Origin of the sequence: Desulfosediminicola sp., assembly GCF_048381775.1 — a bacterium.
GTDB lineage: Bacteria > Desulfobacterota > Desulfobulbia > Desulfobulbales > Desulfocapsaceae > Desulfopila > Desulfopila ganghwensis.
Window position 1 is genome coordinate 57,672 of sequence record NZ_JBLXGE010000009.1, and the last position, 192,206, is coordinate 249,877.

The 192,206-nt window shown below is 48.8% G+C and carries 164 protein-coding genes and 3 tRNA genes (1 of these 167 only partly in view); 58 read left to right on the plus strand and 109 right to left on the minus strand.

All coding sequences use genetic code 11. The features are described 5' to 3' along the window. A protein-coding gene (rsmG, locus tag ACN5NT_RS15215; RefSeq protein ID WP_419175995.1) for a 16S rRNA (guanine(527)-N(7))-methyltransferase RsmG crosses the window boundary here: on the minus strand, positions 1 to 331 show its start. It extends 350 nt beyond the left edge of the window; the window shows 331 of its 681 coding nt (coding positions 1-331); its start codon is at positions 329 to 331; the stop codon falls past the left edge of the window. A 49-nt stretch (positions 332 to 380) separates the two neighbouring features. Further along, positions 381 to 1,685 (minus strand): histidinol dehydrogenase, encoded by a 1,305-nt coding sequence (gene hisD / locus ACN5NT_RS15220; protein WP_136796535.1) that lies wholly within the window; start codon positions 1,683 to 1,685, stop codon positions 381 to 383. A 426-nt stretch (positions 1,686 to 2,111) separates the two neighbouring features. Here hisD and ACN5NT_RS15225 point away from each other — a divergent pair, with 426 nt between their 5' ends. The 8 genes from ACN5NT_RS15225 to ACN5NT_RS15260 all read left to right on the plus strand — a co-directional run bounded on the left by ACN5NT_RS15225 (position 2,112) and on the right by ACN5NT_RS15260 (position 11,035). Further along, positions 2,112 to 3,176: a radical SAM protein gene (locus ACN5NT_RS15225; protein WP_419175996.1), complete on the plus strand. Its 1,065-nt coding sequence runs from the start codon at positions 2,112 to 2,114 to the stop codon at positions 3,174 to 3,176. 88 nt (positions 3,177 to 3,264) lie between these two features. Then, on the plus strand, positions 3,265 to 4,284 hold the full coding sequence (hemE, locus tag ACN5NT_RS15230; protein ID WP_419175997.1) for a uroporphyrinogen decarboxylase: 1,020 nt from the start codon (positions 3,265 to 3,267) through the stop codon (positions 4,282 to 4,284). Positions 4,285 to 4,353: 69 nt separating this feature from the next. Continuing rightward, positions 4,354 to 4,971: an HD domain-containing protein gene (locus ACN5NT_RS15235; RefSeq protein ID WP_228721320.1), complete on the plus strand. Its 618-nt coding sequence runs from the start codon at positions 4,354 to 4,356 to the stop codon at positions 4,969 to 4,971. A gap of 26 nt (positions 4,972 to 4,997) precedes the next feature. Further along, positions 4,998 to 6,233 carry an NAD(P)/FAD-dependent oxidoreductase gene (locus tag ACN5NT_RS15240; protein ID WP_419175998.1) on the plus strand — a complete coding sequence of 412 codons (1,236 nt, stop codon included), beginning with the start codon at positions 4,998 to 5,000 and terminating at the stop codon, positions 6,231 to 6,233. A gap of 353 nt (positions 6,234 to 6,586) precedes the next feature. Continuing rightward, positions 6,587 to 7,933 carry a sodium-dependent transporter gene (locus ACN5NT_RS15245; RefSeq protein ID WP_136796531.1) on the plus strand — a complete coding sequence of 449 codons (1,347 nt, stop codon included), beginning with the start codon at positions 6,587 to 6,589 and terminating at the stop codon, positions 7,931 to 7,933. A 572-nt stretch (positions 7,934 to 8,505) separates the two neighbouring features. Beyond that, a complete protein-coding gene (locus tag ACN5NT_RS15250) occupies positions 8,506 to 9,177 on the plus strand; it encodes a hypothetical protein (RefSeq protein WP_419175999.1) in 672 nt (223 codons plus the stop codon). A 199-nt stretch (positions 9,178 to 9,376) separates the two neighbouring features. Next, entirely contained in the window at positions 9,377 to 10,063 is a 687-nt protein-coding gene (locus tag ACN5NT_RS15255) for a hypothetical protein (RefSeq protein WP_419176000.1), read from the plus strand. A 369-nt stretch (positions 10,064 to 10,432) separates the two neighbouring features. Then, complete coding sequence (locus tag ACN5NT_RS15260) at positions 10,433 to 11,035, plus strand: YSC84-related protein (RefSeq protein ID WP_419176001.1); 603 nt, start codon at positions 10,433 to 10,435, stop codon at positions 11,033 to 11,035. A 136-nt stretch (positions 11,036 to 11,171) separates the two neighbouring features. Here ACN5NT_RS15260 and ACN5NT_RS15265 read toward each other — a convergent pair whose 3' ends face one another. The 5 genes from ACN5NT_RS15265 to ACN5NT_RS15285 form a co-directional block, all read right to left on the minus strand. Continuing rightward, complete coding sequence (locus ACN5NT_RS15265) at positions 11,172 to 12,062, minus strand: phospholipase A (RefSeq protein ID WP_419176002.1); 891 nt, start codon at positions 12,060 to 12,062, stop codon at positions 11,172 to 11,174. 804 nt (positions 12,063 to 12,866) lie between these two features. After that, positions 12,867 to 15,590 carry a DUF2339 domain-containing protein gene (locus ACN5NT_RS15270; protein ID WP_419176003.1) on the minus strand — a complete coding sequence of 908 codons (2,724 nt, stop codon included), beginning with the start codon at positions 15,588 to 15,590 and terminating at the stop codon, positions 12,867 to 12,869. Positions 15,591 to 15,671: 81 nt separating this feature from the next. After that, a complete protein-coding gene (locus tag ACN5NT_RS15275) occupies positions 15,672 to 16,256 on the minus strand; it encodes a pyridoxamine 5'-phosphate oxidase family protein (protein WP_419176004.1) in 585 nt (194 codons plus the stop codon). Positions 16,257 to 16,606: 350 nt separating this feature from the next. Beyond that, entirely contained in the window at positions 16,607 to 17,305 is a 699-nt protein-coding gene (gene rph, locus ACN5NT_RS15280) for a ribonuclease PH (RefSeq protein ID WP_136796524.1), read from the minus strand. A 213-nt stretch (positions 17,306 to 17,518) separates the two neighbouring features. Then, positions 17,519 to 18,562, minus strand: a complete 1,044-nt coding sequence (locus ACN5NT_RS15285) for a TRAP transporter substrate-binding protein (RefSeq protein ID WP_136796523.1) — start codon at positions 18,560 to 18,562, stop codon at positions 17,519 to 17,521. Between the two features lie 363 nt (positions 18,563 to 18,925). Here ACN5NT_RS15285 and ACN5NT_RS15290 point away from each other — a divergent pair, with 363 nt between their 5' ends. From ACN5NT_RS15290 to ACN5NT_RS15305, 4 genes are all read left to right on the plus strand, one after another. Continuing rightward, the gene (locus tag ACN5NT_RS15290; protein ID WP_136796522.1) at positions 18,926 to 19,963 is read left to right on the plus strand and encodes a TRAP transporter substrate-binding protein; all 1,038 of its coding nucleotides are present in this window, start codon (positions 18,926 to 18,928) and stop codon (positions 19,961 to 19,963) included. Between the two features lie 202 nt (positions 19,964 to 20,165). Beyond that, the gene (locus ACN5NT_RS15295; protein WP_136796521.1) at positions 20,166 to 20,675 is read left to right on the plus strand and encodes a TRAP transporter small permease; all 510 of its coding nucleotides are present in this window, start codon (positions 20,166 to 20,168) and stop codon (positions 20,673 to 20,675) included. A gap of 2 nt (positions 20,676 to 20,677) precedes the next feature. After that, entirely contained in the window at positions 20,678 to 21,964 is a 1,287-nt protein-coding gene (locus ACN5NT_RS15300; RefSeq protein WP_419176005.1) for a TRAP transporter large permease, read from the plus strand. Between the two features lie 82 nt (positions 21,965 to 22,046). Beyond that, positions 22,047 to 22,475: a universal stress protein gene (locus ACN5NT_RS15305; protein ID WP_136796519.1), complete on the plus strand. Its 429-nt coding sequence runs from the start codon at positions 22,047 to 22,049 to the stop codon at positions 22,473 to 22,475. Positions 22,476 to 22,529: 54 nt separating this feature from the next. On the opposite strand, the gene ACN5NT_RS15310 is transcribed toward ACN5NT_RS15305, so the two are convergent. The 3 genes from ACN5NT_RS15310 to ACN5NT_RS15320 form a co-directional block, all read right to left on the minus strand. Further along, positions 22,530 to 22,886, minus strand: coding sequence for a GTPase (locus tag ACN5NT_RS15310; RefSeq protein ID WP_136796518.1), 357 nt, complete (start codon positions 22,884 to 22,886; stop codon positions 22,530 to 22,532). A gap of 187 nt (positions 22,887 to 23,073) precedes the next feature. Next, on the minus strand, positions 23,074 to 24,966 hold the full coding sequence (locus tag ACN5NT_RS15315) for an MtrB/PioB family outer membrane beta-barrel protein (protein ID WP_419176006.1): 1,893 nt from the start codon (positions 24,964 to 24,966) through the stop codon (positions 23,074 to 23,076). Between the two features lie 13 nt (positions 24,967 to 24,979). Next, a complete protein-coding gene (locus tag ACN5NT_RS15320; protein ID WP_419176007.1) occupies positions 24,980 to 25,954 on the minus strand; it encodes a DmsE family decaheme c-type cytochrome in 975 nt (324 codons plus the stop codon). A gap of 796 nt (positions 25,955 to 26,750) precedes the next feature. Between ACN5NT_RS15320 and mgtE the strand changes: the two genes are divergently transcribed. Then, complete coding sequence (mgtE, locus tag ACN5NT_RS15325; RefSeq protein ID WP_419176008.1) at positions 26,751 to 28,115, plus strand: magnesium transporter; 1,365 nt, start codon at positions 26,751 to 26,753, stop codon at positions 28,113 to 28,115. Between the two features lie 73 nt (positions 28,116 to 28,188). Here mgtE and ACN5NT_RS15330 read toward each other — a convergent pair whose 3' ends face one another. The 3 genes from ACN5NT_RS15330 to ACN5NT_RS15340 are packed head-to-tail and all read right to left on the minus strand — an operon-like array spanning position 28,189 to position 31,037. Continuing rightward, positions 28,189 to 29,271 carry a succinylglutamate desuccinylase/aspartoacylase family protein gene (locus tag ACN5NT_RS15330; RefSeq protein ID WP_228721319.1) on the minus strand — a complete coding sequence of 361 codons (1,083 nt, stop codon included), beginning with the start codon at positions 29,269 to 29,271 and terminating at the stop codon, positions 28,189 to 28,191. After that, positions 29,261 to 30,529 (minus strand): RimK family alpha-L-glutamate ligase, encoded by a 1,269-nt coding sequence (locus ACN5NT_RS15335; protein ID WP_419176009.1) that lies wholly within the window; start codon positions 30,527 to 30,529, stop codon positions 29,261 to 29,263. The genes ACN5NT_RS15330 and ACN5NT_RS15335 overlap by 11 nt, the downstream gene beginning before the upstream one ends. 46 nt (positions 30,530 to 30,575) lie before the next feature. Further along, a complete protein-coding gene (locus ACN5NT_RS15340; RefSeq protein ID WP_136796513.1) occupies positions 30,576 to 31,037 on the minus strand; it encodes an ATP-dependent zinc protease in 462 nt (153 codons plus the stop codon). Between the two features lie 352 nt (positions 31,038 to 31,389). On the opposite strand from ACN5NT_RS15340, the gene ACN5NT_RS15345 reads away from it, so the two are divergent. After that, positions 31,390 to 32,205 (plus strand): ZIP family metal transporter, encoded by an 816-nt coding sequence (locus tag ACN5NT_RS15345; protein ID WP_136796512.1) that lies wholly within the window; start codon positions 31,390 to 31,392, stop codon positions 32,203 to 32,205. A gap of 160 nt (positions 32,206 to 32,365) precedes the next feature. On the opposite strand, the gene ACN5NT_RS15350 is transcribed toward ACN5NT_RS15345, so the two are convergent. From ACN5NT_RS15350 to iorA, 5 genes are all read right to left on the minus strand, one after another. Then, positions 32,366 to 33,664 carry a phenylacetate--CoA ligase family protein gene (locus tag ACN5NT_RS15350; RefSeq protein ID WP_136796511.1) on the minus strand — a complete coding sequence of 433 codons (1,299 nt, stop codon included), beginning with the start codon at positions 33,662 to 33,664 and terminating at the stop codon, positions 32,366 to 32,368. A gap of 112 nt (positions 33,665 to 33,776) precedes the next feature. Further along, the gene (locus ACN5NT_RS15355; protein WP_136796594.1) at positions 33,777 to 34,208 is read right to left on the minus strand and encodes an ACT domain-containing protein; all 432 of its coding nucleotides are present in this window, start codon (positions 34,206 to 34,208) and stop codon (positions 33,777 to 33,779) included. A gap of 14 nt (positions 34,209 to 34,222) precedes the next feature. Beyond that, positions 34,223 to 35,533 (minus strand): phenylacetate--CoA ligase family protein, encoded by a 1,311-nt coding sequence (locus tag ACN5NT_RS15360; RefSeq protein ID WP_136796510.1) that lies wholly within the window; start codon positions 35,531 to 35,533, stop codon positions 34,223 to 34,225. 21 nt (positions 35,534 to 35,554) lie between these two features. Next, positions 35,555 to 36,136, minus strand: coding sequence for an indolepyruvate oxidoreductase subunit beta (locus ACN5NT_RS15365; RefSeq protein ID WP_136796509.1), 582 nt, complete (start codon positions 36,134 to 36,136; stop codon positions 35,555 to 35,557). Continuing rightward, the gene (iorA, locus tag ACN5NT_RS15370; RefSeq protein WP_136796593.1) at positions 36,136 to 37,917 is read right to left on the minus strand and encodes an indolepyruvate ferredoxin oxidoreductase subunit alpha; all 1,782 of its coding nucleotides are present in this window, start codon (positions 37,915 to 37,917) and stop codon (positions 36,136 to 36,138) included. The genes ACN5NT_RS15365 and iorA overlap by 1 nt, the downstream gene beginning before the upstream one ends. Positions 37,918 to 38,350: 433 nt before the next feature. On the opposite strand from iorA, the gene ACN5NT_RS15375 reads away from it, so the two are divergent. Further along, complete coding sequence (locus ACN5NT_RS15375) at positions 38,351 to 39,022, plus strand: CBS and ACT domain-containing protein (RefSeq protein WP_136796508.1); 672 nt, start codon at positions 38,351 to 38,353, stop codon at positions 39,020 to 39,022. Positions 39,023 to 39,241: 219 nt separating this feature from the next. Continuing rightward, on the plus strand, positions 39,242 to 40,561 hold the full coding sequence (gene argA, locus ACN5NT_RS15380) for an amino-acid N-acetyltransferase (protein WP_136796507.1): 1,320 nt from the start codon (positions 39,242 to 39,244) through the stop codon (positions 40,559 to 40,561). A gap of 43 nt (positions 40,562 to 40,604) precedes the next feature. Here the strand turns inward: argA and cls are convergent, their stop codons facing one another. From cls to ACN5NT_RS15395, 3 genes are all read right to left on the minus strand, one after another. Next, positions 40,605 to 42,056: a cardiolipin synthase gene (gene cls / locus ACN5NT_RS15385; protein WP_419176010.1), complete on the minus strand. Its 1,452-nt coding sequence runs from the start codon at positions 42,054 to 42,056 to the stop codon at positions 40,605 to 40,607. Positions 42,057 to 42,366: 310 nt separating this feature from the next. After that, entirely contained in the window at positions 42,367 to 42,873 is a 507-nt protein-coding gene (locus tag ACN5NT_RS15390) for a rhodanese-like domain-containing protein (protein WP_136796505.1), read from the minus strand. A gap of 27 nt (positions 42,874 to 42,900) precedes the next feature. After that, the gene (locus ACN5NT_RS15395; RefSeq protein ID WP_419176011.1) at positions 42,901 to 43,380 is read right to left on the minus strand and encodes a hypothetical protein; all 480 of its coding nucleotides are present in this window, start codon (positions 43,378 to 43,380) and stop codon (positions 42,901 to 42,903) included. 660 nt (positions 43,381 to 44,040) lie between these two features. Between ACN5NT_RS15395 and ACN5NT_RS15400 the strand changes: the two genes are divergently transcribed. From ACN5NT_RS15400 to ACN5NT_RS15415, 4 genes are all read left to right on the plus strand, one after another. Beyond that, the gene (locus tag ACN5NT_RS15400; protein WP_419176012.1) at positions 44,041 to 45,237 is read left to right on the plus strand and encodes a S8 family peptidase; all 1,197 of its coding nucleotides are present in this window, start codon (positions 44,041 to 44,043) and stop codon (positions 45,235 to 45,237) included. Positions 45,238 to 45,378: 141 nt separating this feature from the next. Then, complete coding sequence (locus tag ACN5NT_RS15405; protein ID WP_419176013.1) at positions 45,379 to 45,768, plus strand: hypothetical protein; 390 nt, start codon at positions 45,379 to 45,381, stop codon at positions 45,766 to 45,768. 63 nt (positions 45,769 to 45,831) lie between these two features. After that, positions 45,832 to 46,518: a hypothetical protein gene (locus ACN5NT_RS15410; RefSeq protein ID WP_419176014.1), complete on the plus strand. Its 687-nt coding sequence runs from the start codon at positions 45,832 to 45,834 to the stop codon at positions 46,516 to 46,518. A 115-nt stretch (positions 46,519 to 46,633) separates the two neighbouring features. Next, complete coding sequence (locus ACN5NT_RS15415; RefSeq protein ID WP_419176015.1) at positions 46,634 to 46,909, plus strand: hypothetical protein; 276 nt, start codon at positions 46,634 to 46,636, stop codon at positions 46,907 to 46,909. Between the two features lie 166 nt (positions 46,910 to 47,075). Here ACN5NT_RS15415 and ACN5NT_RS15420 read toward each other — a convergent pair whose 3' ends face one another. From ACN5NT_RS15420 to ACN5NT_RS15435, 4 genes are read right to left on the minus strand one after another with little or no spacing between them, the layout of a single operon-like run. Continuing rightward, on the minus strand, positions 47,076 to 48,275 hold the full coding sequence (locus ACN5NT_RS15420) for an ABC transporter permease (protein WP_136796501.1): 1,200 nt from the start codon (positions 48,273 to 48,275) through the stop codon (positions 47,076 to 47,078). Between the two features lie 2 nt (positions 48,276 to 48,277). Continuing rightward, positions 48,278 to 49,483 (minus strand): ABC transporter permease, encoded by a 1,206-nt coding sequence (locus tag ACN5NT_RS15425; RefSeq protein ID WP_419176016.1) that lies wholly within the window; start codon positions 49,481 to 49,483, stop codon positions 48,278 to 48,280. A 21-nt stretch (positions 49,484 to 49,504) separates the two neighbouring features. Further along, positions 49,505 to 50,188, minus strand: a complete 684-nt coding sequence (locus tag ACN5NT_RS15430; protein ID WP_419176017.1) for an ABC transporter ATP-binding protein — start codon at positions 50,186 to 50,188, stop codon at positions 49,505 to 49,507. 16 nt (positions 50,189 to 50,204) lie between these two features. Beyond that, on the minus strand, positions 50,205 to 51,359 hold the full coding sequence (locus tag ACN5NT_RS15435; protein WP_419176018.1) for an efflux RND transporter periplasmic adaptor subunit: 1,155 nt from the start codon (positions 51,357 to 51,359) through the stop codon (positions 50,205 to 50,207). Between the two features lie 339 nt (positions 51,360 to 51,698). Between ACN5NT_RS15435 and ACN5NT_RS15440 the strand changes: the two genes are divergently transcribed. The 5 genes from ACN5NT_RS15440 to ACN5NT_RS15460 all read left to right on the plus strand — a co-directional run bounded on the left by ACN5NT_RS15440 (position 51,699) and on the right by ACN5NT_RS15460 (position 57,160). Further along, positions 51,699 to 52,826 (plus strand): M20 family metallopeptidase, encoded by a 1,128-nt coding sequence (locus tag ACN5NT_RS15440; protein WP_419176019.1) that lies wholly within the window; start codon positions 51,699 to 51,701, stop codon positions 52,824 to 52,826. 267 nt (positions 52,827 to 53,093) lie between these two features. After that, positions 53,094 to 53,279: a hypothetical protein gene (locus ACN5NT_RS15445; protein WP_419176020.1), complete on the plus strand. Its 186-nt coding sequence runs from the start codon at positions 53,094 to 53,096 to the stop codon at positions 53,277 to 53,279. 285 nt (positions 53,280 to 53,564) lie between these two features. After that, positions 53,565 to 54,773: a sodium/glutamate symporter gene (gltS, locus tag ACN5NT_RS15450; protein ID WP_419176021.1), complete on the plus strand. Its 1,209-nt coding sequence runs from the start codon at positions 53,565 to 53,567 to the stop codon at positions 54,771 to 54,773. 60 nt (positions 54,774 to 54,833) lie between these two features. Beyond that, complete coding sequence (locus ACN5NT_RS15455) at positions 54,834 to 55,847, plus strand: ADP-ribosylglycohydrolase family protein (RefSeq protein WP_419176022.1); 1,014 nt, start codon at positions 54,834 to 54,836, stop codon at positions 55,845 to 55,847. A gap of 47 nt (positions 55,848 to 55,894) precedes the next feature. Next, positions 55,895 to 57,160, plus strand: a complete 1,266-nt coding sequence (locus ACN5NT_RS15460) for an NAD(P)/FAD-dependent oxidoreductase (protein WP_419176023.1) — start codon at positions 55,895 to 55,897, stop codon at positions 57,158 to 57,160. 88 nt (positions 57,161 to 57,248) lie between these two features. On the opposite strand, the gene ACN5NT_RS15465 is transcribed toward ACN5NT_RS15460, so the two are convergent. The 8 genes from ACN5NT_RS15465 to rnc form a co-directional block, all read right to left on the minus strand. Beyond that, positions 57,249 to 57,998, minus strand: coding sequence for a rubredoxin-like domain-containing protein (locus ACN5NT_RS15465; RefSeq protein ID WP_275942928.1), 750 nt, complete (start codon positions 57,996 to 57,998; stop codon positions 57,249 to 57,251). A gap of 402 nt (positions 57,999 to 58,400) precedes the next feature. Beyond that, entirely contained in the window at positions 58,401 to 59,078 is a 678-nt protein-coding gene (locus ACN5NT_RS15470; protein ID WP_136796589.1) for an ABC transporter ATP-binding protein, read from the minus strand. Between the two features lie 12 nt (positions 59,079 to 59,090). Next, entirely contained in the window at positions 59,091 to 60,281 is a 1,191-nt protein-coding gene (locus ACN5NT_RS15475; RefSeq protein WP_136796493.1) for an ABC transporter permease, read from the minus strand. Between the two features lie 9 nt (positions 60,282 to 60,290). Beyond that, positions 60,291 to 60,752, minus strand: coding sequence for a DUF2318 domain-containing protein (locus ACN5NT_RS15480; RefSeq protein ID WP_136796492.1), 462 nt, complete (start codon positions 60,750 to 60,752; stop codon positions 60,291 to 60,293). A 143-nt stretch (positions 60,753 to 60,895) separates the two neighbouring features. Then, positions 60,896 to 61,441, minus strand: a complete 546-nt coding sequence (locus tag ACN5NT_RS15485) for a hypothetical protein (protein ID WP_136796491.1) — start codon at positions 61,439 to 61,441, stop codon at positions 60,896 to 60,898. A gap of 155 nt (positions 61,442 to 61,596) precedes the next feature. Continuing rightward, positions 61,597 to 63,576 (minus strand): ABC-F family ATP-binding cassette domain-containing protein, encoded by a 1,980-nt coding sequence (locus tag ACN5NT_RS15490; RefSeq protein WP_136796490.1) that lies wholly within the window; start codon positions 63,574 to 63,576, stop codon positions 61,597 to 61,599. Further along, a complete protein-coding gene (locus tag ACN5NT_RS15495) occupies positions 63,563 to 64,597 on the minus strand; it encodes an elongator complex protein 3 (protein ID WP_136796489.1) in 1,035 nt (344 codons plus the stop codon). The genes ACN5NT_RS15490 and ACN5NT_RS15495 overlap by 14 nt, the downstream gene beginning before the upstream one ends. A 6-nt stretch (positions 64,598 to 64,603) precedes the next feature. Then, a complete protein-coding gene (rnc, locus tag ACN5NT_RS15500) occupies positions 64,604 to 65,332 on the minus strand; it encodes a ribonuclease III (protein WP_136796488.1) in 729 nt (242 codons plus the stop codon). 59 nt (positions 65,333 to 65,391) lie between these two features. On the opposite strand from rnc, the gene ACN5NT_RS15505 reads away from it, so the two are divergent. The 4 genes from ACN5NT_RS15505 (at position 65,392) to ACN5NT_RS15520 (ending at position 67,598) form a co-directional block, all read left to right on the plus strand. Next, a tRNA-Cys gene (locus tag ACN5NT_RS15505) sits at positions 65,392 to 65,467 on the plus strand. Positions 65,468 to 65,810: 343 nt separating this feature from the next. Next, positions 65,811 to 65,886: transfer RNA gene (locus ACN5NT_RS15510), tRNA-Cys, on the plus strand. A 304-nt stretch (positions 65,887 to 66,190) separates the two neighbouring features. After that, a complete protein-coding gene (locus ACN5NT_RS15515) occupies positions 66,191 to 67,123 on the plus strand; it encodes a universal stress protein (protein ID WP_419176024.1) in 933 nt (310 codons plus the stop codon). Between the two features lie 4 nt (positions 67,124 to 67,127). After that, complete coding sequence (locus ACN5NT_RS15520; RefSeq protein ID WP_419176025.1) at positions 67,128 to 67,598, plus strand: phosphate-starvation-inducible PsiE family protein; 471 nt, start codon at positions 67,128 to 67,130, stop codon at positions 67,596 to 67,598. A 186-nt stretch (positions 67,599 to 67,784) separates the two neighbouring features. Here ACN5NT_RS15520 and ACN5NT_RS15525 read toward each other — a convergent pair whose 3' ends face one another. Beyond that, positions 67,785 to 70,283: a glycogen/starch/alpha-glucan phosphorylase gene (locus ACN5NT_RS15525; protein ID WP_419176026.1), complete on the minus strand. Its 2,499-nt coding sequence runs from the start codon at positions 70,281 to 70,283 to the stop codon at positions 67,785 to 67,787. A 238-nt stretch (positions 70,284 to 70,521) separates the two neighbouring features. Here ACN5NT_RS15525 and ACN5NT_RS15530 point away from each other — a divergent pair, with 238 nt between their 5' ends. From ACN5NT_RS15530 to ACN5NT_RS15565, 8 genes are all read left to right on the plus strand, one after another. Then, positions 70,522 to 71,109: a tetratricopeptide repeat protein gene (locus ACN5NT_RS15530; RefSeq protein WP_136796484.1), complete on the plus strand. Its 588-nt coding sequence runs from the start codon at positions 70,522 to 70,524 to the stop codon at positions 71,107 to 71,109. A 115-nt stretch (positions 71,110 to 71,224) separates the two neighbouring features. Further along, positions 71,225 to 72,505 carry an O-acetylhomoserine aminocarboxypropyltransferase/cysteine synthase family protein gene (locus tag ACN5NT_RS15535; RefSeq protein WP_419176027.1) on the plus strand — a complete coding sequence of 427 codons (1,281 nt, stop codon included), beginning with the start codon at positions 71,225 to 71,227 and terminating at the stop codon, positions 72,503 to 72,505. Between the two features lie 125 nt (positions 72,506 to 72,630). Further along, positions 72,631 to 73,704 carry a homoserine O-acetyltransferase MetX gene (gene metX / locus ACN5NT_RS15540; RefSeq protein WP_419176101.1) on the plus strand — a complete coding sequence of 358 codons (1,074 nt, stop codon included), beginning with the start codon at positions 72,631 to 72,633 and terminating at the stop codon, positions 73,702 to 73,704. Then, positions 73,691 to 74,317 carry a methionine biosynthesis protein MetW gene (metW, locus tag ACN5NT_RS15545; protein WP_176360040.1) on the plus strand — a complete coding sequence of 209 codons (627 nt, stop codon included), beginning with the start codon at positions 73,691 to 73,693 and terminating at the stop codon, positions 74,315 to 74,317. The genes metX and metW overlap by 14 nt, the downstream gene beginning before the upstream one ends. Positions 74,318 to 74,425: 108 nt before the next feature. Continuing rightward, positions 74,426 to 75,406, plus strand: a complete 981-nt coding sequence (locus tag ACN5NT_RS15550) for a serine O-acetyltransferase (RefSeq protein ID WP_136796482.1) — start codon at positions 74,426 to 74,428, stop codon at positions 75,404 to 75,406. Between the two features lie 27 nt (positions 75,407 to 75,433). Further along, positions 75,434 to 76,351 (plus strand): cysteine synthase A, encoded by a 918-nt coding sequence (gene cysK / locus ACN5NT_RS15555; RefSeq protein WP_136796481.1) that lies wholly within the window; start codon positions 75,434 to 75,436, stop codon positions 76,349 to 76,351. Between the two features lie 258 nt (positions 76,352 to 76,609). Next, positions 76,610 to 77,503, plus strand: a complete 894-nt coding sequence (locus ACN5NT_RS15560) for a selenium metabolism-associated LysR family transcriptional regulator (RefSeq protein WP_419176102.1) — start codon at positions 76,610 to 76,612, stop codon at positions 77,501 to 77,503. A gap of 389 nt (positions 77,504 to 77,892) precedes the next feature. Continuing rightward, positions 77,893 to 80,088, plus strand: coding sequence for an HAD-IIB family hydrolase (locus ACN5NT_RS15565; RefSeq protein WP_419176028.1), 2,196 nt, complete (start codon positions 77,893 to 77,895; stop codon positions 80,086 to 80,088). 191 nt (positions 80,089 to 80,279) lie between these two features. On the opposite strand, the gene ACN5NT_RS15570 is transcribed toward ACN5NT_RS15565, so the two are convergent. The 16 genes from ACN5NT_RS15570 to gspF all read right to left on the minus strand — a co-directional run bounded on the left by ACN5NT_RS15570 (position 80,280) and on the right by gspF (position 99,307). Then, the gene (locus ACN5NT_RS15570; RefSeq protein ID WP_419176029.1) at positions 80,280 to 82,661 is read right to left on the minus strand and encodes a sucrose synthase; all 2,382 of its coding nucleotides are present in this window, start codon (positions 82,659 to 82,661) and stop codon (positions 80,280 to 80,282) included. 197 nt (positions 82,662 to 82,858) lie between these two features. Beyond that, positions 82,859 to 83,260, minus strand: a complete 402-nt coding sequence (locus tag ACN5NT_RS15575; protein WP_419176030.1) for a VOC family protein — start codon at positions 83,258 to 83,260, stop codon at positions 82,859 to 82,861. Positions 83,261 to 83,873: 613 nt separating this feature from the next. Further along, positions 83,874 to 84,536 (minus strand): hypothetical protein, encoded by a 663-nt coding sequence (locus tag ACN5NT_RS15580; protein WP_167495710.1) that lies wholly within the window; start codon positions 84,534 to 84,536, stop codon positions 83,874 to 83,876. A gap of 12 nt (positions 84,537 to 84,548) precedes the next feature. Then, positions 84,549 to 86,234, minus strand: a complete 1,686-nt coding sequence (gene gspE, locus ACN5NT_RS15585) for a type II secretion system ATPase GspE (RefSeq protein ID WP_136796475.1) — start codon at positions 86,232 to 86,234, stop codon at positions 84,549 to 84,551. Positions 86,235 to 86,283: 49 nt separating this feature from the next. After that, positions 86,284 to 88,584 carry a type II secretion system secretin GspD gene (gspD, locus tag ACN5NT_RS15590; RefSeq protein ID WP_419176031.1) on the minus strand — a complete coding sequence of 767 codons (2,301 nt, stop codon included), beginning with the start codon at positions 88,582 to 88,584 and terminating at the stop codon, positions 86,284 to 86,286. Positions 88,585 to 88,704: 120 nt separating this feature from the next. Next, a complete protein-coding gene (locus ACN5NT_RS15595) occupies positions 88,705 to 89,559 on the minus strand; it encodes a type II secretion system protein N (protein WP_419176032.1) in 855 nt (284 codons plus the stop codon). A gap of 6 nt (positions 89,560 to 89,565) precedes the next feature. Further along, complete coding sequence (gene gspN / locus ACN5NT_RS15600) at positions 89,566 to 90,468, minus strand: type II secretion system protein GspN (RefSeq protein WP_419176033.1); 903 nt, start codon at positions 90,466 to 90,468, stop codon at positions 89,566 to 89,568. A gap of 2 nt (positions 90,469 to 90,470) precedes the next feature. Further along, the gene (gene gspM, locus ACN5NT_RS15605; protein WP_167495709.1) at positions 90,471 to 91,025 is read right to left on the minus strand and encodes a type II secretion system protein GspM; all 555 of its coding nucleotides are present in this window, start codon (positions 91,023 to 91,025) and stop codon (positions 90,471 to 90,473) included. 34 nt (positions 91,026 to 91,059) lie between these two features. Beyond that, complete coding sequence (locus tag ACN5NT_RS15610) at positions 91,060 to 92,538, minus strand: type II secretion system protein GspL (RefSeq protein WP_419176034.1); 1,479 nt, start codon at positions 92,536 to 92,538, stop codon at positions 91,060 to 91,062. 52 nt (positions 92,539 to 92,590) lie between these two features. After that, the gene (gene gspK / locus ACN5NT_RS15615; RefSeq protein WP_419176035.1) at positions 92,591 to 93,598 is read right to left on the minus strand and encodes a type II secretion system minor pseudopilin GspK; all 1,008 of its coding nucleotides are present in this window, start codon (positions 93,596 to 93,598) and stop codon (positions 92,591 to 92,593) included. After that, positions 93,598 to 94,311: a PulJ/GspJ family protein gene (locus tag ACN5NT_RS15620; RefSeq protein ID WP_419176036.1), complete on the minus strand. Its 714-nt coding sequence runs from the start codon at positions 94,309 to 94,311 to the stop codon at positions 93,598 to 93,600. The genes gspK and ACN5NT_RS15620 overlap by 1 nt, the downstream gene beginning before the upstream one ends. After that, positions 94,308 to 94,754, minus strand: coding sequence for a type IV pilus modification PilV family protein (locus tag ACN5NT_RS15625; protein WP_419176037.1), 447 nt, complete (start codon positions 94,752 to 94,754; stop codon positions 94,308 to 94,310). Before ACN5NT_RS15625 ends, ACN5NT_RS15620 begins: the two co-directional genes overlap by 4 nt. After that, positions 94,741 to 95,304 carry a pilus assembly FimT family protein gene (locus ACN5NT_RS15630; protein WP_419176038.1) on the minus strand — a complete coding sequence of 188 codons (564 nt, stop codon included), beginning with the start codon at positions 95,302 to 95,304 and terminating at the stop codon, positions 94,741 to 94,743. The genes ACN5NT_RS15625 and ACN5NT_RS15630 overlap by 14 nt, the downstream gene beginning before the upstream one ends. Before the next feature lie 12 nt (positions 95,305 to 95,316). Continuing rightward, a complete protein-coding gene (gene gspG / locus ACN5NT_RS15635; protein ID WP_275942954.1) occupies positions 95,317 to 95,781 on the minus strand; it encodes a type II secretion system major pseudopilin GspG in 465 nt (154 codons plus the stop codon). A gap of 5 nt (positions 95,782 to 95,786) precedes the next feature. Beyond that, positions 95,787 to 97,916: a delta-60 repeat domain-containing protein gene (locus ACN5NT_RS15640; RefSeq protein ID WP_419176039.1), complete on the minus strand. Its 2,130-nt coding sequence runs from the start codon at positions 97,914 to 97,916 to the stop codon at positions 95,787 to 95,789. A 167-nt stretch (positions 97,917 to 98,083) separates the two neighbouring features. Beyond that, positions 98,084 to 99,307: a type II secretion system inner membrane protein GspF gene (gene gspF / locus ACN5NT_RS15645; RefSeq protein WP_419176040.1), complete on the minus strand. Its 1,224-nt coding sequence runs from the start codon at positions 99,305 to 99,307 to the stop codon at positions 98,084 to 98,086. A gap of 238 nt (positions 99,308 to 99,545) precedes the next feature. On the opposite strand from gspF, the gene ACN5NT_RS15650 reads away from it, so the two are divergent. Further along, positions 99,546 to 100,895 (plus strand): AAA family ATPase, encoded by a 1,350-nt coding sequence (locus tag ACN5NT_RS15650; protein WP_419176041.1) that lies wholly within the window; start codon positions 99,546 to 99,548, stop codon positions 100,893 to 100,895. A 6-nt stretch (positions 100,896 to 100,901) separates the two neighbouring features. Then, on the plus strand, positions 100,902 to 101,771 hold the full coding sequence (locus tag ACN5NT_RS15655; RefSeq protein ID WP_419176042.1) for a general secretion pathway protein GspB: 870 nt from the start codon (positions 100,902 to 100,904) through the stop codon (positions 101,769 to 101,771). A gap of 82 nt (positions 101,772 to 101,853) precedes the next feature. On the opposite strand, the gene panB is transcribed toward ACN5NT_RS15655, so the two are convergent. From panB to ACN5NT_RS15700, 9 genes are all read right to left on the minus strand, one after another. Continuing rightward, positions 101,854 to 102,699, minus strand: a complete 846-nt coding sequence (gene panB, locus ACN5NT_RS15660) for a 3-methyl-2-oxobutanoate hydroxymethyltransferase (RefSeq protein ID WP_419176043.1) — start codon at positions 102,697 to 102,699, stop codon at positions 101,854 to 101,856. 57 nt (positions 102,700 to 102,756) lie between these two features. Continuing rightward, on the minus strand, positions 102,757 to 103,611 hold the full coding sequence (locus ACN5NT_RS15665) for a class II fructose-bisphosphate aldolase (protein ID WP_419176044.1): 855 nt from the start codon (positions 103,609 to 103,611) through the stop codon (positions 102,757 to 102,759). Between the two features lie 66 nt (positions 103,612 to 103,677). Then, on the minus strand, positions 103,678 to 105,108 hold the full coding sequence (locus tag ACN5NT_RS15670) for a four-carbon acid sugar kinase family protein (RefSeq protein ID WP_419176045.1): 1,431 nt from the start codon (positions 105,106 to 105,108) through the stop codon (positions 103,678 to 103,680). A 10-nt stretch (positions 105,109 to 105,118) separates the two neighbouring features. Next, entirely contained in the window at positions 105,119 to 106,084 is a 966-nt protein-coding gene (locus ACN5NT_RS15675; RefSeq protein ID WP_419176046.1) for a sugar phosphate isomerase/epimerase family protein, read from the minus strand. Positions 106,085 to 106,156: 72 nt separating this feature from the next. Continuing rightward, positions 106,157 to 107,710 carry a tripartite tricarboxylate transporter permease gene (locus ACN5NT_RS15680; protein ID WP_419176047.1) on the minus strand — a complete coding sequence of 518 codons (1,554 nt, stop codon included), beginning with the start codon at positions 107,708 to 107,710 and terminating at the stop codon, positions 106,157 to 106,159. 9 nt (positions 107,711 to 107,719) lie between these two features. Then, positions 107,720 to 108,487: a hypothetical protein gene (locus ACN5NT_RS15685; protein WP_419176048.1), complete on the minus strand. Its 768-nt coding sequence runs from the start codon at positions 108,485 to 108,487 to the stop codon at positions 107,720 to 107,722. Positions 108,488 to 108,646: 159 nt separating this feature from the next. Next, positions 108,647 to 109,651: a Bug family tripartite tricarboxylate transporter substrate binding protein gene (locus ACN5NT_RS15690; RefSeq protein ID WP_419176049.1), complete on the minus strand. Its 1,005-nt coding sequence runs from the start codon at positions 109,649 to 109,651 to the stop codon at positions 108,647 to 108,649. Between the two features lie 155 nt (positions 109,652 to 109,806). Further along, positions 109,807 to 110,460 carry a GntR family transcriptional regulator gene (locus tag ACN5NT_RS15695; RefSeq protein WP_419176050.1) on the minus strand — a complete coding sequence of 218 codons (654 nt, stop codon included), beginning with the start codon at positions 110,458 to 110,460 and terminating at the stop codon, positions 109,807 to 109,809. A 218-nt stretch (positions 110,461 to 110,678) separates the two neighbouring features. Next, positions 110,679 to 112,604, minus strand: coding sequence for a lysylphosphatidylglycerol synthase domain-containing protein (locus ACN5NT_RS15700; RefSeq protein WP_419176051.1), 1,926 nt, complete (start codon positions 112,602 to 112,604; stop codon positions 110,679 to 110,681). Between the two features lie 218 nt (positions 112,605 to 112,822). Between ACN5NT_RS15700 and ACN5NT_RS15705 the strand changes: the two genes are divergently transcribed. Then, positions 112,823 to 113,221 (plus strand): hypothetical protein, encoded by a 399-nt coding sequence (locus ACN5NT_RS15705; protein WP_419176052.1) that lies wholly within the window; start codon positions 112,823 to 112,825, stop codon positions 113,219 to 113,221. 287 nt (positions 113,222 to 113,508) lie between these two features. Here the strand turns inward: ACN5NT_RS15705 and ACN5NT_RS15710 are convergent, their stop codons facing one another. From ACN5NT_RS15710 to ACN5NT_RS15780, 15 genes are all read right to left on the minus strand, one after another. Beyond that, positions 113,509 to 114,534, minus strand: a complete 1,026-nt coding sequence (locus tag ACN5NT_RS15710) for a DUF362 domain-containing protein (RefSeq protein WP_419176053.1) — start codon at positions 114,532 to 114,534, stop codon at positions 113,509 to 113,511. Positions 114,535 to 114,550: 16 nt separating this feature from the next. Further along, positions 114,551 to 115,402, minus strand: a complete 852-nt coding sequence (locus ACN5NT_RS15715; RefSeq protein ID WP_419176054.1) for a hypothetical protein — start codon at positions 115,400 to 115,402, stop codon at positions 114,551 to 114,553. Positions 115,403 to 115,662: 260 nt separating this feature from the next. After that, the gene (locus tag ACN5NT_RS15720) at positions 115,663 to 115,869 is read right to left on the minus strand and encodes a tetratricopeptide repeat protein (protein WP_419176055.1); all 207 of its coding nucleotides are present in this window, start codon (positions 115,867 to 115,869) and stop codon (positions 115,663 to 115,665) included. A gap of 344 nt (positions 115,870 to 116,213) precedes the next feature. Next, the gene (locus ACN5NT_RS15725) at positions 116,214 to 117,725 is read right to left on the minus strand and encodes a LytR C-terminal domain-containing protein (protein ID WP_419176056.1); all 1,512 of its coding nucleotides are present in this window, start codon (positions 117,723 to 117,725) and stop codon (positions 116,214 to 116,216) included. A 20-nt stretch (positions 117,726 to 117,745) separates the two neighbouring features. Beyond that, positions 117,746 to 118,711 carry a type II secretion system F family protein gene (locus tag ACN5NT_RS15730; RefSeq protein ID WP_419176057.1) on the minus strand — a complete coding sequence of 322 codons (966 nt, stop codon included), beginning with the start codon at positions 118,709 to 118,711 and terminating at the stop codon, positions 117,746 to 117,748. Then, positions 118,708 to 119,598, minus strand: a complete 891-nt coding sequence (locus tag ACN5NT_RS15735) for a type II secretion system F family protein (protein WP_419176058.1) — start codon at positions 119,596 to 119,598, stop codon at positions 118,708 to 118,710. Before ACN5NT_RS15735 ends, ACN5NT_RS15730 begins: the two co-directional genes overlap by 4 nt. A 290-nt stretch (positions 119,599 to 119,888) precedes the next feature. After that, entirely contained in the window at positions 119,889 to 121,244 is a 1,356-nt protein-coding gene (locus ACN5NT_RS15740) for a CpaF family protein (RefSeq protein WP_419176103.1), read from the minus strand. 47 nt (positions 121,245 to 121,291) lie between these two features. Then, positions 121,292 to 122,464 carry an AAA family ATPase gene (locus tag ACN5NT_RS15745; RefSeq protein ID WP_419176059.1) on the minus strand — a complete coding sequence of 391 codons (1,173 nt, stop codon included), beginning with the start codon at positions 122,462 to 122,464 and terminating at the stop codon, positions 121,292 to 121,294. Positions 122,465 to 122,509: 45 nt separating this feature from the next. Next, entirely contained in the window at positions 122,510 to 123,871 is a 1,362-nt protein-coding gene (locus tag ACN5NT_RS15750; RefSeq protein WP_419176060.1) for a TadG family pilus assembly protein, read from the minus strand. A 58-nt stretch (positions 123,872 to 123,929) separates the two neighbouring features. Then, positions 123,930 to 124,436, minus strand: coding sequence for a TadE/TadG family type IV pilus assembly protein (locus ACN5NT_RS15755; RefSeq protein WP_419176061.1), 507 nt, complete (start codon positions 124,434 to 124,436; stop codon positions 123,930 to 123,932). A 32-nt stretch (positions 124,437 to 124,468) separates the two neighbouring features. After that, complete coding sequence (locus ACN5NT_RS15760; protein WP_419176062.1) at positions 124,469 to 124,741, minus strand: hypothetical protein; 273 nt, start codon at positions 124,739 to 124,741, stop codon at positions 124,469 to 124,471. Between the two features lie 55 nt (positions 124,742 to 124,796). Continuing rightward, positions 124,797 to 126,218, minus strand: coding sequence for a type II and III secretion system protein family protein (locus ACN5NT_RS15765; protein ID WP_419176063.1), 1,422 nt, complete (start codon positions 126,216 to 126,218; stop codon positions 124,797 to 124,799). 8 nt (positions 126,219 to 126,226) lie between these two features. Then, the gene (gene cpaB, locus ACN5NT_RS15770; RefSeq protein ID WP_419176064.1) at positions 126,227 to 127,099 is read right to left on the minus strand and encodes a Flp pilus assembly protein CpaB; all 873 of its coding nucleotides are present in this window, start codon (positions 127,097 to 127,099) and stop codon (positions 126,227 to 126,229) included. Positions 127,100 to 127,234: 135 nt separating this feature from the next. Next, positions 127,235 to 127,852: an A24 family peptidase gene (locus ACN5NT_RS15775; protein WP_419176065.1), complete on the minus strand. Its 618-nt coding sequence runs from the start codon at positions 127,850 to 127,852 to the stop codon at positions 127,235 to 127,237. A gap of 141 nt (positions 127,853 to 127,993) precedes the next feature. Then, positions 127,994 to 128,176 (minus strand): Flp family type IVb pilin, encoded by a 183-nt coding sequence (locus ACN5NT_RS15780; protein WP_419176066.1) that lies wholly within the window; start codon positions 128,174 to 128,176, stop codon positions 127,994 to 127,996. Positions 128,177 to 128,959: 783 nt separating this feature from the next. Here ACN5NT_RS15780 and ACN5NT_RS15785 point away from each other — a divergent pair. Together ACN5NT_RS15785 and ACN5NT_RS15790 are read left to right on the plus strand one after the other, a co-directional pair. After that, positions 128,960 to 130,534, plus strand: coding sequence for a hypothetical protein (locus ACN5NT_RS15785; RefSeq protein ID WP_419176067.1), 1,575 nt, complete (start codon positions 128,960 to 128,962; stop codon positions 130,532 to 130,534). 67 nt (positions 130,535 to 130,601) lie between these two features. Continuing rightward, a complete protein-coding gene (locus ACN5NT_RS15790) occupies positions 130,602 to 131,582 on the plus strand; it encodes a glycosyltransferase family 2 protein (RefSeq protein WP_419176068.1) in 981 nt (326 codons plus the stop codon). Positions 131,583 to 131,597: 15 nt separating this feature from the next. Here the strand turns inward: ACN5NT_RS15790 and ACN5NT_RS15795 are convergent, their stop codons facing one another. The 12 genes from ACN5NT_RS15795 to ACN5NT_RS15850 form a co-directional block, all read right to left on the minus strand. Further along, complete coding sequence (locus ACN5NT_RS15795; RefSeq protein WP_419176069.1) at positions 131,598 to 132,326, minus strand: class I SAM-dependent methyltransferase; 729 nt, start codon at positions 132,324 to 132,326, stop codon at positions 131,598 to 131,600. Positions 132,327 to 132,375: 49 nt separating this feature from the next. Continuing rightward, positions 132,376 to 133,953: a DUF2079 domain-containing protein gene (locus ACN5NT_RS15800; RefSeq protein WP_419176070.1), complete on the minus strand. Its 1,578-nt coding sequence runs from the start codon at positions 133,951 to 133,953 to the stop codon at positions 132,376 to 132,378. A 31-nt stretch (positions 133,954 to 133,984) separates the two neighbouring features. Continuing rightward, positions 133,985 to 135,310: an AAA family ATPase gene (locus ACN5NT_RS15805; RefSeq protein WP_419176071.1), complete on the minus strand. Its 1,326-nt coding sequence runs from the start codon at positions 135,308 to 135,310 to the stop codon at positions 133,985 to 133,987. A 149-nt stretch (positions 135,311 to 135,459) separates the two neighbouring features. After that, positions 135,460 to 136,386: a tetratricopeptide repeat protein gene (locus tag ACN5NT_RS15810; protein ID WP_419176072.1), complete on the minus strand. Its 927-nt coding sequence runs from the start codon at positions 136,384 to 136,386 to the stop codon at positions 135,460 to 135,462. A gap of 233 nt (positions 136,387 to 136,619) precedes the next feature. After that, on the minus strand, positions 136,620 to 137,663 hold the full coding sequence (locus tag ACN5NT_RS15815) for an OmpA/MotB family protein (RefSeq protein ID WP_419176073.1): 1,044 nt from the start codon (positions 137,661 to 137,663) through the stop codon (positions 136,620 to 136,622). 972 nt (positions 137,664 to 138,635) lie between these two features. Next, positions 138,636 to 139,040, minus strand: a complete 405-nt coding sequence (locus ACN5NT_RS15820) for a hypothetical protein (RefSeq protein WP_419176074.1) — start codon at positions 139,038 to 139,040, stop codon at positions 138,636 to 138,638. Continuing rightward, positions 139,037 to 140,395, minus strand: coding sequence for a sulfurtransferase (locus ACN5NT_RS15825; protein ID WP_419176075.1), 1,359 nt, complete (start codon positions 140,393 to 140,395; stop codon positions 139,037 to 139,039). The genes ACN5NT_RS15820 and ACN5NT_RS15825 overlap by 4 nt, the downstream gene beginning before the upstream one ends. Before the next feature lie 583 nt (positions 140,396 to 140,978). Then, positions 140,979 to 144,647: a carboxypeptidase regulatory-like domain-containing protein gene (locus ACN5NT_RS15830; protein WP_419176076.1), complete on the minus strand. Its 3,669-nt coding sequence runs from the start codon at positions 144,645 to 144,647 to the stop codon at positions 140,979 to 140,981. Positions 144,648 to 144,861: 214 nt separating this feature from the next. Continuing rightward, the gene (locus ACN5NT_RS15835) at positions 144,862 to 146,751 is read right to left on the minus strand and encodes a hypothetical protein (protein WP_419176077.1); all 1,890 of its coding nucleotides are present in this window, start codon (positions 146,749 to 146,751) and stop codon (positions 144,862 to 144,864) included. A gap of 401 nt (positions 146,752 to 147,152) precedes the next feature. Next, a complete protein-coding gene (locus tag ACN5NT_RS15840) occupies positions 147,153 to 148,859 on the minus strand; it encodes a sigma-54 dependent transcriptional regulator (RefSeq protein ID WP_419176078.1) in 1,707 nt (568 codons plus the stop codon). A gap of 338 nt (positions 148,860 to 149,197) precedes the next feature. After that, positions 149,198 to 149,274: transfer RNA gene (locus ACN5NT_RS15845), tRNA-Arg, on the minus strand. A 40-nt stretch (positions 149,275 to 149,314) separates the two neighbouring features. Then, entirely contained in the window at positions 149,315 to 152,065 is a 2,751-nt protein-coding gene (locus ACN5NT_RS15850) for an Rne/Rng family ribonuclease (protein ID WP_419176079.1), read from the minus strand. A gap of 856 nt (positions 152,066 to 152,921) precedes the next feature. Between ACN5NT_RS15850 and ACN5NT_RS15855 the strand changes: the two genes are divergently transcribed. The 5 genes from ACN5NT_RS15855 to ACN5NT_RS15875 all read left to right on the plus strand — a co-directional run bounded on the left by ACN5NT_RS15855 (position 152,922) and on the right by ACN5NT_RS15875 (position 159,529). Further along, positions 152,922 to 155,261: an LPS-assembly protein LptD gene (locus tag ACN5NT_RS15855; protein WP_419176080.1), complete on the plus strand. Its 2,340-nt coding sequence runs from the start codon at positions 152,922 to 152,924 to the stop codon at positions 155,259 to 155,261. A gap of 33 nt (positions 155,262 to 155,294) precedes the next feature. Then, a complete protein-coding gene (locus ACN5NT_RS15860; protein ID WP_419176081.1) occupies positions 155,295 to 156,257 on the plus strand; it encodes a DHH family phosphoesterase in 963 nt (320 codons plus the stop codon). 13 nt (positions 156,258 to 156,270) lie between these two features. Beyond that, positions 156,271 to 157,410, plus strand: coding sequence for a lytic murein transglycosylase (locus tag ACN5NT_RS15865; RefSeq protein WP_419176082.1), 1,140 nt, complete (start codon positions 156,271 to 156,273; stop codon positions 157,408 to 157,410). Positions 157,411 to 157,486: 76 nt separating this feature from the next. Continuing rightward, positions 157,487 to 158,662 (plus strand): murein transglycosylase A, encoded by a 1,176-nt coding sequence (locus ACN5NT_RS15870; protein WP_419176083.1) that lies wholly within the window; start codon positions 157,487 to 157,489, stop codon positions 158,660 to 158,662. Positions 158,663 to 158,689: 27 nt separating this feature from the next. Next, positions 158,690 to 159,529, plus strand: coding sequence for an SAM hydrolase/SAM-dependent halogenase family protein (locus ACN5NT_RS15875; RefSeq protein ID WP_419176084.1), 840 nt, complete (start codon positions 158,690 to 158,692; stop codon positions 159,527 to 159,529). An 80-nt stretch (positions 159,530 to 159,609) separates the two neighbouring features. Here the strand turns inward: ACN5NT_RS15875 and aroA are convergent, their stop codons facing one another. Genes aroA through ACN5NT_RS15900 form a run of 5 tightly spaced genes read right to left on the minus strand, consistent with a single transcriptional unit; the run spans position 159,610 to position 164,322 of the window. Further along, positions 159,610 to 160,881, minus strand: a complete 1,272-nt coding sequence (gene aroA / locus ACN5NT_RS15880) for a 3-phosphoshikimate 1-carboxyvinyltransferase (RefSeq protein ID WP_136796769.1) — start codon at positions 160,879 to 160,881, stop codon at positions 159,610 to 159,612. 58 nt (positions 160,882 to 160,939) lie between these two features. Beyond that, positions 160,940 to 161,785, minus strand: a complete 846-nt coding sequence (locus ACN5NT_RS15885) for a shikimate dehydrogenase (RefSeq protein WP_419176085.1) — start codon at positions 161,783 to 161,785, stop codon at positions 160,940 to 160,942. 45 nt (positions 161,786 to 161,830) lie between these two features. Then, a complete protein-coding gene (gene aroD, locus ACN5NT_RS15890; RefSeq protein WP_419176086.1) occupies positions 161,831 to 162,535 on the minus strand; it encodes a type I 3-dehydroquinate dehydratase in 705 nt (234 codons plus the stop codon). A gap of 48 nt (positions 162,536 to 162,583) precedes the next feature. Next, on the minus strand, positions 162,584 to 163,543 hold the full coding sequence (locus ACN5NT_RS15895) for a dihydroorotate dehydrogenase (RefSeq protein ID WP_419176087.1): 960 nt from the start codon (positions 163,541 to 163,543) through the stop codon (positions 162,584 to 162,586). Further along, complete coding sequence (locus ACN5NT_RS15900) at positions 163,531 to 164,322, minus strand: dihydroorotate dehydrogenase electron transfer subunit (protein WP_419176088.1); 792 nt, start codon at positions 164,320 to 164,322, stop codon at positions 163,531 to 163,533. Before ACN5NT_RS15900 ends, ACN5NT_RS15895 begins: the two co-directional genes overlap by 13 nt. Before the next feature lie 64 nt (positions 164,323 to 164,386). Between ACN5NT_RS15900 and ACN5NT_RS15905 the strand changes: the two genes are divergently transcribed. Continuing rightward, positions 164,387 to 165,181 (plus strand): prepilin peptidase, encoded by a 795-nt coding sequence (locus ACN5NT_RS15905; RefSeq protein ID WP_136796773.1) that lies wholly within the window; start codon positions 164,387 to 164,389, stop codon positions 165,179 to 165,181. 99 nt (positions 165,182 to 165,280) lie between these two features. On the opposite strand, the gene ACN5NT_RS15910 is transcribed toward ACN5NT_RS15905, so the two are convergent. From ACN5NT_RS15910 to ACN5NT_RS15945, 8 genes are all read right to left on the minus strand, one after another. Continuing rightward, complete coding sequence (locus ACN5NT_RS15910; protein WP_419176089.1) at positions 165,281 to 165,922, minus strand: hypothetical protein; 642 nt, start codon at positions 165,920 to 165,922, stop codon at positions 165,281 to 165,283. A 121-nt stretch (positions 165,923 to 166,043) separates the two neighbouring features. Continuing rightward, complete coding sequence (gene dsrP, locus ACN5NT_RS15915; RefSeq protein ID WP_136796775.1) at positions 166,044 to 167,222, minus strand: sulfate reduction electron transfer complex DsrMKJOP subunit DsrP; 1,179 nt, start codon at positions 167,220 to 167,222, stop codon at positions 166,044 to 166,046. Between the two features lie 7 nt (positions 167,223 to 167,229). Next, positions 167,230 to 168,042 carry a sulfate reduction electron transfer complex DsrMKJOP subunit DsrO gene (dsrO, locus tag ACN5NT_RS15920; RefSeq protein ID WP_419176090.1) on the minus strand — a complete coding sequence of 271 codons (813 nt, stop codon included), beginning with the start codon at positions 168,040 to 168,042 and terminating at the stop codon, positions 167,230 to 167,232. Continuing rightward, entirely contained in the window at positions 168,042 to 168,443 is a 402-nt protein-coding gene (dsrJ, locus tag ACN5NT_RS15925) for a sulfate reduction electron transfer complex DsrMKJOP subunit DsrJ (RefSeq protein ID WP_136796777.1), read from the minus strand. The genes dsrO and dsrJ overlap by 1 nt, the downstream gene beginning before the upstream one ends. A gap of 31 nt (positions 168,444 to 168,474) precedes the next feature. Further along, positions 168,475 to 170,109, minus strand: coding sequence for a sulfate reduction electron transfer complex DsrMKJOP subunit DsrK (gene dsrK / locus ACN5NT_RS15930; RefSeq protein WP_136796778.1), 1,635 nt, complete (start codon positions 170,107 to 170,109; stop codon positions 168,475 to 168,477). Between the two features lie 37 nt (positions 170,110 to 170,146). After that, the gene (gene dsrM / locus ACN5NT_RS15935; RefSeq protein ID WP_136796779.1) at positions 170,147 to 171,169 is read right to left on the minus strand and encodes a sulfate reduction electron transfer complex DsrMKJOP subunit DsrM; all 1,023 of its coding nucleotides are present in this window, start codon (positions 171,167 to 171,169) and stop codon (positions 170,147 to 170,149) included. An 85-nt stretch (positions 171,170 to 171,254) separates the two neighbouring features. Continuing rightward, positions 171,255 to 171,788 (minus strand): RsbRD N-terminal domain-containing protein, encoded by a 534-nt coding sequence (locus ACN5NT_RS15940; RefSeq protein ID WP_419176091.1) that lies wholly within the window; start codon positions 171,786 to 171,788, stop codon positions 171,255 to 171,257. Positions 171,789 to 172,012: 224 nt separating this feature from the next. Next, positions 172,013 to 174,115 carry a carboxy terminal-processing peptidase gene (locus ACN5NT_RS15945; protein WP_136796911.1) on the minus strand — a complete coding sequence of 701 codons (2,103 nt, stop codon included), beginning with the start codon at positions 174,113 to 174,115 and terminating at the stop codon, positions 172,013 to 172,015. A gap of 125 nt (positions 174,116 to 174,240) precedes the next feature. Between ACN5NT_RS15945 and ACN5NT_RS15950 the strand changes: the two genes are divergently transcribed. Then, the gene (locus tag ACN5NT_RS15950; RefSeq protein WP_419176092.1) at positions 174,241 to 174,543 is read left to right on the plus strand and encodes a nucleotide pyrophosphohydrolase; all 303 of its coding nucleotides are present in this window, start codon (positions 174,241 to 174,243) and stop codon (positions 174,541 to 174,543) included. A gap of 60 nt (positions 174,544 to 174,603) precedes the next feature. Here the strand turns inward: ACN5NT_RS15950 and ACN5NT_RS15955 are convergent, their stop codons facing one another. The 8 genes from ACN5NT_RS15955 to ACN5NT_RS15990 all read right to left on the minus strand — a co-directional run bounded on the left by ACN5NT_RS15955 (position 174,604) and on the right by ACN5NT_RS15990 (position 180,695). After that, positions 174,604 to 175,104 carry a hypothetical protein gene (locus ACN5NT_RS15955; RefSeq protein ID WP_136796782.1) on the minus strand — a complete coding sequence of 167 codons (501 nt, stop codon included), beginning with the start codon at positions 175,102 to 175,104 and terminating at the stop codon, positions 174,604 to 174,606. Then, on the minus strand, positions 175,101 to 176,387 hold the full coding sequence (gene hemA, locus ACN5NT_RS15960; RefSeq protein ID WP_136796783.1) for a glutamyl-tRNA reductase: 1,287 nt from the start codon (positions 176,385 to 176,387) through the stop codon (positions 175,101 to 175,103). Before hemA ends, ACN5NT_RS15955 begins: the two co-directional genes overlap by 4 nt. Before the next feature lie 4 nt (positions 176,388 to 176,391). Next, positions 176,392 to 177,204, minus strand: coding sequence for a cytochrome c biogenesis protein CcsA (ccsA, locus tag ACN5NT_RS15965; RefSeq protein WP_136796784.1), 813 nt, complete (start codon positions 177,202 to 177,204; stop codon positions 176,392 to 176,394). 63 nt (positions 177,205 to 177,267) lie between these two features. Beyond that, positions 177,268 to 177,969: a precorrin-2 dehydrogenase/sirohydrochlorin ferrochelatase family protein gene (locus tag ACN5NT_RS15970; protein WP_136796785.1), complete on the minus strand. Its 702-nt coding sequence runs from the start codon at positions 177,967 to 177,969 to the stop codon at positions 177,268 to 177,270. Positions 177,970 to 178,160: 191 nt separating this feature from the next. Further along, on the minus strand, positions 178,161 to 178,853 hold the full coding sequence (locus ACN5NT_RS15975; protein WP_136796786.1) for a class I SAM-dependent methyltransferase: 693 nt from the start codon (positions 178,851 to 178,853) through the stop codon (positions 178,161 to 178,163). A gap of 42 nt (positions 178,854 to 178,895) precedes the next feature. Further along, a complete protein-coding gene (locus tag ACN5NT_RS15980) occupies positions 178,896 to 179,702 on the minus strand; it encodes an undecaprenyl-diphosphate phosphatase (protein ID WP_167495729.1) in 807 nt (268 codons plus the stop codon). Between the two features lie 126 nt (positions 179,703 to 179,828). Then, positions 179,829 to 180,035, minus strand: coding sequence for a selenite/tellurite reduction operon protein ExtJ (gene extJ / locus ACN5NT_RS15985; RefSeq protein ID WP_419176093.1), 207 nt, complete (start codon positions 180,033 to 180,035; stop codon positions 179,829 to 179,831). A 156-nt stretch (positions 180,036 to 180,191) separates the two neighbouring features. Next, complete coding sequence (locus ACN5NT_RS15990; protein ID WP_136796789.1) at positions 180,192 to 180,695, minus strand: TlpA disulfide reductase family protein; 504 nt, start codon at positions 180,693 to 180,695, stop codon at positions 180,192 to 180,194. A gap of 346 nt (positions 180,696 to 181,041) precedes the next feature. Here ACN5NT_RS15990 and ACN5NT_RS15995 point away from each other — a divergent pair, with 346 nt between their 5' ends. The 3 genes from ACN5NT_RS15995 to recO are packed head-to-tail and all read left to right on the plus strand — an operon-like array spanning position 181,042 to position 183,572. Further along, on the plus strand, positions 181,042 to 182,073 hold the full coding sequence (locus ACN5NT_RS15995; RefSeq protein WP_419176094.1) for a peptidylprolyl isomerase: 1,032 nt from the start codon (positions 181,042 to 181,044) through the stop codon (positions 182,071 to 182,073). A 41-nt stretch (positions 182,074 to 182,114) separates the two neighbouring features. Beyond that, entirely contained in the window at positions 182,115 to 182,744 is a 630-nt protein-coding gene (locus ACN5NT_RS16000) for a helix-turn-helix domain-containing protein (RefSeq protein ID WP_136796791.1), read from the plus strand. Positions 182,745 to 182,771: 27 nt separating this feature from the next. Beyond that, entirely contained in the window at positions 182,772 to 183,572 is an 801-nt protein-coding gene (gene recO / locus ACN5NT_RS16005; protein ID WP_419176095.1) for a DNA repair protein RecO, read from the plus strand. A 100-nt stretch (positions 183,573 to 183,672) separates the two neighbouring features. Here the strand turns inward: recO and ACN5NT_RS16010 are convergent, their stop codons facing one another. Both ACN5NT_RS16010 and ACN5NT_RS16015 read right to left on the minus strand, forming a co-directional pair. After that, positions 183,673 to 184,593 carry a biotin--[acetyl-CoA-carboxylase] ligase gene (locus ACN5NT_RS16010; RefSeq protein ID WP_419176096.1) on the minus strand — a complete coding sequence of 307 codons (921 nt, stop codon included), beginning with the start codon at positions 184,591 to 184,593 and terminating at the stop codon, positions 183,673 to 183,675. Between the two features lie 285 nt (positions 184,594 to 184,878). Next, on the minus strand, positions 184,879 to 185,532 hold the full coding sequence (locus ACN5NT_RS16015; protein WP_136796794.1) for a hypothetical protein: 654 nt from the start codon (positions 185,530 to 185,532) through the stop codon (positions 184,879 to 184,881). A 996-nt stretch (positions 185,533 to 186,528) separates the two neighbouring features. On the opposite strand from ACN5NT_RS16015, the gene ACN5NT_RS16020 reads away from it, so the two are divergent. The 6 genes from ACN5NT_RS16020 to ACN5NT_RS16045 all read left to right on the plus strand — a co-directional run bounded on the left by ACN5NT_RS16020 (position 186,529) and on the right by ACN5NT_RS16045 (position 192,052). Then, entirely contained in the window at positions 186,529 to 188,988 is a 2,460-nt protein-coding gene (locus ACN5NT_RS16020) for an intermembrane phospholipid transport protein YdbH family protein (protein ID WP_419176097.1), read from the plus strand. Beyond that, on the plus strand, positions 188,988 to 189,185 hold the full coding sequence (locus ACN5NT_RS16025) for a hypothetical protein (RefSeq protein WP_419176098.1): 198 nt from the start codon (positions 188,988 to 188,990) through the stop codon (positions 189,183 to 189,185). The genes ACN5NT_RS16020 and ACN5NT_RS16025 overlap by 1 nt, the downstream gene beginning before the upstream one ends. Before the next feature lie 36 nt (positions 189,186 to 189,221). Beyond that, positions 189,222 to 189,593 (plus strand): YdbL family protein, encoded by a 372-nt coding sequence (locus tag ACN5NT_RS16030; RefSeq protein WP_136796798.1) that lies wholly within the window; start codon positions 189,222 to 189,224, stop codon positions 189,591 to 189,593. A gap of 70 nt (positions 189,594 to 189,663) precedes the next feature. Further along, on the plus strand, positions 189,664 to 190,401 hold the full coding sequence (gene cmoA / locus ACN5NT_RS16035) for a carboxy-S-adenosyl-L-methionine synthase CmoA (protein ID WP_136796799.1): 738 nt from the start codon (positions 189,664 to 189,666) through the stop codon (positions 190,399 to 190,401). A 24-nt stretch (positions 190,402 to 190,425) separates the two neighbouring features. Continuing rightward, the gene (cmoB, locus tag ACN5NT_RS16040; protein ID WP_419176099.1) at positions 190,426 to 191,400 is read left to right on the plus strand and encodes a tRNA 5-methoxyuridine(34)/uridine 5-oxyacetic acid(34) synthase CmoB; all 975 of its coding nucleotides are present in this window, start codon (positions 190,426 to 190,428) and stop codon (positions 191,398 to 191,400) included. 103 nt (positions 191,401 to 191,503) lie between these two features. Then, positions 191,504 to 192,052, plus strand: coding sequence for a hypothetical protein (locus ACN5NT_RS16045; protein ID WP_136796913.1), 549 nt, complete (start codon positions 191,504 to 191,506; stop codon positions 192,050 to 192,052). Positions 192,053 to 192,206 lie beyond the last annotated feature (154 nt).

The window sequence follows — 192,206 nt, forward strand, 5'->3', positions numbered from 1 at the left end:
GCTTCAGACGTGGCTCCACCAGTGTAAGCCGCACTTCAGGCCTGGCGGCTTTCAACACAAGCCCGGGAAAACCAGCACCTGAACCCACATCCAACAGATGAACATCCCCACCTTCAAGTAGTGGCAACAGGGTCAGGGAGTCGATAAAATGATTTTCGACGATCTCTTCATCCGTTGCCCCTTTGGCTATCAGGTTCACCTTGCGACTCCATTTCCTTAACTCTGTGAAGTACACAAAAAGGCGCTCCACGGCCTCCCCGGAAAGGGAAATTTCCAGGATAGCCAGACCCTTTTCAAGCTTTTGGGTAAAGATGGTTTTACTCTCGCTCACACTACTACTCGTAATTTATATTTGATCAACCCCAGTGTAACACTGTTGCCTATTTTACCCGCACCGCAACAGAGTTGGCATGGGCGGTGAGACCTTCCAATCTGGCCAGCCTCTGAATATGCTCACTATCTGCCTTGAGGGCTCTCTCTGAATAACTGATGATTGAACTCTTCTTTAGAAAGGTCTCAACACCAAGCGCTGAAGCAAAGCGCGCCGTGCCCATGGTGGGCAGCACATGGTTCGGGCCTGCGAGATAATCGCCCGCTGCTTCCGGAGTGTGGCTGCCAAGAAAGATCGCACCTGCATGGCGAATAAACGGAACCTGCGACCAAGGGTCTGCAATCATCATTTCCAGATGCTCAATGGCGATATCGTTGGCAAGGCTGACCGCCTCCTCCAGGTTTTCCGCAATCAGGATCACACCACGATCGGCGAGAGATTTCCTGGCAATCTCTTCACGGGAAAGCTCCCCGAGCTGACGCTCAAGCTCCGCCGGTATAGCCTCTGCCAATTCCCGGTCGGTGGTTACAACCACAGCTAAAGCCAGGGTGTCGTGTTCTGCCTGGGCAAGCATGTCGGCAGCTATATTTTCCACTTTGGCAGTCTCGTCCGCCACAATCAACACTTCCGACGGCCCTGCGATCATATCGATACGGACCATGCCAGAGACAAGCCTTTTGGCCTCGGTAACAAACTGATTGCCCGGACCCACAATCACATCAACCTTCGGAATAGTGCGGGTACCATAGGCGAGAGCGCCAACCGCCCAGGCTGAACCTGCCTTAAAAATCTGAGTGATGCCGATTTCCTGGGCCGCCACCAGCAGATGCGGGCTGATCTTACCATCAGCATCCGGCGGTGTCATCATCACCCTTTCAGGAACACCAGCTATTGCAGCCGGTATACCGTTCATCAAAACTGAAGAAACAAGTGGGGTCGAACCACCCTGGCCGCCAGGTACATAGAGCCCTGCCGAGTCAACCGGCCGTACCAGCCTGCCTACGATGGTCCCGTCCTCCCGTGTCTGCATCCAGGAATCTTCCATCTCACGCTCATGAAATGACTGAACACGCTCTATTGCCAGGGACAATGTCTCCAAAAATTCTTCACCGACTGCAGTATAAGCAGCCTGCATTTCTTCCGCAGATGCCTGCAGCTGCTCCACAGACAGGTTCGGAGCATCAAATTTTCGTCCATACTCGACAACTGCGTCATCGCCTCTGGTGCGCACATTATGCAGAATCTCTTCAACCACGTGCTGACAGGAATTGTCTGCGTCCTGAAAACGTTGCAATAAATCGGAAATAATGTCATTTCCTTCCGGGCTGGTTGTAGATACAGGTGTTATAATCATGGTTATTCTCTTGAAGTTCTCTGATGATTATCTGGCTTTGTGCGGGAAAACCATTCCCTTGAAATAAAATGCCAAGAAAATTTGGCTCTGGTTTTAATGAAGCGCCTCTGCTGATGACTCATATCGGGGTTGATCAGTGCACATGCTACCAATCCAACTTTTCGGCAGGCGTAAATATAGACCAACAGATAATAGCCGACCATTAGCAAATTACAAATAAAATGCGTCCAGGCTGCCCAATTTCAAGGTTTGAGGCTCAACAAGCGGGTCAATCTCGTCCGGCGAATTGAAAATACTTTATTTTTTATCGTGAATGCTTAGAGTTAGCTGATCAGACGACTTTTCGCCTTTGCCCTGCCCTAAAAAGGCAATATAGTGGGCAACTGAATATTGTTTTTAGAAATTTCTCATCTGGAGATACTATATATGGAATTTGAGCCAAAGTGGATAGCCTGGGAAACAACCCGTCGCTGCAATTTAAAATGCGTGCATTGCCGGTCGTCTTCCGAACTTGAGGCCAATGAACACCCCGATTTTTCTTTAGAAGAAGCAAAAAAGATACTTGATGACATCGCCTCTTACGCCAGTCCTGTTATTGTTTTGTCGGGCGGCGAGCCGCTGTTGCGGGAAGACATCTTCGATATTGCCAGATACGGGTCAGACCTCGGTTTCAGGATGTGCATGGCCACCAACGGCACCCTGGTCACAGAAGAAATCTGCAGGAAAATGAAAGATTCGGATATCCGAATGGTTTCCCTGAGCCTCGATGGTGCCTGTGCCGAAACCCATGACGACTTCCGCAATCAAAAAGGTGCGTTTGAAGGCACGATGAAGGCCATCGAGCTTTTTAATGCCTACGGTATTCCTTTCCTGGTCAACTCGTCATTCACGGTTCGTAACCAGAAAGAGATTCCTGAAATTTATAAGCTGGTCAAAGGACTTGGCGCCACTGCCTGGTACATGTTCATGATCGTGCCCACCGGTCGTGGCGAGGATATCATGGCTGAGCTCATTCCGGAAAAACTTTACGACGAAATTCTGGAATGGCATTACCAGGTGGAAAAGGAAGAAAACGAACTGCTGATGCGCCCCACCTGTGCCCCGCATTATTATCGCATTGTTCGCCAAAAGGCCAAGGAAGAGGGAGAGAACTTCAAGCGGCGCAACCTGAAGTTTTCCACAGGCGGTTCAAAGGGCTGCCTCGCCGGCCAACTTATCTGCTTGATCGACGTTGATGGCGAAGTCCTGCCTTGCAGCTATTTCCCAAAATCTGCCGGTAACATCAAGACCACCGAATTCAAAAAGATCTGGGAAGAGTCCGATCTGTTTCTGCAGTTGCGCGATTTCAAGAGTTACAAAGGCAAATGCGGAGAATGCGAATATGTCGGCGTATGCGGCGGGTGCCGAGCCAGGTCATACGCCATGACAGGTGATTTCCTTGCTCCTGAACCTTTCTGCAGCTATACTCCACTGAGAATACAAAAAAAGTAAAGCGTAGCTGAACGGAAATGCCCATACCCCTATCTGGTAACAGTTTCCGTTTCAAACGCCTTTTCAACAAAAATCGATAAAGGACAGTATGAACGATACATTTCTGAGGGCTTGTCGCGGTGAGAAAACAGACTATACTCCAATCTGGATGATGCGCCAGGCAGGCCGCTACCTGCCCGAATATCAAAAGGTTCGTGGTAACGTTACCTTTCTGGAGCTCTGCAAATCACCCGAACTCTGTGTGGAAGTTACCCTGCAGCCCATCGACCTTCTTAATATGGATGCAGCGATTCTCTTCTCAGACATCCTCATCCTCATGGAGGCCATGGGCGCTCCATTGGATTTCCACGAAGGTAAAGGCCCCGTATTCGCCACCACCGTCCGGGACCAGGCCAGCCTGGACAAACTGATTATTCCGGACCCGGATGAGGCCACAGGCTTTGTCATGGAGACCATCAAGCTCCTGAGAAAAGAGCTGAAAGTACCGCTGATTGGTTTTGCCGGTGCTCCATTCACCTGTGCCACCTACCTGATTGAAGGCGGCAGCTCGAAAGTGTTCTGGGAAACCAAAAAGCTCATGTTTACCCAGCCTGAGCTGTTCCACGGCCTGATGGAAAAAATCACCGAGGCGACCATTCTCTACCTGCAGGCCCAGGCCCGGGCTGGTGCCCAGGCACTGCAGCTTTTCGACAGCTGGGCTGGCATCCTCGCCCCATGCGACTATGAAGAGTTCGCCTATCCATATGTTCGTAAAATTCTGGCCAGCCTGAAGCAATATGATGTCCCGCTGATTTATTTCGCCAATAACGGTGCTACGCTGCTGGAGTACTCGGCAGAATCGGGTGCAGACGTGGTTGGCCTTGACTGGCGTATAAATATCAAAGACGCCATCGCCAGGGTTGGCAATAAAGCTGTTCAGGGGAATATTGATCCTTTTGCCTTGCTGCTGCCGGAAGACAAGCTGAAAAACCGCATCCAGAGGTTACTCGATGATGCCAAAGATGCCAGAGGCCATATTTTCAATCTTGGTCACGGCATTCATCAGTTCACTCCGCCTGCACAGGCAAAGCTTGCCGTCGATCTGGTCCATGAACTGAGCAGCAAATAAAAAACTGCTGCGCTCTACTGATTTCACTTTTAACCCAGGTGGAGGTCACAGCCTCCACCTTTTTCAGTAATGTCCCCTACCATCCCCAATACATCGCGCTGTCTCGCCCTGATTGACGATTTTTCCATGCTGGAAAATATTCGGCGCCATTCGCTCATGGTGGCCCGGGTTGCCGCCACACTGCACCAGGGACTTACAGAGGTCAGCACCGCCGTCCCTTCGCAGGAAATTATACTTGCGGGAGCGCTGTTACACGATATCGCCAAAACGCGATGTCTTGAAGAAGGATGCGCCCATGCAGAGACCGGAGCGGCAATCTGTAAGGACCTTGGTTATCCCGAAATTGCCGAAATCGTCGCCAACCACGTTCTCTTGTCTCATTTTGACCAGAAGCGTTACAGCCGTGGTGAATTTAACGCCACGGAGATTGTCTATTACGCCGACAAAAGAGTCCTTCATGATCGCATAGTTTCACTGGACGAACGGCTCGAATACATTCTTGAGAAGTATGGGGCTGGCAACCTGCTCAGGGAATCAGTCATCAAAGAAAATTTTCTCCACTGCCAGAAACTCGAAATACAGTTGTTCTCACACCTTCCTTTTTCCGCAGATGATACCGAAAAGATGGTACAGCAAAGAAACTGGACCGACATCAATCTTCACCATTATCCGCCCCTCTGTAACTGAGCGTCGGATTCTTTACCGGATAACAAATGAAAAAAATCGTTGTCGTAGGCGGAGGAGCCTCAGGACTCCTGGCCGCAGGTCAGGCTGCCTTATCAGGTGCCGATGTTCTGCTTCTTGAGAAAATGAAAAAGCCTGGTAACAAAATTCTCATCAGTGGCAAGGGAAGGTGCAACATCACCAATGATTCCGATGTGCACAACCATCTTAGTCATTTCAATCGCAGCGGACGTTTTCTACACCAGGCTTTTGCCCGTTTTTTTGTACCCCATCTTATGGAGTTTTTCACCGAAAACGGGCTGCAACTGAAGACCGAAAGAGGCAACAGGGTTTTCCCTGCCAACGGCAAAGCGCAGGATGTATTACACACTCTCCTGCGATGGCTTCAGCAAACAGGAGCAAAGGTAGAGTGTTCGAAAGCTGTGACGGGTTTACACATCGAAGACGACAGAGTCATTGGCGTCTTTTGCGGCAACCAGCAGATCGCTGCTGACGCAGTTATTCTTGCAACAGGCGGTGCATCCTACCCTGCCACCGGTTCTAGTGGAGACGGTTACAACATGGCTCGAAACGCTGGTCATACCATTGTGCCGGTTCGTCCTGCGCTGGTACCTCTGGTGGTGAAAAATCATCTCCAGAGCCTGGCCGGCCTTGATCTTCGAAACACCGGAGTGCGAGTGTTCGTGAATGGTAAACGCAAGAAGGTCGAGTTTGGCGATCTAAGCTTCACCCGTTCCGGAATCGGTGGACCCGTGATTTTGACTCTGAGCAAATTCGTCATTGAGCAACTCGATAAAAATAGACAGGTATCAGTAGCACTTGACCTTAAACCCGCTCTTGATGACCACAAGCTCGACGCCAGGCTACAGCGTGATTTCAGCACCAGACACACAGAGGAACTGCAATCTGTCCTGCGCGGCCTGCTGCCCAAGCAGATTATTCCTCTCTGCCTGGAGCAAACAGGTCTTTCCTCTACCATGCTGGCCGGAACCATTTCTGCCAAAGAACGTACTATCCTAAAAGATTGGCTGAAAAATGTCAGTTTCGAGATAAGCGGTTATCGCTCCGTGCGTGAAGCAATTGCTACAGCCGGTGGCATAAAGGTTAAAGAGGTAAACCCCAACACCATGGAGTCCCTTTTAGTTCAAGGCCTCTATGTAACCGGTGAACTCCTAGATATCGATGCTGACACCGGTGGCTATAACCTGCAAGCCGCGTTTTCAACAGGCTGGCTTGCAGGGCGCTCAGCTGCCACCTCATCCTGAGTCGCTGCCCCCCCTTGCCCGACTCTTTATAAAATTGTGTTTCAGAGGCATCTCGACCCGGGAGAATTTCGCCGAAGCCTCTGAAACAACGGACACCTCTTTTTTTCTGCCGAATAATATTTTTCAGCAGGCGACTCAAGCCTAACAAGGTACCACACTGTAGTCTTCTGATATTACATCCCTTTCTGGCCACCAAACTCCAATCTACAAATTTGTAATTCTTCACGGATTCATCGATATTGCCTATTTTTTTCGGTGTATTCCGCGATATCGCCTAAATAAATTATTGACATCGACATTATTTGCTCTACATTAGTTTGCTTTCAAATCAACTTACGTTAAGGAGTTAGAATATGCGTAATCATTGGAGTAGCAGGTTTGGATTCATTCTGGCGGCTGTCGGTTCAGCGGTCGGTCTGGGTAATATTTGGAAATTCCCGTATATCACAGGAATGAATGGCGGTGGTGCTTTCGTTCTCGTTTACTTGATAGCCATCCTGTTCTGCGGTCTGCCTATACTCATGGCAGAGTTCATCATCGGACGTCATTCACAAAAAGACGTTGTCGGCTCTTTTCGGGAACTGACACCCAATTCTCCATTCTGGAAAAGCGTAGGTTGGCTCTTTCTCTCAGCGGCTTTCATTATTCTCTCGTATTATGGAGTGGTCGCTGGCTGGACCCTCGATTATCTGTTCAAGTCACTCACCGGTTCATTCTCCGGAGAGGACCCTGAAGTGATCGCAGGAATGTTCGGCGCTCTCGTTACCGATCCGGTACGACAGATATTCTGGCTCACCTTGTTTGTTGGCCTCTGTATCCTCGCTGTTATCAGTGGTGTAAAAAAGGGACTGGAAGGCTGGAACAAAGTTCTTATGCCAACCCTGTTTGGACTCATCATCATTATGGCCGTTTACGCCATGACCACAAGTGGCGCGAAAGAGGGTCTGAAGTTCATGCTCTACCCTGATTTCTCCAAGCTCACCATCAACGGTGTCCTTGAAGCTATCGGCCACTCTTTCTTTACCCTGAGTCTGGCAATGGGTGCCATGATCACCTACGCAAGCTACATGGATAAAAAAGAGGCTATTTACCCTGTCTCCATCCGTATCGCGTTCCTTGACACACTGGTGGCAATTCTCGCCGGTCTTGCTATCTTTCCGATCGTGTTCTCTGTCGGCCTCGAGCCTGGTGCAGGCCCAGGTCTGATTTTCAAGACTCTGCCAACCATTTTTGCAACCATTCCGTTTGGTAGCGCTCTGGCAGTAATGTTCTTTGTACTGCTCGCTTTCGCCGCGCTTTCTTCCGCTATCTCACTGCTGGAAGTACTCACTGCGTTTATGATCGACGAAAAAAAGTTCGACCGTAAAAAAGCAACCATCTGCATGGCAATCGTTGTCTACATCGCCGGTATTCCGTCAGCGCTCTCCTACTCGGTGCTTGCTGATGTCAAATTCTTCGGCATGGAGATCTTCGACTTCCTTGACTATGTGGCAAGTAACTTCATGCTGCCAATCGGTGGCCTGCTGATTGCAATTTACGCTGGTTTCATCATGGACAAACGTATTGCCCAGGCTGAGATTACAGAGGATGGTCAGGCATATCTTGCCATCTTCAATATCTGGTACTTTGTAATTCGTTACATTGCCCCGATTCTCGTTCTGGTCGTATTCCTCACCAAGATTGGGATTATCAAGATGTGATGGGTACGCCTCGTGCGTAACTACTCTCATTGAACAAAGGGGTTGGCGCTTCAGTGCCAACCCCTTTGTCATTTTAGATTTCAACTCAAGCTCAGCGGGAACTGGTCGGACGTTGCCCATGAGGTGGCAGGCGGATAGGAGGGGATGTAAATAATATGTACTCAATTACTTATTGAACTGTGATTCCCGCCCAAAGACCTTGTCCTAAAAATGTCTATGATGCGGTTTCATATCTCCCCCCTCTCACCTTACGTCCCTCACCTCCCCCCCTCACAAAGCTTCTACTGAGGATTCGTAGCAATCTGACGGACCTTGAGCCATATGCTCGAATTATCGTCCTTTAAACCCATTTTCCCTCCAAATATTAAGGTGTTCTGTGACATTACTATGGCACTTGCCCCCATTTCCTGGTATTTGTTAAGGCTTTATGAGGAAATCGTTTCAACACTGTGAGCAAATCATCCAACGCAGAGGAATTACAGATACAAATCAGCTTGAATTCCTATCGAATTATTTCTCGTCAGTGAACGGTATCGTGTTTTGGCATTTAAAAGGTGAAATGGAGCAAGAGAATGGAGCATCTGGAACGTTATAGAGGTATTCATGTAATATTTGCAATAACCCTGTTTATAGGCGCCGTTGTTCTCCTTTTGCCGCCCCAGACATCAGACTTAATGATAAAGGAAGATGGACCTATTGAGATGCTTTCGGCAATAGGCTACCTCATTGCGGCTGGCTGGTTGTTTAATGGAGGCTTTCAAAAACGCCTGAGCCATGGCTTTTCATCAGGGACTATTGTACTCTTTCTCGGGCTTCGCGAACTTGATTTTCATACACGATTTACCACTATGGGGATTTTCAAAACCCGATTCTTCATAAGCGACACGGTCCCTCCAATGGAGAAAGCCATTGTCTCCCTTATTGTTATTGCAATGCTTCTCGGCTTGTTTCTGTATGCCAGGAAACATTTGCCGCAATTCATTGCCGGTCTCAAAAGCAAGGGCCGGACCGCTATCTCAATCGCCTGTGCTATTGGTCTGGCTGTTTTCTCTAAAACACTCGATAGAAATTCTGACCTGATAATGGATTGCGTAGCCCTGATCAGTTCAATCGATATCACCCAATTGCTTCGCGTCGCCGAAGAGACATCGGAGTTGGCTATTCCACTCTTTATTCTCCTTGCGATCTCCTATTCTCAATTGAATGAAACAGAGCCTGAGTTTGCGCCCGCAATTGAACATTGATCAACACCAGCCCGTTGTTCTTTTGCCTGCATTATATTTATGCTGACAGCAGGGAGGTCATTCTCCCTGCCGCTCCATCCTATATAATTTCCCCGCACCCACTCCTTACATATTGATGCATCATATTCAGTACTGTAACATATCCATAGTAAGCAGTAATTCTACTACGCTCTCGGTACAGGTAATTTGCTGATGTCTCATGATGAACCGGGCTACAGTGCGCGCACAAAAAAATACCATAGAGTTCTTTTCAATTTTTCTATTACTCACAATTCTGGGGATTACTCTTCTCTATGTGCCCGAGGACTTGCTCGACCTGCTTATTGAGGAAAACGGCCCTATAGAAATGATGACAGCCGTCGGGCTTTTTGTCGCTGCGGTGTTGCTTCTCTGGAGTGGCTACATGAAACGTCAGCAGTTCCATTTTACCTCAGGCATTGTAGTACTTTGCCTCGGCCTACGTGAACTTGATTTCCATTGCCGTTTCACTACAATGGGAATTTTCAAGAGCCGCTTTTTTCTCAGCGAAAAGGTTCCGGTGAACGAAAAAAACATTGGGGCCATAATTGTCCTGCTAATGTTTTTCGGGCTTATCTGGTACACCAAAGCCTACTACAAACGCTTCATGATCAACCTGCGCAATGGGCAGATGGCCTCTATCTGCATTGCCCTGGCTATGGGTATTGCAATATTCTCCAAGACACTCGACAGAATGTCTGACCAACTTAATGCGCTAATCTCTTCTCTTTTGTTTATTGACCCGACAACATTCATACGAATTCTCGAAGAGACTTCTGAACTTGCGATTCCTTTCTTTATTCTGCTGGCGATTATGGAAAACCGACATGGGTATCAAAATAGATCGAGCTCTTCCCAGCGCCCATGAACACGCGCCCCCTCTCGTCCTGACACCAATGAGAATCCCCTAGTCTCACCCTCCCCCGCTTCTCTCGCCTAACCCACTCTCAGCCAGCGAAACTGACAACCCCGGCGCCACGCTCAAAACTATCAGGACCGGGTTTTGCCCCATTGATTTTTTCTTGAGCCATAACATTGTCTCAATTTACTGTCCCTCATCTTCAATGCGGCATAACACTCTTTCGATCGTACTCTTTCCTCATTGTCTTCATTCACCTCTTGTGAGAGAATTCCTACAGTCGGAAGGTGCAAAAACAGGCGACACTTTGCGGTAACGGTTCTCATCCCTGCCAGCACCATTTTCAACAACCATTCGGATCCATTACAGGAGTCGATTATGAAAACTACATTATCCGAAAGTCAGACAGAATCGAACTCGAAATCAGGAGTTCAACTCCCAATCATTCTATTTTGTATCAGTGTATTGCTGCTGATTCTCCAACCGAAACTCGGCTCTGCCGCCACTGCCGCCGAAATTGATCGCGATGTAAATATCGCACTGCAAAAGCTTTACGATATCAATCCGACCGCACGAAAACTCTCAACCAGCGCCAAAGGCATCATGGTATTTCCCAACATCATTAAAGGTGGGCTGATTATTGGCGGACAATACGGAATCGGTTCTTTGAAAATCAATGGTGCAACGTATGGATATTACCAAACAGTTGCAGCATCGTACGGTTTACAAATCGGAGCCCAAACTTTCGGCTATGCGATGTTCATCATGACAAACAACGGCCTGAACTACCTCAAAGACACCAAGGGGTGGGAAGTTGGCGTTGGACCATCTGTTACTGTTGTGGATGAAGGAATGGCAAAAACGCTTACCACAACCAGCACCAACGAAGATATCTACGTATTCTTCTTCAACCAGAAGGGACTTATGGCCGGTCTGGGTATACAGGGAAGTAAAATCAGCCCCTACACGCCAAATCCCTGATTCTGAAATTGGGTCTGTTATAGCATCAGGCTGAAGTGGAAGAGTACTTCTTTCTGATTCGCTCTGATCTTCAGCTTAAAAAGGTCGCGATCAGGGCGAATCAGATACTTTCTTACAACCCGATTCCCCGTAAAGTTTACAGCAAATCTGTAAGCAGGATCCCCACCCCCAGCCTGTTTACATATCGGTTGTAATCGATCATGCTCTCGCCATAACCCGAAAAGTACTGCAAATACCCCTTAAGATACGGATAATCGAAAAGTGGGAAACTCCAGCCAAACTCAACCGCCCCTTTCGAAAACCCTGATTCAAGGTTGTTTCTGCTCATCAAACTGAAAACATGTTTATCATGTTTATAAGCCATGCGTAATTCGCCATGCCCCAGAAAATCTGTTATGTCCGGATTGTCATCATCACTTGAACTTTCAGGAATCCTGTACCAGGGCTTAACAGCCAGAACAAAATTCCCCTTCTCCAAAACAATGCTCGCAACAAGCCTGTTCCAACTTCTTGACAGCGTGCTCGCCTGGCCGTTTGACTGATGGTTAATACCTGCTCCAATGGCAGAGGCCTTCAAACCCCAAAATTCCCACTCAGGCTGCATCTGCACCCAGACTTCCGGCTCATGATTCGTCTCACGAAACGGTGATGAAATTTCAGTATTATACACCTGCCAGAAAGAGCGAACTGTATACGCACCCCAGATCCCTATACCCTTGTCAAAGAGATCCAGTGCCAGCGGCGTTTTTATACTGAGCTGAAACTGGGCTTCAGTATCTTCAATGTCGATATCTTCGTTTTCAAACGCTTTTCTAAATTCCTCCGAGCTGTAACCATGAAAATTATGCACACCAAACAACAGGTAATTCTGCCTGTGTGCCATTAGAGTAAACGGCTTCAATACATTTTTCTGATCTACTCTGAGACGTGTTTCCACAGGCCCTTCAGGTTCCCCCTCTGTCATTTCTGTGGAGTCTTTCATCGCAATTATGTTGATACATTCCTCACGAACCTGCCCCAATGTCATCTCATCCGGTGCTGTCTTAAAGTGATGGAGCAAACAGTCATTCAGGGATGAAAACTGTGCGAATGCACGGTCTGGAACCACGAAGCAGATCAAGAAAACAATCAAAATCGACAGTTGAGCATGCCTCCTACCTCTTCTTGATATCGAATGTGACATAAAATGTTTTCTCTCCTTCTTCAACTCAGATAATTTGGGGTAAATGCATCGGTTGTACATATGGTTGTAGAAAAATAGCTAAGTTTCCGAAAACAGGAAAAGGCTCTCCCAATACAACGTCATTGACATGATAGGCTTTTTACAAAACTTTCGACAACCGATATTTCGTCGCATGGTACCAATGCAGGACGAATTCAGCTACCTGATCACTCTGCTCAACACCCTGTATTGCCCTAAAATACAGGTCATATCCTTAAACTTCGCTATATACCCATATTTTTTATTTTTTTCTTCTCAATTGCTCAGGAATAAAGCTACAACCGCAAAACCCACCCATTCCTCAGGTCAGGTTAACAGCAGACTTATCGAACTTTGAGACGCAAAAGGCGACGAGGTTACCAGAGGTACAGTACTCGCCCGAATCACCCCGGGCACTTGAGAACAGAACTGTACAGCCTGCCAATACCAGGAAGGACTCGCTGGTTATCAGCAGGTTATTGAGGCCCGGAGACGAAGAGGGGTGCAGCTGCAAGATCTGATCTACAACCAATCAAGGGAGAATTGCTGCAACCTCAGCTCACGTGATGAGGCAAAGACAGACCCGGATCAATCAGCCATCACCCCTTCCCAAATACGTCTCCAGCCAGGTTAGACCGTATCCCGCTCTTCAGCAGGCGGCATCGGTGAGATATAGCCAATCACCAGCATCAACGCTCCAACTACCAGAAAAGAAACGATACGAGCTATGGTTTCTGTTCCAGAAAGATCAATCACAAACAACTTTACAACCACGCAGCCAATAAGAACTGCACCGCTTATCCAGAGAACTCTGCTGCCGGATCTGGAAGACCAGAGAGTAACCCCGAGGGCAATCATACTCCATAGCCCGGCGACCGCTGCCTGAAACACGACAGACTGATAGAGCGGTTCCAGGTGATAGGCGATACCGGTCCAATGATGCACGGCGTGGGCGACTATACTATTCGCCCAGAGGAAAACACAAAAAGAAAAGATCCAGCCGATAGCTGCCGGTCGCATTGGCAGCGGCAGATGACAGTGCTCTCTTTTGCAGGCAATGAACCAGCCCAGGAGGGAAAGAAAAACACATATCTGCGACAATTCCAATACATTCAGCAAAGGCAACCATCCCCAGACCATCGCTTCGCCACTGCTGGTCATGCTCCACATCAGCCAGCCAATGAGTGCAGTAGCTATTACCGTGGGAACGATACCAAGATAATATTCAGACCAACGCTGAACCGGCCAGGCCAGGCGTGCCCCAAAACGAATAAGTAATTGCAGGACCAGCGCGGGGAATACGCCCCAGAAGACAACCTGCCACACCTCTGAAAAGCCTGTATTGGCAACATACCAACTCAACTCATAACACAATAGCAGCAACATCAACAAGAAACCTGCACCATGCCAGGAACCAGCCAACCTCTTCGGCCACAATAGATCGAACTGTTGCAGCATCCGGTGCTGGGTGAAAATTGCTACAGCCCAGACCATCGCCCCCCAACCGGCAAAGAGATGCTCCAGGCCATCGTCTGCCAGCAAACCAACCACCCCGCAGAAGAGGAGGACCGGCAGGAACTGGCATTGAGCCACTGCAAGCTGCTTCCAGTTACATTTTCTCGCGGCAATGGAAAGCAGCATGGTCAGTGCCGATGCAAATAACAGCAAGGCGTTGTGATCGCGCAGATATTCGAAATGTCTTGTCGATTCCCGGAAACCACCGTAGTACCACCAGACAATTCCCCAGATAAGCAATGGCCAGCACAGGTACTGTTCCCAGCTCAACGAGATGTCCTTTCTACGATAGAGCCAATAACTGGAAAAGAGTGCACCGGTTCCTATCCAGGCACACCCCAGAAAATAATGATTGATGTACGGCGTGGAACCAAACGGATAAAACACGCTCGCAAGAAAGATAAACCCCGCGCCGAACTGGAGTAGTAATCCAAAAATCCTGGCAAGCAGACGGGATTGTCGAACCCCCACCCAAACCAGAGCCGCACCTTCAAGCGCCCAGGCAGCGACAGTTACCTTACTGTCGAAAGCGAGAGGAATCGACATGCTTACTCCAACTACACCCAAAGCCAGAAAGGCTTCTGACAGCACACGGGACCCTGCCCCCTCTCTCCTGTCACTTCGCCGAAGAAACAGGGCTAGAAGCAGATACATTACGCCGGCTGCCAGAAAACTCACAGCCATACCGTATTCACTCTCAGAGACCAGCTGGTACTGTTGCATCGAGGCCACGATCGGCGTGCCAAAAACTATGGGTCCGTCAATTACACCCTTCAATCTAACCGGCTGCCTGAGAGCAAAAAGTACTGCAATAGCAACATAGAGCACGAAAAAGAGAATAAGAAAAGGCTCGGTGGTATTGAAATGAGCGGCTGAGTATCGATCCAATATCCAGTATGAGCCGATACCGAAAGTGAAAAAGAAACCTATCAGGTTCAGTTCCCGCCAGGTCTTGAACAGGGCAATAGCGAATATTCCTATATTCAAAACAGCATAATATGAGAACAGCAAAACATGATCACCAGCTCCTGTCGACATCAGCACCGGGGCGAGAAAGCCACCGATGACGCCCATCGCGGCAAGCACCCTCGCACTTTGGGCCAAAGCCAGAACACCTGAAAAAATCACCATTCCGACCAGAATGAAGAGAGCTGCCGACAATGGGATGAGCGCATAGAGCTTGGCCGCCGCAAAAGCGGTTATATAGAGAATACCAATACCGCCTCCCTGCAAGCCAAGCCCATACCCGAGGGGGCGATTCCGCAGTCGCCAGCCGAGTAAGACGAGAGATACTCCACCTGATGCCGTCAAAATAAGTCTGGCCCCAATGGAGAGCAGGCTCCTGTCTGCGGCATATTTCAACAAAAATGCCACCCCGAAAAAGAGGACGACAAGCCCGATTTTCACTACGGGATTTCCCTCTGTGAAAAAACGCTTAATGGCTGCAGTCAGCTTATCCGGCAGGGATGACGTCACAGGTTGTTCATCAGAATTGTCCTCATGAGATGCAGACATGCCCGCCTTTTCATCCCCAGAGGCTACAGCAAAAACGACCTCTTCTTCAGGAAAATCTGGTTGTGATGCTACTTTCTCAACACTATTTCTGTCTTTGGTAGGTATCTTTGCCGCAACAGACCTGCTTTCGGTTGCAACTGAAGTCGTCTCTGCCCGGACAGCCTGAGTTGAATCACTCAACCTTTCTTCAAGCTCGAGCAATCGCTTTTTCAAGCCAACCACTTCCGCCAGGCAATAACCGAGCAGGCCACCCACAACAAGACCACCCCAGCCAAGAAATACAGCCGTAACTATTGCAGAAACAACAATTAGAACAAGATGCATAAATACGCTCAGTAATTTTTGACTATCACAACAACCCGTCACCACACATTTTATGAACTGTAAATACTGCAGTACCGAAACTTACCGCCTAAGCAGACTCGCAGCTTCTGAGTCGCCAGGCAAATCACGCCGTGCCAGATACTCAGCGACATGGTTCTTCTCATCATCTGTCTTCTTTTGCAGCAAATCTGATTTAGCCGTAATCGATTCTACCCGAACGGCAACAACGTTACAGATTTTCACACCTGTCATATCAGCCTTAATTTCATCGAAATCCGGTCGCTCTTCATGACGTGCCATCAGCGCATTCAATGCCGCGACCTTTTCATCTATATCCTCAACAATTTCGGCAAGTCCGCGGAGAATTACCGAATGATACAGTTGGTGCACCTGGCAAGGTGGAAGCTGTGAGTTGCATTCCCGCCCAACATAGGAGAGCGGAATATCCACTTCGAAACAGACTTTCGGGTCCCGCTGGATATTATCCATTTTCTCCCCTTTTCGGGCACAATGAAAATAGACAGAACCCCGCCAGTAGACAAAGTTCAGCGGCACGATGTACGGGAACCCGTCTACACCATTGGTGGCGAGTCGACCGATGCGGCAACGTCCCAGAATTCTTGTAATATCTTCACTGTCCGTCACCGCACAGTACTTTTTTCTCATCTAAGCCTCATTAATTAAATTGCTCTGATATCATTACGTTTTTTTATGTGAAGAGCAAATATTTATTGATCCAGACCTGGCAGGCCGAGTACCGCAAGCCCCAACACCGCTTTCATCGAATCTTTCCATCTCACCAATGGTTCATTTTTCAATTCCGCATAAATCTCAAAAACTCTCTCATCCGTCTGACCTGTGAGCAGAGCAGTAACGGCAGTCAGTCATGGGAGCAACCGGTACAGCAATCGATATTGGCTACAACCCACTCTCTGGCGCCACGAATAGGTTGTGGTTGCCCTCTTCTTATCTTTTCTTTCATTCGCGCCCATACTGCCACCTTCTGCTGAATATCATCAATCCCAATAAGTAAAGAGTTCGTTGATACCCTTTCTGGCAATGCCCATTACTTTCAAAAACTCTTCTTCGGCAAAAGGCACTCCTTCTGCGGTTCCCTGAATTTCAATCCAGCATCCATCACCGGCCATTACGAAATTGGCGTCGGTCTCAGCTGAGGAATCTTCTACATAATCGAGATCCAGCACCGGAACTCCATCAACAATACCGGCTGAAATCGCTGCCACCGGCTGAATTTCCGGCATTGTCTCCAACTTGCCTGCGGCAACCAGTTTCCTGAGTCCATCACGCACCACCAAAGCACCACCTGTAATGGATGCGGTCCTGGTTCCGCCATCAGCATTCAGCACATCACAATCCACTCTCAGAGTCCGCTCGCCGATAGACTTAAGGTCCACCATCATCCGGAGGCTTCTGCCGATCAAGCGTTGAATTTCTGAGGTTCTGCCGGACCTGCCGTTTGTTTCCCGCCGATAACGGCCACTGGTCGCACAGGGCAGCATGCCGTACTCGGCCGTGATCCACCCCTGCCCTTTTCCTTCAAGGAAGGGAGGAACCTTTTCTTCGATGGTCAACCCGCAGATAACATGGGTGTTGCCCATTTTGATTAGGATGGAAGCGTCCGCATTAAGTTGAATCCCACGCTCTATTGATACCGGGCGCAATCCATCAGCAGCCCTGTTAAACGATCTTTTCATAAGGTACTTCCTTACTTCTGATATGAACTCTTGATTGGTAACCCAACACCTCTCGTAGCATTTCGGATTCCCTTCTTCTGTTATCTTAAAAAAATTAAAGGGCTTGGCGAATGCACCAAGCCCCTTAAGCATACCCCTGAACCGTTCAGAATTAAAACGTATTTTTATCTTTATTCTTAAGCTGTTCAGGTATTTTTATTATCCCTGCCCCTGCTACCTGAGTGCTTCACGTACAGTGGCAAGATAATCACTACCGATCTTTTTCTCCCAGGCTGAATATACTTTTTCGGTGTTCTTCAGCATTATCTGACGATCCTCCTCGCTTAAGGTGAAAAAGGTTACTCCATCAGCTTTTGCTGCAGCAATTTCATTGTTCTGCTGGAGACGGGTTTTTTCACGGGCAGCGGCGCTCTCCTCGGCGATTACCCGCAGCAGGATTTCACGAATATCCTGGGGGAGCTTCTTGAGCCATCGACTGTTTACCATATGTACATAAAGTCCCTGCGCATAATCAAGCTCGGTATAATAGCGGGCAACAGTAAATTTTTTTGAAATATTGCAAACGATCGGAGTGTGATCAAGACCGTCAATTACGCCGGTCTGCAACGCCTGTGGCACATCAGGCCATGGCAGAACTGCAAACTTCAGACCCCAGGCTTTATAGGAGTCTATATTTACAGGTGCCTGGGCGATACGAAAATTCACCCCTTTTGCATCTGCAAGCGTCTTCACAGGCCTGGTTGTGGCCCAGCCATAACTTCCATAGCCGGTGAAATCTACTACCTGAATATTTTTAGAAAGCGCCGCGTCCCGAAACGGCTCCCAGGTTGCAGGGGTACTACGAAAAGAATTGAGCTTATCAAAAGTGTCGACGACATAGGGGAGATTGACAATACCGAGTTCAGGTGCGATGTTTGCCGCAGCAACCGACGAAGTCATCATGCCCTGTATTGCCCCGAATTTCAGTTTGTTTATAACATCTTTCTCACCACCCAATTGACTCAATGGCCGAAAGTCCACATAAAGCTGGCCTCCGGTTTCCTGCCAGACCCTGTCACGAATTTTAAAACCTACGGCAACACCCTCAATAGCCGGATGCCCAACACATGAGAGCAGATAGGTATACTTGGCACCTGCTGGGTCAAAAGAGGGTTTCCATTGCTCCAAAGGATCACTGGCAAAAGAAAACTGGACTGATGCCAAAAGCACCCAAACAGCCACGCACACACGCAGTATAACCGGCTTGATTGTATTCATTTTTTCTCCTTGAAAAGGTCAGTCTTTGAGAAGAGAAAGCTACCGGAACCAAAACACCAACGCCATGCATTTTCCTTGAAAATGCAAATGGATACAACAAAAAAACTTCATCAGCTGTAACTATATTAATAATCGACGCCACAAGACTCCTGGTTTCAAAAACAGCTAATTAAGCAACGGCACCCTCGTGGATTAACTTTGTTCGCTTTTATGCTCAACAAACCTTATTTCATTAATTTTTAATTTGAAATACTGAACAATTCGTGTTAAGCAGTTTCGCTACATAATGAACAAAATTCATATCTTTCGTGGTTAAAGATTTTTTCCATTAAGGATAATCCCCTACGTGAGGAGAAGAAAACGATGAAAAAGCTTTTTGTTGCGATCCTGATGTCCTGCTTGGTTCTGCCAGCAACTGTCATGGCAGAAGGGAAAAAAGATCCGCTTGCGGCCTGGAAACCTAATTTTGACCCAAGCACGGCTGAGTATACGTACATACTCTCCAACATCAGCCACCCGGTAATCGAAGGTGTTGCCGTGGGCTACCGTATCCGCGATGCGGTATGGGAGAAAACAAATGGAAAAATCTACGTTGATTATCGACCTCTTGCCCAGCTCGGCGGTGAAAAGGATGTTATCAGCAAGCTGAAAATCGGTGCAGTACAGGGAATGCTCTCCTCCTCTGTTGCTGCAGCAAACGTCTCTGATCGCCTCGGCATCGTCAATCTTCCCTATGTGATAGATACCTTCGATAAGCTCGATACCTTTAGAAATACCCCCGAGCTCTGGGAGCCTTTCGCCAATGGTGCACAACGCCAGGGTCTCATTGTCGCCGACATTACCGGTTATGGTCCTTACGGCTGGGCGACAACCAGTCCCGTTCGCACCAACTCCGATGCCAAGGACGTAAACTTCCGTATCGCTGAAGCCCCGGTCAACACCGATGCATATAAGGCCTGGGGCCTGAAGTTCACCGTTATGCCTTGGCCTGATGTCCCCCAGGCACTCCAGACCGGAGTTATAACCGGTCTCGATCACACCGCCATTGTCTGCAACATCACCAAGAAGTTTACAATTGCTAAAAACTTCACTGAGTTGAATTATGCCCAGGGCCTTTTTATTCACCTGGTGAACAAGCGCTGGCTGAACAAGCTGCCAAAAGACTTGCAGGAAACTTTCCTCAGTGTTATCAAGGAGGAAAGCGAGAAAACACGTGCTCTTACCCGTCAGCAGCATGATGCACAGGTAGCTAAGGCCAAAGAAGCCGGTGTCGAATTCATCAAATTGTCAGATGCGGAAATCGTTGCCCTTAAAAATCAGGCAGAACCGGTTCTGAACAAATGGGGACAGAAGATTGGACCTGACTACCTTGCCAAGGTTCGCGAGACTCTTGGTAACTAACGACGCAAGTTGATTGAGCTGATCACAAACCCGCATTTCTCATGAACTGAAGGCCTCACAGCCTGAGTTGATGCGAAATCCAGGTTAGTCGTTGAATGATCGGATGTATTTTTACGGGTTGATGGGGGCATTCCCCCCATCGACCCTTTTTTCTTTTCTCAGGTAATAGACAATCTCTACCTCTCCAACTAACAGATCAGGCATGTTTAAAAAAGTCTTTAAACCGATTGACCGGCTCTTCCTCTTCATTGAGGAATGGTCATTGTTTGCAGCGGTCTGCATCGCCTTGCTAACCGCTATGGCCAATGTTATTCTGCGAAAAGCCACCAGCGATTACTCACTCTACTGGTCGGATGAGGTGGTACGGAAAGTGATCTATTTCTCAACTTATATAGGTTGTGTCGCTGCCATTCGCAGCAGATCCCTGATTCGCATTGATGCCTTGCCGCAGATGTTGCCCATCCTGAAAAAACCGCTTAGCCTGCTCTCCCACCTGGCAGTACTGATTTTCTCAAGCTGCATGATCTATCTTGGCTGGCAAATGACCATGATGATGTATGAAGATGAATACGCCCTTACTGCGACCCTGCAGATTCCCGAATGGTACTTTTACGCTGTATTGCCACTGATGGGAGTGATGATGTTTGTCAGGACACTCATCACCATGCGTGAAGACTGGACTGGCGTAAGCGACATCACTGGGGGCAACTGATCATGGAAAATTCATACCTGATGATTTTTGCCCTCCTGCTTGGCTGCCTGGCTTCCACCATGCCGGTTTTCATGGCGCTGTTTTTCACCGGAACAGTCGGCCTGGTCTGGGGGGTGGGTATCGACCCGCAGATTGTCATTGAAGTGCTCTACCGCAGCATGGATAAATTTGCCCTGGTGGTGGTGATGTTCTTCGTACTCTGCGGAAATATCATGACCACCGGTTCCATCGTCCAGAAGCTTATCAAGACAGCCAACGTAATGGTCGGTTTTCTGCCTGGCGGGCTGGCGATGGCCGGCGTGCTGGCTTGCGGCTTTTTCGGTGCCATCTCCGGTTCTACCGTCGCCACTGTGGTCGCAATCGGCGGTTTTATGATTCCCGCCCTTATCGAGAATAAATATGACGAACGATTCTCTGTAGGACTTATGACCACTGCTCCGATTCTTGGAGTGATCATACCGCCCTCCATTGCCATGATTCTCTATGCCATGGTGAGTAACGACCAGCTGGAAGCGCTTTTCCTCACAGGTTTTCTGCCTGGCGTTTTGATCATGGTAGCCATGAGCGTCTACTCCTATTTCATCTGCAAGCGTGCAGGCATGGAGCGCCAGAAAAGGCCAACTTCAAAAGAAGTTATCTCTGTTTTGAAAGAGAGCGGCTGGGCACTCTTTTTGCCTGTGCTCATCTTCGGCGGCATCTATTCAGGTATGTTTACCGCCAACGAGGCGGCAGTTGTGGCGTGCTTTTACGCCTTTTTCGTCGAGATATTTATTCACGGGGACATGAAGATCAAGGATGTGAAACGGGTTGTGGTCTCATCCGCCGTCACCTCTGCAACCCTTTTGATCATTGTGGCAGGTGCTTCCGTTTTTGGCGAGTACCTCACTTTTGAGCAGATTCCAGGCAAGATCGCCACAGTAGTTGTGGAAAATATCAGCTCCCCCTGGGTTTTCCTGATTTCGGTGAACATTCTGCTTCTGATCATCGGTATGTTCATGGACATCATCTCGGCAACCTTGATCCTGACCCCGATCTTTCTGCCTCTGCTCAGTAAATTCGGCATCGACACCATGCATTTCGGGCTGATCATGACCATCAACCTGGGTATTGGCTACTGCACCCCGCCACTTGGCGTCAGCCTCTATATCTCTGGTGCCACGGTCGATCGCAACCTGCTTTTTGTCTCAAGAGCGGTTATGCCGTTTCTGCTGATTCAGATGGCGATCCTGCTGCTGCTCACCTTCTGGCCCGGGCTTGTATTACTGCTGCCTAATCTGATATACGGATAATATACGAGAACAGTATGAAATCATATTGCATCGAACGCAATACACCCGTTGGACCAACCGACTTCTGACCCTGAGGAAAACTATGGAACCAAAGATTCTGATTCCCCTGGATGATTCCCCAACAGCCAGAAAGACAGTTGAAGCGGTAATTGAACAACGCAATCGCTTTCCGCAGACACTGCATCTGCTTTACGTCATTAATCAGGAGCAACTCGCCTACAGGATGATTCCGGATTTTCAGCTGGATATGGTGCGGGAGAATGCCCGTAAAGCCGGTATGCAATTACTTGAACGTTATGAGGCTCAACTTGGGGAAGCGGGGTATTCGTGCGAGCTGATACTGAAGACCGGCGATCCGCGACAGACAATTTCTAAAATCGCCAATAATGATGGCTACCATCTGGTCGTTGTCGGGCGTCATGAAGGGGGCGGAGAGATACGCAATGTGATATTTGGCTCAGTCGCCAACCACGTACTGCACAACGTGCGATGCCCGGTTTTACTGTTCTAAAATATAAAAAATCTGCCGTTGCTGCTTTCGTTCATTGGAACACAGCTTCGGCAATTACCCTGCCTCCACCGCTTCTATTGCCTTGATCAACTCTTTCAGGGAAGTAAAACCAGCCAACTGTTCACGGGAAAGCAGAACCTCAAGTTGGCTGGAATCGCCCTTCACTTTCAAAACCACCGGGTAATCATGTCGGGTTTTGAACTGCTGCTCAAATTCATCCCTGTGCAAAAACAGCATTTCGATTTTTGCATTTTCACGAAACGCCCGCCACTCCGGATTTTCTTTAAATGTTCCGTGGGTAAGGCTACATAAAAAGCAGTCATAGCTGGCCGGGCTGAAGAGTTTGTGACCGATATCCTTCACTGTACTCACCAGACCGCTGTCGGCATTGTATACGAAAATCAATTGCATATCGTTTCTCTCAAGCGTGTTAGGAACACCCCATCAACTTAGAAATTAAACTCATAACTGTATTATACCCTCAACCAATGACACCACCTGAAAAAACAACTCCTGGCAGACAGCATTTGCCCGACAGGAGTTGATGTGTAAATTATAATACAACTTCAGTGAGTCCGCTCAGCGTAATCTGCCCAGACTAAAACTTGTACTTCACACTGAGATAGCCTGTATGACCTTCGTAATCCTGGTCATCATACGCTCCGGACAGAAAAGTATCCCCTCTCGATCCTGGCACAACAATTACATAGTTATTCCACTGGTCATCCGAATAATCCCATTCCTCATACACATAGCCCAAAGTAACCGACCAGGCCTCGTCTATGAAGTAGGTTCCTTTAAGTGAGAGAATATGCTGGGTGAAATCCTCAACCTCGTCAGTGTCAATGATGTCTGCGCTATCAAACTCAGATTTACCATCACTCTCTGCCCAATCCCACCCTGCATAGAGCCTCAGTTTTTCGGCCATAAAATAAGCCTCAATATTGAGCCCTGCCGCATAGGTGTAATAGGTTGTTTCTGCGGCATCACCTAAATCTTCACTGTAATCCCTCTCAAAACCGACATAAAAGCCTGTGTTGACATTCGATTGAATTGCCCATGTACCAGAAAAATAGAGGTCATAATGATCGAGTTCAACCAGCCCCACTTCGGTGTCATCATAGTCGGCATTAAACCAGGTGAACTCGAGATCAAGACCAAGGTCTTCAACACCGTAATAACCACCTTCCAACTCAACCTGATTCCTGTCCTGATCAGCTACATCATAACTCCTGTAACCTTCGTCCGTTTCGCCAGGTTCAACGGTGTAGTCGCCACTGCGGGTGAGGAAACTGTACTTGGCTCGTAATTCCACATCTTCAAGCGAATAGTTTCTGGCCTGGATAAAAAACAGGTTATCATCAGCCCCGTCGGAATCGCTTCTCCCCTCGTAATCTTTATTGAGGTAGTGGTATCCACCATCAATTCTGTTATTACGCGAAAGCTTGTAGTCGGCTTCGATACCAGTCTTAAAGATTTCGCTGCTGTAGTTCTCATTCTCATTGCCATCCAGGGTTGTCAACACAGTGGAATCATTGTCCCGATCGTCATATCTGGCCAGCAGTTTCAGGTCCAGATCTTCAATCGGTTCAAACTTCCAGGAGCCGTTCACATGCCACTTGGTTATCTCACCATCAAAATTTCTGGTCTCCCCCGGCACAACAATGCCCAGTTGCTCATCGCTCTCCGTTTTAGAGTATCCAGCATTCAACGCTACCACAGAACCATAATACTCCGGTCGCCAGACCATTTTTCCGAGTACTTTCGCCACATCGTTATCAGGTGGCAATGAGCCGATAGTGTCATCTCTGGTCAACGAATCATCCTCATTATCAAAATTAATGAATTGACCCGTCAGACTAGCGGTTAGCTTCTTGGCCCGGTAACCACCGGTAATGTTAAACTGGTTCTCTTCCCAATCGATGGGGGCCGGAAACTCTGCAGAGGATGTACCGCCATAAGGCATGACTCCCGAGGATTCCATATTGCTCGCACCAAACTGTACAAAGTAGCCATTTTCAAACGCGTACTCTACATCACCACCATACTTTTCCCGCTCCTTCTTATAGTCGAAACTATTCCAGAGAGCCGGTTCAGTCTCCCCGGTACCCACCAGCGTATCACTGCCGATACCATCATAAGGTGTCAGGGCATCTTCAGTGATGTTATGGATAATTTCATCGTAGTACAGCAAGTACTTCAATGACCCGAAACGGCCTCCGTTCAACCAGTAGGCCTGATCGTCATAGGCTATGTTCTCGGCCAGAAAGTCGATATAATATCCGCCTTCCCAGTACGAGAGGATATCCACATTGCCGTATACACCATTATCAATATCCCGATATTCATTAAATTTAGCCTCGTCCCCGTCCACATCAAAAAGACGTCCGCCAAATTCTACATATCCATCCAAGTCCGGCCCTGCTGCCGTAGCATCAGTTACACCCCAGCAAAGGGAAAGCATGGCCAGAACACATATTCGTTTCTTCATTTTTGCTCTCCTTTTACTTTCTGAAACGGCTACCGTCTCTGTCAGCTGACATGCTTCCATGCACCGTCTGATGACAATTCAGACATGCTCTCGCGTAATATCGGTTATTAGGCGTTTCTGAGCCGGTGAAGCCAGATTCTTCACCATATGGCGGAGTATGAACGACCTGGTGGCAACTGTTACAGATGGTCGGCACCTTCTGGACAAGCATTCCTTTATGCCTGCTGCCGTGTGGTGCGTGACATGTGGAACAATCTTCTTCCACTGGCGGGTGCTCCCAGAAATTAGGCCCACGTTTGTCGCCATGACAGTTGTAGCATAGCTCATTCAGGGTCTCAGCCACGATCATGCCGTCTGTGTGGGTACCGTGCGGATTATGACAATCTTTACAGGTTACCTTACCTTCACGGATAGGATGTCTGGCCTGAAGATTCGCATGGACTTTTACACGTGTATGGCACTGGTAACAAACATCCGGGGTCTCTGCTATCGGCGAATACCCCTCATGCATCGGGTGACAGGTAGCACATGCAACATCATATTTCTCATGCTGGCTCATATCCCACATGGAAATCTTTTCACTCTTCACATGACAGTTCAGGCAGGTCTCGTTATACACCTTAACCTCTGCTCCATCCCGGCCTGAAAAGCTGATAATGTTATCCGGCTCTGGGTCATCTGCATGCACTTCTCCAGGGCCATGGCATGATTCGCAGCCAGCTGCAGTATTCCCCGTGGACTCCCAGGCCCGAAAATGGAGTGATTTGTAATAGTGACCTTCCATCTCGTCATGGCACTCCAGACAGGTACTATCTCCAACATAGCCCGTGGTCGTCATTTCCGTGACTATCAGCACCGTCTCCTCAACCTGGCCGGCCAGTGGCTCCCCCCCATCTCCATTTGCGTAAGCGGCACCGTTTACACCCAGCAAAACGAGCGCACAAAACAGTGTCGCATACAATCTCACTCTCTCCATTGTCTGCTTCACGTTCCCCCTCCTTTCATATAGTTTCACCCTCTGGAATTCCCAAAAAACCCTCTGTTATCATAGGCCACATTCAAATTTAAGCTGAATTAATTCGTCAGGTCAATGACCTGGTCAAATTTTTTGTACCCCGGAGTCTGTTTTCAGCTGTTTTGCAGAGCGTCAGTGGTCAGATTTTTGCAGATACCCCCGATCGATTCAGAAGAAAAATCAGGAGTGCAGTAAAAGCGTTATTGCTATAAATTATTTCATTTTAGCGATTAATAACGTTGCATTAAAAAATGCCACAATGTACATGCAATGCTACATTCAATATATTTGTTACAGACCGTTCACAGGCATTAAGGTCACTGATTTTGGGCAAAACAAAAAAAATGTACGTGTACCATTTTTTTTAATTGTCAGGATACGAAAAGCACGAAACTTCAACTCGCTGTGTATATTCTCTACATAGCAACATTATTCTTCAGAACTCATTGGCGGTACAATCAGAGGCTGTACCGAAACAGACTGTTAGCGAATAATCGAGAGAACGTTTTTTACTCTCTGAATTACAAAACCTGTTTTTATGAAGGCGGGGAGATGCAGACATCTGCTGATACAATCAGGGCGTAATCTTTCCTGCTGCCCTTCACATAACGTATGGTGAAAGGTACAAGGGTTCGCGATACCGCCGAAACAGGTCAAATCAATTGGTATCAACCTGTCTTCAAACTCAATCATTACAAAGAACCTGAAATGGGAACTCTTTTACGATTCGAAATACTTTTTTAGCTTACAAAACATTAAGGACTTCAAAATGAGCCAGCGCACTGAACCCTGGGAAACCCTCAGCCAGTTAATCCAAGATAGACGTGACTCGGAAATAGTTCAATTTATCGAGTCGCTCAGCGTTTCTGAGACAGCAAGAGCTATCTCACGGCTTAAAGAAGTTGAACGAGAGAATCTGATTTCACTGCTCAACCCTGAAGATGCGGCTGAAATTATAAAAGAAATTTCTGAAAGTCAGGCAGCTGAAATTGTCGGAAATATCTCAACTGGACAGGCCGCAGCAATAATGGAGGAATTGGATAGCGACCATCTCGTTGATGTACTCGCTGAAATGGGAACTGATAAGAGTGAATCAATTCTCTCAGAAATGGCACAGGAGGATGCTGAAGAGGCCAGGACTTTGCTCAATTATGCCTCGGATGTAGCAGGGGGACTCATGATTTCAGAGTACCTGGCCTACAGGGCCGATGATACAATCGGGGATGTTCTTGCAGATCTGCAGGATAATCAGGAAAAATACAAAGATTACAATGTACAGTATTTTTATGTGCTGGATTCCGAGGAAAAGCTGGTTGGTGTCCTGCGGATGCACAACCTGTTGTTTCCTGCGAGAAAAACCAGACTTGAAGAAATAATGATACATCCCCCTCTCAGTGTATCTGGTCAAGCTACTCTTCTTGAGTTAAAAGATTTTTTTGATGAGCACAAATTGTTTGGAGTACCCGTTGTCGACAGTGACCAACACCTTTTGGGGGTTGTACTCCCCAGTGCTGTTGAAGAGGGGGTAAACAGGCAGAGAACTAAAGCCTATTTACGTCTGAGCGGTATCATAGGCGGCGAAGAATTCAGAACCATGCCGCTCACTATACGTTCCGGCAGACGCCTTACCTGGTTGAGTATGAATATAGTTCTCAACATTATAGCGGCCAGTGTCATTGCAATGTATCAGGATACGCTGGCAGCGGTTATCACTTTAGCTGTCTTTCTGCCGATGGTGAGCGATATGAGCGGTTGTTCTGGAAATCAGGCAGTGGCGGTCTCCATGCGTGAATTATCTCTTGGACTGGTTAAACCCCGCGAGATTTTATGGGTAATACTCAAAGAAACCCGAGTTGGCATAATAAACGGCATAGTGTTGGGGGGCCTGCTCGGCATGGCTGCCTTTTGGTGGCAGGGAAACATGTGGCTGGGAATTGTCATTGGTGGGGCGCTGGCTGCAAATACTCTCGTATCAGTCACTATTGGCGGGGTTTTACCCCTGATTCTGAAACAGGTAAAGATTGATCCGGCCCTTGTCTCAAGTCCATTGCTGACTACGGTCACAGATATGTGTGGTTTTTTCTTTGTACTCAGCTTTGCAAGCGCCGTTTTACCAAAGCTTGGCGGCATGTAATTGATAGCCCCCTTTACAAAAGTTCTTCTATTTGCAAGGGGGCTTCGTCTGTTTCGGTAAACCAAATTTCTTTCTAAAACTCCTCCGGCGGTTCGACCACCAGCACATTTGTCCCGAGTTCTTCGAGAACCTGTTGTTCAAGCCCATCTTCATCAGCACGAAGCTTACTGAGTTTGACCGGGCTGTATTTTTTCGGGAGTTTACCAAGATTACAGATAGGTTCGCCAGGGCTTATTGACGGCAGACTTGTCATCCCCATTACCACGCCATCAAAAGGGGCATAAATGGTGCTTTGCTCTTCGCCCAGGATTGTTGTGTTGGTAATAAGCGGATCATCCTTTTTTACAATATCGCCCGGTTTAATGTGAAAATCGAGGAAACCACCCCGTTCTGCACGGACCCATTTCGATTTTTCGATAATGACCTGGTGGGACGGGCGTTCTATCTGCAAGTCTAACATCTTGAGTTCACAGAGTACATTTTTGATCCCTCGAATTGCTGTTTCGACAATTCCCGGCTCAACTTTCCAGACTTCTCCGCCTTCCATCACAATTGTGGGACATCCTGCTTTACATGCTTCATGTCGAAAAGAACTTTTCGGTCCCTTACTGTTAATAATGATTTCAGACCCAAAAGCTTCTGCTAGCCTGCGGACTTCCGGATTGGCCAAGTCGGCTCTCACGGTCGGGTAATTCGTTCGACGTACTGATGCCGTATGTAGATCTATGCCGTAATCACAGCGGGATACAAGTTCATTGAAAATGGTATAAGCCATACGGCTGGCCAGGCTACCATCAGGAGTTCCGGGGAAGGAACGATTGAGATCGCGACGATCAGGCAGGTAGCGTGAATGTCGCTCGAAAGCGGGAAGATTGAGCACCGGAATAAGAATTACAGAGCCTCTGCTGAGCCTGAATTCATCATCCTGGATCAGATTGCGAATGGCACCACATCCATTTATTTCGTCACCGTGTAAGGCTGCAGTCACAAATACCACAGGCCCATCCTCAACTCCCCGTCGAATATGGATCTGGAGTTTTACAGCCATGCTGCTGTAACTCTCACCTACGGCAAGCTGAACATTACGTGATTCACCCGGCCCTATTTTTTCCCCGAACCAGTCTAAATGAGAGTGCTTCAAAGTTCTATGAGTCACCGTCTGAACCACCTTTTTCTACAGATATGGAAATTGGATCAAGGCTTCCGGACTCTTTGTACACTTCCTCAGCAACAGGAAGCTCAGGTAAATCTTGAACTTTTGGCCTCCGTTTACGACGTATCCTGGTAGGGGTCATATCGCGCATAAGTTCAAGTTTACCAAAACAAAGCAGGCGATCACCCGCAATCAACTCACGCTCAGCACGGGGATTCGGAATTACTTTATTCTTTCGATAAAGTGTAAGCACCACTACATCTTTTTCCCGCAACCCAGAATCTTTAATTGTTTTGCCTACATACTCTGAGCCTTCAGGAATATGAATTTCAGCTACACCATACCCACTGCTCACCGTCAGTCGTTGACGAATATCAATTACCGGAAAGTTTACTTGCGCTGCTATGTAGTCAATTATTGCGCCTGCAATATCAAGCTGGGTACAACCCTCAATGCCCTCCAGCCCCGGCGAGGAATTCACTTCCATGATTTGCGGGCCATCGTTTCCTTCCAACAGATCCACACCCGCTACTCGCAGGCCGAGGATCTGGGCCGCGCGGACAGCTGTCTGCGTATACAGTTCATCAAGTATTACCGGTTCAGTCGTGCCGCCTCTGTGAACATTGCTGCGAAATTCCTGCCCCTGAGCAACGCGCCGCATTGCACCAACAACCCTGTCACCGACAACAAATGCCCTGATATCCCTGCCTTTGCTTTCTTTAACAAATTTTTGAATGAGAACACTCTGTTTTTGGCTCTGCAACAATTCTACTATTCCAGCTGCGGTATTGATGGAGTTTGCCAGAATAACACCAATACCCTGAGTCCCTTCAATCAGCTTCAGAACAACAGGAGCGCCTCCAACCCGCTCGATTGCAGGGAGCACGTCCTTTTTGTCCCTCACAAAGGTTGTTTGCGGAATACCGATGTGATGCCGACTGAGGATTTGCAGACTTCGCAATTTGTCTCTGGAGTTGGCAATACTCGCAGACGAATTTGCGCAGAATACATCCATTTGTTCAAATTGTCTGACGACTGCAGTACCAAAGTAGGTGATGGAAGCTCCTATTCTTGGCAAGACCGCATTATATTCAGATAACCGTTTTTGCCGATAGTAGAGATCCGGCAAACCCTGCTCAAGGTCAATTGCAAACTTCAAGGTATTTAATACTTTAACCTTATGTCCTCGTTGCTCTGCAGCTTCACAAAGACGTCGCGTGCTATAACACTGGGGGCTACATGAGAGAATAGCAAGCTTCATACGTCATTCCTATGAGTTAAGTTATTGACTACAAGCTTCAACATCTTTAAGCCTTCTTCCTGTATGGTTTTCCACCGTAATATGACCTTCCGCCATCCACCAGAAATCTTGTTCTGAAGGCTTCACGTCCCAGCAGCATTCTAAAGCCCATATTGTCACGACTCGCCAGAGTCAGTTCAACAGGCCATCTTTCGCCAAGCAGCTCAACTTCAGTCACAATTACCGGTCTGATTTTTGCGATACCGCTGGAGCTTTTGACCGACCTGAATTCCAGTATTTTGGCCTCCACTGCAACAGACTTTTCTTTTGAGCGCTGAATAGGGTGTACTTTAAACCGGACCCACCGTTCACCATCCCGGTCAAAAGTTTTTATGTCAAAGGCATGCAATGATGACGATCGTGCACCTGAATCGACTTTCACTTTTATGGTGTCAATCCCAAGACCTGGAAGTCCCACCCACTCTCTCCAGCCAATGACTGGTAGACGCTTTCCTGCTTTCTTTACCATTTATAGCCTAGGTCGTTGTTATACATGCAAATAGTGGTTCACTGCTGCCATATAGCATTTAAACTTTTTTTGACCAATATTAAAGTGGCCCTGCCTCTGCGATCGCCCCTGAATAATAATCATAAATCACCTGTAACGAGAACTTTATATTCTCATTCAGGTCAATAAATTTTAAGACCAGGCCTACTTTTTGTTTCTTCACCGGCATCATTTTTATTCTGTTGAACAATTCAGCGAATTCGCTGCCTGGGAAAGCTCATTTATTGATTTTCTTATTGATTTTAAACAGAGAAATCAATTTTACTAATCATGATCACTTCCTATATATCACAAATAAACCGAGGACAGTTACATGGTTGCTTTTTTGATGCAATTCAGCCCTGTTACACAGGCATTATTCGCCACCTTGTTCACCTGGGCGGTAACTGCAGCTGGTGCAAGTCTTGTGTTTTTGACAAGAGATATAAATCAGAAACTTATGGATTCATTGCTGGGCTTTGCGGCAGGTGTAATGATTGCCGCAAGTTTTTGGTCTTTGCTCGCCCCTGGCATTGAAATGGCTGAACAGCTCAATCAGATTCCATGGTTGACTGCCGCTATTGGCTTTATGGGGGGAGGCATTTTCATGAGAGTAATTGATAAATTTCTCCCACATTTACATCCAGGGCTCAAGATTGATAAAAGCGAAGGTATCAAAACTTCATGGCAACGGAGTACCCTGTTGGTGCTGGCCATAACTCTTCACAATATTCCTGAGGGTCTTGCAGTCGGAGTGGCATTCGGTGCTGTCGCGGCTGACCTTCCGTCGGCCACAATCGGAGGAGCAATTGCGCTGGCAATCGGAATCGGAATTCAAAATTTTCCAGAGGGAACAGCTGTATCAATGCCACTTCGTCGCGAAGGAATGAGCAAAAGAAAAAGTTTTCTCATGGGCCAGGCTTCTGGAATGGTAGAACCTATCGCGGGAGTTATCGGCGCATATTTTGTCCTGAAAATGCAAAACATTCTGCCATACGCCCTCTGCTTTGCGGCAGGTGCAATGATTTTTGTCGTTGTTGAAGAATTAATCCCGGAATCTCAGAGGAAAATTGAAAATATTGATCTGGTAACCATGATGACAATGGTCGGTTTCTCCGTGATGATGATTCTTGATGTGGCTTTGGGCTAAACCCCCTAGAACATACGCTATCAGTATGCTGATAAGGGCACCAAGCCATTCGGGATGCTTTTAATAGAAAAAGGCCAGAGCACAGTTACTTGCTCTGGCCTTTTATGCATGACAATCACGTCAATCGAGGGCTCGTAAGCTGCCTCTCTACTTAAAGGTATTAGAATGTGCGATTATCAATAACGCGGTTTCCTTTGCCTTCGAAACGTTCGAGGGTACGCTCTTCCACCAGTTTTACATCAACACCAACTCCAAGCTCGGAAATCAAGCGCCGTTTAATGGTATCAACCAGCGTTCTCTGCTTCTTCATGGCATCAAAGAAAATCCCTTCGACCACCTCAACCATCACCGTGAGTTTATCTTCATTGTTGTCACGATCAACTATCAGGCGATAGTGGGGCTGGGTTCCTTCAATGTCACAGAGAACTGATTCGATCTGGGTAGGGAAGACGTTTACGCCTTTGATAATAAGCATATCGTCCGTTCGGCCCATCACCCGGTGCATGCGATTCAGGGTTCTACCACATGGGCATGGCTCAGGCATAAGCCGGGTCAGATCACGGGTACGATAACGGATGACAGGGAAAGCCTCCTTGGTCAGGGTGGTGATGACCAGTTCTCCAACCTCGCCAGGGGCAACCGGTTCCAGAGTTTCCGGATTCAACACCTCTACCAGGAAATGGTCCTCGTTGATATGCAGACCATTGCACTCCTGACACTCACCGGCAACACCGGGGCCCATAATCTCGGAAAGGCCGTAGTTATCGGTGGCGATTATGCCGAGCCGGTCATTTATCTCAGCACGCATTCCTTCAGACCAGGGCTCTCCGCCAAAGAGGCCGTAGCGCAATGACAGCCCACTGGGGTTGAGCCCCATATCCATCATCACATCAGCCATTTTCAGCGCATATGAAGGTGTACAAACCAGCGCAGTGGTTTTGAAATCCCTCATAATCTGGATCTGTCGTTTGGTGTTGCCCGCCGAAATCGGGATTACCGAGGCACCAACCCGTTCCGCGCCATAGTGCAGACCAAAACCGCCAGTGAAAAGACCGTAACCAAAGGCGATCTGGATCACGTCATCAGGGGTTACGCCGGCACCGCAGAGAATGCGTCCGACAAGATCGGACCAGGTATCAATGTCCTGGCGGCTGTAACCTACCACCGTGGCCATGCCGGTAGTACCGGAAGAAGAGTGAACCCGCACCACATCTCTGAGCGGCACCGCGAAAAGCCCGTATGGGTAGTTATCCCTCAGATCCTGTTTCATGGTGAAAGGGAAATCACGAATGTGCTCAAGGGAAGTCACCTTCGATACATCGAGCCCTTTTTCCTTAAATGTATTGCGGTAAAACGGAACCCGCGTCGCGACCCGCTGCAAGGTATTCTGCAGTCGCTCAAGTTGAAGTGCTTCGAGATCCTCCCTCGGCATACACTCTTCTTTCTGCTGCCAAATCATCTCAATGTTTCCTTTTGCAGTTCTCTAAAGCCACAGATTCGGGCAATTCATCAATCGATTTCAGACACCGGCTGCGGTGCGCAAAGCCGGTGCCTTTTTTAACAGTGGGTGCTTACAGAGCGCAAATCTGCTCACCGGTCAAAAGGGTGTAGCCATCACCAAGCAGGGAGTCGATGGCCTTGTTCATGTCCTCGAAACGGAAAATGAGCACTGCATTTTCGCCGCTCTTATTGACGAAAGCGTACATGTACTCAACGTTTAATCCTGCAGTCTCAATGGACCTCAGCACCTTGGCCAAACCGCCTACCTGGTCAGAAACCTCTACCGCCAGCACGTTTGTTATACCCACGGTGAAGCCTTTGCCTTTCAGGGCGGCCTTAGCCTTTTCCACATCATCGACAATCAGGCGCAGTATGCCAAAATCAGCGGTATCCGCAACAGACAGGGCCCGAATGTTTACCCCTTCTTCGGCGATGATAGAGGTGATTTCAGCCAGTCTTCCAGATTTGTTCTCCAAAAACACTGCAATCTGTTCTACACGCATTCCTCGTTCCTCCATTATAATTTCCTGTTGTCAAATACCCGCTGAGCTTTACCTTCGCTCCGCTGAATGGTTTTAGGCTCAACCAGCTTCACTGTACAGGTTACTCCAAGGTAATCCTTGATATCCGCCTTGATCTTTTTGGAGAGGTTTTCGAGCATTCTGATCTCATCTGAGAACACGTTCTCGCTCACCTCAACCTGAACCTGCATAGTATCCAGGTTCCCTTCTCGTTCTACCACGATCTGGTAATGCGGTTCAACCCCGTCAATACCCATAAGTACGTGTTCTACTTGGGAAGGAAAAACATTAACGCCACGGATGATCAGCATGTCATCGGTACGGCCGGTTATCTTCTCCATGCGAACCAGGGTTCTGCCGCAGGAACAGGTCTCATACATCAGGCGGGAGATATCCTTGGTACGGTAACGGATAAGCGGAAATGCTTCTTTGGTAAGGGTGGTGAAAACCAGCTCACCCTTTTCTCCCGGTGGCAGTACCTCGCCGGTATCCGGGTCGATAATCTCCGGCAGGAAATGATCCTCAAAGACGTGCATACCACCTGAGCTTTTGAGACATTCCATGGCGACACCGGGCCCGATAATCTCTGAAAGACCATAAATATCTACCGCTTTCAGGTTCAGCTTGCGCTCAACTTCCTCACGCATATTCTCGCTCCACGGCTCGGCTCCGAAGATACCAACCTTGAGGGAGAGCGATGAGGGGTCAACACCCGCGTCACACATGGCATCGGCGAGATTAAGGGCATAGGAGGGGGTCGCCATCAGTACAGTGGAACCGAAGTCGCGCATGATATTGATCTGGCGCTTGGTGTTGCCACCGGATACCGGGATAACGGTGGCACCAAGTCGTTCAGCACCGTAATGAGCACCGAGACCACCGGTGAACAGACCATAACCATAGGCGTTATGCACCATGTCGCCGCTATTGGCACCGGCACAGCAGAAAGCGCGGGCCATCACACCTGACCAGAGTTTGATATCATCCTCAGTGTAGCCAACGACGGTGGGCTTACCTGTGGTTCCTGATGAGGCATGAACACGCACTACCTGATCAAGAGGCACGGTGAACAGACCAAACGGATAGTTGTCGCGCAGGTCATCCTTATAGGTGAAAGGCAGCTTGCTGAGATCTGCAAGGCTCTGGATATCAGACGGTTTCACCCCCGCCTCATCCATCTTCTTGCGGTACGGCTCAACCTTGTCATAGACTCTGGCTACCAACCGCTGCAGCCGCTTCAACTGTATGGACTCAAGCCCGACCCGGGGCAGGGTCTCTATCTCTTCTTCCCAGTAAACGGTGGTCATCGTTCTTCCTTTTTTTTCGTTCTAGTTTCGTAAATCCCTGCCTGCACGATAAGCGCGAATATTGACTTCACGGAAGCGCTCCGGTACGCGGGTCTGGATGGCCTCTTCGAAAATAGCTCCATCAACCGGCATAAAAGCGGCCATAGCCCCAACCATGACGATATTGGCGGTACGGGCCTCTCCCACTTCGCGAGCGATATCAAAGGCATTGACCTTGACCACTTCAATGTCCCGTGCTACCAGCTCTTCAAGCACATTCTCTGGATATTTCGCCTGGCCGGTGGCAACCGCCGGAGGCAGTATCTGCTGGGTATTCACTACGACCTTGCTGCCCTTGTGCAGATATGGCAGGTAACGCACCGCCTCCATCATCTCAAAGGCAACCTGGATGTCGGCACAGCCCGGCTCGATCAGCGGCGAGTAGACCTTTTGGCCATACCGCAGTTGAGCGGTAACAGAGCCGCCCCGCTGTGCCATGCCGTGTACTTCACTTTTTTTCACATCAAATCCGGCACCAAGCAGACCGAGTGCGGTAATCTCACTGGCCAGCAGAATGCCCTGCCCGCCTACCCCTGAAAAGAGGATGTTTCCTGTTGCTTCCATTATCTTTCCTCCTTTCTGGTGATAGCCTCAAACTTACAGAGAGACGCACACTGTCCACAGTCATTGCAGAGAATTTCATCAATTTGGGAGACACCTTTCTGCTTTGGCCTGAACCCTTTGGCTTCTGCCTCACCTTCAGCAAAGGCGGTCCAGCTGATCGCCGGGCAACCAAGGCGAATACAGGCCATACAGCCCACACAGTTCTCCTGGTGAGTGAAATAGGAGACCGGCTTTCTCTCCTTCATCTCCGGCAAGAGTACACAAGGCGCTTTGGAGATCACCACCGAAGGCTCATCCAAGGCGATGGCCTCTTTCAGCACCTTCTTACTCTCCGGTACATCGTGGGGATTGACCACAAAGATGTGTTTCACCCCGATGGATCGACACAGTCCTTCAATATCGATCTCATGGGCAGCCTCGCCCTTGATGGAGTGACCACTGGCCGGGTTGTTCTGCTGACCGGTCATGGCGGTGATGCGGTTATCGAGAATAATAGTAGTGGCAGCGCTCTCGTTATAAACGGAGTTGATCAGACCGGTGACACCTGAGTGCATAAAGGTGGAGTCGCCGATAACCGAGACAACCTTGTCGTGACTGCCTTCACCAAGCGCCTTAACCATGCCGTGCGCCACGGTGACGGAAGCACCCATGCACACACAGGAATCCATAGCAGATAACGGCGGCAGAAAACCGAGAGTGTAGCAACCGATATCACCGGAAACAAACACATTGAGTTTTGAGAGATTAAAGAATATGCCGCGGTGCGGACAACCGGCGCACATATTAGGCGGCCTCATCGGCAACTGAACCGGGGCAAATAGATCATCCCGTTTATTCTGCTCGATGGACTCACGCACAATAGCGGTATTCAGCTCACCCTGATTCGGGATACGCTCTTTACCAATGCAATCAATACCCATCGCCTTAATATGGTTTTCGAGAAACGGATCAAGCTCTTCCACCACATACAGTTCGTCGACCATGTCGGCAAATTCACGGATTTTCTGTTCCGGCAACGGCCAGCACATACCGAGTTTTAATACAGCCGCTTCCGGAAATGCCTCTTTCACATAGAGATAGGATACACCTGAAGTAATAAAACCACGTCTGGTATCGCCCTCTTCTATCCGGTTCAGCTCTGTGGTTTCGGCAAGCTCCGTACATTTATTCATGCGCTCTTCAACATACACCCTGCGGCCACGGGCGATGGCAGGCAGCATGACCATCTTCTGCGGTACCTTATTGATGCCGCAAGCCGGATTACCAGTGACCATTTCACCCTTTTGTACCACTCCCTTTACATGGGCGATACGGGTGGTGATGCGAAGCATTACCGGGGTATCCAGCTCTTCGCTCAGATCGTAGGCCACTTTCAGCATCTCTTTGGCCTCTGCCGGGTCGGATGGCTCCAGCATAGGCAACTTCGCGGCAAAAGCGTAGTTACGGTTGTCCTGCTCATTCTGGGAGGAGTGCATTTCCGGGTCATCGGCTGTAACCAGCACCAACCCACCGCATACACCGGTGTAGGCAGCGGTAAAAAGCGGATCAGCAGCCACGTTGACGCCAACGTGTTTCATGGTGGCCAGCGCCCTGCCGCCCGCATAGGACGCGCCTATGGCGACCTCCAGACCTACTTTTTCGTTCGGGGCCCATTCCGTATATACCCCGTCGTAGGTCGACAGGTTTTCCATAATTTCCGTGGAAGGTGTACCGGGATAACCTGAAGCAACCTTTACTCCTGCCTCTACAGCGCCAAGAGCAATCGCTTCGTTTCCGGACATCCAGAGTGAATTCTCGCTGATCTTTGTCACAGTCTCTCCTGATTATAGAAATAGGTTGAAATGTGCCGACGATGAGCTGCCATCGCCTTTCCCTCAACCGGTTGGTACCATAAAGCAATCCTGCAAACTACTCCGAATGGCCGCCAGCAGGCAAGCATTTTTCAGACTTTCGTAAACTTTATCACCCTTTTTTCCGAACAATATTAGGCCAACCCCCCTCGCGACTTTGATAAACAAAATATGGCGGAAAATTCATCATCGGACATAGTGATTAAATGTTTGTTTTGACAAGGCTAATGTTTATCATATAATTCAATAAATTAAAGAGGCTGGGAAAAACTCCTTGATTACAGGGGGCTGTCAAATATCCACCTCTGAATGACAATGTCTCGTAACATCAAGAAGTTCAAACATATTTTGGAGGAGTACCTCTATGTACATTGGCAGAATAATGCACACCGATCTGGTCACCGTCTCACCTGATACCACCCTGGTTGAAGCTAAAGACATACTGGAGAATAAGAAAATTGAGCATCTGCTGGTTGTCAATGAAAGCGGTAAGCTGGTCGGCATCTTGTCTGACCGGGATTTGAAACAAAACTGGGCTTCTCCGGCCACATCCCTCTCTACACATGAGTTAACATACTTGCTGCAGAAGGTGCTGGTGAAGATGATCATGGTGAAGACCGTGGTGACCATCCCGGTTGATACCACCATCGAGCGAGCTGCCTACATCATGCAGCAGCACAATATCAGTGCGTTGCCGGTAATGGAAAACGATGAACTTGCCGGAATTATCACCAGCACCGACGTAATCGAGGTGCTGCTCGATGCCGTCGGCATGAGTGACGATTCCACCCGCATTGGTGTCTTTGTCAAAGACAATATGGGAGTTCTCGCCGAGGTATCTGCAATTCTGAGAGACGAGAAGGTTAATATTCAAAGCCTTTTGAGTTGGCCTGAAAAGAAATATCCAGGCGTAACCCAGCTGGTAATGCGTGTCGCCGCCAAAGATGGCAATAAAGCCATCATCGCGCTGCAGGAGAAAGGATTCAAAGTAAAGAGCGGATATGCCAAAGATATTACTCAGTATCTTCCTGAGTAATCCCCCAGGCTACACCTCAGAAACGGTTCGATGACATCGGGCCGTTTCGCCTCCCGAAACGTCATCTTTGGTCTCTATTTCCTGAAATAATTGAAATAGAGAAAGAAAAGGGATAGGATCAACCAATCGTCAATACCCGCCTGGTCTCTCCAGGTCATTTTCTGCCCGCCGTAACCAGCGGAATAGATCCACTTATATTTCAACAATTACAGTTATAACGTGAACAGCAGCAACGCACATTTTCTCCAGTGGTTTCGACATGTCTCCCCGTATATTCACTCCCACAGGGGTAAAACATTTGTCGTGATGATCCCGGGCGAATGCCTGGCTCAGGCAAATATCGCCAACATAATCAGCGATATTGCCATATTGCATTCACTCGGAATCCGTTTGGTTGTGGTTCATGGAGCCCGCCTGCAGATTGAGGAAGAATTAAACGCTGCCGGCCTCTCTTCAGAATTGCATCATGGCGCCAGAATCACCGAACGAAATCATCTGCCGCACATCCTGAAGGCCATCGGTTCAACCCGCTGCCAGCTGGAAGCCCTCTTTTCCAGCGGTTTACCCAATTCACCAATGTTTGGAGCCAAAATAAAACTGCGTAGCGGCAACTTCATCAATGCCAAGCCGCAGGGGGTGCTTGACGGGGTCGACCACCAGATGACAGGTAAGGTACGAAGCGTTGATAAACATGCCATCCTGGAAATTCTAGACAATAAATGCATTGCCTTGCTGCCTCCCCTTGGTTTTTCAATTACAGGAGAGGTTTTCAATCTCTCCTTCGCCGAAGTTGGGGTCAACGTTGCCAGCGCTATTGATGCCGATAAGATTCTCATCTTCAACGACGATGGGCCGATCTACGACAACCACGGCACCCTCTACAGACAGTTGACACTCAGCCAATGTGAAACATTTTTGGAAGAAGAGGCTCGGCACGCTCCAAGCAACACATATTTTTCTCTGCGGGCCGGCTATAAGGCCTGTCGCAGAGGTGTCGCCAGAGCCCATATCATCTCCTCCAGCGAAGACGGCACGCTGCTGCGTGAACTCTTTACCAGGGACGGCTCCGGCACCATGGTGCACAGCGACACCTATGAAGTGCTTCGTCAGGCAAAACTGGAAGATGTGGCAGGCATTCTGAACCTGATCAGCCCACTCGAGAAAAAAGGTGTCCTGGTAAAACGTTCCAGAGAATTACTGGAAAATGAGATCGACTATTTCACTATCCTGAAAAAGGATAACCTCATTATCGGTTGTGCAGCGCTCTACCCTTTCCCCGATGCCGATGCAGGAGAATTGGCCTGCGTTGCCGTGTTAAAAGAATACCAGCAGGGAGGTCGAGCCAAGACCCTGCTCGACCATATTGAAAAGCAGGCCCAAAGACTCAACCTCTCTGAGATATACACCCTCACCACCCAGACTGCCCACTGGTTTATTGAGCAAGGCTTCACCGAATCCGATGTCGAGACCCTGCCTGCCAGCCGCAAAGCACTCTACAACTACAGGCGAAACTCGAAAGTATTGGTAAAGCGACTGTAATTGGAAGCTCTGCCAGCTGAGCCATATTGATCTCTCTTCCCGATTACAGCATCGGCGAAGTCAGGCGTGCCACCCGCACCAACAACTTGAACCAGAATGGTTTCTCTGCCGCCTCATCTGGCTCCATCAGTCTGGAGTTGGCAAAATCCTCAAGAAACATCTGTTCGACTTCCTTGTTGAAATCCTGATCGGTAATCATGGCTGTGATCTCAAAGTTGAGGCGAAATGAGCGGTTATCAAAGTTGGCGGTCCCTACTGTAGAGAGATCGTTATCCACCAGCATGGTCTTCTGATGCATAAAACCCTTGGTGTAACGGTAAAACTTTACCCCACTCATTCCCGCCTGCTCAAAATAGGAAAAAGCGGCCAGATAAACCAATTTATGGTCGGGCTCGTCCGGGATCAGGATGCGCACATCGACGCCACGCATACCAGCGAGTTGCAGGGCTGCAATAATTGATTCGTCCGGCACAAAGTAGGGACTGGCAATCCAGATTCTTTCCCTGGCTGAATTGATGGCATGGGTGAACATCAGACCGGCAGTCTCGAATCTATCGGCAGGTCCGGAGGGAATGATGAGAATCCTCTGATCCGCATCGGTGCTTGGTACAGCCTTCCAGTTCAGTTCAAGAACTTCATCTGTGGCCCAATGCCAGTCTTCAATAAATGAGAGCTGTGCCGCAAGAGTGGCAGGCCCCTCAATCTTCACATGGGTATCGCGCCAATGGCTGAATTTTTCACCATTGCCAAGGTACTCGTCACCCACATTGTGTCCCCCGATCCAACATGTTTTGCCGTCAGCGACAACAATTTTGCGGTGATTTCTGAAGTTGATCTGAAAACGGTTCTTCGGGCCTTTGCGGGAATGAAAGTTGTGAGCGGCAACACCATTGTCACGTAATTCCTGAATATAGGCTTCCGGCAATTTATAACTGCCGACCTCGTCATACAGGAAAAAGACCCGCACTCCCTGCTGAGCCTTTTTTATCAGCAGATCCTGCAAGCGGCGGCCGAGTTCGTCATCTTTTACAATAAAGAATTGGACCAGTACATAATCTCTTGCCTTTTCAATGCCTCCAAAGATGGAATCAAAAGTCGCCTCACCATCTATCAACAGCTCGGTACTGTTTTCTTTAAGGTGAGGAAGATCAGCAAGCGACTCAGCCACCCGGGAAGCCTGGTTTCTATCTGCCAGTCCGGATACAAAATAGGCCTTGTTTTCCGCCGCCTTTGCAGCAACCGCTGACAGTGCTGTCTCATCCGCCTGCCGGGAGATCACATATCCCTTGAATTCACTCCGCCCGAATACCCAGTAAGCGGGCAAGGAGATGGATGGAAAGGTGTTCAGCGAAATAACCCAGGCAATAGCTCCCTGGGAAGTTCGCACACTCATCACCGCATCAATAGATGACACCAGACCTGCAATGTGCAGGCAAAGAAAGAAGAGTGACAGGTATGTACTTTTTCGAAGAAAATCTCGTGTTCTTTTTATCATTATCAGCTGAGAGCGACTTGGAGAAATATCAGGATTTACCACCTTGATTGCGGGATACAAACGCCAGTAAACAGAATCCTGTCCGGATTTCCAAGTCCTTTATTGCTGAAAAATATGGTAACTGAAACCAGTAAGGGGAGTTTCCGCCAATTACCTTTACCCGCTGATGGTGCTTGAACCGATCTGTTATGGATGGAATTAATATAAAAAAAAACCGCACAGCATATGATTCATTCCCATGCTGTACGGCTTATCCGGTTCACCGCGTTGCACGATGAACCATCACCTTTAAAGGTGCTATTTCTTAAGACTACTTGGCAAAATTTGAATCGAAATTGCTCATCTGAAACTCACCAAAGAAGTTGCTGACGGAGTGACCGGCATTAATCCATGCGAGCAAGCCGCCTTCGAGATTGTGCACATTCTTGTAACCAAGATTCTGAAGCGCCTCAGTAGCCAGCGCCCCCCTGCTTCCCTTGAGGCAATAAACGACGACATCTTTCTCAAGGTCTGCAACTTTTCGCGCAAACTGGAATTCCACCATACCTCTGGGAATAGCTAGAGTCTCATCCGCCTCAATCTGACCGGCGGTCACTTCGCCTGGCTCACGCACATCAAGAAGAACAAATTCTTTTTCACCTGTATCGATCCAGGTCTTCAGCGTTGCACTGTCTACAGATTTAATCTGTGATTTTGCCTCGGCTATCCGACTCTTGATCAATTCTGCAGGGGTTGGTTGTTCAGAGGCGAAAACCGCAGTGGCAGAAGTGGCAATCATCAAACCAAGGGTACATGCACACAACATCTTCTTCATCATAATACTCACCAATATTATTACTTATATTCAAGGGCGAACCGCCCTGACATAACCCGCTTTTCGAGTAAAGAAAGAACGGGATGGACCGCATTGATCACCAATTTCCCAGGTTCCAGCATGGACATTACCTGTTTCGTCTGTAAGCCAGTAATTACCTTCAAGTTTGATCTGGACAGTTCCATTTTCCTTCAAATCGAACCGGGCGAAGAGATCATACAACTCCTGTTGAGTTGGCAGCCGCCAGCTTTCGCCTGCACCAGACCTGAATTCCTGAATATATTGCTGTACTTCATGAGGATTATTAAGCCTGCCTGAACGTTCCAACATCCAGTGCTTACCGCTTCTGGGGTCGAGAAATGTGCTCTGGTCAATCGGTACAAGTAGATCCTGCTCCCGACCTGCATTCAAAGCACAGCCTGAGGTAAATAAGGCAACCAGAAGGATTGCTGCAGTAAACCGAACCCGTAACCGACAGCATGAGAATTTGTTCCCAAGATAGGTTGTCATGACAAATAATTCCCCACAAGTTGTAAGTTATAACTACAGTGAAGCATTACATTAAAAAATTATTTAATGTAATGCAAAAGCTTTTTCCCATCTGTAGTACTTTCCATGAACCAAAACTGTCAGATCAGCGTCACTATCCCGGCAACCTTTTCACCTGAAACGCCGGTTCCCATTCTAGCCTGCGAGCTTTCCCATTTACTTTCTTACTTTCCGGAAATCCGAAAATAATTCCGGAATAACGGAATTTACCTAAATACCACGCAGTAACAGGCTCCAATATGCTGAAACTCTACTCTTTTTTTTACACAACCGCCCATTTACAGGGCACGATTTTTGCAGTCAGATTGCAACAGAGGTGAATCAAAATTCCTGAGAAATCAGACTGCAGCCTGCAATCTTTACATGTGATATTCCGGCAACATCCTCGCACAACTGTGGTTACCACATTCGTGCCTGCTGCTGAAAAAGGGGCAGGTAAAGGTTTAGGGGCAAAAATGCATATCAGATACAGCAATTACAGAATCTCTCACCCTGGCTCCTGCCACCATTGCACTGACACTACAGCAATTTATCGTCCTCAAACATCAAGGTGCTCTCCAGGCAGGTCTCAGTGCAAATTGAACCGAAGGCTCAATACAGCACAACACATGGGAGGTACATATGAAAAATCTTAGAAACTACGTCATTCTTCGTACAAGCAAGATCATTACACCTACTCTGGAACATCTGGGCCGTTGGGCAACAACAATGGGGGTATCTGCCGAACAGCCGGATGACATCGAACTCGTTCAGACTGAACTCTCCTTGAAAGAGCGTAATGACATACGGCGGGATCCCAGAACCCGCGCAGTGGCTATGCCCATGCCCATAAAAATGATCGCCCCGGTCAGGATCAGGTCTTCTGCAGAAACTGAAAGCAGCACCATCCCCTGGGGACTCGGTGCCGTGGGAGCTCTTGAGACACCCTACACCGGCAAAGGTATCGCGGTGGCAGTGCTGGACAGCGGTATCGACCCGGATCATCCAGCCTTCTCCGGAGTACAACTGACGAAAAGAAATTTCACAACAGAAAGCGATGATGATCAGAACGGCCACGGGACTCACTGCGCCGGGACGATTTTTGGTCGTGAGGTAAACGGCCAGAGAATCGGTATAGCAACCGGGGTTGAACGGGCCATTATAGGCAAGGTGCTTGGTAGCGAAGGTGGTTCCTCGGCAACTATCGCCCAGGCCATCCAGTGGGCGGTGAGCGAAGGTGCTCATGTGATTTCAATGTCTCTCGGCATTGATTTTCCTGGTTTTGTCGCTTACCTGATCGAGCGGCAGGGGGTAAATCCTGAACCAGCCACCTCACTTGCCCTGGAAGCATATCGATCAAACATTAACCTGTTCCGCGAATTGGCAGACTATGTCTCGGCACAATCAATGTTCAGTCACGGCACTGTCATTGTGGCGGCATCTGGTAACGAAAGCCATAGACCCGAGTATGAAATAGCGGTTGCACCTCCTGCGGCTGCCAATGGAATCATCTCAGTGGGAGCCCTGGAAAAAACCGACCAGGGATTTAAGACAACCTACTTTTCCAACAACCAGGTCGATATCTCCGGCCCCGGAGTTGACGTTGTCTCAGCCAAACCTGGTGGCGGTCTGGCCAGCATGAGCGGAACCTCAATGGCCACGCCACATGTTGCGGGAGTTGCTGCGCTCTGGGCGCAGCGTCAGCTTGAAAAAACCGGTGCCATTAATGGTCAGAGACTGCAGGCAAGGCTGGTCTCCTGTGGCTCATGTAAGGAAATGGCTACAGGCATGGAAACTGAAGACATAGGCACTGGTATGGTGCAGGCTCCGAGGGAGTAGTATATCTCATCAACAGTTTTACTTAAGTTGCTTAAGACTGGGATTTGACGTGATACTTCTGTACTGCTCGTACACTGAAAGGGTTCGAGCAGTACAGGCATGATCAGAAAGATCACACTTTGCAATTAAGGAGGTACCATCATGGCACTGCAAAAAATATTACTCGAAGGTGAAGCCATAAGTGCCGGCAAAGAGAAACGCATTCTCCCCTCTCTTGAAGTCAATCACTGGGATCGCCTGCATTTTCACATCTCTGCAGGAACAGCCAGTATCGCAGATATCAGCGTGCGGGTTCTTTTCGGAACTCCTGTCGGCAGCAAAATTCTGCTCAGCGACAGTACGGTATGGTATGAAGGCGCCACACCAACAGAGAGGGAGTTTTCCCACTCCACCCCAAGCACTTACAATGGCACAGGCTTTATTATGAGTGTACCGGTTGTGGCACCGCTACTCTATGACATCATACTCAAAAACAACAGCACCGAGGACAAACCGGAAGTGTATGTCACTGTAATGGGGCAGGAGATTTAACCCTGCCTGAACGGATGAGACATTCGGGTTACATCGTTTTCAAAACAGACCGGAGGTTGTGGTATGACATACCTCAAATTAAATAGACTCACCTGCAGAAAAACCCAGGAAGCGATTGATGAACCATATCTTCGGGCAATTATCGGTCGCCATAATGATATTGTCTGGGGGCCGCAATCATTGGATGATGGAGAATCCTCCCCGCTTGACTGGGACGTAACCTTCTGGACCAGGGCCGAAGTACAACTCTGGGAACATGACCGGATCAAGCATGACCTCATTAATTCTTTAAATATCAATCTTGAAGATCCGTGGTTCAGATTCGAAGAGGGTGAACACGTTACACGTCTGGCAGGTCGTAATGCCATCTATGATCTGCATTACACTCTAAAAAGATATAACCGACCAGACAACTTTCGCGTCAGATTACACACTCTTCGTTGTAATGACGCCCAGGAGCGCAGGGATGAACCATACCTCCTGGTAAACGGAAACAGGATCTGGAGTGACGAAAATGTCCGTACCGGCGATACACGTGATGTTAATCGCACCCAGGAATTTTCAGGTAATCTCACCATAGAATTATGGGATTACGATCAGGCACGCTCAGATTGTTTTGGCACTCTAAACATCCTGGCTGATGATATCGGTTCAGGAATCAGGGAGACCTCACATCGATTCCATAAAGACCGTGGAATTGTCGGAGACGCATCATACACCCTGAGTTATGAGGTAGAAGTACTTCGCTAAGCTGAGCATAATGTGTCTCCACGTATTCAACTCCTGCCTCAGGACTATTATCCATAACTATCGACAAACCTGAGGCAGCAGACTTAAGCACTTTTTATTTACTCAGAAGCACCCAATGAAAGCCCAAAACACCATCGATCTTCAGCCAGCATGGGCTTTACAGGAACTGGACGCAATTGCAAAGCAGATACGAAGCTCCAATAAGGAAGCTGCAAATGACAGTTGGAGTGACACATCAATTACTTTCAGCTTTTCTGTTGGACCGGCAGGAGGCAAACTTCAAGGCTGGATAACCTACTATGACGGATCAAAGATCAATTTCAAGTTAAAAGACCTGCAACAGAAAACGGGTATAGCTGCCGGGACAGGTGAGATATCAGGATCTCTTTAAGAAAAAACTTCTCTACCTTGAAATTCAGGGAGCCAGACTTCAAAAGAGGCTGGTTTCCTGAAACTTGCCTGTTTTGAATGTGCGACCATCATACTCCGGCAAGATGTGCTTTGTGACGAACAAGCTGGCGACTCTTTCGAAATAACAATTTATTTTTCTTCACTTTTCACTCAGCCCTCAATGCTTCGATTGGATTCAACCCGGCAGCATTGCGTGCCGGCAATATTCCTGCCAACAAGCCAATGACCGCTGCCAGGAGTTCGGCATAAACGGCATAAATCCAGGGTGTATGAGTGGGTAGTGCCGGTATGAAAAACTCAAGAAGCCAGGCGATCCCGGTTCCCATTATCAAGCCAGCCAGCCCCCCCAGCCCCGCCAATACCACCGCCTCTCCCAGAAAGATTAACAGGATCTGTTTACGCTCGGCACCGATGGCACGTAACAAACCTATTTCCGGGGTACGTTCATTTACTGCGATGGTCATAATGGTGACTATCCCTACCCCGCCCACCAGGAGCGAGATTGCACCGAGGCCGCCCACAGCAAGAGTGAGAATATCGAGTACAGAGCCAAGCACTTCAAGCATCTGCTCCTGGGTGGTGATCGTGAAATCTTCCGTACCGTGGCGGTTGATCAAAACCTTTTTGGCCTTTTCAGCGATGGTACTCGATTGCAAACCAGCCTTATACAGCAGATCTATCTCGACCAGGCTTTCCAGATTGAACATCGACATGGCCCGCTGGGTAGGGATATACACCGCATCATCAAGATCGAAGCCAAGCATCTGGCCTTTGGTCTCCATTACCCCGATTACCCGATAGCGTTCGCCTGCTATTCTGATCAGCTGCCCCAATGGATTCGTATCTTTAAAAATCTCTCGTTTTACTTTAGCCCCAAGCACCACAAAAGAGCGGGGAGCCCGATTATCATCGGCTGGTAAAAATCGCCCCTGTGCCACTGGTAACTGCCAGACCCTGGTCGCTGCCGGGCCTACCCCGTAAATAGTGGTACGACGGCTGCGTTTACCAAATTTCACCGCGCCGTTCCCCTGGACGACAGAGACTGTATCAACCACTCCCGGTATCCTTGCCAACGCCTCTTCATCCTCCATGCTGAGCGGCCGAACATTGTTTATAACAGCACCGGAAGTACCGAGAGTTGTTGCCTTACCGGGGTTGATACCGATCAGGTTGGTGCCGAATTGGGTGAATTCGGCAAGAGTGAAACGATGTATGCCTTCACCGATGGAGGTGAGCAGCACTACCGAGGCTATACCCACCGCTATGCCCAAAATAGTGAGAAAACTGCGCAGGCGCTGATCGAGCAATGAGGTAAGAGAAAGTTTGAGGATATCTCTCGGTTGCATGCTCACCTCCTTGAGAGTGCCAGCACCGGGTCGAGATGCGCCGCCCGCAACGCCGGCAGCACGCCGAATATAAGGCCGGTGGCAAAGGCCACAGCAACCGCTACAGCGATAGACCATGGTGGGGTGGTGAGAGGAAACTGGGGCAGAATGTACTCAATCAGCCAGACAGCACCGGCGGCAACAATCAAACCGGCCACAGCGCCGATAAACGAGAGTATTGCCGCCTCAGCCAGAAAGAGGATGACGATCTCACTGTTCGGCGCGCCAATTGCTTTCAAGAGCCCAACTTCGGAGCGCCGCTGGCTGACGGCGATAAGCATCACATTCATAATCAGAATACCAGCCACCGCAATTGAGATTGCCCCGATGCCGGTGACGGTCAGGGTAAGAGCTGTAAAAATTCGATCAAAAGTCGCCAGCACCGCATCCTGGGTGATGACCGTGACATCATCCTCCCCATCGTGACGCTCTTTCATGATTCTGACAATGGTGTCCCTGGCCCGGCCGATCGCTTCCCGGTCATTTGCCTCCACCATAATGCGAAACAGAGAGGTGGTATCAAAAAGAGCCTGCGCCGAAGCAACCGGGATCATCACCACATTGCCAAGATCAATACCTAACGATTCCCCCTGTTCTGCCAATACCCCGATAACCCTGAAACGATTATCACCAATGCGAATACGTTCACCCACTGCAGGTTTGTTGCCGAACAATTCTTTTTTGGTGCTGTCACCGAGAACACAGACAGGTGCTGCACGATTAGCCTCAGCCTCCGGCAAAAAACGGCCACGGCCCATCTCGAGCTGGCGGATAAAAAAGAGCTGAGAGGTAGAGCCGAGTATGGGGGTATCACGCTGAAGCCCGCTGTAGGAGACAGGCGCGGAACCGAAAACCACCGGCGCCACATAACGGATATTGGCAGAACGGGTCAGCGCCATGGCATCATCCACCGTGAGATCACGTGGCGTGACCCCAAGCAGCGGAGGCGGCCCGCCAACGGTCTCGGAGCGGCCGGGCAGTACGATGACCAGGTTTGTGCCCAGAGAAGAAAACTGGTCGAGCACATACTGCTTTGCCCCGTCTCCCAGGGTTGAGAGCACTACCACCGAACTGACGCCAATAGCCATGGCCAGCAGCATAAGCAGGGTTCTGGTGGGATACCCGGAAGCAGCCCGGAATGCAAAACGTATGATATCGTAGAGGTGCACCCTTTACCGTACCTCGTTCGGTTAACCCGTGGGAGAAGAGTTGTCGGTCTCTATCTGACCATCCACCATATGAATTTGCCTTCTGGCCCGTCGGCCCAGTTCCGGATCATGGGTGACCATCAGGAGTGTGATATTCTGACTGTTCAGCTCTTCGAGGATATTGATCACCTCCCCTCCGGAGACTCGATCGAGATTACCGGTGGGCTCATCCGCCAGCAGGATATGCGGCTGCATGATAGTGGCACGGGCAATGGCCACTCGCTGTCGCTGGCCACCGGAGAGCTGATCCGGCCTATGGCCGGCTCTATCGGCAAGCCCGAAAGCTTCCACCGATCTCTCCATACGCTTCTTTCGCTCCCGTGTATCCAGGCCGGCCAGCATCATTGGCAACTCGATATTTTCAGCTGCCGTCATCCTCGGCACCAGATGGAAAAACTGGAAAATAAAACCGATCTTATGCCGTCGCAATTCCGCCTGCCGGCTGTCATCCAGGGCTGTCATATCCTGGCCTTCCAGGCTGTATACACCACTGTCGGGCCGGTCCAGCAGGCCGATCATATTGAGCATGGTTGATTTACCAGAACCGGAAGGCCCCATTATCGCCACATACTCGCCAGTATCGATGGTCAGGTCCACATTACGCAGAGCGTGCACCTTTTCATCCCCCACAGTGAACACCTTGCTGATGTTTTCAAGCTGAATCATGGCCCGGTCACCCCCATCACTTTTTCACCACCGTAACCGACACACCATCCTGCAACCCTGGTTTGTCTATATTGACGACGATGAACTCATCCTCGCCAAGGCCGGAAGTCACTTCTGTCTGGGCCCAGTTGGCAAGCCCTGTGGTGACCACCCTCTCATTCACAATGTCCCCGGCAGGCTGGTATACAAAAACTTTCCTGTCGCCATTGGTCTCAATCACGGCCTCGGTGGGGATTTTCAGGGTATTGTCACTGATGGCAAGAATAATCTCCACATCGGCACTATAACCGGCCAGCAAATCGTCAAAATCACTTTCCTTCAGAAAAGCTGCTTCTATCTCCACGGTTCTCGCCTGTTTTTCCAGGTCAAGCACATAAGGAGATATGCGCCGCACTTTACCGGCAAAACTCCTGCCCCGAAAAGCATCCAGGCCGATACGCACCTCCATACCAACCCGCACGCCAGCCGCATCAACCTCATCAATAGGAGCCGAAACAAAATAACAGTCGTTTTCTATCAGGTCCACGGCCGGTGGAGTCTGCACCCCCACCGGAGATGGCGTGACGTATTCATTCAGCTCACCCTCGATCTGGGCAACAACCCCGCCAAATGGGGCTATGAGGCGGGTACGGGAAAGGTTCACCCTGGCGACTTCAACACTGGCCTTGCTGCGAAGCACAGTTGCTTTGGCTGCGTTACACTGGGCCTCAAGTGATTTGGCGAGTGTTACCGCCCGGTCGGCATCTTCTTCAGAACCAACCTTTCTGCTGAAGAGCTGCTCTTCCCTGTTGGCCTGCCTTCTCGCTTCGCCTGCTGAGAAACAGGTAGCATTGGCATTGGCCTGAGCAACCTCCACCTCGCGGCCGGCGAGGGCCAGTTGTGCCTTGAGATCTTCATTCCAAATCTCCAGCAGGAGTTCACCGGCCTTGACCTGATCTCCTTCCCTGATGGGCAGCAAAGCGATCTGCCCCCCAATGGAAGGCGATAGTTTCGCCCTGCGGCACGCCTTGACCGTACCGGCCCTGGTGTTAGCCACAGTCTTTGCGACCAATCCGCGCTCAACCGGCGCGACCAGTATCTCAATAGGCTTGGGCCGTGTCTTGTACCAGATTCCACCAGCCACAAGCGTAAGCAAAACAAGAAGTATCAGCCATTTTATTCTGGTGCGCATAATATTCAGACGACCTCTGAAAAGCTTGATGTTCTCTGCTATACCCTTCCCTCAACCCTGCCCTACAACCAACAGTTAACTATCTGTTTTAGCGTATAAGGAATATGATATCAAGAAAATGACTACTCTACTACCTCCCTGCTTTTATGGCCATTCCTGTGATATTCAGGTATTGGAAAATACTGTTACCAGCCAATTATCTTTGAATTCCCATACGATTTTGATTACTACTTCGCTCTTCACCTTTTAATGATATCATCTACCAGGCAGATGGTGACACCTCTGCTTTATGTGATTTCCCATATTTTCAGCTGCATGAAACAGCAAAGGTTAGATAGCGTGAAAACCCTGCCGGAAAACCAGATCCATCTTGAATTGATTGAACTTACCAAAAAGCTTATCAGGATTCCTTCCACCTCCTCACGAAGAGATGACATTCATCAGTGTGCAGATTTCATCTCCCAGTGGTTGAAGGCCAACAATATCGACTTTGATCGACACAGTATCAATGATGTGCCTTCCATATCTGTTTTGCCTCAACCAGGGAATGCGCCGCTGTTGGTGATGAGCCACTTTGATGTTGTGGAGGTGAAAAACACAGAACTGTTTGAACCATGGATAGAAAATGGCTGCCTTTTTGGCAGGGGCTCAATTGATGACAAATATGCCGTAGCCCTCTCCCTGATACTCTTCAGAGAACATTTGAATGTGATCAAAAGCGGGGGCGGCAACCAACAGGATATGCAATTTGGTCTTTTGCTCTCTGGTGATGAGGAAACCGGCGGCGCCAATGGCGTTGGCGCACTCATAGACAGTATCAGCACAGATTTCTGCATTGCTATCGACGGCGGTGGCCCGGAACTTATCGTCGACAAAGAAAAGGGTATACTCCAGCTCAAAATAACCGCAACGGGTAAAGCCTCACACGGAGCACGGCCATGGCTTGGAGAGAACGCCTTTGACAATCTGGTACAGGATTACAGGGAATTACAAACTATCTTTTTCGAACAGGCCAAGGGTGAGCCCAGCGATCACTGGTATAAAACCATGGTGTTGTCCAATCTCACTGTGGGTAACGGCTCCATCAATGTGGTGCCGGACCGGGCCGAAGCGCTTCTCGACATACGTTACACAGAACATGATGACCCGGATGCCATTCTTGCCAGCATAGAAAGATCTATCAAATCCAAGGTTGAAATACTCGCCAAAGAACCAGTGTTTGCCACAGGTCCTTCTTCCAATATAGATCTCCTGGTACGCAACTTCGACAACGCCATTGTCGGCTTCGAACATGGTGCCTCAGATGCGCGCTATCTATCACAACGCGGCATCCCCGGCGTGATAGTGGGCGCGGAAGGGAATACCTCACAGCACACGGAAAATGAACACATCGTCCTGTCGAGTCTCTACCAACTCTATGACCGCCTTGATACTTTCTTTCATGAATTTGATAAAGAAGTAAAGTAATTCTCAAATCTTGCCATCGCCCATTCCCTCAGTTAAGAAGGCAGGACAATGATAGGTTTAGCTATCATTGTCCTGCCTTCTTGTACCCATTGTTTTCCTGTTTGCCATAATTAATTTGTCAACCATGGAACGAGGTAGACAACATCGGCAACATTAAGTTCCTGTTGAAACCTACCCTATCCGCAATCGAAGATAATGAGTTTAAGTAAGTCGGTAATGAATGATCGACGATAATATAAACTACCCGTCTGACTTAAGGAGGACGTTATGAGCATGAGAGGCGAAATAATTTCAAGAGAGTACCAGAGCATGAAGTGGGTTCAGGACGTTGATGGTAAGGAGTATGCCTGTTACCATAAGGATCTGGAAAAATTTGACCCAAAAGCCGGTTTGAGTGAAGAACAAAAAAATCAATGCATGGATACCAGCCTGGTCCTTGGTGATAGTTGGTAGTCACTGGCCAGTTTACATAAATAAAACCCCGGATGCCATGAGGTATCCGGGGTTTTTTGTTGCCAGCCCACCATGCCTGACAAATATCCCCACCAGTAGCCGGTCATCTTTCCCAGATTTCGTTCTGATCAGTTTCAGGTTGTGATACAATCCTGATAAGCCAAACACCGCGCAAGAGTTAATCCCCCCCTGCACCTCCGGAAATTCTGCATTAGGGTAGAGGATGTGCGAATGCAATACCTGAACAATCACCGTTACTGCTAACTTGTACCTCAGATAAGAGCCATGCCAACCTACGAGATTGCTGGTCGACAAATCCTGATTCTTGCGATTCTGGTGCTCTATGTTGGCACATTTCTCACCAAACACTTCCCCTTTCTTCGTCGAAACAACATCCCCGAATCTGTCACTGGCGGCATTATCTGCAGTGTCATTATCACCATCTTAGCCCTTTATGAAGTGGTAGAGCTGGATTTCAATCTCGATCTGCGAAACCTGCTGCTGCTGATCTTCTTTTCTACCATCGGCCTCAACGCCAAACTGAAATTCCTGCTGCGGGGCGGTCTCGCTTTACTGATCCTTACCATCTCCTGCGGCATATTCCTTGTTTTCCAGAATGGAATCGGGGTGGTGGTGGCAAAAAGCCTGGGATATAATCCGGTGTTCGGCCTTTTCGGGGGCTCAATAGCTCTTGCCGGTGGCCACGGGACAGCTGTAGCCTGGGGCGACATCATGGCGAGCACCGGTGTACGGGGAGTCTCCGAATTCGGTATCGCCTGCGCCACCTTTGGGTTGATTCTGGGAGGACTGTTCGGCGGCCCACTTGCCGGTCTGCTCATCCGGAGACATAACCTTCAACCGAGCCAGGCCGATCTTGAAGAGGCTGCTGCCATTCAAACCGACGAAACCGGCAAACCGCACCACAGGGTGACCATCGACGACATTATCTTCACCATTTTCTGCCTGGCCCTCTGCCTGGGTGTCGGTGATGCCGTAAACCGATATCTCTTCGAATACAATATCCGCCTGCCGGGTTTTCTCACTGCGATGATGGTGGGAGTGCTCCTGACCAACCTCGCCGATACCACCAAAATTGACCTGAACCATGAGGGAATCGACCTCATCGGCGGAGTATGCCTGCAACTCTTTCTCGCTATGAGCCTGATGAGTATGGATCTGCTTTCTCTGGCGGATTCATTCATCCTCCTCTTCACCACTATGATTTTTCAGGCGATGTTCGCCATGTTATTTGGCTTTTTCATTGTCTTCAGGATGATGGGCAGCGATTACGATGCGGCAATGATTGTCAGTGGTTTTTTTGGCATGGGCCTCGGGGCAACTCCTGTTGCCATAGCGAACATGGATGCAGTCGCAAAAAAACACGGGCCGTCGGTGCGGGCTTTACTCATAGTTCCACTCGTCGGAGCGTTTTTCATCGATATTGTCAACGCTTTCACTATTCAGGCCTTTCTGCGACTACCCGTTTTCTTTTAGTCAGCGCCTCAATGCGAGCACTGGACGGGGAAAGACAGAGCGTACAAAAGGAACTTTATTATGAAGAGACAGCTCTCTTTTCATGACAGGCTAGATGGTGCCATCTATGGCATGTTCATTGGGGATGCCCTGGCAATGCCGGTGCACTGGTATTATGACACCGAGGCCCTCTGTAGGGATTATGGCCAAGTTCATGACTATCTCGCACCTAAAAATCCGCATCCGGATTCTATCCTCTGGAGATCTTCATACACTCCCCCGAATTCCAAAGCGGATATTCTCCATGACCAGGCACAATATTGGGGTCGGCGCGGCATTCATTACCACCAGTTTTTAGATGCTGGAGAAAACACCCTGAACCTGAAATTAGCACACGAGTTGTTTGATTTTCTACAGCAGGAACCGGAATATTCTGCTGAAAAATGGCTGAATCGGCTGATTGATTTTCTTATCACTCCAGGCACGCATAATGATACCTATGTTGAGGAGTACCTCCGTCACTTCTTTATCAACTATGGGCATGGTGTCCACCCTCTTGCCTGCTGCAGGACCGACGAACACCATATTGGCGGCCTGTCACAGATGCTGCCTGTTCTACTCCACTATGCCGATGAACCGGAAAGAGCCTGCCCTGCCGCCCTCGATCATCTCAAACTTACCCATCGTGGCTCGATTATGGAGACCGGTGCCGAAATTACTGCAAACATTCTCATCGGTACCCTGAAGGGCGAGCCGTTGCCCGAGGCGATTCATCGCTCCTGCAGTAAATCGGCTTCAGGTATCGCCCGTCATAATTACAAACATTTACTCGATTTTCCTGATGATACCGTAATCAGACGTCACTTCTCCTCCGCCTGCTATATGGATCAGTCCCTGCCGGCAACGATTTATCTGGCGCTAAAATATAGTGAAGATCCAGAACAGGGACTTATTGCCAACACCATGGCTGGTGGAGATAATGTGGGAAGAGGAACGGTACTCGGAGCATTCCTTGGAGCGGCAAAAGGTATGGAGGGATTTCCAGAGCGCTGGATCTCCGGCCTGAAGACGAAACCAACACTATCACATCACTGAAATCGAATTGTTCGGAGAATACAGAACCAGCAGAGAGGATCGCATAGATGGAGTACGACGTTATCATCGTAGGCGCAGGCCTGGCAGGACTCGCCTGTGCCAGGGCCGTACACCGGAGGAAAAAATCATTTATTTTACTTGAAGCTGAAGAACAACCCGGCGGCAGGGTTCGCACTGACAGGGAGCAGGGGTTTCTACTGGACCGCGGTTTCCAGGTGTTGCAAACCGCTTACCCGGAAGCGCAAAAGACCCTTGACTACCAGCGACTCGATCTCCGCTCCTATCCGTCCGGGATAGTAATCAGGGCCAACGACAGGTTTCATACCATCGCCGATCCACGCCGTCATCCGAGCCAGTTGCTGGCCACAGCAACTTCCCCAATCGGCAGCGTCAGAGACAGATATCTGGTACTTAAACTGGCCATTGCTGTTCGCGGGGTCACACTGCCGGAAATTTTTCAGGAAGAGGAGCAACCCACCATCGATTTTCTTGAGCAATGGGGGTTCTCACACCAATTCATCCAACAGTTTTTCCAACCTTTTTTTGCAGGCGCATGCCTTGATCCGGAAATCCGGGCCTCCAGCCGGGTGTTGAAATATATCATGCGTATGTTCGCAGCAGGCGATGTGGCGGTTCCCGCCAAAGGAATGGGCCAGATAGCCGCCCAGTTGGCAGCTGAGCTGCCCCAGGAAAACATCCGCTACGTCAGTCGGGTGACAAGTATCACGAATGGATCGGTCACCTTGCAATACGGCACAACCCTGCACGCCAGAATGATCGTGCTGGCGACTCCTTTGCCAATGGTCAAAGAGTTACTCAAAACCGTTTCTGAACCAGCAGAACCAGCGCCTCAGGCTCGTTCGCCCCTTGGCGAAACCTGCCTGTACTTTAACGCAGGAGAATGGCGCCCGCCTTCCAAAATCCCTTTTCTCATACTGAACGGTGAGGGCCAGGGCCCGGTCAACAACCTCGCCTTCCCCAGTCTCATTGCACCGGACTATGCCCCCAACAACGAAACTCTGGTTGCAGTGGTCAGCCTGAGAAATGAAACTTCACCAGAACTCGAAAACCAGATCAGAGAGCAACTCGCAAGTTGGTTTGGCACAGAGGTTAACCACTGGCAACTTCTGCGGACAATGCATATTCCCTATGGTCTGCCAAACCAGGAACCACCAACTGCCAACCCGTACCAGCTGCCACTCAGCTACGATACCAGAATACGCATCTGCGGCGAATATAGGAGTCTGCCCTCTATCCAGTGGGCATTACTTTCCGGCAGAAAGACAGGTGAGATAATTTGCGACGAATTATAGTTCATTGCCAGCCATAAATACAAACGGCCCTGCCCCTCTTGTCGAGAGGAGCAGGGCCGATTCGTGTCAGTCAGTCTGAATCAGTTCTCTACTTCCTGGTACCAAAAACCAGCTTGCCGCCAATGTGACCGGCAATACCGGTGGCACCAAGCATGATCGCTGCGATGCCAAAATATATCAGCCTGTATGGTGAATCTGCGGAAGCCACATCCGGCATCAAAAAGCGCCAGAGCACAAGCCCTGTCAACGACAATGTCACTGTGGTTGAGGCAAATATCTTGATCAGAAAAATGATAGTCTTGGCACCGTTATAGCGGTTCTTCCACTCCAGGTAGCCTGTTGTGAGCACCAGCGGCATGGTTAGCAGCACGAAGACCATATTGTAGAATGCCGCCACCTCAAAGACCTGCAAGCCGAGAAACATGGCAATGGCCAGAAATATCACCGCCACAGGCAGGATACCGTTCGGCATGTGTACCGAAATGGGGTGGAGGTGGAGTTTCAACGCAACCCGCACCAAAAACGAAGGTTTTTGCGCTTTAGCAGGTTGAGCCGCCGGCGGCGCCACCTTTGGCTTTTCTCCGCCTTCAATCTCATTGCCTTCCGCATCGACTTCCACAAACTTGTCCGGGCCTGCCTTGCAGATAGGGCACTCATCAGGCGGTGCGTCACCTTCGTGGATATAGTTACAGACGAGACACTTCCAGCGTCGTGTCGCAGTACCCTCTTCCACCACTTCTTCGAATTTATCAGCCTTGGCTTTACACAGGGGGCATTCTTCCGGTGGGGTATCTCCTTCGTGAATATAGCCGCACACCGTACATTTCCACTTCTTCATCACCCTTCTCCTATATCCTTTAACACGTTCCAGAATAGCAATTATGATTATTTCGGACCTGGGACCTTCTTTGCCTAGTCTACATTCAGTTGTAAGGAATTCCGAGCCTTATTTCAAACCACGAACGACCACCCTGCAGGACAACTGCAGACCTGATGAAGCCAAGAACGCAGAAATACAACACCTTGGGATTCAATCACTATCTGCCAATGATCGTTGAAAAATCAGCCTTCAGCACCAATAGCCGCCCGGTGTGGCCCAGCTCATTATTTTCGATCAGGACCACACCAGGTTGAATACCGAAAAACTCCATCAGACGTGTCTCTACCCATTCGCTACCGAAACCGTTACTGCCGATATAAGAGTCAAAGGTATCTCCAGAATCATTTGCGACTTATCATTTTAGACCTCATCCTCCCCGGTGATTACGCCATCCTCAATGCGGATAGTGCGCTGGGCAAGCTGTGCATAGGCAGGATCGTGAGTAACCATGACCACGGTCAACCCCTCTCTATTCAGCTCTTTAAGCAACGTCATAATCTGTTCACCTGTGGTCTTATCCAGGCTACCGGTCGGTTCATCGGCAAAAAGAACCCGGGAATCCTTGACCAGTGCCCTGGCTATTGCAACCCGCTGCTGCTCACCACCTGAGAGGTTACCGGGGAGTCGCTCTGCTTTATCAAGTAGCCCCACCCGCGCCAGACACTCCCTGGCCTTGGCGACCGTCTTCTTATCCACCGGCTTCATCGACTGCATGAAGGGTAGTAGAACATTTTCAAGTACGGTCAAATACGGCAGCAGATGATGAAACTGAAAAATGACTGAGAAATCAGACTGACGCAGACTATTTAACTGAGCTTCCGAAACCTCGGAGAGGTTATCTGCCCGGTAACGCAACTCACCCTCATCGGATCGAACCAGGGTGGAGAGCACATTGAGCAGTGTGGTCTTACCCGAACCGGAACGACCGACGATGGAGACGAATTCACCCTCTTCAATGGCCACCGAGACGTTCTTCAGCACCGGTACCGCATTGCCGTCTGACACGAAACTTTTTGAAACATTCTTTGCGTATAACATTTCCATAACCTCCTACAGGGCAACAAGCGCGGTTGAAGGCTCCACAGAAGCCCCTTTGGCTGCCGGGTAAATTGCGGCGATGACTGTAATCATTGCAAAGGCTGTGATCGCCAGCAGCAAATGACTTACCGAGAATACCGGTGTGCCTCCCTCGGCTATCGCCAGTAACTGGAGTACCTTGAAGCTTGCCGCAAATCCCCCCAGATAGCCTACGGCTCCGGCCATGGCCCCGATCAGGCCTGCCTCCAGGCAGAAGATGGTAAAGATCTGCGATTTGCCGTAACCGAGCGAGCGCAGTATGCCGATATCTTTTTTGCGCTCATTGACAGCAGACATCATGGACAGACCGACCATGGCTGTAGCTGTAATCAGGATCACAAGACTGATGGAAAGGGCCAGATTCTGGACAAAATGGACAGAGGCCATGCGCTGATCGACCACATGCTGCAGCGCCTTGATTTCTGTATCTGGCAAAGCTACCCGCAACTCATCGACAATCTCTTCGATCGGGCAGCCGGCACAAAGAGCCGCCACCTCAATAAAGCTTGTTGCGTTTGGAGTCTCAAGCAAAGCCTGCAAAGCACCAAGCTCCATAAAAAGAACGGTATCATCATCTGTTCCGGTCTCGTAGAGCACTCCGCTTACCTTGAAATCACTCCCCAATATGTTTACCGAGTCACCGTTGTTCAGGTTGAGCATTGCAGCTACCCGGCTCCCCAACAGGATTTCATTGGAAACTGCTTGTTCGAGGGAATCGCCGGCAATCTCAGGAAAGCTGCCGGAGGTGGCCCAGTAACTTTTCAAAGCACGCTCCTGTTGCCACTGCACCCCAACAAGGGCAACCGCGACATCTTGAACTTTGGCCATAGTCACCAGCTTGGGCGCCACCACACTGATGCGGTCATTCATGTGGATACCGCGAATAGCCGCTACAGTCTCCTCCTCCGGCAGATTCTGGATATCAAAGAGCATATCGCCCATGTGAAACCCGCCGTAGCTGACGCTGAGCTTCTCCGTAGCCGGCGAAACAATAACGTTTGCACCATAGGCGATCAGCTTCTTTTCAAGGCTCACACCAACCACACGGGATACCTGATACAGCGCAACGATGGACATAACTCCAAGGGTGAATACCAGAAATAGCAACAGGGCCTTCGATGGCCTTCTGCGAAGATTGCGAAAGGGAATAGTCAGGATATTCATGGTTCCCCCTTAAAAGAATCGTGCGCCAGGTAACAGATCGGCAACCTTGATTACCAGATCTTTACCCTTCACCGCGTGATTCAGAGGAGCAGGATTACAGCCCCCCTGCTCATGGTTTATACGGCTGCTGTGAAAGCGCATTCCACAATTATTGCAAACCATGAAATCGCCGTCCTGGCTGTACCCCTTCTTCGCCGGGTAGCAAACATCGCAGGCATCGAAAGCCGCGTGCATCACCCCGTCAGGGCTTTTCATTACGAAAAACTTAATCTCAGTTTTGTCATGTTCGTATGAAAAATGGTGGGCTTTGCCGTCGCTGACTTCGGCAAGTGACAGGATTACTTCCCCACCCACTGCGGTCACCTTACCACTGCCGCCAAAGACGTTAAAAAATGCGTGACTGCTGAAGGCCAGTAACAGACAGGCAATCACGATAGCTCCGGTAAAAATTATAGAACGTGTTTTCTGCATTATTTCCTCTCTTTTTCATCTGCCCCGTAAAAATTACCATCAGGGCAGAGATGTCGTATATCAGCCGCCACCTGCAAGCATAATGGCGCTACAATATTTCACGAAAATTCAGCGTATTATCAGCCGAAAAAAGAGAAAATGCATCAAATCAGAAAGACGCAGTTTTTGGTGTAGATACGAGGGGGGGAATGAGTCCGGGCCGGATAAGATGGCAACTCAATGGGTACTGGAGAGAGATCGGCAACGCTGTAGGCCATTTCGACAAAATCAACTTGAGCAAAGTCGATGTCGGAACCTGTCTGCCCACCTGTTGTCGCCAGGTGCACCGTAGAGACACCTGGCTCCTTTTGTTTGGCGCAAATCTCTGCATAGTCGCAATCTGCAACTGCTATGGTGCCGGCATGACCGTGGAGGGCCACATCCTGATTGGCAGCGTGCCGAACCTGTCCATCATTATCAGACAGGTGGCTGGACGAATGACCATGATCTCCATGGCTTGCGACATGCTGAGGGGCTGCATGCAATCCAGCCTCACCACTACAACAGGCAGGCTGAATGGTAACATTCTCCTTAACCTGGCAACACAAGCAATCTGTTGCGCAAAGCCCCGGTAACGCCTGGGAAATACCCATGAAACCGAGGACGATAATAAGGATCTGTATTATGCAGTGAGATAAAAATTTATTCATGTTTTTTCCGGTCAAATGTCACCCGAAAATACTACATCGTGATATCTGTAGTCAAGGATTACCGGAGACAATCTCACTGCCGAAAACCCCGGACAGATCTCAAACAGTCATCTGGTTACCAGCTGTTTTATCAAACTTTATGACATGCAACCTGGTTACCCCCCAAGTTGCTCATCGATCTTGTCGATTTCTTCCTGGGCGGTCTCCCAACGGCTGTACCAGCGTTCAAGCCTACGCTTGCATTCTTCATATTTTTCACTGGTCTCAGACCAGGCCTTCTCGTCGGAATAGAGGTCGGGGTCAGCCATCAGCGCTTCAAGCTCATCTTTTTCCTCTTCGAGCTGTTCGACTTTTTCTTCCGCCTCGGCAACCTCTTTCAGGTAACTACCTGCCAGTTTGCTACGCTTCTGGCGTTTTTCCGCCTCAAGCTTTTTGCGCTCTTTGCGGCTTATCCCTGAATCAGCCTCATCGTCCGCTTTTTTCTGCTGTTCGGCTTTTGGCAACTCCCTGCTCTTTTCCTGTTCTGCAAGCTCCTCCATCTTACGCAGATATTCGGCCACATTGCCCTCGTGGAGGTTCACCTGGCCATCTTTGACCTCCAGTACCTTATTGGCAAAGCTGTCGACAAAATAGCGGTTATGGGAAACCACGACAATGGTGCCGTCATACTGGGCCATCGCCTCCTGCAGAATCTCCTGGGAACTCATATCCAGATGGTTGGTAGGCTCATCAAGCAACATCAGGTTGGCCGGGGTGGCAATCATCTTGGCCAGCGCCAGCCGGCTCTTTTCACCACCTGAGAGCACCGCCACCTTCTTTTCAACCTCTTCCCCGCGAAAGAGAAAAGCACCGAGCAAAGAGCGCATACGGGTTATCGTCATCTCCTCCCCGGAGAGCGCCATGGTGTCGAGCGCCGAGAGTTGCGGAGAAAGTTCCTGCGCCTGATGCTGGCCAAAATAGCTCAACTTCACATTGGCACCCAGCCGCACCTCTCCCGCATCTCGCTCAAGCTGATCTGCCAGAATCCTCAGCAGGGTAGACTTACCCGCACCGTTTACGCCGACTACGGCAACCTTATCACCCCGATGCAACTGTATATTTGCGTCGGTAAAAACCTGTTTATCCTGGTAGCTTTTAGAGAGATTCTCAACCTGCAGCACATCTCTGCCGGATGGTGGCGCAGGAGGAAATGAAAAGTTGATCTGCAACTCATCATCGCCCAGCTCGATCAGGTCCATCTTCTCCAACTGCTTGAGCTTACTCTGGGCCTGCCTGGCCTTGCTCGATTTGGCACGAAACCGCTCGACGAAACGCATGGTCTGCTTGATCTTGGCCTGCTGGTTATCGTAGGCAGCCTTTTCTATCCTGTATCGCTCTTCTTTTTCAGTTACATAAAAACTGTAATTGCCTTTATAGTTGGTAATCCGGCCAAAGCTGATCTCCCAGGTGGCAGTGGTAGCTTTATCGAGAAAGGTGCGATCATGGGAAACCACGACCATTGCCCCTTTATAGTTACGCAGAAAATCCTCTACCCAGGTAAGCGACTCGAGATCGAGATGGTTAGTCGGCTCATCTAAAAGCAATAGCGACGGAGCCTCAAGCAGCATTTTGGCAAGCTTTAAACGCATCAACCAGCCACCGGAAAAGGAAGAGGCCGGTTTGTCCATATCTTCCTGCCTGAAACCAAGCCCGAGCAGCACCTTTTCGATTTTAGCCTTCATGGTATAGATGTCGCTACCATCAAGCTGGTGCTGAATATCGCCCTGCCGCGTCAGGATCTGCTCAAACTCTTCTGAAGAGGGTTCTGCATGGCCCAGCTTTTCGTTGAGAATTTCAAGCTCGCTCTGCAACTCCAGCAACGAATCAAAAGCGGACTGCGCCTCCTCATAAAGGCTCTTGCCACTCAGCAACGCATCGGATTCCTGGGGGAGATAGCCCACGGTAAAATTCTTCGAACAGTTCACCACACCATCATCGGTGGCCGAAACGCCTCCCATGACTTTCAGCAGGGTAGACTTACCGGCACCGTTTACGCCAACCAGGCCTATGCGGTTTCCCTCATGGACCTGGACGGATATATCCTTAAAAAGATGTTTTTCTCCATAACGGATATCCAGATGATTAACTGACAACATATTCTATGCTTCCCCGCTCTCTCGATTTCTCCGGGATAATTGTATACCGGCCGCCGAATCCCAAAGCTTTCAGCCGCCGTACATTACTTTTCTTCATTCCCACCAGGGCAGACATATCCCTGTGAGAGATGTGTATATATAAATGCTTGCCGTCAGCCAGAAAAGCCAGCCTGTGTCGCACTTTTTTCAACCAATTGCGGGATGCCACCAACTCACCGAAAGATGGATGATACGGCCCCGCAACCACCTGCCGGCCTAGCGACTCGGAAGGCTGCAAGCCAATTCTTGCAACGGTTATTCCCGCTGAATCAAACAGCTCTTTGGCCCTTCTGGTAAGCGCCACCGCCTTATTCAAACTGAGCGGCTGATATTCTCCCCGCCCAAACATTTGTGCCAGGCCTGAGTTTTCGACCACCACCGTCGGATAGAGCCTCACCAGCTCGGGTGCGAAAGAAATAACTTCACGCACACCACGCAAAAAAGAGCGGGTTGTCTCACCGGGCAAGCCCGGCAACAACTGTACACCCACTTCCAGCCCTGCATCCCGCAGGATTTGCATAGCTGTAATACTATCCTGGGCGCTATGCCCCCGGCGCGCACTCTTCAGTACCATATCGTCGAGCGACTGTACACCCAGTTCGACGGTTTTTACGCCACTATGGGCGAGCCAGGTTGCAATATCCGGTGAAATACAATCGGGCCGGGTAGAAAGCCGGATAGAGTGTACCCGCCCTGCCTGCAGATATGGCTGTACTGCTGTGAGCAGCCGGTGCTGTTCTTCATGGTCCAGGCAGGTGAAAGATCCTCCATAGTACGCTACCTGCACCTCATCATAGCCGGGGCTGCGTCCAAGCCAGGTCTCTATCACCGTGATGGGATCATCCCCATCTTCGGGCTGGTTCCCCGGGGTTCCGTCCTCCCTGTTGCCCGCCCCGTTGCCGGTTATTGCAAACTGATTACAAAACAGGCATTGATGCGGGCAGCCTTGATGGGAGATGAACAGTGGGATTACCAGCCCCATGGTTTGCTACTCCTCATCCTGGAGCTTTTCCAGAGCCGTAGCAGCTGCACGCTGCTCCGCTTCTTTTTTGGAGCGGGCTTCACCGCAACCGAGAACCTGATCACGAAAAAGCACTGAGATGGTGAAAAGTTTCTGGTGGGAAGGACCGACTTCCTTATCAAGCCTATAGGTGGGACCTTCATTATGTTTCTCCTGGAGGACCTCCTGAAGACGGCTCTTGGAGTCGGCGATAAGCATTTCTTCTTTTTTGCTCTCGATGGTGGGTACAAACAATCGGGTGACTATCTCGTCTACAGTTTCATAGCCTGCATCTTCAAAAACAGCCCCCATCACCGCCTCGAAAGCACATGAAAGAATTGATGATTTATTGCGTCCATTGGAGGCATCCTCCCCCTTGCCAAGCAGCAGGAACCGCCCCAGATCGATCTGCCGCGCCATGGTGGCCAGATGACTTTCGTTCACTAATGCTGCCCGAAGTCTGGTCAGCTCCCCCTCTCTCATGCTAGGATAGAGTTTAAAGAGGATATGGCCGACAACCAGATCCAGCACCGCATCACCCAGAAACTCAAGGGTCTCGTTGTTGTTACCGGCCTGCGCATGCTCAAAAGCATACGAAGAATGAACCAGCGCTTTCTGCAGCAAACGCAGATCGGTAAACCGATATTCCATTATTTTTTCGAACTCACTGAGCGATTCCTTATTTTCTTTGACCAGTGAGTCAATTTTCATTTCCATGCTGATAAAATACCTCTTGTCAAAATCAAAAACTGTGGTATAAAGTGCCTCACAATTCAGGCGGCGTAGCCAAGTGGCTAAGGCAGTGGTCTGCAAAACCATTATTCAGCGGTTCGACTCCGCTCGCCGCCTCCAGAATTTCTAAAGGGGTTACAGATACAATCTGTAACCCCTTTTTCGTTTCCGGCAATTGGGACAATCTGTTTACAGACCTTTCCCAAGCTCATTTTCAAGAGCGAAAACGGGCGTGGACTACTTGATACATGATAATACCTATCCGGTCAAGGTGAATAGGAATCTGGTATGCTTTGTAATTAGCTGCTCCATTCCGGCAATCATCAGCCAAGACTGCGCGACCGGGAACCCGTCGTTTTCAAATCATGCGGTAAGTTACGGCATACATACCTTTTCTGAAAAGCACCTTCAAAAAAATCTTGTCAAAATAAATTACCGTGGTATAAAGATGCCTCACAATTTGGGCGGCGTAGCCAAGTGGCTAAGGCAGTGGTCTGCAAAACCATTATTCAGCGGTTCGACTCCGCTCGCCGCCTCCAGAAATTGAAAAGGGATTACAGACAATGGTCTGTAATCCCTTTTTTTTATTCTCCATCAGCCCTCACTGCCGGCCTGGCCATTCAGCGGAGCCCCAAGAGGCCCAGCTCCTTATCTTTTCCTGCCCCTCGCTCTCCTATCCCGTGTACCAGCCCCACCACACTATTCATTACTATTTTTTTTGATACGGGTTCCCTGTTGTATGTTTGAAGAACAAAAACTATTATTAAATAATGATGGTTACAACCATGTGGCAGGTACCCGGGAAAATCTGACCAGAAGAATTCCACCGAAAGGATCGAAAATATGAAACGATTCAAGAACATCCTTTATGTACTTGATCAAAAGAGCCTGGCTAAAGGTGCCAGTGCCGGAAAAGTCGCTGCGCTTGCCCGCCTGAACGACGCACGGGTTACCGCGTTGCTGCTGGATGATGTCGGCCACTACGATATACTCAGTAAAAAACTGACCGGCAAATATGAGAAAGTTCAAGAAATGATTAAAGAGGATCATGCTAAAAATCTTAACCAGTATTTTAGCAGCGAACTATGGGACAATATCAACGTTGAAATCGATCTTTCACCCACCAGTGGATTCATACCTGTCATTCAAAAAGTTCTACGTGATAAACACGATCTGGTGATCAAAGAGGACTCGCGAAAAAAAGGGATCGACCAATTCACCATGCGACTGGTGCGAAAATGCCCTTGCCCCGTATGGGTAATCAAACAGTCTGCCGGGGATTTCAAACGAATTTTAGCAGCCGTGGACCTGGAAGCCAACTACCCTGAAACCGAGGCTTTGAATCAGAAAATCATAGAACTCACTCACTCTCTTGCCCAGCGGGAACAGGGGGAAGCTCACTACGTGAATTGCTGGCGACTCGAATTTGAATCGTGGTTGAGTAGTCCCCGTTTCAAGCTTTCCCCTGAAGAAATTATCTCCATGAAAAGTGACATCTCCACCGAACGTCGGGAGCAACTTCTGCAACTCCTCCAAAAGAACACAATACATTGCAAGGAAGATCAGATTCATATACTGGAAGGGCTTTTTCTCGATGTTATCAAAAATGCCATTTCCAACCTCAGGATAGACCTTGTCGTGATGGGCTCGGTGGGCCGCTCCGGCATACCAGGTTTTCTGATCGGCAACAGAGCGGAAAAATTGCTCAACTCTATCACTTGCAGTGCTCTGACTGTCAAACCTGACGGCTTTGTCTCACCTGTGACGCTCGACTGAAGCGATGAAACTCGTGAAAAAGCGGGAAGACCGCTTCCTCTGGGGACTCAAACAGATCATTCACCTGTGCTTGAAAATGCTGAGTGCCCTGATGATCATAGTCATCATTTTCGGGGTCATAGATGTGGCCTGGACCATATACGAGCGATTCACCGCCGAACCCAGGTTTATCCTGACGATGGGTGATATCCTGATCACCTTTGGGGCATTCATGGTGGTGTTGATTGCCATCGAAATATTTCAGAACATAATTCTCTATCTGCGTGATGATGTAATTCACGTCAAAATCGTTCTGGCAACCGCGCTGATGGCCATTGCCAGAAAAGTAATCATCCTTGATTATGATGAGTTGGAACCGATGTATATTTTCGCCACCGGACTGGTCCTGGTTGCTACCGGTCTCACCTATTTCTTTGTCCACAAACTCCCCGGCGAGACGCAGGAGGAACCCGGGGAAGAAAGAGTGGATCAATAGATATTCTCTGACACCAGGGGAACCATCACGCAGGTCCTGCAAACCTGAATGGGAAGAGCTCCGCTCCCCTAAACACTCAAATCAGAATCCGCCTCGGCGTCCGGGAGAGTTACCAGCCAACCGGACCCACTATTCAAGCTCCTGATTCCCCCCCTATCACCTCTCCCCTGACTCATCAACAAAATCTCACTCAACCGGAATCCCCCAAATCTCTTCCGAATACTGTCGAATCGTGCGATCCGTAGAGAATTTCCCCATGCCGGCCACATTGAGGATGGCCATCCGGGTCCAGTTATCGGCATCTATAAATGCTGCACCAACCTTCCGCTGGCATTCCAGATACGATTCGAGATCAAGCATCAAAAGATACTGGTCATTGGGATCAAGCAGGCTATCGACCAGCGGTTTGAATAATTGCTTATCACCTTTACTGAAAGCTCCTTTAGCGATGCTGTCGATCACCTCAGTTATTTCAGGGCTATTCTCACAAACCTGCTTGGGGGTGCGACTTGGAGCCAGTCGTTCAAACTCAGCCTGTTCAGCGGTCATGCCAAAAAGGAAAAAGTTTTCTTCACCTACTTCTTCACGAATCTCGATATTGGCCCCATCCAGGGTGCCGATGGTGAGCGCCCCGTTCAGTGAGAATTTCATATTTCCTGTCCCTGAGGCCTCGGTTCCAGCCGTGGATATCTGCTCAGAGAGATCAGCAGCCGGCATGATTATCTCTGCCTGGGAAACGTTATAATTGGGCAGGAACACGACTTTCAGTCGACCATTCACCCGTGGGTCATTATTGACAACCTCACCGATCTCACAAATCAACTTGATGATCAACTTGGCCCGCCAATAGGTAGGCGCTGCCTTGCCGGCAAAAACCACCGTTCTTGGCGCTATCCCCTCGTCACCTTGTTTCAATATGTGGTGATAGAGGTGTATCAGATGCAGGCCGTTCAACAACTGGCGTTTATATTCATGGATTCGTTTGACCTGCACATCAAACATCGAGTCAGGTGACACAGAAATACCGGTATGTTCGTTGATATACTTTGCCAGCCTTCGCTTGTTCGCTGTCTTGATCTCACGCCAGGTCTGCCTAAAGCCGGCGTTATCGGCAAGAGGTTCGAGGTTCCGAAGCTGGTCGAGATCAGTTATCCAGCCAAAGCCGATATTGGTTGAGATAAGATCCGCCAGCTCCGGATTCGACTGAAGCAGCCAGCGCCTCGGGGTAATTCCATTTGTCTTTGAGTTAAACTTACCGGGATAAAGCTCATGAAACTCTTTAAATATCCTGGTCTTTAAGAGATTAGTGTGTAACTCCGCCACTCCGTTGACCGAATGGGAGCCTACTATGGCCAGATGAGCCATGCGAATCTGTTTGGGCGGGCCCTCGTCAATTATTGAAAAATGACGCTGCATCTCAACATTTTTGGGGAATTTCTGGGCCACCTGCTCCAGGAAGCGTAGGTTAATCTCGTAGATAATCTCCAGATGTCGCGGCAGCACCTTACCTAGCAATTCCACCGTCCATTTTTCGAGTGCTTCCGGCATCAGGGTATGATTGGTGTAGGCAAATGTCTTGGTGCTGATGTCCCAGGCCTTCTCCCAGCCAAGCCCTTCTTCATCAAGCAGCAGCCGCATCAGCTCCGGGATCGCAATGGCAGGATGGGTGTCATTCAGCTGAACAGCAACCCTCTCAGGAAACATATCAAAACTTTTCGGCTTCTTCTTGAAGCGTCGCATGATGTCCTGGAAAGTTGCGGCAACAAAAAAGTACTGCTGCTTCAGACGCAGCTCCTGCCCCGCCAGGTTGTGATCGGGTGGGTAGAGCACTTTTGAGATTGTCTCGGAGCTCACCTTCGACTCCACCGCCCCGATGTAATCGCCCCTTCCGAAATAGCTCAGGTCAAGCTCCCGGGAGGCGCGGGCAGTCCACAGCCGCATATTTATTACATGGTCATTCTTGTAACCGGGGATGAGCATGTCGCACGGCAACGCCATCACATCAGTGGTATCCACCCATTTGGCCCGATAATTTCCCTGCTTATCCGCCTCGCTGGTGACATGACCATAAAACTTTACCGGGAAAATCGGCATCGGCCTATCAAAGGTCCATGAGCTGCCGTAGCGCAGCCAACTGTCAGGCATCTCGACCTGGTTGCCATTTACAAGCTGCTGGTTGAAGAGCCCATACTCATACCGGATGCCATAACCATAGGCTGGAATTTTCAGGGTAGCGATTGAGTCCATAAAACAGGCTGCCAACCTCCCCAGGCCACCGTTGCCGAGAGCTGCATCCTCTTCGTTTTCACAAATCTCAGTAAGATCATAACCAAGATCGGCCACGGCCTGTTTCACATCTTCGACAATACCGAGGTTAATAACGGAATTCATCAGGGAACGTCCAATCAGAAACTCCAGCGAAAGGTAATAGACCCGTTTTTTTCTCTTGGCATAGAATGTCTTCTGGGTTTCTATCCATTTTTCTACCAGGATATCCCGCATAGTATACGAGAGCGCCCTGCAAATGTCAGGAGCACCCGACCGTTCCGGGTCGCGTCCCTGAAAACTAAGCAGATGATGTATTATATTTTCTTTAATGGCGCTGGCATTGGTGTCAAAATGGGGTACAGAACTGCGAGAATCGCTTCCTTTGGATTTTGATACAACCTTCTGATGCACTTTCATGGTTGACTCCTCAACTGGTTGCACGTTTTATGACGGCGCTTCATGTTGTAATGCCCCTTTACGTTACCCATATCTTTCTTCTCCACTCTGCCATTTTTAGGCAAGACCTGTCCAGCCCTCAAGTGTGTTAGGCACTAATTGTTGATACCAGTGTCACTTTGTGGTATGTACAGATCACCAATCCTGTCGTATCATAACCAACTTTACATAAACCCTTTCTTCCTTTAGCTGAGGCAATATGACAGACGCAAAAAAACAGCAGCAACCCATCATTACTTTTCTGGTTATCTTCATCGTCGGTTTCATCTGCGGTGTACTCTTCACTGTGTATAAAACAGGCCCGGTTTCCAATGAAACCGCGACTACCAAAGATCCACATGTCCACGAACAGAACCAGGAACTGGGTCAGGCCATCGACAAGCTTGAGCAGGAATTACAAGCCGATCCGGAAAACTATCAGGGCTGGGTAACCCTCGGTCACCTTTACTTTGATACCGAGCAAAACGAAAAAGCCATCGACGCATATCTCACCTCCCTGAAATATCATGAAGGTGACGCTGACCTGCTTACAGATCTGGGAGTTATGTACCGCCGTACAGGACAGCCCGAAAAAGCTGTGGAGTGGTTTGATAAAGCCCAGGTGATGAACCCGCAACATCAGCCTTCGAGATTCAATGAGGGAATCGTCCGCATCTATGATCTGGAAGACATCGAAGGAGGCCTTGCCAGCTGGGAAGAACTGCTTAAAATTAATCCTGATTTCGCAAGTCGAAACGGACAGAAACTGAAGGACACGGTAGACCAAATGAGAAGCACGCAAAACTAGCCAGATGGCCTCAATTGTCGCGCAACCTCGTTTGCAACACTTGCCCCCTTTTTTAAAGATCAGGGGGCAATACTGAACACCTGAACACGCTCCAATCTGTTATAAAGGAAAATATATGAAGCTGGAAACATTAGCCGTACACGCAGGACACAAGGTGGATCAGGACACCCTCTCCAGGGCGGTGCCTATTTACCGTACCAGCGCCTATATGTTCAAATCCACTGAACATGCTGCAAATCTTTTTGCCTTAAAAGAGCTTGGCAATATCTACACCCGACTGGGCAACCCGACCCAGGACATCCTGGAGCAGCGCATGACCCAACTGGAGGGTGGTGCTGCAGCATTAGCCCTCGCCTCCGGCACTTCGGCGATCTTTTACGCCATTATCAATATCTGCGAACAGGGTGATGAAATTGTTGCCGCCAATAACCTCTATGGAGGTACCTTCTCTCAGTTCGATTCGATACTGCCCCAGTTCGGCATTACGGTTCGTATGGTAAACCCGAACGACCCTGAGAATTTTAAAGCGGCAATCAACGATAAAACCCGGGCAGTCTATTGTGAAACCATCGGTAACCCCGGCCTGAACATGACCGATATCGAAGCGGTAGCCAAAGTTGCCCACGATGCCGGTCTGCCGCTCATCGTCGATTCTACCTTTACCCCGCCCACCATGTTCCAGCCGATCAAGCATGGTGCCGACATCGTCATTCACTCCCTGACCAAGTGGCTGGGTGGGCATGGCACCGGCCTTGGCGGCATTGTCATCGATGCTGGAACTTTCGACTGGACCAACCCGAAATTCACCTTGTACAACGAGCCTGACCACTCCTACCATGGACTGCGTTATGCCCATGACCTGGGCGAGATGAACCCCATCGCTTTTGCTTTGAGAATGCGTCTGGTGCCGCTCAGAAATCTCGGTGCCTGCATCAGCCCGGATAACTGCTGGCTGTTTTTGCAGGGAATCGAGACCCTGCACCTGCGCATGGAACGGCATTCCGAAAATGCCCTGGCTGTAGCCAGACACCTGCAGGACCATCCAGAGGTTGAATCGGTTAACTACCCTGGCCTCCCAGGCTCACCCGGCCATGCAACCGCGGCAAAATATCTCAAAAACGGCTTTGGCGGCATGGTATCTTTTTCCATCCGTGGTGGTCGGGAAGCTGGCCAGAAGTTCATCGACAGCCTCAAGCTTTTCTCGCACCTTGCCAACGTTGGCGATGCCAAATCCCTGGCGGTTCATCCTGCTTCAACCACCCACTCGCAATTGTCCAGCGAACAGCTTGAGGCTGGCGGCATCTCAGACGGTATGATCAGGCTTTCCATCGGCATCGAGCATATCGAAGATATCACCGCCGATCTCGACCAGGCAATCGCCACCGCAAGGAGCTAGTGGTGAATACCAGGATAACAGATAGTCCGCAGGTGGCTGGATTGGATAACAACTCACCATTCCCGGCCGGTTCGGTGGGGGTGGTGAAAAAAAAGCACTTCACCTTTGCCCAGCCGCCCGGAGGAATGACGCTTGAGAGTGGTGCCAGCTTTGGACCGATAACCATTACCTACGAAACCTACGGGACCCTCTCGGAGGAAAAGGATAATGCCATCCTCATCACCCACGCCTTCACCGGTGATGCCCACGTGGCTGGTTATCACAGCGACGATACCGAGCAGGAAAAAGCCGGCTGGTGGGATTTTATGGTTGGCCCCGGCAAAGGTATCGACACCAACAGGTACTTCGTTATCTGCACCAACATTCTGGGCAGCTGCATGGGTACTACCGGCCCGAGCTCCATTAACCCCGAGACCGGTAAGCCATATGGTATGGACTTCCCCATGGTCACCATCGGGGATATGGTCGAAGCCCAGAAAGCACTGATCGATCATCTTCAAATCCCCAAACTGCTCTCTGTTATCGGTGGCTCCGTTGGAGGCATGCAGGTGCTGGAATGGTGCGCACGCTACCCAGAGATGGTCCGCTCAGCCGTGCCCATCGCCACCACCATGCGACACTCTGCACTGGCCATAGCCTTTAACGAAATTGCCAGACAGGCGATCATGGCCGACCCGAACTGGCAGCAGGGAGAATACTACGAGGGAGAAAAGCCCGATCTCGGCCTGGCCGTGGCCCGGATGGTGGGTCATGTCACCTACCTCTCCGACGAGGCCATGCGCCGCAAGTTCGGCCGCAGACTGCAGGACAAAAACGACTTCTCATATGACTTCGGGGTCGATTTCCAGGTAGAGAGCTATCTTCGGTACCAGGGCAGTAAGTTTGTACGCCGCTTTGATGCCAACTCCATGCTCTATATCACCAAAGCGGCCGATTATTTCGACTTAAAGGACAGGTTGACGGAGAACGGCTGCCTGGGGAAAATGCATGGCTATGAATCGAAGTTTCTTGTCATATCATATAGTTCAGACTGGCTGTATCCGACCTATCAGGCCAAGGAACTGGTCCAGGCATTAAAACGAAACGGCCAGGATGTGAGTTTTTGCGAAATCGAAGCCGATTGCGGCCATGACGCGTTTCTTATTCCTGATGAGCGGCTCACCAATCTGATTCGAGGCTTTCTCAATGGTATTAGCTGATAATTCATCAATTCGTTTTGACCTGCAGATTATTGCCAACTGGATCGAACCTGGCAGCCGGGTGCTCGATCTCGGCTGCGGCAGGGGCGATCTGCTGGCCTGGCTTGCCGCCAACAAACAGATCACAGGCACCGGAATAGAGTTGGACAAGGACAACGCAGCCCACTGCATTTCCCGGGGGTTGAGTGTTTTGCAGGGCGACCTCAATGAAGAGGTGGAGGATTACCCCGATAACAGTTTCGACTATGTCATCCTCAGCCAGACACTGCAGCAGATTTTCGAACCCGCCCGACTGCTCTGTTCACTCTCACGCATCGGGCGCAGGGTAATCGTCTCTTTTCCGAACTTCAGCCACTACTCGATTCGCTGGCAGCTGCTGACAGGAGGCGTCGCACCCAAGAACGACCAGCTCCCCTATCACTGGTACGATACGCCAAACATCCGCGTGATAACTTTGAGGGATTTCAGAAATTTCGCCCGAGATGTCGGTTATACTATCGTCGACGAAATTGCGATCAACACCAACAGTGCCAGCAGCAGTGGGCAAATTGTCAAATATCTGCCAAACCTGCGTGCCACCTACGGGGTTTTTATTATTGAAAAGAGCAATTAACCCGGAGTTCCCATCACAACAGCTGAAAAACCACTGTAAGCGTGGGCTTCGCCGGAAAAATATTAACCAAGCAGTTCAATAGTTCATTTTTATTCAGCTCAATACATTATGCCTATTCAAACCAAAATCAGCTCAGTGAGCGACTCGCTGGCCGCTCCCTGCGATCATGTTCAGGTTTCAAGCAACTGCAAGCACAACAAGGTTCCTGCAGTCGTCAAACGTTTGCTCAGCTCCTGGCAGGCCAAAGATTGTTATGACCATATCAGCCCTGTCTCCATCCCGTCTCACCAACAGGTTATCGATATTGTCAACCAGGCCCGTAGAATCCTGTTTCCCGGCTACTTTACCAAAGCCAAGCTCTACGCCTCCAATATAGAATACTATATCGGTAAGGAAACCACTGATCTCTACGAGAACCTCTCTGAGCAGATTACCATGGCCATCCGGCACGACTGCCGCCGGCACGGCCAGCCCTGCACTGCCTGCGAGCAGCAGGGCCACCAAACGACTCTTGATTTCATCGAAACCCTGCCAGATGTCGCCTCTCTTCTCGCCCAGGACATCCGTTCAACCCTGGCCGGTGATCCTGCAACCGACAATCCCGACGAGGTGATTTTCAGCTATCCCGGCTTGCTGGCTATTTCCATTTTTCGAATTTCACATGAACTATTCAGGCTGGGTGTACCAATTATTCCTCGTATTATGACGGAATATGCCCATAGTCTTACCGGCATCGATATTCATCCCGGGGCAACCATCGGCCCAGGTCTGTTCATCGATCACGGTACAGGCGTGGTCATCGGTGAAACCACTGTTATCGGTAACAATGTCAGAATCTATCAGGGTGTAACTCTTGGTGCGCTCTCCCTGCCGCGTAATGCGGGAGAGAAGCTGCGCCACAAAAAACGCCACCCTACAATTGAAGATGACGTTATAATTTATGCAAATACGACTATTCTGGGCGGAGATACGATCATCGGTAAAGGTTCAGTTATCGGCGGTAACATCTGGCTGACCGAAAGCGTTGAATCGGGCACTAGGGTTCTGTTGAAACGCCCGGAACTTATCTACTCAAACGGCAAAAAATAACCCAACCCCGGAACGAGGTGACTACATATGGTGAGCACAATATCAGATACAATCGGCAACACCCCGCTGCTGAGAATGGATAATTTCTCTGCCGGCTGCAATGCTGTTATCTATGGTAAACAGGAATCACGCAACCCCCTGGGCAGCGTGAAATGCAGAATTGCAGTGTCAATGATTGAAGCTGCTGAGCAAGATGGCCTGATTGACAAAGGCACCACGGTCATCGAGCCTACCAGCGGTAATACCGGCCTGGGGCTGGCCTTTGTCTGTGCTTCCAAGAACATCAAACTGATTCTTACCATGCCCGAGTCGATGAGCATCGAGCGACGAAAACTGCTGAAGCATCTGGGCGCAGAGCTGGTACTAACCCCCGCTGCCGGTGGTATGAAAGGAGCCATCTCCACAGCTGAGGAATTGCTGGCCAAGACACCAAACTCCTGGATGCCAAACCAGTTCGCCAACCCAGCCAACCCAGCCATCCATCGCCGGACCACCGCCAAAGAAATCTGGCGTGATACCGATGGTAAAATCGATATTTTCGTGGCTGGTGTCGGTACAGGCGGAACCATTACCGGTTGCTCAGAGGTTCTTAAAGAACTTAACCCTGCCCTGAAATCGATAGCGGTCGAGCCGGAGGATTCGCCGGTTCTCTCCGGCGGCAAGCCGGGTCCCCACAAAATACAGGGCATCGGTGCAGGCTTTGTGCCCGACATTCTAAATACCGATATTATTGATGAAGTCCGAACAGTAAGCAATGATGCAGCCTTTGAGACGGCCAGGGAACTGGCTCGAAAAGAAGGCATCCTTTGTGGCATCTCCTGCGGTGCTGCTGCCCATGTGGCCAGGGAGATCGCGAGAGAATCGGGAAATGAGGGTAAGACAATCGTTGTTATTTTGCCCGACACCGGCGAACGATATCTGAGCACGCCTCTGCTTCAGGATTAGGCTTCGGCTGACCACCAGACCCGTTCCGGTTAAACCAGCAGGAACGGGTTTTATTTTTTAATAGTCTTAGCCACATAAATCTACTCTACCACTCTGCCACTTTAGCTTTGCCTGTCGATCAGAAGTTTTCTTGTCTTCCCGTCCTGGGATAAAAGCAGCAGATGAGGGTGAAAACTATGTAGCAATAACCCGATGATCGTATTATGCTTTTTGTCCAGTTTAGCTTAAGAATTTCATTTTCTTCGCGAGGGTAGAACAATCGAAACACGACACTTACGCATATTTACCTCGGTTTATCAGACTCGCAGCTTCACCAAAGCGGCCGAAATGCTTCACACCAGCCAACCGACAGTAAGTGAACACATACGCAATCTTGAAATGCACTTGGATTGCAGGCTGTTTGACCGGCTGGGTCGCTCAATCATGCCCACCCGGGAAGCCGAAATTCTTTATCCAAGGGCTCTGGCCATTCTCCAGGATATGCAAAAGCTTGAAGAAGAAATCGCCATGGCCGGCCAGACAGTCTCGGGCGAGTTGATTATTGGCGCCAGCACCATTCCCGGCGCGTACGTATTGCCCTCGATAGCTTCCACATTCAAGGAAACATATCCTGGAATCTCTTTTGAGGTTCGTATTGACGATTCTGCTAAAATTGTTCAGGCTATACTCGCTAACGACCTGTTTCTCGGCATTGTCGGAGCCAGGATTCCTGCCAGAAAAATTACCTACCTGCCATTTACCCAGGATGAACTCATCCTGGTCTGCTCAGCTAAGAGAGACATCCCCGACAAGATAGCACCGGAATATCTGTTGGAGCTGCCCTTCATTTTCCGTGAACATGGCTCCGGTACCAGAAAAAATATCGAAAATTTTCTGGCAGAACAGAAGATAAACACCGATCAGCTCGATATCGTGGCAATGCTCGGTTCCAGCACAGCAGTAAAAGAGGCGGTAAAGGCAGACCTGGGAGTTTCAATCATCTCCAGGCATGCCCTGCAGGATGAGCTGAAAGCAGGCACTGTCCGCGAAATAGAAATACACGGCCTTACCATGCTCCGCAGCTTTTATATCGCAACTGCCAGCAAACGAACCCTCCCCCACCATTACCAGGCCTTTCTCGATTCTTTACTCACCTTGGTAAGTAAAGAATAGACCCTGATTTCATTGCTGAAACTTCCCCATCCGCTGAGTAATTACGGCGAAGTATTCCACCGTGTTCTAACCTTTTTTCAATTCAATCCGAATACTTGCCATAAAAAACCCTGCGAACGTTGCATTCCTGACTCATTCATGCAATACTAACTTGACCTGTTCAACGGCCAGGAACCTATCGGAGCACGCGGTTTTATTGTAACTCTTCTTTATCGATAGGAAAACATTGCACACAGGTAGCCAAGTAGAGTGTGAATTAATTTTTAATTTCGCACATACATACTTGCCCCTCGATGCTTTGATTTGAACGAAAATAGCATTCGCCGTCTAACCTCGGGAGACCTCATTCATGCCATACGCGGTTCTTCACCAACATTCCCCCTGAGATTATGAATACTAACGGACTCTATCTGCAACTGATAAGCGTTCACGGACTCATCCGCGGCCACTCACTGGAGCTCGGCAGGGATGCAGACACTGGTGGACAAACCAAATATGTTGTTGAACTTACAAAAGCCTTGGCACGACACGAGCAAGTTGCCAGAGTAGATCTGGTTACCCGGCTGGTATGTGACAAAGCAACTGCCGAAGACTATTGCACCCCGATAGAACACCTCTCCGAAAATGCACGTATTGTGCGGATTCAATGCGGTGGCAGACGTTACAGGCGCAAGGAACTGCTCTGGCCTCATCTTGAGGAGTTCATCGACAAGACCATAAAATTCATTAACAATCAGGATCGCCAGCCAGACATCTTTCATGGACATTACGCCGACGCAGGTTATGTCGCCATGCAACTCTCAGCAGCTTTCGATACACCATTTTTTTTCACCGGTCACTCCATGGGCCGCAACAAGCTGGCCAAACTGCTCTCCAGCGGTACCAGCAAGACTGAGATTGAGCGACAATATAAAATAACGAGAAGGATAGAGACTGAAGAACAGGTTATACAACGGGCAGACATGATCATCACCTCTACCCAGCAGGAAATTGAGAAACAGTACGGCCTGTACGATAATGGCCCCACTGCTTCTTACACTGTAATCCCGCCGGGAATTGATCTTGATACCTTTCACCCGTATTACGACTCGCAACTCGATATCGACCTCTTGAGTGAGGAAGCTAAACAAACCAAGGTAACGTTACGCAATGAGCTGCATAGATTCTGGCTCCACCCGGACAAGCCATTTATCCTTGCCCTGTGCCGACCAGATCAACGTAAAAACATTACCGGCCTGATAGATGCCTACGGAAGCGACCAAGAACTGCAGGCTCTGGCGAACATCGCGATCTTTGCAGGTATTCGTCAGGATATCAATTCCATGGAGGAAAATGAGAAAGCGGTCCTGACCGATATGCTGTTGCAGATGGACAGGTATGATCTGTACGGCAAACTGGCAATCCCCAAGAAACACGATTTTGCTACAGAAGTGCCTGCTCTTTATCGCATGTGTGCCCAGAGCAAAGGGGTATTTGTCAATCCGGCCCTGGTCGAACCTTTCGGCCTGACGATCATAGAAGCATCAGCCTGCGGACTCCCCATTGTCGCTACCAATGACGGCGGGCCCGTGGATATTGTTGCCAACTGCAAGAGCGGCATCCTGGTTGATGTAAGTAAAACGGAAGAGATTGTAAAAAGCCTTAAAGCTATTTTGATCGATCCCGAAAGCTGGGAGAAATATTCCAACAATGGCATCAATGGTGTTCGCAAACATTACAGCTGGATCGCACACTGCCACAGCACCATGGAGCAATATCTAAAATTTCTGCCAGATCAGTATGGCCAGGAGGCGAGCAAAATCAATAGTCAGGCCAGACCACTTGCCAGCAAGAGGCCTTCTTTTGGTAAGCGCTTGTTAGGGCTGAAAAAACTAATGATCACCGACATAGATAACACTCTGGTCGGAGACAACGACAGTCTGTACCAGTTGCTCGATATCCTCCAAGAAAACAATCGAAAACTCGCCTGGGGCGTGGCAACCGGCCGCAGTCTTGAGTTAACCTTGGAGGCAATGACCGAATACAACATCCCCATGCCCGATGTGCTGATCTGCTCTGTTGGCACCGAGATTTACTATGGACCCGACCTGAGAATGGATAAAGGTTGGCAGCAGCATATATCTCACCTCTGGAAGCCCGAGGAGATCAAGGAAACCCTGGCACAATTCGAATGGCTGATATTTCAGGAATCTGAGGGCCAGCGAAGCCACAAGATCAGCTATTACCTCAACAACGAGGAAAATAGACTGGATATTTTGAATGCGGAACTGAAAAAGCAGAAATTACGATGCAAAGTGATTTTCTCACACAACCAGTTTCTCGACATTCTCCCACACCGGGCATCCAAGGGTAAAGCTGTCAACTACCTGCAGTATAAGTATGAATTTTTACCGCGATACGTGATGGTTGCCGGTGATTCGGGCAATGACGCGGATATGCTAACGGGTAAAACCCGTGGGCTTATTGTCGGCAACCACAGTGAAGAGCTGGAATTCCTGAAGCGTTCCCCCCGGGTCTATTTCAGCGAGGGAGAATATGCTGCCGGAGTGATCGAGGGGTTGTGGCATTATGGGTTGATTGGATGATAGCGGGCGTATTACAGGACCTTTACTAAATAGCTTTGGAATTTTGCATGAATTCTCAATCAGTCTAGCCAGCAAATTATTGAGGAGTGAGGTGATAGGTGTAAAAGCCACACCTCACTTTATTCAACGATTGCCTGCCAATTGGCACACTAAACAACATTCTCCCCTGGAAACTGTCGTCTAATGCAGAATCAATGCTTTATCCCTTCAGCAAGTCGCTTAAACTGCAGGTGGTACAACATCTCCAGATAGCGATTGGTCTCCTGCCTTTCCAGGTTCGTGGCAAATTTCCAAAAGCCGTATATACAGGTGAGAGAAAGCAGGCGTCTGGCATACAACGTCCAGGTATATCTGGCATTCACCCTCTCTATGGCCCCAGCTGATATTTTCTGCCAGTAGGCCGGATCTTCCTCGCAACGCCTGAAAAAATCTACCAGAATTTTTCTTGTTACCGCACCATGGTTGGGGTCGATGTGAAAACCGGAGTTTCCATTTTCGATTATTTCCAGCGGACCACCGTACTGGGTTGCAAACGTGGGCAGGCCTGAAGCCATCGCCTCTACCACCGTCAGACCAAATGCCTCGAAATAGGCTGGCTGCACAAAAACACCACCTGCGTCGGCAATCATGCGGTACAACTCGCCAGTGACCCTTTTATCAAGCCTCACCCCCAGCCAACGCACTTCACTGTCCAGCTCATATCGGTCAAACAGCTCATGCATGAGCTGGATCTGTGCCCGTTCTTCCTCATCACCTGATTCATCGGGATTCACCACCCCACCGATTATCATCAGGTTGGTCCTGTTACGCAGTTCCTCGTCCTGACCATACCACTCAACAAGTCCTGTGAGGTTTTTAATACGATCCAGTCTCGCCATGGAGAATATCAAAGGTTTTTCCTGCTCCGCCAGCGAGCCACGCCCCTCGGGATGTGGCGGTCCATAAATCATTTCCCGAATTTGGCTGCTATACTCGCTAAATCGTCGATCCTTATCACCATAGCTGAAGTAAACATATTCGTCTGCACCCGGTGAGACGATATTGAACTTGGGATCAAACACGTCTATTCCCTGCAGCACACGCTGTAATTCCGGCATGGTAAAGGATGAATAACTCTCATACTGCCCTACCACATCACTCGATCCCGCGATCTCCTGATATGTTGAGGTGATAATAAAATCGGCAGCGTTCATGGCGATCATGTCAGCCGTGAATTGACACGAGAAATGATACTGCTTTTCCATTTCCTTCCAATACAAAGAGGAGAACAGGTATTTGGTCTTCTCAAGGGCATGGGCGATGGTACAGTTGGTAACACCCAGTGATTTTGCCATGAGATAGGAGACTAGATTGCCATCTGAATAATTGCCGATTATCAGATCCGGTCTACGTCCCAGCCGCGACAGCACCTCATGGCGCGCCTCCTCGGCAAATCTCTCCAGATAAGGCCACACCTCAAAACGTGAAATCCAATTGGGCAATATCTCGCCCTGTTCATTTCTAAACGGCACCCTGACTATCTGCACATTATCTGTGCCGTAAACATGCTCCTCGACCACATTGCACGTGGTCTCCCCAGCCTCTGGTATCAAACGGGTTAGGATGATGATCTGCGGTTGTATATCAAGGCCGTGGTTGTAAATCCGCTCTTTCATCTCCTTTTCCAGCGCCCGTACCTGATCAAGAATATAGACTACCTGCCCACCGGTATCGGGTAGCCCCAGAACATTTTCCTGGCCAAAAAAGCCATGGGGCGAGAGTACCACGATATTGAATATCATAGGAACAGCGGTAATAAAACGCTCCAGATTCTGATGATCCGGTGCCTCCAACAGATCGGCAAGCCTTGAGAAACCCACCTCAACCTGCCCCCGGGTACGACCCCAGCCAGGTTCAAACCCAATATTTCGCAACGATTCCGACATATCAGGCCACTCTGTTTCTGTTTTCTGACTTTGCAGATATTCAACACCCTCAAGCAAGGCGTTACGTAATGCACGAACGGTCTTGATGCGATCATTGATCATAAAAGGCTGACCGTTATAGCCATGCACTCTGAGAAAGGAGAGAATCAGCTCATCACCCCCGGTTAATGCACTACTTAACCGACTGGAAAAAATTCTGTTCAGGAATTCCACCCCATGCCCGATCGAGCGACTCTGGGTCATTTTGGGAAAGTCACGCTCAAATGGTGCCAGATCAAACTCCAGGATTTGCTCGACATATTTCCCTTGTATGAGTTTTTCCTTAAAAGCCATAAACTCAGCCACATCCACTTCAGTAATCGCTCCATCCTGATAACAATATCGCAGGTAATGCCAGCGGGCCACCCTGGGCCGAATAGCCATATAAAGCCACTCGCCGTCAACCGAAATCTCTTGAGTCTTAGAGAGGGCTATTGCCATAGGAGACTTCAGCAAACGCTGCTGCTTGTGCTCCTGGCAGTAAAGGGTGAACTCATCCCATATTTCACTCTTGAGCAAAAACATCTTATCCAGCCGCATGAATCTCTCAAACAAGCCGGTTATCTGCTCACGATTATCAGTACAGAATAAACGCAATTGATCGAACATGTAGATCCCCTGTGAACTGTTCCTTGAATGAGACTCATTTTCAGTCAGGTATTCTGATGAAAATTGTCTCAATAGCGTGTTCATCGTCTCCCCATAAGAGTATCAGAATCAAAAGAGATCAAAAAGGAGTATTTTGGCGGATCTTCTCCTGCAACGTCAATGTTTTAAAGGAGATTACGATGAAATAGATGGAAAGGTCAGATCTCGCTATCGACATCTTCATACAGCTCCAGCGGCAGCCCGTCCGGATCTGGAAAAAAGGTAAAGCGTTTGCCTGTATGCTCATCTATTCTGACAGGCTCTACCTTGACACCATGCTCTTCAAGATGGCTCATTGCGGCATTGAGATCGGATACCCCGAAGGCAAGATGTCTGAGACCGCATGCTTCCGGATAACTCGGTCGCCTTGGTGCTTCGGGAAAAGAAAGTATCTCCAGCAAAACGCCGCTCGGTAAAGCCAGATCAAGCTTAAATGATTTTCGCTGGGCCCGGTAATTCTCTGAAACCGCTTCGAGCCCCAGGATAGTGGTGTAAAAATGTTTAGTTTTCTGATAATCAGAGCAGATTATCGCAACGTGATGGATAGTATGCAGTTTCATGCTCCTCCTTGCCTGAATCTTTCACTCAAGCTCTACCTGCCAACTCTCAAAGTTATATCGTGGAATTGAGGGTCCCCTGTCTTTTGCGCGCTCCTCTCTAACGCGTTGAGATGTGTTTGCTCACTATATGTGTGACAACCAGTAAATCATGGACACTGCAAAACCGGCCATTAAAAAATATTGTGGAATCAATGAATTCTTTTGTAAGGACCAGATGGAGCAGACAAAAGCAAGCACCCCCAAGGGGCCAAAGATATTTACTCCGAATATCAACCAACTTTCACAATCATAGCCAAGAGGCCTACCTGAACATAACCCAGATATTGGCCATATAGTCAGAACCAAAAAGATTATTGATATCGACAATTCAATCCATGCTAAATTTCTTATCATACCAATGCCCTATCCACACATATCTTCTAAATAACAAAACCCGGCTTCAAGAATTAAAGTGTTAAACGTGACCTATTGTCGACCAATCACTCCCTGGAATAACCAGGCAATCGGCCTGTAAAGAGGCGATTTTCAGCTTTAAGTCTTACGCCTGTCACCTTCCCCCCTCACACCTCAGGTCTACCTCCTCAAATTAAGATTTATGAGGAGCCATGAGCAACTACAGGGAAAGCAGCATATTACGCTCTTCCGTCCCCAGCTGGCTGCCGCTCTCCCGCAACCTGTTCAACCTTTGGCGCAGAGTTTTCTGAACAAGAAACAACAGAACATTCTGATAATATCCCAATCGGCTGTCAAAACGCCAATTCTCAGAGTTGCTTATTTCCTGAAGCAGGGATCGTAAACGACCAATATCCAGGTTTTGTTTATGCTGGGACTTTTCAAGTTCAACCAACAGCTCAGGATCGAAAATCAAGGAAAGACGTTCCGGATTCACACCGTGGACCGACCAGGACAGGTCACGTTTCAGACTGCAGCGTCCCACAAACTCATCAAAAAGCCGGCTGCCGCCTTCTTCGGGAGTTATCAGGGAAAGGAGCAGCCTGTTATTGGTAAAGTACAAAGAATATTCGACGCCGGCCACAGGCTTGAATTTAAACTCGCAGGATACAATCAGCAGAGTGGCGATATAATCCTCCACAATTCTCGCCAGCCCATCGTCGCTGGCATCAGGCAATGAACTGGTGGACTGAACTTCCAGCAGCAGATCAAGCGTTTTGCTTAGCCCCTTCCCCTGCGGATTGCCGGAACTCCGGCCAGTTTCCAGAGGTAAATCAGGGGGCTTGTCAATATCATGAAAAACTCTGCCATACTTCTTTTGCATCAAACAACACATCTACTCCTGGCAGACACGGTATACTTCTTCAATGGTCGTCGTGCCTTCCAATACCTTTCGGGCACCATCATGCCGTAGCGTAACCAGGCCATTCTCTTCGATCGCCCGTCGCCTGATTTCGTTTGCGTCTGAAGTAGTTAGAACACAGCTCTTCATGTCCTTGTTCATAAGCAATAACTCAAAAATCCCCTGCCGTCCCTTATAACCGGTATGGTGACACTTGCCACACCCCTTGCTGCGAAAAATCTTCGTATCCCGATATTTGTCGATATCCAAACCTATCTTCATCAACTCCTCCTGATCGGGAGTATACGGCTCCTTACAGTTTTGACAAAGCACACGAACCAGACGTTGAGCCAGGATGGCATTGATTGATGAAGCGATCAGAAAAGGTTCGATCCCCATATCCCGTAAACGGGTAACAGCACTCGGGGCATCATTGGTATGCAGGGTGGAAAAGACCAGGTGACCGGTAAGAGCCGACTGGATTGCAATTTCGGCAGTCTCTGTATCACGGATCTCCCCCACCAGAATAACGTCCGGATCCTGGCGGACTATTGACCGCAGACCTGAAGCGAAAGTGAGATTGATTTTAGGGTTCACCTGCACCTGACCGATACCACTGATCCGGTATTCAATGGGATCTTCAACGGTAATTATATTAATATCCGTGTTATTGATGGAGGTGAGTGCAGCATACAAAGTAGTTGTTTTACCAGAACCGGTGGGACCGGTAACTAACACTATGCCGTTCGCCGCCTTAATCTGCTCAAGGAAGCTTTTCAGTCGATCCTGCGGCATGCCGAGATCCGACATTGAAATCAGCACCGAGGACTTATCAAGCAGACGAAGCACCACCCGTTCACCAAAAGCAGTGGGCAGGGTCGAAACACGAACATCGATCTCTTTGTTGCCCACTTTCAGCTCGATTCGACCATCCTGGGGAAGTCGTTTTTCAGCAATATCAAGCTTAGCCATGATCTTCACACGGGAAACCAGAGTCGACTGGACATGCTTGGGCGGGCTGAACATGTCGTAGAGAATACCATCCAGCCGTTGTCGTATCTTCAGGCTGTTCTGGTACGGCTCGATGTGTATATCCGAGGCTCCGTCCCGCACGGCCTGGGCGAACATGAAATTGACCAGGCGAATTACCGGAGAATCACTGGTATCATCCAGCAGATCGCCGACCTCCTCAATCTCACTGAACAACTGCTCCGGATCTTCCTCATCCATATCCTGCATAACCTCTTCTGCCGTATCCTGGGTCATGTCATAGGCATAATTAATGGCACTGACAATAGCCTGATACGGACAGATGACGGTTCGTGCATTTCCTAACCCTAAGACCCGGCGCAAGTCATCTACCGGCTGAAAATTGGTCGGATCGTTTATAGCGATAAAGGTATCGTCGGCGACAACGATCGGTACAATTTTATATTTTTTAAGGAAACTGATCCCGATTTTTTCGGTGAACTCTGTCTGAATCTCCGGCGGCAGGGCCAGTTTCACCTCAATTTGCAACTGATCGCCCAGCGCCTTCAGCACGTCAAGCTCGTCAACTTCCTTGTTCCTGATCAGCAGCTCACCAATCTTTTCGTTACCGGTACGCCCGTCTATGGCCTCATCAATGGCCTTATCCGTCAGGTTACAGGTCTCTTTTAAAATTTCGCCAAGTTTTTTCATGTTGTACCGTAGCTCATCAATACCTTAAAAACAGTCACAGTACGCTGGCCTACCTGCGGTTCTGTGTCTGGCGCAGACGCTCTATGTTTTCCCTGGCTATCTGCACCAACGACAACCCTTCCTTGCTCGAGTCACTGGCTTCAAGCGCAGTGGCAGTGGTACCGGTGGTAATCACCTTCTGGTAATATTGAGCCGCCGCTGGATAGTTGCCCTCACGCTCTTCAATTACACCTATATTCAGAAGTGTGTAAGGATTCTCTGGGTCTAATTCCAGCGCTTCTTCAAAATATTCGCGGGCCTCGACGTTGCGCTCCTGAACAAGGTATTCAAAACCACGCTCGGTAAGAATCATCGCGTGATTTTTGTTCGGCACCCGGTAAATGGTTTCCTTGGCTCCGGGCATGACCTCTTCCATTTTGTCTTCCTTTTTCAATGTTACACTGGCGATATCTGCAGGGTTACGAATAATCTTCGGTGTAATGAAGATAAACATATTTGTCCTGATGGTGCTTGTGGCCTGGGACTTGAATAACCAGCCCAATCCGGGAATATCACCAAGCAGGGGCACCTTTATTTCTGTGAGGTTTGAATCCTCACCTATAATACCGCCGATAACCACCGTATCACTGTCGTTCACAACCACAGTGGTACTGGCGGTTCTGGTAAACGTCGTCGGAGTCAGGTCAAGACTGCTACCCTTGAGTCTGGTGATCTCCGTCTCAATCTCCAAACGCATGGTATCGGCAAGATTGATTCGGGGCGTGATTGTCATCTTGGTGGCGACATCACGATACTCGTACTGGGTATAATCCTGCTGGGCATCTGTGGTATTCTGACTGGTGATGTACGGTACATTCTCACCAACACTGATCGCAGCCTGTTTATTGTCTGTGGTCAGTATCTGCGGGGTGGAGATGATATTGATATCGGCATCGCTCTTGTAAGCATTTAACACTGCGCCGATATTGGGAAAAGTTACACCACCAATTTTAATTCCCTGCTTGATCACACCGAGAGTAAAGCCATCACCTAGACTTGGATCATCGCCATTTATCCCACCAAGAGTACTAAATGGATTCTCAGAGTTACTGGAAAAACCCGACGCCAGAACACCGGTGTCATCCGCGAATGTACCCCCAAGGGCCCATTCAACCCCAACCTCAAAATCCTTTGCGGCGTTCACCTCCAGGATCAACGCTTCCAGATAGACCATCTGACGCGGGATATCGAGCTTTTTGATAACCCCTTCCAGGACATTGAACTCTTCGCGGCTGGCGGTGATGATAAGGGAGTTGGTTTCCTCATCCGCGGTTATCTTCACATCTTTGGAAATTGTCGGCGCCTTACCCTTTTCGGTCTCGGCTGTCTGGCCGGTGGGAAGTGCGGTGAGAACCTTCGCCAGCTCGGTGGCATACGCATTCTGCAGGTAATAGACATTTATATTCCCCTCACCGCGCTCAGCGGGGGTATCGAGCAATGCAACTATATTCCGAAGCCTGCGCAGCTCCTGCCTGTCTGCGAAAATGACCAGCGAATTCACCCGCTCATACGGTACCACCTTCACATCCTGGGTTGTAGCAGTACGGCCCTTGACCGTCCTGCTGCGCTGATAGATTGAACTGAGAATTTGAGCGACGGAAGTCGCTGCCGCATTCTCCAGTTGAATCACAACCACCTCTTCTTCTGTAAACTCCACATCAAGCGTTTCGATAATTGCCAGGAGCCGCTGTATGTTGGAGAGGGTCTCGGTAATAATCAGCATGCCGGACTGGGGATGGGACACCATCACCGAAGTCTTGGAGAGTAAAGGTGTAAGCACCTTTTTCATGTCGTCCGGCGAGCTGTTTTTCAAGGGCACCAGCTGGGTCACCACCTTATCCTCGGGGTGGCTGCTCATTCCCATACGAATGGTCTCAACATTTTTAGAGCGCGCCGCCGCTGCCGGCAGAATCTTGATCACGGAACCTGACTGAACAGTTGTAAAACCATGCACTTCCAGAACAGATTCAAATACCCGGTAGGCTTCTTCCTCAGAAATCTTGGTTGGTGAAAGGATTGTCACATTGCCCTGCACAGCCTTATCAACAACGAAATTCTTACCGGTAAGCTCACTTATATACTTGATAAACAGTCGAATATCGACGTTATCGAAATCAATAGTAATAAAGCGCTTGCTGTCGATGTCACCTATTGTGCCGGCGGAGGCTTGCGAAAGCCGCTCACCGGTTTGCCCATTTTCTGCCAGGGCCGGCAGGCCGCAAAGGCCAACCGTCAAAGATAAGATTGCAGAAAAGCTTATCACTTTGCCTATACAATGCCTGATTGATAGAGGTACCCTTTTACCACCCATGGAATTCTTCCTCTGATATATTTTGCTCTATCCTTTGCCGCCCCTCTTCGATATATCTCGCGGGCAATTATATACATGACAACACACTACAAATATACAGTTCACCACGTCTTCAGGCTATCAGTACTGATCCTGAGTAGTGTCATCCACTCCGTTTTCCTCTACAACACCCTCTACAACATCCTCTTCAACGTCCTCTTCAACGTCCTCTTCAACGTCCTCTTCAACACGATCCTCAACAAACTCTTCACCGACATCTTCAATACCTTCGACTTCCTCACCCTCTTCATCAGGCTCCCCGGTCTGTTCATCTGTCGGCTGGGGACGGATTATCCTGCGGGTTGGCCGGACCACCCGAGTTCGTGGCACAACCTCTCCCGATTGATCGGCACCGTTCAGGCTCGGGGTCTCAATTACCCGCCTGGTACGAATTGCAGGGCTAACGGAAACCGGCCTGCTTCCGGCTTTGGGTCCATACTGGGCTGCTTCACTCATATCGAGCATCTCATCCCTGCCGTCAAGGTTGAGGATAACCTTGCCCCTTAAAATCTCTTTTATGAGCGCCCCCTGCACATTGTCACCAACGCTGTAAATTTCCTGCTTGCGATCCTGTTTATTCAAGATAATAGCCCTGCTCTCCTCATCGCCGCCAACAGTTCCCATAAGCACTACGTCAAGGCTGGTGGCTTCAAGTTCCTCAGGTGGAGTTTCCAACTCTGAAGAACCAGCAGCCTGTGGAGGTGGCCCAAAGAGATTTCGTCTGGTTATCACACCATAGTCGACCTTGGTGGTGACCCGGGATCGTTGCCGGGACGGCTGCACCTGCTGAGCACTCTCTTCTTTGCCCCCGGGTTTTGGCATAATTACCGGATCGATTACAAAACGCTCCAAAGCAAGATACCCACCCTCAACGCCAAGCATACAGACCAGCGTGATAATAAGAAACGGCAATATATTCGAAATTCTGGAGGCCATAGCTGATCAGTTTGTCCCTCCAAAACGAAAACTCGGGTTGGCTAACGTACCGCTGACGGTGTAAGGCAGGTCATTTTTTTTGTATTGCTTCCGCAACCGATTCACGACACTGACCATTTGCGGCTTCTCCTGAAGAAAGTCCTTATTGGGCACCATGCCTCCCGCAAGATCGAGTTTCCAGCTTTGGGGAGTGTTTGCCACAACCAGGTTACCTGTAAAATTTGCTTGCAGTTCTTTGCCCTCCAAAACACCTTCATTCAGGGTCAAAACCCCATCCTGCATCATCACGACAGTATCCAGCGAGTCAAAATCCAGGGTTTTCAGGGTTAAAACAGATTGGCGCAGGGCAAAACTTCCATTAGTAATCCTCAGCACCCCCTCACCTGCCATGCCCGTTCCACTACCAACCGAGGCGTCGAAAGAATTGGAGTATTCTCCACTGAATTTCAATACGCCCTGAATGTCCCGCCTGAAAATTCTGGAGAGGGGGGCTGAACGGCTTAGATCAATGCCTGTCAGCTCAAGCGTCTTCAAGCTGTAACGTTTATCTGCGGGAGCGATTTTCAACTCAGTAGCAAAACTGCCGCCTAAAACGGAGCCGGAGACATGGTAGACAAAACCCAATCCGTCCAATTTCGGTGTTATCTGAACCTGTTGAAGAAGCAGGATATCTTCATCGTTGTCAAGACCCGACATTTGCGCCCGTCCGAGGTGGACACTTAAAGGGAAGGCATACGACATGGTCGATAATTTCACCTTGCTCCCAGGCAAAGCGGCCTCCACCTTTTTCTCCGCATACCTTAAAAACTTCTCCGTTGGAAAGCGCACCACCAGCAGCGCACTGGTAATCAACAACGCATAGATCAGATAAAACAGCAGACGGGAACCGGAACTTTTGCCGAGTACCATTATCAACTCGCCTCCACGAACGTCGCGATCTGCAGTATAACGTCGAGATAACCTTCTTCCCTGGCGCTTGTCTGGATCGAAATGCGCCTGATGGAGACGACGTTTTGCTCCGACTCCGTCTGTTTAATAAATTCCACCAGTCGCTCAAGTGTCACACTCTGCAACTTGAGTTCAACTACGGACTCGTCAAGCTCGCCGTCACCGGCAATAACCGACGGCTTCATGTAATTAATTTTCTCCTTCACCTGGGATAGCTCTGCCTGCTGGTCAATAAAGGTAAAAAGAGTAAAGTTCGCCGGGCGCTTCGACAGGTTGGCCTTGATACCACCTTCCTCCTTTCGCAATTCCAAATACTCCTGCTGCATCATCTGCATCTGCACCAGTTCCTGCTTCTTGCGCTCAATAGAATTAATAAGGCGGGCGCGAGACTCCAGATACGGCGATATTGCCAACTGGTAAACGGCCAGGCTGACAATGACTACGACCCCCAAAGCCAAGGCAAGTTTCTCCCGGCTGGACAGCTGGTCAATACCGGCTTTGTCCTTGATAGCGTTCATCAGTTTTCCGAATCTGGCTGCTGGCATGACTCTATCACAACTCCAGTTTAAGTTCGAAACGCACCTCTCCGCCCCGGGGAGCAAGGTTTGCCGAACTGATGGTCACAGATTTGAAATAGGCTGATTTTTCCAACTCTTTCTTCACATTATCAACCGTGTTGAAGTCCGTGGTTTCCGCCTTGATGCGCACATCGTCGAGATCAGCCACAAGCCGGGTTATACGAATCTGCATGTTGGCTGGTATCAGCCGGGACAATTCGGCAAGCAAGGTAAGCGTGGACAGACGCTGCGTACCATCAGGGCCTGCACTATACAGCTTTCTGGTTTCGTCTATTTTCACCTGAAGCTGCTGCACAGGATTTACCACCCGGGTGACCTCAGGCAGTGTTTCATTAAAAACACGGGTGATTTCAGTCTGCAGCCCTTCTCTTCTGCCTTTCAGCTCAGAAATCTCCCAGATTGCAAACCCGATAAACCCCACCAGCACAACTGAAAGCGGGATGGCCACTGCCAACAACTTTTTGCGGACATCCTTGAAAGCATATTTTCTCCTGAAAGTCCCCGTACGAAAATTGATCCCTTCCGATCCTTTGCCCTTGATCGTGGCCAAGGCCAGAACACGGTTCATCAATGGGGGATTCCAGGCAAGAGTAGCTTGCGGCTCGATTTTCAAGAGAGGCTGATCGCCTGCGTCATAGGCGGTGACCTCAAAAGGCAGGATGTCGGCAAGCTTTTGGAAAAGATCAGGAAGAAGCCCAATCACACCATTTACACGACAGGCTACATCGCCTTCAAGAAAGTATGAGCGACCGATGGAATAGAGGGTCTGCATCAATACAGGAGACAGATGGTCGGCAATTTTAGCCACCTTTTCAGGCTGACTTACAACCACACCTCCGGGTTCAGACATGGTGAGACCAGCAATTGCCTCTGCATCACAATCTATGGGCCGAATGAGGATTATCTGTGAGTCGTCTATGGCGATCATGGTGGCGCAACGCAACCCGATATCGAGCAGCAACGCCCGTTCAACGCCGGTAGAGATAAGATGAAGAGCGACCTCAACACCACCAATTCCGAACAACTCGGGGTCAAGACCAGCGGAAGCCAGTGCGGCCAGATATTCATCCATGATCCGGGACTCAACCATGGCAGCCAGGATCTCTGTTTTCTCATTGCCGACCGGGTTTAAGAGCACATCATAATGTTGATCCGCTATGCCCTGAATCGAAACCTCTTCCAACTCGAACGGCAATACTTTAGCGACTTTACGTCTATCGGTGAAAGGAAGACTGAGGTTACGGTACGAACACAACTCAGCCCCGATTCCAACCCTGCAGTCTCCGGTTGAATAACCTGTCTGGCGCACCAGGTCGGCAACCACCTCTTCAAGCGGCCGGTCAACTGTCGAACAGACCCCATAACTCCTGACTACGCGTGCCCTCTGCCCAACCTCCAGCAGCACGGCTGTGGCCCAGTCGCTTTGAAAATCTATGGCAAGCAGATTATCCACTTTTCACCATACCTGTTAATATCTTCGTATTTATTGCTTAAGTCATTCGACATTACTGCGACTTTTTGCTGACAAGAACTGTTTTACTGTCTTGATCGCGGACAACCACTGCGCTCATGCGCTTTCTCTGATCGTGAAAAACACCTTGAGATTCCAGCTCGAACCAAACACTTTTCGTAGACAGCAGCCCATCAGGCAATTCGATATCCCCGGGCCAGGCAGGAACCTGCCTGTACCAGTCTGCATTTTCCAGATTGTCGCGGTTCAGCTCCTGACTACGATAGTCTTCCAGAGTTAACGCCAACTCCTCAGACATCTGGGGATGCAGTGCCTGCAACAATTGCCTGGGAGCAGTATTGATATTGATCTTGCCGTCGTCCCCATAAACAGTGATAAAATCTGCAAGCCCGGGGCTTATACCATTCCCGAAAAGCAGCTCCCTGTCTACTCCCTTCACCAGCAACAACTCCTCGATGCTGGAAATCGGTCCGTTGGCCGCCTCATAGGGAGGACTAAGGGACTGGTAGTAACTGTCCTCAGCACCGAAATCAGATTCCCTCTCATCGGTATCGAGCCAGTCTACCAGGGCGTCAATAAGTTCAACGACCTGTTGCTCATCAATAGTACTAAATGTACCGGATAGGAGCAATCTCTTCAATATTTCTCTGGTTTCTTCAGAACTTTCTTCACCACCGCCTTCCGGCCGGGCCACTAAACTGTTGATCTGCAGCCTCCCCGAGTGATCGGTTATATTCAGCGCCAGAGTCCCTCCTGAAAAAAGGGTACTCAAGGTTTCGTCATCAAGTGACGCCCAGGAATCGAGCTCACTATCGAAATTGTTTTCAAGGCCGTCCGCCTCTAAAAGAGCCATGCCGATTGACAGGCCTGAACGGGCAACCCCTTTGAGGTATTCACCATCAAGCTGAGTGCGGGAGGCAAAGTAGTCCTGGCGTACTGTTTTATTAAACTGAACTGTCACCCCAATCAACAGACTGATCACCATGATAGTGATCAACAGTGCCATCCCCCGGTCGTTGAGTCGAAAGAGAGTTTGTCTCATCAGCTCTCCTCCTGCGACTCTTGCTCTTTGTGCACTTGAGGCAGCGCTATGGATGTTCGAAAAAATGCAGCTCGGCCATCCCCACTCTCAGGCAGAAAGGTGATCTCCACCCGCACAAGCACCGGCAACTCAAGGGCTGTGGTTTCGCCACCATCTGCTTCTGCTGCAGATTCCCCTCCGCTCTGCCAATCGTCTGACTGCTCACCGGTTTGTGAAAAATAACTCAAAGAAAACGACTGAAGACCTTTGCCGAGAATATCACCAGCAGCATCGTCTTCAACTGAATCCTCCTGGCCTGGAAGTTGAGGAGTATCAATTCTGATGAGCTCAAACCCGCCCGTCGCTGCTTCACGGACTTTATATTCAATGCTGGTCTTACCGGCAGGGATCTGCTCATTGGTGAAAACCAGGTGAGCAGACGACATGAACTTCAGGGTATCGGCCCGACCGTCTCCCAGCTCTTTGTTTTCTGCCTCAAAAAATCCGTCTTCCCCTGTATAGAGTGCTTCCAGGTCCTCGGTAACACGTTCGAGAATTACCCTTGCGGCCGCTGCCCGCAGCACCTGTTTATCTGTGCCGCTAATTGTATGGAATGTTGCCCTGTATGCCCCGTAGACAGAAGAGATAACCACCGCAAAAATAGCAATGGACACCAGCAGTTCAAGCAGGGTGAAACCTGCCCGGCAAGAAGACCGGAGAGTAGGTGCGGTCATTGTTGCTCCTTCTCCCTGCCGAAATAGCTCACGGTGCTGGAGAACTGCCCCTCCTGCCAGGAGATGGTGAGATCGACCCGTTGCAACGGCGGTTCGAGGTTACCGAAATCGCCTACATTGCCCAGGTCCGCATCCTGTACTTCACTCCTCCAGGCAAAACCGGGAAATGCATCGCCAAAGTCGCCCTCATCGCTTACCCAGGTTGCAAGACCAGCCTCATACTCGGCAAGCTTTTCCTGGGCCAAAAAAGCGGCCGTGGTATTAAACTTTGCTTCTGCCGCCAGTGACAGGGAACGTGATTGTGAACCAAAAAGGGAGGTCAGGGAGATGGCAATGATTGCCAGGGCGATCATCACTTCAAGCAGGGTAAATCCAGCCCTATTATGCGATGATGCACTGAACGGGGTGAAACTCAGACGGGCTCGGCTGTTACTGCGGCTCATAATATCCCTCCCGGATCTCAATTTCAGGCAGAAACGGATGCAGTACAAAACTCAGGGTCTCGCCATCACCATCTTCGAGTCGGATAACCGTTTTGTCCACATACCCCTGCCGGCTCAGCCAGAGTTCATGGACGCCCCTCGATATGTTTCCGGAAGAACGTACCCAGATATCGCGTAGCTCAACATCACCGGGCAAATTCAGCTGCACCTTCTCAGGCGGATCATCTTGGTCCGTACCCGCCTGATCTTCCGGCAGATACCAGAGACGATTCTCATCCAGGTCGATATAAATATGATATGGTTTCTGCTGGCGAACCACCAGCTCTCGAACACCGCCGACATAGCCAATCAGCTTGCGTCCAGCTGAACGCAAGGGGTCATTCAAGAGGTTGTCGCGGAGCGCAGGCACACTCACCACAAGCAACAAGCCAATGAGGAAAATTACAATTATCAGCTCAAGCAGGGTAAAACCGCAGATGCCTGAAGTTTTACCGGTAACCTTATCTCGCATTCCAGTGGGTTGCTGTCGCTCCCTCGACACGTAAAACATAGAGCGCAGAAACTACTCCAGCTCCCAGCTGTTCACATCAGCGTTCTCGCCCTCTCCACCTGCCTCACCGTCAGGGCCATATGCACTCAGATCGTAATCACCATGGATGCCGGGACTCAGGTAAACAAATTCGTTACCCCAGGGATCGAGTGGCACCTTGTTTTTCTCCATATAACCACCCTCACGCCATTTCGGCGCCAGTTTACCCGTCTGAGGAGCTTCGACGAGAGCCTGCAGACCCTGCTCAGTAGAGGGGTAGACGCCATTATCAAGCCTATACAGTTTCAACGCTGTATCGATAGCCTGAATCTGCAAACCGGCCTTGGTTCTTTTGGCCTCTTCCGGGCGTCCCATGATCTTGGGACCAATATAACCTGCCAGAATACCAATAATAACCAAAACCACCAACAGCTCAATCAGGGTAAAACCTCCCTGTGTCCGGCAACCCCTTTCCTGTCTTTCACCCTGCATATCCATAAAGGTCAGATCCTCCTTCTTTCCCTCTTTCGAGCCAGCGCCATAAACGTTATTGTTATCACACAAAGCAGCAAGCCAATCAGCCACAACCTGCCTTGCAATACCAGATAACAAAAACCTATTACCGGCATCAGCGCAACACGAACTACTGATTTCAAAAAATTATTCTGTTCAATCCTGTCTGCTATCGATGGCGAGAGATTATAATAGATTTCTATAAACTTTCTACCTGGTTTATAAGAATTTAACACTTCATCCCTGAATCTTCTCAAGACCTTAACATGTTCTTCATCTATCGAGCCATACGCGGCAGTTGCTATGAAACAGCTGTCATCTGTTTTGAAAGACACCTGGTTGCCATGGATAACAGTGTCATCTTCCAGTACCGCATACGCTCGTGCATAATAGCGCTGCCCCGGAGTAATCGGATACATATCACTGCCAAACTCTCCAACACCAGCGCCATCTTCCGTCTGTCCCGTGCGAACTGTATCATAGTTCCAGCTGGAATCGCTTGCTGGAAATACACCGGAACCCGCTTCTTCATCATCCGTTGTCACGTCATCGCTTTCACCAGATTCCCGGTAGGAAGGGTTCGGCGCGATACCGTACGCGACACCCCGCAAAATAACCGCCGGGGGCTCACACACTTCTAAACAGCTATTACAGATACTTGACCCCAGGGTCGTACACTCACTGCTGCAGGTAGTCTCGATACAGTCATCCTCACTGCTTGAGGCGACAACGGAGCCTCCGCTGGTGGCACTGTTTCGCTGAACATCCGTAACCGCAAAGGTCGTAATAGTGTAATCTTCACCCGAGACGCCTACGCCAACGCTGATATTATCGTTTGTGAGATCCGCACCATAATCCTGCAGGGCCAGATCATCATTCTCACCATTGGAGGCAAACCCGGCAACTATTACATTGCCCTCCTCACTGAGTACCGTCGAAAGGGTATCGCTCTCATATTCAGTGGAACTCAAGGTAAGATAGGAGGTCGTGATCGCGACGCCATCTTCGAGTGTTTCTTCAACCTTGATAATGATGAGATCATCACCATTCGGTGCGGTGGTAAGACTGGTGGTAATCAGCAGGTCATCCTGTTGTATTACCATCCCTGTGAGCCCGTCTGCACTGAGCGGTGACAGGACAAAACCATTATCGCCAAAACTTTCCACCAGCTCTCCCACGGCCGATACGCGGGCAATAAGCGGCTCCCGAAAACTGTTAGTGTAGGTGAAGCCCAAGGTGATAACTGAGCCGTCACTGAGGCTCAGCAGATCAAACATCCGGGTGTTGTTGTCCTCATAAACAAAGCTCAACTCCCCGGATTCGGCATAGTCATCGTCCAGTGAACCGTCAGCCTGGAACTGAACCAGGCTCGCCTCATACCGGTTGTTGGCAGTATTGGCACCGGTGGCAAGAATGGCACCGTCGTCAAGCAAAATGAGGGAATAGATGACATTGTTATACTCACGGTCAAGAAGGGCTTTACCGTCTTCACCAAAATCACTCAGCAGGTCACCGTTTCCGGCAAGCTTGATGACCAGGCTGGCCAACGGCTCGCTCGGCAGCATGCTGCCACCTCCCAGAATAATCGACCCATCTTCGGCCACCGCAACGGTATAGACATACTCGTCACTCCCTGGTGCAGGCAGGGTCTCTATTCCGTAAGCACCGAAAGTATTATCAAGTTCGCCATCCGGAGTGAGGCGCAGGACAAAGAGATCCTGGTCGCCATTTGTGCTGGTGCCGGCCACCACAATTGCGCCATCTTCCTGCAAGGCAACCGCCCGACCAACGGACTCTCCGCTACCAACGCTGAAAGTGGCTCGACCGTCGTTACTGAAACTACTATCGAGTTCACCGCTCTCCAGGTACCTGGCCACAGCGACATTTCGAACGGCACCGTTGTTGCCAAAACCAACCGCAACCAGCTTACCGTCCGGCTGCTGCACAATATCATATGCGGCATCATTATCATTGTTGAAATCCGTAAGGATAAGGCCACCTCCTCCAAGCAGGTCCTGCGCATCTACGGAAAACGCATTCCCAGGAAAAAGATAGATGGCAAACAATACCAACACTGAAAAACAAATCACTGAAACTCGCACTCTGCCAAGATCCTTCATAGGAAACTCTCCAGGTAACGTATCATTGAAATGTATGCTCTTCCGACTGGCCGAACGACCGGCCAGTCAAAATAAATTTTTCCAAATAATATTTCTTCTAAAAGCTTATCACGTAATACAGGCAGGAATAAACCAGAATTGAACAACAGAGACCCCAGTCACCACGCTCAACCGACCATCTGGTTCATTTCAAAGATTGGCAGGAGAATTGACAGCACCACAAATCCAACCGCAACCCCCATGCCGACAATCATAATCGGCTCTATCAGCGAGGTCATCCCGAGTATCGCCGTCTCAACCTCACGCTCATACGATGCGGCCACCTTTTCCAGCATCCCTTCCAGGTTTCCGCTCTGTTCCCCCACCGCAATCATCTGGACATACATTGGGGGAAACCACTGTGATTGCGATAGAGCAACAGTCATGCTGTTGCCCTTCTCGACGTTATCCATTGCCTCTTCAATAACCGCCGCCACATGGACGTTGTCGATAAGCGTCTTGACGATGTTCATTGAAGCCATCAACTCTACACTGCTGTTGAGCAGACTGCCCAGGGTAGAGGCAAAGCGGGCCAGCAGCACCTTGCGCACAACAGTCCCGATTACCGGAAATTTCAGTTTGAACAAATCCCAGGCCGAACGACCGAAAGGCAAGCTTATCAGATAGCGAAAACCGTAAATAAGCAGGGCCAGGCCGCCAAGGACCAGCCACCAGTAGAGCTTTAAAAAACCACTCAGGTCGATGAGGAACCGGGTCGGCCATGGCAGCACCTTGCCCATCTCACTGAACACCTGGGTCACATTGGGAACAACATAGGTTACCAGAATAAAGAGAATACCCGCGCCAATTACCGCCATGATAATCGGATATATCAGCGCCGCCTGCAATCTGGCCTGCAAGACCTGTTGCTTTTCACCAAATTCGGCGAGCCTCTCCAAAACCACATCAAGAGAGCCTGAAGCTTCACCGGCACGGATCATATTGACATAAATCGATGAGAACAGTTTTGGATGGTTGCTGAGAGCCTTGGTCAGGGTCGAACCCTCGTTGACGTTTTCGCGGATCTCCGCAATGACCCTCTGTAACGCCGGATTGCTGGTCTGCTCTATCAGAGAAGACAGTGCCGGAACCAGGGGAATCCCGGCACCGACCAGAGTCGCCAGTTGCCTGGTAAACACCAGCACTTCTTCGGGACGGACCCGCTCGAAGAGGCCGATGCCGGAACCTTTCCTGCCAGTCCCTCTGGTGCGGCCCTTACTTCGCTTAATCGAGACGGGATAGGTACCGGCTGATCGCAGCTTTGTGCGGGCCTGGGCTTCACTTTCGGCGTCTATGATACCCTTGACATCCTTCCCGGCACTGTCGAGTGCCTTATACTCATAAACCGGCATTTACTAGCTCTTTGTTTTCCTGATCTATTTCAATTTATCCTATGGGCCTCAAGGTCATGTTATGGGGTTATGACGAGAGTTACAATAAAAAAGAAAGAGAGATGGAAAATTTGATGTTTTTACAATATACTGGCAACCATCTACTTGGTTTTAATCCGCACTCTGGTCTGGATCACCGCCGACCGGTACACGATTATAGCGACTGCGGATTTCACATTTTCCTTTACATAACATAGACATGTATACCCGCTACTTTGGTCTGGAAGAGAAGCCTTTTGCAATATCTCCAAATCCCCGCTACCTCTTCATGAGTGAGCTGCACAGGGAAGCTCTGGCCCATCTCCTCTACGGTATCAACAGCGACGGCTGCTTCATCCTGCTCACAGGTGATGTGGGTACCGGCAAAACCACCGTCTGCCGATGTCTGCTCACTCAACTGCCTGAACACACCGATGTAGCCATTATCCTCAACCCCAAACTCACCGCAAGCGAGCTGCTTCGAACTATCTGCGAGGAACTGGGAATTCTCCTGGAAGGTGATGCTGGCTCGATGAAAACCTACGTGGATGTGCTCAACCGCCATCTGCTAACGGCTTACGCCAAAGGGCGCACCACCGCCATTATCATTGACGAGGCACAAAACCTCGACATGGATGTGCTCGAACAGCTGCGTCTGCTCACAAATCTTGAGACAAACACCCAGAAACTTCTGCAGATAGTACTCATCGGTCAACCCGAGTTACGTGATATCCTGGAACGCCCGGAACTCTCGCAGCTTAATCAACGGGTCACCAGCCGCTATCACCTCACTCCGCTTAGCCCGGAAGAAGTCCACTCGTATATTCTGCACAGGCTCTCTGTAGCCGACGGCAAAAACAAACGGCTCTTTTCACCTAAAGCAATCAAGTACATAGCCAGAATTACAGGGGGAATCCCCCGCCGGATAAATGTGCTCTGCGACCGTGCATTGCTCGGAGCGTATGCGGAAAACGAAGATCATGTGAGTTACGATATTATTAGGAAGGCGGGTTCAGAGGTCTTTTCCCAACAGGCCGGTCAGCGAAGTGTTTTTCGGGAACCAGCGACTATTGCCGGTCTCATGGTTGTCTTTTGCCTGCTGCTCACAATGCTCTACTTCTCACCGTTTTTTAAGGAGCTGATCGCGGTTGAACCACAGCCCGCAAATGTCGAGGAGATTGAAGAGCCTGCCAAGGCAACAGCAAGCGCAGCTGAAACAGAGAAAAAACCGGCACAGGCAGCAGATACAGAGCCTGCTAATCAGGCAGTGAACCCCGCGATAATACAGACTGCACCACTGTCCAACAGTCCTCCAGATGAGCAACCCAACGAACAAATTGACGCGCAGGTCACTCCTGACAGGCAACAAGCTGCAAAACCAGTTCAACCGGCAGAACAGGAAGCACAGCAGGGAGTGCTGATAGCCAGAGCCGAAATATATGCACCTGTTGACACCGATGTATACCAACCAGGACTCCCCAACAGCGTACAGGTATCTCCTCCGAAACACTTTCCCACCCTGGAGCACTCAAGCATAATTCAGAATTCACGACAGCCAGACAACCAGTGAGAAAATATGTCTTATATCCTTGATGCACTGAAAAAATCTGACAACGAGCGGCAGCAGGGCACCATCCCAGACTTGCAGAGCCGACACTCGGTCTATCCGGAGTTCAGCAAAAGGCGGAAAAAAAAGCCCAAAACGTTGTGGGTTGTGCTACTGACCACAGTCTTCGTCGTATCCTCAGGCGCTATCTTTTGGTATGTCGTTCCCTATCTGCCTTTCTCCCTGCAGATAACCTCAAAAGATTCTGCGACGGCCGCCGAGAAAATCCTGGCAGTTCAAAAAAATACGGCTCAAAAAATCGCACAACCGACACCGAAGACTCAGGTTACTGAGCAACTCGTACCGAAGCCCCAGGTTACTGAACAACCCGAACTGAAGCCCCAGGTTACTGAACAACCCACACCGAAGCCCCAGGTTACTGAACACCCCACACTAAAGACCCAGGTTATCGAACACCCCACACCAAAGACCCAAATCACCGAACAACCCATTGCCCGGCAAGCCACTGGCAATTCGCCCTCCATTGCCGATGAGCCAAAGGAGCAGCCAATACAACAGCCGGATGTAACCCTGCAACCTGCACCCATTACCCCGGCCAAAGAGACTTCTTCTGAAAACACGGATGAAAAAATTATCCCCAGAGACAGCCTGCCTTATTTAAGCGAACTCCCGGCTGATGTCCGCACAGATATCCCCAATCTTCGTTTTGCAGCCCATACCTATTCAGAACAGCCCGAAAAACGGATGATTATTGTCAATAACCAGATCAAGCGCCAGGGCCAGTGGATTGACAAGGGATTGTTACTTGAGGAGATCACCTGGGAAGGCGTAGTGCTGAGTTTTAACGGTCTCCGGTTTCAGGTCGTTACCACCAAGTAAAAAGATCAGCCCGGCGACGAGATTGGCAAAATCCCGTGCCGGACTGAACTGAGGAGACCAGTCGTATCAAAACTAATTGGTATTACTTGTTAAACTCTTTCTCAATCGCTTCCAGCACCTCGTCTGACATCTTATAGCTGTGCTCTTCACCAGGAAAAACTCCTGCTAAAACTTCTTCCTTATACTGGGTAAAGGTATCCAGCATCAACTGCCCCACTTCCTGATAACGTTTTGCAAATGAAGGCGTAAAGTTATCATACATGCCCAATACGTCGTGGGTTACCAGCAGCTGGCCCGAACAACCCGGTCCGCCGCCGATACTGATGGTTGGTACTGAGAGTTTTTCGGTGACATAGGCAGAAAGTTTTGCCGGCACAGCTTCGAAGATAATGGCAAAAGCCCCAGCTTCCTGCAACGCCAGTGCCTCAGAGACCACTTTACGTGCGGTATCAACATCTTTACCCTGAACTTTCAGCCCACCGAGAGCACCCACTGCCTGCGGATGCAGCCCCACATGACCAACCACAGGGATACCCATCTTGACGATAGCCTCGGTTTTTTCGATGTGGTTCGGGGTAGCCTCGAATTTCACACCGTCCACCTTGGCCTCAGTGACAAAACGTGCAGCATTGCGCATGGTCTCTTCGATAGAATATTGAAAAGAGCCGAAAGGCATATCGGCAATAACCATGGTACGGTCACATGCCCTGGCGACGGCACCACAATGCAGAACCATCATGTCCATGGTCGCGGTCAGAGTGTTGGGATGACCGTGTACCACCATGGCGCAGGAATCACCAACCAGGATCATATCAATCCCTGCATCATTCACCTTTTTGGCAGTTGGATAATCATAGGCGGTAAGCATGGTGATAGTTTGTGCTTCATCACGCATTGCCTGGATTGTTTTTACAGTATGCTTCTTCACATCGTTCTCCTTCTTTGGCTCTTGACTCATTTTTCTATGAACTTCGTAAGTTTCTCTTTATGTCATTTCGGCGGAACGGAACAGTTTGATCTTCTCTGAAACGACCTCTTTCATGGCTCTGACACTTTCTTCCATGATCCGGGTTAACTCCGGTTGCTGGCCGGTTTGAGCTTCATTAAAACAGGCCTCTGTAGCTTTCAGGCAGGCCCTTCGGAGCTCCGTATTGACATTGAACTTGCAAATGCCATGGGTAATCGCCTTGTCAATCAGCTCATCGGGCAGTCCCGAGGTACCATGAAGCACCAGGGGCACATCCACACGTTGTCTGATCTTTTCAAGGCGGACAAAGTCCAGCTCCGGCGTACGCCGGTAATGACCATGAACATTGCCGATACAGACCGCCAGCGCATCTACTCCAGTTTGCTCAACAAACTCTTCGGCCTGCTCTGGTGAGGTAAGCAGGGCCTCCCGTTGATGTACGGCGATACCATCTTCTTCTCCACTCAACCTGCCGAGCTCAGCCTCGACACCAGCTCCAAGCCCCCTGGCTATCTCACTGACATACTGCGTGAATTGTATATTCTGTTCGAAAGGAAGCTCAGAACCATCTGCCATGACAGACGAAACTCCCCATATCATCGCTTTTACCGTTAAAACCTGCGAGCTGCAGTGATCGAGATGCACCGCTACCGGTACGGTTGCATCCTTTGCCAAAGCATGACACAGGGCAACCAGCGGTCGGCCTCCGATCTTCAGGGCGGAAGGCAAGACCTGCAACATCACCGGGCTCTGCAGCTCTTCTGCCGCCGTAACAACCGCCGTTGCACCTTCAAGCGTATAAACATTGAAGGCTCCTATCGCATAACCGCCTGCTGTTGCCTTTTGAAGGAGTTGCCCCGTAGGTATGAGCATGCTCGTCTCCTGTTACAGCTGAAATCCATGAAAGCCTGCGCGGCCTAATCCCATGGAATATTCAGACTATCTATTTTCGAGATTTAATTTGAGTTCCGCCAAAGCATCATCACTCCCGACGTTGCCGGGGAAAACGATATACACCATGCCAGGATAACGTGACTCGTCCCCGAGTCGCCAGGCCGGTACACCCGGTAAAGGCTGCCCCACAACCATTGCCCTGCGAACCTTGAGCGCCCTGGTGGCAACGTCACTGGAGGTGATACCACCTTTGGCCACCAGATAACGGGGCTGCACCGAGATTGAACTCACTATCTGAATCAGCCCTGCAGAGACTATCCGTCCGATATCCAGACTCTCCCCGGCGCTGTCCCCCACAATGAGTTTTCTACTGGTATAGAGCGCCACATCCCTGCCCGTCCTGAGCAGTTCCTCACACCTCTGTCGTGCTGTTTCAATCTCCTGTTCCCGCGTTGTAGCATCGAGCAACTGAGCGACGTTGACCATCACCCGGTCTATATCCGTCCGGGTGAACAGTGCCTCCACCTGCCGGCTGGTCTTCTCCACGTAGGAGCCAATAACAAAAAGCCCACCCGCCGAAGTGTCGGTTACTATCTCACGGCTCCCCAAAAGCTTCTGCTCACAGGGTTGTCCGAGCCGTGTGCGTACAAATGAGGCTGCGGTACGGTAAAGAAATTCCTGGCCGGCCTGCTCTGCCATGAGAAGTGCCGTAACCACGACTTCCACGTCACGATAGCTGACAGAATTGACAACACAGGCCGAACCCGGTTGAACCGCCAACAGTTTGGCGGCGACTTTTTCCGGCCCCCCGAGGCGGATATCCTCAATGCTGATTGAATACACCGAGTCCGGCTTCAGCCTGCCGCCGGTCTTTTCGGCAACCCAGTCACGCAGATTTGAAAAGTTAAACCCAAAGGCTGCATCTCTGGCAAAAGGTGTCTGGGCAGCCGGAACAAGCGTATCCCCCTCACGCACATAATGAACGTCATTGAAGGTATATCTCCCACCCTCCAGGAAAAACGGGAAAATGAGATATGGCCGCCCCTGTTGATTCATCACTGTCGCCATGCAGTCAACCTCAGCCGGGAAATGACCACGCAGGGTTGAGTCACTCCTGCTGATCAAGGTGACTTTCACTCCGCACTCCCCACTGGCCCGGAAGATATTGCCGGCGATCTCCTCAGCCAGACTCCCGGCCTGATCCTCCGGCAGGCTGCGACTGTTGGTGAGGATGAAAAATGCTGTGCCTTCGGCCAGCAGCTCATCTTTCAACTCCTCGACAGACCAACTGGTCAGAACCGGAACGTCTCTGACAGTCTGGGTTCCTGTGGGATCGTCATCGAGCACCACAACCTTCTGTGGTCGTTTCTTCGCTCCCGCCACCAGGCTGGCCTTTATTGATGGCAATAAATCCTCGGGCCATTCAGGGGGCAGATCTGCCAGCACGGCAACGTCGACTACGGTGTCCTTACTCATCCGTTCACCTCTACTTCAGTCCCAGGAAATTGCTTTCGACAAACTTCCAGGTCTCCAGGTAATCACCCGCTCCCATCAGCTTCTCCAATTCATTGGTATCGACCGCCTCGAAAAGGTTCCAGATCTTCTGGGTCATACGGCTGTTGGCCTCGAAAGTACCTCGAATATCCCAGCGTGTCGGTGAAGTGTCGGAGGTGAAAAAATCGGTGTAATCGTACTTTTTCAGGTAATAAAGAAACTCGACATAATCGATGAAATGCTTGGTACCGCAAAAATAATCCCAATCCCACCTGCCATCGTTATCGTTGATGTGTATGTAATAGCGATACGGGCTGGCCTGCAGCAGGGCAACCGCCTCCGCCGGGTTTTCATTACCATACATGGAGTGACCGAAATCCAGCGTTACGCCCATTTCCTCTATCTTCATGTCGTTGAGCAGACAAAGGGCTTTAGCTGCGGTATCGATAAAACACCTGCCCCTGGTCTCAGAAGGTTTGTACTCAATGAACAGTGGGATATCCCGCCGGTAATCTCCGGCCTCGGAAAAGGTGTCGATCAGGTTTTTCCAACTGGCGGCATAGTCGTATTGAAAAGCAAACTCATAACCATCTCCCAGGGGACAGCAGGTCACCTTATCGGCTCCGATCTCTGCTGCAAAATCTTTACTCTCTTTAATCAGGCGAACTGCTTTTTCACGAATTGCTGGGTCTGGCGAGGTAAGCCCACCGTTTCTGAACTCTGGCTCCGCCTTGACGTTGACATTTACCGCAGCTACCCGGAGGTCATATTTTTTAAGCGACTCACGGGTGGCCTGAACATCATTCACCTCATACGGGTAAACAATCTCGACTCCGTTATATCCCGGAATCTCGGAGAGCATACGGAACTTCTCATCTACACTGAGCGGGGTGTTATATTCATGAAACCGATCCTTAGTCTGGGACAGAAAACCGGTAATGATCGCAAGTTTCAACATGTTTGATTCTCCACAATATAGAGTTTGTTTCCATTCGAAATGTCGTGATGAAAACTCTTTAAGCAAAAGGATTTAGATGGTCTCACTTTTTTGCCGGCGCTGCTTCATTCTGCCGAAGATCAGCTTTTTCAAGCGTGCTGTCGCACTCCGGTACCAGTTGAACTGGCTGACAACGGTCCAGATAATGATCATGAACAGAATAAGTGATACAGGCCGTTCAAAAACCGGCATGAAGCTCCCCTGGGAAACCATCAGGGCCCGGCGCAGATTCTCATCGGCCATGGGGCCAAGAATTACCCCGATCACCAGCGGCGCGATAGGATAGCCCATGGTTGTCAGGAAATAACAGACAATGCCCACGGGCAGCATCAGGTACAGGTTAAAGATATTAAGCCCCAGCGAATACGAACCGATAATGCAGAGCACACCGATTATCGGCATAAAGAGCTGGGTAGGTATTCTCAGAATTTTCACTACCTGTTTGGCCAGGATCATACCGCTGACCCACATGGCCATTGAGGCAAGCAACAGGATTGCCGCAACTTCAAGAATAAAATTGGGATGTTCAAAAGTGATCATCGGCCCCGGTGTCACTCCGTGAAGCATCAGAGCTCCCAGCAGCATTGCCGCCGGCGGACTACCCGGGATGCCCAGGTTGAGCAAGGGGATCATCGCACCGCCCACGCAGGCGTTGTTAGCCGTCTCACTGGCCAGTACCCCTTTCAGCTCCCCTTTACCAAAGGTCTCCGGATGCTTTGAGGTGTTTTTGGCAGTGCCATAGGAAACCCAACCAGCGATATCTTCGCCGATTCCCGGCACAGCGCCAATACCCACACCAATCAGGGCCGAGCGAATAATCGCCGGGATGTTACGAATTACAGTCCATATCTCGGGGATGATACGATCCAGTTCCTTGGCCTTGGCCATGGTCTTCTGTTCCCTCAACACTTCAATGATCTGGGGAATACCAAAGGCGCCAATCAGGACCGGGACAACCTCGATGCCGCTGTCCAGTTCGGGAATACCAAATGTAAAACGGGGGAAGAACTGCAACTGATCCCGGCCGATACAGGCAAGAAAGAGCCCCAGAAAACCTGAGATCCACCCTTTTATGACCAGGTCAGGCGCCGTAAGCGTACCACTTATAAGAATCCCGAAAAAGGCCAGCAGAAAAAACTCAAAGGAGGTGAACTCCAGGGCAAATTTAGAAATGAGCGGTGAAATGCTCACCAAAACCAGCATACTGACAGCGGTACCGATGGCAGAGGCGGTGGTGGTAAGCCCGATGGCCCTGCCCCCTTCTCCTTTGCAGGCGAGCGGGTAGCCGTCCATGGCTGTTGCGGCCGCTGCTGCGGTACCGGGAATATTTACCAGAATCGCGGCGTAAGAACCGCCATATGTACCGCCCACATAGATTGCCAGCAGACAGATCATCGCCAGCGGTGTATCCATGGAATAGGTCAACGCGGTGAGCAGCGCCACCCCGAGAGTGGAAGTCAACCCCGGCATGGCACCAAAGAGTATGCCTAATATCACCGAGCCGAAGAGAATGGCCAGTGATACAGGATCGGAGACAATACCCGCGACAACCCCGAAAAATGTCGTTATACGTTCCAGAATTAACATAAGAACCCCTTACCACAAACCTGAATACCAGATAGAGTCGAGAACCAGCACGATCAGCCCTTCGTGCGGCATGGGAACCAGCAGGAAATATTTAAATATGATGCCCACCAGTAGCGGTGCCGCAAAAGCGATAACAACACTTCTCTGAAACTTGCCAGCTACTGCCGCATCAAGACGATGCTTCCTGCGGCAGACATAGAGAATGACTGCGATACAGCCCATCATCAGCCAGTCCAGAGGGTACATCAGAACATTCGCGGCAAAGTCGACCAGGCCGGTCAGCAGGGCAGCAAGCAGCAATGCGGCACCAAGCAAAACCCGGCGAAGCAGCCAGACCAGAAACTGGTGATCGCCGCAATAGTACATGAAGAACAGCACGACCAGAAAAAACACAGCGGCGATAAAAAAATCGACTCGAGGTATCAGCAAAAACACAAAGACAAGCAGATTGACCACCACGCCATAATATCGAACAGCCTGGGTGGTTTTCAGAAACGTTCTCAACTGCGGTCCGGCGAGCCAGGTTAAGACCTCTTGCAATCCTTTAAGGCCCACTGTTTTCAGAGCGGTCTTCATCAACATCATGCCAAGCAGTGTTAACATTGCGCCCACAAACAATGGAAACAGCGCCGGTGACACATACCAGACATTCTGCACTCCGCCCCAGGAGTCTTTCATCGGCATCTGTATGCCTTGAAAAATAATGAAAAATCCTACACATACAATGGCCGCCCCGGAAAAAATATCAGCTTTCCGCAGCTGTTCTCGCTCCATCATGGTTGATAATCCCTTGCATTTCAATTAGCTTACGGCAGCCGGGCTCAAGTTCTCACTCCAATGGTAGCCTAAGCCCGGCTCCAGGGGCTGGCACTTGCAAGCATGCTTGCGGGTGTCAGCCCATTTTCTGCATATCCATTACTGCACCACTACGCCCGCTCATGGCTTGGGAATTCCAAGCTCTTCCGGGTTGACCTTAGCAGCACCAAGTTCCCAGAGTGTCCAGGCAAAGTTAGACTCCAGCGCAGAAAAAACCGCCTTTGCCTCATCGCCACTCTTGCCGGAAAGCAGGTAATAGTTCTCTTTCGCCCAGCTCTTGACCTTATCGGTCTCGATCGCCTTGTTGAAGGCATCGGTCAGAGCCGCTTTAGCATCTTCAGGAGCATTTGCCGCTAACGCGAAACCGATGGCTTGGGAAATCGGCAGATACTCTGCTAGAGATGGATAGGCATCAAAAGAAGAAGGAATGGTCCCCAATCCCTCGACCTCGAATGAATCAGGAATGAGCATACCGAGAGCAACGAGTTTGCCGCCGCGCAGGAGTTGCTGTTGCTCTGCCAGGGAGGTTACGACCACATCTACCTCACCGGTCATGGCAGCATTCTGTGCCGGGCTGGAACCTTTATATGGAATGAAATTGAATTTTGCACCTGAACCGTTTTCCACGGCCAGCAGGTTGAGATGATGGATAGAACCTGCACCACCGGCTGCCGCCTTAATGGAACCGGGCTTGGCTTTGGCAGCTTCAATCAGGTCCTGCAGGGTTTTGTAGGGAGTGCCCGGACGGACAGAGAGAACGTCGGGAGATCCGCCAACGATAAAAGGTGTCCAGACATCGAACTTCTTGTCCCAGCCACCCTGCACACCGGCAGTAACGTTAGATTCAGAAAGCCCGCAGATTGTGTAACCATCGTGGGGCATTTTATAGGCATGACTCATACCAACAGAGCCGGCCACACCACCGGTCTTATTGATAACATTGATATTCACACCAAGGATTTTCGCCATTTCGGCAGTAATGATGCGGTTACAGGTATCGGTTCCTCCACCTGCTCCCCAGACAACAACATCGGTGATATTTCTTTTAGGATACGGCTTTGCAGCGATCGCTCCGCCAATCATGGCAAAATAGACCGCTAAACTCAAAATGATGATCCTTTTCATTGCTCACACTCTCCATAAGCGTTTTCGTGTTGATTCTCCGGTTGATCCGGAACCTCACTATCTCGAAACTGCGTTACTTCCTGCGGCACACCTGTTGTTTTGCTCAATCTCGTGCTTTCCGTCACCTCCTTGCCTGTCTGAATTGAAAAGTCATCTCACACCGCTTTATGCAACTCAACGATAGCCTTCCGCAAATGTTCCCGCATGAGCTGTTCCGCCGCCTCGGCATCATGATTTGCGATCGCCTCACCGATCCGCACATGATCCTCAATGGTCTCATTGGGAACCCGTATCAGGCCCTCACTGTTGGGGTATTGATAGGCGAGTGAAATAATGTTGAACGTCTGGATAATGGAGGTCAGAAACTCCCGGGAGGCTATTTCGGCAATCAACATATGAAAGTACCGATCCGCCTGGGAATATGTCTGATAATCTGTAATGTCGCTCAAGCCCTGAAACGGCTTGAAGATGTTGAGCAACTGCTTCGCTTCACCTTTGGTGATAGATTTTGCTGCCCGGCGTGCTGCCAGCCCTTCCAGCACTTCACGGATTTCAAAGATGGAGATCATCTCTTCAATGCTGAAAAGCCGCACATAGTAACCGCGCCGTGGCTTGGCCTCTACCAGCTTTTCGTGCTCCAGGAATTTCAGGGCACTTACCAGGGGTGTTCTGCTGATCCCAAGATCTCTGGCCAGCTTTTCCTGGTGTATTTTCTCTCCCGGTAATAATCGTCGCTGCTCGATCATATCCTTGAGAATTTGGTAAACTTTCTGATCCAGATTCTCGTATTGAATCGCAAGATTTTCCATAACTCTCCTAACTGACTGCAAAGCTAATTTTTGTATAATGCATTTTGTATACAAAATTCATTATACAAAAACAACAGCAGAGTCAACGGATTTTTTCACTGTTACAGCATGCACATTCTACTGAACTGAAGGGGATTTTTAGAGGGACTCCAGAAACGACAAAGGCTGTAGCCTGATTCGCCAGGCAAATCACAGGTTATAAAAAGGTTATAAAAATATTAGGAAGAAACGGTAAATATAAAAAGATCGGCACGATCACAGTCGCCGAAATCAGTAACTTTTCGGGAGTTGCCCGTTGGAACGTGATGAATGTATATATTGGTTGCTTTTCCCTCCACTGTGGAGACCAGCCAGTCACGGTGATTCGACCAGAAATGGTTATCAAAGCGCTGGCCCTGGGGTGACGGAATCCTGCCACGTTCCTGCAGATCCTCAACACCGTAAAGCTGCACAAAGGTATGGTCACCACCGTTCACAGTGACCAGCTTGCCATTGGGCGAGAATGACGCTGAACACCCCCTGGCAACGTTTGCTGCCTCAGACGACTTGAGATCGTAAATACGAACCCGATAGCCTGTGAGGGATTTTTCTGTCACTGTGAGTTGCCTACCGCCCGCGGCGATATCAATCTCGAAAAAGCGATTGCCTTTGATGAGTGTACGGGTTGTGCCCGTGGCGATTTCCACTTCCCTTACAGATTTACCATCGGTAAAAAGTACGGCCTTGCCATCTTCCCGAAAACATACTGCCCGCGCCTCGCCAGCGGTCACCAGTTTCCTTGATTTTTTGTCATTCTGATCAAAGAGCATAATGTCGTTGCCGCTCACATAGGCAACCTGCTCCCCATCAGGAGACCAGCGTGGATAGGTGCCTCCCGAAACCAGCTTCTCGGTTATCCCCGCATTAATCTCTGTCATATAGATACCATCTGCACGCTGATACACCACCTTACCCGCTATCAAGAGACTGCTGGTTGCCGCCTCGCCCGGCACTGGTTCCGCTCTGGCCTGCCTCACCGTCTTGGCGCCACCCGGCAAAAGAAACAGACAGATCAACACGGCAGCCGCTACACTGGCAACAAATTTAAACCAGAACAATTGGCCGGCGACTGCTGCGCTGCTCCGACCTGAAACAATTGTCATATCTCCATCTTCCCTGAAAAACGGCAACACCAACACCAGCAAAGCAAGTCCGCCAAGGCTATAGCCGTAGATCTGAGTAATCAGATGATGGGAAATGCTCGTCAACACCGCCAGCTTTTCACTGTAACCAAGCATCTGAAAGACCATGGCCCAGGCCCCTTCATAGGCACCGAAGCCTGCAATTCCTGAAATTGGCAGACTCGCAGCCAGTTCGGCACTACATAGCCCCAGAAAAACTTTGGGGAAGGGAAAATTACCCACAGTATAACCAAGAGGCAGCACCAACCCTAAAAGCAGTACATAAAGCCCAAGATACTTACAGAGTCGCACACAAAGAGACAGGGCAAGAATGTGCCAATACAGGCCCTGTTCCCGCACCTTGAGGAAATGGTCTCGCAGAGAACGCAGCTCCGATGTCAGCCAACTCCGCCAGCTTGGCGGCAGAAAAGTCAGACGCTCAATCGCATACGCACTCCAGAGACTCAAACCAGGCATACAGTAGACAATGACAATACAGATTATACCGAGGATTCCGCCTGCGACGAGTACGATTTTTCCAGACTGAGTTATACCTCCGATCAACAGCACGGCAGGTACCAGCATGACCGCCAACGCCAGGATATCAAAAATAAAGGCATAGGCAAAACTCGATACGGCTGGCGCAAGAGGAACATTTAACCTGGTTCGGATCAGGTAGACGTAGATCAGGGTGCCGAGTCTCGCCGGCAGCAGATCTGAGAAAAAATTTCGGACCAGCGTCACCAGAAACAGTGGGATTTTCTTTACCTGAAAACCGGAAGTTGCAAGCAGAAGATGGTATCGCCACGTCCTGAAAATACTCATCAGGAGAGAAAACAACAGGAAATAGGCTAACCAGGCGGGATCGAGGTTACCAACCGCGCTCAGCACCTCATCCAGGGAAACCCTGGTAAACAGATAAAAGAAGATCCCTGCAGAAACCACACAGGAGAATACGATAAACTGAAACCTGCGTATATTCATCCCACCTCCCTATTTCGAACAAACGCGGATAGAATGTATTAGTTGTAATCAGGATCAAAACATAACAAACTATAGCAGTTGTCTTGCTGTTTGTGCTATAGATATTAGTGGAAACTAAAGATTGGCTAAAATTTCAGATATTCGATCCTATGCAGTTTACGCGTTCATCCGGTTAAAGATAATCCGGTAAATTCATTTCCACTCCCAAGGAGGACAAGATGAAACACGCAAAAATTACAGTTACAGTTCTGGCTGTTCTCAGCCTGGCACTCCCCACCGCACTGTTTGCCGCAGACAAGCAGCAGATACAGGATAAGGATAAGCTCCATGTACAGGATAAGGAGAAGCTTCACGTGCAGGATTGCGACAGCCCGGACTGTCCGCAATACCAACTTTCGGATGACCCGAATGCCAATCCAGATCCTGCCATGAACCAGAACCGTAATCGTCAACAGCACGAGCATCAGACCCAGATGGGGGAATCTCCCAACCAGGGTGGTAGTTCTTCTGCAGGTGCTGGTTCCGGCAGTTCCGGCGGCGGAAGCGGTGGCAGCGGCGGCGGATCTGGTTCTGGTTCTGGCGGCGGTGGTGGCGGCGGTGGTGGTGGGAAGAAATAATGCCCATCTTTACAAAGTGAGGTGAGAGGATCGAGGGGATAGAGGAAACAGCTTAAATCAAAAAAAACGTTTTTTTACACCCCATGTCTCCCCCCTCAACTTTACAAAGTAAAGATCAGGGGTAATCAGAAATAAAAAAGACGGCCTTACAACACTTCTATGCAAGACCGTCTTTTTGAAGTAGATAATTTTTCGTAATTTCGTAAAGATTTATTCTTACTATAAGCTCCCGCCAACTGCACTCCCTCTTCAAAATAAAACGTAAAAAAAATCGTACTTACGCTAAGCTATTTAAGACGCAACCCTTGTTGTGCTGGTATCTTATCTACCAACCTATAATTAGTGCGCACTGTTTGCCAATTTTCACCTCGCTGCTCTATATTTTTTTCCCCAATTGTGCCTAACCAACCGGATGCCTGTCGAAGGTATGGAATCTTTGTCGGATCAACCCCCATCAGTCTAGCTCCAGTAGCATCAACTGCAGCCGGGTTACGGCCCATCACCAGTACTCCTGAAGTTACCGGTGACCCCATAATTGGACCATCACCTTCCATGCCAACGATCCCATCAATTATTGCAAAATCAGGACAAACGGTTGAGTTAATATCGAGTATCGAAGAGACTATACCAACTTGGTGCAGGACATTTTTCGGCCACCCATAGAAGCTCCCAGGCATGACACCGAACATATTTTTCATAGACAAGGTCACTCCTGCCCAATGATGGGTTTTCATTTTTGCAAGAGATACAACTATGTCAGCTCGAGAAACTTCGAGAGGCAGATACAAATCTCCAAGTTTAGACTTATTACCTAGATTCTGTCGCTTCTGGATACTACAGTTGTTAAAATCGATAAAGCGTATTGAATCTTCAAGCAAAACATCACCCAACCCCGTTGCTTCGAGACAATTAAGCGTATCATGATTATGAGCCGTACCCTCACCTACAACGACTTCAATTGCACCATAACTAAGGAAAGCTTCAATTGCGGCCCTAACCATCAAGGGATGAGTGTTAATATGCTCACTACCCAACTGAGGTTCCACGAGATTTGGTTTAAGCAGAACCCGCTTCCCTTTGATCTCAGCCTTTGTTACACCAAGCTCTTGAAAACCAGAAATAATAATTTCCCGAAGATTCTTGCTATATGATGAAACAGCTGCGGTAAATACAGCCTCTTTTTCTTCTAGAAAGTAACGGCCAAATTTCCGCCACAATGGATACGTTACAGCCGATAATGCAACACCACCTGCAACTGCTTTCAAAAACTCTCGACGAGACATTTCCCATGCTTTCTTCTTTTGGAGTAACATACACCTCCCTTACATTTCAGGTGCTTACAAGTGCAATTGCCAGTTGTGCAAGTAGTGATGTATCAAACGGTCCATACTTGCTCTGCAACTCCAAACATCGACCAATACGATCAACTGAATTCTTTGGTTTTAGTCCATATTCTGACAAACCTCGAATGGTCCAGGAAAGTGAAAGTGGAGTGTTAAGATTATGGTAAGCGGTTTCGAGATAATTAAGGCTTTTGTTCAATTGCATTTTATCGTCCACATGCCGTAATGCACATAAAGCCATACCAGTATACTCGGGCAGAGGTTTCAACCGCGAATCGAAAACTTTTCTGTTTCCGTAATTCCAACCACCTTCAGGCAACATCCTATCAATGAGCATGCAAATACCTTCCTGGTATCGCGCATGATTAATCTCTCCTTGAGACTCAAGTGCCATAAGAACCATCGAGGTCGGTTCAACCCATGAGTAAGTCCCTTCCACCCATGGCCAACCCTGCAATTTCGTATTATGCTCCATAAACAAAGGTTGCTCTGAAAGAGTAATCCCCCCATGACAAAGAAGAAAATCCACAGCAAGAGCCCTTTGGTTATAGAACAAACTGTCATGGTTCCATGCAAGCAAACCTATTGGGGTCGGCCAATATACACCGGGTGTCTCATCTGTCAGGGCAATGCGACCATCGCTTGATTGCTGGGCGGCTAACCGATTTCGCCCGGCTTTTACCAATTCGGTTTCCCCCTCAATCAAATCCAGCGCCAACACTGCCCAAGCTGTTGCATCCACCCGCTCATTCATACCGATATTATGGCAAAAACCTCCACTTTCAAGTGCTCTCTCATGTAATCCTGTTGTAAGACGGTAAATGATGTCGTTTTTCATGAGTCTTTCAATCCTAGCAAGCTATTTCCCCACAACAAAACCAGCGCTGAATTTATATCTTGTTCCACACGAACAGGTTGGAAGAATTGAATAAATTTTAGACCCCTACAGTCACAACTGATGGTCTTAATATGCTCATTTCAATAATCGGTTGTTGTAAATAGCTAAGGAACTATTTTATTTGTTTGTGAGGGGGAAGAATAATGAGAAAAGCTAAGTCATATAACTTTGGGAGATTCAACCCTAGCCACTAACCGCATTTAAGGGCTAACTCTAGCACTATTGATATACCTATTCTCGGCAAGAGTAAGATTCTTCTCAGCCGCAACGTAATATTTAGGGTTCAAGTCGATCGCCTTTTCAAACGCTGTTATTGCCTTCAAAAACTGACTGATCACCAGATATTGATAGCCCAGACTTTTGTACGCTTCTGCCTCGCTTTTCGAGCCCCTTTTAAACAAAGCCATCACTTGGTCATAGTAACCGAGTTTAAAATAGGTACGTGCCAGGTTATTATGTACTTTTCGCTCGTCTGATTCCTTTTTGTCAACGTTCTGAATACGCGTAATGCTTCTTTGTAATCGCCATTCAGATAGTGGCTGACTCCAACCTCATCAACTATGGCCCTGCAACTCATACCTGTTTTACAAAGTCCTGAAATTTGGTATCTTTGTTCACGAGTGAGTTGTCGATAGTGTTTGTGTTGTTTCATGCAATCCAGACCTTGGTTAAATGTAGGAGCTGACACCATACCGTTAACTCACTCACTTTTTCATCTTCAGTCTGTTGCACTTATTCTACTAATCCAGCCTTACTCATCAATGGTAAGTGTAACCAGATTTTTCCAGACTCCCGGTTTTCCTTCCTCCAGTTGCACATAACTGAGCTTGGTGAAATGCTCTGGAAAATCAAGCATCACCATATCATTACCCAACAGTACTCGAACACCGATTGCAGCTCTACCAAGCGAATCGACCTGCTCCAGTTTCTGATCACCAGGGATGAAATGTGAAAGCTCTTCCGCCACCCCAAAATATCCATCACGGTAATAAATTACGCTGTCATCAAACTGGAAATTTCTGGCATTAGTAATACGGCGCACCTTGAAACCGTAGTCAACAAACAATTCCGAACTTCTCCGGGCCATACCGGTCACCCCGTTGCCGTTGGACACCTCCACACCAGTTTCAGTTTTTTGATACAGAGCCTGGGACTTATCTTCAACTTCAGCCTTTTCTGGCAATGTTGGTGATTTAGCCTGCACTTCAGGATCTTTGGCTGGCACCAGAGGGTCAATAGGAGGCATGACTATCCCAGTCTTTGGTTCAAGGGTTGGTGTCGCCACACTCTCTATTTTTTCAGCTTGGCGCTTTTCCGCCACAGTTTCTTGAGCCGGAACGGCGGACTTACTGCCTGGTTTCAGTACGGGCTTAATCACATTGCCGGTATTCACAGCTGCAACGCTTGTGTCAGCAGGCAATGTTAATTCTTCAGGCTCTGGGGATTCAAAGCCATCCACCAGTAAATGTGGTTGAAATTTAGCTCCTGCTGACGGTACCAATACAACTGAAGGCTGTTCGAACGGTTCAGGCACATCCGGTAATTCCTCTTCGGTTATTTTAACTGCCTCCACTATCTGTTCGGCAGCTTTCTCCTGTTCCTCTTTCTCTTCTGCTGCAGTTGCAAGATAGGTTGGCAGGTCCTTGGGCGAAGCGTTAGCCAAATTCAGCCCGGGGGTATCTTCCGGCAAAATGTCGTAGTCAGGAGCAGTTTGCCGGGTGAGGGCTAGGCGAGCCAACTCCAAGTTGTTTTTTATCTGTTCATCACCATCGGAAAGTTCCTCTGCTTTAAGCAGCAGTGCGATTCCTTCGTCCAGTTGGTTGCAGAGGATGCTGGAATATCCGTAGTTGTTATAGATATATGCTTCTTCCGGATCACAATTGATGGCCAGCTCATATGCCTTGTGGGCTAACTCACAATTTTTCAATCCATCGTAGGACATAGCTATTCCGTTATAGGCCTTGCAATACCTCCCATCAACTTTCAAGGCCTTAGAGTACTCATCTATTGCCAACTCATACTTCCCCTGCTTCTGATAAAATCCAGCGAGCCGCAAGTGGGCATCTGCCAGGCTGGAATGGGGACGAACCTTAGACCAGAACCTGGCATTTACCTTTGTTCCGACCAGGCTTTCAACATCCTTTGTCCAAGGCCAAATATTTACAGAATTTGTGTCATGTATTGAACAACTGGTTATTTCCAAAAACATCGGCACGACACAGAAAAACAGCGCTACTTTAACAGCTTTCTTTCTATGCTTCATAGTATGCCTTGTCTGCTAAGTTATCTTAATATAAAAAGTCGATAAACCTGAATGATAGCCGGGCCTATAAGAGCAATCATCATTGCCGGAAAAATAAAGAGTACCAGCGGGAAAGAAAGTTTCACCGGAAGCTTGGCTGCAAGTTCCTCCATTTTGTTATATCTCTTTTCCCGCATCTCTTCGGCATGTATCCGTAAGGGATGAGCAATACCAGTCCCGAATTTTTCTGCTTGAACCAGTAAATTTACCAGGTTATCGACATCTGGAAGACTAATCCGTTTGGCTAAATTACCCATACAGTCGTTTCTGGCCTTCCCGGTCTTCAATTCCAGAGAAAGTATCTTGAACTCCCTGGCCAATATTGGGCTGGTTATATCCATTTCCTTAGAAACCCTGGCAATAGCCGCATCAAAACCCATCCCTGCCTCCACACAGACAACCAGCAAGTCCATGGCATTAGGAAATGCCTTTTCAAATTCAAGTTTTCTTTTATTGACCCGATGCCTCATCCAAAACATGGGAATCAGAAAAAAGACAGCACCAACATATGCTGCAACCGAGGTGTTTGTAACGGTAATATTCCTGCCGGTAATAGCGAGATATACGACAAACCCAAGAACAGGCAAAATAGCCAGTAACCACCTGACAACCCTGTAGGTTCGGATATGCACGGGGTCGTACATACCAGCACGCTGAAAGTCCAGTGGAGTATTGGAAAAGATCCCTACTCCAGTCTTTGCTTGTTTTCTGCCGGAAAAACTAATTTTATTATAAAAACCTTTTGAACTTTCTGAATTACCACCAACATTTGAATCACGTTTTTCATAGATTTTTTCAATCTGCCCGCCCCACCTGGAAGCTCGATCACGAAATGATTGGTCTTTTTTGCGTAGATCCATAAGCAGTTTTATGCCATAAATAACACACAACAATGCAGCAAAAAGAATAGCAGGTATAAACAACGGGTTATCTAAGTAAGTCATCATAGGTCAATTTGTACCATTTTATGTATTACATAGGCTCCAATAGCCATCAAAATCAAACCAATACCAATTACATAAGGACCAACTGGATCTTTGTATAAAATAGCTGAATAATCTGGACTTTGTATATGTAAAGCACCGGTAATTAGAAAAGGAACCATAATAAGGAAATATCCTGAAAACCTCCCTTCAGCGGATAAAGTGCGAACTTTTTCCCTGAACCGGAACCTTTTCCGAATAACAGTGGCCACGCTGTCCAGTAACTCGGCAAGGTTGCCACCGGTTTCCCGTTGGATGATCAGTGAAGTAGCGAAATATTTTACTTCGTTTGAACCAACTCTTTCGGAAAAATTATGGAGGGCCTTTTCCATCCCCTGGCCAAAATTTACTTCCTCGACTATCCGACTGAACTCAGGTCCGATGGGGTCATTCATCTCATCGGCAACCATTTTCAACCCAGACATGACCGAATGGCCGGCACGCAACGAATAGCCCATAAGATCAAGTGCATCAGGAAAAAGCGCTTCAAACTTTTTCAGGCGTTGCTTCCCTACCACTTTCAGAACAATTGTAGGCAGAAAAAGAGCAAAGAAACCAAGAACAAGACTTAGAAATGTATTCCTTATAAAAAACGTGCTGATAAGAAAGACCAGCGCACCAGAGACCGGTGTTGAGAGAATAAAGATAGCGACCGAAATATTCAGGCCGGTTTGCTGCAGAAAATTATCTATACGATGAAAAATTGGGAATTTCTCAAAAAGACTATTCAATATTGCAATACTGCTGAATTTTCTCCGAGAGTATATATCTATCTCTTGCTCTTTGCGATGACCGCCGCTGAATTTCACGACTGACTTATGCACCGACCGGACATTACTATTGGTAAACATGTAATATCCTGCAATGAGAACAAACAGGATCAGAAAGAATATTGACAGGGGTATTAATAGTTCCATAAAGACTCACTTCCAATCGTTTACTATTTTTGATTCAATGAGGTCAGGTTATGGAGCAAAAAGCTCCTCTCAATAAATTTTGTACGAATGTGTCAGCATGGCGCTAACTGCCAGTATTTCTTAATCTGTTTACCTTGCTCGACCATGTAACATATTGTCTTTCCTGCAACCACGCTCAGCGCGTGGACTGCCCATACCTGCACTACTGTATTCCATCGACTTAATTATGATATATCGTCCGGAATAGGAATTCCCATTGCCTTGAACTTATTAAAAAAACTTGGTCGAATACCATGAAGTCTGAAATGGCCTTGCACGCTTCCGTCCTTTTCAAGCCCAGTCTGGTCGAAGGACAATATCTCATTCATGGTAATGACTTCACCTTCCATACCGGTGATTTCCTGAAGGCTGACAATTTTCCGTGATCCATCCATAAGACGAGTGAGCTGGATAACCACGTCTATGGCAGAACTGATATATTTCTTGATATACTGACTTGGCAGGTTGAAATTAGCCATGTTCACCATGGTTTCCAGTCTCAGCAAGGCATCGACAGGGGTATTGGCATGAACTGTTGTCAGCGAACCCTCATGTCCGGTATTCATTGCCTGCAACATATCGACTGCTTCAGCTCCGCGAACCTCACCAACAATAATCCTATCCGGACGCATACGCAGACAGTTGCGAACCAAATCACGTGCCGCGACCTCACCTTTGCCCTCAATATTGGGTGGCCGGGTTTCCAAACGGACCACATGATCCTGCTTAAGCTGCAACTCGGCAGAATCCTCAACAGTTACGATCCGTTCAGCATCTGAAATAAATGCTGACATAACGTTGAGCATAGTAGTCTTTCCGGAGCCGGTACCTCCCGAGATCAAAACATTTAGCTTTGCTTTAACAATACCTTTGAGCAACTCACCGATTTGGGGGGTCAAGGCCTGCAGAACCACCAGGTCATGTAACTCCAACGGGTCGACAGCAAAACGGCGAATGGATAAGCTGGGCCCATCGATGGCCAAGGGCGGAATGACGGCATTGACACGAGAGCCGTCCTCCAGCCGGGCATCAACCATGGGGGTACTTTCATCGATCCTTCTTCCGACCGCAGATACAATCTTTTCAATAATCCGCATAAGATGCGCATCATTTTTAAAACGAACCATAGTCGGTTCCAGCTTGCCGTATCGCTCGACATAGACAGTTTTATAAGTATTTACCAGAATATCTGAAACTGAAGGATCCTGCATCAACGACTCAAGGGGACCCAACCCCAAAACTTCATCCTCTACTTCTTTGACCAGTTGCTCCCTCTCCTTGATGTTCAATGGAATAACCTGCACGCTATCATCGTGCAGTATCGCTTCAGTGGCCTTTCGTATCTCGCGTTTGAGAAGCTTCCTATCAATTGAGTCCATCAGGGATAGGTCAATGGTTCTGGTCAGACGATCATGAATTTCACTCTTTAAGTTGAAATACTCATCAGAGACGATAAAATTACGAGAATGTTCAGCAGCGAAATTCTCTATGTCTGAAGGCATAGAGTTGTTGAGACTGTTTAAACGAGACTGTAAATCAATCATTGTGTGTTATATTCCTGGTTACCAGCTGTTTATATAACAATAAATTACCAAAACCAGCTTTTTCGCTTTACCACCGGCTCTTCCTTTACGATCAGTGATTCAGCGAGTTTATTCAGACTTTTTACAAGTTGAGAATTTTTTGCCACATCAACAAGTGGCTTGCCGGTATTGATGGCCTCAAGAGTCTTCTGGTAATCGTTTGGCAGAGTAGAGTAAACGGAATGACCAGTCATTTTTTCGGTATCTTCAAGACTTATTGCTGATTTCTTTTCAAAACGATTGGCTATGATGTTGATATTATTCATTGGAATACTACCGAGCAATCGCATCGTCCCCAACAATCTCTTGACGTTTATAATACAGGGAAGACTGAGGGTTGTGATCAGGGCAATCGTATCCGAACTGCTGAAAATTCTAAATGCTGAAGCACCAACCTGAGTACCAGCATCAACTATTACAAAATCAAATGAGTTTTTTGTTGTTTCAAGGACTTGCTTCATAACCTGTGATGACACCTGAGAACCGGATTCTATACTGTTCGGGGCAGGCATTACATATAGGCCTGGTGCGGACTGTATAAGCGCTTTGGCCAGGTAGGCTGGATCAAGCCTGCTGATATTTTTAACCAGTTCATCCCAGTTAAATTCTGTCTGCAGGTCAAGGAAAACAGTAACCTCACCAAGCACCCTGTTCATGTCAACAAGTGCAATGGTCTTTTCCGGGTAGAGTCTATTCAGACTGACGGCGAGATTGACGGCAACAGTCGTAGTTCCAACCCCTCCCTTCGCTCCAAGCACACTGACCATTTTCCCCGGCTTTATGCTTACTTTTTCAACTGCAATACCTTCCCCTGCAATCCTTTCCTTATGGATATCGACAAATGCCTGTTGTACTTCCTGGAATACGAGGGGCTGTTGAAAAAATTGTTTCGCTCCGGTGCGTAGAGCCGGCAATAAAATATCTGTGGTGGTTTTGGCTGAAGTCAAAAAGACTTGGTTAACCACTCCATCCTCAAGCAAGGCACGAACTGTTTCAAATTCCTTGGCAGGGTTGTCACCAACCTCCAACACCAGGACATCTGTCTGGGTAGCCTTTTCATCAAGCTGTTGCTCAAACCCATCAAGGGTGGAGACAATCTCCTCCAGAGCACGGCTTACCGCTGGTGTTTTAACGGCAATTCGGACAGATATACTTTGAAGATTATTATGTTTCGTCATCTCTATTCCTATTCAGATAAAACAGGTCAGAATTACTTGAAAATATTATTCAACCAGTACGGGGATCGCGGCCATAATGCCCGTATTATAACTACCGGTGGATCCGGCACCCGGCACATAATCACAGTTAGGAGCTAAATACATCCCATTGTTTTCCGGCAAACCATCACCATCAGGATCATCAAAATCCCAACCATAATGATCCTGAAATTCCTGCCAACATTTTGTATTATTAGTAGGGTCCGAGCATTCAAAGGTAGCATTATCTTTTAGAGGTGAAGGGACATCGTATTTTACCGGGACATTGTCCTTTCCAGCCGACATCCAAATAATGTCAACATTAATGGGTGCATGATATGTCACCTTAGTTTCATCGCATGCTCCTCCTGCATAGTTACCTTCACCACATATCACTACCGGAAAGGTTACGTCTTTCCAAGGCATTGTAGCTTGGTATTTAACATTATTCTGATAATAGGTATCACTATTGTAGGCGGATGGAGAAATACCAATAAAGCACTTTTCCACGATCTTGGAAAAAATAGTCTGCACATTACCATTAATCGTACCGATAGCCTCTCCACCGTCTAAAGGATCAGGATTTATACCAGTACAGTCACCATAATCAATATCTCCCAAGACAATACTATCGACGTAATTTGTATTTGTTGATTCACACCCATCTGGAAAACTCTCCTGGCCATCCTGTGAAAAGTTCGTCCAGCCACCGGTTTCCACCCCCTCATTTACGGCCCTTGCGACACCACAGGCAATTTCACCAGAACCCATGGTAAGGTATTCAAGGCACAGAGCAAACGGAATGTCAATTTCACCAGCGTCTATTGTTGATGCGAAACCCAGATAGGCAACAGCGTCTGTCTCAATCTTGTGATCAAACTGGCCCATAAATCCAGCAAAGATAGACTTTGTATGCTCCCTGGTGGTTGTAACTTTGACAGCATTAATAAAATCTGTGTTCACGTCTAAGTCCTCGGCAGTCATTCCCTCCCAGCCGGAAAGTTGATCCGTATTGTTATTTTCGGTAAAGCTTAGAGTCGAAAAAGACCAGTGCCCTCTCTGAACCTTCACTTCGAGCTTATCTGTAGCACTGCTGCCTTTAGCTCGATCCGCACCAGCAGCTGGATTTTCTCTGGCAACATCCTCTGCCTCATCATTAGCTCCGGGACTAATCGAACCATCACTGCGGTTGAATAATACACCTGCACCGGCTAGTGCGCCTGCATCTGCCGAATTCTGCAGTTCATTTCGAACCATCACCATATGACCGGAATCTATTGCCAGAGCGGTTAAGGCCACAAACATTAACAAAATCGCTAAAACGACAAAAATTAGAACTGCACCATCTTCCCTGCCGGGTGTGAGGCCGGGGAAAAAACGTGATTTCATCTTTGTCTCCTTTTGACAATATGTTTGACAAGCCTGCAAACATATTGAACTACGATGGTTACGACGGATTTTCCATACGCATTATCGTTTCGCCCTGCAACGTAATACCATCAGGAAACCATATATAACCCAGTGATTGCAGCACCATAAAATCATATCGATACCGGATAATAACCCTTACATATTCATCTGTATCATCATCAAAAGCTATTGCTTGCCACTCCGTACTATCACTTGCCTTCTCAGGTGACCATTCAATTATATACGGCTGCAATGCCGTGGTTCCATCCCCAAAACTGATAAGACGTGAAGGCAGGTTGGTATCATCGACTCCGAGGAATTCGTCAACTTCGTCTTTGATTTCCGAGGGGGTTAAAAAAGATGAGATTTCTGATCGCCAGGCAATTGCAGCCCTTGCACCCTCACGTGAACCAAGGGTAATTACCGCCTTGTCGTACATCAATATACTGAACTCAATGATTGCAAATGTGAAAAGTAATAACAGTGGCAAAACAAGGACAAACTCTATAAGAGTTCCACCTTTTTCACACCGGATTGATGTCATAGCCCAACCTCCAAATCACATTCATCTGTTAATTACATCCCCAAATCAATGGTATAGGATTTCGCTTCCTGCTTCTGCCCCTCAAAACTTTGGATATAGGTCTCCATCACCTTGGTACTGACAGCACCTTCCATACCCGTGATAGGTTCATGATCTACAGGAGCCGACAAATCAGCTATCTGGTTATATTTGGCAAGATTATATGACGTGCCCCAAAACTGCTGAACCCGGGTCTCCTTTGCGCAGCCTGCTGCGAGAAGGCAAACTATTGTCAATGTCCCCAGTGTGAACGTTAGCTTCTTCATAAAATTACTCCGATTAATAAAAGATACGAAAAAGAGGATTCTTTTCTTGATCTTGTTATTCTGGAATTATATAGCCAAAATCGCCTTCAAGTCCGGCTGTCTCCTGAATCGGTTCATCCAGATGGCCTTCAAGCTTACCAAGCAGTAAAAGTTCAAAGCTATCTGGCTCGACAAAAGAATCAACAGGCAGGGGTTGATTTGCCATATCCAACGGTTTCACCAGGTGAGGGGTCACAATCACCACCAGCTCCGTTTCATTCTTCTGGTATTGCGTACTTCTAAACAGCGCTCCAAGTATGGGTATTCTACCGAGAAGCGGAAACCTGGAGATGCTTTCCCGCACCGTGCTTTTCAAAAGCCCTGCTATGGCAAAACTCTGACCGTCTTTCATCTCCACAACCGATGACATACGCCGGGTTTCAAGGCCGGGAATTAGAAAGCCATTCTGGAAGGTCGCATTGGTGAAATCGAGCTCTGAAATTTCTGGATTTACCCGCATTGAAAGATTACCATCACCCAGAACTGTCGGAGTAAAATTCAGTGACACACCGAATTCCTTCCATTCGATCGACGTCGTCCCAAGACCTGACGCGGAAGGAACCGGAAATTCACCGCCAGCCAGGAAGCTTGCACTTTGACCGCTCAAGGCAATCAGGGTCGGTTCCGCCAATATCTTTACCAGACCGTCTTCCTCAAGGGCCTTGAGAAACACCAGCAAATCGCCGTCGCCAAAAAAACCAAGGATAGCATTAACACCACTGCCAACTGTGCTTTCAATTATTCCGTCCGTCAATTCGGAAGATACTAAGTTGCCTATCGTACTGACGGCAAAATTGTTACCATCGTCTGAGATCGCCACGAAGTTAATCCCCAGTTCCTTACCGACGCTACGGGATATCTCAGCCACCTTAACCTCTAACATAACCTGCTGAATACCACCTATCTTCAACATATTGAGTACTTTCCCCGGCTCAGAAGCGTAGGTTTCCGCCAGGGCAACAACCTTGGTCATCCTGGACGTGTCGGTCACCGTGCCGTTCAGGGTGATATAGTCGCCACTCGACCTGACCTGCACGTTTTCATCAGGGAAGATCTCATGCAGTTTCTTCTTCAACTCAGCAACATCAGGTGAAACAACAATGTTAAATATGCCGATAATTCGGTTGTCCTTGTCCCAAAGGGTCAGTTGGGTGGTTCCGGCAGCTTTAGCGCTGAAAAAGACCCCGTAGGGTGACTGGGTGCTCGAAGAAATCAACTCAGCCACAGCCGGGTTGACCATATGGGCTCTTTTGACTGGTGTGCGGGATTTCAGCTTACCTAGTTTACCGGTCACCAGGTTGATAGTACGACCGGCATCCATTTCGACTACAACATCCGGAGTTTTTGCGGCAAAAGCCTGGCCCTGACTAAGAAAACAGGTCAACAGGGTTACCAGCCATAGAAAGGCGGTTCTCTTTATGTTTGAATTTGGTTGCATTTTGCCACTTACCTCCCCTCTAGAGTTACGCTGTTTACTTTATTGCCGTTCATCACCTCAAAAACGAACTTCTTCTTTGTGTAGACCGGGGCTCGTTGAGGCTTGGGCGCATTGGGTAAAGCTGCGACTGTGACCACCTCTTTATCAGTGCGGTACCGTCTGAGAAGTTCTGGAACGGTGGCCCCTTTGGTCAGCACATCATCCATGTCGGTGTAACCACGCAATGCAAGGACAATGCGACCCTTGCTCACGGCCAGGGCAAGATTTTCCGACTCTTCAGGGGTCACCTCAAGGGTAACCACATTTATCTTCTTAGCTTTTTTATCATCGGCAGACTCCTGGTCCTGGGTGCCGGTGGCAAGAATCAGAACATTTTGCAATACCGTCTTGGTGATATAACCAGCCTTCTCATTTTGGGATTCGATCGAAACAAGAACATCCACCATTTGTCCCGGCTGGATGAAGCCGGCAACCCCTATCACTTGGTCAACCTTGACGGATATTGCACGTTTTTGGGGGGCGATAATGACTGCCAGACCGCCTCGATCAACCTCTTCCGGTGCCAGTTTATTCTCAAGTATAGGCTCAGTAGCCTGGATAGATTTGATAGCCACCCTGCCTACAGGCAAGTGATCTTGGGGGAATGTCCCTTGAGGAAGACTCTCGGCGAGAAATGCCACGGTACGTACATCTTCAGGAAGCAGCTTATGCCCTCGAGGGATGTCTTGTGCTGCAACTGAAATGGTCGTGGTTTTTACACCTGCTGCCTCATCAACAACTGCGGCAGGCTGCCTGTTGAGCAGCAGATATACATAATAACTGATACCCACGGCAACAACCAGCGAGAACAACAGGAAAGCGAACCGGGCTATTCTATTCATTATTCAACTCCATCCTGTTAATTGATTACCTGATCACCAGTAAGGTTTCGGCATATCACCGACACTTCATGTGGTCAGCTGAAATACGTAATAAACACGCTATCAACGCTGAGATAGTTACTTTCCTGCCTCCATTTACAGATTACCAACCGGTAACTTCCCCTGAACCATTACCTGCCATAGCATGGATGCTAGCGTGCCACATGCTATGACAACGCCATAGGGCACTTTTGTTTTTTTCTTATGTTTCAACCCTGCTTTGAGAGGTATTTCTCCAGCACCGGATAAAGTCAACCAGGCAGACGCATAAAAGTTCTTTAAAGTCTCCTTAAAGGTTTTGCCGGCAAGAATTATAACAATTGCTAAAATGCCTCCGAAGATACTGGTGAACAGGAGGGCTAACAGCACTTGGCCAGGTCCGACAGCAGCACCAACTCCAGCCATGAGTTTAACGTCTCCGGCTCCCATTCCTCCAAAGATATACGGTACAAACAGAATGACGAAACCAATCCCCATCCCCTTGAGACTGAAAAGCAGACCATGCACCCCGCTTGCATATACATATACTGCCAAACTGGTTATAAGGAGCACAACGGGCAAATAATTCGGAATACGACGCGTTTGAATATCAGATAAACTTGCAAGTGCAAGTATAATAAGCAGAATTATAGAAATTACTATTGATAGAAATAACATGTTATTACTATTTGCAAACCATACTATATTTATATTGCATGATGTTCCCTTTATCACACTTAATTCATACCAATACAACACCATAAAAGATATTTCACATTGCTCAGTTTCCGCACTACTACCCCAAATCTCACAGGGCACCACCCCACTACATTCAGAGTAATTGCCCTGCAAGCATGCACTTATTATTGTATTTGTCTACGTGGTCGCAGCCGGTGTCATTTCGTTACCAATAGTTTGCAAGGTGTTTTCGGCTGTACCGCCCACATATGTCATCCCAACAAGAGCAGCAACACCAATCAATGCCCCGAGAAGAACATACTCTATCAACGATGCGCCCTCTTCGTCTTTCCAAAATGCTTTAATCTTTTCCAAAATCATATTTTACCCCCATCAATGTTGTAAATTTAGCCAAAAGCCTCATGCTCTTGGACGCCGAATAAAACACGATGTTACCGTACGAAACCTCATCTGGATCATGACGAGCAATTTTATCGTCTGGACATTAAAAATACTACGGGCCACCATACACTTGAAGACCTACGAACAAGTGCTGCGACACACAGCAACGAGAGCCATAAATCATACGTAGCCAAAAAAAGTCTGAGTTCCGTATGATCACTTGAACCTTCGTTTTGGAGAATCCTAGTTTTTTAGACATACAGACCACCAGCTAGCACAAATTTTAGACTCAAGCCAATTCCTAACACACTATATACCATCACAACCTAACATGTACAATAAAAAAAACAGCTTGCCACACCAATAAACACTAGTGTATATACCTATATTTAGAACAACCCACAGGAGCAACATGTACTCCATCATTAGCCATGAAAACCAACATAAGACTACGCCTTTTTCTTTAATCAGAGGCAGAATAAAAGTGCCTACACAAGCAGGCTGACGCCCATTAGGTAACCAGATTTTTTTTACAAAAGCATCTTTAGGGTAAGTTTTTGAGGACTACCCCCACGCAAAGCCGACTTTTGTGACACAACAAAAAGCAGGAAATCATGATGAAGCTGCTGGAGGAGCCATCAAATCGTACGGTTGATCTGATAGATGGTCAGGACTGGATTTTTCATATTCATGATTTTGAGGCTGTTTTGTACCAATAACAATTAACATCCTTGACAAAGGATGAACAGATGGTTCCCACCCATGCTTAATACACCTTTCAAGTACCTGACTACTCCCAGGACTGTTTTCTGTATCTTTTTTGTTGTTCTCACAATGTTCATGACCCTCCGGGACCCTGACTACTATTGGCACATCAAAACCGGTGAATATATCTTTGAAAACCAGTTGCTCCCCAGGCTTGACATTTTTTCATTTACAATGACAAACCAGCCTTGGGTACTGCACGAGTGGTTATTTCAGCTTCTTCTTTATATGATCTTCGATCTGTTCGGTACTACAGGGGTCAAATCCCTCTCCGTGTTTTTATTCCTCGTATCTGTATATTTCTCATACAAATTATCAAAAAGACTCTCTTCAGCCAGGATAACGGCGATGTTGATGCTAGTGCTCCTCCCTGTACTCATAGTTATTGGCCTCTCGCCACGACCACAATTATTCACCTATATCTTTTTTTCATACTATCTGTATGGGTTACTATCCTATAAATATCTCTACGAAGTCAAACAGCTGTATCTTTTTCCACTGATCATGGTTTTATGGGTCAATTTGCATGGGGGCTACATTATCGGTATTGCTCTAGTATTTTTCTTCGCTGTTACCGAATTATTAACCAACTACACTAAACCCATTATATTGCGAAAGGCCCGAAGAGCATTACTCCTGCCCTTCGGTATTGCGTTGACTTCACTTGCAGCCTCGAGCATAAATCCCGATTTTATAGACCATTGGAAATATCCATTACAGGTGATTTCGATGGATGCATCCAAAATTTTTATAAGCGAATGGCGATCACCCGGATTCCACGATGCACTTGGCAAACTTTACCTACTTTTAGTGTTTACCTTCTTCGCTGCAAATATTTGCAGAAAAAAACGACCTGACCTTACAGAGTTTTTTATCCCGCTTTTTTTCATAACCCAAGGATTCGTTGCAGTTCGACATATCCCGCTTGCAGCTTTGGCCACAATGCCTTTTATCGCCGTTGCATTTAAAAATTGTATACCAATAAACCTTCCTGCAGAATCAAAAGACAAACTACGACAGTTATTATCCAGAATATTTAATGGTTCACTAAATAAAGACCTTGGAAATAAAGAATATTTCATGAATTTGGCTATTCTTTCTCTTGCTATATTGGCACTGTTTACAGTTAATCCATCGCTCGAAAACAAAGCCGCCGCTAAAGTTAACAAGGCAGTCCCGGTTACTGCAACCGACTTCATCGTCGACAATGAAATTCAGGGCAGAATGTTTAACACCTATGGTTATGGAGGGTACCTGATATACAGACTCTATCCGGACCAAAAAGTATTTATTGACGGCAGAGCAGATATGTATGGGGATGATTTCCTCAAAAAGTATAAAAAAATCAATAACGGCCTCCCCGACTGGGAAAAGGAGTTTGATCATTATGATATCGATTACGTACTGTGCGAAAGACAAGCCCCTATACGCCAACTTCTATTGACTCGCGGCGACTTCAAGCTGGTTTATGACGACGAATACAGTTCCGTTCTCGTAAAAGACATATCGCGCTTTACTGACCTGATAGCAGAATACGGAAAGCCGCACGGTATGCGGATAGCTTCACAATAATTGGCGTTCCTGCATTGGAGACAGGGCTTATTTAGAAAGCTGCAATCCACCACACTTGGGATACCACATGAAACCCCGCATCTACTCACATTTAAGCGAACAACACAAGGATAGGCCTCAGGCCATAAACATCACAATATCGATACTATGCCCTTTATACAATGAAGAGGAGATGGTACCTGTTTTCCTGCGAAGACTTGTTGATCTGTTGGAGGAGATCCATAAATCTTTTGAAGTTATATGCATAAATGACGGCAGCACAGATAAGACTTTAACAGCGCTTCTTGTTGCCAAAAAAGAGTACCCTCAATTACGAATAATCAACCTTTCACGTAACTTTGGCAAAGAAGCGGCCCTGTCGGCCGGCCTCGATTCCTCCCGTGGTGAGGTAGTCATCCCCATCGACGCTGATTTGCAGGACCCGCCAGAACTTATAAAGGAGATGATCGAACACTGGGAGGCTGGGTATGATGTTGTGCTGGCAAAACGTGTTGACCGATGTACAGACAGTTTCCTGAAACGTAACACGGCATTACTGTTTTACAAGATCCATAATTCAATTTCGTCGACCGCTATTCCCGAGAACGTTGGTGACTATAGATTGATGTCTAGGAAAGTTGTGAACACCATTAAAGCCATGCCAGAAAATCAGCGCTTTATGAAGGGGCTGTTCGCTTGGGTTGGTTTTAAAACCGCGGAGGTGGAATATACGAGAGCAGCGAGGAAATCAGGAAAATCGAAATTCAATGGTTGGCGGTTATGGAACCTAGCACTTGATGGCATTACAAGTTTCAGCACCCTGCCAATACGTATATGGCTTTATCTCGGGATAATTATCTCAACGCTTTCTCTCAGTTATGGTTTTTTTATTATATTTCGGACATTGATATTGGGAGTTGATGTTCCCGGTTATGCTTCCCTATTAACTTCGATCCTTTTCCTCGGCGGAATTCAACTTGTTGGGATTGGCCTTATAGGTGAATACATTGGCAGGATATATATGGAGTCCAAAGCACGTCCGTTGTATATCGTTGAAGGTGAATACTAAATCATAGAGATATTTTTACTGCTTCGATTCTTTCTCACACAAGCAGAAAATAGAGACTCCTGCAAGCTTGTTAAATCTAAAAACACGGAGTTCCAATGAGCACATTGTGGTTAGTAGGGCATTTACCACCAAACAGTGTGATTGCAGATCACTTTTCAGTGCACTATGATTTCCTCTCAAAAAAAGTTTCTGAGCTAGGCGAACAGTTGCGACAATAAGGAAAACAAATCCAAAATAGTAACAAATCGTTTTTTGTCTCAGTCCTGCTAAACGTACAATTCTTTGAAGACTATTCAGCGTATATCGCCTTCTGTGTTCAAGAAATTCATCATGTTTACTCCACAAAAAGTTAAACGCTGGAACAGAGACAAAAAATCGTGTTCCTGTTGGGACCATTGCGAAATATTGCCTTAATAATTCTAAGTCATTATCGATGTGTTCCAATACGTCCATCAGGAGCACCAGGTCTGCGCCAACAGAACCACAACTCTTCAGGTATTGATTTTTTTTCCCACCAACATTCTCATCCCTTTCTGCCGGATAACTGATATCGACACATATCCCCTGTTCTACAGATGTGTTTCCAAGAAGATATTTTGTGAAAAAGCCGGACCCAGCCCCGACATCTAAAATCACCCTATACTCACCATCACCAACGAGTCGTAACAACGCGGCAGCTTTGCTCTTGTAGTACCAGTGACCGATTATTTCATTTTTTAAAATACTTTCTTCTTTAAGGTCCATAATTGTGGAATGCCCAATTGATCAAAACTACCTGGATTTAAAAACACAGTTAATTCATCCATTCTTTACGTAACTGATTAATTTTTAACAATACTGACTTTTTCTCTACTTGAGACTGTTGATCTCGCCCCATTACCAGCCAGGGTGAATCCCATACTAAAATATTGTAACTTTCGTCATTAATAAGTCCCTCCACTGAACTCAGGTATTGTTCAGGGGAGATCTGAAGGTGATGAGCCCAAGTACCAATAACACCTTTTTCGTATGGCTTTAGTCTTTTCGTGGGGGACTCTAACCTGAGAACGATATAATCTACATCCTCAATTTTTTCTGGATAACGATACAAAGCTGTACGTTGCGAGAAGTGAGCACCAAGGTTTGCCTGAACCGAAAGGGATCCATCACCAACAAAATCCTTGATCCGTGTGTCTTTCACATCATAAGAGGCGACTAAATACACTGCTTTCCACATATTTGTACTTCCCGGTAGCGGGAAAGGCGCTAGCCAATAGCCTAGCCCTAAATTAACCAGCAAGACAAATCCGGATATCTCCACCAAAGAGTATCTTTTTATTAACCAATTCAATTTGTTGCAGCCATGAATAGCTGCCACTGCTAATACAGGAATAATGGTTACCGAATGGTATGAAAATATTCCCCGCGGCATCGGATTCGCTGACAAGAGGTTAGCAAGAATATCACCGATCGCGGGTAACAGACAAAACGAGGAGAAAAGAGGAAAAAACAGAAACGGCAGTAACAATAACATTAAATATTTAAGCCCACCCATATTCAGAAAAACTCTTTCCAGAATATACATAGGATTAATAATAACATTTTTGATTATTTCTTGAATAGATCCACCAAGCCAACCATAGCGACTTAGATGACCAGAACCCTCACTCAACATAATCTGTTTCCCGGTAGGAGAGAGAGAGGGCATGATGTATCCGACGATACATACAATTGATATCAGACCAATTAAAACAAAGCTCACACCAACGAGCGATCCCCTGTGTCGAACCCAGTACAACAATCCAATCCCTGCGACCGCAAGACCAAAATGCTCTTTACAACTAGCAATGACAATGCATGCACACAGTAATAGTAAGGGACGTTTCTGTTCCACCGCCAATAACGCGAGAGCAAAAAAAGGGACAGCAAGACTGACGGGGTGGAAATCCCAGGCGGCTGCATTCAATACAAATGGATTGAACATGAATGCAACTGCCCACATTAAGGCAGCCACTTCAGATTTAGTCACTTGCTCTGCAATTCGGAACAATGGCCATGCAGCTATTGGAAGAGCAATACTCTGCGCCAATATAAACCAATTAGCTGTAGGAAGGATCTTATACAGCGGGACAAAGAGATATAAAATGGGCTGAAAATGAAAACCCAGCCATTGAACAGGCTGTGAAAAATTTGAAGTATTGACGAGGGATAGACCGTTAGCAGCCTTCCATACAACTTGGTCGAAACAACCAAGATCGTTTATGGAAGTAAGATAACCCCAATGGCGCCAGAGTCCTAACAGCAAGAACACTACAGACTGTACAACTATTAACAGCAACATTAAATAATAGCATTTATTCTGTCGCCAAAGTTTTGCTTCAACCTTTAACATGCCAACACCAAACTGCATTAGTGCATATATTTCAATTAGTTGCCACTACCGAATTAGTCGCTGTAAAATATAATTTAACTCCTAAATCAATAACCTCTCTCGTCATCTCAGGCGTCTTTTGCTCATACAATGAAATATTCACAATCTGTTGCAGGATGTCTCTAGGGTAGCAACTTCGTAGGTGGTGCTTGTTACGGAAATATGTATTCAGCATATATTCGACGGCATTGTTATCATACTGAATATCATACTGCTCGGAGGCGTTTTTCAATATCTGGACAAAATCACCCTCGGTGGGGTCACTCAAGTAGATCTTATAGGGGATTCGACGGAGAAAGGCTTCATCCATCAGTTTTTCAGGATCTATGTTGGTGCAGAAGATCAGCAACGCATTAAAAGGAACCTGAAACTTGATGCCGTTAGGCAGGGTCAGGAAGTCTATGCGTTTTTCCAGGGGGAGGATCCAACGGTTAAGCAGTTGCTCAGGGGTCATTCGCTGGCGACCGAAATCATCGATGACCAGGATGCCGCAGTTGCCCTTCATCTGTACGGGGGCTTCGCAGACCTTGGTTACAGGATTGTAGATGATCTCCATGGAGGCCATATCCATCTCGCCGCCGACAATCACTGCCGGCCGTTCAATCCGTATCCAGCGCCGGTCATAGTCGACAGGTTCATCATCCTGCCCAATGTCTACCGCCCTATGGCTCTGGGGGTCATAGAACTTGACCTCCTGCCCCTCGACAAGCAGAGTTTTGGGGATGAAGATGGTATCGGCAAAACAGCGGGGGATGCGTCTGGCAATGGAGGTCTTACCGTTGCCTGCCGGACCGTAAATAAACACACCTCTTCCAGAGTTAATGGCCGGCCCCAGCAACGAATAAAACTCTTTAGGAAGCACAAGCTCCTTGAATGCCTCATGCAGTTCAACGGGACCCGGCGTTTCATTTTGAATAGTCTGGGCTGCAACGCTCTCTAGATAATCGGCATAGGGCACAGGAGCCGAGCCCAGATAAGCCGAGGCCTCCCGGGCCTGTAAAGCTTTTTCCCTGCCCTTTTCTGTCAGGGCATAGATAAAATCGTTAATACCAGATGTAGATTGGTAAATGACGATCAGTCGTTGTTTCAAGTCACGCAGCTGTTCCTCAACCATGGGAAACGGCAGGCAGACTTTTTTGCTGATCTCTTTTCCGGTCAACTCACCGTAGCTCAGGAGATACTTACAGATAAGGTCAGTAAGAAATATCTTATTGATCCCGGCGTCCTGTAAATTTGCAGGTATCTGAGGACGAAACTCTTTAGAGGCAGGAGAATCCTCGCTTATGCTGCCAAGACGCTCTTCTAATGTTATAGTCACTGCTCCCTCCATTTATTGAGGCAACCAAAACCACTCACCACATTTTTTGTAAATGTTTACCAGCAGCACTTTCGCGCCAGCTGGCCTGGTATTATCACCCTCCATGCTCTATTTGGCGATCAGGCACCATACTGGGTATAGCAGGTGTTTTACTCTTGTAAAGAAGTACTCTGTGCTTTGCGGGCCTTTTCCAGATTGAAGCTGGCCCGCTCATAAAACCTTGGGTTGAGGGAGAGCGCCTTCTCAAAAGCCTTAATAGCCTCCCCATATTGGTCGTCCATCATATATTCCCAGCCAATATTGTTGTATGCCACAGCTTCGTTGTCAGCACCACGGCGGAAGGCTTCCAATGCGTTGTCATACCTGTTCAGTTTGCAGTACGCAACGGCAAGGTTATTGAACATCCGTTTATCAGGTTCTTTATTTCTGATTGCCATTTCCAGAAGCTGCACGGACTTGGCGTAATTCTCCTGGAGGAAATAGGAGATAGCCATGTTGTTGATAACCTCTGTATTACCGGGGCTCAGCTCAAGGGCTTTCTGGTATTCGACCAGGGACTTTTCAAAATCCTGCTGTTTACTGTAGATGAGTCCAAGATAGTTGAACGACTGCCACAAACCAGGGTCAAGGTCAACCGCCTTTCGAAACTCAACCTCTGCAAGGGCATACTTTTTCATGCCGAAATACGCCTTACCCAACCCTTCACGGGCCGGCGCATTCTCCGTTTCCATGGTCAATATTTTTGAAAAGGAATGCTCCGCTTCGGCGTACTTATCACGTTTAAGCAGCAGCGTACCTACTTTATATTGCAGCCCACTATTGTCAGGCTCAACTTGCAACGCCTTGATGTAGTACAGGAAAGCCTTGTTGATATCGCCTCGCTGCAGATAGCGGTCACCAATCGTCTCATTTTCTTTTGGGTTTCTCTCCGACAGTTTCTCCGGTTCTATTTCGAGTTGCTGCAGATATTGACGCTTTTCCAGTTGCTTTTCCACATTAGCGTTTTGCTGGTCATGCCCGTTCACACCCTGCAGAGCGGAGCAACCGCCAAGCAGGGTTCCAATTACAATAAACATCAATATTTGAAGTAGATATGTAACCAACGATTTGTGTAGTATATTCATTTTTTATTGAGCTGCAATAATCCGGATTTTGTTAAAACCAACTCTCATACAACCGACTTTGGAACCAACGAACACCAGCCCGCAACTGCCCGGAGTCTTCACTAACCAGCGCGATTTAGCCCCCCTGAAGGTGTATTGCTCTCAGCTAATAGCCCTTCAGGGGAGACACCGGTTTCAATCGACTGTCAGACCTTGATATTCTCTACTATCAACAGTTCAATACGGCGGTTTTGCGATCTGCCCTTCTCTGATTCATTGGAGTCGACCGGTTGATAAAAAGAAAAAGATCGTGACTCAAGTTGAGCCTCTCTTATCCCTTTTTCAGCCAGGAAATGAATAACATTGACAGAACGAATGGATGCCAGCTCCCAGTTTGTCGGGAACTTTGAGACAAGCTCAGGGCCGATAGGTACGTTGTCGGTATGTCCACCAACTATAATCTTCATATCATCCCGATCTTTTAAGGTACCGGCGACCTTATTCAGTATTGTTTTTCCCTGGTCAGACAAATCGGCTATTCCCGATGGGTACAAAACAGTAGCGGCTACCGATATATTTACTCCTTCGGGGCCTTGGGAAATTTCGACATCTTCACCTGAAAGCCCCTCTTTCAACGCTTCATATGTGGCATGGCTTGAGGGCTGATACATAATATCGAACACGATATCATTAACATCGGAGCCGTAATAGGTGATGGTGTTGTGGTTCCGAACCCACTCACCAGCATGATTGGCCATATACCTTACCGGTTCAAAATTTTCTGGAAATACCCAGGTATAGGCAACTTTTTCAAAATTGTCAGGGCTGTTCCAGAGTCCATAATGGCCGGTTGGTGTTTTCATCCTTTTAGGCCAGTTATTGAAATGGAAAATCCCATCTTCTGAGATCTGCAGATTGGAATCCAGATCAACCCGCTCAAGGCCCGCGAAACTTCTCCCAGGGAATTTAAGAACGTTGTAGCCCTTTCTGGAATTGGTATCCCAGGTATATTCTTTGGGGTGAATGTATAGGAAATTGCTGATGTATTCTTCCTTGCTGACTCCCGCCTTATTTGGAAGCCACATATTGTAGTTGGCGTAGTCTGTGCGGCTGGTTGTGTAAACTAAGGCATGACGTCCGTCCGGCTCCAGAAAAAAGAGTTGCTCCGAAACAACCCCCGAGGTCGCCCCAGCCATTGATGGTAATAAAAGCAGACAAAATGCTATCAACAAGTTTATTCGATAATTCATTAGACGCGCTCCTTTACCTATTTTTGATTATTCCGAATCATCCAGCCGCAGGCTAACACAACACTGGAAGGCATCCAGTTCCCTGGCTCTCCATAAGATCGCTCACACAAAGAAGCGGTCTGGCCTTCAGCGAACTTATGCGAAGTTGACAGGTCATTACCAACGCCTGCCAGTTTTACTTCATGACACCACCCTGCCCTGTTTGCCAAACTGTTTCATTTAATCTGATCATTGCTATACCCCGACCGATTTCCAGACCTCGAGTGTATTTACAAAGCTATTCAATTCCGACAGGGTAAAGGGAATCCCCTACGATTTCCTTATCGCCCCGGACCAACTCACCCCAGATGTCAGGGACAAGCCAAATGGATTAAAGCTTTAATATCGCCCTCCCCCTGGCTGGTACTGCTAAAAGTCCTGGAATGTTGTTTATATAACCACCATGCCTATCAACTAACAACCTCATCAATATTTAACCTATTTAGTCTAAAGATCAAGGATAATTGCACCACATAAAAGATAGGAAATAAATTCTTCGCAATAGAGAGTCTTTTGCAGGAAGACGATGAAGGTACTCTTGGGGGGGGAGACGGCTAAGAAATTGTACTACCTTAAAGGCGGATAATTACATTTGGGGGTGATGATTTTACCCGGTTAAATAGCCGAAACTGGCGGGGGAGGACTTATCGGATGATGGAGATATTCTGCTTCGATGATGCCTCACTCTTCAACAAAGAGAAAAATTTATGGGTGCAGGGTACTTGACCAACTCATTCATGATTCGGCTATATTTTCGCCAGGCAACTTGAACCCCAAGCTGGAGCGTAGAGGCTTACAGCGGTTACCGAGGAAAGATGAGGCACCACAAACCACAACAGAAGTCAGAATATAGCGGAATTATTTTGCTATATTCTGACGGCAAATCGCGGCTTGCTGTATTTACGAATAAAAACTTGGAATTTGACGCTTCCTTCACTTACGAGGGGCTAACATCAGTCGGGCTGTCTCCAGCACCATACAGAGCTGCAGGCCCATCAATCCGTGGGCATAGATATTCAGCTGGCGGGTGACCGGCAACATAAAGAAAATTACAAATGCCACCAGCAAAATGAGGTATCTGTAAAAGCTCGGGAAAATTTTCCCTGCATACCGCTTGCATCCTTTCAACGCGAAAACGGTCAGAGCAAGCAGCATCAGCCCGTGCAGAAAAAGTGGTGCTCCCTGGTAATATTGGGAAACATAATAGATTTTTTTGTAATAGAGGTGCTGGGCCAGGCCTGCTTTATAACCAGACAAAAACTCCAGCACGACGAGGGCAAGCAAAAGGGCCACCTGCAAAGCGGTGACCCCATAATGTAGTAATTTGTCTTCTTTCACTTCGTAGGTTCGCCTGTTTCGAAGGGGTTTCCGGCGTTACTCCAGCCTATCCAGCCGTCGCTGTAAACGCCGATATCTTTTAGGCCGAATACATCGGCATAGTAGAATATCTCAGCCGCACGCCAACCACTTCCACACATAAAGGCCAGGCGTTTACCGGGATCTATGCCCTGCCCTTGCCAAAGTGCCAGAATTTCGCCAGCGTTGCGCATGGTTTTATCAGGATTGCGAAAATAGTCAAGAGAGTAGGCATCGCTCTTACCCGCATAACCAAAAACCGAGCCAGGAATACGCCCTTTTCTCTTGTGGTAGCTGTAACCGGATATATTTCCAACATGTTCATCCCAGGTTCGGTTATCCACCAGGGTGTAGGCCTCCGGGGTCTGGAGCCCCGCCTTTGCCTCCTCGATGGTGTCGATCACCGAAGGGTCGCCGGGAATTGGGCCGCCAAATTCTGCAACCGGTACCGGCTTATGGCTCACTTTTTCCAACTCATAGCCGGCCATGGTCCAGGCCTGGTTACCACCATTCAACACACGCACATCTTCCACACCAATATAGCGAAGCACAAGGGCGACGCGATAGGCTGCCATCTGCTCCTCACCGGTAACAATCACCACATCATCTTTGGTGAAGCCGTAATTCATGGCAAAATCTGCCAACACATCATCATCTGCCAGCATCCACATTACCGGATCAGTGGCGGTCGGCGGCTCGATATGATCAGTGTTGATATGAAAGGAAGTAGGAATGTGTCCCTTGGCGTATGAGGTTTTCTCCTCGCCCCAGCTCGCCTCAACGATCTTGACCTTTTTATCAGCTGGAAAAGTCTCCGGGATTTTACCTTCGACTATGTCATGTACTACAACCGCAGGGACAATCAGGTGATAGTTGGCATATCTGGTAAGCTGTTGGTCTGCCGGCCAGTTATTGATATTATAGTAATGGAGGTTGGTATAGCCATTTGCCCCCAGATACTCCGCAACCATGGCTGCATCTTTGCCATTGGCATCGTAGAGGATGATGTTCTGATCCTTGCTGATACCTTTGGCCGTGAGAGCGTCTTGAAGCTCTTTCTTCTTGCCCTTGCCATCAACCTTCAACCAATTTGCAGAAAAATCAGTTGCTCCCGGGATATGGCCTCCCTGTTGAACACCGTCGAGCTTCCAGCCGTTAAAGGCATCGTTTAAGCGGCAATCAACTATTTTCCAGTCGGGATTCTGCTGAACGGACATGAGCTTTTCTGTACTCAAATCAGCTAATTTTGCCACATCGGCAAACAGGAGAGAAGGTGAATTGAGAGCCACCATTATGCAAGAGAGTAAAACGAATTTGGTCAGCCTAAAATATAACACTGTAAACCTCCAACAGTCAGGACAAATTAGATAAATAGATCGGTTCGATTTTAACCCTAAAAACAAAGCTTCTTACCAGCTTATTTTCAATAAATAAAATAGTCATTACCTATGGATCACAGGCCTGCTATCTGCGCAGACTATACATAAAATGTTCGAGAAATCAGCCTATCCTTATGTTTCAGTTTAACCAGACCTCTAACATGGCTGGATTGTTCCACTAATAACTGTGGTAAACAAATAGGGAGAGACAAGAGAGGAAGAACTTCAAGGAAAGGATAATACGGGCCGATCTGATCGGCGAGTCCATTGTTCAACACTTTGCTCAAGGATAGCTTGCGCACAGATGTGCTCTATTGTGGTGTCGAGCAATGTGGGAAGTAATGAAAAAAGACCGGATTCAAACCGACTTGGACAAAGTTATGAAATGCTCCTCCACATTGCCTATTATGCCATCCCGGAAACGCTTACCCTCAAACCACGGACGGCACCACCAACAGTATCTCCATATTAGAGTAAAGACCAGCCTCCCCCCGGCAAGCAACCGGGGGGAGGCTCTGGAAAGGACTAGAACAATAAAAAACTACTTGAAAAGAACCAAGCCACCGCCGTGGTCGCCGACGTAGAGACGGCCATTGGAAATTTCAACATCCACACACTCTGCCGCCGTCGAAATAGCATCCAGCAACACCGGTTCGGCCGGGTTGGTGAAATCGATTTTGACTACTCCGTAATGACCGAATGCCGTATAAAAATAGAGTTTTCCAGATTGCTGGGTATAGGTCATTTTAACGCTGCCACCATCAACATCTTCATAACCCACAACCTCCTGGAGTTTAAACTTACCGAGGAACTCCGGACGGTAGTCATAAATGACTGACCCATCAGCTTCTTTCTTGAAAAGCTCGGTTGGATCGACCCCCGCCGGTAACGGGCTGATCAGGTCATTCATGCTGTAGGCAACGAGACCGAAACTGTCGTACCCGTAATATGCTATATCACCCACGACTTCAAGATCTATGGCCTGACCGTCAGCTGAGCCGAGATCATCGCCTTCATATTTTTTTGGCTCGAAGACTTTTACAATCTGCATGTTATTGACATCAGTAACGTCAACAACACCAACCCCATAGGGACCGCAGGCAAGAACAGCATAGAGTCTGTTAGTTGCAGGATCGGTCCAGAGTTCGATGCCCGAGGCGGTGCCAAGAAGTGGGCTTCCCTTGTTGTAGCCGATATTACCGACAAAAAAACCACTATGAGCATCAGTCGGATTCTTGGAAGTGTCATAGACGGTCAAACCATTGGTGCCATCCGCAACGTAGGCGTAGTTTCCAAGAAATTCCAGGTCATAGGCCTGATCCTGGAAGTTGAGTTTTTTCACCACTCCCCAATCGCCATTGTGCTCGAAACTGTCGTCGATATGCAATTTCATCAACATGGGCGAGCCAACCTCACCCAAACCCGCTTCGATGCCAGCGATCGGCACCCGGCGGATACCGTTCCCCACGCAGAGCGCCCAGGTGTAATCTCCGCTCGGGTCGATAACATTGCGCACCGTATGTGACGCTGGATAGATCAGCTCGCCATCGACTTCAACAGGATATTCATCCTGGATCGTGTTGCCGACAACATGAACAGAATCAGTTGGATAACCTGATTCATCCGTGATTTTCCAAGCCGTTATCCCATGAGGACCGTCTGAGACATAGATGTAATTATCGGTTGCTGTAATGCCGTCAGTATGTCCGATAGCTATGGTGTCGGTGGCAGTACCATCGGGAGCCGCACCAACTTCGTCGGTTGAAGGGAAATAGACCGCGATTTCGAAACGGTCGGTCATCACTTCTGCCTCGATATTGGTGACATCAACAAATACAAAGCCGCCGGCGGTCGAGCATTCCAGCACGTCAATCTGACCGGCGGTGTAGAGATCGATATTGTCCATCAAAGCCAAGCCGTAGCCATGCCCTTCCAGTTCCCGGGTCGCCAGTTCACATGGCGCTTGATAATACGCCCAGGGCAAGGATTCGTTATCGGACAAATCCCATGGCGACATGTCGTAACTGGTGACATCTTCAAATTCCGGCACATTGTTACCTGGGATGCCGTCGGTATCGTTGTTGTACGTACCGGCCACGCCCCAGCCTTCCGGGCTATCTGCACTCTCGAGGATAACCATACCAGCGAAGTGATCGGTCAGAAACAGTCGGTCGTCTCGAACGTTAACGCTCAATACTCCGGATTCTTTCAACATCCCGGCCCCCTCATAGGGCAACAGGCTGGATGGCTGGGAACCGGTATCATATGGACCATTGGCCGGTACCGCTACGAAATAACCGAGGTAGGGAACGCTCTGAAACCCTTCTGCCGTGAAGTTTTCGAAGCCTGTAACATCGACTGCGATAACGCCGCCGAGAGAATACGCGATATAGGCGATTGTGCGATCAGCTTGCTGGGCCACATCGACATCGACCGCCTCGTAGTACCATTTGCCCTCCCGCTCAAAGTCGGCCCAGGGGGTATCACCCTCAACATTGGCATGCATTATTGATTCAATCTCGTAGTTGACCTGTCGATAATCGGGCATGCCGGTAAAGGCGTCGAGATAGAGATCACCGGTATCCGGATCGCCCTGCACTGTCTGACTCAGGGCCATTGCCCCAAAATAGTCCTCACTACGCGCTTCATCGGTGTACAGATTGTAGCGACCCGTTTGCTCCAAACTCCCGGGGTCGAAAATACCCATGCCGAGAGCACCCAGGCCGGCAAACAATTTGCCGCCGTACATTTTCAGCGAGATCGGCCCGCCCCAACCGTGCTCTCCGGCGTACTGAACGGTCAACACCTCAAGGTCGATATACAGCGTCATATCTGCTTCGCGTACATCGTTAAAGACGTTTGCCAATGAGGTCTTATGGATTCCGTAATCGTGACCGCCGATGTAGAGATTCTCGCCATCCGCAGCCAGGGCCACCACCGGCCCGGCATCGCTTTCGAAGACGTTGCCATAGAGGATGTCGCCGCCGCCTTCAGCAAAAGTGACATCGTCAAAGTAGAAGTTGACTGGCGCAACGCTCTTTACGGACATCAGCGCCGGATTGGAAATATCCACAACAGTCACCCCTGCAGTACCGGTAGCGATCACCGCGTAATTCTGTCCACTGTACTCAACAATCTCAATGTCATAAACAAAGCCTTGCAGGATAATCTCATAAACGGTTTCATCGGTAATGCTGACAGGAGTCGCCTTGAGTGCCGTGCCGATATTGAACAGACACCATTCCGCACCACCATATTGGAAACGGGCAACGGCGGTGGTTGATCCGCCGATCTGTACATTCGATGCGGGATATTGAAACATATCGTATGGTTGGACCAGCACCGTAACAGTTTCAGATGTCCAATTAATCCCATCAGTTACTTTCAGCTCAAATACCAGTTCACACTCTGCCGCCACCTCGAGGCCGCTGACATCAGCGGTTGCGGTCGTTTGAGCGGAAGCCAGGGGAACTTTTGGGCCGGAAAGTTGTGTCCAGGAATATTCGGTGGCCTGGGCAGTTAGAGTAGCAGTCAGCGTGATTTCTGCAATGGAGGCCTCCTGGAATGAGTCGGGAGATGCAGTAAGTGAGGTGATGCTCAACCCTGCAGGAAGCCCATTGAGTGAAAAATCAACCGTCACGGTCTGGTTTACCTCCACCGTAACACCACTCTGTGTTGCCGGTTGATAACCGGCAAGAGATGCGTTGAGGTTGTAGACGCCGGCCGCCACAACCATGGAAAACTCCCCACCATTTTCTGTTATGTCGCCATAGCCACCGGAACTGGTCGCAATCTCTACTCCATCCAGCGGAGTTCCATCTCCGTCCGTCACTTTTCCGGTGATGGTGCCAGTAACAGCAACTGCTTCAGATAGTGCAAAGTTGACCTTGGATTTCCTCCCGTCTCTGACCGTCACAAAGAAGGTCTGGCTGTTATAGCCTGCCGCCGTGGCGGTGACGTTGTAGTCACCGGCAATGGGATACATAGAGTATGTACCTTCACTCCCAGTGACAGCGACCTTCGGTCCATCCGTGCCGACCGCGGTCACTTCCGCCCCCTCAATCGCAACTCTCGAACCGGCAATCGAGACTTTTCCGGTCAAGAGGCCGGTCCCGTCTGGAACCGGAACCGGTTTGGCCGCAAAGCTGACAATAGCTGACAATAGCAAGTATATGCCAAACCAGCCCAGGACAATGTAATTTTTTCTCATGTGAGTCTCCTTCTGTTGCAATGGGGATCAGGCTATCCGCTCATGCAGTACAGGTCATCATCCATGTTCGAAATACCCACAGAGTCCCACCACGGGAAAAATGAGTTCAGGAACTCTATGCTGAACATAAAAGAATTTGAAGCTGACCCATGCGCCACCCAAGAAACAGGCCGCGCATGAGTAGACCGATTTGTAGGTTATTTTTCGCCAACGACTACCTTGACCCAGGAATCTGATAGGTGTGGATGAATTCAATGACACTCAGGTCATCATCCGCCTCCTGACAAAAGCCCATGATATTGTCAACGGCGGGCAGCCCTGCGGGGAAGCCATCACTCCCCTTGCCGATGTCATTAAATTTTGCTGCCTCGACGATCTTTACGTCCGTCTCTGTCCAAGCTGGCGAGCCCCCCTGCAGCACTCTGACATACCCTCCAGCACGAGCCCCGAAAGTAGTATCTCGATGGTAGCCGGAAACCTTTTCAAAATTGAAATAAACGGGATTATCCTCATAACTGGTTGCATTACTTGTCGGTTCACCGTTTTCATCATATTCGCTGTAGCCAACCACTCTGTTAATCCCCAGAATAGAATTGAAGTAAACCACCATGTCGACCCCGATATCACCGGTCTTGTCAGCACCAGCGGCCAGGAAGCTTGCCGCGTTGTGAAGATCTGTCGCGTCATGTGTGCCGCCTTGGAAGTCCGTGATTCCGTAAAATGGACCAAAACATGTTTCATCCGCCGGGCAGGTTCCAGCGGTAGCCAGCTGGCGGTCAACCACCCCTTCGCACATAACCCACTCACCCTCCAGTTCGGGTTGTACCGTTTCGGAATTCCAACACAGGCATGCTGTTGGGTCATCATTAACGTCCGTACACTGGTAATAGCAGTAGTACTCTTCTGCTGACACATCCACCAGGTTGCCCAATCCCCAAGCTTTCATTTTTTCGATATCGATGGTCGGCCTGAGGGAGGCATCAGCCGGGCCGTCTTCCAGTTCAAGCAATTTCCACAGCGGGATTCCCCCATGCATTGAGCGGTCTATGGGCATCCGCTCAACGGCCGGGGTCACCAGGTGGCCATCTCTCATGAGCTTCAGGTAAAGAGCCACATTCTCCAGAGGCGAGTCGATCGCTTTTTGTATTTCGCCAATCTCCTTAGGTGCACCAGTGGCAGGATCGACCAGTATTTCGTCATAAACTCTTTTCGTCAGCAGAAGCCGTCCGGTGGCATCAAATTCAATGCGCAACGTGTCAGGACTGTTGATGGTATTGATAGCCTCATCAAAGGCGGCCTGCAGCACCGCCTCTGGTGCCCTGCCAAGATTGAGACGACCAAAGTGCACCTCCTCGATGAGATCAGTCCAGAGTACGCCATTGGCATATGTGACTGTCCCATTAGCCTCATCCGTCCAGGTTCCACCCGGCTCAATAAACCACTGGTTGACTGTCATGGTAAGATCACCTGTCACGGGATCGGCAGTAACATCTATCAATTCACCTACCTCGCACTCAGACCTGCCCCAGGTTGCATCGTACGTGATTACCAGCGGCAGGCGGTTTTTAGTCAGCCCGGTCTTCTGGGATATATCTCCCCACCGCTCATAATTGGCTACAGGCTGTGCACAAAGTGCCGGATATTGCGACTGGGCGGCCTCATATATTGGAGTCCCATCACCATTGAGGCCCACCTCCTTTGCATACCAGCCATAATCCACGTAAGTGTTCTCTGATCCTGGATCAACAACTGTAAGGACCGGTTCACCACCAATAGTGTCTTCTTCCAGCACAAACTCCTGGAACCCATTCTCATCCATAATCGGGATGCCATTTTCGTCTACGTTCGGCACCAGTTTTTTATCACCTGTTTCCCCTGTCTGGCGCAAAATCTTGTAGAGATCCCCATACAGTTTGCCTGAATCAGATTTCATGTCATTGAGTGGGCCTTCGACGCCATCCTGCACCCCACCTGTGTCCTCAGGTGGTTCGCCCTCCACGATTTTTCCTTTGCCTCCCATGAAGCCTTTGCCAGCTATTGCCAGTGCTGGGACTATGAAGCAGAGTACAAACAGCATCATTGACATCGATCGAATTTTTCTCATATCCCCCCTCTTTTTAATTTGTTCAACTTTTTTGTGAACACCCCGCCAAGTCACCTCCAGGTCTGCTGTAAATCTCAGTGTATCTTTGACAAACGTCTGCACAGAGCATTAGAGCGACATGTGCCTCTAAGACATGAGGCACATACAAATTCTGCAGGGATTCCCTTGTAACTGCTTAAGTGCCTATCAAAAGGTGTACCAGGTGGGATTTAATTTCGTTTATGGTAAGCTGACATCAAAGAAAAGGTGATTCAACAAAATGTTAGGCATAAGTTGCGAGTAAGAACCTGGGGAAATTACCGGTACGACATTGCCCCTAGATCGTGCCATGTCACACTCCCGTCATGGCACAGTCCGTGCCATGGCACATTTTATTGTGACACAGTCACACTACGACATTGTCAGTTCAGCGGAAAGATTTTGTGCTGTTCAATTTTGCGGTAGATAGTTCGACGGCTTACGCCAAGAATAGCTGCGGCTTTTGTTTTATTCCAATCCGCATGGACAAGGGCCCGACGAATACATGCGGCCTCCATCTTTTCGTCGCCTATTTCCAGTGTGGAATTTATTTTGCGGGCAATATGGCGAAAGCCCGGCGGTAAGTGGTCCATTGTGATGATACCCTTCCGGCAGAGCACGAAGGCATGCTCAAGAGTATTTTCCAGTTCACGTATGTTGCCAGGCCAAGAATGCAACCTGAGCACATCCAAAACGCTTGTCGACAATCCAGTTATTTTACTGGAAAAGAGTCGGTTGAACTTATACAGGAAATGATCGATCAAAAGGGGGAGGTCGTTAAGTCGCTCTCTGAGGGAAGGAAGTTTGATTTCTACAACTTTGAGACGATAATACAGGTCTTTCCTGAAAGCTCCTGCTTCAACTTTTTGGGTCAGTTCCTGATTGGTAGCCGCCACTACTCGCATGTTCATCTGGACGGTCTTTGAGTCACCAACGCGCTCAAACTCACCTGATTCTATCACCCGCAGAAGGCGTAGCTGCATACGCGGTGAGATTTCACCTATCTCGTCCAAAAAGATAGTACCGCCATCAGCCAACTCAAATCTTCCAATTCTATCGGCGACAGCACCGGTGAAAGCGCCCCGGACGTGACCAAACAACTCGCTTTCCAGCAGTGTTTCCGAGAGTGCTGCACAATTAACTTTTACCAGTGGGCGATCAAACTGGCTACTGAGCCGGTAGAGGGCCTCAGCCACCAGTCCCTTGCCGGTACCACTCTCACCAGTTATCAGTACCGTGCTCTGGACATCTGCCAATTCCCGGACAAGGGCCTTCACTTGACGTATTGCTTCACTCTTTCCGACAATTCGCTCCAGGTCATGACAATCCTTACGGCTGCTCTTCAGTTCATGATGGCTGCTTTCATCTCGAACCAGCAACACCGAACCTGAGAGTTCCCCATTCGCACCAAACAATGGTGAGGCAGCCAGGCTGATCACCTGGCGGGGATTCCGCATGCAATGACATTCGATGAATCTGTCGTTCAGCTCTTGTTTCTGCTCCAGGATCTCTTTGACAATATGAACAAATCTTCCGCCACAGTGACTGGCCAAGCGTGATACATGCCTGCCAACAGCATTATCACGCCGAATATCAAGAAGGCGGCCGGCCGCATCATTAATGTCAGTAATCATCATTGATCTGTCTACGGTAATAATTCCGGCCTTTACGCTTTTGAAAACAGCTTCGTAATTTAGCCTGCGGCGTTCCTTTTCGTGTTCAATGGCTCTATGCTTCAGGGCTTTTTTAGTGACCCGCAGCAAAGTGTCGAGGTTAATTGGCTTGATTATATAATCAAACGCACCATTGCGAAATGCTTCTGCAGCAGCTTCAATTTCTGAATCATCGGTGATCATCACCACCGGGGTGGCAGGTTGTAAAAATTTTGCAGTCTTCAGCAGGTTTCCACCTGTCTCAACACCTGTGCCTGTATCGGCAATTAGCAGATCATAGATACAGCTATTCAATAACTCTACTGCGTCTTCAATGCTGCTGGCGGTGCCGACCTCATAACCTTCTTCTGAGAGAAACACACTGAAGGAAAGGTGAATGCTTTCTTCATCGTCAACCACTAAGATTTTTTTTCTCATGAGGCTAACTTGAGTTGTCCTCCATCCTGATGGGAAAGATAATTACTGTCGACGCGGAAATACCTCTATTTTCACTTTTATAATTAAGGCTACACCATGGTTCTTAAATTCTCCATAGCAGATGCGTAACCCAAGTGCCGTGCGTTCTCCTCGGCTTCAGGTCGCAAATGAGAAATCATAACCTTATCCGGGATAGCTGAGAAAATAGCATTTGGTGTAAGCTGAATGCTTTATGAGAGGCTTCTATGCTTCAGGCAAGAATCGACGACAGGCAAGAACCGGCATAGAATAAAAAGAAAAAGGGGTTACAACCAATTGGTTGCAACCCCTTTAATAACTGGTACACCAGGAGCGATTCGAACGCCCGACCTACGGATTCGTAGTCCGTTGCTCTATCCAGCTGAGCTACTGGTGCGACAGAAGTGGAGGATATATACCCCAGTTTAATTCATACTTCAAGCCTGTTTTTTGCCGTCCTCCTCTTTTTCTGCCTTGTGCAGGATTATTTCATTTTCGACAGGAGTCATAGACGGATCAGGCAGAATTGCGATCTCGGTATTATAGCGTGTTTCATGCTCGTGGATCTCATGACGCTTGTTGTTAAGCAGATACTGGGCAACATCGAGCGGGAAGTGGCATTCCACCTTTGCGACATGCCTGCGGCTCGCACCGGTCTGGATTCGGCGCAGATAAAAAAGCGCAAGAGTCTCAACCGACCGCACAGTTCCCCGACCTCTACAGTGACTGCAAACCCGATAATTACCAGCCTCTATCGGGGAGCCGAGTTTCTGGCGGGAGATCTGCATCAGGCCAAACTTCGAGATACGGCTGAAATCAACTTTAGCCTTGTCAGAGCGCATGGCAAGCTTAACCCTGCGTTCAACGTCCCGAATATGCTTTTTGTTCCGCATATCGATAAAATCGACCACGATAAGTCCGCCAAGATCTCGTAGACGCAGCTGCCTGCCCAACTCACCGGCGGCTTCCATGTTCGCCTGATAAATAGACTGGTCGAAGTTCCTACCTTTACTGGTGGAGCCGGAGTTAACATCAATGGACACCAACGCTTCCGTGGGCTCGATGACAATGGAGCCACCTGAAGGCAAGTTTACCCTCGGCTGGTAGATCGACTCGATCTGATCTTCGACACTGTACTGGTTGAAGATCGGACGAGACCCTTTGTGCATACGAACTTTGACGTTACGCTGGGCAGAAGGCAGCAAGGAGACGAATTCCTTCACCTGGTCCATGGCATCCTTGGCATCAACCAGGATCTCATCAATGGCCGGATCGAAGTGCTCACGCAGGAAACGGAGTACGGACTGGTGGTCCTCATAAACCTGCCCCACACCTTCGAGAGTTTGTGCCTTCTTCTTTATTTCTTCCCAGAGACGGAGCAGGTACCCCACGTCACGGCTCAGGGCTGTCTTGGTGATGTCGACACCGGCAGTACGTACAATCCAGCCTATACCCTCTGGAATTTCCAGAGCGGTCATAGCCTTTCTCAACTTGCTGCGACGTTCCTCACCGGAGATCTTACGACTGATACCGGAAGAATCTGATCCCGGCATGAGTACCACACTGCGGCCGGGAAGCGACAGGTAGGTTGTCATGTTGGCACCTTTTTTGCCAACTTCTTCCTTAACCACCTGGACCATTACTTCCTGACCTTTTTCAACAACATCAGTGATGCTCAGCTTTTTCCAGTGGTGGGTATCAACCAGTTTCTGTATATGATCCGGCAACTCCTGTCTATAATATTCAGGGTGAATTTCACTGAATGGCAGAAAGCCGTTTTTCTCTGTGCCATAATCAACAAAGGCGGCCTGCAGATTCGGCTCGATTGCGACAATTCTGGCTTTATAGATATTATTTTTGGTCTGAGCCCGGTTGATTGTCGAGACATGGATGGATTCGAGACGTCCATTTTCAAGCAGCGCCAAACGGCACTCTTCAGGTTCCTCGGCATTTATCAAAAGCTTGAGAACCAGATCGCTCTTATCGTCACCCTCGGCCAGCTCGCCATCCTCTGAATCAAGCTCAAAGTCTCTTTCGTCGCTATCCTCGTCTTCAGCAAAGTCCTGCCTGTCTGCTGATCTCGTTTCAAGCTCGATCTCGCCTGTTTCTCCTTCGACATCCTGTTCTTTTGCTTCAGCTCCGGCCTCTTTGGCCTGTCGTCCCCGTCCTCTTCTGCCACGGGATCGGCGCTGTCCGCTTTTCCTTTTCGGCTCCTGATCACTTTCAGCGGCAACTGCCTCGGCGGACTCTTCAGGCGGGACATCTTCAACTGAGACCGGCTCAGCCTGCTCCTGCTCCTGCTCCTGCTCCTGATTGCGCTCTTCTGCTACAACCGGTTTTTTCCTTCTCGGCGCGCGTTTACGCGCTGGTCTGGCAGGCTTGACTGTTTCTGCTTCCGCTGCAGGTTTTGCTTCAGTCGGCGAGCCGGCAGCTGCATCGGCTGCAGCCAAATCACCGCCCTCCCCTGCCGTTACTGCTTCGCCGGTGTCTTTGGCAGCAGGGCCTCTTTTCCTGCGCGGCGCCCTTCTGCGGCCGGAACTCGCAGCCTCAGGCTTGGCAGCCTGTGAATCTGCACCTTCGGCCTCTTTTCCCGCATCTTTTGCATCAACCGGCACAGTCTCCACCGTTACAGCATCAGTGACTGCCACCATCTCTCTGCTTGCAGCAGAGACAGGCAATCCTGCCGTGGATTCAGGTATGTCTTCGGCAACAGTTTTCTTTTTGCGGGGGGATCTTTTTCTAGCGGGTTTTCTGGCAGCAGGCGCAGCAGTATCAGCATCTGCCGATTTCGCTTCGACTGGCACGGCTGTCGGGGCCGGAGTTGTTGATTCCGGTTGTTCAGCGAGGGGTTGTTGGGCTGGTTCTTCTGTTTTTTTCCTGCGCGGAGCTCTACGTGGACGCGGCTTTTTTACCTGCTCTGCTTCTGCCTGCACTGGAGTGGAACCAGCTTTGTCTTCTGCTGCTCCCGAAATAGATTTTGCCGGTGTCTTTTTTCTGACGGGTACATCTTCAGCTTTGCTATCAGGCGCAACTGCCTGACCCACATCTGGCGCAACTTCAGTTTTACTGGTTACCGCGGGAGCCGATTGTTCCGGCTCATCCTCAACGATTGTCTTCCACCATGCACCTGTAGTTGCTTTAATTTTACGTGTTGATTTTTTCCCGTCATTCTTTTTTTGATCTGTCATCTGTATCCTTTATCCACAAAACTATCGACCATGAGCCAATATTTGCGGAGTTCCTCCCCTGCTGCGCCATCATGCAGTTTCAAAGCTGAACTGTCACGCATCAGAGAATCTCATATTATCACGACATTATCACGGTAAAACGGGTGATAATCCGGTCGTGCTTCCGGCTGGCATTCTATCACGTCTTGTGAGCACTACTTCATGCCCATCGCCTGGGGAGCAACCCGGCGAATTGAGTATCTGGATAGTTATCGACGTAACAGGCTTGGCCTGCCTCCAATCTAATTACCTTCTTCGAAGAAATCCTTAAATCTCTTCCCGGGCTGCCATCTGAGCTTTATTCCCATCAGATATCGTTACATTTTCCCGGTCGTTCATTTATGCTTTCGGCGACAACCCCAGAGATTTTCAACTAAATCTTTCTGCGAGGCTGTATCCGGAAGAAATCTTTACAAGGCCTTTTCCTTTTGCGTGGCCGCACTCTTATTCAAATGAGTACCCTGATAATACTCCCTAGGTCCACTTTGTCGCAATAACGAAGTTACAACCACCGGAGAGGTTACAAGGACAGGGCGAAAAACGCAAAAGACGGGGGCTTGGTTCGCTTTTGAACCCTAGCAAATACAAAAGTAAAACAATTCCCCTCCATTATCAAGCCCAAATCTCCGACTTTAAACTTGACACAAAAATGCGAGAAACGTACACTCCAGTATTTACTTCTGCCTGTGTTTTATGATGAAATCAGAGCAGTACGTCTTTTTTTACCCGTATATAATACATGACATGTTTGCCACCAGGCACTGCTTACAAAAAAAAGAGCAGTACTCAACCGTCAAACCTTCATAAGGAGCATATTGTGACATCCTCTTCTGTAAAAGGCTCTGTCCGAAGAGCTGTGTTTACAGCGCTGGCCATCCCATCCCTGTTGCTTGCACCTGCCATACTCCTTGCCGAAGGAGTATCTACCGCAGAGTGGGATATTTCTGCTGACAGGATAATCAGGTATGAGGATCCTAGCAGCATAGTCGCTGAGGGCAATATCGTTCTGGAAAAGCGTGTCAAACTTCCACCTAAGACTTTAAAACCAAAAGAGAAGGTGACCGACTGGTCCACACTTCTTGGTGAACCTGCCCCGAAAGCAGTCACAGCCGGTGAGATCGATGAACAGGTCAAGGGGGGTGAGCAATATGAAACTGCTCTCCGGATAGAGGCGGATTGGCTCACGTACGACGTTGATGCAAAAACCATCAAGGCCAAGGGAAACGTCAAAGTCATCGGCAAGGATGATACCCTGTTGGCCGATGAAGGTGTTATCCGGCTCGAGACGGAAACGGGAACGTTCACAGAAGCGGTCATCAAAAGAAAAGAAGATGACCTGCATCTTGAGGGTAAAGCTGTCGAAAAGACCGGCCTCAACACATATCACATTGCTGACGGATGGGTTATTACCTGTGATATCGAAGATGATGAAAAGCCGCCATGGAGCTTTTCTGCTGCTGATACCACGGTAAAGCAGGACGGCTATGCGATATTGAAACATGCCAAGTTCAATATCAAAGGTGTTCCCGTCATGTACTCGCCATATCTGGTGGTACCGGTAAAGGAAACACGTCAGTCCGGCTTGTTGCTGCCCGAGATCTCCAGTTCAAACGCCGGTGGTTTCAGCATCGGCATCCCCTTTTTCTGGGCTATTAACGAATACACGGATATGACATTCATACCCGAGTTTTTCGAAGATCGCGGTCTGATGTCGGGAGTTGAGTTTCGCTATACCCTGGCCCAGGACAGTAAAGGTGAGATCATCGGCAACTACCTCAACGATGACCTCTCTGACGGCGACTTCACCTCCGATTATTATACCGACACAGGTTATACCCACGACAACAGCGATCGCTATTGGATTCGCGGTAAGGCGGACCATGGTTTTGGCGACGGCTGGAATTCCCGCCTTGATATCGATATAGTCTCCGATCGTGATTATCTCACCGAGTTCAAGAGCGGTTATACCGGCTTTGATGATAGCGACAAACGTTTTCTCGACACCTACGGGCGAGGGTTTGAAAACCGCACCGATGACACCCGGGAGAACACCCTCAAATTCCAGAAGAGCTGGGACGGCATGTCTCTGCAGGGCAACTTTCTGGTCATCAACGATGTTCGGGAAGAAAAAGATGACCCCACTCCATTGTGGAAGCTTCCCGAAATTAAATTCGCAGGGCTGGTGCCCATCACCAACACCATTACCAGCTTTAAATGGGATGCGGACTATGTAAATTATTACCGGGAAGATGGTGTGGGAGCGCATCGCTTCGACATTCGCCCGGCGATCAGCACCCCAATACCACTGTCTCAATACCTGGAATCGCGGGCAGAACTTGGTGTTCGCAATACCTTTTATGTGATTGAAGAATATGGTGATGGCGATCCCGACAACGATTACGGCAGTACCGAAAACAGGTTACTGGCTGATTTTGAAATGGAAATTGGCTCCACCCTCCTGAGGGAATTCCCACTCTCCGGTGAAACGTACTCAGCCTTTGATCACCAGGTGTACCCGTATATCAAATATAACTATGTCACAGATGTCAACCAGGATGACCTCCCTGACTTCGACGATGTCGACCGGGTTCTTGAAGAGAACAAGATCACCTATGGTGTCGACAACTTCTTCCACATTTACAGCGGCGCTAAAGAACGTGAACTCGGCTACCTGAAAATTTTTCAAAGCTACGACTTCACCGACACCAACGACGGCAACTTCGCCAACGAGGTGGTGGACGAACCCTTCTCGGATGTTACCCTGCGCCTGGCCTTCAGGCCGACCACCAGAACCTATCTGAAATACGAAACCGACTATAATGTCTACGGTGACGGATTCGTTCGACACAGTGTGGAGAGTAGCTACATCAATCGCAGAGGAGATTTTTTCAGCCTTGATTACAGTTACCTTGAAGGAGAAGATGTTGAACAGCTGAACGGCACAATAAACGCCAAACTGTTCTATAACTGGTACGCCGAAATCGAGGTCGAACAATCGCTCGCTGAAGACGAGACGAATGAGGCAAATGTATCGCTCCTTTACCTGGCAAAATGCTGGGGTATCGAGTTCCAGACCAAGTATACACCTGAAGACACCCGTTTCATGGTCACCTTCAGCCTGGCTAATCTCGGCAACCCGTTCAGGGTTGACATGTAATCACCCAACGATGACGTTGGATTAGAGGATACAATGTATTTTGATATTTTTAACGGAGACGGTGACGGGATTTGTGCCCTGCACCAACTCCGTCTTGCCGAACCTCAGCCTGAGGCTGTCTGTATTACCGGTGTGAAACGAGACATCAAGCTTCTGGCCAAGCCCGAGCTTGCCGAGACCGAAGACGCCATGATTACGGTGCTCGATGTTTCCCTGGACAGCAACAGGGACGGTCTGCTTGAACTCCTGGCGCGCAACAACACCATCCAATATATAGACCATCACGCCGCCGAACCGATCCCCGACAATCCGCTGCTGACAGCACACATCGACCTCTCTGCAGATACCTGCACTTCGCTCATAGTCAATAAACTGCTCAGCGACCGTTTCGCCGCCTGGGCTGTTTGCGGCGCCTATGGAGATAACCTGCACGTCCAGGCAGAAAAGCTTTCGGCGAGTCTTGGATTGAAGGAGCTGCAAATCAATTCGCTTCGTGAAATTGGCGAGCTTCTGAACTACAACGGTTATGGCGCAGACATAGCTGATCTGCATTTCGAGCCCGCCGAGTTATACAGGGCGGTATCGAAATACACCGATCCTCTGGCATTCCACAGCGAATCTCCAGAGCTTGGCCGACTTCGGGACGGTTTCCGGAACGATATGGAGCGTGCAATGGCCGTCAGGGAATATCCCAACACGGGCAAAAACAGACTCTACTTCTTCCCCGATGAGGCCTGGGCAAGGCGCGTTTCAGGTGTTTTTGCCAACCTCAAGGCTCGGGAGAAGATGGATGCCGCCCATGCCCTGATAACAGAGAACAGCGACAGCAGTCTACGCATCAGCGTCCGCGCGCCACTGAATGACAAACGCGATGCTGTTCAACTCTGTAAGCAGTTCCCGACAGGCGGAGGCCGTGAGGCCGCTGCAGGAATCAACAGTCTTCCCGCTGAGATGCTTGACCAATTTATAGAGAAATTTAACAGCACGTATCCTTGATTCCGGTGATGGTGTGACCCGTCAAACCAAACAGCCCATGCTGGAAAAAAGCGCATTATCGAAGAGTACCAGGCCACCTCACAGACTACGTCTGCTTGTTGCTGTGGCCGTTGCCTGCCTTTGCCTTATCGGCGGATATTTTTTCAAGCCGCTGGCCGGGCATTTATCTGCCGGGGTATCCCAGGCAACAGAAAACCCACCTGAGTCGGCACCGGGTACCGACGATGTTATCATCAACATTGACACAGCTGATTACCGGAAGCTTTTTGACGAATTAGCCAACGATCACGGCTTTGACAGAATTGAACTGGCCAGTCTCTTCTCCGGCCTCACTATAGACCAGGCGGCCCTGAACCTGATCAGTGACCAAGTGGAATCACGCCCCTACCTCAAGTATCTGGCATTATTGGCCACCCCTGCGATAATACAGGCGGGAAAAGAAAAGCTGGAAGAGCATCGTGAGTTGCTCGATGCAATTGAAGCACGTTACGGTGTCGACAGGGAGTACCTGATTGCCATATGGGGTATTGAAACCAGGTTTGGTCAGCGACAGGGAAAACATGAAGTTTTTCGTGTTTTAAACACCCTGTTCAGCAACTATCCGAGAAGGTCCGGATTCTTCAGGGATGAACTTGTCAATTTTCTGCTGTTATGCAGGGAGTACGGGCTTAGCCCCCGGTCCGTAATGGGATCGTATGCTGGTGCCTTTGGTCAGCCACAGTTCATTCCTTCCAGTTTCAGGGAATATGCTGTCAGTTTTGATGATGACGACAAGCCTGATATCTTCGACTCGATCCCCGATATTCTTGCCTCCATTGCCAATTATCTGCACCGCCATCACTGGGTGCTGGATGCACCCGTTATAGTGAACATAGGCAACGAACTCAACACAGACAATCTTAAAGAGGTTCTTGAAGCAGGCCGCAGAGGCCGACTACCACGACAGGAAATACAGGACGCCCAGGGAGTCGAGCTCCCTCCATCCCCTGATAACAGACCTTTGGTTGTTGTTGAATTTCAACCTAATCCTTTTTTTGGTAAAACCCCTCAGTACTATGCCGGCTACCCGAATTTTCAGGCCATTACCGCCTGGAATCATTCAAACAGATATGCCATGATAGTGACTCATTTCGCTCAGGCTATGACCAGGTAACATAACTCACCTGATGATATTTCAAACTTTCCCTGACAATCGGAGAGATATTATTTTAATTGTGCGCTGTTATTTATTGTTACTCTTTCTTTCGCTCTGTGTACCCTGGCACGCTGCTCAGGTTTATGCAGCAATACAGCCTGTTGCCCCAGGGGATGTACCGGTCTTCACCGACGATGATTCACAGGAATCTCTCCTTACCGCCGCACGGATTCATCGTTCATATCTTGCCCAACTGCCCGTCGACCATACTGCAAAGATTTATGGATTGAGCTATTCCCGCAACTGGCTGATCTCATCGTTGGATGAGTTCATCACGCTCATAGAAAATGCCAGTGGCGCCGAACAACTCAACCGGAAGCTGACTGAAAGATTTGAGATTTATCAATCCACCGGGCGGAGGTCTGGCCCTGGAAACACTATGCTCGTTACCGGCTACTTCGAACCGGTAATCCAGGGCAGCCTGCAAAAAACACCCAAATTCAGGTTCCCCATCTATTCCCCACCACCATCCCTGGTATCCAGGAAAAGCAACACAGGGCAAACTGAAGTAGGCAGAATCGGAAAAAATAATGCTTTCCTCCCCTTCTGGACCCGGGCTGAAATTGAAGGTTCCAACGTGCTGGCCAGCTCTGAGCTGGTTTATCTTGCCGATCCGGTCTCTGCCTTTTTTCTGCAGATACAAGGGTCTGGGAGGATTTCATTGCCAGATGGGAGTATCAGGTCTGTTCGCTTTGCCGGGCATAATGGTCATGGTTACAAAAGCATCGGTAAGCTGCTGGTTGATGAGGGTAAGCTTGAACTCCGCAATTCCTCCACTCCCAACATCAAACAGTATCTTGCTCATCACCCGGAGGAACAAAGGCGGGTGCTGCACTACAACCCCAGAATCATCTTTTTTAACTGGGGTGATGATGGCCCGCCAAACGGAAGCCTGGGATTGCCGCTCACTGCCGGCCGATCTATCGCTTTAGACCAGTCCCTGCTATCGACCGGAGTATTCTATTGGATGAGTAGCACCGTACCGATTTTAAACGATGGCGGCGAGGTGGTTGCCTGGGTTCCGGATAAGCGATTTGTACTGCCACAGGACAGCGGTGCCGCAATAGAGGGCCCTGGTCGCGTAGACCTCTTTATGGGTTCCGGGCACTATGCCAAACACGCAGCCGGTGTAATGAGACAGCCCGGCAAACTCTACCTTTTTATTAAGAAGGGTTTCCCGGCAGTATCTGACATGCCACCATCTCATTAGATCAACTACCCGAGACTTGATTATTCTATGGCAATCACAACTAACTGCCGAACCATAACCCTAACCACTGATTTCGGTACAGACGATGAATATGTTGCGGTAATGAAGGGAGTAATTCTTTCCAGACTCTCCCCGCCCGCAACAGTTCAGCTCATTGATATCTGCCACACCATTCCCGCCCAGGATATTCATTGCGCTTCCTGGTTGCTGGCTAGAGCCTGCCGGTATTTTCCCAAGGGAACTGTTCATGTTGCGGTGATTGATCCCGGCGTTGGTTCTGATCGCCGGGTTATAGCCATCACGAACCAACAACATATTTTCATAGGTCCCGATAATGGCGTGTTTACCCGGATACTGCAAAGCGCATCACCCCGCACTGATCCCGTACGGGTCTACCAGGTGACCAATAAAAAGCTCTTTTTACCTCAAATCAGCACCACCTTTCACGGTCGTGACATCATGGCACCGGTAGCAGCCGCTCTGGCATCCGGTACACCTCTATCCATGGTCGGCAGCGAGATTGAACTGAGTTCCTGCACTATCCTGCCGTTACCCCAAAAAGAACTTCGAGCAGACTCCGCTGTCGGCGAAATAGTACATATCGACAGATTTGGTAATCTCTGTACCAATCTGACGGCTGATGATGTACAGCCACTACAGGATAAGGGCAGTCTCAAAATACATCTCGGCAACACCACGATCAACGGTTTAAGCGGCAGCTATTCAGCAGCCCCGGAGGGTAATGTACTGGCGCACTTCGATAGCCACTTTCACCTTGAGATCGCTGTGAATGGAGGATCTGCCCGCAAGCTGCTCAGTGCAAACACAGGTGATACAATTTATGTTTCACTCTCTGATCTGAAATAAAAAAGGGGCTGTCTCAAAACCTGAGACAGCCCCTTTTCACTTACCCCTGTTGCTGAGACAACTCAGCAGAACACTGGCAATTATTTCTGCAGCAAGGCGAAGCGTTCCCAGAAATCAGGGAATGATTTTGCCACGCAGTTCTCACCGTGGATCTTTACGCCAGGTACCCGGAGTCCGGCCACGGCAAAGCACATCGCCATACGATGATCTTTATAGGTTTCGATATCGGCGCCATGCAGGTTTTTACCGCCATCACCATGGATAATCATCCGGTCTTCAAACTCTTCAACCGTGGCACCCATCTTGGTCAACTCGGTCACCGTGGCTGTAAGTCTGTCGCACTCTTTGATGCGGAGATGGGCAATGTTGGTGATTTCGGTTTTTCCCTGAGCGAAAGCCGCAACCACTGCCAGAGTCGGCACCACGTCGGGCATATCCCCCATATTGACCGTAATCCCTTCCAGCGGGCGGGAAGCGGAAACTGTTATACCATCACCTGCCTTTGCGACCTCACAGCCCATGCGGCCGAGCAGAGGTACCAGCATTGCATCACCCTGCAGGGAAGGGACCGGCACATTGCTCACGGTCACCTTACCGCCTGTCACGGCTGCTGCAGCCCAGAAATAGGAAGCATTGGAAGCATCACCCTCAACTTTATAATCCTGCGCTTTATAACAGCCCTGGGGAATGGTAAAGGATGAGAAGTCAGGTGCCGCCTCAACCATGATGCCGAAATCCGCCATAACCGCCAGAGTCATCGCCACGTAAGGCTTGGAAAGCACCTCACCCTCAACTTTCAAGGTAGCTGGTTGAGCAGCATAAGGTGCCACCAGCAGGAGTGAGGAGAGGTACTGGCTTGACTTGCCCTCTGGGAGAACAGTTTCACCACCGCTCAAACCGCTGCCCTGAATACGCAGTGGCGGGCAGCCCGTGTTATTGATAGAAGCAATGTCAACGCCCCATCCCTGCAGAGCTTTCATCAGCGGATCAATGGGGCGTTCATGCATACGTTCGTCACCATCAATAATGAAAGTTGAGTGGCCCAGGCCGGTTACAGAGGTGAGAAAGCGTGTTGCTGTACCATTATTGCCAAGGTAAATCGGCTCATCACTGGGCTGAATTTTTCCACCGCCACCTTCGACTGTCCAGACACCGTCGCCCTTGGTGATGGTCATTCCCATCTGGCCAAGTGCTTTTGATGAGTAGTCGGTGTCTTCGCTGACCAGTGGCCCAATAAGCGTGCTGGTGCCGTTACCCAGAGCGGCCGCAATAAGCGCTCGCTGGGTGAGGCTTTTGGAGCCCGGCAAGGTCACAGTCTTATCTATCTTTTGAACAGGTGTTATTTCAATCATGACAATTCCTTTATTTATCCGTACAGTAACTTCAGCCGAACCCTTTCGGGCTCATATTCTAAATGTTTTTGGTCTCACTGTTTCCTGTTGCTTCAAGAAGTATCCGGCGCATGGTTGCAACGGGTGCGGTCTTGCCGGTCCAGAGTTCAAACTGGGCTACACCTTGATACAACAACATCTCAAGACCATTTACCGTGATACAGCCTGCCTCGGCCGCCTCCCTGAGTAATCTGGTCGTCAAAGGAGAATAAACGATATCCATCACCACCGCATAACCAGCCAGGGCCTGCACCGGCACCAGACTCGCGTCAGTATTCGGAGCCATGCCCACAGAGGTCGCATTGACCAGGATATCTCCCTGCAACTCCGTCACTTCGGTAAGAGAGCACCAACCACAACCGAGAACATCAGCCAGAGCCCTGCCCCGGGACTCTGTTCTGCTGCACAGCACAATCTCTGCGCCCGCTTCCTTGAAACCGAAGCCCAGAGCCCGGACGGAACCACCGGCCCCGAGGATGATGATGCGCTTACCTTTTAAATCAATTTTTTCCTGCAATGCCCTGTTGGCACCAATCCAGTCCGTATTAGACCCGCAAAGAACTTTCCGGCCTTCGACCTGAACAAGGCGAAGCGTATTGACCGCCCCTATTCTTGCCGCTACCGGATCAACTTCATCCAAATGCGGAATCACATTCTCCTTATGGGGAATGGTGACACTTGCGCCACAAATGGAGAGACCTTTCACACCTCGAATTGCAGCGGGCAGATCTTCCACCGGGAAAGGTACATAAACACAATCCTCACCAAGTTCCGCAAAGGCCGCGTTATGCATCAGCGGACTCAGGGAGTGACTGACAGGGTTACCGATTATGCCGAATACTCTGGTTTTGCCGGATATATTCATTTACGACTCCGGGTTATTACAATTTGCTGAATGGTTATCAGGGGTTCAATCGATCGAGAGGGACTTCAGGGCGCGACGCATATCCGTCACTGAGATCTGCCCCGGCGCCGTGCCTGCACCATCGTCCGGTGCACAGTAGGTCATAAAGCCACCAAGCTCCAGTGTGGCTAAACGGCTGATGACTCCGGCGCGGCCCATGCAAAAGGCAATCAGCGGCAAACCTATTTTGCGGGCATCCTCCTGCAACTGCAATACACGCAGCACATCGCTGAAGTTCGTGGCAGTGGTGATGATCTTACCGATATCCGCACCTTTATCTTTCATAGCGGTGAGAATATCCAGCAGCTCCTCCCTGGAACCGGTCGACTCGAAGTTGTGATTAGAGACGATGAGCTTAGTAGACGATCCCTGCAGCCCGGTCAGCAAACGATCAAAAGAACTTTGCGGAGCCTTCAACTCAAGATCAATAAAAGCAGCCCCTCTACTCACCGCCTCCTCCAGGAGTGCCAAACGGCTCTCTTCAGGCCCGGCAAAAAAGCCGCCTTCCCAATCCGGCCTGCAGGTAAAGAGCAGAGGGCGATCTATCCGGGTAAGAAATGGTTCAATTACCGGATCAGCTAGAGCATCGACCCGGATCTCCACCACATCGGCCTCAACTGAGGCAATCTCAGCTGCGGCAATGGCCTCTGCCACCGAACCTTTACCGATCGCAACACAAATCAGACCACCAGACTGCATTTCCTCTCCCATCCCTTTATCACCCATTTGCTCTAAATCCAAGGCAGGTACCCGTTGGCCCTATCTGATCCAATCAAGTCTCAATCCGCCAATCATCTCCCGGACTGATTCGAGTTTTTCTTCCAGAACATACTCGCGGATACCGTCAACCACATCTTCACTCGCTCTGGGATTAACAAAGTTCGCTGTCCCGACCTGCACCGCACTGGCACCGGCGAGCATGAACTCCAAGGCATCTTCTGCCGATTCGATCCCGCCAATACCAATAAGCGGGATGGAAACAACCTGTGACGCATCAAAGACCATTCGCAAGGCAACAGGCTTGATGGCCGGCCCGGAAAGACCGCCAATGACATTTGCCAGCTCAGGCCGCTTCTTTTTCAAATCAATGGCCATACCGATCAAGGTGTTGATCAGGGAAATTGAGTCGGCACCACCCTCCTGCACAGCGTAAGCCATCTCCTTGATATCTGTTACATTGGGAGAGAGCTTGACGATCACCGGAACAGAGCACACCTCTTTGACCGCAGTAGTTACTGCTGCGGCCATCTTAGGATCGCCACCGAAGGCAACTCCGCCTTCTTTGACGTTTGGGCAGGAGATGTTGACCTCTATACCCGCCACCCCTGGTACGCCTTCGAGCCGTTTGGTGATTTCCCGGTATTCTTCAATCGAACCACCGAGGATGTTGACGATCACAGGAACATTAAGGCCATGGAGATACGGCATTTTCTCTGTAATAAAGCGATCAACACCGACGTTCTGCAAACCAATCGCATTCAGCATACCGCAGGCAGTCTCCACAATTCGTGGCGGCGGATTTCCCGGTCGCGGCTCAAGAGAGATCCCCTTGACTATCACCGCTCCCAGCTTTTGCAGATTCATCAGTTCTTCGAACTCGCTGGCATAGCCGAATGTTCCCGAAGCTGTCATAACCGGGTTGGCAAGCTCCAGGCTGCCAATTTTTACACGCAGATCCGGCTCACCGGATTCGGGGCCTCTGGTATTTACGAATTCCATTTCAGCTCCCTTGCATCAAAAACCGGACCATCCAGACAGACATGAACATATTTACCATCGCCTACAGGTCTGGAACAGCCCAGGCAGGCACCCATACCGCAAGCCATGACACTTTCGACTGATACCTGGCAGGCGAGTTTCTGTTCTTCGCACCAGAGGCTTACAGCACCCATCATAGGCTCAGGCCCGCAGGCATACACCTGCGTGTTTGCAGGCAAGTCAGAACTTTTGAGAAGTTCGGTCACAAAACCTTTAGTGCCGTAGGAACCGTCATCCGTGGTTGCAAGAGTACGAATGCCGATTTCATCAAAGTCAGCCATTACAGGTTCAACCTCACCTTTTGTACGGCCGCCAAGTATCACCAGATCTCCATTGGTAGAACCTGTCTTACTGCGACTGATCTCTTTGGCGAGATAGAGCATTGGTGCAATGCCCAGGCCGCCACCGACAAGGCAAACCGGTCGGTCTTTATCGATGGTGAAAGCCTTGCCGAGTGGCCCCAGTACTGAAACCTCTTCTCCCACTTTCAGGTGAGCAAGAAGATCTGTTCCACGGCCGACAATCTTGAAATACAATTGGATATGACCGCTGGAATCAGCCTGATGGATTGAAAACGGTCTCCGCAATAGCGGATCTTTGCCTAAAGCGGCACGAATCATGACAAATTGACCCGGTTTGCAAGCACTGGCTATCTGCGGTGCTTTGAGTGTTAGCCGGACGTTTTCTTCCGACAAGTGCTCTACACGGGTAACTATTGTTTTTTCCTGATATTGTGGCATAGTTACGTCTGCTCTTTTTTGGTTTGAGATACTTCAGATTACTGTTTATGAAATGAGGCTGTGAATGGTTGTAACCGACCCGATGATACTGGTGTTTTCTGCACTTTTGGGTGCTATTGTAGGAAGCTTTCTGAACGTTGTTATTCTGCGCCTGCCAGAAGAAGATGCGTCAATCGTATTTCCCGCTTCACATTGTCCTGTATGTAAACATTCACTCGCATGGTATGAGAATATACCTGTTCTGAGCTATATTGTCCAACTCGGAAAGTGCCGTCACTGCGATGTAAAAATTTCGCTGCAATATCCGGTGGTGGAAATTCTGATGGCAGTGCTCTCAATGGCGGTTTTCGCCAAATTCGGCCTTTCCGTTGCCGCGGCCGGTTATTTTATCTTCTGCGCAGCCTTGCTGGCTATTATTTATATAGACATTCACCTGCAGATCATACCTGATGTAATCAGCCTGCCAGGTATTGTGCTCGGCTTTCTCTTTTCTCTGGTCAATCCCTATGTCAGCTGGTCTGACTCACTGATAGGCATACTTGCAGGCGGCGGCGTTCTCTATGCTATTGCCCTGCTCTATTTCATCTGGCGAAAACAAGATGGCATGGGTGGTGGCGATATCAAGTTACTGGCCATGCTCGGTGCATTTCTGGGCTGGCAGTCATTGCCCTTTATTTTCTTCGCAAGCTCGCTTTCCGGCTCAATAGTCGGTATTGCCGCAATGCTCATTCAGAAGAAAGGCGGTAAGACCAAAATCCCTTTCGGGCCTTTTCTCTCGCTGGCAGGTCTGGTGTATCTGTTCTACGCACCAACCATACATTTTTATTTCGATCTCTACCTCAAAGGTGAGTGGCCGTAGTATCTGACCTCAGCGCCGGCCTTGATGCGTTTGCGCGAAAAAGATCATCAGTTCTGAAAATTTTTAATGAGTCTTTGACAGCAAAAACTCACAGGCTCATCATTCGGATCTCTCAGCCAGTTCAATTGCCAGTTCACGCCCCCGTTCTATGGCATCCTCGTACTGTTCTTTACTGTGACCATATCGAGGATAACGTTTCCTGAACCAGGAAGATTCTAAACGGGGCAGGCGACCGACCAACTGCAGGAAAAGCCCGATGGTACGCCATGGTTCCGAGCTCGAATGAAGATACACTATTGGGGATTTGACCCTGGCCCCGAAATTTTTCAGAATTGCTTTCAGCCCCCAATAGTGAACCCTCCAGTATGACCGACATGAGATAAACGGTATTACAGTTGTGCCGGCAAGTAGTTTGCTGCCATACCTGTCGAGAAAATCAAGCATGGGACCACTTGGATTATATGACCAGGTAGGCCCGGCAAGTATCACTGAATCCCATTTCCGGTCTACCAAATGGTCCACTGGAAATATTTGCACATGTCGTCGAAAAAACGATGAAATCATCACATCCGCCATTTTCTTCCATGTCAGAAAAGGAAAAGTGATATGAACGACAGGCTCCAGTCGCTCCAATACCACCTCAACGCCTTCCTCTTCAAGGCCATTAACCAGTTTTTGTATCAGCAACTGGGTTTGTCCCGAAAATGAGTAGTAAACGATCAGTACCCGTTTTGTGTTCACCGCCACCTCTCTCTGCAGAATAATTACTCGCCATTACGCACATTTTGCACAATATACCAAATTTCAGGCAAAAAAAAAGCCCCCGATTTCTCGGGGGCTTTTTATATGTAAAAGAAGACGATTAGTGTCCTTCTACCTCGTGCTCTACACCCACTGCAATTTTGTAGAGGATGGTTACGATCAGGATACCTGCAGCCCAGATACCGAGCGTAATACCAATTTCGTTAGCAGTCGGGTAGTACTCGTTGATCTCTTCGAGTGGGCTAACAACCAATCCACCAAAGAGGAAGCCAAGTCCCTTATCAAGGTAAAGAGCGACAAAGGTACCCGCACAGGCAAGCCCAATCAGTGCCTCGTTGTATACCTTGGTAATCTTCATGTAACCGAAGACTGCAAGTGAACCAAAGCAGAGGAATGTCGCGGTCCACATGAAAGGAACAAGGTTATTATACACGTGACCGTGATGCTCAAGACCGAAGAAGAGGTACTCAAGGGAATGCTTATGACCCGGAATGTTCGAATACCAGCCCACAAAGAATTCCAGCAGCATGAAGAACGCGTTAATAATCGCTGCGTACATAATGATGGTGGTCAGCTTACTGATCGCCTCTTTACCAGCATCAAAATTAGCAACACGCTTCATGACAAGACATGCAATAACGATGATGGCAGGTCCGGCCGCAAACGCGGAAGCGAGGAATCGTGGTGCGGTAATCGCAGTCAACCAGAGATGTTTACCTGGCAGACCCATATACAGCATCGCGGTTACGGTGTGGATGGAAACAGCAAACGGAATGGAAATATATACGAAGATATAAACCCATTTCGGTGGAGCAACCTGCTTGCGCTCAGCGGTAAGAATAACCCAACCACAGATCACGTTGAGAATAAGATAACCCCACAGTACCAACATATCCCAGAACAGCATGGAATTAGGGGTTGGGTAGAAAATCATGTTCAAACCACGATCTACCTGACCAACATCGGCAAGGATGAACATCAGACAGATAATCAGCGCACCAATGGCGAGAAACTCACCAAGAATAGTGATACGTCCGAAAACTTTGTAGTTGTGGATATAGTATGGGAGAACCAGCATCAATCCACCAGCAGCCACACCAACCAGAAAGGTAAACTGAGAAATATAGAGACCCCAGGAGAGGTCACGTCCCATACCGGTCAGTCCCATACCAATTGTGAACTGCCGGTAGTAGCAGAAAGCTCCAACTGCAATGAATGCGCTCAGGAAAGCGAGCCACATCCAGTAGGCACTATTGCCTTTCAACGCTTTTTCTATCATGACGACCTCACACTATGTAAAAGACTGACGGTTTGGTTCCCAGAGCAGGCTTTCTCTGGATCGTAGGCTCCTTGTCTAGGATCTGGCGGATCTCTGAATTCGGGTCATTCAAGTCACCGAATACAAAAGCGCCGCTTTCCTTGACAGCTTCAACACACGCAGGCTCAAGACCACGTGCAAGACGCTCATCACAGAAAGTACATTTCTCTACAACACCGCGCATACGGGTTGGGAATTCTGGATTGTACTTCTCAATGTGTTCACGCGGGTCAAACCAGTTAAAGCTACGTGCACCGTATGGACAACCGACCATACAAAAACGACAGCCGATACAACGATGATAATCCATAGCTACAATGCCGGTTTCCTTCTCTACAAAAGTAGCCTGGGTCGGGCAAACACGGACACATGGTGGATTATCACAGTGGTTACAGAGCACAGGAAATTTATTATCCTGGGCCTGCTTTGGGTAGTGATAGTGCGAGTGCTCAGGGAAAGCATTTGGAAAAGGCATAGGCCAGATCCATTTGATTTCGCTTTTTTTGCTCTCAATCTTTGGAATATTATGATGCGAGTTACATGCATTAACGGCTTTTTCGATCAACTCCGGCTTGCCGTAGAGTTTACGCATATCGATGAGAAGGCCAAGTCGGATACCATCGCTTCCACCTTCTGCATGTGCTGCCACTGCTGGTGCTCCATGCGCTGCTGAAGAAGCATGCGCAGAGGTCGAGGTCAACTTAACGACCGCCGGGGCGCCAATGCCAGCAAGTGCAGTTGCACCAGCCATTTTCAGAAATTTTCTTCTGTTATTATCCATCAGTGCGTCTCCTTATTCTTCGCTTCTATATCAGCGGGCGTAATATGGCAGTTCCAGCATTTTGGAGTTACGTCAACATACACGTGGCATTCATCACAAAATTTTTCTTTGTTGGAATGACACTCCATACATGCCAACTGCAGGCTTCTACGGTAGTCAACGCCGTTGACGTTGATCATATCACGCTTGCCTTCGCGAAGCGCAGCATCGCGCCATTCATTGAGAAGTTTCATATGCTTGGCACGCATCTCACTGGCTGGGGCAACACACTCTTTTTCACCTCCTGGTGGTAATTCAGGCTTTGGCATCGGACCTGCGGACAATCCGTTGTACCAGAAGGGAAACGTGACAAAAAGGACGAAAATCAGCAGTCCTGGTATTACTATACGTTTGTTAAACATGGTCATACTCCTATGTTCTGGTCAGGATTTATCACACAAGCGTGCGAAGACCTTCATCGAGGTTAGCGCGGTTCTCGCCTTCGTTCTCCTGAACAATCGCGTTACCGACAAGCTCGGAAACACCACAGACACCTACTTCAGGGGTCCAGTAGTTATTCAGGGAAGTCAGGGTTGCACGGTCGATTGCGCATACACAGGAGAGCATGTTGACGTCGAACTTGTCGCGTACATACTGAACCGCGTTAGCACGTGGAAAACCTGAGCGCATCCTCAGTTCCATGATCTCGTCGGTGTTCAAACCTGTACCGGAGCCACAGCAGAAAGTCTGCTCGCGAATGGTTCCTTCCGGCATTTCTACCCAGTCGACAACATGATCAAGAACGTAGCGAGGCTCATCCAAAAGACCCATTGCACGAGAAGTGTTACAGGAGTCATGGAAAGTCGCCTTGACATGGCTGTTGCGGCTCTTATCGAACTTCAGCTTACCATGCTTGATAAGGTCGGCGGTAAACTCAGTGATATGTACCATCTTGGTTGAGGCTGCGTTCTGGAATTTGGTACCTGTAATAGCAGATACAGGGGTTTCCAGGAAGTCGGCCGGACCGTTCATGGTGTCCATATACTGATGGAGTACACGCCACATATGACCACACTCACCACCGATAATGTACTTGACGCCGAGGCGCTCTGCCTCTGCATACATCTTGGCGTTGAGCTTCTTCATGGTCTCGTTATTGGTAAAGAGACCAAAGTTACCACCCTCGGAAGCGTAGGTTGACCAGGTGTAATCCAGGCCAATCGCTTCAAAGAGGATCATGTAACCCATGGCGGTATAGAGACCAGGCTCGGCAAATACGTCGGCGGAAGGAGTAATGAACAGAACCTCTGCACCTTTACGGTTGAAGGTAACGTTCGGACGTACGCCGGTCAGATTCTCAACGTCATCTACGAGGAAGTCAACGTTGTCCTTGAAGGTATGCGGCTGCAGACCCATATGGTTACCGGTACGGTTGGAGTTGGAGGCTGGCTCCAGAATCCAGTTGATACCGACACCTACCAGGTGCAGAAGCTCGCGGAGCATCATGGTGATCTCTGCGGTATCAATGCCGTACGGGCAGAATACGGAACAGCGACGACACTCAGTACACTGATACGAGTACATGAACCACTCTTTCAGGACGCCTACGGTCATCTCACGACCACCAACCATCTTACCGAGGATCTTACCACCGAGGGTGAAGTCGTTACGGTAGACGGAGCGGAGCAGCTCTGCACGAAGTACCGGCATGTTTTTCGGGTCACCGGTTCCGAGGAAGAAGTGACATTTGTCGGCACATGCACCACAACGTACACAACAATCCATGAAGATCTTCAGGGAACGGAACTTGTCCAGACGCTCTTTCAGGCCCTGGAGGATAATATCCTTCCAGTCTTCCGGCAGCTTCCAGTCGTCATCCTCAGGAGACCACTCACGGGCATTCGGGAAATGGAGACCTTTCTGGCTGTTGAGGTACTCAACTTTTTCCTTTTTGGCGGGGTAGGCGTAATTTCCAGGCTTAAACTCGACCGGGATTTCCATCCAGTCCTTGGTCGGCACCGCTCCAGTTGCCAAGGATGGCCCCTTCACCACGCTTTTTGATAATTGTTCTAATTTTGGAACTGACATCGCTATTTATTCCTTATAAGCAAGTTTGGGAGATCTGTTATTCCTCATCCTTCTGAGGAGGCAACTCTTTCTCAACAGGAAGACCGGCTTCAACCATGTACTCACGGAACTCGTCCTCATACCCTGCATAAGAATGCGGAAGGATACGTGGGTTCCATGGGTTGACGTGGCGATTCTCACGGGTGTCATTCTTCATGTTCCTGGTCGGGCTCATGAAAACACCACCCATGTGCATCAGCTTGCTGAACGGAAAGTAAGCCAGCAGAACACACACAAGGAACAGGTGAGTATAAAAGAGCGGGCTCAGGCTAACCTGAATGGTAGGCTGAAGAGTTACCAGACCTACACCAAGTGTCTTGATCGCGGTAATATCAACATCGGTACGCAAAAAGTGACGCATCAGAATACCGGTGGTAGCAATACCGAGAATAAGGAACAGCGGAAAATAATCGTTGATCAGCGAAATGTAACGAACCTTGGTACTGGCAATTCTTCTCGCAAAAAGGAAGAGTACACCGACAACGATACCAGCACTGGTAAGGTACCAGGTCGGGTTGCCGATAGAGAAGAATCCATCAAGCGCCTCAATCAGAGCAAGCAGGCCAGGGAAAGGGTCGAGGAAAAACCTCATGTGCCTGATTATGATCAGCAGGAAAGAGTAATGGAAAATCAGGGCGAACAGCCAAAGCCATTTCGAAGACTCATAGGTGATTTTCGGTCCATCATGCACCTGCGCATGGGTATTTCTGAAGAGTGACCTGAATGTGAAAATCTCCAGTGCCATCCGGGCAATAACCTGGGCGTTGGTATGCGGAGCCTCAAGCTTGTTGTGCTTGATAAAATCAAGCGATTTTCCCTGTCCGCAGGTGGTCTGAATCGAAAATGGCACAGGGGTCTTGGCCCACTGCACGATCCGATAGACAAACCCGCCAAGGAAGACCAAAATGGCCAGATACGGGAAGGCGACACCAAAGATGTACGACATTCCAGGTACCTGCGACCCTAGCCAGGCAACCGCTGCTAAAACAACGACTGCCAGAAATGATAAGGCGTACTTCATTTCTTACCTCGCTTCAATAGAACTTGTTTTTGGAAACCGCAGTGAAGACCGACACACCTTCAGCACAGAGACCAGTTGATTAGCTTTATACCTTCTTTATAAAATCCTGTGTATTTTCAAGCGACAATTTGGAGGGGCATTTGCTGTCAGTCAGTATACTGGAGCCGGACTTAATCTCTCGCACCCTGATGGAGTAGAGCTTTTCCCGGTATTCCATATAAATGTCGAATGCAGCCAACACAGCCAAATCTACCGCAAACTCAAAATCATAAAGATCTTTAAAGAGAGAGGAGCACTCCTTTTCTCTTTCAAGCATGTTTCTGGTGATATGTTTCACAGCATTTAGAGGAGCAACTGCCTCCGCTGGGGAGAAATTCTGAACCGCCCTGATCCTGACGATTTGCTCAACAGGCCCCCTGAAGTCTTCAGGGTCGTTCCCAGCTGCCAACATATCAAACAACTGTTCAAGTCCGTCCCGAATAGATACACCGGTGGGGTTAGAAAACTTATCCTTCTCCTTTTTGAAAAAATCTGAAGAAGGGTATGTGGAGAGGGTGTAGTCAACCCACTGGGCTACAATTTTGTCCCGGTTTTTCCGGATTACTTCTGCGAGATCCATTCACTCAGTACCTCTGGTAATTTACGCTCTAGCGGACGGCCACCCTTGAGCGGACGCAATTATCCAACTGAATGACCATTCACAAAAGCCCACTATTATCACTTTTCCCACTCTTTTTCAAGATTAAATTGGTATTGAAAAAGAGTGGAAAAACTGCATGTTATTTAATGAATTAATTAAACTTAAGGATTAAAACGATTCTATTGATAGGTTGGAAGAGATTGTTAGAGACCTCTAATATCAGAGATCACATTGGCTCCTTCCATGATGTAGGGATCTTGCATCACTTCTTCTAACCACTCCTTCTCTCTCTCTGCTTCGGTGGAGTTATCGGCGGTGAAATCGTCGTCGACATCCTCATCCTCACTAAACTTCTTGTAATACTTGCCTATTTTATCCCTGGCCTGTTTTGCCTCAGCAAGTTTGGCGCGAATATCATCGAGATCGGTTGAAACCAGCGTGTCTTCGGCCCGCTCTTCTGCATTTCTGGCTTCCTCCCGAATGGTCTGAAACCCCTTATCAGCAGCAACGCGCGCCATACTCCGCTCCCTCAGCTCATCAATGTCGAGCTTAGCGCTTACAGGTTTATACTCAACCGGATCGATTGAATCCCAGGGCAGTGCATACTCGAGGTAGCGTTCCCCCGACTCAATATGTTTGAGCAAACTGGGTAGAACGATATCAGGCTCAACTCCCTTCCATTGGGTCGAACCACCATTCACCCTGTAAAATTTTTGTATCATCACTTTCAACGCACCGAGATCATCATACTTTCGCAGGTGCAGAAGCGGGATATTGTCGTTGAGATCAATGATTGTCTGAACGGTACCCTTGCCGTGGGTGTAGGGATCACCCATGATTATGGCCCGGCCGTAATCCTGCAGTGCTGCTGCCACAATCTCAGATGCTGAGGCGGAGAATTTATTGACCAGAACAACCAGTGGCCCTTCGTATTCCACTCCATAGCTGGTATCTTCCAGAATCCTCTGGGCACCGTTGGAGTTCTTCACCATGACCATTGGCCCGTGGTCAACGAAAAACCCTGCTATCTCTACAGCATCAACTAAAGCGCCGCCGCCATTGTTGCGCAGATCCAATATTACACCGTCAACGTTCTGTTCAACCAGCTCAGCCAGCGCCCTGCGGGTATCATCGCTGGAGTTACGTCCTCCCTGGCTGCCATTCTTTTCGAAATCACGATAGAAGCTTGGAATATGCAGATAGCCGATCTTGTCGTCATCTAATCCGTCGATCACGGCACTTTTGACAAAGGTTTCTTCAATCTGCACAACATCCCTGGTAATCGGGACAATATCCTTTACTCCATCGGGCTTGCGGACAGTAAGGCGTACCTCGGTGCCTTTCGGCCCCCTGATGAGGCGTACTGCATCGCGCAAGCGCATATCCGTTACATCCACCGGTTCATCTGCACCTTCCGCTACCTGCAGGATGATATCCTCAACCTCAAGCTGCCCCTGGCGGGCCGAAGCACTACCTGGAATAATGCGAACCACCTTGATAAGACCATCGTCCTCACGCAGCAGTGCGCCGATCCCCTCAAGGGAGCCACGCATATTGATATCAAACTGCTCCTTGCCTGCCGGAGGAATATAGTTAGTGTGCGGATCAAATGCCCGGGTCACCGCATTGAAATATCTGTCGTAATGATCCTGAAGTGTTTCCTGATGCAGGCGGTGGAAGAAATTCTGGTTTCGCTTTGCTACGCGCTCATAGGTGTCATCCCAAAGTTCCTTCTCAGTTTTAGGAGACTTGGCCTTCTTGTTATCTTCTTCCAGATCCAGATAACGATTATTCAACTGTACCTGAACGATTTTATGCCATCTCGCCCGCAACTCATCCATATTTGTTGCGTAACCAATCTTTTCCGGATCACTTTCAATGGTCCCTTTGGCATGGGGATCAACTTTTGCTGCGATAATCTCCTCGACCATCTTTTCAACCTGGCCGATCCGCTCGTTTAGAATTGCATACCCCGCATCGGGCAGAGAAATAGTTCCGCGCTTGAGATTATCGTCGATATAGGTGGAAAAAGCGGTTAACTGATCGATATCCTTTTGCAGCAGAAACCGCTTCTGGTAGTCCAATTGTTTGATATATAGTGTGAAAGCGGCTTCAGACAACTGGTCATCCATCTGTTTGTCACTGAAATGCATTACCGGTAACTGCCTGCTGATCATATAGCCGATCAGTTTATTCCGCTTTGGGTCTGGCTCTGACTGACCATTTTCCCCAGCATGGATAGAATGCAACCCTGGTTGCAGGAACAGCAGGAATGTTATCGTAATAAGCGCACTTCGAAAAAACATTTTCATTTGAGTGTAATCAGGCTATGAGTGTCGTGGTAGGTACTTACGATTCGGACTACAATCCGTAAGCGCTTAGATTCTTAGATAAAGTTATTTCCACAATTTAACGGCTACAGTCACTATACATGAAACAATTACAGACCGAAATCAAGGAGTTTATTCAGCAGCGGGACTGGCAGAAATACCATTCTCCAAAAAATCTGGCCATGGCATTGAGCGTTGAAACAGCCGAACTGCTGGAAATATACCAGTGGTCCAGTCAGTCAGAAAGTGAAAAGGTTTCCGGTGAAACCCTTCGCCATATTGAAGAAGAGATAGGAGATGTAATGATCTACCTCACTACTCTCGCCTCGGCTCATGGCCTTGATCCGATCAGCGCGGCCCGTAAAAAACTGAAAAAGAATGCTCTCAAATACCCGGCTGAGTAACAGGTTTGACTCAATCACTTGCCTTACAGCATACCACCAATCAGGGGGGAAGCAAGAAGGTCAGCTACTTTCGCTGCATAGATTCGCTAACTCCTCAGAAAGTATCCCCTGATCGAGGCCCAGCTCGTCGGCAAACCCACTTAATTCATCGAAGGTACAGTTCAGCGCAGATGATTGCAGCCCTTCTGCCCTCTCCTGGGCCTCAACCTTTAAAATCGACTGCAAAGACAAGGAAACTTTCTCCGCAAACCGCCCCATGTCAAATTCTTCACGTGCACAAAATTGTTTGAATCTTCTATAATTGTGGATTGAACGTTGTATTCCACGATATGCCGGGGTTCCCCTGTTTTCTGCCTGAAGGTCTCTCAGTACTATTTCCCTGTACCTTTCGGCTGCTGCCTCTTTAAGAAACATATGCTCATTTTCCTGTAGGGCAAGCCTTGGACCTTCTTCATCTCTGGTGAGAAAAAAAATTGCTGAATGATATGCCACTTCCGGCATTTCACCGGAGTGACGCACCACAAACCACTCATCTTCCAGAAAATCGTTTACTTCTTTCATTCCGAACCATTACGACCGAGCCCGAAAACATTTCGAAGGGTCTCGATTTTCACCTGTGTCTTATCATGCTCTCCGCAACTTCCTGATTTCAGGTATTGAAGAGGGTCATAGAGTATTCTCGAGGAGATCGCTGCAGCCATCTTTTCGACTGATTTGCGTTCTTTCGCACTGAGTGAAGAGATTTTTGAAAGTGTCTTTTCAAGCTCAATACTACAAATATCATCAGCTTTTCTACGCAGATCCTGAATAGTCGGGGTGAGCTCCATACCATCAAGCCAGCGACCAAACTTCATCGTCTCTTCTTCAACAATGCGACCCGCCTTCAACGCTTCCCGATCACGCTCTGAACGATTCATCTCAACGACCTGGCTCAAATCGTCAATATCATACAGATAAAGATTCTCCAGGTCATTCAAGTTGGGATCAAGATCTCGGGGAACTGCGATATCAATAAAAAACAGTGGTTTATTACGCCTGGAACGCATCACAGGCTTCAGCTGCTCCTTATGCAGTATCATATTCGGCGCACCGGTAGAGCTGATTATGATATCGACCTTTTCAAGCTGGGTGAGCAGTTCGTCAAAAGATACGGCATGACCGTTGAAACGCTGAGCAAGATCCACCGCCCTGGAAAAAGTCCGGTTGACCACGGTAACAGAGACAACACCCTGGCCAACCAGGTGTTGAGCTGCCAGTTCAGCCATCTCCCCCGCACCAACAAGCATGACATGCTTGTCCTGAAGGTCACCAAATATTTTTCTGGCAAGTTCAACCGCGGCAGAGCTTATTGAAACAGCCGAAGAGCCTATCCCTGTTTCTGTCCTGATACGCTTGGCGACAGAAAAAGACTTATGCAACAGCCTGTTCAAAAGAGGGCCGGCTGTGCCTAGCTCTGTCGCGTATCGATAGGCTTCCTTCAGCTGACCGAGAATCTGCGCCTCGCCGACAACCAATGAGTCAAGACTGGCCGCAACCGTAAATAGGTGCTTCACCGCCTCATTGCCGTTGTACACATAAACGTAGTCTCTCCAGGCACTGGCGGGCGATTCGTTGCCAAACAGGAACGTAATGAGCTGCTCTTCCAGCTCTTCACCGGCAATACCCACCACCAGAACTTCAACCCTGTTGCAGGTAGAGAGCAGATAACACTCTTTACAGCCTGGTATCTGCACCAGTTGTCTGAGCGGTTCCTCATAGCCACTGGAAAGAGCAATTTTCTCGCGAATTTCCACCGGTGTGTTTTTGTGATTCACACCAACAAGGATAAAACTTTCTTTCGGCATCCGTCTACGCGCCTCCAAGCGGATACATTACACCCAGGAGGGTGAACAACAATGTCGCAAAACCAGCTACTGCCATAATCGCGGTTCTCTTGCCACGCCATCCTGCGGTAAAACGCTGGTGAATCATTACCAGATATAAAATCCAGGTCACCATGGACCAGATCTCTTTGGGGTGCCACTGCCAATATGTGCCCGAGGCCTGTTTCGTCCAGAGCGAACCCGTTACGATTCCCAGCGTCATAAAGACGAAACCCGCGGCAACACAATGGCTGTTCAACTGATCAAGTGCGTCGAGCGACGGTAACCTTGCAAAGAAATAACCAAAGGTTTTTCTCTTGAGTTCCCTTTCCTGCAGCAGGTACATGAGCGCACCGCAAAAAGCGAGCGAGAAGAAGGCATAGGCAAAGAGGGATAAACTCGCATGAATCGGCAAATACCAGCTCTGCAATACCGGTTTTAAGGGCAGGATTTCACGGGATGCCATCGCTGCCGCAATCAGCAGGAACATGATCAGCCAGGAAACGAAGGTCCCAAAATTTTTGACTGTGTATCGCCAACGAAAGGATAGATACGCCAGAGTGGTCGCCCAGGCAAAAAACATCACCGCTTCATGGGCACTGGTTATGGGTGTGTAACCGGCGAGTAAAAGCCTCGAGCCGATATATAGAGTCTGTAACACTCCCGACAGGATAAGAATCATCCTGGCGACTTTACGCACCTTGCCATTCTGGCTTACAAAAAAGACCAGGTATAATACACAGGCCAGAAATGTTGTCCCCAGTACTGCCTGAAAAAATACAAAGCTCAATTCTTTCATTTCACACCTGGATTCTCATGCGGAACATTCCGAACAGCTACCCCACTTCATTACAACTCTCCCCTACCTTCCGTGCGGCCAGAAGAGGCCATCATTCAGATTGGAAATTCCTTCCATTATCGAATCTATATCAGCTTGGGCCGGAAGCGATTCCTGCAGAATAGTCCGAACCTTTTGCCATTCACCTGCCTCGGCGTATTGCACAATACCTGCTCTCAGCATTAGGTGAAAAATCTTCCTGTTTTCCTCTGAATTGTTGGCGTCAGTCACCACAATTGCCCGAACCCTCGCAAACAACTCGACGATTCCACCATACTCGGGCCCAAACTGTTGTTCAAGCTGTTCACGAATACATTTTGACAAAGCCGGGCTGGCGCCCCCTGTGGATATTGTCAGCAACAGATCACCGTGACGTACCTTCGCCGGGATCTGAAAATCACAACGTGCAGGGTCATCAGCACTGTTAAACAGTATTTTTCGCTCGTAAGCCTCTTTTGCTACATCCTCCTGCACCTGCCCGCTATCAGTAGCCGCAAAAACCAGAAAGGCATCCTGCAAATCACCGGGCTCATACCCCCGTCGATCTACAGTTATCGCCCCGCCAGCCTCCAGTGGTGTAAATGCTTCAAGCACCACAGGGCTGATAACTTTCACTTTTGCATTACAACCCACCAACGCCTTCACCTTACGGAGTGCAACCTGCCCGCCCCCGATGACCACGCAGAGTCGTCCTGTTATATCAAGATTTATAGGAAAAAACTGCATAGTATCTCCTTGGGGACTGCTACAGGCTACAATGTAGATACAAAAAAAAAACGCTCTGATTATCCGCAAATATACAACAATAAAATCGGAAACCATCCATCAAACTCTGCTTGAGTTGGGTTAAACGCTACCAAAAGCAACCCAGCTCGCTGCAGGTTTATCGATAAATCAGATGCATTAACTGGAAATTATTATGCCTTTTTTCTGAGACGATTGACAATTATTGTGACATCCTTGCCATCTTTTCTAAACTGCTGTGCCTTACCCGCAATCTCGTAATCCTTGCCGGCAAGTTCAAGAAACTTCGGCAGGCTCTGCCTCCTGGCATCGTGCGCCAGGAAAATCAGACCGTCTTTTTTGAGGTACGTATTAAAGACATCAAGTAATGGCTGAAAAAACTCTTCCCTGAAGAGAACTTCTGCTCCGGCAAGCACGTCAAACGGCTCCATCTCCGGCGGATCCAACCAGTCAAGCATGGAACATTTGACATTGTCCAGGCCTGACGCGGCGGCACTGACACGCTGAAAATCGAGAATAACATCTTCATAGTCTGTGATGGTGACGTCAAATCCGTTCACTGCCGCAGCCAGGCCGGGAGCACCCAACCCCGCCCCCACTTCGAGCAGACGCTTTCCGCCACTGTTCGGTAATCCGTGCAGGGTATAGGCAAGGATTATTGCAGACTCCCACAACTTTACCCAGAATGGGAATTCAGAAACGTTCGCAAAGGGGTCTTTGCCATCAAGAACTTCTTCGAGATCGGCAACGGTTAAGAGGCGGACAGCATCTTCACCGAATTTCAAACGGTCGAAAGTGAGTGAGTATTTCTTGCGCAGTCTATTGTAAATGTCCCGTTCTAGTTCGGGAAGAGTTCGAATATCCATAATTACCTTGTATTCAGCAACGATTAAAAAAATTCGCTGGTTTTACCCAAACAGCTGATGAGCAAAACCCAGCACAGCGACGGCCAGACAATAGTAGCCAAAATATTGCAGACGGTTTCGACGTACCAGATCAAGCAGCAAAACGATAGCAAAATATCCGGCTGCTGCAGAAACCACTGTACCAATACCGAGACTGAAAAGCATTTCCCTGGGTGGAGGCTCTGCAAACAGTTCACGGGACTGCAATACGCTAGCCCCGACAATAGCAGGGATAGACATGATAAAGCTGAACTTAGCAACAACCTCACGGTTTATTCCAAGCAACATGCCAACAAAGATAGTCGAGCCGGAACGCGACAAACCCGGCATTATAGCACACGCCTGGGCACAACCTATGAGAATGCTCCGTGGAAGATTAAGCTCTTTACCACGATCCTGAACATATTTTGACAGCAACATGATTGTTCCTGTAATCAGCAACATTGAATAGACAATATTCAGGTTACGAAATAAACTTTCGACACTTCCCTTCAGAAACAGGCCTACGAATACCGCCGGCAAAGTGGCGAGGATCACATAGAAATCCCACTTCAGATACATGCGACTCTCTTCATCACCGTTACCGCTCCAAACCTTGAATGGAGCCACAATCATCGCCCAGATATCTTTACGAAAGACCACAACCACTGAAAACAACGTCCCCAGATGAAGAAAAACGTCAAAGACTACCCCCTGGTGCTCAAAATCCAGCAATTCAGAAAAAATCACCAGATGGCCAGAGCTTGAGATTGGAAGAAATTCGGTCAACCCTTGAATAATTCCCAAAGTTATGGCTTTAAAAAGTTCCACAATATAGTCCTGAAGGGTAAATTGTTTTTGTTACCTGATATTTGTCAGGAGACAACAAAAAAAAAGGTCGGTTGATAAAGCTATCAACCGACCCGACAGAATAACGAAAACGAAGGACTATGTCAATTAGCAACCCTCGATAGCAGCTCCCTTCTTAGGAGGGGTTATTTTGACTTTGTCGCCAGGTGCCAATTTATCTGCCTTCTCACAGGTCATTGTTACCTTGTCGCCATCAACTGCATCAACGGTGCACTTCAGTTTAGCTGCAAAAACAGAACCAGCGGTACTCAGTGCGAACATCATAGCCATCGCCAATACGATAGTTTTTTTCATGACAAATCTCCTTGAGGTCTCATGTAATTGCCGGACACCCATCCGGTTTGAAAACTAAGTATAACCACAGCGTAGTATACTATTTAGTTAACCTCTAAGATACTATTTTACCTGAAAGTTGTCAATCGCTCTTCTCGTAGCTAAATCGATAGGGTATCAGTCCATTATACTCTTTATATCCTTGGTCAGTGTCGATTTTGGAACATAGCCAGGATATTTTTTTACGACGTTCCCCTTCGCATTAACTAGAAATGAGACTGGTACTCCATAGACGCCACCGAAGTTTTGCATGGTCTCGTTGTCTGCCATCAGTACCGGATAGTTAATCTTCTTCTTTTTCACCAGCTTTGCCACGGTTGCTGGACCCCCCTGATCTACAGAGAGGGCAATGATCGAGAACTTATCCTCCCCATAGGTCTTCTGCAGATCCATAAAAGTCGGAATTTCTTCGATACATGGAGGGCACCAGGTTGCGAAAAAGGAAATCAGCAACACCTTGCCTTCATACTTCTTGCTGTCTACCTCAATACCATCAACCGCTCGTTTCAGCGTGAACTGAGGCATTTGAGCTGATGAACCGGCATTGCTGTGTACAGCCATACCCAATGTCATCATCATGGTGATGGCCCCAACAAGAATAGACCTGGAAATTTTTTTCATAAATGCTCTCCCACGAAGATTTCAAATTCAAATCGCATGTGCTATACTCTGCCGTCAGATTATTCGATTGAGATGGAATGTCAACCGTAACGGTCAGCCACATCAGCCATAACGCGCTCGATATGGCTGCATCTATTTTATTAAACGATTAATTTCTATTCACTGCAATACAAATTATTATGTCTTTTTTTTTAAAATGGGTGATAAAGCGGTCCCTTCGAGCAACATCTCAACCCCGGACCGCTGTCCAATGACTGTTCAGTGCAAGCAGCCATTATACCGGACGGCTCCATCCCGACAGAGACACATCCGTCCAGTGATCTCCCCCATGCAATAGGAAACTGTTATGAGAAGAATTTCCGTATTTTCTGCAGCACGTGGTGTTGCCGCTTTGATATGTTTTACTTTCGTTACACTATTTACGACTCCGCTACCGCTCCAGGCAGCGCAACTTGTTGATAAGGTTGTTGCAGTTGTCAATAACGAAATCATCACCCTCTCGGAACTCAATGAGGAAGGTAAAACAGTTTTCAAACGTATTGCCGCCACAACACCTGCCAATCAACTGGAAGACACCCTCATGCATGCGCGGGAGGATATCCTGGACAGCCTGATTGATAAACGCCTCATCGCCCAGAAAGCCGCAGAAAACCATATCCGCGTCGCTGACAGTGAGGTGGATGCAGCTCTCGACTCCACCATCAGACGTAACGGAATTACCAAAGAGATGCTGCTGGTAAAACTTGCAGAAGCCGGCCTCGACGAGGCCACATATCGTTCCACACTCAGAAGCCAGATTTTACAGTCCAAACTGGTTGGCGCAGAGGTTCACTCAAAAATCGTCATCACCGAAGACATGATTCAAGAGCACTACCGTGAGCAATACACCTCCAAAATCGCCAATGGTGCATATTATCTTCTACAAATGGGTTTCAGCTGGGAAACACCTGATGGAGGCGACCAAAGCAGTGCCACGCTCTACGCCAACAAGGCAGATGCCCTGAAACGTGCCGAACGAATCCATAAACTTGTTGTCGCAGGTCAGGATTTTGGCGCGCTTGCGCAAAAATACTCTGATCTGCCATCAGCCGAAGATGGCGGCGATCTTGGTACCTTCCTGCTTGATGACATGGCATCAGACATGAGAAGTGCGGTTGCTGAACTCAATAATGGTGAAGTGAGTGAAATAATCGAGACACATTCCGGCTATCAATTCTTCAAAGTATTATCGGCCGGAGAAGACGCATTGGTCGAAAAAGCATCTTACGAGTCTGTCCGGGAAGAAATCAGAAGCGCTCTCTTTGAGGTTGAGGCAGAAAGAACTTACGAAAAGTGGGTTAAAGAGCTCAAGGACAAGGCATACATCCAAAAGCTGTAATAGTGTCAGCTCTATTCGAAAGTACAACAGGAATAGCTTAAATGACCAACGAATCACTTAATACTGTAGACGAATCTTTAGGCCAGTTTCTCCGCAATACCCGCAAAAATCAAGGGTATGATTTTGACAGGATCTGTACTGAAACCAAAATCTCGCGTTCAAACCTTAGAGCAATGGAGTCAGACGATTATGCAGCTCTGCCGGCCGATGCTTTCGCGAAAGGTTTTTACAATATTTATGCGAAAGTACTGGGGCTGGACCCGAATGAAACTATCGCCAGGTTCATTGCCGAACGAGGCTCCGCCTCACCTGGCAAAAATCAGGATATCCACAACCCTCCGGCCAGGAAAGCCCAGAAACAGCTTGGTAATATGGCTGAACCTTCAGGGGTTTCGCCGCTTTCAACCATCGGGCTTGCCCTGCTCTTGCTGATCGTGATCGGTGCAGGCATATGTTGGCATTTCAATATAAATCCGGCTACTTTTATCAGCGAAAAACTTCGTGGCATGCAGTCCACCGAAACAACAGAAGCTTTTCCCGAGTCTGAAGAGGGTAATAACGACGGTGACCGGAATAACGATGTCACTCAGCAGAAAAACGACAACTCGACCGGCTATTTTCAGGTGGGAGGAGAATATTTCTCTATCAACAGCAACTCCCGCCTTTGTTAATAACTCCTGAAACGACTCTTCTGATCAATGTCCCCCATCAATCGGGAATCTGAAGGCATCATACTTGATACCCTTGATCATGGAGAGTCTGACTTGATTGTCACCCTCTACTGCCGACATGGGGGAAGAAGTTCCGCAATCGCCAAAGGTGCAAAAAAAAGTAAGCGCAGATTCGTCAACAAGCTCGAGCTGTTCACATTTATTCATGTGCGACTGAAACAGCGTAACACGCGTTCGCTTGCCATTCTGGAAGAGGCCGAACTTCATTCCGCCTTCCTGCCGCTCCGATCTCATATCATTCCTTATACTGCAGCTTCGGTGCTTCGTGAGTTTTGCCTCCTCGCCACCAGGGAAGGTGAAGAAGATGAACGAATCTTCACACTGCTCGTCTGGTCACTGCACCACTTGAGCCTTCCCCAGCCCAGGCTTTCACACCTGCAAATCGTGATGCTCTTTCTCTTGAGATTTTATGATTACATCGGTTACAGACCAGATTTTTCCCTATGTTTTCATTGTGGAAACGATGGACAGGCAGACAGCTCATCCTCATTTGGTTTCAACACCGCCCATGGCGGCCTGATATGCACATCCTGTAAGGGCAGTGGTTTCAGCTCCGCCATTCCCCTGTCCACCGGCACCATAAAAACACTGCAACTCTGCCAGGATACCCCCCTGGACAAACTGCACCGTTTAAAAGTACAGGACAAAAGCCTTTACGAGGCCCTCAACGTCCTGCACCGTTTCGGGAAACACATCCTGCAACGGGATATAATCTCATGGAAGATGCTGCGCCAGACTATCAAGCCTCAACGCCCGAACTGGACTTAGGCCAAATTTTTAAAAAGCATTAGGTTGCGCAAATGTGCCGGGGGCCCGGCATGGCAGATGAGTCATTCAGGTAAGGGCTATACCCTGTAAACCCTGGTGGTCAGATGTAACGAATCTCGCCGCTATATTCGGTCTTCATGGCCCCATCATCAAACTGCAACTGCAGACCACCACCGTCGTCAACACCAATGACGGTCGCCTCATACTGCGGGCTGGTCATTACATCAAAACCAAACACAACCCGCTTACCGATTGTGCTTGAAAGCGACAGCCAGCTCTCCAGCAAACGATGAGTACCTTCAACGCCTGAGTATGTCTCGCCGGCCATCTCCTGCGCCTCTTCGTAATAGATAAGACCGAAATTCCAGGCCAGCTTAGCAAGAAAGGTAGTAGTAAAATCGGTTAGATCAAACTCTCGCCCAAGCTCTTTTGCCAGACTGGTTGCAATGGGGGAAAGCTCTTCCGGGAACGAATTGTTATTGATGTTTATCCCAAAACCTACCAGGTGATACTCTTCGCCATAGCAGGCGCCTGTATGCCCTTCAACCAGAAACCCAGCTACTTTTCTTTGGCCGAACAACACATCGTTGACCCAGCGAAGATTTGCCCCGCCACCGCCAAATTCACGAATTGCCTCACAGCAGGCGACTCCCACGGCAAGCGGCACAAAGCGTTTTGAACTATCCAGCAGAGTGCTCGCATGGAGCATGCAACCCCAAACTCCTCCTGCCGGGGCATGCCAGGCTCGGGTAAATCTCCCCTTCGACCGGCTCATAGTATCCGCAAGAATCACTCTGCCGTTGGCGACTGAACCGCCCTGAGATTCTACCTCATGTACGTGGGCACGGGCATGGTCCATGGCCCGGGGCAATCTCTCATGGCAATCAATGGTGGAGCCGACAAATTGTCCATAGCGCAACACTGCAGCAGAATCGAGGTCTGGACAGCGTTTTTCCCTTAAGGAAAGTTCTTTCGCAAAAGCTTCGGCAAGCAGTTCTGGGGTGGGTTGGTTATGGGCCATGATGAATGTCTCGCCAAAATCGACGAATCCGATTTTTCATGGATTCCAGGTCGTTTTAGCAATTGTGTTGGGGATAGTGCCTTTTCAGGCTATTGCATGGGACAGGCAAAGTTCTGCAATGTTCATATAAGGTCCAGCCAACACAGAGTCAGATACGAAATGTTTAACTCTGTGTTGGATGACAAGCAATCCGCTGATGAAACATTAAACAACAGCACCTCACCCCAAAATAATGGGAGTTGGAGGTAACAGAACGCACGGGAAAACACTCCCGCGCAGGAGTGTTTATTCAGAATCCCAGTCAGCTTTGACCCTGGTGATGATCTTCTGGATGAGCGGTAACTTATCAGGAGCACAAACACCAATCAACGGCTCACCCTGGGGAACAGAGACACCTTGCTTAAAATATACAGAATGGATAACTCCCCGCTCTCCTTTATAATAAACCGGTGTGTCACGCTTCATAAGAGACATGGTAATAATCTCGTCGCCATTTTCAATGGTGACTGATCTCGCACCCTTCTTCTCAATGCGCGATTGAATATCCATAGCAAAGAAATACTTGGCAGTCTCAGGAGCCGGGAAGAGGTAGAGAACATCTTTCAAGATTGACTCAATGATCTCTTTTTTCTTGAGCGGGTGCCTGATAGTCATCAACTTCTCACCTGCTTCAACAAACTGACCATCCAGCTCTGTGCGGATATTCATCACGGTACCATTGGTCTGGGCAGTGACGATTTTAGGGTTACGCTCGCGGTTAATCTCATAAAGTGAAGAACCGGGAATCTGCTGCCACTCGCCTGTTGCGGCATTCACCTCATCCTCTTCAACCACCTTGAACTGCACTCGTCCGGTATGAACGGCATGCACGTCGACGTAATCATATGGATCTGACTTGTATTTACCTATAATATGGTCAAAATCTATTTCGTTTGACATAGTAACAACCTGTTTTCTCTCTCGTTTGTAGAACAATGAATGTTTGAAGGAATATACACACTGTCGCCTGATTGGCAACGTCTGCAGACAATCCTTAGCCCTAAGCAGCCCTACACTGCCGGTATTTCAATGCTCCATTTGGCTCCCCCCCTTACAGGCACCCAATATAAAGATAACACTGGTGATATAGGGGATTACTTTCCGAACCGGATTTTTATTAACACGTATAAAGCATAGAGTTTATACAGAGTTCATGCCACCATGGCAAGAATAAAAAACTCCTCTTTCATCCCGAAACTGCACTCTTTTCCATGCACAAGCCAAGTGTGCCACAGGGGGTCAAATAACTGCAAATACATTAAGAAATCAGCGTATTGCCGGTCAGGAAAAAAGGATTTGCCATGGTCTTGAAAATTTATTGCACCGGATTCAGCCCAACCTCTCAACAGAGGAAAAAAATGATATTTTGATCATATATTGGCTGAACTTGAAAAAAGGGGCGGGCAGCTGCACGTTAACTGGAATTCTTCATGTGATGCAGAATTATTGCGATTTACCTTCGAGAGCAAGAAAATTCCACACTTTAGCATCATCAATGCATCTCATTTAAACGAAGCTCTGCAACTGCCTGCAAATGAAACTTTCGATTTCACAATACACGACCTCGGTTTACCGGACAACTTTGGCCTGGGTACGTTGCACTCTGTTATAGACTTAATAATTGATATCATATTTTAAATTACCCTTTCAGGTTTCCAGCTTTTTTCCGTGGTTTAGCTGAAAGAGTGCTGCCCGCCTGCTCGAACCATCGCTCCATTTTTTCATAATTCAGAAAGCATGTGGTAAGACCGTGCTTGTGTTTTCAGTTTCTTTAAGTACCATGATGCTGATTGCGGACTGAACCTCGTTCTCACCGCCGAACATGATAGAGCGATGACGTTTCGGAGCATCTTCTTTTATCCCGTATAATTTACTCTTTACTCACTTACAATCGCCATGAGCCGATTCTATTCTTCCCGGAAGTTTTATAAAGCCTTAGCAACCGTGCCGATTGGGCTACTGCTTATCGGTTGGTTGCTCTTTTGCTCGCTGCCTTTCTTGCTGAACACCTATATTATTCCGTCAGTACTCCAAAAACATGGTTTTAACCAGCTCAGCGTTCATATCCAATCGTTATCCCCCACATCGCTTACCGGCACCCTCGCTTTAGGCGATAAGAGCAGGCAATCCCTTTCGGTATCGCGCTTCGAAATTACGTTCAATCCTCTTGAGGCTGTTAAGGGTACGATCGACTCCATCCTCATCGATGGCGCCCTGCTCCACCTGGGTACCGAGAATGGTAAACTCAGCTTACAAGGTTTTTCGATCGATACCGCTCACGACAAGGTTCCGGCTGAAAATGCTGCCTTTGATTTATCAACCATTTTGCCATTCACCATCTCCACAATTGACGTTCGTAATTGCCAGATATTCGTTGACCATCAGGACCGCCCCGGACAGCTTGTGGTTATTGATGGTCACATCAAACCATCTTTTATTGCGACGGAACAGAAAACTGTTCTCGACAAGATCACTATCAGTTTGCAATCACGAGGCAACGTGACCGGTTCGGCATCTGCCTCGATAGATATCAATCAGGATATCCATTCCCTGGACTTTTCCATTGAGCTGAAGGACCTTGGGCAGCTCGCTTCCATGGCGGCTGATTTTGGGGCCGGGGCAGAGAGCTTAAGGTTGCGCGGATCCGGCTATCTGGATGGTTCTGCAGAATTTCACACCAGTTCAGGCTCCCTGGAAAATATAGAAGCACAGCTGCAGGTTTCAGATTTTTTACTGGAAGATGGCGATCTCACCCTCCTCTCTGATGCAAAGCCCCTCCAGTTTGATCTTGCCGGTAACTCCGAACAGCTGCACTACACAATTACCAACCTTTCGGCACTCTCACCCCTGCCGGCCAATCTTGCACTCTCGGGGATAATGGTTCCGGCCGAAGTTCAACTCACAGGCCAGGGCGAGATCACTTCAGACATGTTTGAGCAGCCGATCTCACTCAGCATGACACTCGGCCCAAACGGCAAAAATTATTCTGGTGGCATAACCTTATCCGGAGATTATCAGCGAATTGCTCTTGCTGGACAACAGGCGAAAAAGCACCTCGAACTGGGCAAGTACCGACTCATTTCCGAGATAGTTCTTGATAGGGGAAAAATTCATCTGGAAAACAGTTTTAAACTCAGTTCTTTCAAGATCCCGGAACTGGAGCTAAAAGGCAGCGACGCCCAGGCAGCGATATCGTATTCGCTCACCGGGGTAAATGGCATTGCCGAGAGGGCACTGACGCCCGGTACTATCAGTATCGGTTCCCTGTTGTACAGAGATGAGCGCATGGCCAGGCTTCATGCCAAGGTGGCACAGAGAGGGCAATCCATTCGCCTCAGTGGCTCTGTAACATCCCTTTTAGCCAACCCTCTCAATCTCAATTTTGAGGCAACCGTCTCTCCGACCTTTGACATTCAGGCCAGTCTCAAGCTCGAGGAACAATCAGTCAACATCGACAGCCTCCCCTCTTTTATCCCTCTCCCTGAAGAACTCGAATTTGAAGGTAAACTTGCTGCACAGGCCGAGATTGAAGTTTTGCCGAGAAAAACAAATTGGAATCTGCAGCTACAGATCAAAGATGGCGAAGTCACCACGGGGGACGACAAACTCAAACTCAGCGGCATAAACAGTGAACTGACCTTTCCGGGCTTTGCCAATTTCGCCAGCAGCCCCAGCCAGCAGCTCCGCATAAGTAACCTGGAGGCCGGCAATATCAAACTCACCAATGGCCTGATAACCTTTCATCTCGAGGATTCCCAGACCATCTTTATCGAGAAGAGCCGCTTTACCTGGTGCAGCGGCAAGGTGGAAAGCGGCAGCCTCCGTTTTTCCATCAACGATCCTGAAATTTCGACGGTACTCTACTGCGACCGACTGCAATTCTCGGAACTGCTCGGGCAACTGGGTATATCCGAGGCCGGCGGCAATGGTTCCCTCAACGGCCGACTCCCCATATATTACTCAGAAAAAGAGATTATTTTCGACGATGGTTTTCTGTTTTCCACGCCAGGCGATAGTGGTATAGTGAGGCTCAGCAACACGTCAATGCTGCGTCAGGGAATGGGAGACATGGGGCAATCCGCCTATCTTGATTATTCTCTCCAGTCCATGGAAAATTTTTCCTACAACTGGACCAAGCTAACTTTTAACACCAAAGGCGAAGACCTGCTGATAGCCATGCAAATCGACGGCAAGCCTGCCAATCCTCTCCCATACGGGTATAAAAAAGGGCAACTGGTGAAAATGGAAGGGGCCGGGATACAGCATCCAATACGGCTGGACGTAAATTTTCATCTGCCTTTTGCCCAGATGCTCAAGTACGGCCAGAATCTTCAAAAAATCATGGAGAACATGTAATGAACAGCATCTCTACCACTCTCCTCAGAGGTTGCCTGGCGGCAACACTGCTTTTAGCAGTATCCTGCACCAGGCATGAAGTGGAAGTGAAACCCGTAGAAATTAAACCCATTCATATCACCATTGATGTCAACGTCAAAGTTGACCGGGCACTGGATGACTTCTTCTCCGATCTCGACGACTTGCAGGCGGAGTAACAGATAACAGCAATCAGACACACGTTGAGGATTATCATGCGCAAAAAATTCACATTTCTCCCTATTCTGCTTATACTTTTCGCTCTCGCTATCGGCAGTACTACTGTGCTTGCAGCTTCGATCAAAGATCGAATGGCCTCCCGCCTTCCGACTATAACCGCCTTGAAAGATCAGGGCACCATAGGCGAAAATAATAAGGGACTGCTTGAGTATCGTAGCGGTAACAAGCCAGAGCAGGCCACCGTCAACGCTGAAAATCAGGATCGCAGCAAAGTTTACGCGGCAATATCCAAAAAAGAAGGCGTATCCGCCACACTTGTTGGCGAACGCCGGGCAAAACGTATCGCTGAAATCGGCCAGGCCGGTCACTGGTTCCAGGATGGCAGCGGTAAGTGGTATAAAAAATAGCAGTCGAAAGATACGAACGAATTGATTTGTATTTCAATATATTGTTACAGGCAGCACAGGTTGGCAGACAATGAGTAAACCATCCCGCGACAAGTTATTTAAGGTCGATACCGTTCAGGAAGATTTTGTTTTTAATGAAAGGGTCGTCGAAGTCTTTGACGATATGCTCGATCGTTCAATACCGTTCTACCAGGAGGTGATACACTCATCAGCCCGCTTACTCGATGTCTTTTTGCACAGCGGCGATACGGTCTACGACCTTGGTTGCTCCACCGGCACCACCTTGCTGGAATTCAGCCGCCAGCTTGAAGAAAAGGGATTGAATTTCGTCGGCATTGACAGCTCCGAAGCCATGCTTGAAAAAGCACGACTCAAAGCTGAGCTGTACTCCAAGCAAGACCAGCTCAGCTTTTTCAAGGAAGACATTACCAAAATGCAGCATCAGGATGCCGGGGCATTTATACTGAACTACACGTTGCAATTTATTCGCCCCTTGAAACGGGAAGCCTTCCTGCGTACCCTTTTTGAGTCGCTACGCCCCGGTGGAGTACTTTTACTGAGTGAAAAGATCATCTCCCATGACAGAAGGTTGAATCGCGAATACATCGATATTTACCATAATTACAAAAAATCAAAAGGGTACTCGGAGTTAGAGATATCAAGGAAGCGGGAAGCCCTGGAAAATGTACTGATCCCCTTCTCTCCTGAAGAGAATAAAGACATGCTGAAGCACGTGGGTTTCAGTACGGTGGAGACCTATTTCCAGTGGTTCAATTTTGCCTCCTTTGTAGCTGTCAAGCCCTCCTGATCTGCCTCAAACGTATAGAATTTCATGCTGAACATAGAACAACTTCTTGAAATGCTGCCGGCTGATGTACGGCACAAGGAAATACTTGCCTGCCACAATGAGCGGCAAAGCTGGGTCAATCAGCAGAAGAAAGGCTTTTTGAGGTACAGAAATCCTTATCTTGCCCTTTCCGAATACAGTGCCTCCCACACGGATTTTGGCTCGGGAACCGTCACCATAGGCACCGCCGACGAAATCTCCGGTGAGGAGCAGCAGCATATCCGGGACCAGCTCAAGCAATTCATGCCCTGGCGCAAAGGCCCCTTTTCCATCTTTGGCATAGACGTGGATGCGGAGTGGCGCAGTGAACGCAAGTGGCAAAGGCTGGAAGAAAAATTGCCGGATCTGAAAGGCAAGGTCATCGCGGATATAGGCTGCAATAACGGCTATTACATGTTCCGTATGGCCCATTTGCAACCCGCCTTTGTGCTCGGTCTTGAACCATCCGTACAACACTACTACTGTTTTAATTCCCTGAAAAACATGGCCGGGACCGACAACCTGGCAATTGACCTGCTGGGAGTCGAGCACCTGAACTTATTCCCTGGCAGTTTTGATGCGGTATTCCTGATGGGAATTATCTACCACAGGCCATCCCCCATCGATACCCTGCGCGACATCCTCACCTCGCTCAAGCCCGGTGGCAGCCTGCTTCTCGAGTCCCAGGCCATACCCGGGGATGAACCCTACGCTCTTTTCCCAGAAAAGACCTACGCCAAGGTCCCAGGTACGTATTTTGTCCCCACCGGTAGTTGCATCTATAACTGGATGCAAAAGGCCGGTTTTGTCGACATTGAGCTATTGTGCTCGCACCCTATGAGCAGTGAAGAACAACGGCAAACCGATTGGATGGAATTCGAATCCTACTCCGATTTCATTGATCCGGCTAACCGGAATCTGACGATCGAGGGCTATCCCGCCCCCTGGCGAGTGTTCCTCAAGGGTATGAAAAAAGTATAATTTAGTAAGAAAACTATCGTCGATATTGCCTTTGTCCGGTAGCATGTATTTAAATTGACCCACTCGTCAATAATTAACCCAGAGTCACACAAGGAGTCTTATGATGATTAAAGACAAGTGCACACTGTACAGCAGTGGGCTGAAAGGTGCTGAGGAGACCTTTGGTGAAACAGCAGAGCAGTATGGCGTCAACGAGGTCATTTACTCGTTTGAAGGACATAAACTTGCCCGCGACAGAAACGTTACCATTCTCAGCCAGGAAGAACTTGAGCGCGGCGATATCAGCATGGAACTCGCCTCCAGAATGCTGAATCGCACCTACTACGAAACTGAAAAAATCCGCAAAGTTCTGCAAACCATATTCCATATGGTCAACAGCGGTCATCAGGTATTCGTAATCGGATCAATTCAAGACGATGGCTCAGTTAAAGGCGGTACCGGCTGGGCTGTTGAGCTTGCCAAGATGTTCAACCGTCCGCTCCATGTATTTGATCAACCCAAGAAACAGTGGTTCAGCTGGAAAGACAACGGCTGGGCAGAAGATACCCCGAAGATCGAATATGATACCTTTGTCGGTTCAGGTACCCGTTACCTCAACGATGCAGGACGCGATGCAATTCAAAAACTCTTCACCGATTCGTTTGGCGAATAGTTTTTAAAAAAAAGCTAGATAGTCTGTTCAGCCGCAATCGGAATTTTTCGATTGCGGCTTTTTTTGTTCTTATTGCAGGGACGTGGGACGTGGGACGTGGGACGTGGGACGTGGGACGTGGGACGTGGGACGTGGGACGTGGGACGTGGGACGT

Coding starts and splice junctions, on each gene's coding strand:
- hisD (WP_136796535.1), bottom strand. CDS start 1,685: ATGATTATAACACCTGTATCTACAACCAGCCCGGAAGGAAATGACATT.
- ACN5NT_RS15225 (WP_419175996.1), top strand. CDS start 2,112: ATGGAATTTGAGCCAAAGTGGATAGCCTGGGAAACAACCCGTCGCTGC.
- hemE (WP_419175997.1), top strand. CDS start 3,265: ATGAACGATACATTTCTGAGGGCTTGTCGCGGTGAGAAAACAGACTAT.
- ACN5NT_RS15235 (WP_228721320.1), top strand. CDS start 4,354: ATGTCCCCTACCATCCCCAATACATCGCGCTGTCTCGCCCTGATTGAC.
- ACN5NT_RS15240 (WP_419175998.1), top strand. CDS start 4,998: ATGAAAAAAATCGTTGTCGTAGGCGGAGGAGCCTCAGGACTCCTGGCC.
- ACN5NT_RS15245 (WP_136796531.1), top strand. CDS start 6,587: ATGCGTAATCATTGGAGTAGCAGGTTTGGATTCATTCTGGCGGCTGTC.
- ACN5NT_RS15250 (WP_419175999.1), top strand. CDS start 8,506: ATGGAGCATCTGGAACGTTATAGAGGTATTCATGTAATATTTGCAATA.
- ACN5NT_RS15255 (WP_419176000.1), top strand. CDS start 9,377: ATGATGAACCGGGCTACAGTGCGCGCACAAAAAAATACCATAGAGTTC.
- ACN5NT_RS15260 (WP_419176001.1), top strand. CDS start 10,433: ATGAAAACTACATTATCCGAAAGTCAGACAGAATCGAACTCGAAATCA.
- ACN5NT_RS15265 (WP_419176002.1), bottom strand. CDS start 12,062: ATGACATTGGGGCAGGTTCGTGAGGAATGTATCAACATAATTGCGATG.
- ACN5NT_RS15270 (WP_419176003.1), bottom strand. CDS start 15,590: ATGCATCTTGTTCTAATTGTTGTTTCTGCAATAGTTACGGCTGTATTT.
- ACN5NT_RS15275 (WP_419176004.1), bottom strand. CDS start 16,256: ATGAGAAAAAAGTACTGTGCGGTGACGGACAGTGAAGATATTACAAGA.
- rph (WP_136796524.1), bottom strand. CDS start 17,305: ATGAAAAGATCGTTTAACAGGGCTGCTGATGGATTGCGCCCGGTATCA.
- ACN5NT_RS15285 (WP_136796523.1), bottom strand. CDS start 18,562: ATGAATACAATCAAGCCGGTTATACTGCGTGTGTGCGTGGCTGTTTGG.
- ACN5NT_RS15290 (WP_136796522.1), top strand. CDS start 18,926: ATGAAAAAGCTTTTTGTTGCGATCCTGATGTCCTGCTTGGTTCTGCCA.
- ACN5NT_RS15295 (WP_136796521.1), top strand. CDS start 20,166: ATGTTTAAAAAAGTCTTTAAACCGATTGACCGGCTCTTCCTCTTCATT.
- ACN5NT_RS15300 (WP_419176005.1), top strand. CDS start 20,678: ATGGAAAATTCATACCTGATGATTTTTGCCCTCCTGCTTGGCTGCCTG.
- ACN5NT_RS15305 (WP_136796519.1), top strand. CDS start 22,047: ATGGAACCAAAGATTCTGATTCCCCTGGATGATTCCCCAACAGCCAGA.
- ACN5NT_RS15310 (WP_136796518.1), bottom strand. CDS start 22,886: ATGCAATTGATTTTCGTATACAATGCCGACAGCGGTCTGGTGAGTACA.
- ACN5NT_RS15315 (WP_419176006.1), bottom strand. CDS start 24,966: ATGAAGAAACGAATATGTGTTCTGGCCATGCTTTCCCTTTGCTGGGGT.
- mgtE (WP_419176008.1), top strand. CDS start 26,751: ATGAGCCAGCGCACTGAACCCTGGGAAACCCTCAGCCAGTTAATCCAA.
- ACN5NT_RS15335 (WP_419176009.1), bottom strand. CDS start 30,529: ATGAAGCTTGCTATTCTCTCATGTAGCCCCCAGTGTTATAGCACGCGA.
- ACN5NT_RS15340 (WP_136796513.1), bottom strand. CDS start 31,037: ATGGTAAAGAAAGCAGGAAAGCGTCTACCAGTCATTGGCTGGAGAGAG.
- ACN5NT_RS15345 (WP_136796512.1), top strand. CDS start 31,390: ATGGTTGCTTTTTTGATGCAATTCAGCCCTGTTACACAGGCATTATTC.
- ACN5NT_RS15350 (WP_136796511.1), bottom strand. CDS start 33,664: ATGATTTGGCAGCAGAAAGAAGAGTGTATGCCGAGGGAGGATCTCGAA.
- ACN5NT_RS15355 (WP_136796594.1), bottom strand. CDS start 34,208: ATGCGTGTAGAACAGATTGCAGTGTTTTTGGAGAACAAATCTGGAAGA.
- ACN5NT_RS15360 (WP_136796510.1), bottom strand. CDS start 35,533: ATGACCACCGTTTACTGGGAAGAAGAGATAGAGACCCTGCCCCGGGTC.
- ACN5NT_RS15365 (WP_136796509.1), bottom strand. CDS start 36,136: ATGGAAGCAACAGGAAACATCCTCTTTTCAGGGGTAGGCGGGCAGGGC.
- iorA (WP_136796593.1), bottom strand. CDS start 37,917: ATGTCCGGAAACGAAGCGATTGCTCTTGGCGCTGTAGAGGCAGGAGTA.
- ACN5NT_RS15375 (WP_136796508.1), top strand. CDS start 38,351: ATGTACATTGGCAGAATAATGCACACCGATCTGGTCACCGTCTCACCT.
- cls (WP_419176010.1), bottom strand. CDS start 42,056: ATGATAAAAAGAACACGAGATTTTCTTCGAAAAAGTACATACCTGTCA.
- ACN5NT_RS15390 (WP_136796505.1), bottom strand. CDS start 42,873: ATGATGAAGAAGATGTTGTGTGCATGTACCCTTGGTTTGATGATTGCC.
- ACN5NT_RS15395 (WP_419176011.1), bottom strand. CDS start 43,380: ATGACAACCTATCTTGGGAACAAATTCTCATGCTGTCGGTTACGGGTT.
- ACN5NT_RS15400 (WP_419176012.1), top strand. CDS start 44,041: ATGAAAAATCTTAGAAACTACGTCATTCTTCGTACAAGCAAGATCATT.
- ACN5NT_RS15405 (WP_419176013.1), top strand. CDS start 45,379: ATGGCACTGCAAAAAATATTACTCGAAGGTGAAGCCATAAGTGCCGGC.
- ACN5NT_RS15410 (WP_419176014.1), top strand. CDS start 45,832: ATGACATACCTCAAATTAAATAGACTCACCTGCAGAAAAACCCAGGAA.
- ACN5NT_RS15415 (WP_419176015.1), top strand. CDS start 46,634: ATGAAAGCCCAAAACACCATCGATCTTCAGCCAGCATGGGCTTTACAG.
- ACN5NT_RS15420 (WP_136796501.1), bottom strand. CDS start 48,275: ATGCAACCGAGAGATATCCTCAAACTTTCTCTTACCTCATTGCTCGAT.
- ACN5NT_RS15430 (WP_419176017.1), bottom strand. CDS start 50,188: ATGATTCAGCTTGAAAACATCAGCAAGGTGTTCACTGTGGGGGATGAA.
- ACN5NT_RS15435 (WP_419176018.1), bottom strand. CDS start 51,359: ATGCGCACCAGAATAAAATGGCTGATACTTCTTGTTTTGCTTACGCTT.
- ACN5NT_RS15445 (WP_419176020.1), top strand. CDS start 53,094: ATGAGCATGAGAGGCGAAATAATTTCAAGAGAGTACCAGAGCATGAAG.
- gltS (WP_419176021.1), top strand. CDS start 53,565: ATGCCAACCTACGAGATTGCTGGTCGACAAATCCTGATTCTTGCGATT.
- ACN5NT_RS15455 (WP_419176022.1), top strand. CDS start 54,834: ATGAAGAGACAGCTCTCTTTTCATGACAGGCTAGATGGTGCCATCTAT.
- ACN5NT_RS15460 (WP_419176023.1), top strand. CDS start 55,895: ATGGAGTACGACGTTATCATCGTAGGCGCAGGCCTGGCAGGACTCGCC.
- ACN5NT_RS15465 (WP_275942928.1), bottom strand. CDS start 57,998: ATGAAGAAGTGGAAATGTACGGTGTGCGGCTATATTCACGAAGGAGAT.
- ACN5NT_RS15470 (WP_136796589.1), bottom strand. CDS start 59,078: ATGTTATACGCAAAGAATGTTTCAAAAAGTTTCGTGTCAGACGGCAAT.
- ACN5NT_RS15475 (WP_136796493.1), bottom strand. CDS start 60,281: ATGAATATCCTGACTATTCCCTTTCGCAATCTTCGCAGAAGGCCATCG.
- ACN5NT_RS15480 (WP_136796492.1), bottom strand. CDS start 60,752: ATGCAGAAAACACGTTCTATAATTTTTACCGGAGCTATCGTGATTGCC.
- ACN5NT_RS15485 (WP_136796491.1), bottom strand. CDS start 61,441: ATGAATAAATTTTTATCTCACTGCATAATACAGATCCTTATTATCGTC.
- ACN5NT_RS15490 (WP_136796490.1), bottom strand. CDS start 63,576: ATGTTGTCAGTTAATCATCTGGATATCCGTTATGGAGAAAAACATCTT.
- ACN5NT_RS15495 (WP_136796489.1), bottom strand. CDS start 64,597: ATGGGGCTGGTAATCCCACTGTTCATCTCCCATCAAGGCTGCCCGCAT.
- rnc (WP_136796488.1), bottom strand. CDS start 65,332: ATGGAAATGAAAATTGACTCACTGGTCAAAGAAAATAAGGAATCGCTC.
- ACN5NT_RS15515 (WP_419176024.1), top strand. CDS start 66,191: ATGAAACGATTCAAGAACATCCTTTATGTACTTGATCAAAAGAGCCTG.
- ACN5NT_RS15520 (WP_419176025.1), top strand. CDS start 67,128: ATGAAACTCGTGAAAAAGCGGGAAGACCGCTTCCTCTGGGGACTCAAA.
- ACN5NT_RS15525 (WP_419176026.1), bottom strand. CDS start 70,283: ATGAAAGTGCATCAGAAGGTTGTATCAAAATCCAAAGGAAGCGATTCT.
- ACN5NT_RS15530 (WP_136796484.1), top strand. CDS start 70,522: ATGACAGACGCAAAAAAACAGCAGCAACCCATCATTACTTTTCTGGTT.
- ACN5NT_RS15535 (WP_419176027.1), top strand. CDS start 71,225: ATGAAGCTGGAAACATTAGCCGTACACGCAGGACACAAGGTGGATCAG.
- metX (WP_419176101.1), top strand. CDS start 72,631: ATGACGCTTGAGAGTGGTGCCAGCTTTGGACCGATAACCATTACCTAC.
- metW (WP_176360040.1), top strand. CDS start 73,691: ATGGTATTAGCTGATAATTCATCAATTCGTTTTGACCTGCAGATTATT.
- ACN5NT_RS15550 (WP_136796482.1), top strand. CDS start 74,426: ATGCCTATTCAAACCAAAATCAGCTCAGTGAGCGACTCGCTGGCCGCT.
- cysK (WP_136796481.1), top strand. CDS start 75,434: ATGGTGAGCACAATATCAGATACAATCGGCAACACCCCGCTGCTGAGA.
- ACN5NT_RS15565 (WP_419176028.1), top strand. CDS start 77,893: ATGAATACTAACGGACTCTATCTGCAACTGATAAGCGTTCACGGACTC.
- ACN5NT_RS15570 (WP_419176029.1), bottom strand. CDS start 82,661: ATGTTCGATCAATTGCGTTTATTCTGTACTGATAATCGTGAGCAGATA.
- ACN5NT_RS15575 (WP_419176030.1), bottom strand. CDS start 83,260: ATGAAACTGCATACTATCCATCACGTTGCGATAATCTGCTCTGATTAT.
- ACN5NT_RS15580 (WP_167495710.1), bottom strand. CDS start 84,536: ATGCAAAAGAAGTATGGCAGAGTTTTTCATGATATTGACAAGCCCCCT.
- gspE (WP_136796475.1), bottom strand. CDS start 86,234: ATGAAAAAACTTGGCGAAATTTTAAAAGAGACCTGTAACCTGACGGAT.
- gspD (WP_419176031.1), bottom strand. CDS start 88,584: ATGGGTGGTAAAAGGGTACCTCTATCAATCAGGCATTGTATAGGCAAA.
- ACN5NT_RS15595 (WP_419176032.1), bottom strand. CDS start 89,559: ATGGCCTCCAGAATTTCGAATATATTGCCGTTTCTTATTATCACGCTG.
- gspN (WP_419176033.1), bottom strand. CDS start 90,468: ATGGTACTCGGCAAAAGTTCCGGTTCCCGTCTGCTGTTTTATCTGATC.
- gspM (WP_167495709.1), bottom strand. CDS start 91,025: ATGAACGCTATCAAGGACAAAGCCGGTATTGACCAGCTGTCCAGCCGG.
- gspK (WP_419176035.1), bottom strand. CDS start 93,598: ATGAGACAAACTCTCTTTCGACTCAACGACCGGGGGATGGCACTGTTG.
- ACN5NT_RS15620 (WP_419176036.1), bottom strand. CDS start 94,311: ATGACCGCACCTACTCTCCGGTCTTCTTGCCGGGCAGGTTTCACCCTG.
- ACN5NT_RS15625 (WP_419176037.1), bottom strand. CDS start 94,754: ATGAGCCGCAGTAACAGCCGAGCCCGTCTGAGTTTCACCCCGTTCAGT.
- ACN5NT_RS15630 (WP_419176038.1), bottom strand. CDS start 95,304: ATGTTTTACGTGTCGAGGGAGCGACAGCAACCCACTGGAATGCGAGAT.
- gspG (WP_275942954.1), bottom strand. CDS start 95,781: ATGGATATGCAGGGTGAAAGACAGGAAAGGGGTTGCCGGACACAGGGA.
- ACN5NT_RS15640 (WP_419176039.1), bottom strand. CDS start 97,916: ATGAAGGATCTTGGCAGAGTGCGAGTTTCAGTGATTTGTTTTTCAGTG.
- gspF (WP_419176040.1), bottom strand. CDS start 99,307: ATGCCGGTTTATGAGTATAAGGCACTCGACAGTGCCGGGAAGGATGTC.
- ACN5NT_RS15650 (WP_419176041.1), top strand. CDS start 99,546: ATGTATACCCGCTACTTTGGTCTGGAAGAGAAGCCTTTTGCAATATCT.
- ACN5NT_RS15655 (WP_419176042.1), top strand. CDS start 100,902: ATGTCTTATATCCTTGATGCACTGAAAAAATCTGACAACGAGCGGCAG.
- ACN5NT_RS15665 (WP_419176044.1), bottom strand. CDS start 103,611: ATGCTCATACCTACGGGGCAACTCCTTCAAAAGGCAACAGCAGGCGGT.
- ACN5NT_RS15670 (WP_419176045.1), bottom strand. CDS start 105,108: ATGAGTAAGGACACCGTAGTCGACGTTGCCGTGCTGGCAGATCTGCCC.
- ACN5NT_RS15675 (WP_419176046.1), bottom strand. CDS start 106,084: ATGTTGAAACTTGCGATCATTACCGGTTTTCTGTCCCAGACTAAGGAT.
- ACN5NT_RS15680 (WP_419176047.1), bottom strand. CDS start 107,710: ATGTTAATTCTGGAACGTATAACGACATTTTTCGGGGTTGTCGCGGGT.
- ACN5NT_RS15685 (WP_419176048.1), bottom strand. CDS start 108,487: ATGATGGAGCGAGAACAGCTGCGGAAAGCTGATATTTTTTCCGGGGCG.
- ACN5NT_RS15690 (WP_419176049.1), bottom strand. CDS start 109,651: ATGAAAAGGATCATCATTTTGAGTTTAGCGGTCTATTTTGCCATGATT.
- ACN5NT_RS15695 (WP_419176050.1), bottom strand. CDS start 110,460: ATGGAAAATCTTGCGATTCAATACGAGAATCTGGATCAGAAAGTTTAC.
- ACN5NT_RS15700 (WP_419176051.1), bottom strand. CDS start 112,604: ATGAATATACGCAGGTTTCAGTTTATCGTATTCTCCTGTGTGGTTTCT.
- ACN5NT_RS15705 (WP_419176052.1), top strand. CDS start 112,823: ATGAAACACGCAAAAATTACAGTTACAGTTCTGGCTGTTCTCAGCCTG.
- ACN5NT_RS15710 (WP_419176053.1), bottom strand. CDS start 114,534: ATGTTACTCCAAAAGAAGAAAGCATGGGAAATGTCTCGTCGAGAGTTT.
- ACN5NT_RS15715 (WP_419176054.1), bottom strand. CDS start 115,402: ATGAAAAACGACATCATTTACCGTCTTACAACAGGATTACATGAGAGA.
- ACN5NT_RS15720 (WP_419176055.1), bottom strand. CDS start 115,869: ATGGCTTTGTTTAAAAGGGGCTCGAAAAGCGAGGCAGAAGCGTACAAA.
- ACN5NT_RS15725 (WP_419176056.1), bottom strand. CDS start 117,725: ATGAAGCATAGAAAGAAAGCTGTTAAAGTAGCGCTGTTTTTCTGTGTC.
- ACN5NT_RS15730 (WP_419176057.1), bottom strand. CDS start 118,711: ATGATGACTTACTTAGATAACCCGTTGTTTATACCTGCTATTCTTTTT.
- ACN5NT_RS15735 (WP_419176058.1), bottom strand. CDS start 119,598: ATGTTTACCAATAGTAATGTCCGGTCGGTGCATAAGTCAGTCGTGAAA.
- ACN5NT_RS15745 (WP_419176059.1), bottom strand. CDS start 122,464: ATGACGAAACATAATAATCTTCAAAGTATATCTGTCCGAATTGCCGTT.
- ACN5NT_RS15750 (WP_419176060.1), bottom strand. CDS start 123,871: ATGAAATCACGTTTTTTCCCCGGCCTCACACCCGGCAGGGAAGATGGT.
- ACN5NT_RS15755 (WP_419176061.1), bottom strand. CDS start 124,436: ATGACATCAATCCGGTGTGAAAAAGGTGGAACTCTTATAGAGTTTGTC.
- ACN5NT_RS15760 (WP_419176062.1), bottom strand. CDS start 124,741: ATGAAGAAGCTAACGTTCACACTGGGGACATTGACAATAGTTTGCCTT.
- ACN5NT_RS15765 (WP_419176063.1), bottom strand. CDS start 126,218: ATGCAACCAAATTCAAACATAAAGAGAACCGCCTTTCTATGGCTGGTA.
- cpaB (WP_419176064.1), bottom strand. CDS start 127,099: ATGAATAGAATAGCCCGGTTCGCTTTCCTGTTGTTCTCGCTGGTTGTT.
- ACN5NT_RS15780 (WP_419176066.1), bottom strand. CDS start 128,176: ATGATTTTGGAAAAGATTAAAGCATTTTGGAAAGACGAAGAGGGCGCA.
- ACN5NT_RS15785 (WP_419176067.1), top strand. CDS start 128,960: ATGCTTAATACACCTTTCAAGTACCTGACTACTCCCAGGACTGTTTTC.
- ACN5NT_RS15790 (WP_419176068.1), top strand. CDS start 130,602: ATGAAACCCCGCATCTACTCACATTTAAGCGAACAACACAAGGATAGG.
- ACN5NT_RS15795 (WP_419176069.1), bottom strand. CDS start 132,326: ATGGACCTTAAAGAAGAAAGTATTTTAAAAAATGAAATAATCGGTCAC.
- ACN5NT_RS15800 (WP_419176070.1), bottom strand. CDS start 133,953: ATGTTAAAGGTTGAAGCAAAACTTTGGCGACAGAATAAATGCTATTAT.
- ACN5NT_RS15810 (WP_419176072.1), bottom strand. CDS start 136,386: ATGTTTATTGTAATTGGAACCCTGCTTGGCGGTTGCTCCGCTCTGCAG.
- ACN5NT_RS15815 (WP_419176073.1), bottom strand. CDS start 137,663: ATGAATTATCGAATAAACTTGTTGATAGCATTTTGTCTGCTTTTATTA.
- ACN5NT_RS15830 (WP_419176076.1), bottom strand. CDS start 144,647: ATGAGAAAAAATTACATTGTCCTGGGCTGGTTTGGCATATACTTGCTA.
- ACN5NT_RS15835 (WP_419176077.1), bottom strand. CDS start 146,751: ATGAGAAAAATTCGATCGATGTCAATGATGCTGTTTGTACTCTGCTTC.
- ACN5NT_RS15840 (WP_419176078.1), bottom strand. CDS start 148,859: ATGAGAAAAAAAATCTTAGTGGTTGACGATGAAGAAAGCATTCACCTT.
- ACN5NT_RS15850 (WP_419176079.1), bottom strand. CDS start 152,065: ATGACAGATCAAAAAAAGAATGACGGGAAAAAATCAACACGTAAAATT.
- ACN5NT_RS15860 (WP_419176081.1), top strand. CDS start 155,295: ATGTATTTTGATATTTTTAACGGAGACGGTGACGGGATTTGTGCCCTG.
- ACN5NT_RS15875 (WP_419176084.1), top strand. CDS start 158,690: ATGGCAATCACAACTAACTGCCGAACCATAACCCTAACCACTGATTTC.
- aroA (WP_136796769.1), bottom strand. CDS start 160,881: ATGATTGAAATAACACCTGTTCAAAAGATAGATAAGACTGTGACCTTG.
- ACN5NT_RS15885 (WP_419176085.1), bottom strand. CDS start 161,785: ATGAATATATCCGGCAAAACCAGAGTATTCGGCATAATCGGTAACCCT.
- aroD (WP_419176086.1), bottom strand. CDS start 162,535: ATGGGAGAGGAAATGCAGTCTGGTGGTCTGATTTGTGTTGCGATCGGT.
- ACN5NT_RS15895 (WP_419176087.1), bottom strand. CDS start 163,543: ATGGAATTCGTAAATACCAGAGGCCCCGAATCCGGTGAGCCGGATCTG.
- ACN5NT_RS15900 (WP_419176088.1), bottom strand. CDS start 164,322: ATGCCACAATATCAGGAAAAAACAATAGTTACCCGTGTAGAGCACTTG.
- ACN5NT_RS15905 (WP_136796773.1), top strand. CDS start 164,387: ATGGTTGTAACCGACCCGATGATACTGGTGTTTTCTGCACTTTTGGGT.
- dsrP (WP_136796775.1), bottom strand. CDS start 167,222: ATGATAGAAAAAGCGTTGAAAGGCAATAGTGCCTACTGGATGTGGCTC.
- dsrO (WP_419176090.1), bottom strand. CDS start 168,042: ATGGATAATAACAGAAGAAAATTTCTGAAAATGGCTGGTGCAACTGCA.
- dsrJ (WP_136796777.1), bottom strand. CDS start 168,443: ATGTTTAACAAACGTATAGTAATACCAGGACTGCTGATTTTCGTCCTT.
- dsrK (WP_136796778.1), bottom strand. CDS start 170,109: ATGTCAGTTCCAAAATTAGAACAATTATCAAAAAGCGTGGTGAAGGGG.
- dsrM (WP_136796779.1), bottom strand. CDS start 171,169: ATGAAGTACGCCTTATCATTTCTGGCAGTCGTTGTTTTAGCAGCGGTT.
- ACN5NT_RS15940 (WP_419176091.1), bottom strand. CDS start 171,788: ATGGATCTCGCAGAAGTAATCCGGAAAAACCGGGACAAAATTGTAGCC.
- ACN5NT_RS15945 (WP_136796911.1), bottom strand. CDS start 174,115: ATGTTTTTTCGAAGTGCGCTTATTACGATAACATTCCTGCTGTTCCTG.
- ACN5NT_RS15950 (WP_419176092.1), top strand. CDS start 174,241: ATGAAACAATTACAGACCGAAATCAAGGAGTTTATTCAGCAGCGGGAC.
- ACN5NT_RS15955 (WP_136796782.1), bottom strand. CDS start 175,104: ATGAAAGAAGTAAACGATTTTCTGGAAGATGAGTGGTTTGTGGTGCGT.
- hemA (WP_136796783.1), bottom strand. CDS start 176,387: ATGCCGAAAGAAAGTTTTATCCTTGTTGGTGTGAATCACAAAAACACA.
- ccsA (WP_136796784.1), bottom strand. CDS start 177,204: ATGAAAGAATTGAGCTTTGTATTTTTTCAGGCAGTACTGGGGACAACA.
- ACN5NT_RS15970 (WP_136796785.1), bottom strand. CDS start 177,969: ATGCAGTTTTTTCCTATAAATCTTGATATAACAGGACGACTCTGCGTG.
- ACN5NT_RS15975 (WP_136796786.1), bottom strand. CDS start 178,853: ATGGATATTCGAACTCTTCCCGAACTAGAACGGGACATTTACAATAGA.
- extJ (WP_419176093.1), bottom strand. CDS start 180,035: ATGAAAAAAACTATCGTATTGGCGATGGCTATGATGTTCGCACTGAGT.
- ACN5NT_RS15990 (WP_136796789.1), bottom strand. CDS start 180,695: ATGAAAAAAATTTCCAGGTCTATTCTTGTTGGGGCCATCACCATGATG.
- ACN5NT_RS15995 (WP_419176094.1), top strand. CDS start 181,042: ATGAGAAGAATTTCCGTATTTTCTGCAGCACGTGGTGTTGCCGCTTTG.
- ACN5NT_RS16000 (WP_136796791.1), top strand. CDS start 182,115: ATGACCAACGAATCACTTAATACTGTAGACGAATCTTTAGGCCAGTTT.
- recO (WP_419176095.1), top strand. CDS start 182,772: ATGTCCCCCATCAATCGGGAATCTGAAGGCATCATACTTGATACCCTT.
- ACN5NT_RS16010 (WP_419176096.1), bottom strand. CDS start 184,593: ATGGCCCATAACCAACCCACCCCAGAACTGCTTGCCGAAGCTTTTGCG.
- ACN5NT_RS16015 (WP_136796794.1), bottom strand. CDS start 185,532: ATGTCAAACGAAATAGATTTTGACCATATTATAGGTAAATACAAGTCA.
- ACN5NT_RS16020 (WP_419176097.1), top strand. CDS start 186,529: ATGAGCCGATTCTATTCTTCCCGGAAGTTTTATAAAGCCTTAGCAACC.
- ACN5NT_RS16025 (WP_419176098.1), top strand. CDS start 188,988: ATGAACAGCATCTCTACCACTCTCCTCAGAGGTTGCCTGGCGGCAACA.
- ACN5NT_RS16030 (WP_136796798.1), top strand. CDS start 189,222: ATGCGCAAAAAATTCACATTTCTCCCTATTCTGCTTATACTTTTCGCT.
- cmoA (WP_136796799.1), top strand. CDS start 189,664: ATGAGTAAACCATCCCGCGACAAGTTATTTAAGGTCGATACCGTTCAG.
- cmoB (WP_419176099.1), top strand. CDS start 190,426: ATGCTGAACATAGAACAACTTCTTGAAATGCTGCCGGCTGATGTACGG.
- ACN5NT_RS16045 (WP_136796913.1), top strand. CDS start 191,504: ATGATTAAAGACAAGTGCACACTGTACAGCAGTGGGCTGAAAGGTGCT.